Genomic DNA, 230,686 nt, shown 5'->3' with positions numbered 1-230,686 from the left:
TTGCATCAAGGATTTTTCGAGCACGCCGCGGCCAATCCGGACGCGCCGGCGGTGGTGTGGGATGTGGGCGATGACGGGGGTGTCTGGAGCTACCGAGAATTGTGCAGGCAGTCGCTTGCCGTCGCCGCAACGCTGCACGAGTGCGGGGTGCGACCGGGCGACGCGGTCGCCGTGCAATTGCCGAAGGGGCGTGCTCAGATCCCGGCTGTGCTCGGAGTTCTTGCCGCCGGGGGTACATATGTTCCGATCGGCTTCGACCAACCGGAGGCGCGGCGCGCCAAGATTCTTCAGACCGCCGACGTTGTCGCGGCGCTGACCGTCGAGGGCGCGAGGATGGGCGACGCAATCCCGTGCGTATCCATCGATACGGCACGCGATCATCCGAAGCCATGGCCGGAGCCGGTCTTTCCCGATATCGGCGAGATCGCCTACGTGATTTTCACTTCCGGCTCCACGGGCCTGCCCAAGGGAGTCGACGTACCGCACAGCGCGGCGATGAACACGATTGACGCCGTCAACGAGTGGTTCGGCGTTGGCAGCGCCGATCGCGTGTTGGCGCTGTCCGCGCTCGAGTTCGATGCGTCGGTGTATGACATCTTCGGCATGTTCGCGGTCGGCGGCTCACTGGTCGCGGTTGACGCAGAGCAAAAATCGGCGCCGACCACCTGGGTGGAATTGCTGGTGCACCACCGCGTGTCAATCCTCAACTGTGTGCCGAGCATGCTCGACATGATCTTGGATCTCGGTGGTGATCGGCTGGGCAACTCCTTGCGGGCCGTCACGCTCGGTGGCGACTGGGTGGGCGCTGACTTGGCCCGCAGGCTAGCCAGGCAGGTTCCGGGATGCCGGTTCTCCGGTCTGGGCGGTGCGACAGAGACCGCGATCCACAACACCATCTGTGAGGTGGTGGGCGAACCACCAGCGCACTGGGCGACCGTGCCGTTCGGGCGTCCGCTGCGCAACGTACGTTGTCGCATTGTGTCGCCGTCGGGCCGCGATTGCCTGGACTGGGTAGCCGGCGAGTTGTGGGTCGGCGGCGCGAATGTCGCTGCGCGATACCGCAATGATCCGCAGCGCACCGCGGAGCGTTTCGTAGAGCACCAGGGGATCCGCTGGTACAAGACCGGTGACATGGCCAGGTATTGGCCCGATGGCACCATCGAGTTCCTGGGGCGTGCCGACCATCAGGTGCAGATTCGTGGATACCGCGTCGAGCTCGGCGAGGTGGAGAACGCGCTACGTGCCGTTTCCGGAGTGCGTCACGCCGTTGCGGCCGTAGTCGGTGCGAGCGCACCCAAGTTGGTTGCCGCCGTCGCGGCGGATCCCAATACGGTCGGCGATATCACCGCCGTACTGGCGGATCTGTTGCCGAGCTACATGGTGCCCACCCGCACGGTATTTTTCGAAAGATTCCCGCTGACCGCGAACGGCAAGCTGGACCGCCGAGCGGTGACCGCATTGCTGGAACCCGAAGCCTGCACAACCGAAGACCGGGCTCCACGCAACGACGTGGAGGCCGCGCTTGCCGAGATCGTGGCCGAGGTGCTCGATCAGGCCTCGATTGGCGTGCACGACGATTTCTTTGCTCTGGGCGGTGATTCGGTGCTTGCCACCGCCGTGATCGCGCGGATCCGCGACTGGCTGGACATCGATCACGTCGTGGTCGCGGACCTATTCGCGGCCAGAACGGTGGGTGCCCTGGCGCAGCGCCTACAAGACCGGGAGGCGGCACGCGGTACGCCGGAACGGCTATCGGTGATTGCCCGCCACTATCTTGACGTCGCGGCTTTGACCGATGAAGAGGTGCTCGCCGAAAGCTAGTACTTCATCGACACAGGCCCAGGGCTCCGGCGTTGTTGATTAGCAGGCTTGTGAGCTGGGTTGATGATCTTTGGTGCCGCGCTATTGGGGCCGGAGTGTAGGCACGGGCTCTCTGGAGAACGATCGAGTTGGTTACTGTTCGTCGTTGGTCTGGAGTTGCCCGTGCCTACCGTTTCAGTATTGCCTGTGTCGTCGGTTCCAGAGGTGTTCGACCGCTGGAGTCCTGGTGAGCGTAGCGAGCTCATCGGATCGGAGTTTCTCGATGTGTTGGTCTCGGTGCCAGACCCGAGGGACCCACGCGGTCGGAGGTATTCGCTGATGGCTTTGTTGGCGATCGCGGTTCTGGCCACTGCCGCGGGGATGCGCGGCTATGCTGGTTTTGCTACATGGGCGGCCACCGCTCCCGATGATGTGTTGGCCTAATTAGGGGTCCGGTTCCGGCGGCCCAGTGAGAAGACCTTCCGCGCTGTTTTGTCTCGGCTAGACCCCGCCGACCTCAACGCCAGGATGGGCAGTTACTTCACTGCACACGTGGCCAGCAGCGACCCCAGTGGATTGGTGCCGATCGCGTTGGACGGCAAGATGCTGCGTGGTGCCTTTACGCGCCAAAGCGACAGCCACGCATTTCGTGTCGGTGTTCGCCCACCGTGCCCGATTGGTGCTCGGTCAACTCGCTGTCGCCGAGAAAAGCAATGAAATTCCCTGCGTACGTGCCCTGCTCACGCTGCTGCTGGGTAGCTTGCGGTGGCTGGTCACCGTGGATGCGATGCATACCCAGGTCGTCACCGCGAAGTTGATCTGCGCCACCTTGAAGTCGCACTACCTGATGATCGTCAAGTCCAACCAAGCCAAAATACTTGCGCGTATCACCGCGCTGCCCTGGGCCGAGGTGCCCGCAGCCGCTACCGATGACTCCCGCGGCCACGGCCGTGTCGAGACCCGCACCTTGCAAATCATCACCGCTGCACGAGGAATCGGCTTCCCCTACGCAAAACAAATCATCCGGATCACTCGTGAACGTTTGATCACCGCCACCGACCAGCGCAGCGTGGAGGTGGTCTATGCCATCTGCAGCCTGCCGTTCGAGCACGCCCGCCCTACCGCGATCATGACCTGGATGCGTCAACACTGGGGAATCGAGAACAGCCTGCACTGGATACGCGACGTCACCTTCGACGAAGACCGTCAAAGGGCACATACCGGAAACGGCGCACAGGTCCTAGCAACGCTACGCAACACCGCGATCAATCTGCACCGCCTCAACGGCGCCGACAACATCGCCGAAGCCTGCCGGATCACCGCTTTGACCGCTAACCGCCGCCTAGACCTCCTCAATCCACAATTCCCCAGCTCACAAGCCTGCTAATCAACAACGCCGGAGCCCTGGACACAGGCCGCGTGTCGATGAAACCTTTTGCGATTCACCATGAAGACGCCTCAACATGGACCGGCGATGGTCGGCATTAACGATTTCGGCGGTCATACCGATATCCTGGCGACCCGACCTCTCATCCGGGTGGGCGACTCTCATAGCCGGCACACAGGTGTGCCACACCCTAGCCCTGGTATTCGCGGTTAGTTTGGAAGCGGCGGAACCGGGGAAATACAGACGAGACCACAGTCGCGACATGCGCAGAACAGATGAGTCAAGGGGGAGAGCATGACCCTGAAATCGATCACCATGGGTATGGCAGCGGCGGCCGCGATCGGAGCCGCGGTCACGGGGGTGACCGTCGTCACCTCTGCCGCCGGGGCCTCCTACCAGGTGCAGCCAGTCGTCTTCGGTGCGCCACTGCCGCAGGACCCGGCACCGGCCCCGGCCACCGACGTTTCGACGGCCGCCGAGCTGACCGGCTTGCTCAACAGCCTCGTTGACCCCAACGTTTCGTTCACCAGCAAGAGCGGTCTGGTCGAGGGCGGCATTGGCGGGACCGAGGCGCGCCTTGCCGACCACGAGTTGAAGAAGGCGGCGAAGAACGGGGACCTGCCGTTGTCGCTCACCGTGGCCAACATTGCACCGGCTGCCGCCGGCGCCGCGACCGCCGACGTGTCCGTCAGCGGACCCAAGTTCACCGCGCCGATCACCCAGAATGTGACGTTCGTCAACCAAGGCAGCTGGGTGCTGTCACGCAGTTCGGCGATGCAGCTGTTGCAGGCCGCGGGCCACTGATCTGCCGCACGGGCGGATAGCGCAGGCGCAGCACTGGCTATCCGCCCGGCCCGCTCAGACCGCTGATATCGAGTGTGGCGATTCGCTGCGGATCGGCCAGCACGTCGATCGCTGCGATGCGTCCGTTGCGCACCAGAAATCCCATCACCGCCGATGCCTGCTCGGAGATCGAGATGACGGCGCCGGCGGCCCCGTTGACCAGGGCGTTGAGCACCGTGCGCTCCGGGCCCGCGTAGCTGCGGGCCAGCTTGGCCACGGTGGCCGCGCCCTGGGCTCGAAATCGCGGGGTGTTGGGTCCGAAGTCGCCGCGCAACACCACGTCCGGATGTAGCACCGAAACCAGGCGCTCGAAGTTGCCGCTGCGCCCGGCCGCAAAGAACGCGTCGACGACTTCACGCTGTGCGCAGAGGTCGCGGTCGGGAAAGGGTTCCGCGCGCTCGATCCGGCGCCGTGCCCGGCTGGCCAGTTTGCGCGTCGCCTCGAGTGTGCGCTCGAGGATGGGTGCGATCTGGTCAAACGGGACCGCGAAGACGTCATGCAGCACGAAAGCCAACCGCTCGGCCGGGGCCAGCGTGTCCAGCACGACAAAAAGCGCCAGGCCCACCGCATCGGCCAGCATCGCGTGGTGTTCGGGGTCGAACGCTGCGACGCCATCCACGATCGGATCCGGCAGCTGACCGACCAGCTCTTCTCGGCCCCGGCCGCGACGATCCCGCAATAGGTTCAGGCATAGTCGTGCCACCACGGTGGTCAGCCATGCATCGAGATTGACTAGCTCCTGGGCGCCCTGGGGGCGGTCTGTGGTGGCGTTGAGCCGCAGCCAGGCCTCTTGAACGACGTCCTCGGCGTCGGCAAGTGAGCCCAGCATCCGGTAGGCCAGCGCACCCAGCCGCGGCCTGGCCGCTTGGAAGCGCGCGAGCAATGCCGGATCGGTCATGCTGGCCCGGCGCCCTCGGGCAGTGCGCAGACCCGGTCGGACGAGAAGCCCGAGGACCCGATGCCCAGGGCGATGTTGAACCGGGCGCGCAGGTTGCCCAGCGTGATGATGTGGGTAAGCCCGACCAGCGCAGCCGCGTCGAAGTGGGCGCGCAGAGCCGCGAACAGCTCGTCGCTCACGGCGACGGGAGTGCGACTTATCGCGGCGGCGTAGTCCAGGATCAACCGGTCGACCTCGGAGAAGCAGGAAGCATCGCGGTAGTTGGCCAACGCCAGGAGCTCCTGGTCGCTGATTCCCAACTCCCGGGCAATCTGTGAACCCAGGTCGATGCAATATTGGCAGCCGACCGTGGTCGCGGCCTTCAATTCGGCCAAGGCCCGGTGCCGCGCAGTGAGCACATCCAGTTTCGATTCGGCTTGTTCCAGCCTGCCGTAGGCGTTGAGCAATCTGGGGATGTGGGCATACATCCGCAGCGGTTCGAGCATGTCGGCCGTCGCGAGCCCGGCCATTCTTGCCAGCTTGCGCTTGGTGAAGAAGAACGCGATCTTGGCGGCTATGCCGGCGTCGTGGTCGCTGACCCCCACAAGGCGGGACATGGCGGCTCCTAACGGGTCGGTGGTCGTTATTGGGTATGACCCCCGGGGGCACGAAAATGTGACCAAACCGACCTGAGCCCCGCTGCCGGCGTGGCTACCTCAGACCGCCCGGCGGTATGTCCATGTCGAACACCCGCGCGTGCAGCACGGTGCGGTTACGCAGCGCCGCGCGGACCGCTCGATGTAAGCCGTCCTCGAGGTAGATGACGCCCCGCCACCGCACCGCACCGCATGAGGGAATAAGTCGCCATAGAACGTCGAGTCCTCGGACAGCAAGCGATCCAACGCGAGCACGGTGGTGGTTGTGACCAATTCGTCGAGCCGTATCTGCTGTGGCGGAATCTGGGACCAATCCCGATACGACAGTCCATGTTCGGGATATGGCTTGCCTTCCCGCACGCCCTTGAAAATCATGGGCGGATCGTCCCTGACGCGTTGTTTATGCCGGACAGGATCATGCGAAATAGGCTAGTCGCAACAAGTCCGATGGAATTGAAGTCTCCATGGACTGGTTGCGAAACTCCGATCTGGCCTGCGCCGCACCGGAGGTTCGCAACGACGCACAGATCTGCACTGCAGGGCGCGGTAGGCCATCGGCCGCCCGGCGATTGTGCGGGTCGGCGGTCAGCCACTGGTGAGACCGTAATATGAACGCGGCCGGCTAGCTGCAAGGAGGTGAGAAGTCGATGGGAACTGCTGACGAGCGCCGCTTCGAGGTGCTGCGGGCCATCGTCGCCGACTTCGTTGCCACCCACGAGCCGATCGGTTCGAAATCGCTGGTCGAGCGGCACAACCTCGGTGTCTCGAGCGCCACCATACGCAACGACATGGCAGTGCTGGAGGCGGAGGGCTACATCGCCCAGCCACACACCAGCTCGGGCCGGGTGCCCACCGAGAAGGGCTACCGCGAGTTCGTGGACCGCCTCGACGATGTCAAGCCCCTGTCGATGGTCGAACGGCGGGCCATCCAGGGCTTTCTGGAATCCGGGGTCGACCTCGATGATGTGCTGCGCCGTGCGGTACGGCTGCTGGCGCAGCTGACCCGCCAGGTTGCCGTCGTGCAGTACCCGACCCTGTCGACCTCAAAGGTTCGCCATCTGGAAGTGATCGCGCTGACCCCGGCCCGGCTGCTGATGGTGGTCATCACCGACTCCGGGCGGGTGGATCAGCGCATCGTCGAGCTCGGCGACGTCATCGATGACCACCAACTATCGCAACTGCGCGAGCTGCTGGGGCAGGCGCTGGAGGGCAAGAAACTGGCGGCGGCATCGGTTGCGGTCGCCGACCTCGCCGGGCAACTCAGCGGCGCCGGCGGCTTGGGCGACGCGGTGGGCCGGTCGGCGACGGTCTTGCTGGAGTCGCTGGTGGAACACACCGAGGAGCGGTTGCTGATGGGCGGCACCGCGAACCTGACCCGCAACGCCACGGACTTCGGGGGGGCGCTGCGCTCCATCCTCGAGGCCCTCGAAGAGCAGGTTGTGGTGCTGCGGCTACTGGCGGCACAGCAGGAAGCCGGCAAGGTGACGGTGCGAATCGGCCACGAAACCGAGGCCGAGCAGATCGTCGGCACCTCGATGGTGTCCACCGCCTATGGCAGCAATGACACGGTGTACGGCGGGATGGGTGTGCTGGGGCCCACCCGCATGGACTATCCGGGAACTATCGCCAGTGTTGCCGCGGTTGCCCTGTATATCGGCGAAGTGCTGGGTGCTCGATGACCGCGCACTCGCTACAGAATTTGTGGACAGCCGCGTAGCAGCGGCATAAGACCTCGCATAGGAAAGAGTCAACCGTGGCACGCGACTACTACGGCCTGCTCGGCGTGAGCAAGGGCGCTAGTGATGCAGAAATCAAACGCGCCTATCGCAAGTTGGCGCGCGAACTGCATCCCGATGTCAACCCCGATGAGGCGGCGCAGGCCAAGTTCAAGGAGATCAGCGTCGCCTACGAGGTGCTCAGCGATCCGGAGAAACGCCGGATCGTCGATCTGGGCGGTGACCCGCTGGAAGGTGCCGGCGCGGCGGCCAACGGCTTTTCCGGCTTCGGCGGGCTGGGCGATGTGTTCGAGGCGTTCTTCGGTGGCGGCTCGGCATCGCGAGGTCCGATTGGTCGGGTTCGTCCGGGCTCGGATTCGCTGCTGCGGATGCGGCTGGATCTCGAGGAGTGCGCGACCGGTGTCACCAAGCAGGTGACCGTCGATACCGCGGTGCTCTGTGATCGCTGCCAGGGCAAGGGCACCAACGGCGACTCCGCGCCGATTCCGTGTGACACCTGCGGCGGCCGCGGGGAAGTACAGACCGTCCAGCGTTCGCTGCTCGGCCAAATGCTGACGTCGCGGCCATGTCCCACCTGTCGCGGCGTCGGGGTGGTCATTCCCGACCCGTGCCACCAGTGCATGGGTGACGGCCGGGTGCGGGCCCGCCGCGAGATCAGCGTCAAGATTCCTGCCGGTGTCGGCGACGGCATGCGCGTCCGGCTCGCCGCCCAGGGGGAGGTCGGGCCCGGGGGAGGCCCGTCGGGCGACCTGTACGTCGAGGTTCATGAGCAGGCCCACGACATCTTCGTGCGCGAAGGTGACGACTTGCACTGCACGGTTTCGGTGCCGATGGTCGATGCGGCGCTTGGGGTCACCGTGACGTTGGACGCGATCCTGGACGGGCCCAGCGAGATTGTGATCCCGCCCGGCACCCAACCGGCCGCGGTGATCACGCTGCGCGGCCACGGAATGCCGCACCTGCGGTCCAGTGCGCGCGGCGATTTGCATGTGCACGTCGACGTAATGGTTCCGGTCAGGCTGGACCACCGCGACACCGAACTGTTGCGTGAGCTGAAGAACCGCCGTGGCCGTGACGTCGCCGAGGTTCGCTCGTCGCATGCCGCCGGCGGCGGGTTGTTCAGCAAGCTTCGCGAAACCTTCTCCGGGCGCTGACGCGGATTCAGGTCGCCGGGGCCCGGAGATGGTGGCAACGCTGTTCTATGTCGACACAGTGCCGGAGGCGGGAGAGCTGGCCGCACTGGACGGCGACGAAGGCTTTCACGCGGCCACGGTGCGGCGGATCCGTCCCGGTGAGCAGCTGGTCCTCGGGGACGGCGCCGGCGAACTGGCCCGCTGCGTGGTCGAGCACGCAGCGCGGGACGGGTTGACGGCACGGGTGCTGCAGCGCTGGAGCGTGGCTCCGGTGCGTCCGGCGGTCACCGTGGTGCAGGCATTGCCCAAATCCGAACGTTCGGAATTGGCGGTCGAATTGGCGACCGAGGCCGGTGCGGACGCATTCCTGGCCTGGCAAGCCGCACGTTGCGTGGCCAACTGGGGAGGAGCCCGGGCCGACAAGGGGCTGCGCCGCTGGCGCTCGGCCGTGCGCTCCGCGGCCCGGCAGTCCCGCTGCGCGCACATCCCACCTGTCGAGGGGGTGCTATCCACGGCGGCGCTGATACGGCGAATCACCGCTGAGGCGCAAGCGGGTGCGATGGTATTGGCATTGCATGAATCGGCAACCGATCGGCTCGTCGATACTGCTGTGGCACAAGCCAAATCGTTGGTTCTCGTGGTCGGTCCCGAAGGCGGAATTGCGCCCGAGGAGATGGACGCATTAGCAGGCGCCGGAGCGGTTTCGGTTCGGCTGGGCCCGACGGTGCTGCGGACGTCGACCGCAGCGGCGGTGGCGCTGGGGGCGCTCGGCGTGCTCACCGAGCGCTGGGATAGTGCTGCGAGCCTGTGATCCTCTGGCGGCCAATGCTGCGCTAGTGCAGTAGCATTCGTGTTCGCAGCGTGTCGACGCCCTTGCCGCTGAGCTGATCGAGTGCCCATGGGCGACCGGCCAGTGCCGAAGCCAACTGGGCGGCGCCGCCTGTCACCGCCCAATCGCCTTCGCCGCTGGTCCAATCGACATCGTGAGCGCGCAGACTCAGTCCGCGTGCCCGTTGCGCCGCCGGTACGAACGGGTTCGGAACCCGCACTTGGGTATTCAGCACGGCGACCAGGGCGTCGATGCCGACGGTGGGGGTTCGGTCCAACGCAAACGCGATGTCAAGTTCGTGAATCACGTGATCGCCCAGCAAGAGTCGCCGAGGGAATACCTGTCCGATCCCGCGTGGGTGGACCGCGAGCTCGGCGAATTCGGCGATCAACTCATCCGGATTGTGTCGCCGTGCTAGGTCGATGGCGAGCGCGGCGTTGGCGCGGTCGAATGAACCGCGCTGGCTGACCAGGTCGGCCGCCAACATGCGCAATGAGGCCCGATATCCGATCACCAGGTGGGCAAGTACGTCGTGGTTGCTCCATTCGCCGCACAGGCTTGGGGTGCCCCACTCGGCCGCCGACAGGCCGGAGGCGAATTCGACGAATCGAATATCGTTGTTGTGCAGAATGTTACGTGTCTTCGACATGGAGATGCTCCCGTAAGAAGGCGGTCTGGTCGGCAAGCAAGCTGTCGACAAGGGGTCGATGATAAATCTCGAAATGGTCACCGTCGTAGTGGCGCGCGATGCCGCGCGGCGCCCGCCCGGCCACGACCTCGGCATGACGCGGATCCATCAGTGTCTCCCGGCGGGAAACGCACACCAGTAGCGGCGCGCTGATCTGGAGGGCCGCCCGTTTGGTGCTGGTGACGCCGATGCCGAGGAGATTTGACGCGGCGATGCGGTTATCGAAGGACCCTCCCGGGTCGACGGTGGAGCGCCAGCCCTGCAGGGCGCCGGCCGCCGTCACCGCCGCCAGACTGCCCGGCGGTCCGACTATGGGGATGTATCGCCGCCGCAGGCCGGCGGCGCAGCGCAGGGCATCTTCGACAATTGCCGGCCCGGCCCGCAGCGTCGCCGCCAGCCCTAGCCGGCGCAGCGTTGCCGGGCCGTCCACGATGGGGCATTGCACGACGACCGCGCAAAGGTCCCGGCGGCGGGCCGCGATCAGCAGCACATGCATCGCGCCGAGGCTGGTGCCCCATAGCGCTACGCGACTCGCGTCGACGTCGGGCAGCGAGCGGGCGAACTCCAGCGCCGCGGCGATGTCTTGGCGGTGCCGACGCAGGCTGAGTCGTTGTCGCGGCGTGCCACCGGATGCGCCGAGATTCCGGTAGTCAAACGCGAGAGTGGCGATGCCGGCGGCGGCGAAGTGCCGCTCATATCGGGCCAGGGCCATGGTGTGGTTGGCGCCCAACCCGTGGGCGAGCACGACCAGCGGATACGGGCCCGGCCCCGCGGGGCGGGTGAACCAAGCCGCGCAGCGGGTGCCCCGCGATTCAAAGGCGGTGCCTAACGTTGAAACCATGGCGTGACCTCCATACGTACGTTGTACGTGTTTACCTTACGTACGATGTACCTGTCAACGGTTTGGGAGGGCGACGTGCGAGCACGCTTCACGGTTTCCGACATCGCCAGTGCGGCACTGGCCATCGTCGACCAAGACGGGCTCAGCGGGCTGAGCATGCGCTCGCTGGCCGCGGCTCTGGGCACTGGTCCGATGACGCTGTACAACTACGTCAGGGATCGGCGCGAACTCGAAGCGCTGGTGGCAGACGCGGTAGTCGCAGACGTCAAAGTCCCCGCACCCACCGATGATTGGCGCGCTGACGTACACGCGATCGCAACAGCGATGTGGGAGACGATGCGCCAGCATCCCAACGCCATCTCGCTGGTGCTGACCCGCCGTACCGTATCGGCGTCCAGCTATATGGTCGCGGACCGGTTGATCGCCGCGCTCGGGCGCAGCGGGGTGGGCGATGCAGATCTGTTGGCGAGTTTTCGGGGGGTGCTCGGATTGGTCATGGGCAGTGCGCAGGCGGAGTTGGCCGGCCCGCTGGCCGGAACCGGACGGGAAAAGGAGCAGGTGGCCGTCGCGGCGCGGATCGGCGGTCTGGCCGGCGCCGAGCATCCGCACATCGCCGCGTTGGCGCAAGCCAGCCAACGGTCCACACCGGCGGCTGACTTCGAACGGGCACTGGACATCCTGCTGGCGGGCATCGAATCATTCGAACGCCGTCGCGACCGGCGCTAGACTGTGAATTCAGCACACCCGCCCACCCTCCACTTCGATAGGCCAGAAAGCAGGCATCGGAAGCCACGTGACGCCCCGCGAGACCCGCGCTGCTGACGCAGTTGGAGCCCGACCGGCCGACCCTCAGGTACGCAGCAGCATCGACGTTCCGCCCGACCTGGTTGTGGGCTTGCTCGGCTCGGCCGACGAGAATTTGAGGGCACTCGAACGCACCTTGACCGCCAGCCTGCACGTGCGCGGCAACACGGTCACCCTGGCGGGCGAGTCTGCCGACGTCGCCATCGCCGAGCGGGCCGTCTCCGAGCTGGTGGCGATCGTCGCCAATGGGCAGCCGTTGACTCCCGAGGTGGTGCGCCACAGCGTGGCGATGCTGGTCGGTGCCGGCAACGAGTCGCCGGCCGAGGTGCTGACTCTCGACATTCTGTCCCGCCGGGGAAAGACGATCCGGCCCAAGACGCTCAACCAGAAGCGGTATGTCGACGCCATCGACGCCAACACCATCGTCTTCGGGATCGGCCCGGCCGGCACCGGAAAGACCTACCTGGCCATGGCCAAGGCGGTCCATGCGCTGCAGACCAAGCAGGTCAACCGCATCATCCTGACCCGTCCCGCCGTGGAAGCCGGTGAGCGCCTTGGCTTCCTGCCGGGCACGCTGAGCGAAAAGATCGACCCGTACCTGCGGCCGCTGTATGACGCTTTGTACGACATGATGGATCCCGAGCTGATCGCGAAGCTGATGTCGGCGGGCGTCATCGAGGTGGCGCCGCTGGCGTATATGCGCGGTAGGACCTTGAACGACGCCTTCATCGTCCTCGACGAGGCGCAGAACACCACTGCCGAGCAGATGAAGATGTTCCTGACCCGCCTGGGTTTCGGATCCAAAGTCGTCGTCACCGGGGATGTCACCCAGGTTGACCTTCCGGGCGGCGCCAGGTCTGGGCTGCGCGCGGCGGTCGACATCCTCGACGATATCGACGACATTCACATCGCCGAACTGACCAGCGCGGATGTGGTGCGCCATCGCCTGGTCTCGGAGATCGTCGACGCGTATGCGCGATACGAGGAGCCGGGCTCGGGGATGAACCGGGCGGCTCGGCGGGCGTCGGGCACCCGCAATCGTCGATGATGGTGCGGTGAGCATCTTATGAGCATCGAGGTATCCAACGAGTCGGGCATCGACGTCTCCGAGACAGAACTCGTCAGCGTGGCACGATTCGTGATCGGCAAGATGGACGTAAATCCGGGCGCCGAGCTGTCGATGGTGCTGCTGGATACCGCCGCGATGGCCGACTTGCATATGTGCTGGATGGATCTTCCCGGGCCGACAGACGTGATGAGCTTTCCCATGGACGAGCTGGAGCCCGGCGGCCGCCCCGATGCCCCCGAGCCCGGCCCGGCGATGCTCGGCGATATCGTGCTGTGCCCGGAGTTTGCCGCCGAACAGGCGGCCGCGGCCGGTCACAGCCTGGGCCATGAGCTGGCGCTGCTGACGATCCACGGCGTGCTGCATCTACTCGGCTACGACCACGGTGAGCCAGACGAGGAGAAGGAGATGTTCGCCCTGCAGGATCGGTTGCTCGAAGAGTGGGTGGCCGAGCAGGTGCAGGCCTACCAGCAGGACCGTCAGGACGAACGGGATCGCCGCCTGCTGGACAAGTCAAGATATTTCGACGAGCCGTGAAAGGTCTGCCTCAGCTGCTCGGTGCGATCGCATTGGTCGGTCTGGGCGGATTGTTCGCCGCCATTGATGCCGCTATCAGCACGGTGTCACTGGCCCGGGTGCAGGAACTGGTGCGGGAGGCACGCCCCGGTGCGGTGGCCCTGTCCAAGGTGATGGAAGATCGACCGCGCTACATCAACCTGGTCGTGTTGCTGCGCATCGTGTGTGAGATCACCGCGACCGCGCTTCTGGTGGTGTTCTTCCGGCACAACCTCAGCATGAACGGGGGATTGTTCCTCGCGGCGGCCATCATGGTGGTGACCAGCTTCGTCGTCATCGGGGTGGGTCCGCGCACGTTGGGGCGCCAGAATGCGTATTCCATCTCGCTGGGTACCGCTGTTCCGTTGCAGGTGATTTCGTGGTTGCTGATGCCGATCAGCCGGCTTCTGGTGCTCTTGGGCAACGCGCTGACCCCGGGCCGGGGTTTCCGTAATGGGCCGTTTGCATCCGAGGTTGAGTTGCGCGAAGTCGTCGACCTGGCGCAGCAGCGCGGTGTGGTTGCCGCAGACGAGCGCCGGATGATCGAATCGGTCTTCGAGCTTGGTGACACCCCGGCGCGGGAGGTGATGGTGCCGCGCACCGAGATGGTGTGGATCGAAGGTGACAAGTCGCCCAGCCAGGCGATGACCCTGGCGGTACGAAGCGGACACTCCCGTATTCCGGTGGTCGGCGAGAACGTTGATGACATTCTTGGCGTGGTGTATCTCAAAGACCTTGTGCGGCAGACATTCTGCGCGCCCGACCAGGGGCGCAAGATTGACGTATCAGACCTCATGCGTCCCGCGGTGTTCGTGCCGGACTCCAAACCGCTGGATGCCTTGTTGCGCGAAATGCAGCATGACCGCAATCACATGGCGCTGCTGGTCGACGAATACGGGGCCATAGCGGGATTGGTGAGCATCGAAGACGTGCTCGAGGAGATCGTCGGTGAGATCGCCGACGAGTACGACGAAGCTGAGACGGCGCCCGTAGAGGCTCTGGGCGACAAACGATTTCGCGTATCGGCGCGACTGCCGATCGAGGATGTGGGGGAGTTGTACGGGATCGAGTTCGACGGCGATCTCGATGTCGACACCGTAGGTGGCCTGCTGGCTCTGGAGCTGGGCCGGGTTCCCCTGCCAGGCGCTGAGGTGATATTCCACGGCCTGCGCCTGCGTGCCGAGGGCGGCCCCGACCACCGGGGCCGGGTAAGGATCGGCACCGTGTTGGTAAGTCCGATGGAAACCGAAGAGACCGACGGCGCGGGCGATGGCGCCGCGGAAACCGGTGCCGATGGCTGAGCCGCTGGATGCGCGAGACGTCACGCTGGTGACGCTGGCGCGCGCCGAGGCCGACAGCGGTGCCGCCCTGCGCGATGTCGACGACCGCACCTATGTGGCTGTGCCCGTGGGCCTGTCGACACTCACGGTGCCACCCGAGTTGTCGCCGATTGCCTTGATGATGACCGATAGTTCTGGGGAACCCTGTTATGACTTCTGAATTCCATTCCGGCTTCGTGTGTTTGGTCGGCCGACCGAACACCGGCAAGTCGACGCTGACCAATGCCCTGGTTGGCGCCAAAGTGGCGATTACCTCGATGCGGCCGCAGACCACTCGGCATACGATTCGCGGGATTGTCCATCGAGAGAGCTTTCAGATCATCCTGGTCGACACCCCGGGGCTGCACCGGCCGCGGACTCTGCTGGGCAAGCGGCTCAACGACTTGGTGCGCGACACGTACTCCGAGGTCGACGTGATTGGGCTGTGCATCCCGGCTGACGAATCGATCGGCCCGGGCGACCGCTGGATCATCGAGCAGATCGCTGCCACCGCGCCCAAGGTGAAGTTGGTTGTCATCGTCACCAAGATCGACAAAGTGCCCAAGGACCAAGTGGCCGCGCAGCTGGTCGCGGTCAGCGAATTGGTGACAAACTCCGCGGAGATCGTTCCGGTATCGGCGGTGACCGGCGCCCAGATCGAGGTGTTGATCGACGTGCTTGCCCGCACATTGCCGCAGGGGCCGGCCTACTACCCCGACGGCGAGCTGACCGATGAGCCCGAAGAGGTTTTGATGGCCGAGCTGATTCGTGAGGCGGCTCTCGAGGGCGTGCACGACGAATTGCCGCATTCGCTGGCGGTGGTGATCGACGAGGTCAGTCCGCGGGAAGGGCGGGAAGACCTGATCGACGTCCACGCCGTGCTGTATGTCGAGCGGGACAGCCAAAAGGGGATCATCATCGGCAAAGGCGGTGCCCGGTTGCGTGAAGTGGGCACCGCGGCGCGAAGTCAGATCGAGAAGTTGCTAGGCACAAAGATCTACCTCGACTTGCGCGTCAAGGTCGCCAAGAACTGGCAGCGCGATCCCAAACAGCTGGGCCGACTTGGTTTCTAGCGCCGCGGCGGCCGGACACTGTGGATTGGGGGAGTGCTGGTCCCGGTGTTCCACCACACCTTCGGTTGCTTGGTCGCCCAGCCGCTGACCGCTTCCAACTCGGCGGCCAGCGAGATGAGCAGGCCTTCGCTCTCGGCCGGTCCCATCAACTGAACCCCGATCGGCAGACCGTCGACGGTGAACCCCGCGGGCACGTTGATCGAGGGCCAGCCCAGCAGATTCCACGGCCAGGTCAACGGGCATGCGGCAATGATGGCGCGATCGGTGGCCAACCCGCCCATATCGTCGAACGCGCGGGCCAGCGGCGGTGGCTGTGCGGTCGTCGGTGCCAAAACCACATCGACGATGTCGAAGATCGATCCCACCCGCCGTTGGGCGGCCGCTTCGTGGTGGCGCGCGTTGCGCAAAATGGCCTGCGAAAGCGCGTGCCCCGCGCGCATATTGGTCACCGTGCGGGGGTCCAGCGTGACACCGTTGCCCAGGCACTCCGCCCATTCCCACAGACCTGCGGTGGAGCGGGCGAGAAAGTCCCACGACAGCCGCAGGCCGTAGTCGGGGTTGCCCCGCTCCACGGTGTGGCCGAGCAGTTGGAGCTGTTCGCCCACTCGCCGCGTCGAAGCCAGGATCTCCGGATGCAGCTTTGCTCGAAAACCCGTGTAAGGGAACCGGGTTGACATTGCGATCTTCAATGGCCCGGGTGCTATACTGACGTAGTCGGATGCCGTCAAAGGTGCCGGCTTGTGCAGATCACCCTCGACGTTGCCCGACGCCGCGTCCAGTACCAGGGCGGCGTCGGCAACCGTTCTGGCCAGCACGCCGTTGACCGTGATGCCGTTGAACGTCTCGGGCCACGGCCAGGTCGAGATGCGACCGCGTTGCGGCTTGATGCCCACCAAGTGGGTCCAGGCTGCGGGAACGCGGATGCTTCCGGCGCCGTCAGAGCCGATCGCAGCAGTGACCAGGCCCGCGGCCACCGCCGCCGCACTACCACCCGATGAGCCGCCCGGTGTGTGCCGCCGTGCCCACGGGTTGCGGGTGTGCCCGAATCCGGGACCACTGGTGAATGGCCACTGGCCTAATTCGCAGGTATTGGTCTTGCCGATGATCACCGCGCCGGCCGCCTTCAGACGGCGAACAACCTCACTGTCGTGGGCGGCTGGCCGGACGTATCCCTGGGTGCCGAACGCGGTCGGCACACCGGCAACGTCGACGTCGTCCTTGACCGCGATCGGGATGCCCAGCAGCGGCGCGGCATCCCCGGCGGCCCGCCGCCGGTCCGCGGCCGCGGCATCGGCCAGCGCGGACTCGGTAAGCACCATCCGAAACGCGTTCAGGGTGGACTGGCTCACCTCGATCTCGCGCAGGGACCTGCGCGTCAGCTCAACGGAGGTCACCGAACCGGAGGCCAGTTGGTAGAGCAGGTCGGTGAGGGTAGGCAGGCGCGGGCCGCCGGACCCGGAAACGGCCCCGGAAGCGAACCCAGAAGCGCCAACCACGGGGTACGAGACTATCGGCGCGGATACCGGCGATGTCGCGGTGGGGTGCGAAACTATTGTGATGCGGCTGTATCGAGACCGGGCTGTTGTGCTGCGCCAGCACAAGCTCGGTGAAGCCGACCGGATCGTCACCCTGTTGACCCGCGACCACGGGCTGGTGCGAGCGGTGGCCAAAGGTGTGCGGCGTACCCGCAGCAAATTCGGTTCCAGACTCGAGCCGTTCGCGCACATCGATGCGCAATTGCACCCCGGTCGCAACCTCGACATCGTCACCCAGGTCGTATCCATCGACGCCTTTGCCGCCGACATCGTCAACGACTACGGCAGGTACACCTGCGGCTGCGCGATGCTGGAAACCGCCGAACGCCTCGCCGGGGAGGAGCGTGCGCCCGCCCCGGCCCTGCACCGCCTGACGGTGGGTGCGTTGCGGGCGGTGGCTGACGGCAGCCGGCCTCGCGATCTGCTGTTGGATGCCTACCTGCTGCGTGCCATGGGCATCGCAGGCTGGGCGCCGGCGCTGACCGAATGTGCCCGCTGCGCCACGCCCGGTCCACATCGGGCCTTTCACATCGCGGCCGGGGGCAGCGTCTGCCCGCATTGCCGTCCGGCTGGCTCGACGACACCGCCGCTGGGCGTGCTGGACCTGATGTCCGCGCTGCATGACGGCGACTGGGAGGCCGCCCAGGGGGCGCCGCAATCACACCGCAGCTACGTCAGCGGGTTGGTGGCCGCGCACCTGCAATGGCATCTGGAACGCCAGCTCAAGACGTTGCCGCTGGTGGAGCGGTTCTACCAGGCTGACCGATCGGTTGCCGAACGTCGCGCTGCGTTGATCGGGCAGGATAGTGAATGTGGCTAAGAGCGCCCGGCGACTGAAGTCCGCCGACTTCCCACAGCTGCCTCAGGCGCCGGACGACTATCCGACCTTTCCCGATACGTCGAGTTGGCCGGTCGTTTTCCCGGAGCTGCCGCCGTCGCCCGACGGCGGTCCGCGCCGGCCGCCGCAGCACATCTCCAAAACGGCCGCGCCACGGATTCCGGCCGATCGGTTACCCAACCACGTCGCCATCGTGATGGACGGCAATGGGCGGTGGGCCACCGAACGTGGGCTGCGCCGCACCGAGGGGCACAAGATGGGCGAGGCGGTGGTGATCGACATCGCCTGCGGTGCGGTCGAACTTGGGATCAAGTGGCTAAGCCTCTACGCCTTTTCCACCGAGAACTGGAAGCGCTCCGCCGAGGAAGTCCGCTTCCTGATGGGCTTCAATCGCGACGTCGTACGGCGACGCCGCGACGTCCTCAATCAAATGGGTGTTCGGATCCGCTGGGTGGGTTCGCGGCCGCGGCTGTGGCGCAGCGTCATCAACGAACTGGCGGTAGCCGAAGCAATGACCAACAACAACGACGTCATCACCATCAACTATTGCGTCAACTACGGTGGCCGCACCGAAATCGCCGAAGCTACTCGAGACATCGCCCGCGAAGTCGCCGCGGGCAGATTGAACCCGGAGCGGATCACCGAGTCCACCATCGCCCGTCACATGCAGCGACCCGACATCCCCGACGTCGACCTCTTTCTGCGGACCTCGGGGAGCAGCGCTCCAGCAATTTCATGCTCTGGCAATCGGCATACGCCGAGTACATCTTCCAAGACAAGTTGTGGCCCGACTACGACCGGCGCGACCTGTGGGCGGCGTGCGAGGAATATGCCTCCCGCAATCGACGGTTCGGGAGCGCCTAGTGCCCTCCCTGCAGGATCGGCTGGCATCGATACTTCGCGACGTTCTCCCCGTCGAGGAGGAACCCGACGGCGCGCTGACGGTGCGCCACGACGGTACGTTCGCCTCGCTGCGAGTGGTCAACATCGCCGAGGATCTTGATTTGGTATCGCTGACTCAGATATTGGCCTGGGATCTGCCGCTGACCAAGAAGATCAGCGATCTACTGGCCAACCAGGCGCGCGACACCAACTTCGGCGCCGTCACCACGGTTGAGAAGGTCGCCGACAAGGCCGTGCAGCGCAACGCCGGGAAGGGTTCGGCGAAGACGCTCCCGAAGACCGTGGACGTGATGCTGCGCTACAACTTCCCCGGCGCCGGCCTGACCGACAACGCGCTGCGAACCCTGATTCTGCTGGTCCTAGACAGTGGGGGCCAGATCCGCGGCAAGCTGACTTCCTAGCGCAGCGCCGCGGCCCCGGGCCGGCGGCAATCTGAGCAGGTGCCGAAGATCTCGATGGTGTGGCTGACGTCGGAGAAGCCGTGCCGGGCGGCCACGTTGGCAGCCCAGGTCTCGACTTCATGGTCGGCTACCTCGATGGTGGACCCGCAGCTGCGGCACACCAGATGGTGGTGATGGTGCTGCGAGCACCGCCGGTAGACCGATTCACCGGTGTCGGTGCGCAGCGTGTCGACCGTTCCAGCGGATGCCATCGATTGCAGGGTCCGATAGACGGTGGTCAGGCCAATGTTCTCGCCGCGACGGCGCAGTTCGTCGTGCAGTTCTTGGGCGGAACGGAAGTCATCGACTGTTTCGAGCAATGTCGAAATCGCCGCTCGCTGCCGGGTTGAACGCACGCTTGTGCCGGTCATGCCGAATCCTCACCGGCGTGGGCGACCGCATCCACGACGATGTGCGCCAGGTGCTGATCGACAAGCCGATAGAGCACCTCGCGGCCGGACCGTTCGCCGGTCACCACGCCGGCGGCCTTGAGGATCTTCAAATGTTGGCTGACCAGTGGTTGTGGTACGCCCAATGCATCAACCAGTTCGTGAACGCAGCGCTGGGCTTCACGCAGCTGCAGCACGATGGCGATTCGCACGGGTGCGGCCAGAGCGCGCAGTAGCTCGCCGGCGCCCTCGAGGATTTCTCGCGGCGGCGGTGCGGGAAACGCGGGATGCTCGGCGAAGTCGCCAACATCGTGCTCGTGACGGGAAACGAAGTCGTCGTGGGCGGCCGTCGAAGGTGAGGGCGACGTCGCCATGTATTGAGTCACCGCCTCGAGGAGAGCACATAATCGGACCGGGCCGGACTGCCGCCGAAGCGGCGTGCGGCTGACTTCCACTGTCACATGCATGATGATGCATGTCAAAGACCGCCGTGCCGATCGCTACCATGGCTGAGGTTTTGTGCGCGGTGGCTTACCGGCGCACGAGTTTGCCCAATCGGGAAGGGAGTGGGTTGCCCCGTGGCGTCTGTCATTGACACCGTGGTGAACCTGGCAAAACGGCGAGGCTTGGTCTATCCGTCCGGCGAGATCTACGGCGGTACGAAGTCTGCGTGGGACTACGGTCCGCTGGGGGTCGAACTCAAGGAGAACATCAAACGGCAATGGTGGCGGTCGGTGGTTACCGGCCGCGACGACGTGGTCGGACTCGACTCGTCGATCATCCTGCCGCGCGAGGTCTGGGTGGCATCGGGCCACGTTGAGGTCTTCCACGATCCACTGGTGGAGTCGCTGATCACCCACAAGCGATACCGGGCCGACCATCTCATCGAGGCCTACGAGGCAAAACACGGTCAGCCGCCGCCGAACGGGCTCGCTGACATTCGCGATCCCGAAACCGGCGAGCCCGGCCAGTGGACCGAACCACGCGAATTCAACATGATGCTCAAGACCTACCTCGGCCCCATCGAAACCGAGGAGGGGTTGCATTACTTGCGTCCGGAAACGGCGCAGGGCATCTTCGTCAACTTCGCCAACGTGCTGACCACGTCGCGTAAGAAGCCGCCGTTTGGCATCGGTCAGATCGGCAAGAGCTTCCGCAACGAGATCACCCCGGGCAACTTCATCTTCCGCACCCGCGAGTTCGAACAGATGGAGATGGAGTTCTTCGTCGAGCCGTCCACGGCCAAGGAATGGCATCAGTACTGGATCGACACCAGATTGCAGTGGTACGTCGACCTCGGCATTGATGCCGAGAACCTGCGGCTATTCGAACACCCCAAGGAGAAGTTGTCGCACTACTCCGACCGCACTGTCGACATCGAATACAAGTTCGGCTTCGTCGGCAATCCATGGGGAGAGCTGGAGGGTGTCGCCAACCGGACCGACTTCGACTTGTCCACCCACTCCAAGCATTCCGGTACTGAACTGTCGTTCTACGACCAGGTCGAAGACGTTCGCTACACGCCCTACGTCATCGAGCCGGCAGCGGGGCTGACCCGTTCGTTCATGGCATTCCTGATCGACGCCTACACCGAGGACGAAGCTCGGAACGCCAAGGGCGGGGTCGACAAGAGAACCGTGCTGCGGCTGGACCCGAGGCTGGCGCCGGTCAAGGCAGCGGTGCTGCCGTTGTCACGGCACGCCGACCTGAGCCCCAAGGCGCGGGATTTGGCCGCCGAGCTGCGCAAGTACTGGAACATCGATTTCGACGATGCCGGTGCCATTGGGCGACGCTACCGGCGCCAAGACGAGATCGGCACCCCGTTCTGTGTGACGGTGGACTTCGACTCCCTCGAGGACGACGCCGTCACCGTGCGTGAGCGTGATGCCATGACCCAGGAGCGGATCGGGATCGCCAAGGTCGCCGACTACCTGGCGCCGCGTCTGAAGGGCTGCTAGACGTCGGGTCGGTCGGCGCTGTCGCCGGTTTGGTGTGCTTGCCGGCGCACCCGCGGCGGGAGTCTCGGCACCCGGTTGGGTGTTCTATCTGCCATCGCCCCTCGATGGCACGTCGGGCCGGCTGTCACCCCGGGATCGTGACCTGACGCGCGGCCCGGTGGGTGCCCAGGGCTCCGGCGTTGTTGATTAGTAGGCTTGTGAGCTGGGGAATTGTGGATTGAGGAGGTCTAGGCGGCGGTTGGCGGTCAAAGCGGTGATCCGGCAGGCTTCGGCGATGTTGTCGGCGCCGTTGAGGCGGTGCAGATTGATCGCGGTGTTGCGTAGCGTTGCTAGGACCTGTGCGCCGTTTCCGGTATGTGCCCTTTGACGGTCTTCGTCGAAGGTGACGTCGCGTATCCAGTGCAGGCTGTTCTCGATTCCCCAGTGTTGACGCATCCAGGTCATGATCGCGGTAGGGCGGGCGTGCTCGAACGGCAGGCTGCAGATGGCATAGACCACCTCCACGCTGCGCTGGTCGGTGGCGGTGATCAAGCGTTCACGAGTGATCCGGATGATTTGTTTTGCGTAGGGGAAGCCGATTCCTCGTGCAGCGGTGATGATTTGCAGGGTGCGGGTCTCGACACGGCCGTGGCCGCGGGAGTCGTCGGTAGCGGCTGCGGGCACCTCGGCCCAGGGCAGCGCGGTGATACGCGCAAGTATTTTGGCTTGGTTGGACTTGACGATCATCAGGTAGTGCGACTTCAAGGTGGCGCAGATCAACTTCGCGGTGACGACCTGGGTATGCATCGCATCCACGGTGACCAGCCACCGCAAGCTACCCGGCAGCAGCGTGAGCAGGGCACGTACGCAGGGAATTTCATTGCTTTTCTCGGCGACAGCGAGTTGACCGAGCACCAATCGGGCACGGTGGGCGAACACCGACACGAGATGCGTGGCTGTCGCTTTGGCGCGTAAAGGCACCACGCAGCATCTTGCCGTCCAACGCGATCGGCACCAATCCACTGGGGTCGCTGCTGGCCACGTGTGCAGTGAAGTAACTGCCCATCCTGGCGTTGAGGTCGGCGGGGTCTAGCCGAGACAAAACAGCGCGGAAGGTCTTCTCACTGGGCCGCCGGAACCGGACCCCTAATTGGGCCAACACATCATCGGGAGCGGTGGCCGCCCATGTGGCAAAACCAGCATAGCCGCGCATCCCCGCGGCAGTGGCCAGAACCGCGATCGCCAACAAAGCCATCAGCGAATACCTCCGACCGCGTGGGTCCCCCGGGTCTGGCACCGAAGCCAACACATCGAGAAACTCCGATCCGATGAGCTCGCTGCGCTCACCAGGACTCCAGCGGTCGAACACCTCTGGAACCGACGACACAGGCAATACTGAAACGGTAGGCACGGGCAACTCCAGACCAACGACGAACAGTAACCAACTCGATCGTTCTCCAGATAGCCCGTGCCTACACTCCGGCCCCAATAGCGCGGCACCAAAGATCATCAACCCAGCTCACAAGCCTGCTAATCAACAACGCCGGAGCCCTGGGGTTTCGTAACCCACGCGGTCGTTGTAGCGTCCGTTCCCATGTGGTGCACGGTGCTGGTGTTAGCTCTTGTGGCCAGGGCTCCGGCGTTGTTGATTAGCAGGCTTGTGAGCTGGGGAATTGTGGATTGAGGAGGTCTAGGCGGCGGTTGGCGGTCAAAGCGGTGATCCGGCAGGCTTCGGTGATGTTGTCGGCGCCGTTGAGGCGGTGCAGATTGATCGCGGTGTTGCGTAGCGTTGCTAGGACCTGTGCGCCGTTTCCGGTATGTGCCCTTTGACGGTCTTCGTCGAAGGTGACGTCGCGTATCCAGTGCAGGCTGTTCTCGATTCCCCAGTGTTGACGCATCCAGGTCATGATCGCGGTAGGGCGGGCGTGCTCGAACGGCAGGCTGCAGATGGCATAGACCACCTCCACGCTGCGCTGGTCGGTGGCGGTGATCAAACGTTCACGAGTGATCCGGATGATTTGTTTTGCGTAGGGGAAGCCGATTCCTCGTGCAGCGGTGATGATTTGCAGGGTGCGGGTCTCGACACGGCCGTGGCCGCGGGAGTCGTCGGTAGCGGCTGCGGGCACCTCGGCCCAGGGCAGCGCGGTGATACGCGCAAGTATTTTGGCTTGGTTGGACTTGACGATCATCAGGTAGTGCGACTTCAAGGTGGCGCAGATCAACTTCGCGGTGACGACCTGGGTATGCATCGCATCCACGGTGACCAGCCACCGCAAGCTACCCGGCAGCAGCGTGAGCAGGGCACGTACGCAGGGAATTTCATTGCTTTTCTCGGCGACAGCGAGTTGACCGAGCACCAATCGGGCACGGTGGGCGAACACCGACACGAGATGCGTGGCTGTCGCTTTGGCGCGTAAAGGCACCACGCAGCATCTTGCCGTCCAACGCGATCGGCACCAATCCACTGGGGTCGCTGCTGGCCACGTGTGCAGTGAAGTAACTGCCCATCCTGGCGTTGAGGTCGGCGGGGTCTAGCCGAGACAAAACAGCGCGGAAGGTCTTCTCACTGGGCCGCCGGAACCGGACCCCTAATTAGGCCAACACATCATCGGGAGCGGTGGCCGCCCATGTAGCAAAACCAGCATAGCCGCGCATCCCCGCGGCAGTGGCCAGAACCGCGATCGCCAACAAAGCCATCAGCGAATACCTCCGACCGCGTGGGTCCCTCGGGTCTAGCACCGAGACCAACACATCGAGAAACTCCGATCCGATGACCTCGCTACGCTCACCAGGACTCCAGCGGTCGAACACCTCTGGAACCGACGACACAGGCAATACTGAAACGGTAGGCACGGGCAACTCCAGACCAACGACGAACAGTAACCAACTCGATCGTTCTCCAGATAGCCCGTGCCTACACTCCGGCCCCAATAGCGCGGCACCAAAGATCATCAACCCAGCTCACAAGCCTGCTAATCAACAACGCCGGAGCCCTGCTCTTGTGGCGACAGCCGACCCGGTGCGGCTCGGGATCAGCGTCCTGCTGTCATCGCGCCCTCGCCCCCTGGGCCAGCTGATCGCGTTCTCGCTGGGCGGCATCACCACTTGCGTCACGCTGGCGCTAGGTGTCCTGTTTGGACTGCGCGAGTTCACGCTGGAAACCATGCAGCGAGTTCAACATGCCACAGCCAGCTCGGCGGCCGGGCATATTCAGATCGCAATGGGCGTGCTGGCACTGCTGATCGCGGGACTTGCGGTCGGTATTTCACCGCGCCAACGCGCGCAATTCGGCGTGCCAGGCAGCAATTCATCCCACTGGCAGGTCCTGACATCGACCACGTTCGCACGCTTGTCGATGCGCGCCCAGTTTGCGCTAGAGGCGCGCCCGCTGCGGATGGCGTTCCTTCTCGGGGCGGCAATGCTGATCGATTTCAGATTCTTGGCGGCGCTCACCGCGATTCTGGCATCCGGTGCTGCCGCAGGTACCCAAGTCAGTGCGGCCGGGATCTACACCGTTATCGCGCTGGCCTTCATCGAGCTTCCACTGGCCAGCCAATTGGCCGCGCCAGCGAGCACCGGCCGAATCATGTCCTCGCTACATAGCTACGTCAAAGCCCGACGGCAGCAGCTTGTTGGCCTCGTCATCGCCGTGCTCGGCGTATTCCTCATGACCAGCGGGATGGGCCACATCTGACTAGGTTTTGGCCCCGTGAAGGGCCCCGACCATCAATTCACCGGGCGGGCGCGCACCGGTGCGTCAAGCTCGGAGGAACTTGAACCTATTGCAGTGCAACGAATTTGGTGCGAAGTGCTGGTCTTGATAGGGCAGCGGCGCGGGTGCTGCAGCTCGCCTGCGTGTCACCCGCGCCCCTGATCGCCGACTGGTTGGCCAGCTATGCCCAGCTCGAACCCACCGCGGAGTCGGTGCTGGCCATGTTGTTACCGGCAGCCTGCACCTTCTGACCGTGGGCATTGGCCTGCTGGTAGATCACCTGGAAATTACGGCCCAACTGCGAGATGAACTCCTGGCACGCCACCGACCCGGCGCCACCCCAGAAATCCCCAGCGGCCAACACATCACGCACAATCGCCTGATGCTCAGCCTCCAACGCCGCCGCCTGAGCCCGAATCAGCGCCCCATGGGCATCCACATCACCGAACTGGTAATTGATCGTCATCGCCCCAACCCCTCCTAGCTACCCAAAACCTGCTGCGAAGCCTGCTCTTGCTGCTCGTAGTTGTTCGCGTCGCGAACCAACCCGTCACGCACCCCATGCAGCATGTTCACAATGTTGCGGAAGGCCGTGTTCATCTGACCCACGGTGTCCAGCGAAGTCGCCGACGCCATACCGCTCCAGCCCGCGCCGGCGATGTTCTGCGACGACGCCCACATCTTGCGGGCCTCATCCTCGACCGTCTGCGCATGCATCTCAAAACGACCCGCCATGTCCCGCATCGCATGCGGGTCAGTCATAAACCGAGTAGTCACTGCCTATTCCCCTTTCCCAAAAGACATTCAGACCCGACCAAATACCGCAAACCCGAAACCCCGACCAATCACCCCCCAGGGCTCCGGCGTTGTTGATTAGCAGGCTTGTGAGCTGGGGAATTGTGGATTGAGGAGGTCTAGGCGGCGGTTGGCGGTCAAAGCGGTGATCCGGCAGGCTTCGGCGATGTTGTCGGCGCCGTTGAGGCGGTGCAGATTGATCGCGGTGTTGCGTAGCGTTGCTAGGACCTGTGCGCCGTTTCCGGTATGTGCCCTTTGATGGTCTTCGTCGAAGGTGACGTCGGGTATCCAGTGCAGGCTGTTCTCGATTCCCCAGTGTTGACGCATCCAGGTCATGATCGCGGTAGGGCGGGCGTGCTCGAACGGCAGGCTGCAGATGGCATAGACCACCTCCACGCTGCGCTGGTCGGTGGCGGTGATCAAGCGTTCACGAGTGATCCGGATGATTTGTTTTGCGTAGGGGAAGCCGATTCCTCGTGCAGCGGTGATGATTTGCAGGGTGCGGGTCTCGACACGGCCGTGGCCGCGGGAGTCGTCGGTAGCGGCTGCGGGCACCTCGGCCCAGGGCAGCGCGGTGATACGCGCAAGTATTTTGGCTTGGTTGGACTTGACGATCATCAGGTAGTGCGACTTCAAGGTGGCGCAGATCAACTTCGCGGTGACGACCTGGGTATGCATCGCATCCACGGTGACCAGCCACCGCAAGCTACCCGGCAGCAGCGTGAGCAGGGCACGTACGCAGGGAATTTCATTGCTTTTCTCGGCGACAGCGAGTTGACCGAGCACCAATCGGGCACGGTGGGCGAACACCGACACGAGATGCGTGGCTGTCGCTTTGGCGCGTAAAGCACCACGCAGCATCTTGCCGTCCAACGCGATCGGCACCAATCCACTGGGGTCGCTGCTGGCCACGTGTGCAGTGAAGTAACTGCCCATCCTGGCGTTGAGGTCGGCGGGGTCTAGCCGAGACAAAACAGCGCGGAAGGTCTTCTCACTGGGCCGCCGGAACCGGACCCCTAATTGGGCCAACACATCATCGGGAGCGGTGGCCGCCCATGTGGCAAAACCAGCATAGCCGCGCATCCCCGCGGCAGTGGCCAGAACCGCGATCGCCAACAAAGCCATCAGCGAATACCTCCGACCGCGTGGGTCCCTCGGGTCTGGCACCGAGGCCAACACATCGAGAAACTCCGATCCGATGAGCTCGCTGCGCTCACCAGGACTCCAGCGGTCGAACACCTCTGGAACCGACGACACAGGCAATACTGAAACGGTAGGCACGGGCAACTCCAGACCAACGACGAACAGTAACCAACTCGATCGTTCTCCAGATAGCCCGTGCCTACACTCAGGCCCCAATAGCGCGGCACCAAAGATCATCAACCCAGTTCACAAGCCTGCTAATCAACAACGCCGGAGCCCTGAATCACCCCCCGCTTATCCGACACCGATCCGCGGCACCACACTCGGCCGCGACTGCACCACGTGCGGACTCGCGCCCCCACGACCCAACATCCCGCCAGGCATACCCGCCCCGGCACCACCCATACCCATCGGCATCGGCATCATCCCCATCGGAGCCCGGCCCGCCTCCGCCATCCCAGCGGGCATCGCGCCCAACCCGGCCATCGCAGACGTCGACAACCCCTTCGGAATCGACCCCTCCCAGGTCGGCGGCACCGACATCGCACCCACCAACCGGGCCTTACCCAAATCCGCGGCCATCCCCGCACCCAGACCCGCACCACCGAGGCCCTTCATCGGGCTGACGGCATCCACCATCTTGGGCATGTCAGCAGCGGCGAACCCCGCCGCCTGAGCGCCGGCCAAGCCCGCCGAATTCGCCGAATTCAGCAGCTGCATCATCGGCGACATCATCATGCTGGCCGGGTACATCCCAATCTGCGCAACTTGCATGACTGACTGCAACGGCACCGCCGCGGCCGCCGACTGCACTCCCGCCACCACACCGGGCAGCCTAGCGATCGCACCCTCCGCTGCCGGGGAAATCGCCGCCGTCATCGCCGTAGCCACCCCAGCAACCTGCGCATTGATCCCCGCCGCCAGGCCCGCCAAATCCAACGGCGGAATGCTAAACGGCGTCAACGCCGCGGCCACCGAAGTCGCCCCCGCGTCATAACCAACCATCGCGCCCACATCCTGAGCCCACATCTCCACATAGTCGAACTCAGTAGCCGCAATCGCCGGCGTGTTCTGACCCAAGAAATTCGTCGTAATCAACGACACCAACGACGTCCGATTGGCCGTCACCGCCGCCGGATGCACCGTGGCCGACAACGCCGTCTCAAACGCCGTCGCCGCCACCCGAGCCTGACTCGCAGCAGCCGCCGCCTGCCCGGCCGCCGCATCCAACCACCCCACATACGGCGCCGCCGCAGCCGCCATCGACACCGACGCCGGACCCGACCACGGCCCCGACGCCAACGACCAAATCACCGAGTTAAACGACGCCGCCGACGCCGCCAAATCCGCAGCCAGCCCCTGCCACGCCGCCGCAGCCATATGCAACGGCCCAGAACCCGCACCCGAGAAAATCCGCGCCGAATTGATCTCCGGCGGCAACCACGCAAAGTCCAAAATCATCACAACCCCCAACCAATCAGCCGCACTAACGGCTCCGACAACCAACCAACCAACCACAGCGACCCCCAACACGCACAGGAACCTACTGGCGGATCGTAATGTAAATCACAGCAAAAATCTCGCCGTTGCGCAAAGCGCCGCTGATGAATTACGGATATGCGCAGTTCAACGGGTATGGCTGCATCACGGGACCATCTCATCGCAGCTGCCTACTCAGCCGACAACTGCCCGGACTAGCTGTGAATTCACTGTGCTATGAGTTTGATTCGCCGCCTGGGCGACGGCCATATCGGAGATGAATTCGTCCGCTCATCAAGTGCGGCAACATGCGCGCCGCTCTGTCGCCGCTGCGTCAGCCGAACAATTCACCGAGCCCCAACCCGGATTGCGGTTCCGCATGGACTACCAATGGACTACCCCCAGGGCTCCGGCGTTGTTGATTAGCAGGCTTGTGAGCTGGGGAATTGTGGATTGAGGAGGTCTAGGCGGCGGTTGGCGGTCAAAGCGGTGATCCGGCAGGCTTCGGCGATGTTGTCGGCGCCGTTGAGGCGGTGCAGATTGATCGCGGTGTTGCGTAGCGTTGCTAGGACCTGTGCGCCGTTTCCGGTATGTGCCCTTTGACGGTCTTCGTCGAAGGTGACGTCGCGTATCCAGTGCAGGCTGTTCTCGATTCCCCAGTGTTGACGCATCCAGGTCATGATCGCGGTAGGGCGGGCGTGCTCGAACGGCAGGCTGCAGATGGCATAGACCACCTCCACGCTGCGCTGGTCGGTGGCGGTGATCAAGCGTTCACGAGTGATCCGGATGATTTGTTTTGCGTAGGGGAAGCCGATTCCTCGTGCAGCGGTGATGATTTGCAGGGTGCGGGTCTCGACACGGCCGTGGCCGCGGGAGTCGTCGGTAGCGGCTGCGGGCACCTCGGCCCAGGGCAGCGCGGTGATACGCGCAAGTATTTTGGCTTGGTTGGACTTGACGATCATCAGGTAGTGCGACTTCAAGGTGGCGCAGATCAACTTCGCGGTGACGACCTGGGTATGCATCGCATCCACGGTGACCAGCCACCGCAAGCTACCCGGCAGCAGCGTGAGCAGGGCACGTACGCAGGGAATTTCATTGCTTTTCTCGGCGACAGCGAGTTGACCGAGCACCAATCGGGCACGGTGGGCGAACACCGACACGAAATGCGTGGCTGTCGCTTTGGCGCGTAAAGGCACCACGCAGCATCTTGCCGTCCAACGCGATCGGCACCAATCCACTGGGGTCGCTGCTGGCCACGTGTGCAGTGAAGTAACTGCCCATCCTGGCGTTGAGGTCGGCGGGGTCTAGCCGAGACAAAACAGCGCGGAAGGTCTTCTCACTGGGCCGCCGGAACCGGACCCCTAATTAGGCCAACACATCATCGGGAGCGGTGGCCGCCCATGTGGCAAAACCAGCATAGCCGCGCATCCCCGCGGCAGTGGCCAGAACCGCGATCGCCAACAAAGCCATCAGCGAATACCTCCGACCGCGTGGGTCCCTCGGGTCCGGCACCGAGACCAACACATCGAGAAACTCCGATCCGATGAGCTCGCTACGCTCACCAGGACTCCAGCGGTCGAACACCTCTGGAACCGACGACACAGGCAATACTGAAACGGTAGGCACGGGCAACTCCAGACCAACGACGAACAGTAACCAACTCGATCGTTCTCCAGAGAGCCCGTGCCTACACTCCGGCCCCAATAGCGCGGCACCAAAGATCATCAACCCAGCTCACAAGCCTGCTAATCAACAACGCCGGAGCCCTGTACGAAACCCTTATCGATGATCGATTTTCCGATCACGACCGGATTACTCGAGCCGCGAATCTTTTCTGGCTTGAGAATAAGATCCTAGTTGCTCTATTTTGTCGATACTCATGTGGATGAGAGACCCCTGAACAGGGGAAACGCTGTGTTGGTGGGGCCGGGGGTGGGTTGAGAAATAGCTCTATGAGGGATCGATTAGGAATGTGAGACTAGATAAATTTTTGTCGTGACGCCTTTTAAAAAATGTCGTTCCGCAGTTAGTGGCTATCGCTGCGCCGAGCGGCCCGCGGGCGCCGATGCCACCGTGGCCCGCCGGCCTGCGCTCGGGGGATCAACTCCGTCATCCTTCGAAGGATCGCCGGGCCTTGCGGTTGTTGGTAGCTGGTTGCCGATGATCGACGGCGCGACCCCGGCGGTGGTTTTGGCGGCATTTGAATGCAATTCAGGCGACCCGTGAGTTGCCCGAAATCTGTCAAAACCCGCCGCATTGTGCTGCCGAAGCGAACGGCGGATATTGTTATCGGTAACCAAAACCCAGAACGACACGCCGGTCGGCGTGCCGCTGTTGATCGCCTCCGTAACTATACCGTGATCTGGAGTGTTTTCAGGGAGGCAGATTAGGTGAGCGGAAACCCGTTCCGAGGAATGTCGCGCCGGGAGTTCATCGCCAAGATGACGGGCGCTGGTGCCGCGGCATTGCTGATGGACTATGCGGGGCCGGTCATCGAAAAGGCATATGGGGCCGGGCCCTGCTCAGGTCAGCTGACTGACATCGAGCACATCGTGCTGTTGATGCAGGAGAACCGGTCATTTGACCATTACTTCGGCACCCTCTCCAGCATTCGGGGTTTTAGCGACCCATCGCCGACGTTTCAGCAAAAAGGTTGGAATCCCAGGACGCAGGCGCTGGACCCAGCAGGGACCACCATTCCGTTCCGGCTCGACACCACCCGCGGCCCTTTCTTGGACGGCGAGTGTGTCAACGACCCGGAGCACCAATGGACCGCAATACATCTCTCGTGGAACGGCGGCGCCAACGACAACTGGTTGCCCGCTCAGGCGAATACCCGCACGGGGCCGTACGTCCCGATGACAATGGGCTACTACACGCGCCAAGACATACCGATCCACCATTTGCTGGCAGATACGTTCACAATCTGCGACGGCTACCACTGCTCGCTGTTGACCGGCACTTTGCCCAACAGGCTGTACTGGATGAGCGCCTGGAATGACCCGGCTGGCACCAACGGAGGGCCTCAGCTCGTAGAACCCGGCTTTCTGCCGCTGCATCAATACAGCTGGCGCATCATGCCGGAGAACCTCGAAGACGCCGGCGTGAGTTGGAAGGTGTACCAGAACAAAGACGCGGGGCGCGTCATCAATACCCCGATCAGCAACAATGGCCTGGTCCAGGCTTTCAAGCAGTCCGGTGATCCGCGGTCGAACCTGGCCAGGTACGGCATCGCGCCGGGCTACCCGGTGGACTTCGCCGCCGATGTCAAGGCCAACAGACTGCCGAAGGTTTCTTGGTTGGTGCCGAACTTCCTGCAGTCCGAACATCCCGCACTTCCGGTCGCGCTGGGCGCTGTGGCCATGGTGACGGCGCTGCGGATCCTGCTGTCCAATCCCGCGGTGTGGGAGAAGACGGCCCTGATCATCAGTTATGACGAGAATGGTGGCTTTTTCGATCACGTGACCCCGCCGACTGCGCCCCCCGGGACGCGCGGGGAATGGGTAACGGTGCCGGACATCAATTCAGTCCCGGGGTCGGGAGGAATCCGCGGACCGCTGGGGCTGGGCTTCCGAGTGCCCTGCATTGTTGTGTCGCCGTTCAGCCGCGGGGGCTTGATGGTCCATGACATCTTCGATCACACCTCGCAGCTGAAGTTGATCAGCAAATTCGCAACCCCGCCAAATCCGTCGCGGCCCAATTTGAGTCACCCGCTTCTGGCGGCGGTGCCAAAACTCCCGCAATGTATCCCGAACGTGGTGCTGGGAACCTCGGATGGAACTTGCCCTGCCATCCCATATCGAGTGCCCTATCCTCAGTCGATGCCCGGCCAGGAAAGCACCCCGGTGCGTGGGATTCCCAGCGGATTGTGTGTGTGACCAGAGCGCACTGAGGGGATCGCGGTACCGACGACACCCGGCGCGTCCTGATGGTGCGCTGCGGGTTCGCCCTGGTCGGCGTGATCCGGCGAAGTTCTGTGGATTCGATTGGCGGACAATGGAATTAGCCGCTACCGGCGCAGTCGCGTCATCGGTCGGTCCGATGTCTGAAAATGCTTATGCGGCAGGGGCGATTCGCGAGAACCCGTCATTTCCACAGCGGCGGCGGGGATAACACGCGCGCAAGATTGCGGCGCCATACAACGGTTGGGCCCGGTTCACGCATACGCGCGCTATTGGACATGGCAACAATCCCCGGATGACACGCCGGTCGGCATTTGTCGCCTCTGGGCGTCCTCAACATAAGGTGACCCACGACACGCCAAGGAGTGCGCATGGTGAGCCGAGACGCGTTCGCCGGAATGTCACGTCGAGAATTTATGGCTAAGGCCACCGGGGTTGGCGCTTTTCTCACAGACTGGGCAGGGCTCCGGCGTTGTTGATTAGCAGGCTTGTGAACTGGGTTGATGATCTTTGGTGCCGCGCTATTGGGGCCGGAGTGTAGGCACGGGCTATCTGGAGAACGATCGAGTTGGTTACTGTTCGTCGTTGGTCTGGAGTTGCCCGTGCCTACCGTTTCAGTATTGCCTGTGTCGTCGGTTCCAGAGGTGTTCGACCGCTGGAGTCCTGGTGAGCGCAGCGAGCTCATCGGATCGGAGTTTCTCGATGTGTTGGTCTCGGTGCCGGACCCGAGGGACTCACGCGGTCGGAGGTATTCGCTGATGGCTTTGTTGGCGATCGCGGTTCTGGCCACTGCCGCGGGGATGCGCGGCTATGCTGGTTTTGCCACATGGGCGGCCACCGCTCCCGATGATGTGTTGGCCCAATTAGGGGTCCGGTTCCGGCGGCCCAGTGAGAAGACCTTCCGCGCTGTTTTGTCTCGGCTAGACCCCGCCGACCTCAACGCCAGGATGGGCAGTTACTTCACTGCACACGTGGCCAGCAGCGACCCCAGTGGATTGGTGCCGATCGCGTTGGACGGCAAGATGCTGCGTGGTGCTTTACGCGCCAAAGCGACAGCCACGCATCTCGTGTCGGTGTTCGCCCACCGTGCCCGATTGGTGCTCGGTCAACTCGCTGTCGCCGAGAAAAGCAATGAAATTCCCTGCGTACGTGCCCTGCTCACGCTGCTGCCGGGTAGCTTGCGGTGGCTGGTCACCGTGGATGCGATGCATACCCAGGTCGTCACCGCGAAGTTGATCTGCGCCACCTTGAAGTCGCACTACCTGATGATCGTCAAGTCCAACCAAGCCAAAATACTTGCGCGTATCACCGCGCTGCCCTGGGCCGAGGTGCCCGCAGCCGCTACCGACGACTCCCGCGGCCACGGCCGTGTCGAGACCCGCACCCTGCAAATCATCACCGCTGCACGAGGAATCGGCTTCCCCTACGCAAAACAAATCATCCGGATCACTCGTGAACGCTTGATCACCGCCACCGACCAGCGCAGCGTGGAGGTGGTCTATGCCATCTGCAGCCTGCCGTTCGAGCACGCCCGCCCTACCGCGATCATGACCTGGATGCGTCAACACTGGGGAATCGAGAACAGCCTGCACTGGATACCCGACGTCACCTTCGACGAAGACCGTCAAAGGGCACATACCGGAAACGGCGCACAGGTCCTAGCAACGCTACGCAACACCGCGATCAATCTGCACCGCCTCAACGGCGCCGACAACATCGCCGAAGCCTGCCGGATCACCGCTTTGACCGCCAACCGCCGCCTAGACCTCCTCAATCCACAATTCCCCAGCTCACAAGCCTGCTAATCAACAACGCCGGAGCCCTGACAGACTGGGCCGCTCAGGTGATTGAAAAGGCTTATGCGGCCGGTCCGTGCTCCGGACATCTGACCGATATTGAGCACATCGTGTTGTGTCTTCAGGAAAACCGGTCTTTTGACCACTATTTCGGCTCGCTCTCGAGTGTGGACGGGTTCGACACCCCAACGTCGTTGTTTCAGCAGAAGGGTTGGGACCCGCGGACGCAATCGGTCGATCCGGCCGGTACCACGGTGCCCTACCGCATCGATACGACCCGGGGTCCCAACGGAGTTGGCGAGTGCGTCAACGATCCCGATCACCAGTGGATCGCCGCCCACCTGTCTTGGAATGGGGGCGGCAACGACGGCTGGTTGGCCGCGCAGGCCAGGACGCGGTCGCAAGCCAATACACCGGTGGTAATGGGTTATTACGCACGCCCGGACATACCCATCCATTACCTGCTCGCCGACACCTTCACGATATGCGACCAGTGCCACTCGTCGCTGTTGGGCGGGACAATGCCCAATCGGCTGTACTGGATCAGTGGAACCGTCAATCCTGACGGTGACAAAGGCGGCCCTCAAATCGTCGAGCCGACTATTCAGCCGAAGTTGACATTCAGCTGGCGTCTGATGCCAGAGAATCTCAGCGATGCCGGTGTCAGCTGGAAGGTCTACAACAGCAAGTTACTCGGCGGGCTCAACGACACATCGCTGAGCCGCAACGGATATGTGGGCAGCTTCAAGCAGGCGGGAGACCCGCGGTCGGATCTGGCCCGCTACGGCATTGCACCGCGTTATCCCGCCGACTTTGTGCTCGACATCATGAACAACCGGTTGCCGCAGGTGTCGTGGGTCGTCCCCCTGACCGTCGAGTCCGAGCATCCCTCGTTCCCGGTCGCGGTCGGTGCGGTCACCATCGTCAACCTGATCCGGGCCTTGCTGCGAAACCCGGCCGTGTGGGAGAAGACCGCGCTGATCATTGCCTACGACGAACACGGCGGCTTTTTCGACCACGTGACGCCGCCGACGCCGCCGGAGGGTACGCCCGGTGAATGGATCCCCCCAACGGTCGACATCAACACGGTCGAAGGGTCCGGCGGTATCCGCGGGCCGATTGGGCTGGGCTATCGAGTGCCTTGCTTTGTCATTTCTCCCTACAGCCGCGGCGGGCTGCTGGCTCACGAGCGGTTCGACCACACCTCGCAGCTGCAGCTGATCGGCAAGCGATTCGGGGTGCCGGTTCCCAACCTGACCCCATGGCGGGCCAGCGTGACCGGGGACATGACTTCTGCATTCAATTTCGCTGTCCCGCCCAACCCCTCGCCGCCCAACCTCGACCATCCGGCCAAACAACTGCCGAAGCTGATCAACTGCGTACCGAATGCGGTGTTGGGATTTCTCAACGAAGGGCTTCCGTATCGGGTGCCTTATCCCCAGACGACGCCCACGCAGGAGTCCGGACCGGTGCGTGGCGTCCCCAGCGGCATCTGTTAGTCGCTGAATATTTGCCTATGCCAAAGGAAGCCCACCGCCATCGCAGCCGAGCGGCATGGGGCCCACGCGGCGCTGGTCGAGGCGCAGGTCGAGCCGGCGCCGGCCAGACCGTCGTGAGCCGTTCGCTGTGCAAGTCGCACATCGAGCGGCGTCCGTCTGGGCCCCCAGAAAATTCGATCAATCGGGGCATATGGCCCGCGATATTGGCTTACGATGCGGGTGCTTGGTGGTTTGTATTTCGCCATTGAGAGTTGGGGTCTTGAGATCGGCACTGGAAGGGGACAGCGTGCTATTGCCTCTTGGTCCGCCCTTGCCACCTGATGCTGTGGCGGCTAAACGGGGTGAGTCGGGGCTGCTCTGCGGCTTGTCGGTTCCGCTCAGCTGGGGTACGGCCGTTCCGCCGGATGACTACGACCATTGGGCGCCGGAGCCTGAAGAGGGCGCCGAGGCCGTGGTCGAAGTAAACGTGGATGCGGCAGCTGCCGGTACCGACGAGTGGGACGAGTGGGCGGAATGGAGGGAGTGGGAGGCAGCAAATGCCGAACCTCATTTCGAGATGCCCCGTACCAGCAGCGTGATACCGAATTCGCCGGCGGCCGGTTGAGAGAGAGGGGGAAGACAGTCATTCCTTCACGATTGATTGGCGGCTTGGGGATCCCGCAGTTGGCAATACCAACAATCAATCTGCATGAGTAATCCCAGGTAACTGAGTCGAGAGAATTAGGAGACAGGCAAGATGGCAACACGCTTTATGACCGACCCGCACGCTATGCGGGACATGGCGGGCCGTTTCGAAATGCACGCCCAGACGGTTGAGGACGAGGCCCGCAAGATGTGGGCGTCCTCGCAGAACATCGCCGGCGCGGGCTGGAGCGGTATGGCTTCGGCAACCTCGCTGGACACCATGGGTCAGATGAACACCGCTTTCCGCAACATCGTCAACATGCTGCACGGCGTGCGTGACGGTCTCGTTCGCGACGCGAACAACTACGAGCAGCAAGAGCAGGCCTCGCAGCAGGTCCTCCGCGGCTAACGTCCACCGCAGCGAAAGCTGTTGCAGCCAAACACTTTTACAAGCTAAGGAGAACAGGTTCAATGACAATTAACTACCAGTTCGGCGATGTCGACGCCCACGGCGCCCTCATCCGCGCACAGGCCGCTTCGTTGGAGGCCGAGCACCAGGCCATCGTTCGCGATGTGCTGGCCGCCGGCGACTTCTGGGGTGGCGCCGGTTCGGTGGCTTGCCAGGAGTTCATCACCCAGTTGGGTCGCAACTTCCAGGTGATCTACGAGCAGGCCAACTCGCACGGCCAGAAGGTTCAGGCCGCCGGCAACAACATGGCGCAAACGGACAGCGCCGTCGGTTCCAGCTGGGCCTGATAGGTCTGGAGAAGTTTCGGTTCGCGGCGGCGCACCGCTGGCCGGTGCGCCCGCCCTACCGAAAATGTGCACGTCCATGTACGGGTACCCGGTGCCCGCACGTGGACGTGCACATTTTTGTGCCTGATGTTCCCTGTGCCTAATTGTTCCCGTTGTCCGCAACACGCCGAGACGGTCGAGACGGTTGCGTTGGCTGGGGGCGTGGGCGCTAGAACCGCCCGCCGCCGCCCAGGAAGCCGCCGCCGGATGAGTCGCCGGACGAGCCCGAGGAGCCGCCGAACGAGGTGGGGCTCCACCCGCCGAAACCACCGCGCATACCTCCGCTGAGGAGGTCGCCGATGATGATGCCGCCAAGGACTGCGCCGGTATTGCTGCCGCCCTGGCGCGTGTAGGCGCGCTGGGCGGCCTGCACGTCGGAATTGGCCAGCGATTGCGCGTTCGCGGCCAGCGTCGAGGCCGCGTTGGCCTGGGCGATCGCTTCGGTCGGATTGGTCGATCGGTAGCTCTGTGCGGCGTCGAGTCGACGTCCGGCCTCGGCCAGCCGGGTCCTGGCTTCCGGCCCGATACTGCCGCGACGGGTATCGATGTAGTCCGAGACCGCGCGTATCCGCGACTCGGCCGTGAACAGTGCCTGTTCGAGTGAACGTCTGAGGTGTTCGGCGTTTGCCTGCTCCTGGGCGATGGCGGCCAGGAGTCGATCGAGATCGGCGTCTGCCGTGGTGAGCTGGGCAAATGCACTCAGTGGATCCGCGGCGCCGGTGACGCGAGCGTTATCGACGGCCCGAGCGGCCGCATCGCGGGCCGCGATCAGCTCTGCTGCGTAGGCCGATTTGTTGGCCGGTGACTTCTGCAATTGCTCGTTGGCGTGCTGGATGCCCGCCTGAATGTCAGCCAGCACCGACGGCATGGTGGCAACCGCATGTCTGATGTCGCCGGCCGCGCTGTCCACCGCGTCGAGCAGCGAACGAGCCTGACCGAGCGCGGACTCGGCGGCACGTACCGCATCCACCAAACCCGTCTGTTGGCCGCTGACTGCCTTTGCGGACAACTCACGTGCCGAGCTGATGTTGCTATCGGCGAAAGCCAGCAGTTCGTGGGCGGAGGTGACATTGGCTGAGATCGAACTCAGCGCGGTGGCCCCGAACTCGTCGTGCAGCTCGACCAGTCGCTGTTCGGTCGGGGCAATGCGGGTGGTGAGTTCGATGTATTGCTGGGTGAGCAGGTCCAGCCGGGCCGGTGCGTTGATCACCAAGTCACGCAGCTTTTCGAAGGCTTCGGTCTGGGACTCCAGTTCGCGGTCGGCGTTGGCGGCCGAAACGATCACCCGGGTTAGTAGGTCACGCCGCTGCGCGGGTGTCTCGGGGTGCTGTCGTCAAGCTGCTGACGCACGCTAAACGCTTGGGATAGCGCAGCTTTGGCGTTGCGTACCGCCTGGGAAAACGGCGCGGTCCGTTGTTCGCCGAACTCGTCGATCGCCACGGCGAGCTCATTGGAACTGGTGCGCACGGCGTTGTCGACATCGACCACCATTGACCGGGACAGTTCGTCGAGGACGTCCAACGGCACCGCGGCGAGAGCCCGGGCATCGGTGGGGTCGACCCGCCGTGCCGCAGCCAGTGCGTTGGTGCGCCGCCGGCTTGCGCGGTAGCGCATCACAATCCAGAAGATCGCGACGGCTACGGCGAGGACGCTCAGGACGACGAGCAGCGGTATTCCGCCGGACGGGCGTGGCGATTTGTTGAGTCCGTCCGCCGCGGCGACGGCAGCGCCGGCCCAGTCGCCGTCGCGCAGTTTGGGCTCGATCTTGTTGCGGCGCAGACTTTCGACCTGGCTGGAGGTGATCCCGTCCACGGTGGACGGCACCAGGAACGCGTAGGAGCGGGTGACGGTGGCCACGGCCAGTATCGCGTCGTAGTCACCCAGCTCGCTGGTTTGCATGGTGCGCTGCGCCCAGTTCGTGGCGCTCTGCCCGGAGAAATCGTCGACGTAGACCACCCAGAGCCGCACATGTAGCTCGGTGTAGAGCTGGTTGACGGCGGTTGTCACCTTCGCGCGACCCGAACTGGTGAGCGCGTCAGCGTTGTCGGTGACATAGCTCGCCAGCCGGAATGGCGGTTGTGCGCCGGAAGGCGGCGCCAACAGCAGCCCGGTGGTGAAGATCATCAAGATCACGCCAAGTAGGCGGGGGATGCGCATAGCCTAATTTAGCCTGGCGAGCACACAGTCTCATCGGAGCAAGGCTTTGCATGTCCGGGCGATTCGCCGCCGGAGGCAAACAGTGTCGGCGCGAGCGCCGGCCGTGGGTTCCGGCGGCGATCTGCCTGGCAGACTGTGGGGCGGTGAGCACAAAGCAGCAGGAGCCGTATGGCGACTTCGACCGCCAAAGGCGCGTGGTCGAAGCGCCCAAGACCGCGGGTCTGCCGGGCACCGAAGGTCAACATCGCACCGACTTCGCCCGCGACTGCGCTCGAGTGTTGCACTGTGCTGCGCTGCGCAGGCTTGCCGACAAGACCCAGGTCGTCGGACCGCGCGAAGGCGATACGCCCCGCACCCGGTTGACCCACTCACTGGAAGTGGCCCAGATCGGGCGGGGCATGGCGATCGGCCTGGGCTGCGACTTGGACCTGGTCGAATTGGCGGGTCTGGCCCACGACATCGGGCACCCGCCCTACGGGCACAACGGTGAACGGGCGCTGGACGAAGTCGCCACCGGATGCGGTGGCTTTGAGGGAAACGCGCAAAACTTCCGCATTCTGACCAGCCTCGAGCCGAAAGTTCTTGATGAACACGGCCTTAGCGTGGGTCTGAACCTGACCCGGGCAGCACTGGACGCGGTCACCAAATATCCCTGGCCACGTGGCCGCGCGCGGCGCAAGTTCGGTTTCTACGACCAAGATCTGCAACCAGCGCTTTGGGTTCGGCAGGGGGCACCGCAGCGCCGGCCGTGCCTGGAAGCCCAGGTGATGGACTGGGCCGATGATGTCGCCTATTCGGTGCACGACGTCGAGGACGGTGTCGTCTCCGAACGCATCGATCTGCGGGTGCTTGCCGACCATGACGAGGCGGCGGCGCTGGCCAAGCTGGGGGAGAGCGAATTCTCGCGGGTCAGTGCCGACGAATTGATGGAGGCTGCCGGTCGGCTGTCGGGGCTTCCCGTCGTCGCGGCGGTAGGCAAGTACGACGCGATGTTAGCGGCCTCGGTCGCGCTGAAGCAGTTGACCAGCGAGCTGGTGGGCCGGTTCGCGTCCGCCGCGATCGCGACTACCCGGGCCGCGGCCGGGCCGGGGCCGCTGGTGCGTTACCAGGCGGATCTGCACGTGCCCGAGTTGGTGCGAGCCGAGGTCGCGGTGCTGAAAATACTGGCGCTGCAGTTCATCATGTCCGATCCGCGGCATCTCGAGACTCAGGCCCGGCAACGCGAACGAATCCACCGGGTGGCGCAGCTGCTGTATGCGGGGGCGCCGCGCACGCTCGATCCGATCTTTGCCGCGGCATTCAATGCCGCCGGGGACGACGGCGCTCGGATGCGGGTCGTCGTCGATCAGATCGCCTCCTACACCGAGGGCCGCTTGGAACGTATCGACGCCGCGCAGCTGGGCGATGGGAGGGTCGGGTAAGCGGCCTGATGGCGTAGCTGTGCACGCTTTAGACTGAGCCGATGTCGGGTCCGGCGGGTACTAGAGATGCGGGTCGTCCCGGTTCGGGAGGCCGGTCCCGGATTTCTGATCGTGACATCGCCGCCATCCGCGAAGGCGCCCGCATCGAGGATGTCGTCGGCGACTACGTCCAGCTCCGACGCGCCGGCGCCGACTCACTCAAGGGTCTGTGCCCGTTTCACAACGAAAAGTCGCCGTCGTTTCATGTGCGACCCAATCACGGCCACTTCCATTGCTTCGGCTGCGGTGAGGGCGGCGACGTGTACGCGTTCGTGCAGAAGATCGAACACGTCAGCTTCGTCGAGGCGGTGGAACTGCTCGCCGACCGGATCGGTCACACGATCAGCTACACCGGCGCGGCCACCAGTGTGCAGCGTGATCGCGGCAGCCGCAGCAGGCTGATTGCCGCCAATGCGGCCGCCGCGGCGTTTTACGCCGAGGCCCTCGAGTCCCCCGAGGCGGCACTGGCCCGTAAGTACCTGACCGGGCGCAGTTTTGACGCTGCGGCCGCCCACCACTTCGGCTGCGGCTTTGCGCCGTCGGGGTGGAACTCTTTGACAAAGCATTTGCAGCGCAAGGGCTTTGAGTTCAAGGAACTGGAGGCGGCCGGGTTGTCCCGGCAGGGGCGACGTGGCCCGATCGACCGGTTTCACCGGCGCCTGCTGTGGCCCATCCGCTCCTCGGCCGGTGAGGTGATCGGGTTCGGGGCGCGGAGGTTGTTCGATGACGACCCGATGGACGCCAAGTACGTCAACACCCCCGAGACGCTGTTGTACAAGAAGTCCTCGGTGCTGTTCGGAATCGACCTGGCCAAGCGCGATATCGCCAGGGGGCATCAGGCCGTGGTGGTCGAGGGCTACACCGACGTGATGGCCATGCATCTGGCCGGTGTCACCACGGCTGTGGCATCCTGCGGCACCGCGTTCGGCGACGAGCACTTGGCGATGCTGCGCCGGCTGATGATGGACGACAGCTTCTTTCGGGGCGAGCTGATCTATGTCTTCGACGGTGACGAAGCGGGCCGTGCCGCCGCGCTCAAGGCCTTCGACGGTGAACAGAATTTGGCCGGTCAGTCCTTTGTCGCGGTCGCCCCGGACGGGATGGACCCTTGTGACCTGCGGTTGGCCTCGGGCGATACCGCCCTGCGTGACTTGGTGGCCCGACGGACCCCGTTGTTCGAGTTCGCGATCCGCACCGCCCTCGCCGAGTCGGACCTGGAGAGCGCCGAGGGCCGGGTGGGCGCGTTACGCCGCTGCGTACCGATGGTGGGTCAGATCAAAGACCCCACGCTGCGCGACGAGTACGCCCGGCAGTTGGCCGGTTGGGTCGGTTGGGACGATGTGGCTCAAGTCATCGACCGGGTGCGTGGCGAAGCGAAGAACGCCACCAGACCGAACCGGGGTGGTGCCGCGACCAAGACACCTCGTCGCGTCGCTCACGAGTCCACTGACACGGGCTCTGCCGAGCCGGCCGCCGCTCGCCCCGACCCGCGTGATCCGACGCTGTGGCCGCAGCGTGAGGCGCTCAAATCGGCGCTGCAATACCCGGCGCTGGCCGGGCCGGTCTTCGACACCCTGACCGTCGAGAGTTTCACCCACCCCGGGTACGCCGCGGTGCGAGCAGCCATTGACGCGGCGGGCGGCACGGCGACCGGGGTCACCGGGGCGCAATGGATGGACATGGTGCGCCAACAGGCCACTTCACCGTTGACCTCAGGGCTGATCAGTGAATTGACGGTAGAGACGATCCAGGTTGATGAGGAGAAACTGCCCCGCTACATCGGTGGTGTCCTGGCCCGGCTGCAGGAGGTCTGGATGGGCCGGCAGATCGCCGAGGTGAAATCCAAGCTCCAGCGGATGTCACCGATTGAACAAGGCGACGAGTATCACGCGCTGTTTGGCGACCTGGTCGCTATGGAGGCCTATCGACGCAGCCTGTTGGAACAGGCCAGCGGCGATGACCTCACCGCGTGAGACGGGGCGTCAGGTCAGGGTGCGGCCTTGGGTTGGCGTTCAACGACGACCGTTTGCGTGTCGATCTCGGTCAACGTGACGAACCCGGAATCGGGGGAGACGCGGTTGGCGATCTTGCGGCGTCCGGCGTCGATCACCGTTTTGGCGGCGGGGCTGCCGGTAAGCGCGCGATAGGTGCCGGCGATCTGCTCGTAACGGCGGCGCCCGGCCTTCGCGCCCAACACGTAACCCAGTCCCAGCAGGGCGACATACCCGATCAATGCGGTCCCTCCGACTAACGGTGCGGTTGCTTCTATCCTGCCTCACGGGCACGGCGGTGCGCTTGCCCGATCCCTCCAGCCGGGTGCGCGGCGCCGAAAAAACGACGATCGGGTGGGTATCTGGTCCCTCTGATAGTTGGGCGCAGGTCTACCAGTACGCTAGAGTCGTTCCGCGATCTGCACCACCGTTCGCATGGACCGGTTAGTCCCCTGTAGCTCAATTGGCAGAGCATTCGGCTGTTAACCGAAGGGTTGGAGGTTCGAGTCCTCCCGGGGGAGCCAAGATAGTTAGACGGGTCGCTTGATCGATTGATCGGCATTCCGCGGACATCGCCGCTACCCGTTAACCCGCTGCGATAATCACCGCTCAGGCAATGGGTGCCCGGCGAAGGCGGGCGACCAGTGGGTAGGGCTGGCAGCCCAGGCAGATACCGAATGCCGCGTTGAGGAAGGCCGCGAACAACGCCAACGAGGTCGCGACGACGCCCCACAGCGGTACCCCGAGGGCAAAGCCGACGACGCCGGCGGCGGCGAAAACCAGTCCGACCAATTGGGCGAACCGCAGTGGCGGCACCGGCTCGAGTTCCCGCGCCGGTCCAAGTCGCGCAGCGGCGAGTTTGGCGAACAGGAATCCATAGGGGCTGCGGCGTGGACCCCGCAGCGCGGTGACGGCGAAGACCATGGTCTGGACGCCCAGGATCACCGCTGCGGCCCGGGTGCTGGAGATGGAGACGACCAGGGTGAGGATCAGGACCATCGTGGTGATCCACGCGGCAAATCGCGGGCCTCGTACATCCACTTGACTTGGATGGCTGGGCATCTGGCCGCTCCTGTCCGGTGGTGGCGGTTAGGTGAGCAAGGGGATCAGCGTTGCCCGCAGGTCAGCTACCTTCGGGACACCCGCGGTGCGGTATCGCTGCCGCCCGTCGGTGTCGAAGATGAAGGTAGTGGGTAAGGAGAGCACAGACAGCCGTTTCGCCGCGACCGGATTCGCGTCGATGTCGACCTCCACGTGTGCCACATCGGGTAGCTCCTCGCATACCTGATCGACCACGCGGCGCACCGCGGCGCAGGGGCCACACCAATTGGCGCTGAAGTGCATGACGGTGGGCCTGGTTTCAGATAGGCCAAGATCCGAGGTGTCCTGGTGCGCGCGGTCGGTCGAGGGGCCGGTTTCACGCAACACTCCCGCGCGGCGATTGACCGTCAGCCCGATCGCCGATGCCCCGGTCAGGGCCGCGACGATCGCGGAGGCGGCTATCAAAGTGGTGCTCATCGGCCAATCCTCAGATCGAGAAGTCTTCGCCGTGCCACACCCCGGCCTCCGGCGGCCGGATCACCCGCGCGTTGGGCGGGCGGTCGTCGACCTGCGCCTCCAACCTGGCCATCCTGGTCAGCAGCGACTGCAGGCTGACCCCCACCAGATCGGGTAGTAGCGAGTCGTCGTCTCCAGACGGCCCCTGGCGGCTGATGACCTGTCCGGGCACCCCCACCACCACCGCACTCGACGGGACTTCTTTGACGACGACGGAGTTGGCGCCGACGCGGCTGTCGTCGCCGATCTTGATCGGGCCCAGGATCTTGGCGCCCGCGCCGATGATCACCCGGTCGCCGAGAGTGGGATGGCGTTTGCCGACGTCGGTGCCGGTGCCGCCGAGGGTGACACCGTGGTACAGCGTGACGTCGTCGCCCACCTCTGCGGTCTCACCGATGACAACCCCGGTCGCGTGATCGATGAACAGCCCGCCACCGAGTACGGCCCCGGGGTGGATATCGACACCGGTCAGGATGCGATTGATCTCGCCCAGCGCGCGCGCCACCAGACGGGCGTTACGACGCCACAACCAGTGGCTGATCCGGTGTCCCCACACCGCGTGCACGCCCGGGTAGCAGAAGATGACCTCCAGCGTGGTGGGCCGGGCCGGATCACGCTGTCTGGCGGCCTGGATGTCGCGTCGTATCTGGGTCAGCATGGTCACTCGCTCAGATCCGCGAACAACACCGTGCTCAGATATCGCTCGCCAAAGTCGGGTAGGACGACGACGATGAGTTTCCCGGCGTTCTCCGGCCGGTGGGCTAGCTCGCGCGCCGCCCACACGGCCGCGCCCGACGAGATGCCGACCAGCAGTCCTTCTTCGGTTGCCATCCGTCGGGCCAGCTCGAGGGCATCGTCGTTGCCGACGGTTATCACCTCGTCGACCAGGGCGAGGTCGAGCACCGGGGGCACGAATCCCGCACCGATGCCCTGGATCGGGTGCGGTCCCTTCTGTCCACCGGACAGCACCGGGGACGCCGCCGGTTCCACGGCAACAAACTGGGCCGAAGGCCTGCGCTGCTTGATGACCTGGGCAACTCCGGTGATTGTGCCGCCCGTCCCGACTCCGGATACGAAGATGTCGACCTTGCCGTCGGTGTCGCGCCACACTTCTTCTGCGGTCGTGACGGCGTGGACCGCCGGATTCGCCGGATTTTCGAATTGCTGGGGGATGAAGTATCGGTCGTCGGTCTTGGCCAGCTCCTCGGCTTTGGCGATGGCGCCCGCCATGCCCTCCGCGCCGGGGGTGAGGACGAGCTCGGCGCCGTAGGCGCGCAACAGCATGCGCCGCTCGATGCTCATCGTGTCCGGCATCGTCAGCACGCACTTGTAGCCGCGTGCGGCGGACACCATGGCCAGCGCGATGCCGGTGTTGCCGCTGGTCGGTTCGAGGATGATGGTGTCGGGTTTGATCAGACCGGCTTTCTCGGCCGCATCGATCATCGCGACCCCGATGCGGTCTTTGATGCTTCCGGCTGGATTGAACGATTCCAGTTTGGCGACGACATCGGCCGCTGCGCCGTCGGTGACCCGCCGCAGCCGGACCAGCGGCGTACCCCCAATCAGCTGGGTGATGTTTTCTGCGATGGTCATTGGCAGTCTCCATCGGTGTCGGCGCCGCCCGCGGCGGCCACCCGGATGCGGTCGAACTCGGTTGTGGTGGGAGCAGGAGTCGTTGGCCAAACTGGGAGTCGGTGCGTGGCGCCGGCGGCCGCCTCGGTACCGGGGCGCCCGACGCGGCCAGTGCCGCTGAGGCTCAGGGGGATTGGCGCCCGTGGTTGGTCCGAGAAAGCGGAGCCGGAAGCGGTGGTGGGCTGGTCGAGTTCGCCGACGTCCGGGCCGGTACAAGTGCGCGGGTTAACGGCGGGAAACGCTGAGATGTCCTGCCGGACAACGCCGTTGCCCGGCTTTACCGCCACTCGCGCGGCGGCCGGGCTGATCAGATGGTGGTAGCGCGGTGTCCGGTCCGCCCGGGCTTTGCGGTTGGGTACGGATAACACAGTCATAGCGGGATTGGTCTTCCTGAAGACTTTGGTCAGCTTGCGTCACAATCCATGAGGCGACAGAGGCGACGATTACTGGACAGTCAGAACGCGTCAGGAATCAACAGCAACAACAACAGTCCACGGCGGGGCAGCGCGTGAGGACAAAGCTCAGCTGTGCGGCCTGTTGCATGGCTCTACTATAAGGCATGCGGGTATTCCGCCTGTTCGGACGGCAGGGCCCGGCATGCGCGTCGAGTGGGCTTGGCTGCTGGCTCGTGCCGGTTCACGGCTGCGGGGCGGGTCTGGAGCGGTAGCGCGATCGCCGACACTAGTCGTATTCGGGCAGCCACATGGTTTCGCGAATGGCCTGACCTACGTCAGCATGGATTCTGGTGGCCACGTTGTCTGCGACGGCTGCTTTGGTACACGGCCGCCGCGACCGTTCTCGAAATCCCCCGCAGGTCCTGGACATCCGGCAGCAGGGAATCCCCGGTCGTTGTCGGACTCGCCTGGTGCGCAGGGGCTTTCGCTGCCGCTCGCAGCATGCCCTGGGTCAACAACCGGGCCCCGGCCACGATCACGCCCAGCCCTATGCCGGGGAACACCAGCACGTTGTTGGCCTGGCCGATCGTGTAGGCGATGTCGTGGTATTCGACGGGTGCGACCGGGGTGCCGCTGGTAACCAACGCCTTTCCTCCCGACCACGCCAGCACGTCGGCGGGCATGGCCTCCATCCGCGAGGTCGGATTGGACAGCGGAAAGATCATCGGGCGATCGCACGATTGCATCATCGCCTCGATCACCTCTTGGTTGAATGCGCCGGAGACGGTCGAGGATCCGAGCAGGACGGTCAGTGCGGCGAGCTTGATCGCGTCGACCAGGCCCACCCGATCCGAGGCGCCGACGCCTAGCCGGGCCCGGTTCTTGGCGTAGGGCACCTGGAACTCGCGCAGGTCAGCCATGTCGTCGAACAACAGGCCTTGTTTATCGACGGCCCAGATCTGCGACGTTGCCTGCTCGACGGTGGCGCCATCGGCGACCATCGCGTCACGGATCTGGTCGGCGACTCCAACCCCGGCGGTACCGGCGCTGAAGACAATCACCGTGTTGTCGCGCACCGGGACTCCGGTGACATGGGATCCGCCGTCAATGGCCGCCACCACCACCGCGCCGGTGCCCTGTACGTCATCGTTGAACACGCAGTAGTCCGCACCGTATGTCCGCAGGATCATCCGCGCGTTGGTCGGCCCGAAGTCCTCGAAGTGCAGCATCGCGCGGGGGAACAGCCGGTGGGCGATCTCGATGTAGCGCTTGATGAACTGGTCGTATTCCTCGCCGCGGCGCCGGGCATGGCGATTACCCAGATAGAACGGGTCCTGCAATAGCTGTTCGTTGTCGGTACCGACATCGAGTGACACCGCCAGACTGCGGCGAGGGTCGATGCCGCCGCCCGCGGTGTACAGGGCCAACTTGCCCACCGCGATCTGGATGCCCCCGACGCCCCAGTCTCCGATGCCAAGGATGGCTTCGGCGTCGGTGCAGACGATCAGGTCGACGTCGTCGGGACCCAGACCGAACGTTTCGAAGGCAGCAGCGATCTCATCGGGCTCATCGATGCTCAGAAACAATCCCCGTTGACCACGGTATTCATCCGAGAAGCGTTGGATGGCCTCTCCGACGGTGGGCGTGTACACCACCAGCATGAGCTCGACCAGGTGCTCGGTCAGCACTTTGTAGTACAGCAGTTCGTGGCGATAGTGCAGCTGCTCCAGGAGCAGATTGCGGCCCAGGTCAGTGGCCAGGCTTTGCAGCTGATGCCATACGCGTTCGGACTGTTGGTCCAGGGTGAGCACGGCGGCGGGCAGTCGGCCGGTCAGGCCCCAGGGCTCCGGCGTTGTTGATTAGCAGGCTTGTGAGCTGGGGAATTGTGGATTGAGGAGGTCTAGGCGGCGGTTGGCGGTCAAAGCGGTGATCCGGCAGGCTTCGGTGATGTTGTCGGCGCCGTTGAGGCGGTGCAGATTGATCGCGGTGTTGCGTAGCGTTGCTAGGACCTGTGCGCCGTTTCCGGTATGTGCCCTTTGACGGTCTTCGTCGAAGGTGACGTCGCGTATCCAGTGCAGGCTGTTCTCGATTCCCCAGTGTTGACGCATCCAGGTCATGATCGCGGTAGGGCGGGCGTGCTCGAACGGCAGGCTGCAGATGGCATAGACCACCTCCACGCTGCGCTGGTCGGTGGCGGTGATCAAGCGTTCACGAGTGATCCGGATGATTTGTTTTGCGTAGGGGAAGCCGATTCCTCGTGCAGCGGTGATGATTTGCAGGGTGCGGGTCTCGACACGGCCGTGGCCGCGGGAGTCGTCGGTAGCGGCTGCGGGCACCTCGGCCCAGGGCAGCGCGGTGATACGCGCAAGTATTTTGGCTTGGTTGGACTTGACGATCATCAGGTAGTGCGACTTCAAGGTGGCGCAGATCAACTTCGCGGTGACGACCTGGGTATGCATCGCATCCACGGTGACCAGCCACCGCAAGCTACCCGGCAGCAGCGTGAGCAGGGCACGTACGCAGGGAATTTCATTGCTTTTCTCGGCGACAGCGAGTTGACCGAGCACCAATCGGGCACGGTGGGCGAACACCGACACGAGATGCGTGGCTGTCGCTTTGGCGCGTAAAGGCACCACGCAGCATCTTGCCGTCCAACGCGATCGGCACCAATCCACTGGGGTCGCTGCTGGCCACGTGTGCAGTGAAGTAACTGCCCATCCTGGCGTTGAGGTCGGCGGGGTCTAGCCGAGACAAAACATCGCGGAAGGTCTTCTCACTGGGCCGCCGGAACCGGACCCCTAATTAGGCCAACACATCATCGGGAGCGGTGGCCGCCCATGTGGCAAAACCAGCATAGCCGCGCATCCCCGCGGCAGTGGCCAGAACCGCGATCGCCAACAAAGCCATCAGCGAATACCTCCGACCGCGTGGGTCCCTCGGGTCTGGCACCGAGGCCAACACACCGAGAAACTCCGATCCGATGAGCTCGCTGCGCTCACCAGGACTCCAGCGGTCGAACACCTCTGGAACCGACGACACAGGCAATACTGAAACGGTAGGCACGGGCAACTCCAGACCAACGACGAACAGTAACCAACTCGATCGTTCTCCAGATAGCCCGTGCCTACACTCCGGCCCCAATAGCGCGGCACCAAAGATCATCAACCCAGCTCACAAGCCTGCTAATCAACAACGCCGGAGCCCTGCGCCAACCGCCGCCTAGACCTCCTCAATCCACAATTCCCCAGCTCACAAGCCTGCTAATCAACAACGCCGGAGCCCTGCGCCGATACCTCATACGACCTGGGAATATTCAACGACAGTTTCTATACGATTGTTCTACTCACCGCCATCGCAACATCCGTAATGGCCGCACCGATCCTTCGAATTGCCGCGGCACGAATTGCGATCGATCCGGACGATGAAATTCGCCGACAGGACGCCCTCCCAGAAGCCCATTACTCGACCTCTCAACAGTTCCGTTAGAGAAATCCAGCGGAATATCAGCACCGCCAGCAGAGTAAGGAGCAATTGACCATGCACGCCGATCGCCAGGAATTGACCCGGGAAAAATACAACAATATTGCAACACAATATGCCGCCGGTATGATAAACATGGCGCTCTACCATGATTTGTGCCAGAAGCCGGTCATCATCGACGCCCTCACCGAAGCTGCCGGCAAGAGCCTGCTCGACCTGGCCTGTGGCGACGGGTTCTACACGAGGCAGTTTCGCACTCTTGTCAAAGCGGGACCCGTCAGCGGCTCCGACCTGTCAGCTGAGCTCATCAGCCTCGCAATGAGTCAGGAGAACCAGAAGCCGCTGGGGATCGACTACCGGGTCGACAATATCTTGAATCTGCAGGAATCGCGGACCTTCAATACCGTGACAGCGATTCATCTTCTTCACTACATGCCGGATCCGGTGAGGCTGGAAACCGCAATGCGCAACGTTTATCGGTTGCTCGAGCCAGGCGGCCGTTTCGTCTCCTTCAGCTTCAATCCCGATTTCCGAGTCGAACTCCATGACAAGAAGGACTCGGAGGAGAAGTTCGGCTACTACGTCTCCAAGGCCGAGGAAAAAACGGCGGGTTGGTTCATTTTCATCCAGCCCGAGTCGAGGGCCTGGTGTTCGAAGTGTACCGGTGGCATAAATCCTGCATCGAGGATATCGCATCGGTGGTCGGGTTCACCGATATTGAGTGGCGGTCTCCATTCGTAGCGAAAGCCGGGCTAGATGAATTTGGTGCCGACTTCTTCGAGAACCACATCAATAATCCACAAGGAAAGTTGCTGATCCTCACCCGCTAGGTCGGACCCGGCCAGCTTGGCGACCGGCACCAGTGGGCAGGCCCTTGTTTGGGCGTCAGGGTTTCTTCGGCCTGCCGGGTTCCGACGCCAGCTGGCCGGGGGCGATCGCCGCTCTTGCACTCGAAACCCCATAACGCGCGGGCCGATCGAGCCGCACTGGGCGTTGCGCAGCGCGACCTGGCCAGCGAACGTGCCGAGGCGGTCAACCGGGCGCCCACGATCGATGCCCCGTGCCGCCCGCCAGCACTCCGGTTGACGGTCAGCCGCATCCGCGCGTCGGTGCGAGCCCTAGGAGCCAAGCAGCTCCGCCGCCGCGGGTGCCGGCTGCGGTGCGATAGCCGGCGGCAGAGCCTGAATGCCAACCACCGGGCGGCGCACGTAGACCTTCCACGTCAACGCGGCCGCGCCGGCGTAGAACACCATGAAGAGCCAGAACGCATCGGTCGTCGTGCCCGTAGCGACGAAGGACTCGCGCAATGCAAGGTTGATCCCGACCCCGCCGAGAGCGCCAAGCGCCGAGACGAACCCGATCACCACCCCGGAGATGACGCGCGGCCGGTCGCGGTGATCGAGCGCTCCGGCACTCGGGCCATGATCCAACGAGCGCCCACATGCCGCGAAGATCGTCGGAATCATCTTGTACACGGACCCGTTGCCCAAGCCGGCCAAGACGAACAGAGCGATGAAGCAGACGAAGTAGCCGGTCATGGTGGCTCCGCGCATCGGGCCACTGTGCCGACCTTCCAGGCTGCTTGTGCTGATCAACAGCCCGGCAACGACTGTCATCGCAACGAATACCACAAGGGTGATCCGGCTCCCGCCCAGCCGGTCGGCCAGTCTGCCACCGTAGATGCGGGCCACCGCGGCAAGCAGCGGACCGAGGAACGCCAGTTCGGTCGCGTGCAGGGTGGCCTGGGCAGCGTGTTCGCCAATCGCCATGAAGTTGGTCTGCAAGACCTGCCCGAAGGCGAACGAGAACCCGATGAACGAGCCGAAGGTGCCGAGGTAGAGCAGCGACAGCAGGTAAGTGTCGCGGTTGGCCAGGACCGTGGTGACGATCGGGCGCATATGGCGGGCCTTAACCCGGTGCTGCGCAACGTTGTTCATGGACAGCGCCACTCCGATTGCGGCGATCGCAAGGAACACCGAATACAGCGCGCAGATCAGGTACGGCTTGCCTTCGCCGGCAACCGCGATAATCAGCAGACCCATCAACTGGATCGCCGGAACGCCGAGATTTCCTATGCCGCCGGCAATTCCGAGCGCTGATCCTTTGAGTCGGTGGGGGTAGAAGGCGTTGGCGTTGCTCATCGAGGCCGCGAAGTTGCCACCGCCCAGCCCGCTTAGCGCCGCGCACACCAGATACGGCCAGAGCGGCAGGCCCGGGTGCAGCAAGAGCACCATGGTGCCAACGACCGGAAGCAACAGCACGGCCGCCGAGAAGGTGGCCCAGTTTCGGCCGCCGAAAACCGTGGTGGCAACCGAATAGGGGATCCGCAGGCCAGCCCCAACCAGTGTCGCGACCATGTCGAGCAGAAACTTGTCGCCGGCAGAAAAGCCATAGACATTCTCGGGCATGAACAACACCAGCACCGGCCACAGCGTCCACACCGAGTAGCCCAGGTGCATGGTCACCACCGACCAGAGCAGGTTGCGCCGTGCGATGCGCTTGTTGCCGGCCTCCCAGGCCACCAGATCCTCAGCGTCCCAATGGGAGATGTGACGGGAGCCACCCCAGCGCCTGGTTACAGCATTCGAGCGGCCGGGACTGCTCTGCGACTCTTCGCGTTGCAGCAGCATCTGCTGTTCCATCACCCTCCTTAGACCCGCCTCCTGAGAAGCGACAACGATTTCCCAGCGTGCCAAAACTCGGGCCGCCAGGCACCTCGTAGGCAGCCTGAAACTGCTGGGGAACTGCTGTAAAACTGCTGTAGAGAGGGCAAATCCAGTGATGTCGAGCACACCACTGGCGGGTTTGGGGGTGCTTCACAGCGAGTAGTTGCTGAGGCGAGACGAAAACGACTGCTTAACGCGGCTATTGGTGTGGTATCGGACCGAGCGCTTTGAGCTTGCCGTCCGGCCCGACCTGGAATCGCACGGTGCCGCTACCGGTCGGACAGCACTGCGGATCGCTACCCACCCGCCACTGGTACTGGACCGTCACGGTGTCCTGGCCAGAGGGCAGCACCCTTATATAGGGCTTCGGGTTTCGAGTTGGTGAACCCAACGCGGTGTTGTGGTCGAAGAACAGCAGCTGTTGCGGAGTCGACTCGGAGGCAATGGTGGGGATTATCTGCACCCAGTACAAGCGGCAGTTCTTGGTGTGTCCCCGCGCGATTTCGACCCAAGTCGAGTTCGGCACCCCGACGGGAACCGCGGCAATGGCTTGACGCACCGTCTGGGAGCTCGGCCCATCGGAGTTCTTGCAGGTATCCGGCGCGGTAGTCGGCCGTGGCGCAGACTTGTGGCCGCAGCCGGGGGCACCCAAACCCAGGACCAGCCCCAGGATCATCAGAATCACGCGTAGGTGACGGTGCACTTCGCGAGCTTAGCTAAGTCTGTGAACCCGTTGGACAACGTCTGTAGACCCCGAAATACCGAGGTCAGGATCACGGCGTGGGAAGGCGCGTCTCGCGAGCTTGACGCAAACTGTGAATGTCCCCCGGATTTCGTCAAAACCCCAGCTCAGGCGAATAATGATGGTGTCTTCGGCGGTAACCTGGCGACAGATAGCCGGGTCGACGAAGACCTTGGGGATGACCGGAATCGGCTCAACTGCGTAACCAAGGTTTTGGTGCCGTTTCCAACAACGCACCGGCAGGCTCGGCCCGCTGCGAGGAAACCGTAAAACGGCCGAAACCTTCGACATCCCGCGCTGAAACATCCTTATCGCAAGATTTCAGCGCATAACCCCTTGTGCAGCAGGGAAGAAAGGATGCGGCGTGGCCAGGGAACTCATGGCGCCCAACAAGGACGCCGTGAAAACCGTGTGTGCGTACTGTGGCGTCGGCTGCGGGATAGTGCTGCAAACTACGACCGACCCGCAGACGGGAAAGCGTCGCGTCGCCAAGTCAACTGGGGACAAGTCGCATCCGGCCAACCTCGGCCGGTTGTGCACCAAGGGAACGACCACCGCGGACCTGCTTGCCGCGCCCGGCCGGATGGAATCGGCGCACCTGCGGGCCCACCGAGCGGGGCACCTGGAATCCATCCCGATCGACGATGCCATCACCGAGTGCGCCATGCGGTTACGCGCCATCATCGATGAGCACGGGCCGGACGCCGTCGGCGTCTATGTGTCAGGACAAATGTCGATCGAGGCCCAGTACCTGGCCAACAAGCTGACCAAAGGGTTCATCGGCACCAACCAGATCGAATCCAACTCTCGGCTCTGCATGGCGGGTGCGAGCTCGGGCTACAAGCTGTCGTTGGGAGCGGATGGTCCGCCGGGCTCGTATCAGGACTTCGACCACGCCGACGTGTTTCTGGTAATCGGCGCCAACATGGCCGATTGCCACCCGATTTTGTTCCTGCGGATGATGGAACGCGTCAAGTCCGGCGCCAAGCTGATCGTCGTCGACCCACGGCGCACGGCGACCGCCGACAAAGCCGATCTGTTCCTACAGATCGCGCCGGGCACCGACCTCGCACTACTGAACGGCCTGCTGCACCTCATCGTTGAGAACGAACAAACCGATCCGCAGTTCATCTCCGAGTTCACCGAGGGATGGGAGGTGATGCCGAGTTTCCTCGAGCAGTTCACCCCCGACCGGGTAAGCGAGATCACCGGCATTCCCAGCGAGGACATCCGCACCGCGGCACGCTGGATCGGTACGGCGGCGAACTGGATGAGCTGCTGGACAATGGGACTCAATCAGAGCACTCATGGAACTTGGAACACCAACGCGCTGTGCAACTTACATCTGGCTACGGGCGCGATCTGCAGGCCGGGTAGCGGCCCCTTCTCCCTCACCGGCCAGCCCAATGCCATGGGCGGACGCGAAATGGGCTACATGGGGCCGGGTCTGCCCGGACAACGCTCGGTGTTGTCGGCGCCGGACCGGGAGTTCGTCGAGGAGCAATGGGGTCTACCCGGTGGGGCGCTGCGCACCGATGTCAGCGGCGGCGTCATCGACATGTTCTCCCGCATGGCCGACGGCGAGATCAAGGCGTGCTGGATCATCTGCAGCAATCCCGTTGCCACGGTAGCCAATCGCAAAACCGTCCTGGCCGGCTTGGAGAAAGCCGAATTGGTGATCAGCCAGGACGCGTTCTTTGAAACCGAGACCAACGAGTACGCGAACGTCTTGCTGCCGGCCGCATTATGGACCGAATCCGACGGCGTGATGGTCAACTGCGAACGCAACATGTCCTTGTTCCCGAAGGCCGTTGATCCGGTCGGTGACGCGCTACCGGACTGGCAGATCATCGCCCGGATCGCTTGCGAGATGGGTTTTTCGGAGTCGTTCAGCTATAGCTCCGCCGCTGAGGTATTCGAGGAGATCAAGCGCTTCTCCAATCCGGCAACCGGATACGACCTGCGCGGTATCAGCCACGACAGATTGCGCGAAACCCCGCTGCAGTGGCCGTGTCCGCCGGACGGCGCGAGCAACCGAAGCCCGATCCGCTACCTCAACGACGGTGTCAGCCAGCTGCAATTCGTTCGCGCCGATGGCACCGTCCCGCGGCTGGCGTTCCCCACCGCAACGGGGCGTGCGGTGTTCTTCGCCCGCCCGCACCTGGTGCCCGATGAGATGCCCGACGGCGACTACCCATTCCTACTCAATACCGGGCGCCTAGCCCACCAGTGGCACACGCTGACCAAGACCGGCAAGATCGCCAAGCTCAACAAGCTCAACCCCGGCCCGTTCGTTGAGGTCCATCCCGACGACGCCGCCGATATGCAGATCTGCGAAGGCGACCACATCGAGATCGCGTCCCGCCGCGGCCGCGCCGTGTTGCCGGTGGTGATCACGGACCGCGTCCGGCCCGGCAACTGCTTTGCCCCGTTCCACTGGAATGACGCATTCGGTGAATATCTCTCCATCAACGCCGTAACCAACGACGCGGTAGACCCGATATCGCGCCAACCGGAATACAAGGCCTGTGCGGTCACCCTGACCAAGGTCGCCAGGCCGCAGCTGCAACCAGAACCCGGCGAACCCGCCGACGCCTGCGCGGATGCGACAGCACCCAAGCTGCTCGCCGATACAGCCCAATTCAGCGTGACGCAGGTCGACGCTCTTGCCGAGCTATTGGGCGTCGCAAACGAACCCACCCCGCAGTTCGGTCCGTTCGCCCGCTCCTACCTGGCGGGCCTGATAGCCGGGCTGCGTTCAGAAACCGGTCGACGCATGGCCGGGGTGCCGACCCTGCCCATCAGTTCTCCCTTCGATACCGGCACCCGGCTGTGGCTCGACGGCCTACTCGCGGGCATGTTCGCACGAGCCGAGACACCCCCCGCCTTGCCGTTCCCCCAAACGCCCGGTGCCGCTGCCCAATCGGACAACGCCGCCGAAGCTGCCGTCGAGCAACCCCCGATCGTGGTGTTGTGGGCGTCGCAAACCGGCACCGCCGAAGAACTCGCCGCCAGCGTCGCCGCACAACTGAGCGCCGCCGAGCTGCCGGTTGTACTGCATGGCATGGACGAATTCGCGGTGGCCGATCTGGTGTCCACCCAACGGTTGCTGCTTGTCACCAGCACCACCGGGGACGGGGAACCGCCGGACAACGGTGCCGCCTTCTGGCGCGAGCTCTGCGCCGCAACGGCCCCGAGCCTGGCCGGCACGCGCTATTCGGTTCTCGCGTTGGGCGACTCCAACTACGCCGACTTCTGTGGCCATGGGCGCGCCCTGGACCACCGGCTGGCCGAGCTGGGTGCCTCCCGCATTACCGACCGCGTCGACTGCGAGCCCGACTATGAAGAGTCCGCCGCCAGGTGGCTGCAGGAGGTACTCGATGGGCTGCGCCGCACGGCCCCGCCGGTCATCACCGCCGAGCCTGTTCGAGCAGCCAGCATCGCCAGCCGCCCCCAGGGCTACACGAAGAAGCGCCCATTGTTGACCAGCGTGATGCGCAACACCACACTCAGCAGGCCGCGCTCGGCCAAAGACGTTCGACAACTGGTATTTCGGGTTCCCGAACAAACGGTCAGCTACGAGGCCGGGGACGCTCTTGGGGTGTGGCCACGCAATGCCCATCAGCTTGTCGACGAGTGGCTGGGTGTGACCCGGTTGGACGGCCACACCGAAGTCGAGGTCGCCGGCCACGGGACGATGTCGTTGCGCGCCGCCCTGACAGACCGCTTCGAAATCGCACACCTGAGCCCGGACTTGCTGCGATTCGTGGCGCAACGGACGCTGGACTCCAACACCGCGAACCAACTTGCCGAGCTGATGCGCCCGGAGAACAAAGCCGCCCTTGCCGATTGGACCTGGTGCCGTCAGTCGGTCGACCTGCTCGCCCAGTCACCGGTCCGCGCCTCAGTCGACGAGTGGATGAGTGTACTCAAACCCATTCAGCCCCGGTTATATTCGATTTCGTCCAGCCCCAAAGAGCACCCCGGTGAGGTTCATCTGACAGTCTCGCCGGTGCGCTACAACTTTCAGGGCGTCCCTCGGCGTGGAGTGTGCTCGACCTATCTGGCCGACCGCAGCCCCAGCGATCAAATTGCGATCTATGTGCGCAAATCCAGCAATTTCCGGCCTCCAAGCGATCCCCGCACACCGATGATCATGATCGGGCCGGGAACCGGGATCGCGCCGTTCCGGGGATTCCTGCAGGAACGACGCGCCCTCGGCCACACCGGGCCAAATTGGCTGTTCTTCGGCGAGCAGCATGCCGCGACCGACTTCTACTACCGCGATGAGATGCAGGCCATGCATCGCGACGGACTGCTGACCAACCTGGACCTGGCGTTCTCCCGGGATCAGCGAGACAAGGTCTACGTGCAGCACCTGATGCAGCAGCGCGGAGCACAGCTGTGGCAGTGGCTACAGGACGGGGCGCAGGTATACGTCTGTGGCACCGCCGACCCGATGGCCAAAGACGTTGACCGCATGCTCTGCCAGATCGTGGCCGAGCACGGCGGCCTGGACCCAGAGTCTGCAACTGCTTTTGTCCACGCGCTGAGCGCGGACAAGCGCTACCACCGCGACGTCTACTGAGCCTGGCGATCGAATCCGGCCAGCGGTCGCAGTGGATTGCTCGCGACAGTGAGCCGGCCCTGCTTGGACACTTCCCCGCTCGAGCGTTGCTCTACCCGGCCACTGACCTTCTGGCACACGTACTCGCTGGATCCAACAAAAACGTGACGTAACCAATACTGACTAGGCAAACGTGATCTCGGTATCAGCCCGGGCCGTGTTGGGCTGCTCGGTCGCGGCAACCAAGCGAATATCGGCAGGTGACCAATAGCATTGGACTGCTTATGCTTCCACCGGAGCTGCGCGATCTGTGATGGCCGAAAGGCGCGATATCTCAGTGCCCGGTTGGCTACCGAAAACTCCACCCCAGCCGCTGGCTTCCAGGCCTAACGCTGCGGCAGCCAGGCCATTCATATCCCCTTATGGGGTAACATCTTCGGTAACGCAATCGGCATTCACATGGTGTTTTGGTCACGACTGAAGCCCCGCCGCAGAGCCGTTTCTCCCGTTCGGGCGTTGTTGCCTCTATCGCGAGACCTACAAACAGGCCCGAATTCCCAATACAGGAGGTCATATTTGGACCCGGAACGGCCCGGACCGGCGAGCACCGATCCCAGCCCTGCCAGACTGGCCGGCGAGTCGACCGCGTCTCCCCGACGCCTGCCGATCATGATGGTCCGGAAATTCACCGACGACCTCGCCGCATCGCTGCGGTGTGGATCCAGTGCCAGGCCAGTGCTATTCGGCTTCATGATGATCTCGAACCTGGCCGGCGTTGCTTTGGTTCTGGTCCTGGTCATCGTGGCGATCCCGACCCCAGACATGTTCGCACCAGAGGTTCTGTGGATCACCGAGGGGGTCCTGCCCGTCTACGTTGTCATGGCAATGACCTTCGGCTGGGTGTGGCTCATCAAGCGGGTCCTCGCCGGATTGCGATGGGAGAACGACAATCAGCCGTTGACGGCAAAGGACCAACGCAACGCTTTCCTCGCCCCCTGGCGCCTAGCCCTGGTTCCCGTGGTCTCGTGGACGATCGGTTCGGCACTGTTCGCCGTCCTTTACGGACGCGTCAGTTACGAGTACGTCCCCAAGATCATTCTCGGCACCAGCCTAAGTGGCATCGCACTGTCGGCTACCTGTTACTTCTTCGCCGAGCTGATGCTGCGGCCGGCGGCCACCATCGCGCTTGGCGGCGGGCAGCCCACACGGCGTCTTGCCCCCAGCGTGATGGGACGCGCCACGACGTCGTGGGTGTTGGGCTCGGGTGTTCCACTGGTGGGGATCATCCTCGCTGTCGCGTTCGCGATGTCGCAACAACACCTGACCAGGAACGATCTTGGGCTCGTGCTGTTGTTGCTGGCGCCGGCCGCGCTCGTCTCGGGCGTGCTGTGCAACATGATCGCGGCCTGGCTGACTGCGACGTCAGTGCGCGATCTACATTCAGCCCTCAAGCGTGTGGAATCTGGTGACCTTGATTGTCAGCTCGATGTCTTCGACGGGACCGAGCTCGGCGAACTGCAGCGCGGCTTCAACGCAATGGTTGAGGGGCTGCGCCAGCGTGAACGGATCCGGGACCTGTTCGGCCGTCATGTCGGGCGTGACGTCGCCGCTGCCGCCGAGGACCAGAGTTTCAAACTTGGCGGCGAAGAGCGCTGCGTCGCGGTTCTTTTCGTGGACATCATCGGATCTACCCGTTTGGTGACCGCCCGCCCTCCCGCCGAGGTTGTGCGGCTATTCAATCAAATGTTTGCCGTCATCATCGATGAGGTGAGCCGACGCAACGGACTGATCAACAAGTTCCAGGGCGACGGAACTCTGGCTATCTTCGGCGCCCCGATCCGGGCGCTTTCACCAGAAACCGACGCGCTGGGCGCCGTCCGCGCGATCGCTCATCGACTCGCCAACGAGGTACCCGAGTGCCAGGCCGCGATTGGAGTGGCCGCGGGAGCTGTCCTGGCGGGCAATGTAGGAGCATTCGAACGGTTCGAATACACCGTCATCGGTGAACCGGTCAACATCGCGGCGCGATTGTGCGAACTGGCGAAATCGGATCCACACCGCGTCCTGAGTTCGGCTGAGACAGTGCAGGCGAGCGCCCCCGACGAGAGCCAGCACTGGACATTGGGCGGGCACACGGTGCTGCGGGACCTCGACCGGCTTACGCAACTGGCCAGCCCCAACGACTGCCCCACCGGCCCCCGTGACACACATGTGGTCGAGTCGTTGCCGGCGCAGGTCCGCACATCCGGATTTCCGTCCAACATGGTTCGGTGATCGGACTGGGAGCAGCCGCGGTTCCCCACTGAGATCATGCGCACGCTACTTGTGCCGCATGCGGGCCCAGCAGGGTCATGTCGGCCAACCAAACCCGTGAGTTGCGGTTGGCATCAAGTGCGGCAGCTCCAAAATCCGCGAGACACATGCCCTGCGGGCAACCGAGATGGTCGTGCTCCAGACCTCGCCGGCCCTCGCCACGCCCCATCGCGCGCATCAACCGGCCCACCGTGCGTCGGATCACCAGAGCTGACTTCTATTTCATTGTCCCGCTTAGCGTTCCGGCGCTACCTCGAGGGACCCAACTCAACCTGCGCGGTGAACTAATAGCGCTGTGGCTAAACGTGTTTCGACAATTCTCAGGATTATCGATACTAGTCCGCCAAGGCTGGCGCATCAGCGGCCGGCGAAGATCGGCCACATTTTGTTGCGCCACAGCAGAGGGTGAGCAGTCATCACCTTTACAAATGCCCCACTCATACCTTACCGAAAGGTACTGTCCACCTCCTTTACAGCCACGCGTTTGAGCCGTCGAAATGCCCTCTCTGTCAAGACGTCTCACCGAACAATCGATTTCGGAAGGCCCGGCAACCATTTGCTACGCTCGGCCGCAAATGCGGATTTGCCTTCCCAGCGGCCAGCAGCCCTAGCCGCGGCTGTTCGCGACCAGGGGCAGCCTCAAGGCCTCAAAGCTGTCAGGTATTGACGATCGGAGGAGCAGTGGTTCCTAGGGATGCGCGCCCGGTGGGCGCGGCGTCGTTGAGTGCTCTGTTGTTGGCGAGGCAGGGCAAGCTGGCCTCGCCGCCTGCTTGGGCAGATCCGTTGTCGTCAGCTTTGGCGGAACCGCGCACCCAGGGCAACGCACCCGCCCCGGACCGAGGAGCTATGACTTCAGGAGCCCCCTCGTGACGGCGTCTGTATGGATGGCTTCGCCGCTGGAAGTGCATTCGGCCTTGCTGAGCGCGGGCCCGGGCCCCGGCCCACTGTATGAGGCCGCAACGGCATGGACGGCACTTTCTGCCGAACACGCCTCGGTGGCAGAGGAGCACACCACCTTGCTGGGTGGAGCGGCCGCTACGTGGGAGGGGCCGAGCGCGCAGAGCTATGTCGATGCGCACGCGCCGTACCTAGCCTGGCTGACCACCACCAGCGCCGGCTACGCGGCGACGGCGGCCGAGCACGAGGTGGCGGCCGGGGCCTACACCAGCGCGCTGGCAACGATGCCGACACTGGCGGAGCTAGCCGTCAACCACACCACCCACACGGCGCTGGTCGCGACCAATTTCTTTGGGCTCAACACCATCCCCATCACGCTCAACGAAGCCGACTACGCACGGATGTGGATCCAAGCGGCCACCACCATGAGCGCCTATCAAGTCGTCTCGGGCACGAAACTGGCCTCGATGCCCCACACCACACCAGCCCCGCCGGTACTCAAGGCCGAAATCGGTACCCTCGCCGGCCAGGGCTCCGGCGTTGTTGATTAGCAGGCTTGTGAGCTGGGGAATTGTGGATTGAGGAGGTCTAGGTGGCGGTTGGCGGTCAAAGCGGTGATCCGGCAGGCTTCGGTGATGTTGTCGGCGCCGTTGAGGCGATGCAGATTGATCGCGGTGTTGCGTAGCGTTGCTAGGACCTGTGCGCCGTTTCCGGTATGTGCCCTTTGATGGTCTTCGTCGAAGGTGACGTCGCGTATCCAGTGCAGGCTGTTCTCGATTCCCCAGTGTTGACGCATCCAGGTCATGATCGCGGTAGGGCGGGCGTGCTCGAACGGCAGGCTGCAGATGGCATAGACCACCTCCACGCTGCGCTGGTCGGTGGCGGTGATCAAGCGTTCACGAGTGATCCGGATGATTTGTTTTGCGTAGGGGAAGCCGATTCCTCGTGCAGCGGTGATGATTTGCAGGGTGCGGGTCTCGACACGGCCGTGGCCGCGGGAGTCGTCGGTAGCGGCTGTGGGCACCTCGGCCCAGGGCAGCGCGGTGATACGCGCAAGTATTTTGGCTTGGTTGGACTTGACGATCATCAGGTAGTGCGACTTCAAGGTGGCGCAGATCAACTTCGCGGTGACGACCTGGGTATGCATCGCATCCACGGTGACCAGCCACCGCAAGCTACCCGGCAGCAGCGTGAGCAGGGCACGTACGCAGGGAATTTCATTGCTTTTCTCGGCGACAGCGAGTTGACCGAGCACCAATCGGGCACGGTGGGCGAACACCGACACGAGATGCGTGGCTGTCGCTTTGGCGCGTAAAGCACCACGCAGCATCTTGCCGTCCAACGCGATCGGCACCAATCCACTGGGGTCGCTGCTGGCCACGTGTGCAGTGAAGTAACTGCCCATCCTGGCGTTGAGGTCGGCGGGGTCTAGCCGAGACAAAACATCGCGGAAGGTCTTCTCACTGGGCCGCCGGAACCGGACCCCTAATTAGGCCAACACATCATCGGGAGCGGTGGCCGCCCATGTAGCAAAAACAGCATAGCCGCGCATCCCCGCGGCAGTGGCCAGAACCGCGATCGCCAACAAAGCCATCAGCGAATACCTCCGACCGCGTGGGTCCCTCGGGTCTGGCACCGAGGCCAACACATCGAGAAACTCCGATCCGATGAGCTCGCTGCGCTCACCAGGACTCCAGCGGTCGAACACCTCTGGAACCGACGACACAGGCAATACTGAAACGGTAGGCACGGGCAACTCCAGACCAACGACGAACAGTAACCAACTCGATCGTTCTCCAGATAGCCCGTGCCTACACTCCGGCCCCAGGGCTCCGGCGTTGTTGATTAGCAGGCTTGTGAGCTGGGGAATTGTGGATTGAGGAGGTCTAGGCGGCGGTTGGCGGTCAAAGCGGTGATCCGGCAGGCTTCGGCGATGTTGTCGGCGCCGTTGAGGCGGTGCAGATTGATCGCGGTGTTGCGTAGCGTTGCTAGGACCTGTGCGCCGTTTCCGGTATGTGCCCTTTGACGGTCTTCGTCGAAGGTGACGTCGCGTATCCAGTGCAGGCTGTTCTCGATTCCCCAGTGTTGACGCATCCAGGTCATGATCGCGGTAGGGCGGGCGTGCTCGAACGGCAGGCTGCAGATGGCATAGACCACCTCCACGCTGCGCTGGTCGGTGGCGGTGATCAAACGTTCACGAGTGATCCGGATGATTTGTTTTGCGTAGGGGAAGCCGATTCCTCGTACAGCGGTGATGATTTGCAGGGTGCGGGTCTCGACACGGCCGTGGCCGCGGGAGTCGTCGGTAGCGGCTGCGGGCACCTCGGCCCAGGGCAGCGCGGTGATACGCGCAAGTATTTTGGCTTGGTTGGACTTGACGATCATCAGGTAGTGCGACTTCAAGGTGGCGCAGATCAACTTCGCGGTGACGACCTGGGTATGCATCGCATCCACGGTGACCAGCCACCGCAAGCTACCCGGCAGCAGCGTGAGCAGGGCACGTACGCAGGGAATTTCATTGCTTTTCTCGGCGACAGCGAGTTGACCGAGCACCAATCGGGCACGGTGGGCGAACACCGACACGAGATGCGTGGCTGTCGCTTTGGCGCGTAAAGCACCACGCAGCATCTTGCCGTCCAACGCGATCGGCACCAATCCACTGGGGTCGCTGCTGGCCACGTGTGCAGTGAAGTAACTGCCCATCCTGGCGTTGAGGTCGGCGGGGTCTAGCCGAGACAAAACAGCGCGGAAGGTCTTCTCACTGGGCCGCCGGAACCGGACCCCTAATTGGGCCAACACATCATCGGGAGCGGTGGCCGCCCATGTAGCAAAAACAGCATAGCCGCGCATCCCCGCGGCAGTGGCCAGAACCGCGATCGCCAACAAAGCCATCAGCGAATACCTCCGACCGCGTGGGTCCCTCGGGTCTGGCACCGAGGCCAACACATCGAGAAACTCCGATCCGATGAGCTCGCTGCGCTCACCAGGACTCCAGCGGTCGAACACCTCTGGAACCGACGACACAGGCAATACTGAAACGGTAGGCACGGGCAACTCCAGACCAACGACGAACAGTAACCAACTCGATCGTTCTCCAGATAGCCCGTGCCTACACTCCGGCCCCAATAGCGCGGCACCAAAGATCATCAACCCAGCTCACAAGCCTGCTAATCAATAACGCCGGAGCCCTGGGTCGGTTCGGGTCGGGATATGTGTACTCCAGTCAATTCGCATCACAAGACGAGGCCATTCGCGACTTCTGCAACTTGTGGCAATTCGACCCGGAAGACACGCCGCTGAACAAGATTCGGTTCCGGGTGGGACGCAACCGCCGGTCGTGGGTGAAGAACGTGGTGAGCGTCGGCCTCTCCTCGTGCTTCCTGGAGCCGTTGGAGTCGACCGGAATTTTTTTGATCTACGCGGCCCTATACCAGTTGGCCAAGCACTTCCCGGACCGCCGCTTTGACCCGGTGCTCATCGATCGGTTCAACCGAAAGATCGATACCCTATTCGACGAGACCCGCGATTTCCTGCAGGCTCACTTCTACTTCTCGCCTCGCACCGATACCGAATTCTGGCGCGCCAACAAGGAACTCACGTTGACCGATTCCATCAAGGAGAAGGTTGCGATGTACAAGGCGGGCGTGCCGGTCAATCCGCCAATTGCCACGGAGTCGTCGTACTACTCGAACTTCGACGCGGAGTTCGAGAACTTCTGGACCAACGGCAGCTACTACTGCATTTTCGCCGGTCTGGGGGTGCTGCCTGATCACACACTGCCGGCGATCAACTACCAGTCGGAGGCTATCCACGAAGCGGATGCGCTGTTCCTCGATGTGAAGCAAAAGCAGCGGCATCTGGTTGAAACGTGTTGCCCTCCAACTACGAGTATCTGCTCAAGCTCCACGGCAAGGACATGGAGCCCAACGATCCGATGGAGCCAGAAGTCACGTTCGTCGCCTGAGTAGCCCGCTGGTCAACGACCAAATGGCTGGTCGGTGCGAGGCGTTCGGCCTCGGTCCCGCTACCCGGGGGCGGGGGACCGAGGCCGGACGCTGAGCGGTCCGATCTCAGTCAGGAAGATTCTCGGGATGCAGCATCTCGGCGTAACGCAGGGGCTTCGGGATGCCGAAACCGTCCACCAGCGTCCTGGCGTGCGGGCGCAGCACCCGGCATCGATCGTTGATGCCCCGGGTGACTGCCTTGGCGCGTTCGGTCGAGAGGTACCGGTGCTCGATGTACCACGCCTTGTCTTCCTCGATTACCGACAACGCGTACAAGTCGCAGACGACCCCCAATAGCTCGCGGGCCTGCTTGTCGGTGCATGACTCGATGCCGGCGACGAAAGCCTCGAGAACCACCCGGTCGATATGGGCCTGCGCGGCATGGAGCACGTGGTCCTGGACCGCGTTGAAGGCATCAAACGCCGACATCTCGTTGGATTTGTTCTGCAGCCGCCGAGCCACCGAGGACAACAGATAGTCTTCGCGATCTTCGAACATCTTGACTTGGGTGCCGCGGTTGAACAGGCTGCCTTCTTCTTCGTTGTCCTGGCGGGCGTCGACGATGCGCTGCATGATCGCTTCGGCCGCGGTGCGCTTCATCACCCGGTCGCCGACCGCGTTGGCCGCGAAACGCACCCACTCGACCGGGCTCATACTGCGGATGTCGTCGGCGTACGCGGTGAGCAGCTCCTTGGCGACCAGTTGGGTCAGCACGTGGTTGTCGCCTTCGAACGTGGTGAACACGTCGGTGTCGGCCCGCAACGCGATCAGCCGATTCTCGGCCATGTAGCCGGCGCCGCCGCACGCTTCGCGCGCTTCCTGAATGGCACGGCTGGCGTGCCAGGTGTTGGCGGCCTTCAGGCCGGCGGCGCGAGCCTCCAGTTCGCGCTGCTCTTCGGCGTCGGGGGAGTCCGTTGTCTGCAGGTCATGACATTTCGACACCAGTTCGTTCTGTGCGAACTGCAGCGCATACGAACGCGCGATCAGCGGGAACAGCCTGCGCTGGTGCATCAGGTAGTCCATGATCAGCACTTCGGTGTCGTCGTCATCGGGTGCACTGAACTGCCTGCGCTGCAACGCATATCGGGTGGCAATGTCCAGCGCAACCCGAGCGGCCGCGGCCGCGCTGCCGCCAACGGTGACCCGGCCACGGATCAGCGTGCCGATCATGGTGAAGAACCTGCGGTTGGGATTGTCGATTGGCGAGCTGTAGGTGCCGTCGGTGGCCACGTCGCCGTACCTGTTCAGCAGGTTCACCCGGGGAATCCGAACGTGATCAAAGGTGATGTGGCCGTTGTCGACGCCCGGCAGCCCACCCTTGTAGTGGCAGTCCGAGGTCGTCACACCTGGCAGATCGTTGCCGTCCTCGTCGCGGATCGGAACCAAGAAACAGTGCACCCCGTGATTGGCTTGTTCGCCGTCGATCTGAGTGATCAGCTGCGCGAAAACCGCTGCTATGGTTGCGGTTTCGGCCGCGCCGCCGATGTAGTCGTTGCGGGCGGTAGGGGTCGGGGAGTCGATGATGAACTCCTCGGTATCGGCGTCGTAGGTCGCCGTGGTTTCCAGTGACTGGACATCGCTGCCGTGTCCGGTCTCGGTCATCGCGAAGCAGCCGCGCAGCTGCAGGTCAATGATCTTTGGGACGTACTGTTCGTGGTGGCGCTCGGTGCCCAGATTTTCGACCGCGCCGCCGAACAGTCCCCATTGGACGCCCGCCTTGACCATCAGCGACAGGTCCGACATCGCCAGCATCTCGATCATGGTGATGGCCGCACCCACATTGCCGGTGCCGCCATGTTCTTTGTGGAAGCTGTCCTCGGCCGCTCCCGCCCCGGCCATGAATTTCATCTGTTCGGCAACCTTGGCGCGCGCGATGACGGTGTTCGGTGTGTAGTGCGGCCGGAATATCTCCAGGGTCAGTTGCTGCCGCATCTCGTTTTTCACGTCGCGGAACCGGCCGTCGAGGGCGTCGCGCAGATGTTTGGCTGTGTTGGTCATGTCCGGCGCCATACCCGAACCGTAGCTCGCTAAACCGGGGTGTGTGAGACACCAGCGTCTCGGGTTTGGTCCATCGGAGGCCGTCGGGGCCCATCCTGACCGATCAGCGGAGGCTGAGGTGGGTTTAGATATTGCGATGTCGACCCCAGAACCAACCGATTCCAATCACAACCCCGAATCGGCTCTCGACGTTGGGCACGCGCACTCCGATGTGAGCGGAGGCTGGTTGCGGGCCGCGGCTTTCGGCGCGATGGATGGTCTGGTCAGCAATACCAGCCTGATCGCCGGTGTCGCGGCGGCCGAGAGCGTTCACGCCACCATCGTCAGTGGCATCGCCGGATTGCTGGCGGGCGCGTTCTCCATGGCACTGGGGGAATTCACCTCGGTGACCACGGCCAACGAACAGATCGACTCCGAGGTGCATGTGGAACGTCGCGCGTTGCGTGCCCGTCCGCAAGCAGAACGGGCCGAGCTGGTCGCGATGTTGGTGGACATGGGGATGACCGAAAAGACCGCCCAGACCGCCACCGACGAGATCCATCGCGACGAGAACCGGGCGGTCAACTTCCATATGGTCGGAGAAATCGGTGTGCACCCGGCCGAGAAGCCATCCGCATCGGCGGCCGCGATCTCGTCTTTCGCGATGTTCGCCATCGGTGCGGTCATGCCGTTGATTCCCTACTTGCTGGGATTCGGCTCGTTGTCGGCTGGGTTGATTTTCGGTGGAGCCGGCCTGTTGATCGCCGGTGGTGTGACCGCGAGGTTCACCCGTAAAGCGATTTGGTGGAGCGCTTTTCGGCAATTGCTATTCGGCTCAGTCGCGGTCGCCGCGACCTATCTGGTTGGGCTGCTTATCGCTTCGGTGATGTGAAACCGTTTCTCGGCCGGCTGCTGGCCTGCTTGCTAGTGGGGTGCGTGTTGTGCCCCGCGGTCTTCGGTTGCGCCCCGACACATCAGCGGGGCGGGGTGCGCACCCCAGCTGCGTTGCTGAGCTATCTCGGCCAGGCGCAGATCCCGTTCGGAGCCAGCGTCGATGGCGCCGTGATCGGCGGACTCTCGGGCATCAGTTACGACGCCGACCGTCAGGTCTACTACGTGATCAGCGATGATCGTTCCGACCGGGGACCCGGCCGGTTCTTCACAATGCGGCTGGCGCTGTCGGACATCGGCGTCAGCGACATCACCGTCACCGGTGCGTATTCCTTGCTGGACCGCGACGGTAAGCCGTTCGGGCCGCTGAATCGCAGCAGCACGCCACCGGTGATTTCCCCTGATCCGGAAGGCATCGCCGTGGACACCGCCCGGCGGCGACTGTATTGGAGCTCCGAAGGTGAGCGACTCACCGATCGGCAATCGGGGCTGTTGGACCCGTGGATCCGGATAGCGGATCTGGACGGCCGATATCTGGGACAGTTCACCTTGCCGCCGAATCTGGCGGTGTCCGCCCAACGCACCGGGCCGCGCAACAATCAGGCGCTCGAGGGTCTGGCGCTGACACCCGACGGTCGGTCGCTGTACGCCGCGATGGAAGAACCGGGTTTGCAGGACGAGCCGCCGGCCAATACCGGCCGCCAAGTGCTGACGCGTTTCACCAAATTCGACGTGGAGACGGCCGCGCCCACCGCTCAGTACGCCTACCCCATGGAGCCGGCTGCATCGCCCGCGGTCCGCAACGGCGTCTCAGATCTGGTCGCCCTGTCGGATACGACGTTCTTGGTGGTGGAACGAACGGCGACGGTGCCTCCGGTCATCCGCATCTTCCGCGCCGAGATCGGTGCCGCGACGGACGTGCTGTCGATGCCAACGACTCACGGGACGCCGTTGACCCCGATGCGCAAGACGCTGGCCGCCGACCTGCCCGCCCTGGCCGGCACGGCGGCGGCCGCGGCATTGTCACCGCTGAACAACATCGAAGGAATCACGCTGGGACCGAAATTGGCGGACGGCCGTCAATCGGTGGTGCTGGTGAGTGACAACGACTTCTCACCCGCCAAGGTCACTCAACTCCTGCTGTGGGCGATGCCGTGATCTGCCGGGACGCCGGGAGCCCGTAGCCGGTAGCGGGCAAGTCCGGCTGCCACGACACCGAAGGTGACCAGCATGCCGATGTCGAAGGCCCACCAGCCCGCATAGTGCGCCCACACTTCATTGTGGGTGGCAAGCACGTCGACGCGGTGCAGATCAACCGTGGATGCGGTCGCCGCAAATCCCCAGTGGGCGGGGACAAACCACGCGATCTGGTCGAATCCCCAGGTTCCCACCAGCGGCACCAGGCCGCCGGCAAATAGTAAGGACGCCAGGATCACCGGTACCACCAGCGGCAAGACCTCGCGCAGCGAGCTGCCCAACGTCGAGAGCGTCAGCCCGATGATGGCGGACACGATGGTCGTGGCCGCCACGCTGGCATAGATCTCGACACCGGGGTTGGGGAGCAGCGCCGCGCCGTGCACCGGCTGGTCTTTGATGAGCAGAACGATGGCGGTGAGGATTGCGGCCTGAACGGCCGCGACCAGGCCGAACATGATGATCTTCCCGATCAGGTAGGCCGAAGCTGATAGCCCAACGGCCTGTTCACGGCGGAAAATCTGGCGCTCGCTGACCAGATCGCGAACGGTCAGGGCGGTGCCCATGAGCACCGCGGCGAAGTTGAGGGCCGCCAGGATCTCGACGGCTTCGTGGGGGTTGCCGCTGCCCGGGGGCGGTCTATCCAAGCCGGAATCGCCGGGAATCAGTAACGTCAGGGCACCCAACGCAAATGGCAGCAGCGCCAGGAAAACGAAGTACAGCCGGCTGGCGAGGAAAACCCGCACCTGGCGGCGAAGTATCAGGCGGACTTGCGCGCCGAAGGTGAGTTCGGCGGGGCGCCGTTCGGGTTCGAGCACCGACGGTGGTGTCGGTGACACCGACGCGCGTAGCCGGTTCTGAAACGATTGATGCGCGGCCTGCGGATCGGCACTGACCCGCGCGAAGATGTCCGGCCAGCTGGCGGTGCCCATCGTCGATTCGATCTGGACGGGAGGCCCGGCGAACGCCAAGGTCCCGGCCGGGGTAAGCAGCAGCACCTGGTCACACATGTTCAGGTGGGCCAGCGGCATGGATGCGACCACGACGACGCACCCGAGATCGGCCTGGCGGCGCAGCATGGCCAGCACATGCATCTCCTGCGCCGGGTTCAGCCCGGCGCTCGGTTCGTCGACCACCAGCAACGACGGTCGGGTGATGAGTTCGATTGCTATCGCCGCGCACCGTCGCTCGTCGGGTGTCAGTTTGGCCACCCGGGTGGCGCGTTGCGCGGTCAACTCGACTTCGTCGAGAACCTGGTTCACCACGCGCCGGCGATTGTCGGCCGAGGTGTCTGGTGGCAGCCGCATCCTGGCGGCATAACTCAGCGCCTGTTCGAGGGTCAGCCGCGGATGTACCCGGTTGTCCCGCGTTACCACCCCAATGCGCGACCGCATCGATTCCGGTTCGGCCGCGACGTCGTGACCATCGACGGTCAGGACACCGTCGCTGAGCGGTCGGGTGCGGGCCAGTAGCCCGGCCAGGCTGGAGTTGCGGGCTCGCGACGGGCCGACCACGGCGATCAACGAGCCTGGGCGCGTCGTGAATGAGACGTCCGAGATCAGCTCGTGCCCGTCGACGGTGAGCCCCAATTGATATGCCGCCACGCCGATCGTGCGTGCGCCGGGCTTGAGCGGCAATCGGTTGGTCGACGGCAACTCGCCGGTGCCGGTGCCGGTGCTGGAACCGGAGTCGGAGGCGGAGGCGGAGGCGGAGTCGGTTTCGGCACGGCCGGGCAGCAGCTTGCGGGTGGCGTCGATCATCCGCTCCACCAGGCCCCGGCTCTTGGGCTGTTCCTCGCCCTCGGACGCAGCTGGTGCCGACGCCGCGGGTAACTCGGGGGTCGGCGGCGTCGGAGAGGACTGTGATGGCGGACGCGGTGGTGATGGCGGTGCTGGTGGGTGCGGTGGCATCGGGGGAGGGGCCGCGGGTGCGCCCAGGGGTGCCAACCGGATTGGCCGGGTCGCCCGCTCGAACGTCGACGGTGCCGGCGGTGGCGTGGCGATTCGTTGGGTCGCCGATGCGGTGGGAAGTTGCTGGGTGACCGACTCCGTCGGTTTGCTCGGGGGGACGGGCTGCGGCGGGGCGGGCTCGGCCCGGGCGGGACGCGGCGGCGGATGCCCCGGGCCTCGTGGCGGATCGGCAGGTAGCGATCGCGCTCCGGCGGCAGCGGTGACCTGGAAGCGCAGCGGCGTTCCATGGTGGGGATCGCCGACGGTGATCGTGAGGCCGTCACGGATGTCGACGGTCGCCAACCGCGCTCCGTCAACGAACATGCCGTTGCGGCTTTGATCGATGGCCACCCAACGATTGCCGGCGAATCGCAGTGCCAGTTCCGGGGTTGGCCGGTCAAAGGTGTCAAAGGGTGCCGGGCCATCCAGGCGGATATCGAACTTGTTCCCGTAACCCACCAATGCGTCGCGGCCCGGAGCAAAGACGTAGCGCATCGATCCGAGCCACACAGTCAGAGGGAAACCGTTCGGTATCAAGATGCCTCGGTCCGCATGCCCGCCACCTTCCGTCACCGATCGCGTCCAGCTCCCCGGCCAACCGGTCTGGAACTAAGTGTGTACCCGCTGGACGGGTCTATCCATCCAGGATGCACCGCGTCGGTCAGAGGGTGTTGCGGCCTGGCGTGGCGGCCGCATTGTCCAGCAGGCGGCGCAGCACCTCGACCGCATCCGCGAGCACCTGGCGGTCCGACGGCTCGAGCCGGGCCAGCTGCGGTTCGATAGCGGCGGCCCGGTCGGTTCGCACCGCGCTCAATGTGCGCATTCCCTCTGGCGTAATACGAATCCGGACGGCGCGGGCGTCGCCCGGGTCGACGGTTCGGGTCACCATTCCGGCGTCTTCGAGCCGACGCACCTGAGTGGTCATCGTGGGCTGCGAGCAGTGGTCGACAGCGGCCAGGTCGCCGATGCGGGCTTCGCCCTGGGCCTCGATGGTCGCGAGCAGCCGTGCCTGAGCGGAGGGCAGCGGCATCTGGATGCGCTGCGTTGCCAGCCGATTCAGCCGCGCGACGACGGCCAGCAGATCTGCTCCAAGGCCGTGCGCAACCTGGGCTTGGTTGGCTGTGGCTGATGAGGTCATGTTCCTATCGTTTCATAGCTTTGCTAAGTGCCGCTAATCGTGGGGCCCATCACATCAAACCAGTGTATGGCGGTGTGCTGCGGCGCCCCGCCGGCCCGAGGCTGGCAGAATCGATGAAATGACCGCGTCAGCCCCGCTTGCGCCGCCCCACCGAGGCGGGCCGCTCCGGCCGGGCGAATTGGCGCAGGCCTCGGTGATGGCCGCGCTATGCGCGGTGACCGCGATCATTTCTGTCGTCGTTCCGTTTGCCGCCGGACTGGCGTTGCTGGGCACCGTCCCCACCGGATTGCTGGCCTACCGCTACCGCTCGCGGGTGCTGGTTGCGGCCACGGTCGCCGCGGGGGTGATCGCTTTTCTGATCGCCGGACTGGGCGGATTCATGGGGGTGGTGCACAGCGCCTACATCGGTGGCCTGACCGGAATCGTGAAACGCAAGGGGCGCGGCACACCGACGGTGATCGTCTCGTCCCTGATCGCCGGATTGGCGTTCGGCTCGGCCATGGTTGGCATGTTGGCGGCGCTGACGCGGTTGCGGCACCTGATTTTCAAGGTGATGACCGCCAACGTGGAGGGGCTCTCCTCGTTCATGGCGCGGATGGGCATGGAGGGCGCCGCCGAGGATCTGAAGCGCTACTTCGCCGAGGGTCTGTATTATTGGCCGTGGGTGCTGCTCGGCTACTTCACCGTCGCGATCATGGTGGTCTCGCTGATCGGGTGGTGGGCGCTGTCGCGCCTGCTGGAGCGGATGCGCGGAATCCCCGATGTGCACAAGTTGGACGCACCCGTGGACGGCGAAGCGACCTCGATCGAGCCGGTCCCGGTGCGGCTGGACAAGGTGCGCTTCCGCTATCCCGGTGCCGGACAAGATGCGCTGCGTGAGGTCAGCCTCGACGTTCGCGTCGGCGAACACATCGCGATCACCGGGGCCAATGGTTCCGGGAAGACCACGCTGATGCTGATCCTGGCGGGGCGGGAGCCGACCTCGGGCACTGTGGAGCGGCCGGGCGCGGTGGGTCTGGGCAAGCTCGGCGGCACGGCGGTGGTACTGCAGCATCCGGAAAGTCAGGTGCTGGGTACCCGGGTGGCCGACGACGTGGTGTGGGGTCTGCCGCCGGGCACCAAGATCGATGTCGACCAGCAACTTGCGGAGGTGGGCCTAGAGGGGCTCGCGGAACGCGAGACCGGCAGTCTGTCCGGCGGTGAACTGCAGCGACTGGCATTGGCGGCGGCGCTGGCCAAGGAGCCGGCGATGCTGATCGCCGATGAGGTCACCACCATGGTCGACCAGCAAGGCCGCGAAGCGCTGCTGCGGGTGCTGTCCGGTCTGACGAAACGGCACCGCACCGCCCTGGTGCACATCACGCACTACAACAACGAGGCCGACTCCGCCGACCGCACGGTCGACTTGAGCGAATCGCCGGATAACGCCGAGATGGTCGAGACCGCGCCGGTGCCCGCGCCGGCTGTGGCGGTGAGCGTCGGAGTGCAGCGGCCGGCGCTCGAACTCATCGGCGTCGGCCACGAGTACAACATCGGCACCCCGTGGGCCAAGACCGCGCTGCGCGATCTCAACTTTGTGGTGGAGCAGGGCGACGGCGTGCTGATCCATGGCGGTAACGGCTCTGGCAAGTCGACGCTGGCTTGGGTGATGGCCGGGCTGACCGTCCCCACCACCGGCGCCTGCCTGCTGGATGGTCGGCCCACCCACGAGCAGGTGGGTGCGGTCGCGTTGTCGTTCCAGGCGGCGCGCCTGCAGCTGATGCGTAGCCGGGTCGATCTGGAAGTCGCTTCGGCGGCCGGCTTCTCGGCCCGCGACGAGGACCGGGTGGCCGCGGCGCTGAGCGTGGTTGGGCTCGATCCCACACTGGCCAAGCGCAGCATTGATCAGCTCAGTGGCGGGCAGATGCGCCGTGTGGTGCTGGCCGGACTTCTGGCGTGCTCGCCGCGGGCGTTGATCCTTGATGAGCCGCTGGCCGGGCTGGACGCCACCAGCCAGCGTGGATTGCTGCGCCTGCTGGAAGACCTGCGCCGGGAACAGGGTCTGACGGTGGTGGTTATTTCGCACGACTTCGCCGGCATGGACGAGCTTTGCCCGCGGACGTTGCATCTGAACAACGGTGTCATGGAACCGGTCTCGACGACCGCCGCCGGAGGACTTGGGGGCCGAACAGGGGCAGGGGGCAAGCCATGACTGTTTCGTCGCCGAGCGCCTCGGCTACCCCAGAACGTGGCTCCCGGCGCGCCGCGCGACCGGTGGTATTGCTGGTGCCGGTGCCGCGCGGGTCTGCCATCCACGACCTGTGGGCCGGCACCAAGCTTCTGGTGGTTTTCGCGATCTCGGTGCTGCTGACGTTTTATCCGGGATGGGTCACCATCGGGTTGATGGCGGCGCTGGTGCTGGTGGCGGCCTGGATCGCGCACATTCCTCGCGGTGCGGTGCCATCGATGCCGCGCTGGCTTTTTGTCGTCCTCGCGTTTGGTGGGCTGACGGCTGCGTTGGCCGGCGGTGATCCGATGGTCTCGGTGGGCGGTGTCGAGCTCGGTCTGGGCGGAGCGTTGAATTTCTTGCGGATCACCGCGCTGTCGATCGTGCTGCTCGCGTTGGGGGCGATGGTTTCCTGGACCACCAATGTCGCCGAAATCGGGCCCGCGGTCGCGACTTTGGGCCGGCCCCTGCGGCTGCTGCGGATCCCGGTTGACGAATGGGCGGTGGTTCTGGCGCTGGCGCTGCGCGCTTTTCCGATGCTCATCGACGAATTTCAGTTGCTCTACGCTGCCCGCCGGCTGAGGCCCAGACCGATGCCGGTGACGCGCAAGGCGCGCCGGCAGCGGCGCGGGATGGAAGTGATCGACCTGCTGGCGGCGGCGATCACCGTGACGTTGCGCCGGGCGGACGAGATGGGCGACGCGATCACCGCGCGCGGTGGCACCGGTCAGCTGTCGGCGAACCCCACGCGGCCGAAACTGGGGGACTGGGTGACACTGGCGATCACGGCCGCAAACAGCGGTGCCGCAGTGGTCATCGAGACGATGCTGCACGCCGCTTAGGGCTGGGGCCTCATCCGGTCGATCAGGTTCGACAGCACGACGACGCTTTCACTGCGTTCGATGTCGGCACTCGATCTGATGCGTTCGAGCGCGGTCTCGAGGTGGCCCATGTCGCGGGCCAGTACGTGCAGGATGGCATCCGACGTGCCGGTCACGGTGGCCGCGCTGACCACCTCGTGGATATCTATCCACGCCGCCTGCAGCTGATCGGGCGCAATCCTGCCGTGGCAGAACACCTGGACATAAGCCTCGGTATGCCAGCCGAGCGCGTTGCGATCGACGATGGTGGTGAAGCCCTTGATCACGCCGTTGTCGATCATCCGGTCGACCCGGCGTTTCACCGCCGGTGCGGACAGATTCACCTTCTGTCCGATCTCGGCGAAAGTGGCCCGGGCATGGTCGGTCAGCTCGACCAGAATGCGGTCGTCGGTGTCGTCCAGGTGATCCATGTCACCCCTCTCGTCTCGGCGCGCAACAGATCGCTATACATGGGAATCTAGCGCAACATATTGATGGTCGACGCGCAATGATCATCGTTTGATTGTGCAAGAAAGGGCAAATATCTTTGTTTCATGACGGATTACTATGTCGCTGCGGCGGGCACACCGGCGGGCGCGCCGGCACGGCAAGAGTCCAGCAAGCGCACCCGGGCGGCCAGCCCGCGGCGCTATGCCATGACCCCCCCATCGTTTTTCGCGGTCGAATATGCGATCAACCCGTGGATGGACACCACGACGCCGGTTGACGCGGGGGTCGCGCTCGCAGAGTGGGAGCAACTGCGCCAGACCTATCTGCGGCTGGGCCACCAGGTGGAGTTGGTCGAGCCCGAGCCCGGGCTGCCGGACATGGTGTACGCCGCCAACGGCGGGTTCATCGGAAACGACATCGCCATCGTCGCCAAGTTCCGGTTCGCCGAGCGGGCCGGTGAGTCCAAGGCCTACGCCCGCTGGATGTCGGCCATGGGATATCGGCCGGTGTCGACTCGGCATGTCAACGAAGGTCAGGGGGACCTGCTGCGGGTCGGCGAAATGGTGTTGGCGGGATATGGCTTTCGCACCGATCCGCGCTCGCACGCCGAAATCGCGGCCGCACTGCGCATGCCGGTGATCTCGCTCGAGCTCGTCGATCCTCGTTTCTATCACCTGGATACGGTGCTGGCTGTTCTGGACGACCACACCATCGCGTATTACCCGCCGGCCTTCAGTGCGGCGGCACGCGACCAGCTGCAGGCGCTGTTTCCCGACGCGATCCTGGTGAGCAGTGCAGACGCCTACGCCTTCGGCCTCAATGCCGTGTCGGATGGGTGCAACGTCGTAATACCCGCTGCGGCGACAGGTTTTGCGCTGCAGCTTAGTGAGGCCGGTTTCGAGCCGATCGGCGTCGATTTGTCCGAGCTGCTCAAGGGCGGCGGTTCCGTGAAGTGCTGCACATTGGAGGTACATCCATGACGATTCTCGACGCTCCGGTTTCGGTGGAGGTCGATGAAACCGGCGACGCGATTGCGTTGGTCGAAAAGCATGCCGCGCACAATTACTCGCCGCTGCCGGTGGTGGCGGCCAGTGCCGAGGGTGCCTGGATCACCGATGTCGAGGGCCGGCGTTACCTGGATTGTCTGTCTGCGTACTCCGCGGTCAATTTCGGGCACTGCAATCCCGAGATCATCGCAACGGCGCATGCCCAACTCGACACCGTGACGCTGGTGAGTCGCGCCTTTCACTCCGACCGCCTCGGGCCGTTCTGCGCGGCGCTGTCCGAGCTGTGCGGCAAAGACATGGTGTTGCCGATGAACTCGGGTGCCGACGCCGTGGAGAGCGGCCTGAAGGTTGCCCGCAAATGGGGAGCCGACGTCAAAGGCGTTCCCGAGGGCCAGGCCAACATCGTCGTGGCGGACAACAATTTTCATGGGCGCACCATCAGCATTGTGAGTTTCTCGTCCGATCCCGTTGCCCGTGGTGGATTCGGGCCGTTCACGCCGGGTTTTCGTTCGGTGCCGTTCGGCGATTCCACCGCACTGGCGCGGGCGATCGATGAGAACACCGTTGCGGTGCTGCTCGAGCCGATCCAAGGGGAGGCGGGCATCGTCGTTCCACCGGATGACTATCTGCCCGACGTTCGTGCGCTGTGCTCGGAGCACAACGTGCTGATGATCGCCGACGAAATCCAGTCCGGACTGGGCCGCACGGGTTACACCTTCGCTTGTGACTATTGGGATGTGGTGCCCGATGTGTTCTTGCTGGGCAAGGCGCTTGGCGGTGGGGTGGTTCCGCTGTCGGCGGTGGTCGCCGACCGTGATGTCCTCGGGGTGCTCAATCCCGGCGAACACGGCTCGACATTCGGCGGCAACCCGTTGGCCGCGGCGATCGGTACCACGGTGGTCTCGATGCTGGAGCGCGGTGAATTCCAATCCCGTTCGGCCGAGCTGGGGGCCCGGTTGCACGCGCGGCTGGGTGCGCTGATCGGTGAGGGTGTGCTCGAGGTGCGGGGCCTTGGCCTGTGGGCCGGTGTCGACGTCGACCCGGCGTTGGCCACCGGCAAGGAGATCAGTTTATGCCTCGCCGATCGCGGTGTGTTGGTCAAGGATACCCACGGCTCCACGCTGCGGTTTGCGCCGCCGCTGGTGATTACTGCCCAGGAAATCGACTGGGCTGTTCGGCAGTTCGCTGCGGTATTGCGGGAAGCAGGCTCATAATCAGCCTGACCCCGCAACAGGAGGCGCAATTGCCGGCCACTTCGATCAGGCTAAGAGAACAGATGCTGCGGCGCCGCCCGGTGGGCGGCGCCCCTGTCGCAGAAGGTGCGGCAGGCAGCCTAAAACGGAGTTTCGGCACCTTCGAGCTGACCATGTTCGGAGTCGGCTCGACGGTGGGTACCGGAATCTTCTTCGTGCTGGCGGAGGCGGTGCCCGAAGCGGGGCCCGCCGTCATCGTCTCGTTCATCATCGCTGGTGTCGCGGCCGGTCTTGCCGCCATCTGCTATGCCGAACTGGCATCGGTGGTGCCCGTTTCCGGTTCGTCGTACTCGTATGCGTATGCCACCCTGGGGGAGGCGGTCGCCATGGGGGTGGCGTCATGCCTGCTGCTGGAATACGGCGTGGCCACCGCCGCCGTCGCGGTGGGCTGGAGCGGCTATGTAAACAAGCTGTTACACAACGTGTTCGGATTCCAATTACCCCAAGCGTTGTCCGAGGCGCCCTGGGATGAGCGGCCGGGTGAAGCGGCCGGCTATCTCAACCTGCCGGCGATCATCCTGATCGGACTCTGCGCATTGCTGTTGATTCGGGGAGTCAGCGAATCGGCCAAGGTCAACGCGATCATGGTGTTGATCAAACTCGGCGTGCTGGGCATGTTCGTGATCCTTGCGCTCACCGCCTACGACACCAACCACTTGAAGGACTTCGCTCCCTTCGGTGTTGCCGGTGTCGACGCTGCCGCGGGCACCATCTTCTTCTCGTTCATCGGCCTCGACGCGGTGTCTACCGCCGGTGAGGAGGTGCGGAATCCGCAGCAGAGCGTGCCACGCGCGCTGATCGCCGCGCTGTTCGTGGTCACCGGGGTCTATGTGCTGGTTGCGTTCGCCGCGTTGGGAACCCAGCCGTGGCAGATGTTCGCCGGCCAGGAGGAGGCCGGGCTGGCGACGATTCTCGACAACGTCACGCACAGCGCATGGGCCAGCACCGTTTTGGCGATGGGTGCGGTGATCTCGATTTTCACCGTCACATTGGTCACGATGTATGGCCAGACGCGCATTCTGTTCGCGATGGGCCGCGATGGTCTGCTTCCGGCCCGGTTCGCGGCCGTGCATCCGCGCTTCCAGACTCCGGTGAGCAACACGGTGGTCGTGGCCATCGCGGCGGCAGTGCTGGCGGCGCTGGTGCCGCTGAACCGGCTCGCCGACATGGTGTCCATCGGCACGCTGACAGCTTTCATCGTGGTATCGGTCGGTGTGATCATCCTGCGGGTGCGCGAGCCGGCCCTGCCGCGCGGCTTTTGGGTACCGGGCTATCCCGTGACCCCGATCCTTTCGATACTGGCCTGCGGCTACCTGCTGTACAGCCTGCATTGGTACACCTGGATCGCGTTTGGCGGTTGGGTCGGGATCGCGCTAATTTTCTACCTGTTCTGGGGGCGGCACCACAGTAGGCTCAATGCCCCCGCGTTGCATGACAATCCGACCGGGGAGGAACGGTGACCGTCGTCGTCGGCTATCTGGCCGGCCGGGTGGGTCCCTCGGCGTTGCATCTAGCCGTTCGGGCCGCGCGGACATTGGACACCTCGCTGACGGTGGCGACCATCCTGACCAAGCCGTGGCTGACGCCCCCGCTAGCCAAGGGCGACTATTCGGAGTGGGCCGAGCAGGTCGCCGAAGACTCGGAGAAGGAGGCGCACCGGTATCTGCGCACCGTGGCAACCGGGATCGAGGTCAGTTACTGCCATCGTGAGCACCGGTCGGTGTCGGGTGGATTGATCGAGGTGGTCGAGGAACTCGATGCCCAGATGCTGATCCTGGGTTCCTTTCCGAACGGGCGAAGGGCCCGGGTGCTGATCGGCTCGACCGCCGACTGGGTGTTGCATTCCTCGCCGGTGCCGGTGGCCATCAGTCCCCGGCAGTACCACTCCCGCACCGACCGGCTGACCAGGATCACCTGCGGTTACGCCGCGACCACCGACTCGGTCGAGGTGGTGCGTCGCTGCGCCGAGCTGGCCAGGCAGTATGGGGTTCCGCTGCGGGTCATCACCTTTGAGGTCCGCGGCCGAACCATGTATCCGCCCGAGGTGGGGCTGCATGCGGAGGCATTGGTATTGGAGGCTTGGGCCGAGCAAGCGCGCGGAATGCTGGAAATGCTGCAGAAGGACGGCATCGTCGAGGAAGACGCTGTGCTCGAGGTGATCACGGGCAACGGTTGGCAGCATGCGCTGGATGCGGCGGACTGGGAAGACGGCGAGATCCTGGCGGTGGGCACCTCACCGCGCGGCGACATCGCCAGAGTTTTCCTGGGTTCCAACAGCGGCAAGATCATTCGGCACAGTCCGGTGCCGGTGCTGGTGTTACCCGGCTAGTCTCAGACCGGCTGCGTCGGTTTGTTCCAACTACCGCCGTGCGGCGGCGTTGGCCGCCGCCTGCGCCTCGCGCAGAATTGTCGCGACTTGGCCACGGCCGAGGAACATCTCATCGAAATAGGGCTTGAGCGCATCGTTGCCGGCGGCGAACCCCGCGCCCCCCGGTGCGGGAATGCGTGACCCGGACAGCACCGCGAAAAACGGTTCAACGTTGACGCCCTTGGCTTCCCAGAAGGCGAAGTAGGAGGGCTGGGCGGACCGCACCGCGGGAATGGCAACACCGTCGCGGCCCAGATACTCGTTGCCGGCGCTGCTCCCCATCCAGGCCAGCACCTGACGCACGGCGTCTGGATGCTGGGACGCGGAATTTCCGGCAGCGGCAATACCGTTGGTGACGCTGACCCGGCCCGCGGGGCCGATCGGCAGCATCGCCACCCCCCAGCGGAAGGTGGCATCGCGGGCCACCGGAGCCAGACTGTAGGTGCCGGACTGGAACAGCGCCATCCGGCCGGCCAGGAATTGGTTGCGGGAAAAGTCACCGTTGTCGTTGGTGTCTGAGGCGGGCGGCGCGACGTGATCGTTGTTGATCAGGCCGACGAGATAGCGGAACGCATCGATGGCGGGTGGATTGTCGAAGGCAAACTCGTTGTCGCGCATGAACACGCCGCCGGCCGAGCCGATGTAGTTGAGGTAGATGGCCTGCGGGTCGTTAGCGGCGTTGTATCCCCACTGGCGGACTCGCCCGGGGTCGAAACCCGGGGTGCCGCCAACATGCCCGTCGGCGTCGACGGTGAGCCTGGCCAGCAGTGCACGCAGCGTGTCGTCGGGACCGGGACTCCACCGCAGGCCGTCCAGCTCGGCCGGATCCACGCCCGCCGCGGCCAGGAGATCCGCGTTGTAGAACACCGCAATCCCGGCGTCGGTCAGCTGCGGCACTCCCCACAACACACCGTTGCGGGTGAACTGGTCGACCACCGCCGGCTCCCACTCGCCGGGATCGACGGCCGTGTCAATCTTCATCAACCGGCCGCTATCGGCGTAGGCGGCCAGGTAGGCGTTGGACAGCCAGAAGATGTCGTCAGCGCTGCCGCCGGCCACATCGGTGCGCAGCGTATCGAAATAGGTCGAAAAGGAGACCAGATTCGTGTGCACTTCGATATTGGGATGGGTGCGGCTGAACGCCGCAAAGGACTGTTGATATGCCGCGGCGATCGGCGCCGCCCACAGCCGGACCGTGACCACGATCTTGCCGCCGGGGGGTGCGTCGATGCGGTCCAGCGCCACCGCGGTGACGCCCAACAATGCAGCGATGAGCGTGACTGCCACAGCGACCAGGGTGGAAAAGCGGGGCCGACTCACTTGAGCCCCGACACCACGATTGACGAGACGATGTGGCGCTGCGCGGCGACGAACAGCACGATCAGCGGAACGATCGCAACCGTCGTCGCCGCCATCACCAGCGTCCACTGGGCGTTGAACCGGGACTGCAGATCAGCCGTGGCCACCGTGAGCACCCGCCACTTGTGGCCGCTGGTGACCACCAACGGCCACATGAAGTTGTTCCATTGCGAGACCACCGTGATCAGCGTCATGGCGGCCAGGACCGGGCGGCTGGACGGAATCACCACGTGTACCAGGACATCCAGGGTGTTGGCTCCGTCCAGGCGTGCGGCGTTGATCATGTCGTTGGGGATGATGCGGAAATGCTCACGCAGCAAGAAGATCGCGTACGGCGACCCGAACAGGAAGGGCAGCACCAAGGCCCAGAAGGTGTTGCGCAAACCCAGCTGGGCCATCATCAGATACAGCGGCACCACGGTGACCGTCGCCGGCACCATCAGGGTCGCGATGTAGACCCAGAACAACCCATCGCGTCCGGGAAACTCCAACCGGGCGAAGGCGTAGGCGGCCAACACCGAAAAGGTCATCTGGCCCAGCAGGATCACCGTCGTCATCAGGGCGGTCACCAGCGCCGCCCGGCCGAACCCGGCACCGCCCAAGTCGGCGTAATTGGCCAACGTCGGTGGGTGGGGTAACTGTAGCGGCGTACCCGTGGCGAATTGATGTGCGGAGGTGAACGAGGTGAGCAGTCCCAGCGCAAAGGGCAGCAGCGTGATCAGCGCGCCGAGCACCAGCCCGGCGTAGATCACCCTGGTGGGCACTCGGCGGGACAGGCGGCGGCTAAGTGAGGTCATAGCTGATCCGCCGCCGAAAATACATGTGCTGAACAAAGGTGACGCCGATGAGAATGACGAACAGCACCACGGCCATCACCGACGCCCGTCCGATGGCCGCCGAACCAAATGCCTCGGCATAGATTTGGTGCGCCACCAGCTCGGTGCTGCCCTCCGGGCCTCCGCCGGTGAGCGCGTAGACGATATCGAAAATTTGTGCGGCGCTCACGATTCCGGTGACCAAGACGAAGAACGTGGTCGGGCGCAGCATCGGCAGCGTGATGCGCCAGAACCGCTGCCAGGCATTGGCGCCGTCGGTGCGTGCCGCCGCGTGGATATCGTCCGGGATGGCCAGCAGGCCCGCGAGGAAGGACAGCGAGACGTAGCCGACGTTGGTCCAGATGACCACCGCGGCAACCACCGGTAGGGCGAGGTCGGGATCGGTGAGCCATTCGATGCGGCGCCCGAGCAAGGTGCTGATGGCGCCGTCGGTGGGCACCAGAATCCAGCGCCACATCACCGCGATCGCCAGCGGCGCACAGATCCAGGGCAACACATAGAGGGTGCGGAAAAAGTTGGTGCCCGGCAGCCGGCGGGTCAGCATCATCGCCGCGAGTAAGCCCAACACCGTCTGGGCTGGCACCACGATTGCCACGAAGATGGCGGTGACCACCAACGAGTTACCGAAGTCGCCGTCGCGCAGCACCGAACGCCAGTTGGCCAGCCCGACGTAGCGCAGCGGTCCCAGCAGGTCCCAGCGGTACAGACTCAGCCAGATCACCACCAGGATGGGCAGCAACAGGAAGGCGAGAACCCCGAACAGGCTGGGTGCCAGCAGGGCATAGGCCAACGCGGTGGTTCGGCGTGGCGTGGCGCGCATGGGTGTATTAAAGCGTGATCGTTACGGTGGAGTCGTGACACCGAACCGGGGAATCGATGCCGAATTCCTGGACCTGCCGCGCCTTGCACTGGCCGACGCTGCGCTCTCGGCGGCCACCGCGGCTGGGGCCAGCTACGCCGACCTGCGTATTCAGCGCATCGGCACCGAAATCATCCACCTGCGCGACGGGGAGCTAGAGACCGCGATCCTCAGTCGTGAGCTTGGCTTCGCGGTCCGGGTGATCGTCAACGGCACCTGGGGATTCGCCTCGCACGCCGAATTGTCGGCGTCGGCCGCGGCCGACACGGCACGGCGGGCGGTGCGAGTGGCCACCACGCTGGCGGCGCTGAACACCGAGCGGGTCGAACTCGCACCCGAACCGGTGTACACCGACGCCGTATGGGTCTCCAACTATCAGATCGACCCGTTCAGCTTGCCGGCCAGCGAGAAGATCGTGGTGCTGGAGGACTACTCGGGGCGATTGTTGAGCGCTGACGGTGTCGATCACGCATCGGCGAGCCTCAACGCGGTCAAGGAACAGACCTTTTATGCCGACACCTACGGGTCGTCGATCACACAGCAGCGGGTGCGGTTGCACCCGTCGCTCGAGGCGGTGACCGTCGACTCCGGGGCGGGCATTTTCGATTCCATGCGCACCCTGGCGCCACCGACGGCGCGCGGTTGGGAAGTGGTCGCCGGCGACGAGATCTGGAACTGGACCGACGAGCTGGCCCAGCTGCCGTCGCTGTTGGCCGAGAAGACCAAGGCGCCCAGCGTGACTGCGGGACCCACGGATCTGGTGATCGACCCAACCAATCTGTGGTTGACGATCCACGAATCCATTGGCCACGCCACCGAATACGATCGGGCCATCGGTTACGAAGCCGCCTATGCCGGCACCTCGTTCGCCACCCCGGACAAGCTCGGGAGCATGCGCTACGGTTCACCGGTCATGAACGTGACCGCCGATCGCACCGTCGAATTCGGCTTGGCCAGCATCGGTTACGACGACGAAGGGGTGGCGTCACAGAGTTGGGATCTGGTGCGCGACGGGGTGTTCGTCGGATACCAACTGGACCGGGTGTTCGCCCCGCGGCTGGGCCAGCCGCGCTCCAACGGCTGCTCCTACGCCGACTCGCCACATCACGTCCCGATCCAGCGGATGGCCAATGTGTCACTGCAACCCGGAGCCGAGGACCTGAGCACGGCCGATCTGATCGGCCGCGTCGAAGACGGGATTTACATCGTCGGAGACAAGTCCTGGTCGATTGACATGCAGCGCTACAACTTCCAGTTCACCGGCCAGCGGTTCTTCCGCATCCGGGATGGCCGCCTGGACGGTCAGCTACGCGATATCGCCTATCAGGCTACTACCACCGAATTCTGGAATTCCATGGAGGCGGTGGGCGGCCCGTCGACCTGGCGGCTGGGCGGTGCGATCAACTGCGGCAAGGCCCAGCCCGGTCAGGTTGCCCCGGTCAGTCACGGCTGTCCGTCGGCCCTGTTCCGTGGCGTCAACATACTCAACACCCGTACCGAGGGCGGACGATGATCACTGCGCAGCACGTCGTCAACATCGTGTTGGACGAGGCGGCACAGCGTGGCCGCGCCGACGAGACCATGGTGCTCGTCGTCGACAAAACCGAGGCCATGCTGCGCTGGGCGAACAATTCGATGACCACCAACGGCCTGTCGACCCAGCGGCACATCACGGTGATTTCGATTGTGCGCCAGGGCGATAGCGCCTTCGTCGGCGCGGTGGTATCCGGCGAGGTAGACCCGTCGGCGCTGCCCGGTCTGGTGGCGGCATCGCAGGACGCGGCGTGTTCGGCCCCCGAGGCCGGCGATGTCGCACCGTTGCTGGCCGATGCCGGGGTGTCGGTGGACTGGGATGCGCCGGTAGCCGGCACCGGTCCCGAAGTGTTCGCCGACGTCGCCGCCTCGCTCAGCCGGGAGTTCCGGGGCGCCGACCGGCTGTACGGCTACGCCCACCACAGCGTTTCGACGACATTTCTGGCGTCATCGACGGGCCTGCGGCGGCGCTATACCCAGCCGGCCGGAGCGGTGGAGATCAACCTCAAACACGGCGATGCCAGCGCATGGGCGGGCGTCGGGACACCCAACTTCGTCAACGTGCCCACCGACCTGCTGCTCGAGCAGCTGTCGATCAGACTGGGCTGGGCCCAGCGCCGGGTCGAGCTACCCGCGGGGCGCTACGAGACGATCATGCCGCCGTCCACGGTGGCCGACATGATGCTCTATCTGGCGTGGTCCATGGCCGGCCGCGGCGCACAGGAGGGCCGTACCGCGCTGTCCGCGCCGGGCGGCGGCACGCGAGTGGGGGAGCGGCTCACCGACCTGCCGCTGACCCTGTTCTCCGATCCGATGGCGCCGGGGTTGGCGTGTGCCCCGTTCGTCGCGGTGAGCAACTCCACCGAGACGGTCTCGGTGTTCGACAACGGTATGGCCATCGATCAGGTGGACTGGGTCCGCAACGGGGCGATCAACGCGCTGGCCTATCCACGAGCCACGGCCGCCAAGTTCGACGCTCCGGTGGCCGTTGCGGCCGACAACCTGCTGATGACGGGTGGCTCTAACGATCTGGCCGACATGATCGCGAGCACCGAACGCGGCCTGTTGCTGACCACGCTGTGGTACATTCGCGAGGTCGACCCCACCACACTGCTGCTCACCGGGCTGACCCGAGACGGCGTGTACCTGGTCGAAGACGGCGAGGTGACCGCGGCGGTCAACAACTTCCGTTTCAACGAAAGCCCGCTTGACCTGCTTCGACGGGCCACCGAAGCCGGGGTCAGCGAGGTGACGCTGCCGCGGGAATGGTCCGACTGGGCTACCCGCACGGCGATGCCGTCACTGCGGATTCCGGACTTTCACATGTCGTCGGTCAGTCAGGCGCAGTAAGTGATTGCTGTGGGTGATGGCGCGCTCTAGCGTGTGATGGATGGCGGCTGCGGCTCCAGTCGGTGATGTGCTGGCCCGACTGGTTGTGGTGTCCCCGGGCGACGGTCGTATCGCGGGGCTGGTTCGGCAGGTCTGTGCGCGCACGCTCGGGCTGCCCGCGTTGCCCGCGGAGGTCGTCGTTGCCGAACCCCAGTCAGCAGCCGAGGCCGTTGTCGCGGAGTTCGCCGAACAATTCAGCGCGGACGTTTCTTCGATCAGCGCCGAACAACGGTCTCGATTGTTCAAGCAGCTGGGCGACTCCACATTGGGTGCCGTCGCATCGATCTTCATCGCCGACTTCGTGCCGCGGGTGCGGGCCGGGCTGCAAGCACTGGGGGTGGGCCGGGACTATCTGGGCTGGGTGGGGGCGCCCATCGAGTGGGATCACAGCACCGATCCGTCCCAGGTGGTGTTCAACGAATTTCTGCCCGCAGTGGCCCGGATGCGCGCCCTGGACCCGGTGATCTCCGAGCTGGTGCGGCTGCGCGGTGCGGCCCAGCACAACTGTCGGCTGTGTAAATCACTGCGGGAGAGCACCGCGCTGGACGCGGGTGGTTCCGAGCCGCTTTATGGCGAGATCGAGGGTTTCGAGCATTCTGTTGTGCTCGATGACCGCGCAAAAGCAGCGCTGAGGTATACCGATACGTTAATTTGGACCCCTGCGCACCTCGCCGTCGACGATGCCGCCGAGGTGCGCTCCCGGTTCTCCGAGGCGGAGGCCATCGAGCTGACTCTTGACATCATGCGTAATACCAGCAACAAGATCGCTGTGTCGCTGGGTGCCGATGCGCCCAGGGTCGAACGGGGCACCGAGCGTTATCGCATCGGTGCGGATGGTCAGACGGTGTTCAGTTGACGGGTGTGGCTAGCGGCCGCGGGCGACGGGTCATCGCGGCGAAGGCGGTTGTCGCCATCTTCGTGGGGGTGGCGTCGGCGTGCGGGCTGGCGGGCTGTTTTGGATCCGGCGGAAGGTCGGCGGCACCGAGGTTGCCCACCGGGGGCAACGAAGAATCACGGCTACCCCCGATCTATCCGGGCACGACGGTGTCGATTCCGCCGACGACCACCTCCGCGGGTCCGGCCAGCGGCATTCCGGGGGACGGCACCTTTCGGGTGGGAGTGGACATCAAGGCCGGCACCTATCGCTCGGCGGGTGGCGACTCCTGCTATTGGGAACGGCTGAGGGGGTCGGCGGAACCCTCGACGAGGTCATCGCCAACGGCGCCGGTACCGGTCCCCAAGTGGTCCAGATCAGGCCGAGCGATGCGGCCTTCAAGACCCAACACTGTCCACCCTGGACCCTGGATTCGAGCGCCACCACGACCACGACCACGACAACCACCACGACGTCGACCACGCCCGTGACGTTGCCGGAAGGCGCCCAAGCCTGCCCGAACGTGTCCGGGCCCGCGGGCGGATTCGCCCAGTCGGCCGCGGGAACGCCGGCGACCTCCTGTCCCTTCGCCGAGCAGGTTCGGCTCGCCTACGGAGCCGGCGCCCCCGCCGGTGCCGCACCTCGACAGGTGGAGGTGGTCAGCCCGGTGACCGGTCAGTCCTACTCGATGACCTGCACCGCCAACGGGCCGCTGGTGACGTGCAGCGGCGGTGACGGCGCCATCGTCTACCTGTACTAGCGCCATCGCGGTGCGGCCCGCGGGCGGTGCCGTTCACCTTCTCGCCAGCTCTCATTCGCCTGCCGTATGTGTGTGGATTATGTTGTAGCACTGGAATGTTCGCTTGTGTCATGGCGCCGAGTCGACGTAGGTTTGGGGCGCTATGCAGGACATCGCAAGGGAGCAAAGTGACCATGGCCGGTCATCCTGATGTTGAGCGTCCCGCGAGCCCGAAGGGGGTCGCCACCGGGGAAGGCGGGATTCGTCTCTTCGACGGCCGCAGATGGACGGTCGAAAGCCCGCACGAAACTCACGACATCACCGTGTGCATCCGCGGCATGCAGTACGCGGACGGGCGCGTCGTGTCCCGAGTAGCGGTCGGCGGGCTGCTACCTGACCAGCCCCTCACGGCACACCGGGCTCGCGGGTTGGCGCGGGCATTGATCGCAGCAGCCGACGCCGCGGACGGCCCCGATGCGGTCAGCCCAAACCTATAGCGGGATAGACCGTTTGGCGGTATTCCGGCCCGCCGCCGCCGTGACCGTACCCGCTTATCCAATGCGTCGACGGCGAGCAGGATCGGCATGGAGGCCAGCGCGACGGCCCAGCCCCACAGCGGCGGGTTCCACTGGCCGAGCAGCCTCGCCACGGGTGGCACCCACATCACGATGAGCGAGAAGGCCAGCTCGATGAGCACCGCCGGCACCAAGAGCCGGTTGGTGAACCAACCGAGCGATCCAGGCCAGCGCGAGGAGGACCGGCAGGCGAAGACGTTCGCCGTCTGAGCCAGGACCACCGTCATGAACGCCGCGCCCGATGCCGCGGCCAGGTGCGCGCCGGTGGGAAACGGATCACCAACGCGCCAGCCCAGCGCCATCAGCGACACCAGGAAAGCCGTGAGGGTGAGGACGGCTTCGAGGGGCCCCAGCAGCCCGAAGGCCCGGCGCAACACGGTGCGATTCATCAGCCGGCCATGCACCGGCGGTCCGTCGAGCAGGTGCTTGGCGGGCGGCTCGGCACCCAGCGCAACCGCGGACAAAGTGTCGGTGCCCAGGTCGAGCGCCAGAATCTGCAGCACGCCCAGAGCCAGCGGAAACAGGCCGCCGGACAGCGCCCAGACCAGAAACGGCGCGAGTTCGGCGACATTGTCGGTCAGGTGGTAGGTCAGAAATCGCCGGATATTGACGAAGGTGGCTCGGCCCTGCTCAATGCCGGCCACGATGCCGGCGAAGGAGTCGTCGAGCAACACCAGGTCGGCGGCCTCGCGGGCGACGTCGGTGCCGGATTCGCCCATGGCCACGCCGATGTCGGCTTCATGCAGCGCGGGGGCGTCGTTGACCCCGTCCCCGGTCATCGCCACCACGTGGCCCCTGGAACGAAGGGCCCGGGCGATGCGCAGTTTGTCCTCCGGGGAGACCCGGGCGATGACGATGCCGTCGTGGTCGAGCAGCGCCGCCAGGTGTTGTTCGTCGGTGGGCAAGTCCGTCCCCGACAGCACCGGCGCGTCGGGGGAGCGCAGACCCACCTCGTTGGCGATGGCCGTGGCCGTGGCCGTGGCCGGATGATCGCCGGTGACCATCGCCACCTTCACGCCGGCCCCCCGACAGGCCCGCAGCGAGTCGCCGATGCCCTCTCGCGGGGGATCTTCCAACGCCACCAAGCCCAGCAGCCGCAGCCCCCGGTCGCACTCTTCGAGGTTGCGGGGGTAGGGCCGTCGCGTGGGGCCGCCGCGACGGCGAGCACCCGCAGCCCCCGGCCGGTGAACGTCTCCACCTTTTGCCGGGCTGCCGGGTTGTCGCCGCAGTGCGGGAGCACGCTGTCGGGTGCTCCCTTGACCAGAATCTGGTCCGCCGCGACCACGGCCATGCGGCGCAGTCGGGGATCGAAGGGCAAGCGCAGCGCCACGGAGCTGGTGCGACGGTCGTTGACGGTGTCGATGCCCACCCGGCGGGCCAAGGTGTCCAACGCCGCTTCCATCGGATCCCCGTGGGCGCGCCACCGTCCGTCGACCTCTTCGGCGTACCGCTGTGGAACAGCGCTGGGCCGCCACGGCCAGTTCGCGCACCGGATCCGCTGCGCCGGGAGACGACCACGCCAGCTGCGTCGTTGGACCATAGCCGGCGCCCTCGACGCCCAGCGCGCCCGCCGGGGTCCAGGCCTGCACGACGGTCATCTGGTTGCGGGTCAGGGTGCCGGTCTTGTCGGTGCAGATGAACGTCGTCGAGCCCAGCGTCTCGACGGCCTCGAGGTTGCGGACCAGGATCTGACGTTTGGCCATCTGTTCGGATCCCCAGGCCAGCGACAGGGTGACGGTGGGCAGCAGCGCCTCGGGGACCAGGGCCACCGTGACACCGATGGCGAACACGAAGGCCTGTTGGGTCGGGTTGTCCACCAGCACCGAGACGAGCAGGAAGATCGCGCCGACGCTGACCGCGATCGCCGCGGTCAGGCGCACCACGCCGCGCAGGCCGCGGGTCAGCGGGGTGTCGGGTTTGGTGGTCGAGGTCGTCAGCCGGGCAATCCCGGCCAGGCGGGTGTGCTGGCCGATCGCGGTGACCCGTGCGCACGTGTCACCCTCGACCACGAACGTGCCCGCGAACAGCGGTTCACCGCTGGCCACGCCGCCGGCCTCGCTTTCACCGGTGAGCATCGAGGAGTCGACAAGCAACCGGTTCTCGGTGAGCACCACGGCGTCGGCCGGCACACGGTCGCCGCTTTCCAGCAGCGCGATGTCGTCGACCACCACATCCTCGGCGTCGATCACCTGCCGGCGGCCATCACGCCAGACCGTGATCCGCGTCGGCAGCATCTGTTGAAGCCGGTCGGCGGCCCGATCGGCGCGGGCCTGCTGGATCAGGGCGAAGACGCCATTGAGCACGATCACGGCAACGATCGCGATGCTCAATTCGGGGAGATCGGCGAAGAAAGCGAGCACCGCCGCGGCCCACAGCAACAAGGCGAAGAAATGTGTCAGCTCCCCGATCAGGCGCCGGCCCACCGAGGGCCGTTTGGCGGCCGGCAGCCGGTTGGCGCCATCGTGGGCGAGCTGTTCGCGGGCTTGTGCGGTGCTCAGCCCGGGTGGCAGGACGTCGGCCATCGCCCCTCCTCTCAACCGGTGCCGGGCCCGGCGCCGAGGGCGCGCGGTGCCCCGTGCTCGGACCCACCGCTGTCACCAGCCGAAATGCTATATCCGGCGCGGTCGTTGGGCAGCGGAGAAGTCCACCGAAGCGGTGGCCTTACCCGACGCCTACGGTGATAGTTGTCGGGTGCACGGGTCTGGGGCGCGGTGGTGCTCACGCGGTCTGGCCCGGTGAGGTAGGGAGGAGCGATGCGCTGGCGCGGTGTTCACCACGTGGAATTCAATGTTCTGGACTACGACAAGTCGATCGCCTTCTATGACGCGATGTTCGGCTGGCTGGGCTACATGAGCTTCTGGACCCTCGACATCGAATATCGGTCGACGTACTACATGGCTCGGTTCCCGTTGCCGCACAGCTACATTGGCATTCAGCCTGCCGACGGTGGCGGGCAGCTACGGCATCGGGACCAGAAGGTCGGCATCAACCACATCGCGCTGTGGGCCAGAAGCCGGGCGGAAATCGATCGCTTCCATCGAGACTTTCTGCTCCCGCGGGCAATCCCCGTCACCGACCCGCCCAGGGAATATCCCATCTACACATCCGGCTACTACGCGGTGTTCTTCGACGATCCGATCAATGGCATCCACTGGGAGTTGGCGCGGCTGCCGTCGGTTCCGTCCCCGCGTGATTTCTGGAAGTCCTATCATACCCTGCGCGCTGTTTCGGCGGACCATCCGGAGTGGAAGCGCTCCGTTGCGCGCGAAGCCATGCGCAGCCTGCCGGGGCGAACGTCACGGTGATCTTGCTGCGTTGTCCCGTCGACGGGGCTCATCGGCCGTGGGGCACGGTTTCCCGCGGACCGTTGAGCCGGGGGTTTTGCGTCTGTCGTGGCGAGGTCGCCTCATCCGGAGCGACGATCCTTCCACTCGCAGTCCGGCGAATTCCACGGCACATCGGACAGGTGGGTGGGGCGGTGCCAAGGGGTGCGGTGCGGTGGGGTCGCCGATGACCGGGCGGGAATCCAAATCGGTTCGGTGTCAACGGCAGCCACCGCCAGGGCATTGGCTTTCGCCCGCTGTAGCAGCGTTTGCGCGTCGCTGACGGTGGTGTGCTGGTGGTCGTTGAAATCTTCGATACGGCGACCCCGGAACTGGCCCTGCAGTGCCCGCAGAGTCGCTTCGCTCACGGCATCGCGGACCCGCGGGTTGGGACTGGTGAAGACGATGGCCGCGTGGATGGACAGGCACGGGCGCCCCGCAGTCCAGGTGAAAGGTTGGCCTTTGGCCAGCTCGGGCTGCCTGTTTAGCACCTCGCGAGCCAGCGAGAGTGCGTGCATAACGTCTGCGGCAGTGACGGTGTCGTTGTTCATACGAGTCGCCCCCGGCAGTCGTTATGGAAGTTGTGGATTCGACGAAGCGTTCGAGCGGTTGGCCGGCGTGCCGGGCGAAGTCGACCCCGATGCGACAAACCACTGGCCGACGCGACTGCACCGGCAACAGAGCCTATCGAATCATGCTGTCCACCATCATCTTTCAAATGGCGGTGCGCACTGTCAAGCAGATGGACTGACTTGAGCAGCGTGCCGGCCGCGCCATAGCTTTGGCTGTCTCAGCGGGGCCGTTTGACCTGGGCAAATTCTTCTCCACTGGGGAAATCAGTCTCACCCTGAGGGGAAATGACGGGGTGTGCGGCCTGGCCGACTGGGGTGTTCATGGTTTCAGCGCAAGCCGCTTCCGCGGTGGAGTTTGGGGCCACCAGAACCAGCGACCAAGCAGCGCGGCGATCGCTGGCGTCATGAACGAGCGCACAATCAGGGTGTCGAACAGCAGGCCCAACGCGATGGTGGTGCCGACCTGTCCAACGGTGCGCCCCGGTCGGCGGGCAGCCGCCGATCGCGTGCTGGATGTTGTCCCCGGACCGCAGATTCCCGAGCGCAGTCGGATGCGCTGCGCTGCGTTTGTGATCCGTCATGCTGACTTGGTCGGCCTGGTGGCCGTCGATGATCTATGCATTCAGCCAAACGAACCCACACGATTCATGCGAGACATCTTGCGTTCGAGGACACCACTTCTTCCTGGTTTACCGATGCGGCGACTATCTGTTTGCTGACGTAGTCTTCGGGCAGCCCTTCTGCAAAGAACTCAAAGCTCGCCAGCTGCGTTCTTGCGCGGGGGTTCGCCGGAGTGGTTGCGCACCGATAGAGGCGCTCGAGGAATCGGCGCGGCTCGACAATCACCGGTACAAGCCGCACATGAGACCGCACCCCGGATTTTCGTAAGCGGACCGCATTGCCGATCGGCCGGACCGTTAGGCATCCAAGGTGCTTTACGAATGTCTCATACGTCGATTGGACGATGCTAAAGAACCAGACCTCGTCGACGTCACGGGCAAGCGCACGGTGGAGCGCGTCCCGAATGATTTCGAGTACCGCACCGGCCGGGCACATCGGTGTTTTTGCAAGGGCGCCGATTTCTCGCAGTATCGATCTCGGATCGCCATCTACTGAGCGCAGGAAATCGAGTCCGTCTGATGATAGGGCGCCGGCCGTCGAGGTGTACGCCGGAAGGGAGGTGAAGTCGTCATCGGGGGCAATATCTCGAATCCGCCATGTCGCGATCGCGTGACCGGTAGGCTCCGAGGACCCGAGTGACTCTTCCTCGATCTGCGAGTCTGCCAGGTAGGCAATGGAATAGGTGACGTGCTGGCCGCGTGCATGATCGAGCTCTGCAGGCAAGGCTCCGTCCACCAGTGCGTCCGCCGTGACAAATTGGGATGCGACGTAGCTCTGTGCATGAATGCGGCGCGCAAGGTGAACAAGGCCGGACTGCTGGGCCTCGGTGAAATGAAGATATTTGAATTCGTCGCGTCGGAGAATTGATCGATCCATGCCGGAGTTCTCCTCAGCTTGGTTTCTGTCTAGTCGTTGAGTTTCGCAAGATTATGCGGTCTTACCGGCGGCGGGTCAAGTGTCAGAAATGGGACTAGTGAGGCGGCCGCGCCGTTCTCCTGGTTAGCGCGTTGATGATCGGTTCTGCTAGTGCTGGCTCATTGTATTGCGCGGTGTTTCATTCGCCTTGTTGGTGGGAAGTGCATTTGTCTCCACGCGGGTATTCGTGCAGGTCGCGGCGTTGGTGTGAGGAGCATTTTCGGGAGAGCGCAGGTGGAGAGTTTCTCAATTTACGAAAGTTCTTGACAGGGGTGTTTTGGTTTTGAAAAATATGTGCCACGCGGGTGGATTTGGTGGGCTAGGTGCTTGTTGTTTTGGCTTTCCTGGCTGTTGCGTGTTGCGCCGTCCGTTTGGCTGGGTGCGTCGCGGATGGGCATTTCGATCTATGCCGGGGCGCGCCGGTTAGGTGCTAATAGTCCGCATTGCGACAACCCTTTGCTTCACCTTCGCCGGCGATAAGAGCGCGCTGGTCGAGGGAGTCAAGACCTAGCCTGGAGCGCTCCTTCGGCGAAGCGCTGGGGTTGCGGGGGCGGCGCCGCACGGGCCGCGACTGCCCAGGGTGCCGATGGCGACCGGCGTGAGCACTAATGTCAAAATTGTGCAGAGGCTTCTAGGGCGCCCGAGAGTGGTCAAGACGCTTGATCGTCTCAGGCGCTTGCACAGCCACCGCCTGGCTGCACAGCGGGCGTCGTAGGCAAGCGATCGGAAGCGCCGGGGTATCCGGAAGCCGAAACCACGAGATCGGAAATCATGTCCGTAGCTAGATAGCGCCAGGGGCGGTAGCTCAGTTGGTTAGAGCCGCGGACTCATAATCCGTTGGTCGCGGGTTCGAGCCCCGCCCGCCCCACGTCAGAGGTGGTAGTTAGCCCACCTAATTATCTGATCCGACCGTTATTCGTACTTCATGGCGCGGTCCAACAGGGCGGCGACCTCGGTGTGCACGCGCCCGCGAGACGTGTATCGATCCTGCGTCATCGACACTTTGGAGTGTCCGAGGTGGTCGGCGCCTACGCGAGCGGATAGGCCTTCCTCGTCGATCAACGTCGTGACAGTCTTGCGGAACGAGTGGGTGGTAACGCCGGGCACGCCGAGTTGGTCGCGCACTTTCCGCCACTGCTACCCATGCATTGGCGAAATGACCGCAGTCGTTCCATCGACAGCAGGCACCCTTCGCGACCCCAACAACCCAGGCAATACGCGCACCACATTTCCGGTGGCCGCGATCGTCTGTTTCGACTCGTCGAAGTCGGTCCACCGCAACGCCAGCAGCTCGGATCGGCGAAGCCCGGTGGCGATTAGCACGGTGATCGGGTCAACAAGATCGTTTCGTTGGCAGTAGTCGTCGGCCCGCAGCCGCACCAGCAGGTCGTGCAGATCGTCGGCGCTGAGCGCCGTCGCGCCAGTTGGTCGTCGCTTGAGCCTGATCGGCTGAACATCGCGGACCGGGTTGGCGCCCAACGTGTTGGCCATTACCGCCAGCTGCAATCCGCCACGCAGAATTGTCTTCGCCTGGCGGGCCATCGTTGCGCCGTGGGCCGCGCGCATCGAACGGATTGCAGCGTCGATCCGAGCCGGTGTCGGCGTTCAGCTCCTCTACTTGCCGTTCGTGTCGGCCGAACACCAAAGACACCTCCCAACTGGAACGCGCTATGCGGGCGGGCTCAGCTACAGTCCATTTCCACCGCCCGGCACGACCAAATACGCCGGAATCGAATATGTGGCTTTACCGGCAGTCTCCGGGGACGGCTACGTCCCCGGCGTAGTCAGGCTGAGCACTTGTCCTCGAACAGCAGCATCATCCAACGCCCGTCCTCCTTCACGAAGTCCACTGTCTGGGTATCTGGCTCGTCCTCGTTCTCCACCGTCGCTGTCGCCGTGACCTTCGCGGTGTCGCCGGTGACGTCGATGGAGATGTCGTCGAAACTGAGGCGACCGGTATCGGAGCGATTTTGCCGGAGTTGCGACGCGTCGCCGAGACCCGACCGTTCCGACGGGCAGAAATAGCTCACATACTTGTTGAAGTCGGCATTGTTGTACGCCTCGACGACTCCGCTTAGGACCTCGCGAATCTGGTCTTCGTCGGACTTCGGCGGATCGGCGGCCGTTTGCGGCACAAGGATCAGTGCCGCTACGCCGACTGCGACAATGACAGCCGCGACCGCCGCGAGGCCGACGACAAACTTACGCCGACCCGGAGGACCTAGACGGCCCGGAGGCGGTGCAGCTACACCCCCTGTGGGGCCTGCCGGGAGTGTTTCGTCGTCGATCCACAGCTGCCACCCCGACGGGGGCGGAGGCCAGGAGGGATCGGGGGTCCAACCGGGGCTAGGAACCCAGCCGTCCTGTGGCGGCGGCCAGTTGGGTGGTGGATTGAAACGCATCGCGAGGTCCTCTCGGCCAGCCAGTTGCCGGTTAGCGTAGTTGAGGGGCTGCTGCGGTCGTACGCGTTCGGTGTCAACAGTCCATTGCCGGCGTCGCCTTCCATGCGCCGATCGGCCATCGCCTGCCACTTCCAGACTGCTCAAAATCGCGGCCCGAGCCGGCGAAGAGATCCCACCTCGCGTCGAATGCGACGGAAACGAATATGGGGCTTTGCCGGTAAATTGCTGCGCACACTGGCTCTTCGAGCAGTCGTTCTAGCGGGAGAGCCAGATACTCTGTTGGGCAAGCACGTACGGGGCTTTGGACAGGTCGAACATTTTCGCTGAGTAAAAGCGTTCAACGGCTTTTATGCGCTGATCTCGGACGCGGAATGCTTTGGGGCTCTTGGCAGGGCTCCGGCGTTGTTGATTAGCAGGCTTGTGAGCTGGGGAATTGTGGATTGAGGAGGTCTAGGCGGCGGTTGGCGGTCAAAGCGGTGATCCGGCAGGCTTCGGTGATGTTGTCGGCGCCGTTGAGGCGGTGCAGATTGATCGCGGTGTTGCGTAGCGTTGCTAGGACCTGTGCGCCGTTTCCGGTATGTGCCCTTTGACGGTCTTCGTCGAAGGTGACGTCGCGTATCCAGTGCAGGCTGTTCTCGATTCCCCAGTGTTGACGCATCCAGGTCATGATCGCGGTAGGGCGGGCGTGCTCGAACGGCAGGCTGCAGATGGCATAGACCACCTCCACGCTGCGCTGGTCGGTGGCGGTGATCAAGCGTTCACGAGTGATCCGGATGATTTGTTTTGCGTAGGGGAAGCCGATTCCTCGTGCAGCGGTGATGATTTGCAGGGTGCGGGTCTCGACACGGCCGTGGCCGCGGGAGTCGTCGGTAGCGGCTGCGGGCACCTCGGCCCAGGGCAGCGCGGTGATACGCGCAAGTATTTTGGCTTGGTTGGACTTGACGATCATCAGGTAGTGCGACTTCAAGGTGGCGCAGATCAACTTCGCGGTGACGACCTGGGTATGCATCGCATCCACGGTGACCAGCCACCGCAAGCTACCCGGCAGCAGCGTGAGCAGGGCACGTACGCAGGGAATTTCATTGCTTTTCTCGGCGACAGCGAGTTGACCGAGCACCAATCGGGCACGGTGGGCGAACACCGACACGAGATGCGTGGCTGTCGCTTTGGCGCGTAAAGCACCACGCAGCATCTTGCCGTCCAACGCGATCGGCACCAATCCACTGGGGTCGCTGCTGGCCACGTGTGCAGTGAAGTAACTGCCCATCCTGGCGTTGAGGTCGGCGGGGTCTAGCCGAGACAAAACAGCGCGGAAGGTCTTCTCACTGGGCCGCCGGAACCGGACCCCTAATTAGGCCAACACATCATCGGGAGCGGTGGCCGCCCATGTGGCAAAACCAGCATAGCCGCGCATCCCCGCGGCAGTGGCCAGAACCGCGATCGCCAACAAAGCCATCAGCGAATACCTCCGACCGCGTGGGTCCCTCGGGTCTGGCACCGAGACCAACACATCGAGAAACTCCGATCCGATGAGCTCGCTGCGCTCACCAGGACTCCAGCGGTCGAACACCTCTGGAACCGACGACACAGGCAATACTGAAACGGTAGGCACGGGCAACTCCAGACCAACGACGAACAGTAACCAACTCGATCGTTCTCCAGATAGCCCGTGCCTACACTCCGGCCCCAATAGCGCGGCACCAAAGATCATCAACCCAGCTCACAAGCCTGCTAATCAACAACGCCGGAGCCCTGGGGCTCTTGGAGTGCGGTGTCGGTGATGGCGACCGCGACCCGAGGATCGAGGGCTGCTCCTTCTGTGCGCGCACTTCTTTGAGCTTCGGCGAACACGTGGTTTCGTTCCCAGGCCGAGCGTGACTTGGAGATAGTTTCGATTACAGCGGCGGCTTGTGACTGGATCCAATCCGGTGTGATCTCCACCCCGGGCCGTTCGCGTGCTGTGAGTGTGTCTGCCAGCATTGCGTCCAGCTTGGCTCGTCCGCCGAGGTATGTGGTGGCGTGATTGCGCCAGTGGGCGCGTTGTTGGCCTGGCGAGCTTGGTTCTGGTCTAGCTTCGCGGGTGTCGAAAGCCGCACGCTGCTAAAGGGAAAATTGTTCGGATGTTGTTGGTTCATGATCATGTGCGAGTTGAAAGTAGGCGACGAGTTCTTCGTATCGAGGTTTGATTGCGTTGCGGCGTGAAGATGGCAGTTTGCACAGATCGGCTGGGATGCCGACGATTCCGCGAACTGGGCGGTTGCGGCAGCCGATGGTGCCGGCTTCGCCGGCACCACTATCACCGCCAGATCCGACATTCACATAACCTCCGGTGCCGCCGTCCCCGTCGATACCGCTACGAAACCGCCGTCTTCACCGGCACCGCCAGCACCGGCAAATGCCCAGCCGTCTGGGCCGCCGGCGCCACCGGTAGAGCCGCCCGAACCGCCGGTGTCTCCGGCACCGCCAGCACCGATGGTCGCGAAGCCGCCCGAACCACCGTTGCCGCCGTCGAAGCTTTCGGTGCCATCGGCACCGTCGGAACCAGTGACCAACCCACCGGTACCGCCGTGGCCGCCAGAACCATTGAAGTCGCCGTTGCCGCCGGCGCCACCAGCACCGCCGATCATCAACGCGTCGCCGCCGTCACCACCAATGTTGTCGCCGTTGCCGCCGGCGCCACCGGTACCAGCGGCAAACCCACCGGTACCGCCGTTGCCGCCGACGCCACCATTGATGTCGCCGTTGCCGCCGGCGCCGCCAGCACCGCCGACCCCGAGACTGTTACCGCCGTTGCCGCCGCCACCATTGATGTCGCCGGTGCCGCCGGCGCCACCGGCAGCGCCGATTATCAACGCCTTGCCGCCGTTGCCGCCGTTGCCGCCGTCACCACCATTGATGTTGCCGGTGCCGCCGGCCCCGCCAGCACCGCCGACCCCGAAACTGGTACCGCCGTTGCCGCCGTCACCACCATTCATGGCGCCGGCACCACCAGCACCGCCGATGGTTACCCCGCCACCGCCGTCGCCGCCGTAACCTCCACCGATTCCGTCTCCGCCGATGCCGCCGTTGCCGGCGGTGCCGAACCAGCCGCCGTTGCCGCCGTTGCCGCCGTCGCCGCCGTTGTCGCCGCGGGCGATGCCGGTGGTTCCGCCGTCGCCGCCGTTGCCACCGTTGCCGCCGCTACCGAACCAGCCGCTGGTGCCGCCGTCGCCGCCGTTGCCGCCGTTGCCGAACCAGCCGCTGGTGCCGCCGTCGCCGCCGGTGCCGCCGTGTCCGAACAGTCCTCGGGCGTTGCCGCCGTTGCCGCCGTGTCCGAAGAGGCCGGTGTCGCCGGCGCCGCCGCCGTCGCCGCCGTTGCCGTAGAGCCGGCCACCGTGGCCGCCATTGCCACCTATGTCGAATAGGCGATAGTCGTTGGCGCCGCCGGCGCTGCCGCCGTGTCCGAACAGTCCTCGCGCGTCTCCGCCGTTGCCGCCGAGTACACCGGTACCGCCGTTGCCACCATTACCGGCTAGCCATCCGCCGGTACCGCCGGCGGCCCCGTTGCCGGATAGTCCGCCGTTGCCGCCGGCGCCTCCGTTGCCGATGAGCCATCCACCACGGCCGCCGGCACCACCGTGTCCGGACCAGCCGCCGTTGCCGCCGTTGCCGCCGTTGCCGATTAGCCAGCCGCCGGCTTGGCCGGCGGTTCCGGCTTCGGTGGCGTCTGCGCCGTTGCCGATCATCATCCGACCGAACAGTAATTCCGAGGGCGCGTTGACCAGGTTGAGGATGAATTGTACTAGTTTGGAGAACTCTCCCGAGATCCATTGCGAGACATTGGTGTATTCCGCGTCTTCGTAGGTGTAGCCGGCTGCGCGTAGGGTATGCACGAATTGGTCGTGGAACTGTTCTGCTCGAGCGCTGAGGGCTTGGAATTGCCGGGCGTAGTCACCGAATACCGCTGCGAGTTGGGCTGATACCTCATCAGCGGCGGCGGGTGCGAGCACGGTGGTGGGTGGGGCGGCTGCGTTGTTGGCTGCACTGATGGTGGAGCCGATACCGGCTAGATCGCCAGCAGCGAGGATTACCTCTTGTGGGACAACGTCTACGGGCACAACAACACTCCCCAAACTATGAACTCGGTATTTGATGGGTTACTCGTCGAAGGTGGGCTCGCGGCGTTGTGGGTTCGCGTCTGAGCCGGGTACTGCCTTGGGTTTCTTGGGTTTTGACTACTAGTTACTGCATCTGTGACTGGGCCGGGTGGCGGGTGGGGGCACGCACCGACGGGTGTGGTGTGGGCGCCGGGTGGGTGGCGGTTCACACCCTGCGGTGGTGCGGTTCCGGGGGTTAGGCCCAGCTGGATCCGATTGATGTGTCGGTGGTGGCCATGTTGTTTCCCGCGGCTTGGACTTTGGCGCCGTGGGTGTTGGCTTGTTCGTAGATCATTTGGAAGTTGCGGCCGAGTTGGGTGATGAATTCTTGGCAGGCTGTTGATCCGGCGCCGCCCCAGAAGTCGCCGGCGCGTAGGACATCGCTGACGATCACTTGGTGGCGGGCTTCAAGTGCTGCGGCTTGGGCTCGGATGACTGCGCCGTGAGCGTCGACTTGGCCGAACTGGTAACTAATTGTCATGGAAACCCTTTTCCCTAATTACTGAACACAATCGTGGTGGGTGTATGAAGCCCTGCGGGGAAACAGTGATGAATAAACCCCGGGTTCACCCCCCGGGGCCCGGCGGTTGCGCGGTATTTATGTGTCGCTGCCCAGGATCTTCTGCGAGGTTTGTTCTTGTTGTTCGTAGTGGTTCGCGTCACGGACCAGGCCGTCACGGACTCCGTGGAGCATGTTCACGATGTTGCGGAACCCGGTATTCATCTGCGCCATGCTGTCCATCGAGGTCGTCGATGCCAGACCACTCCACCCGGCACCGGCAATGTTTTGGGTGGATGCCCACATCTTGCGGGCTTCGTCTTCGACTACTTGTGCGTGGTTTGCGAACCGGCCTGCCATGTCCCGCATTGCGTGCGGGTCAGTCATAAAACGCTCAACCATTACCTAACTCCATTAATAATAGACACCATAATTTCCCGGATCTATCCGATTCTTTGATTGTCTAATTCGGCGATCACCTACCCACACACAACAAACCCAGCTTTTCTCTAGACGATGCGGGGGCAGGGCTCCGGCGTTGTTGATTAGCAGGCTTGTGAGCTGGGTTGATGATCTTTGGTGCCGCGCTATTGGGGCCGGAGTGTTGGCACGGGCTATCTGGAGAACGATCGAGTTGGTTACTGTTCGTCGTTGGTCTGGAGTTGCCCGTGCCTACCGTTTCAGTATTGCCTGTGTCGTCGGTTCCAGAGGTGTTCGACCGCTGGAGTCCTGGTGAGCGCAGCGAGGTCATCGGATCGGAGTTTCTCGATGTGTTGGTCTCGGTGCCAGACCCGAGGGACCCACGCGGTCGGAGGTATTCGCTGATGGCTTTGTTGGCGATCGCGGTTCTGGCCACTGCCGCGGGGATGCGCGGCTATGCTGGTTTTGCCACATGGGCGGCCACCGCTCCCGATGATGTGTTGGCCCAATTAGGGGTCCGGTTCCGGCGGCCCAGTGAGAAGACCTTCCGCGCTGTTTTGTCTCGGCTAGACCCCGCCGACCTCAACGCCAGGATGGGCAGTTACTTCACTGCACACGTGGCCAGCAGCGACCCCAGTGGATTGGTGCCGATCGCGTTGGACGGCAAGATGCTGCGTGGTGCTTTACGCGCCAAAGCGACAGCCACGCATCTCGTGTCGGTGTTCGCCCACCGTGCCCGATTGGTGCTCGGTCAACTCGCTGTCGCCGAGAAAAGCAATGAAATTCCCTGCGTACGTGCCCTGCTCACGCTGCTGCCGGGTAGCTTGCGGTGGCTGGTCACCGTGGATGCGATGCATACCCAGGTCGTCACCGCGAAGTTGATCTGCGCCACCTTGAAGTCGCACTACCTGATGATCGTCAAGTCCAACCAAGCCAAAATACTTGCGCGTATCACCGCGCTGCCCTGGGCCGAGGTGCCCACAGCCGCTACCGACGACTCCCGCGGCCACGGCCGTGTCGAGACCCGCACCCTGCAAATCATCACCGCTGCACGAGGAATCGGCTTCCCCTACGCAAAACAAATCATCCGGATCACTCGTGAACGCTTGATCACCGCCACCGACCAGCGCAGCGTGGAGGTGGTCTATGCCATCTGCAGCCTGCCGTTCGAGCACGCCCGCCCTACCGCGATCATGACCTGGATGCGTCAACACTGGGGAATCGAGAACAGCCTGCACTGGATACGCGACGTCACCTTCGACGAAGACCATCAAAGGGCACATACCGGAAACGGCGCACAGGTCCTAGCAACGCTACGCAACACCGCGATCAATCTGCACCGCCTCAACGGCGCCGACAACATCGCCGAAGCCTGCCGGATCACCGCTTTGACCGCCAACCGCCGCCTAGACCTCCTCAATCCACAATTCCCCAGCTCACAAGCCTGCTAATCAACAACGCCGGAGCCCTGGATGCGGGGGATGATGCTGGGTCGTGATGAGGTCACCGCAACCCCGCCACCACTACCGCCGCTGCTGCTGCCAGCGGCTGCGGCACCGGCAGCGCCCATCGGCATGCCCATCGGCATCGGTGCCCCCACGCGACCGGCTGGCGCACCAACAGCACTAACACCGCTCGACGTTGATGGCGTCGCAGCCATGACTGCGTTACTGGCCCCGCTGGTGGTCGGTGATACCCCCCAAGTTGGTGGCACCGACAACGCCCGCACGGAATGAGCTTGGCCCATGGCTGCAGATACCGCCCCCGCCTGGCTACCGGCAACACCGGCAACACCGGCACCGGCAGTGGCCAGTGGGCCGGCGCCATCAGCAGCTGCTGACATGGCTGGCCCGAGCGCTGACATGCCCGCTGACAGTGCTACAGGGGCTAAACCCATGGCTAGTGGCATGGTGGACTTGGCCAGTTGTGATACCAGGCCTGACATCAGCCCACCACCAGCGGGTTGTTTGGGTGTGGCTGTTGGGATTGGTTCGGGCAGTGTGACATCGCCGGGTGGGGGTGTTTTCTCTTCCGATTTCAACGCGGTGATCAGCGATCGGGCTCCGCTGTCGTAGGCGGTCATTGCTGCGACGTCTTGAGCCCACATCTGTTCATAGGCGGCTTCGGTGGCTGCGATCGTGGGGCTGTTTTGTCCTAGCAGGTTGGTGGCGACCAGGGTGGCGAGCAGGCTCCGGTTGGCGGTGACTACTGCGGGGTGCACCGTGGTCGCCAGTGCGGTTTCGAAAACGTTGGCTGCGCTGATGGCGTGTGTTGCTGCGGTGTGGGCGTGCCCGGCGGCGTCGGTCAACCACGCAATATAGGGAGCTGCGGCTGTGGTCATGGCTACCGACGCGGGTCCTTGCCATGGGCCGCCGGCTAAATCTGTCGTTACTGACCCGAATGAGGTCGCTGCGGTGCTCAGTTCTGCAGCTAGCCCTTCCCAGGCTGCACCAGCGGCCAGCATCGGGGCCACTCCCGCGCCGGTATGCATCCGCGTCGAGTTCACCTCCGGCGGCAACAACCCATACAACACTCAACGCCTCCTAGAAACCTGAGAAACACTGACAGACAAACGATCTTCGGCGTATTCGCGGCCAACACGCTGGTTTTTCGACCGCGGCGACCGACCTGGAGGGAAGCTACCGATCCGGTATCGGCCTGTCAATCGTGATTCGGTGAAAACCCTCGGTGCTCATAGCTGATTCATACCTACCCGCCCGCAGCCCCTGCACCACAAGTAATCCCAATCACACACCAACCCACCTGGGAACACACACCCACCACTAGCCGCCGCCAACGCAACCTGTGACCGTGCGGCGACGACGGCCGGCAGCGAATTCAAGCACCAGGCCCGGGGTATTGCGCTGTGTGGGTGTGGCGGTCGCAGACCGCGTTACCACGCCCTAGGCTCGTGGCATGTCGGCTACCGAAAAATGCTGTTGAACAGTGGATTCGCGTGAAGTGTGGCTGGTCGACATCACTACCGACCTAGACGTACCCGTCACGCTTGCGTACGCCACCGCGCCGGGCGGCGGCTCGCGGCGCGGTTCCGGGGCTTCGCTGTCTCGGCATCACAGCGTTTATCGCGCGCTAACCGAACTGGCCGAAGCCGAGTTGGCGCACGCTGACGACGCAGATCGTCTGCGCGCTATCGAGTTGCTCGTCGACTATCCGAGCCTGCAGGCGTGCGCGGCGTTCGAATTAACAACTCCGACAATATCTTCGGGCGGTACCCCCATATGTCGGTACCAGCGCCCCGTCATCGCCATCTGAGCACCTAAGCCAGCTGGCGGCCAAACTCGCCCAACATCGCTATAGCGCCTACCTCAACGAGGTTCACACGTCGAGCGACGGCGTAGCCTCCGTGCACATTCACGTGCCAGGCCTGGAGCATTTCTACATGATCACCGACGGGGCTCGGCCGTCGTACCGGGCCGCTGTGGCGTCAGGGCTTCGAATCAGCAGCCCCAACCCTAACGTTGGTGTCGTACAACATCGGTGTCAGCACTGCTCACCGTTCGGGCTTTGGTGTGTATAGGCCAGCGAAGCCGGCTCCTCGGCAGGTGCGGCCGCTGGAAGCCGTGCATCTAGTCCGGCTCGACGGCCAGCGACGTCTGGCTCGGACTTCGTCGCGGCCCCAATATTTCGGCTTCTCAACATTGGCGAACAGCGCATACCGGTGCTTGATCTCAGTGCGGACCTTGCGGAGCGCATCATCGGGGAGAGATGCAAGAGCCTCGAAGAGGGTGTCCCGTACCGCTTCGGTTTCGAGGATCGGATGTATGGCCGCCTTCTTGGTTACCTCGCCAACGCCAGAGTGCCGGGTCGCCGACCATAGACTGCAACACCCTTATTGCAGAGCGAAGGTAGTCCACGAGCTCTCCGTACGTCTGAGGATTTCCACGCCGCTCGACGATCACACTGCCCTGCAGTTCTCCCGACACGGTGACACAGCCTCCGCGCACGTCGATGGCGGCAACTCCTGCCTGCGCAGCGCGCTTGCGGACCGCGCACCTGCCAGCTCTGCTCTTGCAACTACGTGTTGGGCGAATTCGCGCCGCCCCCGTTGCGCATGCGCTGTGCCAATGGTGTAACCCGAAGTGGCACAGGGGCCGCCGATCTGGGAACCGCGTTTGTCGGATGTCAAGGTTCGGGCCTGCTGAGGCCACAATCGCTTTGGCCGCCTCCACCTGATGGAAAGCGGTTCGGTTCATCTCCTTGTATTCGGCGGTGGACAGCGATTGGTGGGTCTAGGCCGCCTTGTTCTTCAAGTCGGGCAGGTAACTCAGGTGTCTTGCGGATCCCTTGTCCGCCGTTTCCAGCAAGTGACCGCTCGCGCGGTGGTGAGGCGGTGAGCGGCTCGGCCGTCATCGGCTGTTGTGTCGGCGTCGATGACGTGCGTCGCGTCGCGAGCTTCGACGAGCCCGGGACAGATGTGCGCTCACCGCGTCACACGGGAATAACCACCACCGGCTCAGGACAACCTCATATGGCTGCCGTCGCCACATAGCGGATCGGCATCTGTCCGGATGAGGGTGCGGCGCGCGACACGCTCGATCGGCTTGTTCCGGCGCGGACACCAGAAGGTTGGATCAGCGGCGGCATCGCTCTCGTCGAACGCGTACGAGCGGCGCAAGTCTGTCGTTGACGTCTGCAGCTAGACGGGCCCGCAGGTGGCCGGTGCTTCGATAGGCTGCCCCTCATGGGAGCGCGGACCGGGTACGCGGACGGGACGTTCAGCTGGGTCGACCTTGCCACGACCGAGCCGGAGGCGGCCACAATGTTCTATGGCCAGTTCTTTGGCTGGACGCCGGAGGAGCGGCGCACGGCAGACGGGCGCGCGTACACGGTGTTGTGCCGAGACCGCCAGGAGGTCGCCGGGCTCTATGCCCTGCCTGTGGCCGACCCCGCCGGTGATCAGACGCGCTGGAACTCGCACATCTCGGTCGCCGACGTCGACGCAGCGGCCGCCCGCGCCCGTGCATTGGGAGGTGTCATCCTCGCCGGGCCACTGGATCTCGGAGACCGAGGAAAGATGGTGGTCGTGCGCGATCCGCACGGGTCCGTCATCCACCTCTGTCAGCCCGGTCGATCCTTCGGCGCGACTTGCGTGAACGAGCCTGGATGCCTGACCTGGAATGAGCTGGCCACCCCGGATGTCGATGCCGCGATCGCCTTTTACTCGCAGCTATTCGGTTGGCGCATCGATTTTCTCGACGGCATGCCCGTGCCCTACTGGGTGATTCGTGTGGCAGGGCGCGACAACGGCGGGATGCGCGCTCTGACAGCGGCGGACGCCGGTGTGCCGTCGCGTTGGCTGCCCTACTTCGTGGTGACCGACATCGCGGAGACCGGCGCTGCCGCGGTCGCCGCCGGCGGCGCGGTTCTCGCGGGGCCGACCGAACAGCCGAAGGGCGTCTTCAGCTTGCTGCAAGACCCGCAGGGGGCGAGCTTCCTGGTCTTCGAAAGCGACAAGCTTGACCCGTAAAGCGTGGAGCCGGATGTGATCCCGGCCAAGAATTTGGTGTTCGGCTCCGGTCCCGAGTGTCCAACCGAACCGCTTTGTCTGCCGCTGCTGCGCGCGCGATACGGGCTGACCTTCAAGGAATTTCGCGTCACCGATGCGGGCGGGGCCGCGCACCGTCGACGCGCTCGAAGCCGGAGAGATTCAGGTCGGCGTGCTCTTCACCACCGATCCACGTCTGCTGGCCGGCGACTTCGTTCTGCTCGAGGATGACCGCCATGCCCAGCCAGCCGAGAGTGTCACGCCGATCCTGCGCGACGAGTTGTGGGCGGCGCACGGCGAGCACCTCGCCGCAAGCATCGACGCCCTGAGCGCGGAACTCACAACCGAGCGCCTCGCCGAGCTCAATCGCCGCGTCCTTCTCGGGGCTTCTGCCGCGGCGGTGGCGGCGGAATTCCTCACCAAGCGGCGTCACGGCCTGACTCCGCGCACACCGCGCAGAAACCAACCGGCCATTGTCGTCGGCTCGGCCAACTTCGCCGAGAGCGTCACCGTGGCCGAGCTTTACGCCCATGCGCTGGCGGGCGCCGGCTTCCTGGTCGAGCGGCACCTCGGGATCGGCAACCGCGACACGTACTTTCCGCTGCTTCGCGACGGCACGGTCGGCCTGGTCCCCGAGTACGTGGGCAGCCTCCTCGCGTACCTGGACGGTAGCCGGGGCTCGATCTCGGATCCGCCCCAAGCCCATGCCGTGCTCGCCCAGGCGCTATAGGGAACGGGGCTGGTCGCTCTGCAGCCGGCGCCGGCCCAGAACAAGAACGGCATCGTTGTGACCGCCGCGACCGCGGCGCACTACGGCCTGACGAAGATCAGTGATCTCGGCCGGGCGATCGGCGAACCGGACGGGAACGGCTGACCGTCTCGGCTGCTGCCGGTTCGCAGCTGACGGATTGCGCCGCACTGCAGCCAGTCTCGACTGGCGTGGGAGGTCCCCGATCGTCGGTCCCACTGATTCACCGGGGACACGCGATCAGCACTGGACAACTTGGCTGATCGACCCGAACGGGTTCAGGGACCCAATTTCGCATTCTCGTCCGGTAAGAAGTCAAGGTGGAGCCCTGGTCTATGAGGTGCCGATCAAGAAAGGCCCATTGCACGTCGGGCTTTCCCGGTGCACCCAGTTACACCGACACTGGCGAGAGCCTGACGACCACAACCTGAAGAGACACGCCTACGACATTCTGCGAGAGGGATCGGATCACTCTCGAATTTCTTGAAACGAAGCACGTGCGATCTTGTACCGGGCGCTTTACGGTAGATGACGTGGTTGCCGTGGGTGGTTTGGAGGTTGTCGATGATCTCGGCCCGGCGCGGTGGTTGACCGAAAGCGTGCGCAGCTTTGCTGAGAACGTCGGGTCGGTAGTCCCGGACACCTTCGCCGCCTACGCTCGGGTGTTCCACCCCGCCGACAACCACGGTGACGCCGTGAGCTGGGCTCAGATCGCCCGAGCTAACCGAAAAATCGTCCATCCGCAGATGCAGTTCACCCGATTGATCGGCTACCGGTCTCGATATGCCTCGGGGTACTCCGATAGCCAACCCGGTCTCTTCGACGAAGCACCAGCGGTAGGAGCGCTGACTCCCGGCACCGCCGCCTCGCTCACCCGCGTTCTGTCGCACCACACCACCAGCGCTGACCACTGCTGGTTTGCGGTGTGGGCCGGCCGCGGCGAACTCCACCAGGCCTTTCATGACAGACCGACCTTCGCGCTTCCCAACCGCGACTACCATCTTGCTCACGGCCCCCTCGCCGCACTCACCCAGTCTTTGAGCACCGACAGCGGCTACTCGTGGCACCTCTCCGCCAACCTGTGCTGGCCAGATGACCACACCTGGTGCCTAGCCACCGAAATCGACTTTGACAGCACCTACCTCGGCGCTTCGCAAGCCTGCATTGAAGATCTGGTGGCGGACTCGGAACTGGAAGCCATGCGGCTCGATGTCACCGCGGGCGTCACCGCCGACAGCGACACCCTCAACGAGGCACCGCCGGAGTAGCTACCAGAAGCCGCGACCCTTCTATGGGGCGCTGCTAAGTGTGCAACCGGTGAGACGGTGGCTACCGATGCCGCCAATCCGGGCCTATCGTCGTTCTGCGCGCCAGCGGAACTGCCCGCATGTTGTGCCATGCGACCCCATGGACTCGCCAGCGTTCCGGCGCGCGAGCCGCCAGTCGCTTCGGGCTGTGAAGATCAGTTTGACCTGGGATAGGAGCTCTGCGATCTTCAATCCGATGAATTCGCAATTCCTTTGGCGACGGCGATCTGCGGGTGGGTGCCTGTCCGCGATTCGTTCGGTGGTGTCTGCGGTGGGCAACTCGGCGGTCATCGGCTGTTGTGTCGCCGCGATGTCCGCATGTGTCAACACAAGTGCCGAAGCCGCGCCGGGCGTGACTACCGACTCCTTGATCGTCGGCATCGATGACGTGCGCCGTATCGCTAGCTTCGATGGCCTCACGTCAGAGCAGGGATCAGACGTGCGCTCACCGCGCCACACAGACTCGGACGCTCCGGGGCCATGCCGGGCGGTCTTCGACCAGAACGTTGCGTTCGGCAGCGGCTGGGCACAGTTTCGGTCGGTGACATACAACGGAACAATCAACACCGGGCCGGGGCAACCTCATATGGCTGCCGTTGTCACACAGGGGATCGGCATCTATCCGGATGATGGTGCGGCGCGCGACGCGTTCGATCGACTTGTTCCGGCGCTGACAGCATGTTCCGATATGCAGGCTAAACACTACGATTTCACAATCGCTCAGCCGAATCCCTCGACCGTGGCCCTCAAGTCGGATCTATGGAATGTGATGTATCGCCTGCAATCTTCGGTACTGATTGATGTGGCGGTGTTGGGTCTTCCGCAGTCTGAGCAGACAGCTAATGCTGTAGTTGATGCGATCACCGATCGCATGAAGTAGTTGCTCAGGCCCGTTCTGGGCGGCAGCTCGCCAGCGGCGACAGCGAGCAATTCGGCTTCTGGTTGAGCGAGATTCCAGCGAATAGGACCTTGGGATCGTCTCAATGTGTAGCGGTGTTGAAGAACTCGACTGTCTTGGGGTGGGCACCCGCGGTGAGCGGATTGCGCCCACTCGTTCTCGACGTCAGGCCCACCGCCTGGCGCGCTCTAATACATGATTCTTGGCCCGGACGGCGTCAAGGCGAACCCAGGGAATTGGTAGACAGCGACATAGTTGACGAATGCAGACCGCTTTTTGGGTGATAAACGTGACCAACTGCAATTCGACACTAATCGACTATCGGCGCAGCTAGATGTCAGTCCGATACAGCTAGGACTTCGGACGAATGATGGTCTGAGTATCGACATTGCCGACGATGGCTCATATCACTTCACTGTCTACGGGCGAGGACAACTCGGCTTCGACAGGTCGGGCAGCCTCGACGATTCTCCATTGGTACTGCGAAAACGTTGTCACACGTCAAGCGGCCAAACGAGTGGGGATCGCGCAGAACGCTTCAAATGCGAGTACCAGATATCAAGTCGATGCTGGTGATCTCGGTCGGTGCAATTAGGGCCCTCCGGTTGTCGCTCGGTGAAGTGGGCAACATTCCGAAGCAAGCTGTTTAGAACGCAACACACTCTGAAGAGTCACGCCTACCACATTCTGCGAGAAGGTTGGACGCTAGGCAGTGGTGATCAGGCGCGCATCTAGTTGAGTGAGAAGCGGATTGATGAGGTCAACCACGACCCAGTGTCTGGTCTCGTCTACACCGACTATCACGCCTAGGTTGTAGATCGCGTTGTCAATATCAACGGTGACCGGAGAGCCGAGTACCCACTGTTCGATGGGCTTGTTTGCATCATCTGCGGCCAGGACCACCCGGGCGATACCAGTCGGAAGGTTCTTCAATTCTGGCGTTTCGACTGGGTCGAGCACGCGGCCGGTCACGATGTCTCCGTCGACATTGCTCCACGTTGCAGACGCCCTGCTTAGCCTGGCTGGTACCAACTCCTGAACCGTTGCGCCCGTAGCTGTTTGGTTATTGATCTCGGCGTCCACGGGAAGTGCCCAGTCTTGTCGGCCAGAGCCGAACACTGCCAGCGGAGACGTCGGGATTGTCCAGGGCTCGTTGGTGACTGCTGGTTGCTCCGTGCCGGGAGCGGCGTAAGTGATCTCGCCGACCTGGATTCGGCTAGGTGGTTGGCTTGCGTCCTGGGCCCGCATTACCGACACCGGTGCATGTGTAGCGCCTCGAGAACATTGCGCGGCGGTGATGAAGCCGGGCAGTCGCTGATCAGCACGGTTCGGGTCGGGGTAGTCGATGAGAAAGCCGGCCTTGCACACCATGGTCGCGGTTCCCTCGCCAACCATGATCGGAGATCCTGGTTGCAGCCGAGCCACGGGGGCGGACGTCAAAATCGGTGCGTTGATCACCGGCGGGGCTGGGGCGAATGAGTCGGTGGCTTTGGCGCTCGGTGATGTTGTGCCCGAAGCCTTGTCGGTCGCTGCCGGGCCGCACCCGATGGCAGTGCTGAAAACTGCGGCCGCCGCTAGGACCACTGATACCGCTGTATATGCCCTTCCTGGCCGCCGAGTGATTCGCGGCATTCGCATCGGGGCAGTCACCGGGTCGGAGTTGGGGTTGGCGGCGGCGTCGGGCTCGGAGTCGGACTCGTTGATCCGTTTGGCCACTCTATGTGGCTGTCTACGATTTTCGCTCCGCACTCCGTCACCTCCCGAATCAGGTCTCTTTGGTCATCCAAGAGTTTGTCTTTCTTCGCCTGCAGTTCCTGCCCGCGTCGGATGTAGTCTGCTGCCTTCCTGCGCTCCTCAGGATCGTTCAGATTGAAGTCCCGCTTTTCGCGGTTGTATGCATTGATTTCATCGGTAAGTTGCGCGTCTCTCTGGTTCCACTCGTCTACCTTCTGCATGAGCTCTGCAACGTCTTCGGGGTCGCATCTTGCCGGCGGGGGAGGCGGAGGCGTGGTCGTAGTTGTCGGGTTATCCGCCGGGAAGACGTTGCCGATACCAGCCATCGCGGTAGTCACTTTGCCGGCGAGTTGCCCATCAAGGCTGATCAGTAGCCCTGCGCGCTGGCGGATGTCAGCGGCGAGTGCTTGGGCTTGGGCTTGACGAGTTGCTCGCTCGACGAGGGAGCCGCCCGTTGAGTAGTCGGTGACCGATAAGTCTTCGCCAACAACGAATCCGGCGTCACGGGCATCTTCAACCGCGTACCGAACCCGCGACCGGGCCGCGTACAAATCGGAGGCACCGACGCGAGCGATGCGGGCCGCCTCGTGCAACTGGTCGACCAAGCCGCTGACTTTGGTGTGATCGGCGTGGGTTCGGGTGTGCAGCGCGTCAGCTCCGATGCCCTTCCAGTCGACTGACAGACTGTCGCGCCAGATCTGGTTGAACACCTCATACCAACGATAGCCGGCTGCCGTCCAGGAAGCGGCAGCTTCGGTCAGATGCTCCGTCGGCCAGGCCATCAGGTTCGACAAGGTAGGTAGTGATCCGATTGCGGCCGCCATTCGTCAGCAGTCTCTTGCCCGGTCCGCTACTGCGGCGATTTGCGCCGCTGACTTGGCCTCATTCGCGCGATAGCCGGTGTTGGCCTGTGCCACTTTGGTTGCACTTGCCTGCACCCGCCCCGTCAGCGCAGCGGCGATCGTGATGGCAGCATGCGCTGCGTTCACCGCCGCTGCAGAGGACTGACATGGCAACCCGGCCGATCGTGGTGGGTCGACGCCGAGTGCGGCGGACTGGGTATGCCATCGGCGGGCGGTTAACCGAATGTCCTCGGTCGCAGCTCGCAGGATGTCCATGTCAGGAGTGTAGGACGCAAGAGCATTTCGCGTATGCGGCCACGATCGCCGCAGGATCGCGCAGGCGCACCCGACGGTCGTGATGTGCACGCCGCGTCGAGGCCGCGGCACCGTCGCCTCCCGCCAGCGTGCCCCGCAAAACGCCTACCCGGCAGCGCCGATCGCGTTCGCGAACTGTTGGGGCGCATAGGTCAGCAGTCCCGGCACGATGCCACCGATGGGCGTGCCCATGATTGGCACGTCATAGGAGAACCCGGCAATCACCACCGTCGCGGTGTAGTCGTGGGGGGAACCAGAATCCCGTTGACAGGGAAATTGATGACCGCCGAATCCACGATCGGTACCGACAACGGCACGGTCATCGTGCCTTGCCCGTTGAGAAAGCCGTTGGCAACGACGGCGGGAGCATCGACGAGTGCGCCGATCGCCGCCGGCCAGTCACCGGCCTGCACGGCGTTGGTCAGCGCTGTCACGCTGGTGCCGACCGCGTTCGCGGTGGTCACCGCCGAACCCGCCGCATCTAGGGTCAGCGCCACTGGCAGCCCGAAGGTGCCGGTAATCGCGGGCGGAACATAACTCGTGAACTCCACCGAAACGGTTGTGTCCGTGGGTGTCCGGATCACGTTGGCGACGTTGAATGCGGTGTCGCCTGGAATACGCAGGATTGGCAGCAGGTCTCCCACTGGGCCGAGCAGCTTGATGTTGGACAGATCGCTGGTGTCGACACCGGTGGCGACGAGCTTGGACAGGCCCTCCGCCATGTCGCTGGCCGCGCCGCTGAAATCGCCTGCCAACACGGCTTGGAAGGCCGTTTGGAAGGTCGGCGGCAGGCCGGCCAGCCCGAGGGTGAAGTCCCTGGTGGCATTGCCGAGCGCCGCGAAGATCAGCTGGCCATAGCCGAATTGGTTGCTGACTATCTGGCCCAGGAACGGCGCCGGGTTGGCGGCCCAGGTAGCGCCGAGGCTTTGCAGGTTGGTGATCGTATTGGTGAACAGGTCTTGGTAGGCGCCGCCGACAGCGGCAGTGCTGCTGGCCAGGCCGCCGGGAAGCAGAGCAGACACGGCGGCTGCGCCCGGCTGGCCACCGGGTGTGCCGCCCATGCCGCCGGCTCTCTGGACGCCGGTGGTCGCGCCGGCCCCACCGGCGCCGCCGGCCCCACCGCTACCGCCAAAGTTGAGCAGGCCGGTGGCGTTGCCACCGTTGGCGCCGTCCGCGCCGATCGTCGCGCCGCCGCCGGTGGCCGCGCCGCCGTCGCCGCCGGCGCCGCCCGTCCCACCGGCACCGATGAAGCCGTTGTAGCCGCCGTCGCCGCCGGCGCCGCCCGTCCCACCGGCACCGATGAAGCCGTTGTAGCCGCCGCTACCGCCAGCACCGCCGGCACCACTGGCGCCGGAGCCGGTAGCTGTCCCGCCGGCTCCGCCGGCTCCGCCGGTGCCACCGCTTCCGATGAAGCTGCTGCCTCCGGTGCCGCCGGTGCCGCCGGAACCGCCGGTGCCGCTGAAGGTCGTTCCTCCGCCGGCGCCACCGTCCCCGCCGGCGCCGCCCTTGCCGAACAGCAGGCCGTCGGTGCCGCCGTTACCGCCGTTGCCGCCATGGCCTCCGTAGGACAGGCTGCTGCCGGTTCCGCCGGCGCCACCGGCACCGCCGGCACCGCCGTTACCGAAGAGGCTGGCGTTACCGCCCACGCCTCCATTGCCGCCGTTACCCGCGTTGTAAAGGACCGAGCTGTAATCCGACCCGAGGCCGCCGGCCCCGCCCGCACCGCCGTCGCCGTAGAGCAGCCCGCCGTTGCCGCCGTTGCCGCCATCACCTCCGGCGTAGCCGCTATCCGCATCCGGGGTCGTGCCGGCCCCGCCGACCCCGCCGGAGCCCCACAGCCCGACGCTGCCGCCGTCCCCACCGGCGTGGGAGCCGCCGCCGAGAATGGTCCCGCCGCCGGCCCCGCCAGCACCGCCGGTGCCGATGAAGGTGTTTCCGCCGTTACCACCGATGCCGGCTACCCCGGCGCCGCCCGCACCGCCGTTGCCGAACACGGCATTCCCGCCGTTGCCGCCGCCACCAAGTCCGCTTCCGCCGGTACCACCGTTGCCGAACAGCAGCGCGTTGCCGCCAACCCCGGCGGCGCCGTAACTCGTTGTCCCACTGCCGCCGGCCCCGCCTGTACCGCCGTTGCCGTACAGCACCCCTCCGTTGCCGCCGGCCCCTCCGCCGCCGACAAGGTAATCGCCGCCGTTCCCGCCGGCGCCGCCATTGCCAATCAGCCCGGCGTTTCCGCCTTTTCCGCCCGCTAGCCCGCCATCGGTTTGGCTGTATCCGTTGCCGCCGTTGCCGTAGAGCAGCCCGCCGTCCCCGCCGTTCGGGTTCGTCGCTGTTCCATCGATGCCGTTGCCGATCAGCGGGCGCCCTAGCAGCGCCTGGGCGGGCGCGTTCACCGCACCCAGCAGCGCCTGCCCGGCATTGGTGGCTTCGGCGGCGGCATACGAGCCGACCCCTGTGGTGAGGGCTTCAACAAAGTCGGCATGGAATGCCGTCGCTTGTGCGCTGAAGGCCTGATAGGCCTGACCGTGTTCGCCGAACACCGCCGCGATGGCCGCCGACACCTCATCGGCGGCCGCGGCCAGCACCGACGTTGTCGGAAGGGCCGCCGCCGCATTGGCCACGCCGATGGCCGAACCGATATTCGCCAAATCCGACGCTGCCGCCTCCAGCATCTCCGGCGCCACAATCACATACGACATCTAATGCCACCCGGCCTTTCACCATTGAATTGTCCGCAGCACCAGAATCTAGCGTGACCGCCACGCCTTTTCGGCGTTACGGGCAATACTGTGTTGCCCGCGCCCGATCTTTGGTGGTCTCGGGAACTCCTTGTCACCGGCGGGTTCGGGCGATGGCCAGGGCTCCGGCGTTGTTGATTAGCAGGCTTGTGAGCTGGGTTGATGATCTTTGGTGCCGCGCTATTGGGGCCGGAGTGTAGGCACGGGCTATCTGGAGAACGATCGAGTTGGTTACTGTTCGTCGTTGGTCTGGAGTTGCCCGTGCCTACCGTTTCAGTATTGCCTGTGTCGTCGGTTCCAGAGGTGTTCGACCGCTGGAGTCCTGGTGAGCGCAGCGAGCTCATCGGATCGGAGTTTCTCGGTGTGTTGGTCTCGGTGCCAGACCCGAGGGACCCACGCGGTCGGAGGTATTCGCTGATGGCTTTGTTGGCGATCGCGGTTCTGGCCACTGCCGCGGGGATGTGCGGCTATGCTGGTTTTGCTACATGGGCGGCCACCGCTCCCGATGATGTGTTGGCCTAATTAGGGGTCCGGTTCCGGCGGCCCAGTGAGAAGACCTTCCGCGCTGTTTTGTCTCGGCTAGACCCCGCCGACCTCAACGCCAGGATGGGCAGTTACTTCACTGCACACGTGGCCAGCAGCGACCCCAGTGGATTGGTGCCGATCGCGTTGGACGGCAAGATGCTTCCGGCTAACATTGCTGTAACATTCGGCCGGGGCGCATGTCAATGGTCATCTGGAAGTCCCAGTTTTTTGCCAGGGAAAGTCCCGCTCCTGCTGTGGACGCCATGGGGCGACATCCAACGGCGACAGATGCGCGATAACGCGGGTGCTCGGCCGACCGCTCGCCCGCGGCGCCGCCATGTTCACGCTGATGGGGTGTTCGGCGCGCGCGTCACCACAGAGAATGCGGCCGATTTCGCCGCGGGTCGGGTCCGCCCCCGTCAAGGATGCCCCAGGCCGGGCGTGCCTTGATTCTGGTGCCGAAGTTGCAGTGTCCCAAGACAGTCCGGCTGCGAAGGGATGGGCGCTCGAGGGCATCGCGACGAATGCCCGTGCCGAGTCGGTGACACCCGAGGCGCGGTGAGCGCAAGCCGAATCCGCACGCGCCAAAGATCCGGTTCGGCACCGCGACAAATCACCGTCACGACGCCTCCACGCCCACATCGGCAAGTCCGCGGGCACACTGCCGGTCACACGCGCAGGGCGACGCAGATAGCCGGCGTCAATATTTGCCGGCAACTCCCAAAAGGCACCCCGATTGGGGAAACGATGTACCGCGGCTGGCGAACGACGTCAAAATCCGGACACGACACACCGGATGACCTTTGTGGCCAATCACCACCGCAAATATACCGTGAACCGCAGCGTCCAGCAGGAAAGGTATGTTGGTGAGCAAACACCCTGTCGATGGCATGTCGCGGCGAGAGTTCATGGCCAAACTCGCCGCCGCTAGCAGCGCCGGCGCAATGATGTCCTTGGCGGGTCCAGTGATCGAAAAGGCCTACGGCGCCGGTCCGTGCTCTGGGCATTTGACCGACATTGAGCACTTTGTGTTCCTGCTCCAGGAGAATCGGTCTTTCGACCACTACTTCGGCTCGCTGTCGGGCATCAACGGATTCGACACGCCCTCATCAGCATTCCAGCAAAAGGGCTGGAATCCTCAGACCCAATCAATTGACCCCGCCGGCGTGACAATTGCCTACCGGTTCGATACCACCAGGGGCCCGCTGCTCAACGGCGCATGTGTCAACGACCCCGGCCACCAATGGATCGACATGCACCGGGCGTTCAACAACGGTGCCAACGACAATTGGCTGGGCGCGCAGGCCCAAGCCCAGACGCTGCAAGGCAACGTCCCGGTGACAATGGGTTACTACACCCGCCAAGACCAACCGATCCACTACCTGCTCGCCGATACCTTCACCATCTGCGATGGCTACCACTGTTCCCTGATCGGTGGAACCTCGCCCAACCGGCTGTACTGGATGAGCGCCTGGATCGATCCCAACGGCGAACAGGGCGGCCCGCTGCTGGTGGACCCCAACATCCAGCCGCAGGGCCGTTTCAGTTGGCGCACCATGCCCGACAACCTCAGCGATGCCGGAATCAGTTGGAAGGTGTACCAAAACAAGTTGCTGGGCGCGCTCAACAACACCGTCATCGGCTACGACGGCATGCTCAACGACTTCGTTCAGGCCCGGGATCCCCGCTCGAACATGGCCCGCTACGGCATCGCCCCGACCTATCCTTTGGACTTCGTCGCCGACGTCGCATCCAACCGGCTGCCCCAGGTTTCGTGGGTGTTGCCCGGGTTCCAGGTGTCCGAGCATCCCGGAGTGCCGGTGGCGCCTGCCGTCGGCGGCACCGCGATCGTCAATATCCTGCGCATCTTGCTGTCCAATCCCGCGGTGTGGGAAAAGACGGCGCTGATCGTCAGTTTCGACGAAAACGGCGGCTTCTTTGACCACGTCACACCGACAACTGCGCCGGAGGGCACGCCCGGAGAGTGGATTACCGTGCCCGACGTCAACGCGGTCACCGGGTCCGGTGGCATCCGCGGGCCGATCGGCCTGGGCTATCGCGTGCCCTGCTTCGTGATCTCTCCCTACAGCCGTGGCCCGCTGATGGTGCATGACATCTTCGACCACACCTCGCAGCTGCGGTTGCTCGAGCAACGGTTCGGTGTGCCGGTTCCCAACCTGACCACCTGGCGAAGGGGGGGTGACCGGCGACATGACCTCGACATTCAACTTCGCCGTCCCGCCCAACGCATCACCACCGAATCTCGATCACCCCGCGTTGAAAGCCGTTCCGCAACAGGTGCAATGCGTTCCTGACACCGTGACGGTGTTTACCAAGACGGTGCCCCCATATCGGGTGCCGTTCCCTCAGGTGATGCCCAGTCAGGAGACCTCACCCACCCGCGGGATCCCCAGCGGTCCCTGCTGATTTCCGACACCGCGCAAAACTGTCCGCTTGCGGGCTGTGCGCTCAGATGTCGGGTGTGCGCTGCGCCCAGGGCTTTGCCTGCTCGAGCTGGCTGGCGATGCGCAGCAGCACGTCTTCGCGACCGTAGGCGGCGACCAGCTGCACTCCGAGGGGCAACCCATCGGGTGTCCACTCCAGCGGGAGACTGATGGCCGGCTGACCGCTGGTGTTGAACGGGGGCGTGAACGGTACGAATTCGCCCGCGCGCTGCATCGCCGCCATCGGGTGCTCGGGGGTGCTCACGATGGTGCCGAGCTTGACCGGCAACGAGGCAACCGTCGGTGTGAGCAGCAGATCCCAGCCGTCGTGCCACCAGGACTGGATCGCCCTGCGGAACGCAGCGATCGCCGACAGCGCCAGCGCGTAGTCGACGGAAGTGAAGTGCTTGGCGAAGTCGGCCTGGGCCCGGTTCACCAGCTCGAATTCATCCTCGCCCAAGGGACGGCCGAGTTGCTCCTCGAAGCGGCGCTGCGCCAGGCCCATATTGGTGCTCCACAGCGCGCCGAACGTCGAGTCGAATGAGGCGTCCTCCAACGCCGCCGGCCATGCCACCTCCACGTGGTGACCTAGCGACTCGAGCAGCCGGCCGACCGCCTGGGTCGCATGAGTGACTTCCGCGTCGACCGGCCCACCGCGGGGGTGGTGGTCGAGGATGCCGATGCGCAGCCGACCGGGGTCCGCACCGAGTTCCTCGGTGTAGGGCCGTATCGGCGGTGGCGCGATCACCGTGTCGCCGACGCCCGGTCCGCGCGTCGCATCGAGCAACGCGGCGGTGTCACGAACGGTGCGGCTGAGGCAGTGCTCGACCGACATGCCGCTCTCCTCTCGGAGCGAGCCGAGCGTGATGCGGCCCTGACTGGGTTTGAGCCCGACCAGGCCGCAGCATGACGCCGGAATGCGGATCGATCCGCCGCCGTCGCTGGCGTGGGCGAACGGCACCATGCCCGAGGCGACGGCCGCCGCCGAACCGCCGCTGGATCCACCGGGTGTGCGGCTGGTGTCCCATGGGTTTCGGGTTGGGCCCCAGGCGACCGGTTCGGTGGTCGGCAGGCTGCCGAGTTCGGGGCTGTTCGTGCGCCCGGCTATCACCAGCCCCGCGGCGCGGTACCGGCCGACCAGCGTGGTGTCGGCGTCCGCGATGACATGCGCTTGCTTGAACGCGAGGTTGCCGTTGCTGATGGGCTGTCCGGCGTAGAGCGCATAGAGGTCTTTGATCAGGAATGGCACACCGCGAAACGGGCCGCCGGGGAGATCGGCGCTGGCCGTCTCGCGAGCGTGGTCGAACCAGCGGATCACCACCGCGTTCAATGCCGGGTTGATGCGCTTGATGCGCTCGATCGCGGCCTCCAGCAGCTCGCTAGGGGATGCCTCGCCGGCCGCGACCAGCGCCGCTTGATCGGTTGCGTCCATCCAACGGGTCTGCTCGGCAAGGGTGCTCATGCAAGCCTGTCTAGCATGAGGTTTGTGGCCCGGGAAGATAATTGGCGCCGCGGTGAGTTCATATGCTCTGAGCATCCGTCCGACACAGGAGCGAGGCACCACTATGACCCAAGACCTTCCTGAGATCGCCCTCGAGCTGCGTTCAGTGGTGACATCTGAGGGCACGCTCGAACTCTCGTTGCACGAGGTTGCGGTTCCGGTTCCCGGCGCCAATGAGGTACTGGTGCGGGTGGAAGCCTCGCCGATCAACCCGTCGGATCTGGGCCCTCTGGTCGCCAGCGCCGACATGGCTACCGCGACGGTCACCGGCACGGCGCAGCGCCCCATCGTCACCGCCCCGATCGGAAAAGCCACTTTGGGAGCCCTTTCGGCGCGACTGGACCAATCGCTGCCGGTGGGCAATGAGGGAGCCGGCACCGTGGTGGCCGCGGGCTCGTCCGAAGCGGCCCAAGCCCTCATCGGCAAGAAGGTGGCCATCGCGGGCGGCGCGATGTATTCGCAATACCGGGCGATCGACGCTTCCGCATGTCTGGTTCTGCCGGACGGGGCCACGGCCAGAGATGGGGCATCGTCGTTCGTCAACCCAATGACGGCACTGGGAATGACCGAAACCATGCGCCGCGAAGGGCATTCGGCCCTTGTGCACACCGAAGCGGCGTCGAACCTCGGCCAGATGCTGGTCAAGCTCTGCCTCAAAGACGGGATACCGCTGATCAACATCGTGCGTAAGCCCGAGCAAGAGGAGCTGCTGAGATCGCTTGGCGCCGAGTACGTCTGCAACTCCACTTCGCCGTCGTTCTCGACGGACCTCGTCGAGGCTCTCAAGGCGACATCGGCCACGCTCGCCTTCGACGCGACCGGCGGTGGGACGCTGGCCGGCCAGATCCTCAGCGGCATGGAGCAGGCGGCCAACGCGACCGCGGCCGAGTACTCACGCTACGGATCGAGCGTGCACAAGCAGGTGTACATCTACGGCTCCCTCGACACCAGTCCCACGGTGCTCAAGCGGGACTTCGGGATGGCCTGGGGCGTCGGCGGATGGTTGCTCACCACGTTCTTGCAGAGCGCGGGGGCTGAGGCTTTTGTTCGGCTGCGAGCTCGGGTGGCCGCGGAGCTCAGCACGACGTTCGCCAGTCACTACACTCGCGAGGTTTCGCTGGCCGGCATGCTCAAACCCGAGGCGTTCCACGAATACGTCAAACGAGCGACCGGCGAGAAGTTCCTCGTGACTCCCAACGCCGTTCCCGCTGACGGGGATTAGTGTGCCCGCTGCACCCAAACCCTTCGAGGTCCACGAGTCGGGTGCGCTCCTGCATGGCACCAAAGCAGAGCTGTCGGTGGGGGACCTGTTGGTGCCGGGGCGCCGGTCGAACTACGGCGCGGAGCGGCTGTCGAACCACGTCTATGTCACCCAAACGCTGGATGCGGCGGTGTGGGGAGCCGAGCTGGCGACGGGTGAGGGTCGAGGCCGGATTTACGTCCTGGAACCGGTCGGTGCGCTAGAGGACGACCCGAACGTGACGGACAAAAAGCTTCCCGGAAACCCGACTCGCTCCTACCGCACCCGAGAGCCGGTGAGAATCATTGGTGAACTCACCGACTGGGCGGGGCATTCCCCCGCACAGTTGCAGGCCATGCGGGACCGTTTGGCCCAGCTGCAGCGGCAGGGACGTGCCGTCATCTACGACTAGTCGGTGAAGTCGATCCGCACCGAAACCGGTGTGGTTTCCAGTGCCTTGACCACGGTTGCTCCCAGTCTGCCGAACTTGCGCCCTCGCGCGACGACGTCGTCGTCGGGCCGCAATGCCGCCACGCCCGTAGGCCACCGAGTCCCCTGGCGAATCCGGATATTCGGGTTGTCGACGATGTTGCGTCCCCAGCCCGAGCGGGTGCCGTGCTGACAGATGATCCACGCGCCGTTGGCATCGAATTGCGCGGACACCGGAACGCGGCGGGCCTGGCCGTTCTTGCGCCCGATCGTCTCCAGCTCGGTGGCCAGCGCGGTTCGCAGTCCCAGCTTGCCCATCCCCTTCACGGCGGGGTTGAGTAAGTAGCGTCCGAGCGCACGCTCCCTGCGGAACTTGCGGAGCGTCTTGTCGTCTTTGACGTTTGTCATGGCGACCCCTTTGAGTCTTTGAGTGAGCCGTCAGCGCTCGGCCAGAACCGGTGTCGGTCGCGGCGAATTCAGTCCGGTTTGCTTGCGGATGCCGTTATCGAGCACGGCGGCCGGTGCGATGCGCTTGAGCAACGCGAGTTGTCGGGCGTGGCGACCGGCGGGGTAGCGCAGCTTGATCCGTTTGTCGGTGGCCGCGGCGTACGTGGCGTCAGCCACAACGGCGGGCAACTCGGCGTTGCGAATCTTGTTTGCCACCACTGCGCGCACGGCGGCGCGATTGTCGGCGTAGGCCGCCTGCGGTGTGTCGGCCTCCCACATGTTCGACTCGAAATCTGTTCGGGTGTAACTGGGTTCGACCAGCAGCGCGCGTACGCCGTACTCGCGAAGTTCGTGATCCAGCGATTCGGTGTAACCCTCCACGGCATGCTTTGACGCGGCGTAGAGGGCCGCATACGGCGCGGGGAGGAAGCCGAGCACCGAGCTGATGTTGATGATTCGCCCGCTGCCGCGTCGGCGCATGTGTGGCAGCACCTCATTGGTGAGGCGGATGAGGCCGAAGAAGTTGGTGTCGAACAAGGAACGGGCCTGGTCGATCGAGCTCTCTTCGGCGGCCCCGGCGATTCCCAGGCCGGCGTTGTTGACCAGCACGTCGATGTGTCCGGTTCTGTCGATGACTTCCGACACCACCGAGCGAACCGCGGTGTCGTCGGTGACGTCCAGCGCCAAGGTCTCGACACCGGGAATCGGAGCCAAGCGCTGCGGTGCGCGCGAGGTGCCGACCACGCGGAATCCCGCGCTGGCCAGTCGCACTGCAATGGCCGCGCCGATGCCAGAGGACACTCCGGTGATCAGTGCGACGGGCGGTGTGGATGTCATCGGGGTCCTCTCCCTGGTTTATACCGATGGGTCTACCTGACATTAGTAGACCAATCGGTATACTGCAACCGATGGGTGTGTTAGCGACCAGCGGACCCGAGGAAGGGCGAGACGATGACCGCGCGTGAGCGTCTGATCGAAAGCGCCATCGAGCTGCTGCGCCGTAACGGGGTTGCGGGGACTGGCCTGGCCGACCTACTCGAACACAGCGGCACCGCGCGCCGGTCGGTCTACGTGAACTTTCCCGGCGGCAAGTCAGAGCTGATGACCGAGGCCACCCGGACGGCGGGCCGGCTCATGGATTCCACTCTGGCCAGCATCGCCGCCGGCGGCGATCAGCCGTTGGTGGCGTTCGCGGACTCGTGGAAGCAGACCCTGCGCGCCAGCGACTACGCGGCCGGATGCCCGATCGTGGCCGCCGCGCTCGGGCGCACGGAGTCGCCGTCGGCCGCGGATGCAGCCGGTGAGGTATTCGGCGCTTGGCAGACGGTGCTTGCCGGACGCTTCCGGGCCCAGGGCGTGGGGGACGACACGGCCGAATCGCTGGCCACCACCGTCGTGGCCGCGGTCGAGGGTGCCGTGATTCTCTGCCTGGCCGCACGCTCCACCGACCCACTGGACCGGACCGTGCCGATGTTGCAACAGCTGATCGCTCAGCACACCTCGCGACCATCGGGGTAGGCAGTGAATCTGCCCCTGTCGCAGCCGTTTCGCTGCCCACGGAATAATTGGTCGGCGCGCAATGTCTCATCGGTGACGCGACGCAGACAGATAGGGGTAGTGCGATGAAGTTCGGGATCTCCACCTTCGTCAACGACGACAGCATCGATCCGGTGTCACTGGCGCGTGCGATCGAAGAGCGCGGGTTTTCGTCGCTGGTGATCGCGGAGCACACCCACATCCCGGCCAGCCGCGAAACACCGTATCCGGGCGGCGGCGAGCTGCCAGGGGTTTATTACCGCACCCTTGACCCGTTCGTCACACTGGCCGCCGCCGCGGCGGTGACGTCCAAGATCGAACTGTTCACCGGGATTGCGTTGCTCATCCAGCGTGACCCGATCACCACGGCCAAGGAAGCCGCAAGCATTGATTTGATTTCGGGTGGCCGATTCGTCTTCGGGGTGGGCGCCGGCTGGAACATCGAAGAACTACGCGACCACGGCACCGACCCAAAGACGCGCGGTGCGTTGCTGGACGAACGCATCGAGGCCATCAAGGCGCTTTGGACCGACGAACCGGCCGAATATCACGGCAAGTACGTGGACTTTCCCCCGTCCTACAGCCGGCCCAAGCCGGTGCGGCAGCCTCATCCGCCCATCTACATCGGCGGTAACTCCGATGCCACGGTGAAACGCGTCGTTCGCCATGACGCTGGCTGGATCTCCAACCCGCTTCCGGTGCACCAGCTCACCCAGCGGGTGGACCAACTACGCAGCGCCGCCGGTCACGAAGTCCCGCTGGCGATGTTCGGAACACCGAACAAGCCCGACTATTGGCGCGCCGCCCAAGACCTGGGCTTTGGCCAGCTGGCGCTGCTGCTGCCCACCTGCCCGCGGGAGGAGTCCCTGCGGCTGCTCGACGAATACGCTGCCCTGGTGGCTCAATACCACCAGTAGAGGTCCCGGGAGGGCCCAGTTTCTTGCGCGAGCCTCTTGCGCGAGTCTCTTGCGCGAGCAGACGCAAAATCGCGCCGCGGTTCGCGGCTCAGTGCGATTTTGCGTCTGCTCGCGGGGGCCGACTTAGAGTCGGCTCCAGGCCTCGCTGAGCACCCCGCGCAGGATCTGCTCCATCTTGTCGAACTCCTGCTGGCCACTGATCAGCGGCGGAGCCAGCTGCACCACTGGGTCCCCACGGTCGTCGGCGCGGCAGTAAAGCCCGGCTTCCAGCAGTGCGGAGGACAGGAAGCCGCGCAGCAGCCGCTCACTTTCCTCATCGCTGAAGGTCGCCTTGGTGTCCTTGTCCTTGACCAGCTCGATGCCGTAGAAGAATCCCTCGCCGCGGACATCGCCGACGATCGGCAGGTCGAGCAGCTTCTCCAGCGTGGTGCGGAACGCGGGCGCGTTCTGCTTGACGTGGTCGTTGAGGCCTTCCCGCTCGAAGATGTCCAGGTTGGCCAGCGCCACCGCGGAGGACACCGGGTGCCCACCGAACGTGTAGCCATGCGCAAACGTCGTCTTGCCGTCGTTGAACGGCTCGAACAGTCGGTCGCTGGCGACCATCGCGCCGATCGGCGAGTACCCGGAGGTCATGCCCTTGGCGCAGGTGATGATGTCGGGGACATAGCCAAAGTCGTTGCACGCGAACATCGATCCGATGCGACCGAAGGCGCAGATCACCTCGTCGGAGACCAGCAGCACGTCGTACTCGTCGCAGATTTCGCGGACCCGTTCGAAGTACCCGGGCGGCGGCGGGAAGCAACCGCCCGCGTTCTGCACCGGCTCGAGGAAGACGGCCGCGACCGTGTCGGGCCCCTCGAACTCAATCGCCTCGGCGATTCGGTTGGCCGCCCACAGGCCGAACTCCTTCGAGTCGTCTGCATACGGTGCGGGGGCGCGGTAGAAGTTGGTGTTCGGAATCCGCACGCCGCCGGGGGTGAGCGGCTCGAACGGCGCCTTGAACGCCGGCAACCCGGTGATGGCCAGCGCGCCATGCGGTGTGCCGTGGTACGCGGTGGATCGCGAAATTGCCTTGTACTTACCGGGTTTGCCGGTTTCCTTGAAGTACTGCTTGGCCAGTTTCCACGCGGACTCGACGGCCTCGCCGCCGCCGGTGGTGAAAAACACCCGGTTGAGATCGCCGGGTGCATAGTGCGCGACGCGCTCGGCGAGCTCTATCGCGGTCGGGGTGGCGTAGGACCACAGCGGGAAGAAGGCCAGCGTTTCGGCTTGCTTGGCGGCGGCCTCCGCGAGTTCGGTGCGGCCGTGGCCGGCCTGCACGACGAACAGCCCCGACAGTCCATCGAGGTAGCTGTTGCCGCGGTCGTCCCAGATTGTGACGCCCTCACCGCGGGTGATGATGGGCGGCGTGATCCCGGCGCCGTGACGGGCGAAATGCCCCCACAGGTGGCGGTTGGCCTTGGCGGACAGTTCAGTCATTTGACTCCCCAATTGTATTGCTGTTTAATGAGTTTCAGGTAAACGAGTGTCTCGGTCGAGAGAACTCCGGGCAGCGCTCTGATTTCCAGATTCAGCAGATCGAGCAGATCGCCGTCGTCTTTGCAGACCAGCTCGGCGATCACATCGAATGTTCCCGCGGTCAGTACGACATAGTCGATCGCGGGAATAGCCGCCAATTGCTGCGCGAGTTTGGTGGTGTCGCCGGTGGCGCGGATGCCGATCAGCGCCTGGCGGGCGAATCCGAGTTGGATCGGGTCGGTGACGGCCACGATCTGCATTACTTCGGTCTCGATCAATCGCTGCACGCGCTGGCGGACCGCGGCCTCCGAGAGCCCGACCGTCTTGGCGATCGCCGAGTAGGAACGCCGACCGTCTTCCTGCAGCTCCTTGATGATCGCCTTGGAGAGGTCATCGAGCTGCGTGGCCGCGCCCAGGCCAGTCGGGCGCAGCTGTTCCGGTTGATTGCCAACCGGTGCGCCAGAACTAGTCATGGCAGACAGTATGCACGAAATCAGTGGAATATGTATAGCTTAACCACTGAAATCGATGTGAAATCCGATAAAAAGTGCGAAATGCGTAGCGGAACCGCACGTGGTCAGATATCTTATCGCCATGACAACGACTGTGTCGGTGGCCGGAAGTTGGATTAACGGTGCAGCTCACAGCACGGGCGGGCGCCAACATGCGGTAATCAACCCCGCGACTCAGGAAACCATCGCCGAGCTGGCCCTGGCCACACCGGCCGACGTCGACCGCGCTGTCGTAGCGGCGCGACGTGCCCTGCCCCAATGGGCCGGCGTGACGCCGGCCGAACGCTCCGCCGTGCTGGCCAAGCTTGCGGACTTACTCGAGCAGCGCGCACCCGAACTGATCGCCGAAGAGGTGTGCCAGACCGGCAAGCCACTACGGCTGGCCGAGGAATTTGACGTGCCCGGCAGCGTCGACAACATCCGGTTCTTCGCCGGCGCCGCGCGGCGTTTGCCGGGTCAGGCCACCGCCGAATACTCCGCCGATCACACCTCGAGCATCCGCCGTGAGGCGATCGGCGTGGTGGCCACCATCACGCCGTGGAATTACCCGCTGCAGATGGCGGTGTGGAAGGTGATGCCGGCGTTGGCGGCCGGGTGCACCGTCGTCATCAAGCCGAGCGAACTCACCCCGCTCACCACGCTGACCCTGGCGCGGCTGGCCGCCGAGGCCGGTCTGCCCGATGGCGTGCTGAACGTCGTGACGGGACTGGGCGCCGACGTGGGGGCGGCACTGGCCGCTCACCCCGGCGTCGACCTGGTCACCTTCACCGGGTCCACCGCGGTGGGGCGCAAGGTGATGGCCGCCGCTGCCATGCACGGCCGCCGCACCCAGCTCGAGCTCGGAGGCAAGGCCCCGTTTGTCGTGTTCGACGACGCTGACCTGGATGCCGCGATACAAGGAGCGGTGGCCGGCGCGCTGATCAACTCGGGGCAGGACTGCACAGCGGCGACCCGTGCCATTGTCGCGCGCGAGCTGTACCACGACTTCGTGGCCGGGGTGGCCGACGTGATGTCGACGGTCGTGATCGGCGACCCCATGGACCCCGACACCGACATCGGGCCGCTCATCTCGCTCGCCCATCGTGACCGGGTGGCCGACATCTTGGCCAAAGCTCCGGCGCAGGGAGCCCGCATCGTGGTGGGTGGCCGGATTCCGGATTTGGCCGGTGCCTTTTATCTGCCGACGCTGCTGGCCGACGTCGGCGAACAGTCACAGGCCTACCGCGAAGAGATCTTCGGCCCGGTACTCACGGTGCGTGCGCACGACGGCGACGACGACGCGCTGCGACAGGCAAACGACACCGACTACGGGTTGGCCGCATCGGCATGGACCCGCGATGTCTACCGGGCGCAACGGGCCTCGCGAGAGATCTCGGCGGGCTGCGTATGGATCAATGACCACATTCCGATCGTCAGCGAGATGCCGCACGGCGGCGTGGCAGCGTCCGGGTTCGGAAAAGACATGTCCGAGTACTCGTTCGAGGAGTACCTCACCATCAAACATGTCATGAGCGACATCACTGGTGTCGCCGAAAAGCCTTGGCATCGAACAATCTTTTCCACGCGAATCTAGTTCTTGCGATCGCCCGACGGTTTACCGGACCGGGGCGATCCGACCAGCCCGATTCAGCTCGACACGGAGAGTGGGGATTGATGAATCGTGCCCGCCGCGGGTGGCAAGCGCGGATGTGATGCCGCAGAACCGATCTAAGCAATGCATCCCACGTGCCCGGTGAACGCCGAGCATGCCGAATCTGCCCGATACCGCGGGCTGGTCAGAAAGGTCTGGATACAGCGTGGCTAATGTCGAAGCGCCAGTTACATACTCAGTGGCGGTGGTTTCACAGTGACGACGACACCGATGCGCATCTTGTTGGTCGGCGCTGGCGGCGTGGGCTCGGCATTCTGCGCGATTGCCGCGCGCCGCAGCTTCTTCGAACATGTGGTGGTCTGTGACTACGACGAGGCGCGGGCCAGCCGTGCCGCGCAGGCGGTGGCCGATGCGCGGTTCTGCTCAGCCGCTCTTGATGCCGGATCTGCGGACGCGGTAGCCGCCGCGGTGCGCCGTCATCAGATCACCCACGTAGTCAATGCGGTCGACCCGCGATTCGTGATGCCGATCTTCGAAGGGGCGCTGGCCGCCGGGGCCGACTACCTGGACATGGCGATGAGCCTGTCTGAGCGCCATCCCGAACAGCCCTACCAGCTGACCGGGGTCAAGCTCGGTGACGAGCAGTTCGCCGCCGACGACCAATGGCGGGCCGCGGATCGGCTCGCGCTGGTGGGAATGGGAGTCGAGCCGGGGCTTTCCGATGTGTTTGCCCGCTACGCCGCCGATCACCTATTCACCGACATCGACGAACTGGGGACCCGCGACGGCGCGAACCTGACCGTGGACGGGTATGACTTTGCGCCGTCGTTCTCGATCTGGACCACCATCGAAGAATGCCTGAACCCGCCGGTGATCTGGGAGCACGATCGTGGCTGGTTTGTTACCGAACCCTTCAGCGAACCAGAGGTTTTCGACTTCCCAGACGGGATCGGACCGGTGGAATGCGTCAACGTGGAGCACGAGGAAGTGCTGCTGATGCCCCGCTGGGTCAAAGCCAAGCGCGCCACCTTCAAATACGGTCTGGGTACCGAGTTCATCGAAGTGCTCAAGACGCTGCGCAAGCTGGGGCTGGATCGCACCGAGAAGATCACCGTCGGCGGCGTGCAAGTCAGCCCGCGCGATGTGGTCGCCGCCTGCCTGCCCGATCCCGCCACGCTGGGGCCGAAGATGCACGGCAAGACATGCGCGGGGTTGTGGGTGACCGGAACCGGCAAGGACGGCAACCCGCGCTCGACCTATCTGTATCACGTCGTCGACAACCAATGGTCGATGAACGAGTACGGACACCAGTGTGTGGTCTGGCAAACCGCGATCAACCCCGTTGTGGCGCTGGAACTGTTGGCCAGTGGCACCTGGAGCGGCAGGGGAGTGCTGGGTCCGGAAGCGTTCGACGCGGTGCCCTTCCTCGAGCTGCTGAGTGCCTACGGGGCGCCGTGGGGCCTTCAGGAGGTACCTGCCAGGAGTTGATCGCCAAGCCGCGACCGCCGGCGACTCGCCGGTCGGCATGGTGACGCGCCCAGATCCGGTTTCGAGTTGCCACATCCTCGATAGTGGGGCACCTTGACGCTGACAAGAAGACCAGTCATCAACCGATCGAAGGAGATTGTGTGAGCCAGGGTGAGGCCACGAGCGTCGCGGTGGAAGGCAAGGGTCTCAAAGGTGGCGCCGTGGGGCTGCTATCCAGTGTTGTTATCGGTACGGCCTCCACGGCACCCGCCTACAGTCTGGCGGCGACGTTGGGACTCATCGTGGCAAGCCGCGGCGAGTTGCTTTGCGGCGTCAAGGCGCCGGCGATCGTGCTGCTCTCGTTCATCCCGATGTACATGATCGCCGTCGCCTACCAGGAGCTCAACAAGGCCGAACCCGATTGCGGGACGACCTTCACCTGGGCATCGCGGGCCTTCGGGCCGGTTACCGGGTGGCTCGGGGGCTGGGGCATCATCGCCGCCGACGTGATCGTGATGGCCAACTTGGCGCAAATCGCCGGTGCGTATTCCTTTACGTTCGTCGGCGAGCTTGGCTGGCAGTCGGCGAGCAACCTGGCGCACAGCACGTTGTGGTCCACGGTCGCGGGCGTCGCCTGGATCGTGGTGATGACCTACATCTGCTATCGAGGCACCGACGTCTCTGCGCGGATGCAGTACGTGTTGCTATCGGTGGAACTCGTTGTGCTGGTCGCTCTGGCGGCCGTCGCGCTGGCCAGGGTCTACACCAATCATGGCGATGTGGGCTCGTTGCGGCCCTCGTTGTCCTGGTTGTGGCCCAGCGGTTTGGACTTTGGCACCCAAATGGCGCCGGCGTTGCTCATCACCATCTTCATCTACTGGGCAGGGCTCCGGCGTTGTTGATTAGCAGGCTTGTGAGCTGGGTTGATGATCTTTGGTGCCGCGCTATTGGGGCCGGAGTGTAGGCACGGGCTATCTGGAGAACGATCGAGTTGGTTACTGTTCGTCGTTGGTCTGGAGTTGCCCGTGCCTACCGTTTCAGTATTGCCTGTGTCGTCGGTTCCAGAGGTGTTCGACCGCTGGAGTCCTGGTGAGCGTAGCGAGCTCATCGGATCGGAGTTTCTCGGTGTGTTGGCCTCGGTGCTAGACCCGAGGGACCCACGCGGTCGGAGGTATTCGCTGATGGCTTTGTTGGCGATCGCGGTTCTGGCCACTGCCGCGGGGATGCGCGGCTATGCTGGTTTTGCCACATGGGCGGCCACCGCTCCCGATGATGTGTTGGCCTAATTAGGGGTCCGGTTCCGGCGGCCCAGTGAGAAGACCTTCCGCGCTGTTTTGTCTCGGCTAGACCCCGCCGACCTCAACGCCAGGATGGGCAGTTACTTCACTGCACACGTGGCCAGCAGCGACCCCAGTGGATTGGTGCCGATCGCGTTGGACGGCAAGATGCTGCGTGGTGCTTTACGCGCCAAAGCGACAGCCACGCATCTCGTGTCGGTGTTCGCCCACCGTGCCCGATTGGTGCTCGGTCAACTCGCTGTCGCCGAGAAAAGCAATGAAATTCCCTGCGTACGTGCCCTGCTCACGCTGCTGCCGGGTAGCTTGCGGTGGCTGGTCACCGTGGATGCGATGCATACCCAGGTCGTCACCGCGAAGTTGATCTGCGCCACCTTGAAGTCGCACTACCTGATGATCGTCAAGTCCAACCAAGCCAAAATACTTGCGCGTATCACCGCGCTGCCCTGGGCCGAGGTGCCCGCAGCCGCTACCGACGACTCCCGCGGCCACGGCCGTGTCGAGACCCGCACCCTGCAAATCATCACCGCTGCACGAGGAATCGGCTTCTCCTACGCAAAACAAATCATCCGGATCACTCGTGAACGCTTGATCACCGCCACCGACCAGCGCAGCGTGGAGGTGGTCTATGCCATCTGCAGCCTGCCGTTCGAGCACGCCCGCCCTACCGCGATCATGACCTGGATGCGTCAACACTGGGGAATCGAGAACAGCCTGCACTGGATACGCGACGTCACCTTCGACGAAGACCGTCAAAGGGCACATACCGGAAACGGCGCACAGGTCCTAGCAACGCTACGCAACACCGCGATCAATCTGCACCGCCTCAACGGCGCCGACAACATCGCCGAAGCCTGCCGGATCACCGCTTTGACCGCCAACCGCCGCCTAGACCTCCTCAATCCACAATTCCCCAGCTCACAAGCCTGCTAATCAACAACGCCGGAGCCCTGATCTACTGGGGCTTTGACACCGCGGTGGCATGTAACGAGGAGACCGATGACCCCGGCCGCACCCCCGGGCGTGCGGCGGTGATCTCAACCTTTCTGCTGCTGGCCACCTATGCGGTGGTCACGGTGGCGAGTATCGCCTCCGCCGGTGTCGGCGTCGACGGCATCGGACTGGGAAATCCGGACAATTCCAACGATGTCTTCGCCGCGGTCGGGCCGGCCTTGTTCGGCGACGGCGTCCTCGGCAAGATCGGGCTGCTGTTGCTCTCGGCGTCGATCCTGACCTCCGCGTCGGCCTCGACGCAGACCACAGTCCTGCCCACGGCGCGCACCACGCTGTCGATGGCGGTGTACAAGGCACTGCCCGCGTCGTTCGCCAAAATCCACCCTCGCTACCTCACGCCCACCGTGTCGACGATCGCGATGGGAGCGGTGTCGATCTTGTTCTATGTGCTGTTCACGCTGGTCAGCCGCAACCTGCTGAGCGCACTGATCGGTTCGGTTGGGTTGGTGATCGCGTTCTACTACGGGCTCACCGGATATGCCTGCGCGCACTATTACCGTGCGACGCTGACCAAGTCGCTGCGCAACTTCGTCAAGCGCGGCGTCGTGCTGCTGACCGGCGGGGTGGTGTTGACGGTGGTCTTCATCTTCGGCCTGATCGAGTACGCGAAGCGGGACTGGCTCGTCGAGAACGGCCACAATGTCACGATCTTCGGGTTCGGCGCGGTGGCGGTGGTCGGGGTGGGGTCCATGCTGCTCGGCGTGGTGGTGATGTTGATCTGGTGGGCGATCTCGCCCGGCTTCTTCCGCGGCCGTACGCTGCGGCGCCACAGTGCCGATCTGCTCCTCGAGCCGGCCGTGTCCCCGCCCGCGCATCTGGCCCTGCCCGACTCGGGAGACATGCAGACGGTGATTGCGGCAGACCTGTCGAACTTGCCGGCGGGCGAAACCGCGGTCAATCCGCAGACCGGCCAGCACTTGACCAAGGACACCAGCGGGGCGTCTTAGGCGTCTTAGGTCTAATTCAACCGGTGTTGCCCGGTTGGGAACCTAGCGTCGAACCGAAGAAGTCGCGCAACGCATCCCAGTGGCGGCGGGCCGCATCGGCGTCGTAGCCGGGGTTGTCCGCAACGGCGAATCCGTGTTCGGCGGCATAGGTTTCGATCGTGTGGTCCACTCCGGCCGCGGTCAGGGCCCTGCGCAGGGTTGCGGCCTGCTGCGGAGGGAACAGTTCATCGTTGTCTGCCGCGGCGACATACACTTTCGCGCGCATCCGGCTGGCCAGCAGGTGCGGACTGTTGGGACTGTCGGCAGCCAATTGACTTCCGTGGAATGACGCGACTGCCGCGACACGATCCGGACATCGTCCGGCGACGATCATTGAGACCCGTCCGCCTCTGCAGTATCCGCATACACCAAACCTGTTGTCGCGCACCTCTGCTCGCGTACTCAGGTAGTCGAAGTAGGCATCGGCATCACTGGCCATCATGTCGGGGATCAAACTGTCTCCCAATGCCATCATCCGTGCCTGCTCGCCTGGATCGGTGAATGCCGACGGCAACGAGAATGGGGCGTAGCCACGATGGCGGTAGTACATGTCGGGTAGCAACACCGCATAGCCGAAACCGGACAGGGTCGCCGCCATCTCCTGAAAGGTCGGCCGGAATCCGCCGACATCGGGATACATGACGACGCCCGGCACCGGTTCGCAGGTATCAGGTACGAACAGGCTCACCGGACAGCTGTCGTCGGGGGTGGACACGGTGTCTTGCACATGGCGCACAATGACGTTCTACACGCTCGCGCCACCCGGCGGGCGTCGGGAACGTCAATTTGCCGAGCCGCCGGCCCGCCGAACAACTCGGCGGCGAAGCCTCGCTGGGGCGCGAGGCGAGGCGATTTGTTGGTTGGCTCCGGGCCCGCGATTGCGCGGTCGTGCGGCGTTGCTTCAGCTCAATTCATCGTGATGAGTTTCGGTGAGACCATTTGTCACATCGGCCGCCTGTGACCAAATCTTTTCGAAGCCTTGACCATTCAGGTCGCGCGTACTTACGCACCGTCTGCCATGTCGCCCCTAACATCGTCGAAACAACAATGACAATTTGGTCATCTCAAAGGGTGATAAACGCGATGTGGGCAGTTGTTAGGTCTGTTCTAGTGGTGATCGGGATCGCTGCGGCAGTGGTCGCAGGGCCAGGTGACGTACGTCTGGCGGGGATCAACCGGTCGCAGGGCTATTTATCGATTGCATCACTTCGACCCACGCGGGGCGAGGTGGTGGGTGTTGCGCACCCCGTGGTGGTGACGTTCAGCGGGCCGGTCGCCGACCGGCATGCGGCCGAGCGCGCCATCGCGGTGAAGTCGGCGCCCGCGATGACCGGTAGGTACCAGTGGCTCGACAACAACGTTGTGCAGTGGGTTCCCGATCAATTCTGGCCGGCGCACAGCACCGTGGCCCTCTCGGTGGGCGGCGTATCCTCGCAGTTCAAGACGGGTCCGGAGGTCCTCGGTGTTGCCGACATCGCAAATCACACCTTCACCGTGACTATCGATGGGGTCGACGCGGAACCGCCGCCTCGGTTACCCGCCCCGCACCACCGTCCCCATTGGGGTGAAGATGGGGTGCTTCCCGCCTCGATGGGTAGATCGGAGTATCCGACGCCGGTCGGCACCTACACCGTCTTGTCGAAAGACCGTTCGGTGATCATGGATTCGAGCAGCGTCGGAATACCCGTGGATGCTCCTGACGGTTATCGGCTCACGGTGGACTACGCCGTTCGCATCACCGGTCGCGGCCTGTATGTGCATTCCGCTCCGTGGGCGACACAAGCAATGGGGGTGGAGAACATCAGCCATGGCTGCATCAGCCTGAGCCCCGCCGACGCCGAGTGGTACTTCAACACGGTCAACGTCGGCGACCCGGTGATTGTGAAGGAAGGGGTTCCCTCGCAAGTCAAGTCGGCCGATCCCATCCCCGCCCGCACCATCAAGTCGGCCGATCCCATCCCCACCCGCGCTGTTGAGGGACTGCCGGGCCAGCCCGAAGAGCCAGCACCGCCCAGCAACTGATCAGGGGTTGCAGCAGGGCGCAACCGGTTGGGTGGCCCCGGCTAACGTCGCGCCAGTGACCACCGTGGGTGCCGGTGGGGCAGCGGCCGGTGCCGGCGGGGGACCAGGTAGGACGACTGGGTCAGCCGTCAGCGCCGGGTCGATGGCGGTGGGCTCGCCTTTGCCCCCGGCCTGAAGCAGTAGTGGCGCGGCGGCCGGTCCCGGAGCCGCTACCGGCACCGGAGCGCCAACCGCCACCGGCACTGGTACTGGTACTGGCGCGCCGGCTGGCAGTGGTACCGGGGCGCCCGCGGGCACCGGTGCCGGGATCGGTACCGGGCCGGCGGCGGGCACCGGCAGCAATGGGCCGCCCGCGACGGGCACCGCCCCCGCTACCGGGGGGCCGGGCAGGATCGGCGCCATCACTGGCGCCGCACCCGCCGCGGGTGCTCCAACCCCCGCCATCTGTTCCACACAACTGGGGCCGCCCGTTCGTAACGGCGTCGCCGCCGCGCTGGGGCTGAACGCAAAGGCGGCCCCGCACAACCCGGCACTGGCAACCACAGCGATGTTGATTCGATCAAACTTTCTCAACGACAACTCTTCTCATGATCGCGCTCAGAAGGTATCTCCGCGAACGAACGGTGCGGCGGAACTGTATCGCCGTCCGGAGATCTTTCCTAGACGAGCGGCCGATTTAGTTGCCGAACCGATGCGCGGCGGGGACGTCGTAACCGTGTCCTCTCCAAAACGATTTGCTACGGATGAGATTGGGTATCGATGAGCGCCGTCGATCACAAGAGCATTTCGAACCAAACATGTTCGGTGACAGTCCTCTTGGCGGCAGCGGCACGCACTCTTGATGGCCGTGCACCGGCACGCAGTTGGTGCCTGCCGCTATGCTGGGGCGCCGGCGAGTTCGCGAGCGGAGCCTCAGGGTGCGTGAATCCTGAGCTGTCTTCCCGGATCGGGCTAACATTTCGGCTGATAGCTGATAGTTTTTGTGAAGTCGCGATCCGATGACTGTCGGGTTTTGGTAGTTGGAGTTGGAGTACGTTCATGCCGCACGTGACCACTTCGCCGAACCTGCTGGCCGCCACGGCCGGGGATTTGGCCGCGATCGCTTCGACGATGCGCCAAGCCAGTGCGGCTGCCGCGGCCCCGACGGCGGCCGTGCAGCCCGCGGGCGGCGACATCGTCTCGGCAGGAATCGCGTCGTTGTTCGGCGCGCACGCCTACAACTACCAGGTTCTCAGTGCCAAAGCAGCGGAGTTTCACGACCGGTTTGTCGAGATCCTGCAAACGAGCGCGCAAGCGTACGGCTCCACCGAGGCCACCAACGCCTCGCCGCTGGAGAAGGCGATCGGCGTGTTCACCGCGCCGGCAGAGGGGCAGGCCGGGGGACCCGGAACGGGAAACGGCGCCATCGGCGGCGGTCTGCATGGCGGTGCCGGCGGATTTGGCGATGTCGGTCAACCCACCGCTAACGCCGCACCGGTCGGACCCGCCGGCGCTACGGCCGCGGCCGGAACCGGAGGCAGTCCCGCCCAGGCCACGGTGCACTCCGGACCTGCGGCCGGCAACGGAGATGCTGCGTCGGTGGGCACCGGCGTACAACACGGCGGTGCCGGAGGTGGTAGCGGAGACGGCATGGCTAGCTCGCACGTCAGCGACGGCGGCGCGGCCAGGGCCGGCGGGGCGGCTAACTCGGCCGGCGGTACCGACGCGGCCGCCAGCTAGAGCGGAGCAGGCGGCGGTGGTTCGGCGGGCCAAGGTGTTGCCAGCACCGGTGGTGACCACGGTGCCGGTGCGACCAGCTCGGCCAGCGGCCACAGTCCTGGTCATGGCGTCGGGCTCGGCTCCGGCCTTGGCAGGTCATTGGATGGATATGGCACGGCCGCCTTGGCAGGCGGGCCGTTGGGGGCCGTGGGCAGCGGTGCCCCTGGAGCCGTCGGCGGTGTGGGCGAACTGTTGGCGCCGACGGCAACATCGGCGCTGCCGACAGCGGCCTCCGCGACGGCCGAACCTTCCTTGGCGATGTCGACCAAAGCTCAACTGGTGCATGCAACCAACCCGCTGCAGCCGGTCAACCCGGCCCACTCGGACAGTTCGGCGAACCAAGGCGGTCCGGCGCGGCGGACCGGGGTTGAGCGCGACGGGCCGACCTTGTTCCTTCCGCTGACGAGCCTTCGTGGATTGCGCCGGCATTCAAAGAAGCGCTCAGGGCTTCGGGCCCAGAGCGGACGGTTGCGCGACTCCGGTGACGCGGTGAGCAGCCCGCGGTGGGAGCCTGACGACCTGTTGCGCGCTCTGGGTCTACGCCCGCCTGGACACCAGTAGGTGTCGCATCTAGCTGCGTAGTGCCGCGGGTGATTGCCGTGCACCGGCGTCGGTCGGGCGCGGCAGGGCTGGTGCCTATCACGGGATCAAGAGACCGGTGAAATCGCTCAAATATTGACGTGGCATCCGGTCGCGTGGGGATGGCGGCCGGCCTCGATGAGCAACCGGGTGCGCAGCAGCGGCCCCGGTGCTAGCGCAGAGCGCCGGGCGTGGGGGCTGAATCACCAGTGTCCGCTGACGCGGCCGACCCCCACGCCCGACGGGCTCATCACAGGATGTAGAGCATCTCCTGGTAGGTGGGAAGCGGCCACAAGTCATTGGCCACAACGCTTTCCAACGTGTCAGCGGCGCAGCGCACCGCGTCCATCGCGGGCAGCAGCGCCTCCTGGGCATGCTTGGCCTCGCTGAGCGCCGAATCCGCCGAGTGCTCGGACAACGCCATCTTCAGTGACGCCAGTGCCGCGGACAGATCCGACAGCGGAGCCGAAATCGCTTCCAGCGCGACCATGCTCGGTTCAACGCCAGCGGCCTTTAGAGCGGCGACGTTCTGGGCGAGTTCGGTCTGGTAGCGCATCGCCGCCGGCAGGATAACCGTCGTCCCCATCTCCAACGTCAGCCTCGCCTCGACCGCGATGGTCAGCGCGTACTGCTCCAAACGGACCTCGTAGCGGCTGTGCAGCTCGCGTTCATTGAAGACGTCGTACTTGTGGAAAAGGTCGATCGACTCCGGCTTGATCAACTCGGGAATGGCGTCCAGCGTGGTCTTGAGGTTCGGCAAGCCTCGTTCGGCCGCCTCGACCTGCCAGTTCTCCGAATAGCCGTCACCGTTGAACACCACCGCACCGTGTTCGGTGATGATCTCGGTGAGCAGCTTCTGCACCGCGGCGTCGAAGTCCTCCCCGTCCTCCACGGCCTTCTCCAAGACCGTGGCCATGTAGTCGAACGAGTCGGCCATGATCGTGTTGAGGATGGTCATCGGTACCGCAACCGTCTGGCCCGAGCCGGGTGCGCGGAATTCGAACCGGTTGCCGGTGAACGCAAATGGGCTGGTGCGGTTGCGGTCGCCGGGATCGGTGGGTAGCGGCGGCAGGGTGTCGACCCCAATAATCATGGTGCCCTTGCCCTTTGACGAAGTGGCCGCACCTTTGGCGATCTGCTCGAACACATCGGCAAGCTGCTCACCAAGGAAGATCGAGATGATCGCCGGTGGCGCCTCGTTGGCCCCCAACCGGTGGTCGTTGGTGGCCGATGCAACTGAGACCCGAAGCAGCCCAGCATATTTGTGCACGGCACGGATCACCGCGGCGCAGAACACCAGGAACTGCGCATTTTCGTGTGGCGTATCGCCGGGAACCAGCAGTGAGCCGAGCTCGGCATTGCCGACCGAGAAGTTGACGTGCTTACCCGAACCGTTGACCCCCGCGAATGGCTTCTCGTGGAACAGGCATTCCATGCCGTGCTTTTTGGCCAGCGTCTTGAAGACCGTCATCAGCAGCTGCTGGTGGTCAGAAGCGATGTTGGCCCGTTCGAACATCGGCGCCACCTCGAACTGGCCCGGGGCGACCTCGTTGTGGCGGGTCTTGGCGGGAATGCCCAGTTTGAACAGCTCCCGCTCGGTGTCCATCATGAAGCCCAGTACCCGCTCGGGGACTGCGCCGAAGTAGTGGTCGTCGAACTCCTGGCCCTTGGGTGGCTTGGCGCCGAAGACGGTGCGACCGGCGTTGACCAGGTCGGGCCGCGCCACGAAGAAGTGCCTGTCGACCAGGAAGTACTCCTGTTCTGGACCGCAGAACGAGACGACCTTGTTGAGTTCCTTGTGGCCGAACAGTTTCAGAATGCGCTCGGCATGGATGCCCATGGCCTGCTGGCTGCGCAGCAGCGGCGTCTTGTAGTCGAGGGCATCCCCGGTCATCGAGACGAAAATCGTGGGAATGCACAGGGTGTTGCCGTTCGGGTTTTCCAGAACATAGGCCGGGCTGGTGACGTCCCAGCCGGTGTAGCCGCGCGCCTCGAACGTGCTGCGCAACCCGCCGGACGGGAAACTCGACGCGTCGGGCTCACCCTGGATCAGCGTCTTGCCCGCGAACTCGGCCATCGTCTGTCCGTCGGCGGTGGGTTCCAAGAAGCTGTCGTGCTTTTCGGCGGTCAACCCCGTCATCGGGTAGAAGACGTGAGCGTAGTGGGTGGCGCCCTTCTCCAGCGCCCAGTCCTTCATCGCCACCGCGACCGCGTCGGCGACCGCAGGGTCGAGCCTGGCGCCTTTGTCGATGGTGGCGAGGACCGACTTGAACACCGCTTTTGGCAGCCGTGCCTGCATCTCCGCTTTGGTGAAGACGTTGGAGCCGAAGATCTCGCCCGGGGCCTCGCCCGCGACGAAACTGACGGCTGGGGGGACATATGCCTCGACGTTGTTGATCGCCTGCAGGCGAACTGCGTTTCCGCTCAACTGAGCTCCTACCAGTAAGGGGGTCCGCGACGTCCTGCACCGCGGAAGGCGGACCGCCTCACCATAGGAAGCATCGATGCCAAACTTGTTACGCCGGTGTCAACGATGTGTCCGCAACGGTTGCGAACGTGAGACACCGACCGGGGCGTGCTGGCCCGGAACCCAAGAACCCCGGGCCGGCACGGGTGCCGGATCGCATGGCGCGGGTAAACCGGATAAACAGCGAAGCCGGTAGCGCCGATTGCGGCGGGCCGGCACCGAACACGGGAATCTACTCGACGATTCCGCCGCCTCGACCGGCCCACCGCACCAAGACTGTCTCCCGGCGCCACTTGTCGACCAGGCCCGCGCTGCCGATGACGACGGCGAGCACGCCCGATCAACGATGGGCGCGGGACCTAGATTTCCCCAGTGAGGTAACGCTGCAGGTTCGGCGCGATGGCTCGCGCGATGTCCTCTGCCGGCATCGAGGCGAACGGCTCGATCTGCAAGATGTAGCGAGCCATGACGACGCCCAGCAATTGCGACGCGACTAGCTGGGCACGGATCATGCCCGTTCCCGCTGGATTGTCGACCAGCGACGCCATCTCGGCGGTGACGACTTCTTGCAGGAATGAGCGTGCCAAGTCCACATCGCCGCCGCCGAACAGGGAGCGCAGCGAGGCGATCAACCCCGTGCCGAGTTCGGAATCCCACATCGGCAGCAGCATGGACGGCAGCGCGAATCCGAGTTCAGCGGTTGGGGTGTTCTGCATGCGTTTCAGCACGAGCTTTGGGTCGATGGGAAGGTGGATCGCGGCGGCGAACAGCTGCTGCTTGGTGCCGAAGTAGTGATGCACGAGCGCCGCATCGACATCTGCCGCCGCGGCCACCGCCCGTATCGATGTTCGGTCGATACCGTTGCTCGCAAACAGTTCGCGAGCACTGGCGAGAATGCGCTGCCGAGTGTCGGAGCTGTTGCCACGGGGCGACCGGGCCGGCGGCGCCGCTCGTTGGCGGGCGCGTTACCACCCCTGGTGTTGTCGACGTTGCGTGGCTTGTTGTGGGCCGATACATCTCGCGCGCCAAGCAGTTCCCCAGAACTACGAAGCCTTCTGGCTTGGGCCGGGTGCGTGGTTGTCGGCTGCATGCTCGCCGTCGTGGTGCTGTGAAGAACGGTACGTGCGCCTCGGAACGGGGCTTTGTCTATCACGGCTTCTTCCTTTCTGGGAAGCGCTTCTTGACCGCGTCACTTGCACGGGCAAACGCCATCGTTTGTTGCGCGCAGATTTGCCGCGGCGGTAGTAGCGGTTGTGTTGTGGTGTGCACGTCGGCATGCGTCATTGCGCTGACGTGTTTCCGCTGTCCGGCGGCTGGCGTGAATGAATGAAACTCGAGTTGCCGCGACGCGGATGGGAGCGAGCCGTAGCGGGGCAGGTTGACGTCGCCGACCTGGCACCTGTGGATCCGGCTGCCTGGAACCGTGTTGGGTTCGCATGTCAGCACTATCGGGTTCCGACCTTTACAAATCCTTACCGTCGCCCGGTCGGTCGGCGTCAATCGCCGATGATCACCGGGGCAACCCGCGTTAAGCGGTGCAATTTCTCGCGTGCGGTGTTTGAATAGTCGGGCATTTCCCCAGGTTGTGGGATTTCCAACCAGCCGCCGGTGATCTTGGGCGTCACTGTTGAACCGCAGGGCGCAAAGGGCCGCTGGGGTTACGGCGCGCCGCTTATCCGGGTGAGCAGGGCTCCGGCGTTGTTGATTAGCAGGCTTGTGAGCTGGGTTGATGATCTTTGGTGCCGCGCTATTGGGGCCGGAGTGTAGGCACGGGCTATCTGGAGAACGATCGAGTTGGTTACTGTTCGTCGTTGGTCTGGAGTTGCCCGTGCCTACCGTTTCAGTATTGCCTGTGTCGTCGGTTCCAGAGGTGTTCGACCGCTGGAGTCCTGGTGAGCGCAGCGAGCTCATCGGATCGGAGTTTCTCGATGTGTTGGCCTCGGTGCCAGACCCGAGGGACCCACGCGGTCGGAGGTATTCGCTGATGGCTTTGTTGGCGATCGCGGTTCTGGCCACTGCCGCGGGGATGCGCGGCTATGCTGGTTTTGCCACATGGGCGGCCACCGCTCCCGATGATGTGTTGGCCTAATTAGGGGTCCGGTTCCGGCGGCCCAGTGAGAAGACCTTCCGCGCTGTTTTGTCTCGGCTAGACCCCGCCGACCTCAACGCCAGGATGGGCAGTTACTTCACTGCACACGTGGCCAGCAGCGACCCCAGTGGATTGGTGCCGATCGCGTTGGACGGCAAGATGCTGCGTGGTGCTTTACGCGCCAAAGCGACAGCCACGCATCTCGTGTCGGTGTTCGCCCACCGTGCCCGATTGGTGCTCGGTCAACTCGCTGTCGCCGAGAAAAGCAATGAAATTCCCTGCGTACGTGCCCTGCTCACGCTGCTGCCGGGCAGCTTGCGGTGGCTGGTCACCGTGGATGCGATGCATACCCAGGTCGTCACCGCGAAGTTGATCTGCGCCACCTTGAAGTCGCACTACCTGATGATCGTCAAGTCCAACCAAGCCAAAATACTTGCGCGTATCACCGCGCTGCCCTGGGCCGAGGTGCCCACAGCCGCTACCGACGACTCCCGCGGCCACGGCCGTGTCGAGACCCGCACCCTGCAAATCATCACCGCTGCACGAGGAATCGGCTTCCCCTACGCAAAACAAATCATCCGGATCACTCGTGAACGCTTGATCACCGCCACCGACCAGCGCAGCGTGGAGGTGGTCTATGCCATCTGCAGCCTGCCGTTCGAGCACGCCCGCCCTACCGCGATCATGACCTGGATGCGTCAACACTGGGGAATCGAGAACAGCCTGCACTGGATACGCGACGTCACCTTCGACGAAGACCGTCAAAGGGCACATACCGGAAACGGCGCACAGGTCCTAGCAACGCTACGCAACACCGCGATCAATCTGCACCGCCTCAACGGCGCCGACAACATCACCGAAGCCTGCCGGATCACCGCTTTGACCGCCAACCGCCGCCTAGACCTCCTCAATCCACAATTCCCCAGCTCACAAGCCTGCTAATCAACAACGCCGGAGCCCTGCTCAGTTCGGTGGGTTGGGTATCGGCAACGACGGCCTCAACAATGTTGGTGCTTTCAATGTGGGTAGCAACAACTCTGGTCTGCCGTTGCCGGGATTGGGGTTGTTGGGTCTGGCTAACCACGGGACCTTCAACCAGGGTTTCTTCAACACTGGTAACCACAACCTTGGGGCTTTCCTCAACGGCGACAACCTGGTTGGGATCGGCCCCCTGCACTTCGACAGATAGATGCGGCTGGGCACAGCCGTGCTGGGCTATCTCGATGATCGACGATGCTCGGCGCATCACGCTCATCGCCGTTGCGGCCTAGGACACCCTGTCGGCTCCGGAGGCGGTTTCGAACATCAACTGGTGTTCGGCAATACGAATCCGGTCACCTTCGGTTAGCGCGGTGCTGGTATGAACACGCCGACCAGAAACGGAAACGCCGTTCAGTGACCGCAAATCCACGATGACGAAGCTGGACCCGGTGTCAACGATCGCGGCGTGGTGACGGCTGACCTTGCCACCGGAAAGAACGATGTCATTGTCCGGGCTGCGCCCGATCCGGGTGGTGGTCGCGACCAACGGATACCGACGTTCGTTCGCGTCGCGTAGCGAGGGGCCGTGGGTGGCGTCCGGAATGGCCGGCATGTGGACCGACAGGGTGCTGATGGTTTCATCGGCGTTCGACTGGGCGGTCTTGCAGACGTCGAGTGGCCGCTGACGCAGGATTCGTCCATATAGCGCGCGCACCGTAGGAGCGGGGTCGACACCGAGGTCGTCTGCCAGCCTGTCCCGCAGTCGACGATAGGCATCCAGCGCATCGGATTGGCGTTCGGCCAGATAGTAAGCGGTGATCAGCTGCACCCAAAGCGGTTCCCGGTAGGGGTGGTCGGTGGTGAGTCCTTCCAGCTCGCCAATTACCGACTGGGCGCGGCCGCAACTAATTTCAACTTCCGCGCGAGCGATTTGTGTGACCAGTTTTTCCTCGGCCAGTCCGGTGGCGAAGGCGTCGACGAAGGTGAAGTCGCGTAGGTCGTCGAGCACGGGACCGCGCCACTGGGCAAGCGCGGCCGAGAAGTGGTCGCTAGCCTGTTCAAAGCCCGAAGCCGCGGCGGCCCGTACCCCGGCGTTCTTTTCGGTCACGAAACGGCCGAGGTCGTAGTCGCCGTCGGCAACCGTGAGTCGATATCCCGGCGGCATGTTTGCCAGCAGTTCCCGGGTCTCGATGCCGGCGCCGGCCATCAGGCGACGCAGCTTTGACACATACGCGTACAGCGTTTCTCGTGCCCCCGCCGGAGCCCCCTGTTCCCACGCCGCCTCGATCAACGCATCGATTGCGACGGGGCGGTTGCGATTGATCAGCAACGCGGCCAGCACCGCCCGTTGCTTGGGGGTGCCCAACGGCACGGCTACGCCATCGATCGTCATCTCCAATGGCCCGAGGGCACCGAAACTCAACACGATCTTTCCGCCATCAACCCTGTCGCCCGCCTAGGGGAGCAGCACCGTTCACGACTCCCTATTCTGGGTGAGACGCGAGCCGTTGGCGGTGGGATTACCGAATCGTGCTCGTGAGCCGTTCCGCCTGGGCCGGTGGGCGCCGACTGGCCAGGCCCGAAGATCCGTCCGGATCCGCCCGGATCGAGTGGGCCGTCGTCGCAGTGCTTCAAGGTCGGAGACACCCAAACGTTGACAGTGTAATAGTGACAGTGTCAGTATCGACGGATGGCCGAGCGGGCGTCGTGGACGCTGGACGAGCTGGTGCGACGGGTTGCCGCCGGGCTGGCCGATCCCGCCTACCCGGGAGCGCCCAACGGCCGGGTTCGCCAGCTTCCCGATCGACGCTCGGTGCGGTGGTACACGACTACCGGGCTCGTCGACCGGCCGGTCATGCAGGGGCGCACCGCGTTGTATGGCCCGCGGCACCTGCTGCAGGTCATTGCGGTCAAACGTCGCCAGGCTGAGGGCCGTTCGTTGGCCGACATTCAAGCCGAGCTGGCCGGAGCGACCAACGAAACGTTGAGCAGGGTGGCCGCCGTTCCCGACGAACTGGTCACGGCCGAGGCGCGGGCATCGGCCGAGGTCCACCCGAGCCGCCGCAGCCGCTTCTGGGCCGATCGGCCGGTCACCGTCGAACCGGCGACCGACGGTGGCGGTGCTGACACTGTCACGTCGCTTGCGGCGGTAAGCCTGCCTGGCGGGGTGACGCTGTTGCTGCCCGCCGAGGGCCAAGGCCGCCCCTGTGACGACGACCTGCACGCGATCCGTGCGGCCGCCCGGCCATTGCTGCAACTGTTGGCCGACCGCGGCTTGCTGTCGGGCCTGCTATCCCAGGATGAGATGAACGGAGCCCATCATGACCGTGCGCATCACGCCGACGACTGAGGCCGATACGACCGGCCCCGTCGCCGCCGACGGCCAGCCTGGCCCGGGCGCGCTGAGCACCGACCGGGGCAGCCTGCCACTCGAACGCGTCGATGTTGGGGTCGATATCACCGGACTCACCAGCCGAGTCGAGCTGAGGCAAGACTTCGTCAACGCTTTCGACGTAGCCCTGGAAGCCAGCTATGTGTTCCCGCTGCCAGATCGTGCGGCGGTCACCCGCATGCGGGTGAGCGTCGACGGGCGCGATGTTGAAGCCGAGTTGCGCGAGCGTGAGGCTGCTCGCCGCGCGTATGACGAGGCCATCGCATCGGGACGATCGGCCCGGATCCTCGAGGAGGACCGGCCGGACGTGTTCACCATCCGGGTCGGCAATATCGTGCCCGGTCAACGGGTCACCGTCGCGCTCACCATCATCAACCCGCTGACCTACGAGGATGGTGAGGCGACATTCCGCTTCCCATTGGTGGTCGCACCCCGCTACATCCCGGGTGAACCGCTGGCTGATATTGCTGTCGGCGACGGCTACGCCGACGACACTGACGCGGTCCCCGACGCATCTCGGATCACCCCGCCGATGCTGGTGGCAGGATTTGCGCACTCGGTTCCGGTGACCATCGACGTCGGGATCGACCCCGCCGGTTTCAACCTGTCGCAGGTGCGATCAAACATGCCCGCGGTGACCGGTGCCGACGGGCGCATACAGGTGACACCCGGTGCACCGGCCAACCGGGATTTCGTCTTGCGGCTGGACTGCGACGCCCAGGAACTCGCCAGCTCGCTGGTGCTGGTTCCCGATGCCGAGGGCGACGAGGGCACCTACCAGCTGACGGTGCTGCCGCCGGCCGGTGCCGCAACACCGCGCCCACGGCACCTGGTGCTGGTGCTGGACCGCTCCCGCAGCATGGCCGGGTGGAAGATGACCGCCGCCCGCCGCGCCGCATCCCGCATCGTGGACGCGCTCACCAGCGACGACCGGTTCGCGGTGCTGACCTTCGATGACGGCATCGAGTATCCGGTCGGTCTGCCCGCGGGGTTGACCGAGGCCAGTGACCGGCATCGCTATCGCGCGGTCGAGCACCTCGCTCGCGTCGAAGCGCGCGGCGACACCGAAATGCTCGCGCCGTTGCGGCGGGCGCTGGCCCTGTTGGGCCGGGAGCAGGTGGCCGACACCGATGATGCGGTGCTCATCCTGATCTCCGACGGGCAGGTCGGCAACGAGGACCAGCTACTGCAAGAGCTGTCCGGCGATCTGGGGCGGGTACGGCTGCACACGATCGGTGTCGATGAGGCTGTCAACGCCGGATTCCTGCGCCGCCTGGCCGGTGTCGGTGGGGGACGCTGCGTGCTGGTGGACAACGAGGACCGCCTCGACGAGGCCCTGCCCGGCGTCATCCAGCGCTGCGCCCGGACGCCGCTGGCGACCGGGCTGGAAGTACGTGCCGCGGGGTTCACGGCTATCGAGGACACCATGAGCCCGGCTCGGTTGCCCGACCTGTTGCCCGGGGTGCCGCTGGTGGTGTCCGGACGGTATCGGGGGAGTGCGCCCGGTTCGCTGACCGTGCGCGGCGCCACCGAGGCGGGCGCGGACTGGTCGATCACCGTGGCCGCGGAGCGCTGCGCGGTCCCAGCCGTGACGGCGCAATGGGCGCGGGCCCACCTGCGCGACCTCGAGGACGGCTACGCCGCGGCGCCAGCGGATACCCGAGACGACGTGGCGACGCGGATCGTCGACACGTCGCTGCGCTTCGGTGTCTTGTGCAGGTTCACCGCCTATGTCGCCAGTGAACTTCGGGACGGCCGCGTGGTAGCCGAGGGCGCCCTGCACCACCGGGTGATCCAGCCCGTCGCGGTGCCGGCCCACCACGACCCGCCGCGAGTCAGGGGCGCGTCGCAGAATGCGGTATCGACCCGGCGGGCGGAAGGATCCGCCCGCGGCGACTCGGAAGCCAAGCGATCGAAAGCGCGAACGGTCAAGCTACGCAACGTAGTTGCGGTGGCGCTGGTCAGTGCGCTGCTGGTTGGCACCGGCTGGATCTGGTCGCTTAGCGGTGACGGCTTGTCCACCGCGACGCGTGATCAAAGCACCGGCATAGTGGGCGGCAAGCCTCCCGAAATCGCGGATTCAATCGGGATTCCGGAGACCAAGGGCAGCCTCGGCGGCACCGAGAACACGGTCGCGTTGCCGGAAGCGCCGCCGCCACCAAGGACCCCGGCGGACGGAACCTACAAACGGGACATCATCACCAACGGATCGCTGCAGATGGTCGTCGCAGCGCCCGCCCAAGCCGCCGACCAGCTCGCCGCCGCGGTCTCCGACGCCGGCGGCAGGGGCGACTCGCGCTCGGAACGCTCCGGGGCCTCCTCGCCCACGGTCAGCCTCGTCGTGCGCATCCCCGCCGACAAGCTCGACGGCGTTCTGGCCGACGCGAAGAATCTCGGTGAAGTGGAATCGATGTCGATCGGCCACACCGACGTCACGTCCCAACGCGTCGACCTCGACGCCCGCATCGAGGCTCTGCAAACATCGGTGAATCGCCTGCGCGAGCTGATGGGCCGGGCCGGCAGTGTTGCCGACCTACTCGCCGCGGAGTCGTCGCTGACCGAGCGTCAGGCCGAGCTGGACTCGCTGCGTGCCCAGCGCACCACACTCGGTGACGAAATCTCCTGTGCAACAATCAATGTCACTCTCTCGTCCAAACCGACGGTGGCGCCCGGTGGTTTCCTCGGAGCCCTCGAACGCGGATGGCAGTCATTGATCGCGACTGTCGATGGCCTGGTGTTGACTATTGGATTTCTGCTGCCGTGGATCCCGGTACTAGGCGTGCTGGTGCTGGCGGTCGTTTGGGTGTTGCGCCGCAAGATCTTTTCGCGTGCCTCCGGAGTCGGCCACGGCACCGACGCAGACTTGGAGACGGAGTCGTAGCGCCAACTCGTCGGTGCCAGCTTGGCCTCCGATGTCGCGGCACAAGGGGCCGGTGTCCGGGCCACACACGCGACCACGGAACACCCGATCGCGCAGTCGACTAGCCAGGGTCCTGCTCATTTGCGCCGTTTCCGGCATCGCGGCATGCGGGCTGTCCGGCGCAACGGGTGTCGGAATGCGCAACGCGCCAGCGCGGTAGGGCTGCGGGTTGGTTGCGCTGCAACCAGTCGACCATGCCTTCGCGGACCGCGCAGCGCAGGTCCCACAGGGCGCCGGCATTGGGCGCACTGACCAGTATCCGCACCCGCACGTGGCCGCCGACGGCGTCGGTCACCTGCAACGCGCCAACGCGCTGGTCCCAAAGTTCGCTGCCGGCCAGCTGGCGCTGTAGTTCGGCGCGCATCGCCTGCAGCCCAACCGCGAAGTCGACGTCGAGTTCGACGGTGCCCAGCAGTTCGGTGGCATTGCGCGTCCAGTTCTCAAATGGTGTCGTGGTGAAGTAAGTGGTGGGCAAGACCAGCCGTCGCTGGTCCCAGAGGTTTACCACCACATAGGTCAGCGTGGTCTCCTCGATGCGGCCCCATTTATCCTCGAGCACAACGACATCGCCGACGCGGATGGCGTCGGAGAACGCTATCTGGATACCGGCGAAGACCGCACCGAGCGAGGTCTGCGCGGCAAGACCGGCCACCACCGACAGCACGCCCGCGGAGGCCAACAGGGCGGTGCCGAGCGCGGCGAAGGCGGGGAAGGTCATCAGGGCCGCCGCCAGACCCAACAGCACCACGGCGGCCACCGCCAGCCTGCGCAGCGTCGTCACCTGGGTCCGGATCCGTCTGCGGTGCAGATCGGCATCGGTCATCGTCGCGTCACCGCCACCGAACTGATTGATCGCGCGCCGCTCCGCGACGAGCACCAGGCTGGCCACCAGCCAGGTGATGGCGGCGATCAACAGCAGCACCAGGGTGTGGTCAACCCAGCCGTGTGAGGCCACGGCACCGTGCACGGAACCGTGTACCGCGACAATCGCGGCAATCACCATCAATGTGACCCGAAGCGGCTTGCGGGTAAGCGGCGCGATATCGCCCAGCAGTTCGCTGCGCCGGCCGATGCGTTTCAATATCCACGACAACAGCACGCCGAGCAGGTAAGCGCCGACCAGCGCACCGCCCACCCACGCCAGACTCACGGCGACACTAGCCGCGGATGGGACCTGAGACTGCTCCGGCATCGCGTGCGCTCACCTTCCAAACAAGATTCACGGGTCGCTGGCGACCGTACGGCAGCGCCGCCCAGCCGTCACCCGATGGTGTCATCGTCGACGCGGATGAACCTAGGCCGACTCGGCCGGCGCCGGGTCGCTCGCGCGCTCACGCCACTTGCGGTACTCGCGCCGCGCGGTGACTGCCCCGACGATCGCGGTCACGCACCAGACGGTGATGGCCGCGTACGCCAGCCAGGACGACAGGTTCATGATGGTGGCACCCAGCGCGGTGTAGACGAACGCGCGCGGCGCAGATCCGATGAGCGACCCGACGATCATCTGCCACAGCGGTACCCCAAAGGCCCCGAAGGTGTAGGAGGCCAGTGCGTCCGAGATGCCGGGGATGAAGCGCTGGCCAACCACCGCCCACAGCCCCTGACGTTCGATCCGTGCATCGAGACGATTGGCGCGGTCGGTGCCCAGCAGGACACGGGCGCTGTCCCGGCCCGCGCGCCGGCCGAGCAGGCTGGCGACCACCGCGGTACCCACCGTCGCGCCCAGGGTCACGAATGTGCCCAGTACCGGGCCGAACAGCACGCCGCTGCCGGCCGCCAGGATCGGACCCGGGACGAACATCGCGCCGAGGACGGTCGACATCACGACATACGCCAGCGGCGCCAGGGGGCCCGCCGCCGTGATCGCGCTACGGATCCCCGCGATGTCGATGACACGGGCCACGGCAACCAGATAGAACATCCCGAGCAGGAAACCGGCGAACAGCGCGAGCCGCACCAGGTGACGCCCCCGGCTGGCAGTTGGGGGCGCAGGATCGGTCGCGGTGTCGGTCATGGTGATATCCATCCTGCCGCACCACGCGCACGCCGATGAACCGGCTGGTGGGGCTAGGTTGCCACCTCGGCTGCGAAGGTGCCAGACGCCGACGTCCACTTGTCCGCGATGTCGAAGTTGCCGCAGACCCGGTTACCGTCGGTGACCAGCTGGGCCTTGCCCTTTGCCTGCGACATCTGCACCGTCGTCCGTCCGGTCACCCGGATCGAGAGATCGAACGTGTTGGGGTCTTTGCGGTCGCTGGAGGTCGTATAGTCGCCTTCCCCGGCATTCTGCGCGCCGTTGGTGAACTCCAGCTTGAGGAACGCCTCATCGGCCGCCAGTTCAATCTTGCGATCCTTGAGATCCGCCAGCGGACGCTTGGTGGTGCCGATGTACACCACGATGGCCCTGCCGTCACCCCCAGGCCGGCCAGCGGGCGATCTGCCGCCGCGTAGACGGTGGACCAATTGATCCCATCCGGGTAGCCGCCGTTTGTCGAGCTGACGTTGACCGCGGTCGCCGCGGGGCATTCACCGCCGCTGGCCTGGGCCGTGGTTGTCGAAGATGCCCCGCTGGCCGTCGACTGGGTCGGCGTGGTTGGTCCGGACTTCGTCGAGTCCGAACCGCAGCCGACGGCGAGGAAGCCGGGGGACAGGAGCACCGCGACCGCCGCCGCTCGTACTAGCGCAATATGCATGCTTTCTCCTACTTCTTGAATTTCGGATTGGTGCATGAGCTGGTGCCCGGCCGGTCGCCAAACCACGGTCCAGCGATTGGGCGGGCAAAATGTCTGATGCCCGGCGTACCCACAGCGGGAATGCTAATCAGCTCGGGCGCCGAAGGATAAGACCCTACCCCGGGAGGGTATCGGTGTGATGTTCCCTGGTTGCGGTGCGGCAGTCGATCCGTCGGGGCCCGACCGGCAAGTCGACGTGCTGTAGGTAGGACGGATTCGTCGTCCGGCCGGCGCGCATCCATTTCCGTGGGCGTATCTATCGCATGGATGATGGCCCGCTGGTTTCGGATTCAGGTTCATCGCGGCGCTCGGGCCGGGCATTCACCGGCCGGTCACCAGCTTGCCGGGTCGGGTTGATGCCCGGGCCGGTGACACGGGATCGAAGTCCGTATGCGGTTGACCGGGGTGCAGATGCGAGGTGGGATGGTACCCGCGAAACGACCGCCACCGACGGCGTTGGGTTTATGCAGCGGTGGAGTTTGCAAAACTTGAGCAAATCCTCACGGCACACGTCCACGCCGGCATTGGGCGGATATCGTTGGGCCTTTGAAGAGCAAGTCTTGCAGTGACAGGGTGCTCTGGGTGGCGCCAAGTTCGGCGACGGGAGGAAGCGACAGTTGCACCTCGTAGACGACGATCTCTTTCTTGTCGACATCCCGGCAGGTGAGACTGACGCGCTCGCCCGCCCCGTCGCCCAGTTCGGCAGCGATGCGCTCGCGTATCGTGCCGAGCGACAGTTGCCGGCCCTGCGCCTTCTCGAACACCGGATCGAGGATCCTGCCGAGCTGGTCGGCGAGTGTCACGGCATCGCTGAAGTAGACCGCCGGTGTGACGCCGGAACAGCTGCCATGCGCATACCACTCGTGCGGCACCATGGCCTTGATGTCCGACATCATCGACTGCAACTTCGATTGCACGTCCTGCGGCAGATCCAGCGACGCGATGTCGGTATCGCGTAGATGGTCACGAGCCCGACCTTCGTCCGCTGTTGGCACGTCGCAGAACTGTTCGGTTGGGGGTTGGGGCCAGAGCCCGTGCAGGATCAATGTCCGCCCCAACTTCTCGACGTGACCGGATCTGCATCCGGAGTTGTTGCGCTCGACCCGGCACAGGCTGGGGCCCCAGGTCATCACGAGCAGGCTCGAGCTGCTGTTGCCGGGTTGTTTGGAGGGTGGCGGCGAGCGGTCCACCACGAGCAGGCCGAAGGCGACAGCCGCGACGACAATCGCCGCGAGACCGGCCGATATCGAAAGTACAGCCTTGTCGCCTCGCCGCAGTTGCATGGTCCACTCTTCTCAGCGGTGTTGAGCGGGAGATTCCCGCACTCGCCCAAACCAGTAACGCAGTACAGCTTTTCACGTCCGTGTGTCAACGTTGGTGGATCGCCCGCCAAAGATCACATGTGTTTGCCGCAGCCGACGAGCTTGCGGCGCCGGAAACGCGTCTCGTGAACGAGATCGATCGCTGGTTCCAGCGCAGAGCGCGCCGGGAAGGCCGCTTGGTTTCTCTCTACACGAGCCTGCTCACCGGCCGGATCTTCGCCTACTTCCGTTACCGGCTGCGGTCCGCGTTCCTGCTCGACACCAGCCGATTCGCCGTTCACGTCATCGAATTCCTGCTGCTGCTCTCCAGCCTCGGCGGGCTGGCCGTGTTTACCGTCATGGTGCTGCGAATCGGCAGCCTGATCGCCGGTGGCGGCTGGTGGGGGCTGCTCGAAGTCATGCGAGAGCGGCTGAGGGGTTTCTTCCGGGCCGGGGACCGGGACGCGGCCGAACGCGAAATTGGCTCTTGGTTGGTACTTTCGGTGATTGTCGCCGTGGTCTTGATGATCGGTGCCGGTGCTGCACTGACGTTGTTGCGCCCATCCGGCGACGACTCGATTGCGCACCTCTATGCACTTCTGGTGGTCCTGGAACTGGCGCTCGGCTTTCCGGTCCGAGTGATCCATTCCGGGATCTATGCCACCCGGCGCATCTACCGGCCCAGATGGCTGATGCTCGCTCCCACCTTCGTCCAGCTGGGAATCCTCACCGCCGGCCTCTACTGGTATCCCACCGCCGCGATCATCATTGCGATCGTCGCGTCCAACGCCATCGGCATTTGGGGCACCGTGCACTTCACCCTCGAGGTCTATCGGCTGACCGGGCTGTGGCCGAAGCTGGGGGCACCCTGGTACGCATTCTGGCGGCTGCTGCCCAAGATCCCGCCCTGGCTTGGTCTGCAGACAACGCTGTCGGGACTTGTGTTGCGCATGGACGCGATCATCGTGCTTGCCATTGTCGGCGTGTATGGGACAAGCACGCGATCGTTTGATCTCACCGCCGGTGTAGCGGCGCGGCGGCACGTCGATGTGTTCCAGTTCTTCTATTTGGTGCTGCCGTTGTTTTGCGGCGCCTTCGAGGGCGCGGGGCTTTTCTATTTCGACTTCGTCCGACTGCGCAGTATCCCCAGGGCTCCGGCGTTGTTGATTAGCAGGCTTGTGAGCTGGGGAATTGTGGATTGAGGAGGTCTAGGCGGCGGTTGGCGGTCAAAGCGGTGATCCGGCAGGCTTCGGCGATGTTGTCGGCGCCGTTGAGGCGGTGCAGATTGATCGCGGTGTTGCGTAGCGTTGCTAGGACCTGTGCGCCGTTTCCGGTATGTGCCCTTTGACGGTCTTCGTCGAAGGTGACGTCGCGTATCCAGTGCAGGCTGTTCTCGATTCCCCAGTGTTGACGCATCCAGGTCATGATCGCGGTAGGGCGGGCGTGCTCGAACGGCAGGCTGCAGATGGCATAGACCACCTCCACGCTGCGCTGGTCGGTGGCGGTGATCAAGCGTTCACGAGTGATCCGGATGATTTGTTTTGCGTAGGGGAAGCCGATTCCTCGTGCAGCGGTGATGATTTGCAGGGTGCGGGTCTCGACACGGCCGTGGCCGCGGGAGTCGTCGGTAGCGGCTGCGGGCACCTCGGCCCAGGGCAGCGCGGTGATACGCGCAAGTATTTTGGCTTGGTTGGACTTGACGATCATCAGGTAGTGCGACTTCAAGGTGGCGCAGATCAACTTCGCGGTGACGACCTGGGTATGCATCGCATCCACGGTGACCAGCCACCGCAAGCTACCCGGCAGCAGCGTGAGCAGGGCACGTACGCAGGGAATTTCATTGCTTTTCTCGGCGACAGCGAGTTGACCGAGCACCAATCGGGCACGGTGGGCGAACACCGACACGAGATGCGTGGCTGTCGCTTTGGCGCGTAAAGCACCACGCAGCATCTTGCCGTCCAACGCGATCGGCACCAATCCACTGGGGTCGCTGCTGGCCACGTGTGCAGTGAAGTAACTGCCCATCCTGGCGTTGAGGTCGGCGGGGTCTAGCCGAGACAAAACAGCGCGGAAGGTCTTCTCACTGGGCCGCCGGAACCGGACCCCTAATTAGGCCAACACATCATCGGGAGCGGTGGCCGCCCATGTGGCAAAACCAGCATAGCCGCGCATCCCCGCGGCAGTGGCCAGAACCGCGATCGCCAACAAAGCCATCAGCGAATACCTCCGACCGCGTGGGTCCCTCGGGTCTGGCACCGAGGCCAACACATCGAGAAACTCCGATCCGATGAGCTCACTGCGCTCACCAGGACTCCAGCGGTCGAACACCTCTGGAACCGACGACACAGGCAATACTGAAACGGTAGGCACGGGCAACTCCAGACCAACGACGAACAGTAACCAACTCGATCGTTCTCCAGATAGCCCGTGCCTACACTCCGGCCCCAATAGCGCGGCACCAAAGATCATCAACACAGCTCACAAGCCTGCTAATCAACAACGCCGGAGCCCTGGCAGTATCCCGGCGCTCAGGGAATGTCGGCTCTTCTTCTTCCACCGGCTCCTGATGATGACGCCGCTCATCGCCCTGTTCTTCTGGTCGCTTGCCGCCGTGCTCGGGACCTATGTCCTGCACGACATTCCGCTGAGCTTCCTGTTTGCGTTGCTTCCGCTTTTTGTCGTGCGCAGTTTGATCGGGATGTACCAGATCCGGCTGTTCGCCGAAGGCCGCTTCGGCACCCACCTCTTGACCATCGTGTTGCTGGCCGGCTTGTTGTGGCTGGTATGGATGGACCGCAACCCCGCCTCTGACCTGATTCAGATCACCGCCGCGCTGATCGCCCAACTCGTCGTGCTGATCGACCTGCAGCATTATCGAGACCGCCGCCCACCTGCGCCGCCCACGCTGCTGATGCTGGGGGACTGGATGCGTGCGCTCGCCCGTGAGCAGGGGCCAGTCCTGGTCGGCAGCATCACCATCCCGGACTCGATCGCGGCCAAGCAGAGATCGGCCGCGGTGGCGCTGATGCGGCAAACATTCAGCGGTAAAGGGCATTTCGCGTTTCGGTCGGCAACGATTCTTGTCTACTACCAGCGAACCGCGAACGGCGATACCGCACAGCAGCCCCACCTGGCGCTCCAGGCGATCACCGGGGGCGCTGCCAACCGCGGCAACTCGTTGGGCATGCCGATGACTACCGGAGCGGCTGCCCTCGACCGTCTGATCGCCGAAAAATGGATCCTGCCAATGGACGATGTGACATCGCAGTCGGGTGATGTTGAAACGCTGTGCGCCGAGTTTCATGTGCTCTTTCCGGACGGCATCGTTTTCGACCTCGACACGTTCGCGGGGGCACGAGACATGCGCAATCTCGACCACGGTGTGTTGACCGCGGCGTTGCCCGCGGCAATAGCGAGCCTCGAGGGCGGCTCCATCGTGGTTCCCTTGGCTGATCGCCTGCTCACGCCGCTGTATCACGATGGCAGGCTGCGTCGGCTCATGCTGCTGCCTCCCGACCCCGAACCCGCGGTGTTCAGGCGCTGGCTGCAAACCATGAAGGCCTGGCGGTTCAGCTGGGGCACCATGGAGACGGGGCTGGGCCGCCATGGTTGAACCCGTTGACATCGAGCGACGACTGGCGGATCCGAAGACCTACGAAGACGCTATTCTGCAGATCTTCTCCAAGAAGCGCCGGCGCGGGTTGGCCTTCGGTGAGGCGGCCGGCGGCGTCACCTACTTTGGCACCGCAAGCCAGCGGCGCACGCTGTCGCGGGCGATAGCCCGCGGTGTCGGCAGCGGCCGATACCGACCGCAGCCGGTCGACCTCTGGATGCTCGAGACCAAAGGGAAAGTCCGCGCCGCCCACACGCCCGCGTTCAGCGATCACGTCGTGGGTTCGGCTCTGTTTCAGCTGCTTTCGCATAATGCGCGCTGCTACGGCCTGCCCGGCGTCTACTCCTATCTGCCTGGCCTGACGAATGTTGCGGCGGTGCGTGCTCTTGCCGGCTATGTGCGAGCTCACCGCCACCGGGTGGGCGACAAAGGCCCGCCGCTGTATGTCTTGCAGTCAGACTTCGAACACTACGGCGACAATCTGCCGGTCGGTCCGGACGCGGCGCTGTGGCCAACGCTGCGCGAGATCGCGACCCTCGGTAGTTCGAAGGGCCGCATCGGGGTTCACACCTGGGACCTCATCACCGCGCTGGCCCGCCCCATCGTGCGCGATGAGAGCGGGGCCCAGTTCACCCGGCGCTACGGCGTCGCGATGGGAACACCGCTTGTTCCGGTGCTGGGCAATCTGGCGGTCATACCCATGGACCGGGCGATCGTCGGTATCGAAGGCATCTTTTACGCGCGGTACAACGATGACTTCCTCATCGCTCATCCTGACCTCGCGGCGCTGCACGAGGCGGATGCGCGAATCGATGCGTTGCTTGACGAGTTGGGCGTCAAACGCAAGCTCGCCAAAGAGCTTCGCACCACCCTGAGCGCGACCGGCCAACCGTGCGCCTCCGATCCGGCCTACCGCGGCCGCAACCGGATCGACTGTCTCGGGATGTCCGTCACCCATGCCGGGACGATGGCGCTGGCGCCTCATCGGCTGCGTCGCCTCGTCGGTCGGATCACGACGCGCCTGGACGCGACCGGATCGGCCCTGTCGGGAATGCCGGCCGAGGAACGGGCGCGCCAGCTCGTCGAGGCCACCAACGTGATGCTCGATGTCACGAATCCCTTTGCGGTTTCCGGCCTATCGGCACTGCTCGAGACGACAACGGATCGGGGAGTGCTCAATGACGTGGATTTCCGCATCGCGCGCAAGATCGTCCAGGTCGCCACGGGCCGGCCGGGTGTGCACGGCTTTCGGCTGCTTCCGCCCAGGACGCTGCGGCACCAGATGGGCCTGGTTTCGCTCGTGCAGGTGCGCAACTTGCGGTGATTGCCGGCATGCGGTTCGATCATGGGGAGGGCGCGGACCCCGCTTTCATGCGGCTTTTTTGAGGGACCACAGAGGCTACGGCTTTCGATCCCTCACTTTTTCCGTTTTTTCCCGCGTCCTCTCTTGCGCGCTGCCGGGTTGCGCGTCGGCCAGGGGCCGGACCCGATGACCTGGTCCACGGTCGGTGCGAGCCCCTCTTCGACGGGCTACGACGGGTAGCGGTGTGGCGTTGCTAGAACAGGGCGGTGCCTTTGAAGCAGGTGCTCGTCGCCCCGCTGACCCAAACGACACCGTCTGGATCGGTGGTTATCGATATTTCTCCGGCTCTGGCCAGACGCGCCCCTTGGGAGACTGTGTAGCTCAGCGGCGCGGTGCCCGTGCTGGTCAGCCACTGGGCGACGCCGGCGTTCATGCTGCCGCACACCGGATCTTCGGCGACCCCGACCCCGGGAGCGAAGGTGCGCAACTCAAACGCGTGTTCGGAACCCGACGGGTAGGCGCCGATCGCCCCCACCATGGCAGCGGACATCTGTGAGAAGTCAGGTTCAAGGTCGAGCACCTCTTGGGCGGTGGCCAGTTGCACGACCGCCCATCCGGGACCGTTGTCAACCCATTGGTGGGCCAGCACCTGGTCGCGAGCAATGCCGAATGCGGCGACGATCTGCGTCAGATAGGCCTCGTCCAGATCGCCCGTGCGTCGCATGGGTGGGGCGGCGAACGACAGCATGCCGTGATGGCGACGCAGTTGCACCAGGCCTGCGCCACACTCCTGCACGATGTGATCCGCACAGCCTGGGCTTTCGCGGTGCTCGAGCCAGGCATGCGCCGAGCCGAGGGTGGGGTGACCGGCGAAAGCAAGCTCCCCACCAGGAGTAAAGATCCGCAACTTGTAGTGGGCGTTCGGGTCTTCGGGCGGCAGCACGAAAGTCGTCTCCGAGAGGTTCGTCCAGCGGGCGACGCGCTGCATCGTTTCGTCGTCCAGCCCGGCCGCGTCGAGAACGACCGCGACCGGGTTACCCATATATGGCGTCGCAGAGAACACGTCGACCTGAGCAAAATCATATGAACGGGCCACCGGCGTTGGGCCTTTCGGATATCTGGCTGGCAAGGATTCGCCGCCGATCGTAGTTGGCCCGAGCGGGCCCTAGATGGGCCTACCCGGGTGTCTGGACTCGTCGCGGGGTTTCGGCGCCCCGCATCAACAGACCCAGGACAACGGCGACGATCACCAGAGCGGGCACATCACCGGCCAGGTGGCCGCGCTCGTGTGGGTCGCCGATCGCCTGCGCGGCCATGATCGCGGCGTGAACGACGCTCGATACCACCGTGAACCAGATCAGGCTGCGGTGGGCCAGCGGATCTCGTGCCGCGATCAGAAGGAAGACTCCAAGTGTGGTGTAGATGCCGATGATCATCGTCAGGTAATGCGATGACCCGTGACCCCAACTCCAGCCGGATGGCCAGATGATGGTGAGGGGGTAGACGGCGAAGGTGAAGATCAAGCCGACGGCGATGAGCGCCGCCCGTAACAAGTTGGTCCGATTCTGGGTGTTCGTGTCGAGGTTCGGCATCGCGCGACGCTTTCGGTTACTGCCATTGAGACATCAATTTTACGCCGGTTCAGCGCGCACCGGGATAGTGGTTATACTGACTAAGTATTTTCGGCTTCGATATCGGAGGGCGCATGCCACGCACAGACAACGACAGCTGGGACTTGGCCACCAGTGTGGGGGCGACGGCCACGATGGTGGCGGCGGCGCGGGCGATCGCCACCAATGCCGACGACCCCTTGATTGCGGACAGGTTCGCCGAACCGCTGGTTCGTGCAGTCGGCGTGGACTTCTTCACGCGCTGGGTCACCGGCGATCTGGTGGTAGCCGACGTCGACGATACGGAGTCTGGTTGGCAGCTAGCGCAGATGCCAGATGCGATGGCCGTGCGGACTCGCTTCTTCGACGCGTTCTTTCAGGATGCGACCCGCGCCGGCGTCCGTCAGGCGGTGATCCTGGCGTCGGGCCTGGACGCGCGCGCCTACCGATTGGATTGGCCGGCCGGGATGACGGTTTTCGAGATAGACCAGCCGGAGGTGATCGCGTTCAAGACCACCACGTTGGCGGGGCTGGGCGCAGTACCGCGAGCCGACTTGCGCACGGTGGCCGTGGATCTGCGTCAAGACTGGCCGAAGGCCTTGACGGAAGCGGGTTTTGACGCCGGTCGCCCTACCGCGTGGATTGCCGAGGGCCTCTTCGGCTATCTCCCTCCGGAAGCTCAGGACCGACTGCTGGACAACATCACCGCGCTCAGTGCCACGGGCAGCCGGCTGGCCTGCGAGGCGATCCCGAACAGGCCGCAGCAAGACGCCGAAAAGGCGCGGGAACTGATGCGCAAGGCCACCGCCAGATGGCGTGAGCACGGGTTTGAGCTGGAGTTCGGTGATCTCGGCTATGAGGGTGACCGAGCGGATGTGGAGTTGTATCTGCAAAACCTGGGCTGGCAGTCGGTCGGCACCCAGATGAGTCAGCTGTTGGCCGACAACGGTGCCGCGCCGATCCCGCATAACAATGACTCGGTGACCATGGCAGACACGATCTACTACAGTTCGGTCCTGACCGCATGACGACGGTGCCGCGCCGGGGCTTCAACGACGCCGTCACGGGGATCTGGAGTTTGTTGGCCCCGGCCTACGACTTGGCAATCCTGCAGCAATGGGTATATCGCCCGCCCCATGACGAGGTTCTCGCCCAGCTGCGCGCCCACAAATCTCGCAGGATTGCTGATATTGCTTGCGGCACTGGCATTCTCAGTGCTCGGATCGAGCGCGAACTGCACCCTGACGAAATCTACGGTGTAGACATGTCGCACGGGATGCTCGACCAGGCCCGGGCCAAATCCGATCGGGTGCGGTGGCTGCGCGGCCCGGCGGAGCAACTGCCGTTCGATGACGGCGCACTCGATGCCGTGGTTACCACCACCGCATTTCATTTCTTCGATCAGCCGGCGGCGCTGCGGGAGTTTCATCGAGTCTTGGCCCCCGGCGGCCTGGTGGCCGTCTCGTCCCTGAGCGCGCGCCAGCCCCTGCTGCAGCTCCCAGCGGCCAGCAAATGGAAACCCCAGCACAGCCCGTCGCCGGCCGAGATGCGGGCACTGTTCGAAGGCGCGGGGTTCACGATCAGCGATCAGCACCGCGTCCGTCGGCCGGTCTGGACGCGGCTGGTGCCTGATCTGATCACCGTCGGCACCAAGAGCTGACCGCGTTTCGGTCGCGACGGTTCTAGCGTTGCGCGGCCAGATAGGCCAGCCAGCCGCGGTAGGCGGTGATGTCGGTCGCGTCGCTGGTTGCGTCCTGGGTGGCCGTGAAACCGACCACCTCGCTGCCGTTTTCGAGTTCGATCGCGGTCAGCGCCATGGGTGGTGGTAGCGCGGCCAGGAAGCGCCCCAGGCCGGCTTCCGAGATTCGGTAGAGCTCGCCGCGGATGCCGGCGCCGGCGCCGGGATCGGTGCGCACGAGCGCGGGTTTGGCGGGCGTGGTGTCCAGGACGGTCAGGCGGTAGGCGTCGCTGGTGGTGATCGGCCCGCAATAGCGGGCGCCCAGCTCTTGTAGTTGGGGGTGCAGTGGCTGTCCGCGCAGATGAGCCCCGAAGACGGCCAGCTCAACCCCATGATTGACCAGCAACGGGGTGCTGACCCCGCTGAGGCGGGCCGCAATGTCGATGGCGACCTGGTCGCCGAAGGCCGCGGCGATGAGCATGACACCGAACGGCCTCGCGTCCGGCAGTGGTGCGGCGGGGATGGCGATCGCGGCCAAGTCCAGCAAGTTGCAGAAGTTGGTGAAGTTACCCATCCGCCGATTGATCCCGGCCGGATCGGCCGCAACGGCGGCCAAACTCGGGTGCTCGGTGGTGGTGGGTAGCAACAGTGCGTCGAAGCGGCCCAGAAGTTCGGCCGCAGCACCGCGCGCATAGGCGAGCGCGTGTAGGTCCGCGGCGAAGGCGGCCCCGGTGGTGGAGCGCGCCGCGGTGATGATGGCGGCCACCGTCGGATCGGCGCCGGACGGGTTGGTGTCGAGGAATTCTCCGACGGCCGCGTAGCGTTCGGCCACGATTGCGCCGTCATAGAGCAGGCGGGACCCGCACAATAATCCCCCGAGACAATCCCCCGAGACGGCGGCCCGCGGGCGTGGCCTTGCGGTTACCCGTGCGATCCGAGACCCCGAGCCCGGTGCGCGCGGGCTCATCAATCACCGGTCGATCCGCTAAACCTGTTGAACAACTGAATGTTTGGACGTCTTGGCGAGTTGGCCATTGCGCAGCGATGTCGTCGCGAGGTGAATCGCTTGTGCTGCGAGGTTGGTGGCCGTATCGGGTGGGGCAGGCGTTGGCCGGATGTCCCGGCCGGCAACGGATGCATTTTGCCCGCCTTGCAGCGACAACCGACGAGTAGGGTCCAAGCAATGACTCACCACCCGAAACGCCTGCTCGTTACAGTTGTCGGTGCGTTCGCGGCCGGCGTGCTCGCCCCGGCAACGGCTCACGCCGACATCGTCGGCTTCACGTCGCCCAGCGGCAACATCGGCTGCATGATCGACTCTTCGTCGGTGCGCTGCGATGTCCGTGACCGCACCTGGTCGCCGCCGCCGAAGCCCGCCGACTGCGAGTCGATGATGAATTATGGGCAGGGCATCGTGCTCACCGCCGGTCAGCCCGCTCGATTCGTCTGTGCCGGTGACACCGCGCTGGGCGGCGGGCCGGCGCTGGCCTACGGCGACAAGATCACCAAGGGATCGCTGCAGTGTGAAAGTGAGACGTCGGGGGTGACCTGCCGCGATATCGGCGACGGCGGAGGTTTCTCGATCTCACGCGACGGCTATCAGCTGTCCTGATCGGCTGCCCACGAAGGATAGCAGTCAGGGGTCGGCGCAACGGGTGGCGGTCTAGGGGAAAGTCACAACGATCTTGTCGGCCGTTCCCGGTGCGGTGGCGGCGGCAAGGGCATCCTGCACGTTGTCGAATGCGATGGTGCGGTCGACGATCAATGCATATCTCTGCCAATCGGCGACGATGTCTTTGGTGACGTCGAAGATTTCGGTGGGGTAGCCGATCGATCCCACCAGGGTGATCTCGTGGCTCATCACGGTGACCAGATCGACCTCGACCGGCTTCTTGTGGACGGCCACGATGCCGATGGTGGCCCCCTTTTTCGCGTTGGTCAGCGCGCTGTTGACGGCCGCGGGCGCGCCGGCGGCGTCCAGGTAGATGTCGGTGCCCGCCTTGCCGGGGAACAGTGCCTGCCCAGGACCGTGCAGATCGATGAGCCGTTGGGTGAGATCTTCCTCGGCGGAATTGATGACCGCGTCGGCACCCACTTGGAGCGCCTTGTCCAGGCGGGACGGGATGAGATCAGCGACCGCGACGTGCGCGGCGCCGACCGACTTGAACGCCAGCACCGCGCCCAGACCGATTGGGCCGGCACCGTAGATCAGGATCTTGTCAGAAGGCTTTGGCTTGCATTGGTTTACAGCATGGCGGGCCACCGCCATCGGCTCGTTGAGCGCGGCCACTTCGAACGGTATGTGCTCGGGAATGACCTCCAGGCTTACCCCGCGCACCGCCTCCTCGATGAGGAGATAGTCCGCCAGCGCGCCACTGGCTCCGCTGTTGCCGATGATGCCGTTGGGGGCGGCCATCGGATTGATGACGACGTGGTCACCGACGGCTAGGCCAGATACCCGCGAGCCGACCGCGACCACCTCGCCGGCGGGTTCGTGCCCGAGCGGCATCCGGCCTCGATGGGGCGGTAGGCCACCGATCGAGATGTAGAACGAATCGGTGCCGCAGATTCCGCAGGCGCGGATCTTGACCAACACGTCTTTGGGCCCGACCTGCGGGTCGGGTGCCTCGATGACGTCGGTGTGGCCCGGGGTCGTCACCACAGCGGACCTCATGCGCGTGCTCCCGTCGTCAACGGATTCTGGATTTGTCGGCCCGGGTGAGCGACCGTTTGGGGCCGCCCCGGCGGCTACGCCCACGTGGCGACGGTCCAGGCTGCCACCGAGCCTGCTCCCGAACGCTGCAAGGAGTCAATCCGCGAGAGAGGATAGCCAGGATGGCTCGAGTTCGATGGTGGCCGTATTGGCAGGACGTTGATGGCAGCGCCGGCAGTACCGGCGCTGCCCGCACCGGCGCCACGAACCCGAGAAGACCGGCCATCGCGGTGGCCGAACGGATGGTTGCGGGTGCGCTGGTGCTGCTTCCCAGCGCACTATTGTTGCTGCGCCTGGGCCAACCTTTCGCGATCTCGGCGATGGCGAGCACAACCGCTATCGTCCTGCACTCACCGAACCGTTACCGGCGCAGACCGCACGTCATCGCCAGCTGCTATGCCACCGGGTTGGCGATCACGGTCCCCATCACGTTGATCGGCATGCTCACCTCCATGTCCGGGCTGCTCGCGTCGACCACCGCCGCGGTGGTGGTCGTGGCGGCGCCCGTGGGCCGCGTTCACCCACCAACCGCGTGCATCCCGCTGGCGATCACCAGATCACCGGGACCTGCCGCGATGCTGCTCGGATGGGTGACGTTTGCCGTCGTCGCGGTGGGGTTTCTGGCCGCGTTGTGGATGATGCTGATGCTGGCGACCCGGCGGCGGTGGTGACAGACTCGGCTTGACCTCGGTAGGTTCACCGGGGGAATGCCCTGGTAACGCCGGTGGCGGGGTACTGCTAATCTGCCCGCTGGCCAAGACGATTCGACCAAATCCGACGACCAAATCTGACAAGGAGACCGCCATGCCAGTCACCGTGACACTCGAACTCAGAATCAAGCCCGAGGCTGTGGGTGCGGCACGCGATGTCCTGGGGCGAGCGCTGCAAGATACCCGGGCCTTCGACGGAAACCTCGGCACCGACGTGCTTGTCGACGAGGACGACGAAGCGCACTGGCTGATCTACGAGCTTTGGGACACCGTCGAGCACGATGAGGCCTACCGCAGCTTTCGTGCCGGCCCCGGACGGATAACAGAGCTGCCGCCGTTGCTGGCCGCGCCTCCAGTCAAGATCAGATACACCACCACCGACATCTGACGGGTCTTACGCAAGACGCTTCGCTGAGGTCAGTTCGAGGTCAGCCGGTACACGCGGCTGGCGTTGTCGCGCAGTATCCGAGCCTGGTCGAACTGGTCACCGAGCACCTCGCGCAGGATCGAAATGGTCTGGGGCAAAGCCACGTTGGGCTTGTCGATGGGGAAGTTCGAGGACCAGAAGGTGCGTTGAGGTCCGAAGGCCGCCTGCAAGTGGCTGGTCAGCGGCGCAGCCGCCTCGCGCAGTTCGTCGTGGCTGCGTGCTCCGGCGCCCAACACCGGCATCCCGAAGCCGCTGTGCTTGGCGACCACGTTGGGCAGTTCGGCCAGCGATGAGATGTCGTCGCGCCACCGCCCGAGGATGGCGCGGCGGTCCGCGGAGCTAGTGCCGGTGTGTTTGCCGGACGGACCGTATGCGCCCACCGGAGTGGCGTAGTGATCGAGGATGAAGGTGGTGTCGGGATATTCCCGCGCGAGCGTGATCGCGTCGGGTAATTGGTGGCCGTAGACCCACATGTCAAAGCTGAGCCCGCGCTCGGCCACCGCGGTGAAGCCGCGCCGAAAATCCGCGCTCGAGTACAGATGGGCGTTGGGCGTCCAATTGATGACGCCGCGGTCGTCGCTGTGCGCGCCGATGCAGCGCACCCCGCGCACCAACGCGCTCGCCTGCAGGTGTGCGTCCAGCAGTTCAGCGATACGTGGCGCCGACGGGTCGGCATGCACCACGATCGCGCCGAGGACCGGTGCTCCGGCAATGCCGAATGGCAGGGCGCTGACCCACTGCGTCTCGTCCACGCTGCCCAGTGGGTCTTTGGTCCGCCACCCGGCTTCCACGTGCACGACGGCGTCGACGCCGACGGGGGAGCTGTCTTGGAGGTAGTCGACCGGTAGGTAGCGATCCAGCAGGTAGCGCGGGTCACCGATGAACTCGCGCGAGGCGCGTGGAAAAAGCCGCAGCAGCGCTGGAAGCACCGCCGGCGCGCGGCGCACGATCTTCGCAACGCCGGACACTGCCCGGGGAGTGGCAAACGGGTCCCATTGGTGAACGTGGGCGTCCACCACCGTCGGTGCGCGATCCGTCACGTGACCACTTTCGCCGCTGCGCTGGTGTCGGTCTCGGGAATCGCAGAAATATGGGGGCGACCGGTCAGCGTTGGGTTCCAACCGCTGACCAGCTCAGAACATAGGCTGGACAGCAACCCGGGTGAGGAAAGAGGACGAACACAGAGGACAGGAAGAGGGGACAGGATGGTCACTGACTACAACCAGGGCGAAATCGCTGAACAGTACAAGAAGACGAAGGCGATCCCGGTGCGGACCAGGATCGAGGCCTACTCATTTCTGAAACACATTGGCGCCGTCACGGGCGAGAAGGTGGTTGACATCGCCTGCGGTGCCGGGGACTACACCCGCGTGATGCGGCGGGCCGGCGCCGCGCGCGTTGTGGGTTTCGATATCTCCGAGAAAATGATCGGGCTGGCCCGCGAGCAGGAGGCACACGAGCCACTAGGTATCGAGTATTTCGTTGCCGACGCCAGCCAGGAAGTGGCACAACAGGATTTCGACCTCGCGATCTCGGCCTATCTGCTGGTGTACGCCCGAGACCGCGACGAGCTAGCCAGGATGTGTCGCGGGGTGGCTTGCCGGGTTCGGCCGGGTGGCCGGTTTGTCACCCTCACCACCAACCCGGGCCTTTACACATTCGGACGAGTGCCCGACTACCGCAAGTATGGATTCCAGATCAAGCTGGCCGATGCCGCGTTCGAGGGCGCGCCCATCGAGTTGACGGCGTTTGTCGATGGCGCACCGCTGGTGATCGAAAACTACTACCTGCCGATTGCGGCGTATGAAGCCGCGCTGCGGCAGGCCGGCTTTCACGATTTCGTGGTGCACGTGCCCGAACTGGCGGCGGCACCTCAGGGCGAAGACGAGGGCGACTTTTGGGATGACTACCTCAACTATCCGCCCGCGATCGTCATCGAATGCGTCCGCGACTAACACGCTGGGCCGTCGGCGGGTGAGCTAGCCCGGCGTGGGTTTTTCGCCCTGGACTCGTGGCGTCACCCAGGCGAGTGCGGCGAATACCAGTGCGCCACAAAGCACATAGAGCCATCCCAGCGGAGCCTGGGTGCGTTCCGGACTGACTCCGACGATGGTCATGATCGCGGCGATGATCAGGTACGTCAGGGTGCCGAACAGTCCGCTGACCAAACCGAGGTTGCGACTGAACGCCCCGAGTGCTGCGGCCTGCGCCTGAGGGACCAACGCGCCGCACCCCGCGACCGCCAGCGATACCGCCAGCGTGATCGCCCAGGGATTGACACCAACCACGGGGGCCGACCCCAATAGCAGCGCCGCCCCGACCATGTAGAGCGTCCAGTCGGCAAATGCCAATCGGCGAAAGGCCATGCGAGTGGCCAGCATGCCGGTCGAAAAGCTGCCGAGCAACACCGCAACACCGCAACACCGACGACCAGCGCGATCAGACCATAGGCTGAGGGCGACAAGCCCATCTCGTCCTGATACAAAAACGGTGCGGCCACACCGAATGAGAGCTGCGGACCGGCCAATAACCCGAAAATCGCTGCCAACGCCAGGAACACGCGGTTGCGCGCGGTCGCGGTCAGAACCTGCCACGTCTGGCCGAGTTCAAATCGGGTCCGGGACTCTTGATCCAGGGTTTCCGGTAGCGCCCAGGCGACCGCCAATCCCACCACGACGCTCAACGCCGCTATCAAGACGAAAACGTAGCGCCACGAAGCGCACTCGACAATGAACCCGCCCACTGCCGGGGCCAGAATCGGTGCCGCTGACCAGGCAGCACCCAGCAAGCCGTTGACCGATCTCAGGCGTGCACCTTCGAAACAGTCTGCGGCAATGGCGATTGCGATAACAATGAAGACACTACACGCACCGCCCTGCAGGAACCGCAGCACCAGCAACATGGCAACGTTGTTGGCCGCCGCGCAGGCGAGGCTGGTCACCGTCAGCGCGGCCGCGCAGCCCATGAGCACCGGCTTGCGTCCCCAGGAATCTGCCATGATGCCCACGGCAAGGTAGCTCAAGGCCATGCCGATCATGAACACCGTCACCGTGGACTGCAGGGCAGTAGCGGTGGTGCCAATACTGGTTTCCATCTGTGGCAGCGCGGGGGTGTAGGCGTCCATCGGAATCTGATTCAGCGGAACCACACACAGCAGCACCGCGACAATCCGTCGCGATGGCGCCGATGCTTTCACGGGCGTTGCCCCTCGGTCTGCCCGTGGCGTCGACGCATAGCTGCGAATCCTACGGCAAAACGGTCCGCCGTGTTGGCGTGCCGGCCCCGGTCCGGCCCTTGTTAACTAGGCTGAGTTCTTGTAGCTGCATCGGTGTCATACCGGAATCGGAAGGAGCCCGCCGGTGAAGGTCCACCACCTCAACTGCGGCACCATGAATTCACCCGGCGCAGCACTGTTGTGCCACGTCCTGCTCGTCGAGGCCGGCAACGGGCTGGTCCTGGTCGACACCGGCTTTGGGGTACAAGACTGTCTTGATCCGCGCCGGCTGGGCGCGTTTCGTCACTTCCTTCGGCCTGCCTTGCTGCAGAACGAAACTGCGGTGCACCAGATCGAGCGCCTTGGCTACCGGCCGTCCGACGTTCGCCATATCGTGCTGACCCACTTCGACTTCGACCACATCGGCGGGCTGGCCGACTTCCCGGACGCTCAGGTCCACGTCACCTCCGCCGAGGCGCGCGGCGCCATCCACGCCCCATCGTTTCGTGAGCGCGTGCGGTATCGAAGCGTGCAATGGGCGCACGGCCCCAAACTGGTGGAGCATGGTCACGACGGCGAATCCTGGCGTGGATTCGCCGCGGCCAAAACCCTTGACGCCATTGCTGACGGTGTGGTCCTGGTGCCGATGCCCGGTCACACCCGTGGCCATGCCGCGGTTGCCGTCGACGCTGGCGACCGTTGGATCCTGCATTGCGGCGACGCCTTCTATCACGTCGGAACATTGGACGGACAGTCCAAAGTGCCGTTCGTTCTGCGAAGCCAGGAAGAGCTATTCTCCTTTGACCGCAGGCAACTGCGTGACAATCAGGCGCGTCTAGCCGAGCTGCAGCGCCGCCAAGATCCGGGGCTGCTGATCATCTGTGCTCATGATCCCAGCCTCTATGCAGTCGCCAAAGACCTGTCATAGCCGACCTTCTTTGCCTGGGCGCCCCACTCACCGTGCTTGGAGTTCCGTTCTGGCGTGGTCGATTTGGTGATACGCATAGGTCGCCATGGCGGCGGTGGTCATGGCGGCACCGCTCTGGGAGAACGATTCATAGGCGTGGTCTCCAAGTGCATCGCGCAGGTGCGAGATGGTTGTTCTGAGCTCCGGGAACGACGCCTCGGTAATGGGGTGAAATGCGAAACCTGCGATGGTGGCAGCCGCCTCGTAGCGGCCAAGCCGATCGAAGAACGCTGCCAGTACGGCCAGCGGTGTGCTGATCAGGGTGATGTTTCCGGCCTCGTGGTGATTATGAATCGCCAATGTGAAGTGGTCGAGCGCGGACAATGGATCACCATATTTGGCCTCGACGCGGCACAATACGGCGGCTAGGTGCGTCTCGCTGTTGCGGTTACCGGTGTCCTGGGCGATCCGCAAACCACGGCGCATGGCGGCAAGGGCGCTGGCGGGGTTGGTGTCGCGGAAGGTGAATCCATAGGCAAGTAGGGCGTAACACAGCGCCGCGGGGTTGCGGGTGGCTTCGGCGGACTCGATCAGCGCATCGGCCAGCTGCTCGGCTTCGTCGCATTGACCCTTGATCGTCAAGGCCAGCACCAGACATCCCAGGGTGAGTGTGTGCGTGTCGTGACCGAGCGCGAGCTGGGTGCGGCACAACTCGACCGACTGTTCAGGGTGCCCGCTGCTGGTATACGCACCGGATGGCCACCCCTCGATGCCGAATGGCACCTCGTAGCGGTCGGTGGCCAGCAACCGGGCGGCCTCATCGGCGTAGCGGATGGCTTCTTGGACGCGCCCCGTCGTATAGCACTGTGATGCCAGCACGTGCAGGAACGCGAGCTTGGGATGATCGACCGCTCGTTCGATCGCTTCCTCGACCCACGTCAGCGGCTCAAATCTGTTCACAAAAAAGCCGAGAAATCCCACCCAGGTGGCGATGCTCGCGGCATCGTCGAGGTCATTGTTGTCGGCGGTCCAGCGAAAGGCCAGGCGCAGATTGGCGAGTTCGGCGGTGAGCCACGTGTAGGCCTCAGGTTGCCGGGGGCTGTCCCACACCGCCGCCACGTCGGGCAACCGCTGGGCGAAGTGGCGGGCATGCGCCGTTCGAGCGGCCAGTGCCTGCCCGCGGGTGACCAGTTGCTCCTCGGCGAACTCGCGGATGGTCTCCAGCATCGAAAACCGTGATCGCCCCGAAAGCCGGTCGACGATGAGCAGGGACTTGCCCACCAACGCATCCAGCAAGTCCAGCACCTCGTAGTCGTCGTGAGTATCGGCGGATCCGGCTACCGCGCAGGCGCTTTGCAGATCGAAACCACCGGCGAACACCGAGCAACGCTCTAGCAGAACCTTTTCCGCGTCGCTGAGATGGTCGTAAGACCACGCAACGGCGTGACGCAGCGTTTGGTGACGTCCCAGGCCGCGCCGAGATCCGACCAGCAAGCGGAAGCGGTGATCGAGCCGATCACGCACCTCGATCGGGGTCATCGACGCCATGCGGGAGGCGGCCAGCTCGATGGCCAGCGGGATTCCGTCAAGACGCCGGCAGATTTCGGCGATCGCGGCCGCATCCTGGGCATCGGTCGGTGCGAAGCCGGGGGCAACACTTTGGGCGCGTTCGCCGAAGAGGGTGCCGGCAGCGGACACCACGCCGCCACCGACATCCAGCGACGGCACCGACCACAGCTGCTCGTCAGGCACCTCCAGCCGCTCGCGACTGGTCGCCAGGATCCGCACGGTCGTCGAACCGGCGAGGATGGCTTCGATCAGGTCGGCCGCCGCGTCACGCAGGTGCTCGCAATTGTCGAACACCAAGAGCCGGACCCGTCCTTCCAGCGCCGTGGCCACGCTCTGGGTTACGGTCTTTCCCGCTTGTTGGGTAATCCCCAGCACGGCGGCCACCGCGTCGGGCACCGCGGCCGGATCGGAAACGGCGGCCAGTTCGAAAAGCCAAACGCCATCCGGGAATTCATCAGCAACACGTGTTGCCAGGGCTCCGGCGTTGTTGATTAGCAGGCTTGTGAGCTGGGGAATTGTGGATTGAGGAGGTCTAGGCGGCGGTTGGCGGTCAAAGCGGTGATCCGGCAGGCTTCGGCGATGTTGTCGGCGCCGTTGAGGCGGTGCAGATTGATGGCGGTGTTGCGTAGCGTTGCTAGGACCTGTGCGCCGTTTCCGGTATGTGCCCTTTGACGGTCTTCGTCGAAGGTGACGTCGCGTATCCAGTGCAGGCTGTTCTCGATTCCCCAGTGTTGACGCATCCAGGTCATGATCGCGGTAGGGCGGGCGTGCTCGAACGGCAGGCTGCAGATGGCATAGACCACCTCCACGCTGCGCTGGTCGGTGGCGGTGATCAAGCGTTCACGAGTAATCCGGATGATTTGTTTTGCGTAGGGGAAGCCGATTCCTCGTGCAGCGGTGATGATTTGCAGGGTGCGGGTCTCGACACGGCCGTGGCCGCGGGAGTCGTCGGTAGCGGCTGCGGGCACCTCGGCCCAGGGCAGCGCGGTGATACGCGCAAGTATTTTGGCTTGGTTGGACTTGACGATCATCAGGTAGTGCGACTTCAAGGTGGCGCAGATCAACTTCGCGGTGACGACCTGGGTATGCATCGCATCCACGGTGACCAGCCACCGCAAGCTACCCGGCAGCAGCGTGAGCAGGGCACGTACTCAGGGAATTTCATTGCTTTTCTCGGCGACAGCGAGTTGACCGAGCACCAATCGGGCACGGTGGGCGAACACCGACACGAGATGCGTGGCTGTCGCTTTGGCGCGTAAAGCACCACGCAGCATCTTGCCGTCCAACGCGATCGGCACCAATCCACTGGGGTCGCTGCTGGCCACGTGTGCAGTGAAGTAACTGCCCATCCTGGCGTTGAGGTCGGCGGGGTCTAGCCGAGACAAAACAGCGCGGAAGGTCTTCTCACTGGGCCGCCGGAACCGGACCCCTAATTAGGCCAACACATCATCGGGAGCGGTGGCCGCCCATGTGGCAAAACCAGCATAGCCGCGCATCCCCGCGGCAGTGGCCAGAACCGCGATCGCCAACAAAGCCATCAGCGAATACCTCCGACCGCGTGGGTCCCTCGGGTCTGGCACCGAGGCCAACACATCGAGAAACTCCGATCCGATGAGCTCGCTGCGCTCACCAGGACTCCAGCGGTCGAACACCTCTGGAACCGACGACACAGGCAATACTGAAACGGTAGGCACGGGCAACTCCAGACCAACGACGAACAGTAACCAACTCGATCGTTCTCCAGATAGCCCGTGCCTACACTCCGGCCCCAATAGCGCGGCACCAAAGATCATCAACCCAGCTCACAAGCCTGCTAATCAACAACGCCGGAGCCCTGCACGTGTTGCGACCTCCAGCGCCAGCCGAGTCTTGCCGACACCACCGACCCCGGTCAACGTCACCAACCGATGGACCTGCAACGCCGTCTGTACCTGGCCGATCTCCGCCGCACGAGCGACGAAGCTGGTCAGCGCGGGCCGCAGGTTGCCAGGACTTGTATCCGGTGCCCGCAAGGCGGGGAAATCGGTGCGCAGGCCCGGTCCCCGAACCTGGAACACCCGCACCGGGGCAGGCAGATCCCGCAACCGGCGTGACCCGAGATCTAGCAAGTCCACTCCGCTGATCAGATTTGCTGTTGAGTCGGTCAGCAGGATCTGGCCACCGTGGCCGGTCGCCATCACCCGCGCGGCGCGATTGAGCACCGCACCGAAGTAGTCCGCGTCATGCGGCTCGGCTTCGCCGGTCGCCAGCCCCATCCGCACCGGCAACTCGAGTGCTCGCTGTGCATCGACGGCGGCATCGACGGCGGATCTCGGCGACGCGAACGCGGCGCAGACGCCGTCGCCCGTGTGCTTGAACAACCAGCCCCGGTGCATCTGGATCGTCCGTGTGAGCACCGCATCATGGGCCGCGAGGGCGGCCCGCATCCGATCGGGGTCGGACTCCCACCGGCGGGTGGAGCCCTCAACATCGGTGAACAGGAACGTCACGATCCCCGAAGGTGGACCCCCAGATCAGCGGCCACTAACGCAGAATGCCACACCGAAGGCGGTTCTACCTCGAACATTGCCGCAAAGTGTTCGGCTGGGCGCAGGGGCTGCACCGACCTCAGCGGCCTCGCTCGGTGACCCCCGTGACGTGTGTTTTCAACCATCTCGCTAAAATCGAGACGCCATGTCGTCGGAAGGAATCTCATGAACGCGCGTGTCGAGCAGCTGGAGTTTCAGGCGGAGGCCCGGCAGCTGCTGGATCTGATGATCCACTCGGTCTACTCCAACAAGGACTCATTTCTGCGGGAGCTGATCTCCAACGCCTCCGATGCGCTGGACAAGCTGCGAATTGAGGCCTTCCGGAACAAGGACCTCGAAGTCGACACCTCGGACCTGCACATCGAGATCGAGGCCGACAAGGGCGCGCGGACACTGACGGTGCGCGACAACGGCATCGGAATGACCCGGGCGGAGGTCGTGGACCTGATCGGCACCCTGGCCAAGTCGGGCACCGCCGAGCTGCGCGCGCAGCTGCGGGAGGCCAAGAACGACGCAGCCTCCGAGGAGCTGATCGGCCAATTCGGCATCGGGTTCTACTCATCGTTCATGGTCGCCGACAAGGTCGAACTGCTCACCCGCAAGGCCGGGGAGAGCGAGGCCACCAAGTGGGAGTCCAGCGGAGAGGGCACCTACACGATCGAATCCGTCGAGGGTGCTCCGCAGGGGACCTCGGTCACATTGCACCTCAAGCCCGAAGACGCCGAGGACGAGCTGTATGACTACACGGCGGATTGGAAGCTACGGCATCTGATCAAGAAGTACTCAGACTTCATCGCCTGGCCGATTCGCATGGAGGTGGAGAAGCGCGTCCCGGCCCCTCACGAAGAGGGTGAGGAGCCCGGCGAGGAGACCGTGGTCCTCGAAACCGAGACGCTCAACTCGATGAAGGCGTTGTGGGCCAGGCCCAAGGACGAGGTCTCCGCCGACGAGTACAACGAGTTCTACAAGCACATCGCGCATGCCTGGGATGACCCGATGGAGGTCATCGCCATGAAGGCCGAAGGTACCTTCGAGTACCAGGCGCTGCTCTTCATTCCCTCGCACGCCCAGCATGACCTGTTCAATCGGGATGCGGTCTTCGGTATTCAGCTGTATGTCAAGCGCGTATTCATCATGGGCGACTGCGACCAGCTGATGCCCGAGTACCTGCGCTTTGTCAAGGGTGTCGTCGACGCACAGGACATGTCACTGAACGTGTCTCGCGAAATTCTGCAGCAGGATCGCCAGATCAAGGCGATTCGCCGACGGCTGACCAAGAAGGTCCTGTCCACCATCAAGGATCTGCAGTCCGAGCGGCCCGAGGACTACCGCACCTTCTGGACCCAGTTCGGCAAGGTCGTCAAGGAAGGGCTGCTGGCCGACTTCGACAACCGCGAGACGCTGTTGGAGATCTCCTCCTTCGCCTCGACCCACAGCGAAGAGGAACCCACCACCCTGGCCGGCTACGTGGAGCGCATGAAGGAAGGCCAGACGCAGATCTTCTTCGCGACCGGGGATTCGCGACAGCAGATCCTCAAGTCGCCGCACCTGGAGGCCTTCCGGGCCAAGGGCTATGAGGTGCTGCTGCTCACCGAACCGGTCGACGAAGTATGGGTGGGAGTGGTCAACGAGTTCGATGGAAAGCCGCTGCAGTCGGTCGCCAAGGGCGAGGTAGACCTGGACTCCGACGGCGAAGGGAGCGAGGCCGAGCGCGAAGAGCAGCAGAAGGAGTTCGCCGACCTGCTGGGCTGGCTCAAGGAGACGTTGGGCGAACAGGTCAAGGAAGTGCGGTTGTCCACCCGCCTGACCGAGTCGCCGGCTTGCCTGATCACCGACACGTTCGGCATCACTCCCGCGCTTGCCCGCATCTACCGGGCCACCGGGCAAGACGTTCCGGTCGGCAAGAGAACGCTGGAACTCAACCCCACCCATCCGCTGGTGATCGGTCTGCGCCAGGCGCAGGCGAGCGCTGACGACGATGCCAAGAAGGAGGCGGTCAGTGAAACCGCGGAGCTGCTCTACGGCACAGCGCTTCTTGCCGAAGGCGGTGCGCCAGACGATCCGGCCCGGTTCGCCGAGCTGTTGGCGGATCGTCTGATGCGAACGCTGTAACTAACGCCGGCCCAGCTTCTCGCGGACCGTGTCGGTGAGGAATCGCCGGGCCGACACGGGGTGAAAAGCCCTGGCCGCCTCGGTTAGTGCGGCACGCGCGTCCGCGCTGAGTTCGATGTCGGCTGCGGCAACATTGAACTCGAGTTGCTCCACGCTGGACGCTCCCGGGATGGCGACCACGCCGGGCAGGCTGATCAACCATGCCAGCGCCACCTGGTCGGGCTTTGCGTCGACGTCAGTGGCGACGGCGCGAAGCGTCTGCAGCAGCGGCTCGATCCGGCGCAGGTTCTCCGTGCCGAACAGTGGGTTGACGGCCCGAACACCGGCCGGCCGGTTGTCCACACCGTATTTGCCGCCCAGCAGCCCCTGCGCCAGTGGGCTGTAGGCGATGATGATGCGGTTCTCCCGTTCGGCGAAGGGAACCAGGTCATCGAGCGGACCGGGATGCGCCAGCGAGAAATGCACCTGGTTGCTGACGACGGGGCGCCCGAGTGCGGCGTCCGCTTTCTTCCAGCGCGCCAACGAGTAGTTGGAGACGCCGGCCGCTCCGATCCTGCCGGTGTCGAGGAGCTCGCGCATGCCCGGTATGATCACCGAATCGGGGACCACCGGGTTGGGCTGGTGGATCTGATATAGCGGGATGCGGTCGAGCTGCAACCTGCGGGCACTGGCCCGTTCGCGCTGCTTGACCACCGCCGGAAACGGCGCCACGGGCATGATCTTGCTGGCTACGACCACTTCGGCGCGCTCGTCGCCGAGTGCCTCGCCGAGAATCCGCTCACTCTTGCCCAGTCCGTAGACCTCGGCGGTGTCGAACAGGGTGACTCCCAGCGCACGAGCGCGCGCGACGATGTCGCGGGCGGCGCCGGAGGCGTACCGGTCCCCATAACCCCACTCGCGTGAGCCGAACTGCCAGGTGCCCAGCCCGATCCGGCTGACATTTCCGATTCCGTCGACCTCGAGGTGTTTTATGGTTCACACGGTACTGAGCGGTCTCCCTGCGTCTGGGCGGTGAGGGTGCGCAGAATGCCGGTCAGCACGGCGTGTCTTCGTGCAGACACGCACGCTCGCGGCGACGGCGAGTGCCGTCAGCGCGCCCTATTGACTGAGTCGATGTAGGGCGCGAGCAGGTGCGCCATCCCTTTGGCGGCCTCATCGGCATCACTCGGGGGCAGGGCGAGGTAGCTCAGGGCAGCCCGTACCACCGCCTGGCCCATCACCGCCGCGTCGTATTCGTTGGCGTTTACCCAGCTGTGCTGGAAGGTCTGGGACAGCTGTTCGGTGGCATGATCGACCAGGAACTGACTCTCGACGGTGATCAAACGCAGAATGTCGTTGGGTGCGTCTTCAGTTCGCAGCACCTGGGCTAGGGGGTCGTTGGCGACGCGGTGGAAGAAATCACTGAACACGGTCTGCATAGCGCTGTAGCCGTTGCCGTGGTTTTCGCTGATCGCCGCTTGCATTCCGGTGACGATGCTGTCGGTCAGGCGCAGGGCGTAGTGGCGCGCCAGGCCCCGGCGCGACTGGAATTCGTTGTAGAGGGTGCCCCTGCTGATGCCTGCGGCGGAAGCCACATCGGCCATGGTGATCGACGACCATTTCTTGACCAGCAGCAACCCGTGCATCGCGTCGAGAACCCCGTTATGCATCAGATTCGCAGCGGTGCTGCGATACGGATTGCGGGTTCGATGCTCGGGGTCGACCATGTAGCTGAGATTAGTGCGCATTGATAGTGCCTTCGACTTTCGGTCCACAATGTTGTTTTGGGTAGGCGCCGCCCGTGCATTTGCGAGAATGTCGACGACGACGGTCCCGCCCGAATTAACTCCGGTAGGTCCTCGCGGGCCGGTTGTGACAACCGAGACAACCGAAATGGCTACTGAAGGTTGCTATCTGGGGATATGGCCATACATGTCCGCATGGCCATATCCGGTGGGCTGATGGTGCTAGGTCCGGCTGACTTCGATCATCTCGAAGTCCGACTTTGCGGCGCCGCAGTCCGGGCAGCTCCAGTCGTCGGGAATGTCGTCCCAATGTGTTCCCGGGGCTATGCCGTCTTCGGGCCAACCTTGTGCCTCGTCATACTCAAACCCGCACTGCACGCAGCGATACAGCTTGAAATCGGTTGACATGTCAGGCCTCCTGTAGCTGGAAGTCGATCTTCTCCCGGACGCCGCAGTCTGGGCAGTTCCAAGTTTCATCGACATCGGCCCAGCTGGTGCCCGCCGGATACCCCTCGCGCGGGGCACCGACAGCTTCATCGTAGACGTAGTCGCACACCGGGCAGTGGTAAGCGGCCATCACCGGACACCGTAGGTGGCGAGGATCTTGTCGCGCTTGCGCGGATCGATGTTGACCTTGGTGATGTCGCCGTCGTAGTGCTCAATGACGCGGTGGTCCATCAGCTTCCGCCACAGCGGCGGGAAGTAGGTCAGCGTGATCAACGTGGCATAGCCGCTGGGCAGGTTGGGGGCGCCGTCCATGCTGCGCAGCGTCTGGTAGCGGCGTAGGGGATTGGCGTGGTGGTCGCTGTGCCGCTGCAGGTGGTACAGGAAGATGTTGGTGACGATGTGGTCGGAGTTCCAGCTGTGCACGGGTGCGCAGCGTTCGTAGCGCCCCGAAGCGGTGCGCTGCCGCAGCAGCCCATAGTGTTCGAGGTAGTTGACCGACTCCAACAGTGATGCGCCGAACAGTCCCTGAATGATCAGGAATGGCAGCACCTGCCAGCCGAACACGGCGGTCAGCGCGCCGAACAGAACCACCGACATGATCCAGGCGTTGAGCACATCGTTGCGCATGCTCAGGGTGGGCTTGTTGATGCGTTGCATGCGGCTCTTTTCCAGCTCCCATGCGGACTTGAGCGAGCCGAACATGCTGCGCGGGAGGAACATCCAGAAGCTTTCACCGAACCGTGCGCTGGCCGGGTCCTCCGGGGTGGAGACGCGGACGTGGTGGCCGCGGTTGTGCTCGATGTAGAAGTGGCCATACAGGGTCTGGGCGAGGGTGATCTTGGACAGCCACCGCTCCAGGTTCTCGCGTTTGTGTCCCAATTCGTGGGCGGTGTTGATGCCCACCCCGCCGACGACTCCGATGGTCATGGTGAGACCGATCTTGGAGATCAGGCCCAGTCCTGCGCCCAGTCCCAGCCAGCTCAAGTTGTCGGCCGACCACAGGTAGCAGGCCAAGACGAGGCTGACCATCTGCAGCGGAATGAAGGCGTAGGTGCAGTAGCGGTAGTACTTGTCGTTCTCCAGGCGCTCCATCACTTCGTCAGGAGGGTTCTCGCCGTCTGGGCCGAAGAACACATCCAGGGCCGGTAGCAGCAGGTAGAGCAGGAACGGTCCGATCCACCACAACACCGGAGTGACGGCGGTCCAGCCGAGCTTGCCGAACACCCATGCCAGCGCGAGGCTTGCCGGCAATGCCGTCGGCAGCACCAATCCCACCAGCCACAGGTATCGCTTCCGGTCTCGCCATTGCTGGACCGGATTTTCCGACTTTGGTTGCGCCACGGACGTCATGACGATCCTTTCTCAGTGTGGTCACTGCCCTGATCCAGGTAGTGCGGCCAGCGCACCGGAGGGGCGACCGCTGGCATGTTTTGAACATATCAGAGGAGTTGTACAATCAATAGATAAATTTCTAGATTTGTTCAAACTGCCTGATCGTGCGGTGCCCACCGGGCCGTCGCGCCGTTTGACCGCGACGCCGATCGGGTATCAAGTTCGCCATGGCTGGCACCGCCGTTGCTCCCACACCCACCGGTGAGGTCTGGCCGGGCCGGGCCTACCCGCTGGGCGCGACGTATGACGGTATGGGTACGAATTTCGCGATCTTCAGCGAAGTCGCTGAGCGGATCGAGCTGTGTCTGTTCGATGCGGACGACACGGAGAGCCGGGTCGAACTGCCTGAGGTTGACGGGTTCGTCTGGCACGCGTATGTGCCGGCCATCGACCCCGGCCAGCGTTACGGATACCGCATCCACGGTCCCCACGATCCCCGCGCCGGGCACCGGTGCAATCCGAACAAGCTGCTGCTGGACCCTTATTCGAAGGCGATCGAAGGCACATTCGCCTGGAACCAGTCGCTGTTCGACTATACCTTCGGTGACCCCGAGAGCCGCAATGACGAGGACTCCGCGGCCAGCATGCCCAAAGCGGTGGTGATCAATCCCTATTTCGACTGGGCAAACGATCGGCCCCCCGACCACCACTACGCCGACACGGTCATCTACGAAGCACACGTGAAAGGCCTGACACAGACCCATCCGGACATACCCGAACAGCTACGTGGCACCTATGCCGCGGTGGCGCACCCGGCAATCATCGACCACCTCAAAAGCATCGGTGTCACCGCGATCGAGCTGATGCCGGTACACCGTTTCGCCAACGACTCGACGTTGGCCGACAAGAATCTCTCGAATTACTGGGGCTACAACACGATCTCGTTCTTTGCGCCCGACCCGAAATATTCCAGCGCCATGCTGCCAGGGGGCCAGGTTCAGGAGTTCAAGGCGATGGTGCGCGCCCTGCACGAGGCGAACATCGAGGTGATCCTCGATGTCGTCTACAACCACACCGCCGAGGGCAACCATCTGGGGCCCACGCTCTCTATGCGTGGTATCGACAACGCCGCCTACTACCGGCTGGTCGATGATGACATGCGTTACTACGTGGATCACACCGGAACCGGCAACAGCTTCAATGTCAGCCATCCGCACTCGCTGCAGCTGATCATGGATTCGTTGCGCTACTGGGTCACCGAGATGCATGTTGATGGCTTCCGGTTCGATCTGGCGGCTACCCTGGGGCGCGAGTTCTATGAGGTCGATCGGTTGGCGACGTTTTTCGAACTCGTGCAACAGGATCCAACCGTCAGCCAGGTCAAGCTCATCGCCGAGCCGTGGGATGTGGGCCCCGGCGGCTATCAGGTGGGCAACTTTCCGCCGCAGTGGACGGAGTGGAACGGCAAGTACCGCGACACCGTTCGGGACTTCTGGCGCGGTGAGCCGGCCACGCTCGATGAGTTCGCCTACCGATTGTCCGGATCGGCCGACCTCTACGAGCACACCGGGCGAAGGCCGGTTGCTTCGATCAACTTCGTCACCGCCCATGACGGGTTCACACTGCGCGACCTGGTGTCCTACAACGACAAACACAACGAGGCCAACGGGGAGGACAACGACGACGGCGAGGGCCATAACCGCTCGTGGAACTGCGGTGTGGAAGGGCCCACCGATGACCCCGCGATCAATGCGCTGCGGGCCCGTCAGCAGCGCAACCTCATCGCTACTCTGATGCTGTCGCAGGGTGTCCCGATGATTTCGCACGGTGACGAGCTCGGGCGTACCCAATACGGGAACAACAACGGATACTGCCAGGACAGCGTGCTCACCTAGATCGACTGGTCCGACGTCGATACCGGCCTGCTGGAGTTCACCCATGCGGTGTCCGCACTACGTGCCAACCACCCGCTATTCCGTAGGCGGCGCTTCTTCAACGGAAAGCCGGTCGGTCGCCGTGGCGAAGCGGGGCTGCCCGACATCGCTTGGTTCGCCGCGGATGGATCAGAGATGGCTGACGAGGACTGGGGGGTCGGTTTCGCCAAGTCGATCGCCGTTTTCCTCAATGGTCAGGGCATCGCCGACCGGGACATGAGTGGCCACCGAGTCCTCGATGACTCGTTCATCCTGTGTTTCAACGCTCACTTCGAGCCCATCGACTTCACCCTCCCGCCGGTGGAGTTCGGCAGCGGTTGGCGGGTTGTGGTCGCTACCGCTGCCGCAACAGCGACTTCGGCCGGGGCTCTGCCGGCGGCGGCCACGATCGTCGTTGACGCGCGCAGCAGCGTGGTGCTGCAAGCGGCCACCGAGTAGACGTCGGCGATCTTCGGGCCACCGAACACCTTACGCGGTCCGGGTACGGTCGATACGCTGTGGCTTGCGCGGGGCTCTTCGCGCAGCGTCGATGCGACCTTGCGCGCCGTGGATCGAAGGGAATCGCGCTGGCATCCTTCCAGGCCATGGCGCCGGGGGGAGTGACATCGGCTGGTGAAGGCGGGTTATGTCAAAGACCGTGGTGATCGGAGCCTCGAGCGGGCTGGGGCGCTGCATTGGTGTTGGACTTGCGCGGCGTGGCGATCATGTCGCACTTCTGGCCCGGCGGCGCGAGCGAACGGAGGCCGCCGCCAAGGAAGCGGGGCCGGGGACCGTCGCCGTCGAATGCGACGTTACCGATGAAGCGTCGTGCCGATCGGCGCTCGCCGCGGCGGCCGACGCGCTTGGGGGGATCGACAACCTCGTCTACGCCCCCGCCATCAGCCCCCTCGTTCGGGTGGCCGAAACCGACGCCGACACCTGGCGGCGGGTCTTTGACACTAACGTCATAGGCGCGTCGCTCGCGACGGCGGCGGCGTTGCCGCACCTGAGGGCCGCCGCGGGCAAGGCGGTCTATCTCTCCTCGGACGCGGGCAGCCACGCGCCCCCATGGCCTGGCCTGGGTGCCTACGGCGTCAGCAAGGCGGCACTGGAACGACTCGTGGAGGCGTGGCGAGCCGAACACCCGGAAATCGGGTTCACCTGCGTCATCGTCGGAGAGTGCGCCGGCGGCGAGGGTGATGCTCAGACCGGCATGAACATCGGCTGGGATAGAGAGCTAGCTATGAAGGCCTATCCGCTTTGGCTGGCGCGTGGCTGCATGCCAGGCAAGTTGATGCCGGTCGAGGACTTGGTCAACATCGTGCACACGATCCTGCGCACCGACGCGGCTACCTCGATACCGGTCGTCATTGCCCGGGGCGCATCCGCTCCGGCCGGGGTGCTGGATGCGGGTCAGTCCTAGACTGAAAAATGTTGTTCCAGTGCGTGATTCAGTGAAGATTCGGGACCGTGATGAGTGACGAGGCGTTGGTTGCGGTGGTGACCGGGGCGAGCCGTGGGGCCGGGCGTGGTATCGCGGCGGCTCTGGCCGCGCGGGGCTGGCGGGTGTATGCGACGAGCCGCAGCGTCGCCGACGCGCCGCCCGGGGGAGTCGCGGTCCGGGTCGACCATCGCGATGACACGGCCACCGCCGCGCTGTTTGAGCGGGTGCAGCAGGAATCGGGCCGCCTTGATCTGCTGGTCAACAATGCCGCGGCGATCTCCGATGACTTGGTCGACCCCAAGCCGTTCTGGGAGAAGCCGCTTGCGCTGGCCGACGTACTCGATGTCGGTCTGCGGTCCTCTTATGTCGCATCCTGGTATGCCGCACCGCTTCTGGTGGCCGGCGGCCGCGGCCTGATCGCCTTCACCTCGTCACCGGGGTCGGTGTGTTACATGCACGGCCCGGCGTACGGGGCGCAGAAGGCCGGTATCGACAAGATGGCCGCCGACATGGCGGTGGACTTTCATGACACCGGCGTCGCAACGGTGTCGATCTGGATGGGCATCCTGCTGACCGAGAAGCTGCGAGGCGCATTCGGGCAACACCCAGACGGTCAGCGCACGCTCGCCAAGACCGCTGAGCACGCCGAAACCCCAGAATTCACCGGCTATTTGATCGATGCGCTGTATCGGGATCCCGCTCTGGGCGAGCTGAGCGGACAAACCGTGATCGGCGCCGAGCTTGCCGAGCGCTACGGCATCACCGACGAGGGCGGACGCCACCCGCCGTCTCACCGGCACATCTTGGGTGCACCGCGAACACCGAGCACCGTTGTGGTGCGGTAGCGCTCCGGCCCGGCTACCCGGTAATCAGACCCCACAACCCGGAGCCGCCCGCGTGCAGTGCGGCCTTGGTCACCTGCTCGTCCCAATAGTGGACCGAGCCGAACTCCGAACGCCAAGCCAATGCCGCGCGCGTGAATTCGTGCAGCCGGTGCTCTTCGGTGGTGCCGATGGCGCCATGCACCTGGTGGGCGTTGCGCACCACGACCGAGACGGCGTGGCCCACGCACGAGCGGGCAACCGCGACAAGAAAGTCCAAGTTCTGCGCCGACCATTGACTGGTGACGGCCTTGGTGAGTGCGGCCTCGGTCGCTGCCCTGGCCAGCGCGGTCTCGGCGGCGATGTCGGCGATTAGATTCTGTACCGCCTGGAACTTGGCCAGCGGACGGCCGAACTGGACGCGTGAGCTCACGTGCTCAACCGACAGATGCAGAATCTGGTCCAGCGCCGCGCAGACCTGGATCGCCCGCACCAGTGCCGACTTGAACTTCAGCGTTGAAACCACGGCTCCGGTGGTGGGCACACCCCGAAGGTCGAGATGGTCGGCACGGACCGTGTTACGCGGTTCGCCGATCATGTTGGCGCCGGGAGTGATAGTGAGTGTCTGCGCATCTACGTCGGCAAGGCGGTATTCGCCAGCCGATTGCCTGATCACCACGATGCGGTCGGCGTGAGAGGCCCATGGAACCTCGGTAGCGACCCCATCGGCGTCGAGTAGACACACCGTTTTTACCGCGGCGTCGGCGCCCATGTCATGGGCATCGAGCAACCAGCAAGCCAACAGATCATGTTCGGCCAACGGAATTCGCACCGCGTTGCGTACCGCTGCAGCTAGCAACTCGGCCGCCTCATACCAGCTGGCCCCGTTGCCGCCGCTGTCTTCCGCACCGGTGAGACGGGCCAGGCCAAGCTGCTCGAGTCGCTGCCACAGCGCCGGATCGCGCCGGCTTGCCTCGGTGGGGGGATGCGACGTGCGGTACTGGGCGAAGACCGCCTCCATCATGTTCACCAGGGCGGGGTCGACGGTGTGCACGGTGGCGCTCATCGCAGTCCCAATCCCCGCGCGATGACACCGCGCAGCACTTCGTTGGTTCCGCCACGCAGGGTGAAGCCCGGCCGCTGGTCCAGCGCCGCGGTGACCAGGGCGGCGAACTCGGGATCGCGCGGGCGGTGCGGGGCGCCCGAGTCGGCCAGGTCGGTCGAGTCGGCCAGGTCGGCGAGTTCGGCTATGTGGCCCTCGGTGCTGCTGCCCAGCACCTTGACCACCGCCGCAGGTAGGTCGGCGGGATCGTTGCGCTCAAGTGCGCCAGCCACCGCGGCGGACATCTGGTGCAGGCCGGCGATGCGCGCCACCAGTCGCCCGAGCTGCTGGTCGCGGGTAAAGCGTTGCTCGGCCATGTTTTCGGCGGTAGCAGCCAGCAATACGAAGGTGGACAGGAAGCGCTCTGGTCCACTGCGCTCGAAGCTGAGTTCCGATGTCACCTGCGTCCAGCCGTTGCCGATTGCCCCGAACACCATCTCGTCGGGTACATGGGCGTTGTCGAGGATCACCTCGTTGAAGTGGTGGGCGCCATTCATGGAGATGATCGGCCGGGTCTGGACCCCCGGCCCGCGTAGGTCGACGATGAATTGACTTAGCCCGGCATGCCTGTGGTCGGGGTCCACCGGCGCGGTGCGCGCGAGCACGATGAACGCGTGGGCGCGGTGTGCCCCCGAGGTCCATACCTTTGTGCCCGACAACAGCCAACCGCCCTCGCCGCGTACCGCCCGGGTCCGCACGCTGGCCAGATCGGAACCGGAATCGGGCTCGCTCATGCCGATGCCGAAAAAGCACTCACCGCGCACAATCCGAGGCAGGAAGTGCGACTTCTGCAGTTCGGTCCCGTACTTGAGCAGTGCCGGCACGATTTGACGGTCGGCTATCCAATGGGCGGCCACGGGTGCACCGGCGGCCAGCAGTTCTTCGGTGACGACGAATCGTTCCAGGAACGTGCGCCCGTGTCCGCCGTACTCGACGGGCACGGTCATGCCCAACCAGCCGCGGTCGGCGAGCGCGGCGGTGAAGTCCTCATCCCACGCCGACAGCCAGGCATCAACCGAGGGGGTGAACCCGCCGGCGGCGGACTGCTCGGCAAGAAATGCGCGGACCTCGCCGCGCAGGACATCGGCCCGGGGGGAATCGAGGGCCCCCGCGGGTGGCACCAACCGGGGCAGCGCCATCAGCGCGTCCGCCACTTCGCAATGCGTTGTTGGTGTTCGGGGTCGCGATGGGCAAGTGGTTGCATGGCGGCGGCCATCCCCAGCGTCGACTCGAGCGAGCCGAACCGGGACTCTTGCAGCAGTCGCTTGGCCATGCGCAACGCGTGCGCGGGGTTCTTGACGATCCGCTCGGCCAGCTCCTGTGCCTGCGGCAGCAGATCGTCGTGGGGCACCACCCGGCTGACCATGCCCCATTCGAGAGCCGTTGCGGCATCGATGCGGTCGCCGGTCAGCGTCATCTCCGCGGCGCGCTCGTAGCCGATCGCACGCTGCAGAAACCAGGTGCCGCCGTCGCCGGGGATGATGCCGAGCGCGACGAAGCTCTCCGCGAACGAGGCTCGCTGCGATGCGATCCGGATGTCACACATCATCGCCAGGTCGCAGCCCGCGCCGATGGCCGCGCCGTTGATCGCACCGATGAGCGGGACTTCGAGACGGGCCAGTGCGCGCGGAATGCGCTGGATTCCGTCGGTGTAAGCCTGCCGCTGTTCGAGCGCGTCCAAGCCGAACATCCCGTCGCGGTTGGCCATTTCCTTGACGTTGCCGCCCCCCGAAAAGATCTTGCCGGCCCCGGTGAGAATGACCGCGCGGACGCTGGTGTCGATGTTCGCGTCGTCGACCGCGGCCTCGAATGCCGCGATGAAGTCCCTTCCGGTGATCGCGTTGCCCACATCGGGCAGGTTGATCGTCCAGGTCCGGATCGGTCCGTTGGTGGTGATGTCCAAGGCGGTGTTCATGAGGGCAACTGTAAGGAGTTGGTCCCCCACGTGGACCGGGCGGGCGCTGCCAGTGCCACGCTGTTCAACCATGACCGACATGACCAAATACGGTCCGTGGGTGGTGATCGCCGGCGGTTCGGAGGGGGTAGGCGCCGAGTTCGCCCGGCAGCTGGCTGGCGGCGGGCTGAATCTGGTGCTGATCGCGCGCGCATCCGGGCCGCTGGCCGATACGGCGCGACGCTGCCGGGAGACCGGCGTGCACGTGCGCACGATTGCCGTGGATCTCGTTGATCCCGAGGCGGTTGCGCTGATCTGCTCCGAGACGGCCGACCTCGAGGTCGGCTTGTTGATCTACAACGCGGGCGCCAACACCTGCCGGGAACAGTTCCTCGATGCCGAGCTAACCGAACTGGGTCGGGTGATCGACCTCAACGTGACGCGGATGCTCGAACTCGTGCACCACTTCGGGCGGCCGATGCGGGCGCGCCGCCGCGGCGGCATCTTGCTGGTCGGTTCGACGGCGGCCACCTACGGAGCGATGCGGCAGTCGGCATACGCCGGTGCCAAGGCGTTCAGCCGGCTGTTCGCCGAAAGCCTCTGGCTAGAGCTGCGCGAAGCCGGGGTGGATGTGCTTGAACTCGTGCTGGGGGTGACCCGCACGCCGTCGATGCAGCGGGCCGGGCTGAACTTCGATGCGCCGGGAATCTTGGTTTCCGATCCGGCCGACGTAGCCCGTGAGGGTCTGGACAACCTGGCCAACGGTCCGGTTGTCATCGCCGGTGACAACGCCGCACACGTGCACCGCGGCAGCGGAGCGGACCGGGCGGCGATCGTCCTGCGCGCGCACCGGGCCATGCAGGCGCTCATCGGTTCGCCCCCGCCACCTCCCAAAGGGGATCGCGCATGACCGATGCCGCCGATCTGGTGGCCCGGTGTGCGCGGATCAACTGCTTCCTCCGGTGACGAAGCAGCGGCTATTGCCGGTGTCGAGGAACACTTCGTCGACGGCGGACTGGTCGACGGTCGGAAACTCGAAACGATGCACTTGTTGGCCGGCTTCGATGACGGCCTCTTGGGACTCGTTGCTGCCGTCCTTCTTGCGCACCACCGCGGTCACCTTGCCGGACTTCGACATGTCTTGCGGCTCATGGAAATACCACACTTCGATACCCGATCCGGACGAAGTGGGCTGCCAACCGTCGGAATAGAAGCAGGCCGGGTTTCCCTCGGTGTCCGGTGGTGGGGGCGGGCATATCGACAGTCCGACGCACGGTGCGGTGGTGGTTGGGCTCGCGCCGGTGCGCGTCGTCATCGGGGTGGCCGGGTTGACGGCCGATGTCGACGAACTCGGAGCAGATGCTGCCGGTGGTGCGGGCCGCCCGGATGCGCATCCGGCGATGACCGCGCAACCGGCCAGGATGATGACCGGCAACCGGAATGCCTTTGACATGACTGCCCTCTCCGCGCCGCGACTCGTCGGACCACTCCTCGGGAGATTATGTCGCCTGCAAACTCCGGCCGGCGGCCAAAACAGCCAATTGGCGACGACAGAATCTGGGCGTCATCTGGGCATCGGCGAATTAGCGGACCGACGACGTCGTCTGGTGCGTGCCAGGTCACGCGCTAGAGCGCGCGCTGCGTTGCTCGTTGGCGTGTGCGCTGCGGCGCAGTCTTTCGCCGAGCTTGCGAATGCCGGCGCCGTCGAGGTTGGCAAATACCGTGGCCATCACGGTCATGGTGGCCGAACCGTCGGGCCCGCGGATCGGCGCCGAGATCGTGGCGACACTGTGGGTGGCGCCGCTGGTCAGCTCCTCATCCAAGACGTCGATGATGGCCAGGTCGGCATAAGCGCGGGCCAATTGGGTGGTGATCTCATCGACCTCGCCGTCGGCGCTGAGCGCGCGCAACGCCGTGTAGACCCGAACGTACTGCCGGGTGAGTCGTTCGACGACGAAGCCGCGCCGTTGAATCTGGTTGATTACTAATGTCATTCGCTGCAGAAACCGGGGGTTTGGCGCCCCGAATGCCCGCAGCCAGTCTTGCTGGGCATCCGGGCTCCACCAGGCGACATAGTCTCGTCCGATCGGAGCCACGAACGGTGTGCGCATACCCCGCGAGATCCGCGGTCCGCGCGGGCACTCGCCGACGGTGTCGATGACAACCAGCGTGGCGTCTTCCCGGCGGGCCAGCATCACTTGGGTGCCGGTGGCGGCGGCCAGCTCTTGCAGATCGCCTCGGTGTAACTGTGCGGTGGTCGGCGTGTCCAATCCGGCGATGGCCGGCCCCCAGCTGTAGCGAAACGTTTCGGGATCCCTGATCACCCACTCCCGCGCGGCCAGCGTGGTCAGGATGGCGTGACCGGTGGCGCGGCTGATGCCGAGGCCGCGGCAGATTTCGGCCAGCGAGAACTGCTTGGCCGAATTATGGCCGAGCAGTTCCAGCACCGCGATGACCCGCTCGGTGGGCGGGGACGAGCCTTGACTGGAAACTGAGGCTGGGTCTACGGTGTCCGTCAAAATATCGAACGGTATGTCGATATTTCGACAGACGCAAGGGCCGGTGGTGAGGGCATGAAATGCGGCAAATGGGGACGCGCCGGTGTCGCCCGGGAGCAGACGACGGGGTCGACGAGACGGGCCGGGCGATGCGGATGACCGCACTGGCCAGTCCCACCACCGACCGCTTTTTGCCCGGCGCTGGCGAAGAGCGCCGAGTCAGCTCCTCGACGTGGCGGGCGTTCGCGGTGTGGACCGCGATCTTCTGGGGCGCAACCGCGATCTTTGCGGCGCTGTTCTACCTGGGCGTGCTGGACTTCACGACCAGCACCAAAACGTCTCTTTACGGCATCAGCATCTGGCTCAACGGTTGGTTCATCCCGCTGCTGCTCCCCGGGGCGCGCAAGCGGCCGCGGATGGCGCTGTTTCACGAGTGCCTGGTGTTGTGGATGGTTTCCTACGCGATAACCAACCTGCTCTGGGAGATCCCCTGGGTGATCTTTTCGCCGTTTGTTTTCCACGACCTGCACACCCTGGGCGATATCGTCGCCTACACCCCGTGGCTGCGCGAGAACGTCCTGCACATGTACTGGTGGGACCTGGCCTCATTTGGTTCGGTTGACCTTCGTACGGTCAATCACAATCCGACGTTCTTCACCCTGGAGATCTATGCCTTCGTCAACATCGCCGGCGCGCTGGCGTTTTGGCGGCTCAACAAGAGACGCTCGCCGATGCGGTACCTGATCCCAGTCCTGGGAGCAGGAGAACCGGTGGTGGCTACCTTCATCTTCTCGTTCAGCGAAGTGTTCGGGGGCTTCAAGAACATGGCCGGCGGCGTGGCCGATACCCTGCTTGTGCTGGCGTGGACCCAATATCAGTACTTCGTTTTCCCGCTCGTCTTCGGGTGGCTGGGATGCAAACTCCTGTACGAGGATTGGCGCCGGTTGAGCGGGTCGACGGGGCCCGCGCGGGTATCCCTGAACCGGACTGGCCAGCCGGCCGGGGACGGGTGAGAGATCGTTGAGCTGGGTGCCGCCGGCGCCGCGGTCGAAGCGGTATCAGGCCGCACTGACCCGATAGATTTCGATCTGTTCGGGGAGGCCCTTGAGTTGCTGGGGGCCAAGGCTTTCGAAGGTCAGGCCGGAGCCGGCGGTCAGATCGCGCACGGTGCGGCTGGCGAACACTTCGCCGGCATCGGCCAGCGCGCCGATGCGGGCGCCGATGTGTACCGCCATGCCGCTCCACTCCTGGCCCCGTCGCTCACACTCGCCCGTATGTATTCCGGCGCGGATCGCGATGTTGAGGGCAGCAAGGGCCGGGACCAGCTGCAGGGCGCAGCGAGCCGCCTTCGTTGGTGCATCAAACAGCGCGAAAACACCGTCGCCAGTGTGCTTGGCGCGGGTGCCGCCGTAGCGCAGCAGTAGGTTGTCGACCACGCTGTCATGGCCGTTGAGCTGGTGACGCCATGCCGTATCGCCCATGGTGCTGAGCTTCTCGGTGGAACTCACGATGTCGGTGAACAGCACGGTCTTCAGCACGCGTTCGTCGGCCGGCGCACCCGACTCCCCGGTGAAGAAGTCGAGCACCTCCCGGGCCAGATCGTCGATGATGTCGAACGGAGTGTGGGGACCGGGCGGCAGGAGGCGAAACTGAGCGTTGGGAATTGCCGCCGCCAGTGCCGCCGAGGATTCCAGGGGTACGAGTTGATCACCGGGGCGCGCCAGGACCAATGTGGGAACGCGGATCGAACCCAGCACGGCACGGGCGTCGGTCGCCATGAAGGCCTGCCACCACAGTTTCGCCATCGAAGGGCTTGACACCGACCGTTGCAGCCTGCCGAATAGCTCTCGCATTCCGGGCACCTCGGCCGCTTGACCGTAGAACAGTTCCGCCAATGCCCCTCGGCCCCAGTCATCTTCGATCGCGCAGAGCTGCGACTGCACCTCAGCGGGGGTGAATCCCCAGGGAAAGTCCGGCAGATCTTGGGAAAACCGTGCGGCGGTACCGAAGAGGCTCAGCAAGCCCACCCGGTCCGGGTAGGTTGCGGCGAACAAGATGCTCACGGCGCCGCCCTCGCTGGTACCCCAGAGTGCGGCTGGGTCGAGTCCCACCGAATCGACGATGGCACGCAGATCTTCTAGGCGCTCGTCCAGCGAGAGCAGATGCGTCGCCGGGTCCGAGAGGCCGGTCCCACGTCTATCCCACACCACCAGCCTGACCTGTTGGGAGGCGCGCTCGATGCCGGGCGCATAGGGACTGCCTGGTTCGTCGATCGTGTCGACGTTGCTGACCATCCACCCCGGCACCCAGATCACCGTCGGCCCGGACTGCCCGAACACCCGGTACGCCAGGTGCACGTCGCCATTGCGGGCGTACCGGACTCGATCGTCACTCATCCAACGATGGTGACACCACAACGGTCACCCGCGCGCGGGACTCTGGTACTTCTACGCGCCGGTTTTTGGCCGTCGCCGCGATTAGGCAAAACCGGGGCGAGATCCGGTGCGGGACGCAGCTGACACACTGAGGTGTGGCTGAAATCGACTTCACTGCGATCGCGCCGATCTTGACCGTCCGGAGTCTAGATGCGGCGCTGGCCCGGTATCGCACGCTGGGCTTCGCCGCTCGAGCCTACGAAGGTCCCGACCGGTATGGATTCGTCGACCGAGGGCAGGTGTCGATCCATCTCACCGAGTGGGCCGACCATGACCCGCTGAGCACCTCTGCCAGTGTCTACCTCTATGTCGGTGATGCCGACTCGGTCTACACGCAGTGGCAAGCGGTGGAAAACCTCGGCGGCCACTTTCATGCCCCGCACGATACGCCCTACGGATTGCGGGAGTTCGCCTACGTCGATCCTGATGGCACCTTGCATCGGGTCGGTTCACCGCTGAGCCACTGACAGGTATCGCAGCGCCACGCGCCCGAAGTCCTAAGGCCCGGGCCGGCTGGGTATTACGGCCCTAGCCCAGCACGGTCCGGGAATGATCGACTGTGCTGGCACGGCGATCTGCTCACACCTGGGCTCTCGGCGTGCTGGACTCAGAAATGGCTGGTGTCGATAGGATTTTCCGGTGGTTGGCGATACTGCGACGATGGCCCACCGGTGGATGTTGCGGGTGCGCTGGCTGATCGAACCCACCCTGGTGGTGCTCACCGTGGGTTTGTTGGTCATCGGTGGCCTCGCCTGGCTCTTCGATGCGCGGGTGGTGGCCGACGGCTGCTGGATCGCGGCCACCGTGGTGGCCGTCGTGCCGGCGCTGACCTGGGTCGTTTTGGCGTTGCGCCGGGGTCAAGTCGGCGTGGACATCATCGCGGTCCTATCGCTGGTCGGCACCCTGCTGGTCCACGAATACCTGGCCGGTGCCTTGATTGCGGTGATGTTGGCGGGCGGGCGTGCGCTCGACGCGGCCGTGCAACGCCGTGCCACCCGGGACCTGAGGTTGTTGCTGGAGCGTGCGCCGCGGTTTGCGCGGCGACGCACCGGATCCGACGTCAGCCAGATCCCGCTGGCGGAGGTGGTCGTCAACGACATCCTGGTCGTGGGCCCGAGTGAAGTGGTCCCGGTGGACGGCCGGATCGCCGATGTGGTGGCGGTACTGGACGAGTCGGCCCTGACCGGTGAGCCGCTGCAGGTCGAACGTGGTGTCGGCGAACCGGTCCGCAGTGGTGTGGTCAATGCGGGCGGCGCCTTTGAGATTCGGGCGAGCGCGACGGCGGACGAGAGCACCTACGCGGGCATCGTACGGATGGCGCAGCAGGCCGGCGCCGAGAATGCGCCGATCGTGCGGTTGGCGGACCGTTACGCGGCCTGGTTTCTGCCGATGGCGCTGGTGCTGGCCGCGGCGTCATGGCTCGCCAGCGGCTCCGCGGTGCGAGCCGTTGCCGTGCTGGTGGTCGCCACGCCATGCCCGCTGCTGCTGGCAGCACCGGTCGCGATCGTCTCCGGCCTGTCCCGCGCCTCACGCATGGGCGTGGTGATTCGCGGTGGCGGCGCACTGGAAAACCTCGGTCACGCAACGACATTGATGATGGACAAGACCGGCACGTTGACGATGGGGCGCCCCTCGGTGGTCGACGTGGTGAGCGCACCCGGTAGCGGCGGGACCGAGCTGCTGCGCCAGGCCGCCTCGGTTGACCAGCTTTCCCCGCACGTCCTTGCCGAAGCCATCGTCACCGAGGCGCTCAATCGCGGTTTGCAGCTGTCACTGCCGGCAGACGTCGTCGAGGAGCCGGGCCGCGGTGTCAGTGCCACCATCGACGGGCGGCGCCTGACGGTCGGCAAGCTATCGGCCGACACGGCGACCGGCCCTTGGGCGCGAGCCGCGGTCAACCGCGCCCGCCTCGACGGTGCGGCAATCGCGTGGGTCTGTGTGGACGGCGACCCCAGGGCGCGGTGTTGCTGCGGGATCCGTTGCGCCGGCAGGCGCCACGAACCATGCACCGGTTACGCCAGGCCGGCTTCACCCGGCTGATCCTGCTCACCGGCGACCGAGCCGAGCCGACTCGGGAGGTGGCCGCCATTTTGGGCCTCGACGAGGTCTATGCCGACCAGAGCCCGGCCGACAAATTCAGCGCGGTGCGCGCCGAAACCCAACGGGCAGTGACCGTGATGGTCGGCGACGGTGTCAACGATGCTCCTGCACTGGCGGCGGCCACGGTTGGGGTGGCGATGGGAGCACGTGGGGCCACCGCGTCTTCGGAGGCCGCCGACATAGTGTTGACCACCGACCGCCTCGACCGGTTGGCCGACGCGATGGATATCGCTCGGTGGTCGCGGCGCATTGCGGTTCAAAGCGCCAGCGTTGGCATGGGCCTGTCCCTGCTGGCCATGGCGATGGCCGCACTGGGCTGGTTGCCGCCCGCGGCGGGTGCGCTGCTGCAAGAAGGCATCGACGTCGCGGTGATACCCTCGCGCAGGACGATTCTTAGCGCGTTTGCGCTGTGCTGCCGTGCTGATGGCGCGTTGGCCGCTTCGACAATGGCACAAAGTCCCTCGCTGCAGGGACGCCATGCCCTCGTATGGCCGATGTGATTGCGCAATCGTTGAGGAGGACGACTTGCCGAAGGAGCAGCAATCATGAATGCGCATTTCCCGGATGCCGGCACGGTCCGAACTGTTCTCACCCTCGCCTCGCGCGCGCCCTCGGTGCACAACACCCAGCCGTGGCGTTGGCAGGTTGGGGCAACGACGCTGCATTTGTACGCCGACACGAGCCTGCAGCTGCCCAACACCGACCCGGAGGGGCGAGACCTCATCTCGAGTTGCGGCGCCGCCTTGAATCACTGCGTCATTGCGCTGGCGGCGGTCGGCTGGCATGCCAAGGTGGCTCGTCTGCCGAACCCGGCCGATCCGACTCACCTTGCCGCGCTGGAGGTGTCCCGCCACACCCCCGACCAGCTGAACATCACCCTGGCCGCAGCGATACCGAGGCGCCGAACCGATCGGCGCCACTACAGCTTCTGGCCGGTTCCGGTAAGCGATGTTGCCCTGATGGCGGCGCGGGCCGCCCGCTGCGGGGTATCGCTGCGGCAAGTCGACGCCACGGACAAGTTGAACGCGATTGTGGCGAAGTCTGTCTGGGACCACGCCGCCGATGACGAGTATCTGGCCGAACTCAACGCCTGGAGCGGGCGGCACGCCTCGGCCTCCGGTGTTCCGGCTCGCAACACGCCCGTCTCCGATCCCGCGGCGCCGCTGCCCAGCCGGCTATTCGCCGGCTCAACGTTGGCGATGCCGGCCGATGCCGCGCCCGCCGATGACAATGCGGTGATGCTGGCGTTGGGAACTCGAACCGACGACCGGCTCGCCCAGCTCCGCGCCGGCGAGGCCACCAGCGTCGTGCTACTCACCGCGACAGCGATGGGTCTGGCCAGTTGCCCGGTCACCGAACCGCTCGAGATTGCCGAAACACGCGAGTCCGTTCGGACCGATGTGTTCGGCAACAATGACTATCCGCAGATGCTGCTTCGGGTGGGATGGGCCCCGATCAACGCCGATCCACTGCCGTCGACCCCGCGACGTCCACTCGCCGAGATCGTCGAGTGGATGTCTGACCGCGAACAATGCGGCACCGAATAGCCCCCTGGTGCGGCGTACGCGGCCTCGGGCGAGCCGCACCGCGGGGACGGGGAAAGCTGTGATGGAGACGTTCAAACTGGACCCACGGGACTGGTGGATCGCTCGCATCGCCGGCCGCAACCCACTGCTTCGGCGCGCCGACCGCGTCGAAGCCTTGGTCGTGCTGATCGCGCTGGCGGCATCGCTAGTCGCAATACCGGTCGCCGCGGTGTTGGGCGCGGTCGTCTTCAACGCACGTGCTGATCAATACGCCGAGCAGGCACAGGTGCGCCACCCCGTTACAGCGGAAGTGACCGGCACGACGCGCAACCCGAACACCGAAGCCGTTGTGGTGCAAGTGCGATGGCCCGGGGCGGCCGCCGACACCGACTTGGCACGCCGCCGTCGACGCGGTCGGCGTGACCATGGTGATCCTGTTGAGCATGTGCGTCGTGCTGGCAGCACTGGTGGCCGCGGTCCGTACCCAGCTCGATCGAGTGCGTGACGCACAGTGGGACCGTGAGCTCGGTTGTCTGCAAGACGATGACGGCAGGACGAATCGATATTGATGAGATGGCTGGCGGGCTTCACTTCGGCTGGCACAGGCCGAAATTCAGGCGTTGTGCCCTTTGGCGTCTGTCGTGAAATAGGCTGATGAGTGTGACGATGAACAGACCCGGGACAGATTCCGGCGCCGCGTTGTTGGACATGGCCGGGCTGCGTCGCCTCGTCGAGGTGCTGATGGAGCGGCAATATCGGGTGGTCGGTCCGACCTTGCGTGACAACGCGATTGTGCTTGCCGAACTCGAGTCCGCAGACGACCTTCCGCGCGGCTGGGGTGTTGACGTGGCTCCGGGGCACTATCGGCTGCGTCGTCGCGATGACGATGCGGCCTTCGGGCACTCGGCGGGACCGCAATCCTGGAAGCAGTTCCTGCATCCGCCGCGTCAGCGGATGTGGGCCGGCACTCGAGACGGGGATGGCGCAGCCGAATCCGAGCCGGAGGCCCCGCGTTACGCATTCCTTGGCGTGCGCGGTTGTGATCTGGCGGCGATCGCGACGTTGGGCGGGGTGTTGGGTCGTTCCGACTACCCCGACAGCGCATTTGTCGGTCGCCGGCGCCAGATCTTTGTGGTAGCGGTGAACTGCACCGAGCCCGGGGGAGTGTGCTTCTGCGCGTCGATGGGCACCGGTCCCGGCGTTTGACCCGGCTACGACCTGGCGCTCACCGAGCGTGTTGGTTCCGACGGAGTCGGTTACGTCGTTGACGTCGGCAGTCCACAGGGCGCCGACGTGCTCGCCGCGCTGCCGCATCAGTCAGCCAGCAGCGGCGACGTGGCGTCGGCGCGCGCCGATGTCGAGGCCGCCGCCGACCGGATGGGACGGCAGATGCCCGAGGTCGATCTGCGTGACCTGCTGCTGCACTCCCGGGAGTCGCCGCAGTGGGAGGAGGTGGCCAGTCGCTGCCTGACCTGTGGCAACTGCACGATGGTCTGCCCCACCTGCTTTTGCACCAGCACCGAAGACGTCAGCGATCTCACCGGCGAACACGCCGAACGCTGGCGGCATTGGGCGTCATGTTTCGAGTTCGACTTCACCTACGTCCACGGCGGCGGCAGCGTGCGCCAATCCGGCGCGTCACGCTACCGGCATTGGCTGACCCACAAGTTGGCTACCTGGCACGACCAGTTCGGCATGTCGGGCTGTGTGGGCTGTGGGCGATGCATCGCCTGGTGCCCCACCGGCATCGACATCACCGCTGAGATGAACAAGATGGCCGACGATGACTGACGCAGCGGCCGGAGTCGCAGCGCCGCCATCAGCGATGGCGCCAGTCACGTATCGGGTGCGCAGTCGCGTTGTGGAGAGCCCGGATTCGGCGACGCTGTGCCTGGAGCCGGTCAGCGAGGCATTGCGGCGCCCGGAGCCGGGCGAATTCATGATGCTCTACGCATTCGGGGTGGGCGAGGCGGCAATCTCGATCAGTGGCGATCCCAGCGTCACAGATGGGTCGATCACCCACACGATTCGCGCGGTCGGGGCGGTCAGCCGTGCCCTGCACGATGCCGCACCGGGCAGAATCGTGGGAGTGCGGGGCCCATTCGGCACGACCTGGGGGCTTGATGAGGCGGCCGGCCGTGATCTGGTCATGGTCGCCGGCGGTGTGGGGTTGTGCCCCTTGCGCCCAGCGGTCCTGGGCGCGCTGGCGCAGCGCTCTCGCTACCGCAGGCTGACGCTGATCGTGGGCGCCCGCTCCCGGGCGGATTTCGTGTTCGCGGCCCAGCTGGAAAAGTGGGCCCAGGACCCCGATATCGAACTGCACGTCACCGTCGACGTCCCGGTTCAGGGCTGGCGCGGCGAGGTCGGTCTGGTCACCGAGCCGCTGCGCCGACTTGCCCTGGACCCCGAACACACCACCGCATTCCTGTGCGGGCCCGAACCGATGTTGCGGTTCGGGGCCGAAGCTCTGCTGGCAAAAGGGGTAGCGGCCCAAGATATTCGGGTCTCATTGGAGCGCAACATGCAATGCGGTGTGGGGTGGTGCGGTCACTGCCAGCTGGGACCGCTGCTGTTGTGCCGGGACGGGCCCGTCGTCAGCTATGACGTCGCCGGACCGCTGCTACGAGTGAAAGAGCTTTAGATGGGCCCAACCACTTTGGCTGTGTGGAAATTCGCCTCCTGCGACGGTTGTCAGTTGACCCTGTTGGACTGCGAGGACGAGCTGCTCACGCTTGCCGATCAGGTGCAGATCGCCACATTCGCCGAGGCGTCCAGCACCATGGTGGGCGGGCCCTACGACGTTTCGCTGGTCGAGGGGTCGATCACCACCCATCACGACGAGCAACGTATCCAAGAGATTCGGGCCCAGTCCAAGCTGCTGATCACCATCGGTGCCTGCGCGACCGCCGGGGGAGTGCAGGCGCTGCGCAACTTCGCCGACGTCGCCGAGTTCACCTCGGTCGTCTACGCCAAGCCCGAATACATCGACACCCTGGCCACTTCCACGCCGATATCCGCGCACGTCAAAGTCGACTACCAGCTGCACGGCTGCCCCATTGACCGAGGGCGGCTGCTCGATACTCTCGAGGCGCTGCTGATCGGGCGTAAACCGCGGCTGCCGGCCAAGACGGTGTGCACGGAGTGCAAACTGCGCGGCGTGACGTGCGTGATTGTCGCCGAGGGTACCCCGTGCCTGGGCCCGGTCACCCACGCCGGCTGCGGTGCGCTGTGTCCCAGGCACCATCGCGGCTGCTATGGCTGCTTCGGTCCATCGGCGGCACCGCAGACCGCGACCTTGATCCCGCTGCTGCGCCGGGACGGCATGTCCGAAGACGGTGTCGACCGGGTGTTCTCGACTTTCAACGTCACCAGTTTCGCCGCGGAGCGGAGCAAGTGATGGCACCTGACAACCGGACGCTGAGCGTCGGAACGTTGACACGTGTCGAAGGCGAAGGGGCGCTCTACGTTTCGCTCAAAGATGGCGAGCTGGACCGAGTCGAGCTCAACATCTACGAGCCGCCAAGGTTTTTCGAAGCGTTCCTGCGCGGCCGCGCGCACACCGAGCCGCCCGATCTGACCGCGCGGATCTGCGGCATCTGTCCGGTCGCCTACCAGGTCAGTGCCTGCAATGCGCTCGAAGGTGCCTGCGGTGTCGAGCTGGACGCGGACCTGATAGAGCTGCGCCGGTTGCTGTACTGCGGCGAATGGATACACAGCCACGTCCTGCACATCTGCTTGTTACACGCACCGGACTTTCTGGGCTATCCCGACGCGATCGCCTTCGCCCGAGACGAACGTGAGATCGTCGAGCGCGGGTTACGCCTGAAGAAGGCCGGTAACCAGCTGATGGAGTTCGTGGGCGGGCGGGCGATCCACCCGATCAATGTTCGGCTAGGCGGATTCTATTCCGTCCCAACTTGATCGGACTTCGCGCCGATGGCTGAGCAGTTGCGCCGCGCTCTGGACGACGCGCTGGCCACCGTGGAGTGGGTGGCCGGGTTCGAGTTCCCCGACCTCGAGTTCGACCATGAGTTCCTGGCGCTCACTACGCCCGACCGCTACCCGATCGAGAACGGCACCATCGCGCGCAGTGCCGGACCGGTCTTTCCGGTGGCCGCATTCACCGACCACGTCGTGGAGCTGCAGGTGCCCCATTCAACCGCCCTGCATGCCACATTGGACGGCGGCTGCCATGTGACCGGTCCGCTGGCCCGCTACGCGCTGAACTCGTCGTTACTCACCCCGATAGCCGCGCAGGCCGCCGCCCGGGCCGGACTTTCCGCCCAGTGCCGAAATCCATTCCGCAGCATCATCGTTCGTGCCGTGGAAGTGGTGTACGCGATAGAAGAGGCGCTGCGGATCATCGAGAACTACCAGCGGCCGGCGCGACCGTTCGTCGAGGTGCCGGCTCGGGCCGGGGTGGGCCATGGCGTCAGCGAGGCGCCACGGGGACTGCTCTACCACCGCTACCGTATCGACGATGCCGGATTGGTGTCGGCGGCCACCAGCGTTCCGCCCACCTCGCAGAATCAGGCGGCCATCGAGGCCGACCTGGCCCGGGTGGTTTCGGAGAACCTCGCTCTTGAGGACGAGGTGCTCACCACCATGTGTGAACGTGCGATCCGCAACTATGATCCGTGCATCTCGTGCTCGACACACTTCCTGATACTCACCCTCGAGCGTGGATGAACGCAGCTGTCGTCGTCATCGGGCTCGGCAATCGCTACCGGCGTGACGACGGTGTCGGGGTGGCCGCCGCCACGGCGTTGCGGGAGCTGGCGTTGTCGGGCGTTCGTGTGGTGACCGACCTCGCGGATCCGATGAGTCTGCTCGAAGCGTGGTCGGGTGCCGGGCTGGCCGTGCTGATCGATGCCGCGGTCGCGACGCCAGCAACACCGGGCCGGGTGCGTCGCTGTGCCCTGGGCGACCTGGCGGCCGGATCCAGCGGGGTGAGTTCGCACCGGGCCGACGTGGCCAAGGCATACGCACTGGGACAAGCCTTGGACCGGGTGCCCGAACGGCTGGTCATCATCACCGTCGACGTCGCCGACATCGGCCACGGCGTTGGTTTGACGCCACAGGTCTTGGATGCCATTCCGGTGGTGGTCGGCCTGGCCGTCGATGAAATCGGTCGCCTGCGGCCACGCGCCGAAGTGTAGCGGACGTCGATCAGGCCGGCGCGGCCGCTTCGGTGGCGGCCAGCAAGGCGATGGCGGCGACTAGCTTCTGGGTCGCCTCATCGGCGATCGAGATGAGCGCCGCCTCGCCCGTCACCGCGAGCAGCATGCCCGGATTCACCGCCTCGACCAGCACGTCGCCCGGGCGGTCCGGGTCGGCGCGAACCAAGACGTTGCAGGGCAGCAGCAGCCCGATCTCGCGGTCGGCTTCGATGGCCCGGTGCGCCAGGTCCGGGTCACAGGCGCCGAGGATCAGATAGTCCTCCATCTGCGCGCCGAGTTTGGCTTACAGCGTCGCCTTGACATCGATCTCGGTGAGCACCCCAAGCCCTTGGGCGGCCAGAGCCGCCCGGGTGCGTGCCACCGCGTCATCGAACGGGGCCGTCAACCTTGTCGATAACGCGAGGCCCATGGTGATTCCTTCCGTAGCTGACCCCGACGGTGAGGTGCCGGGCGGTGTATCGCTCATGGTGCTAACTCAGTTGGCGCCCGAGCCGACCACCGCGTCCGTAGCGACGAGCTAGAGCTATCTGAGCATCGACGCACACCGTGTGGGAGGGTCCGAAGTCCCTTTCTCGCAGAGACATTCGTCGTGAGAGGCAGGTATGGAGCGGCTTCGCGCCGGACCGGCCGGGCCGAACGCACCGGAATTGGGAATGGCCGCCGACCCATTACTCGGGTGCAATCGCCTTGGCGACGCGTTGGGGTATCACGTTCAGCAGGGTAGGAACGACACCCGCAACTTGCATATCGGGGATCGTGATGTCGAGCGGGGCGGGACTCCCCGTGCCCGGAAGTTCGATTGTCGCGGTGATCGGTTGCGGCTGGGCCAGCACTCCGCCGAAGGGCATCCGGACCAGGACCGGCGTGTTGGCGCCGACGACGATGGGAGGCGTCAGGGGCGTCAACGGGATAGTCACCGTCTCGCTCACCGGCACCCTTAGCTCCACGACGGTTTCGCCGTTGAGGAAACCGTCCAACACGTAGGCGGGCATATCGAGCAAGGCGCCGACAGCCCCCACACCGTTTCCCGTGGCCACCGCTCCGCCGAGCACCGTCAGGCCCGTTGCAAACCCATCGAGCGTGGCGATCGGCGGGCCGATTGCGGCCAAGGCGATCGAGTTGACGACCGTGCTGGTGGCGTTGAAGCTGTTCTGCACCATTTGCGTGAGAATGGCGCCCGGCGGAAGCAGGTCGATCAGGTCCTGCTGCATCTGCGCAGGCAGTGACATCAGCGGGAGTAGCTCTCCCGCTGGGCCCTCGACGGTGATCTGCGAGAGGTTGTTGATGTTGACTCCGCTGAGGAAAAGATCCACCGCGGCTCGCGGGACGTAGTCCACCGCGTCGTTGTAGTCGCCCGCCATCACCGCTTGGTTGGCCTTGTCGACGTCGCCGAAAAAGTTGGGCAAAGTCTGCGGCAGCTCCGCGCCCGCGTTCTGCAGCGCGTCCACAACTACCTGGCCGTAGCCAACTTGCTTGCCGAGGTATCCCTGCGGCTCCGCCGGGAAATTCACGGCGTCGGCGACGGCGAGTCCGATGTTCGCCGGCAGGTTCGCCACAGTTGCGGGGAGGTCTTGCGCGGCGGCCGCGAGTCCGCCGCCTATCGTCCGGGCGTATTCGGCTTGGTTTGCGATCACCTGCTGCGCGGCCGGGAACGGATGGGCAGCCCAGTCGCTATAGATGGTCTGCAGATTGGCGCAGGTATTGGCGAACAGGGTTTGCCATGGCCCCTCGGCAACGGCAGGCGAACCGGTTGTCGGAGCGAACGGGCCAAACCCGAACAGCCCGGGCAACAGGGAGCCGCCGCCGAGAACAGATATGGCGGCACCAATCTCTGGCGGGGCGCCCGGGAGAAGTTCTCCCACCGAGATTGCACCGGTGATCGGGCCCAACTCGGTGTTGCCCGCACTCAACTCGGCGAGGAAGGCGCCGCCGGGCGCCGCGGCCGCCGGAGCCGGCGAGTTCGCCGGGTTCGCCTGGCCCAGCCGGGCGTTGGCGAACTCGGTGTCGAGGTATGCGGCCGCGCCGCCGCGCAAGAGGCTGACAAATTCGTCGTGAAATGCTGCCGCCCGCGCACTGAACGTCTGAAATTGCTTGCCGTAGGTACCGAAGAACTCCGAGATAGCGATCGACACATCATCGGAGGCCGCGGCGGCGACGGTAGTTGTGGGACCGGCCCCGGCAGCCGTCGCATCCTCGATCTTCGAGCCGATACCCGCCAAATGCCCGGCTGCGTTGCTCAACGCGTCGGGTTCGGCGACTACCAGCGACACTGCCATCCCCCCCGGTTCGACGTACGGCCCCGTGCGGCCCATCTTCACAGGCGAGCACGTCAGCCGTATCCGAAATCTGTCGTTTTCAGGGCAGATCTAACCCAGATCTAACAAACTCGCCGTGCTGGCGCCGGCGATCACGAGTCAGCGCCGGCGCCAGCTGGCGGTTGGTTTATTCCTGGCCCGGTGGACCGAACTGGAACCGCCGACCTGTCACCGCGTCCGGCAGAATCCGCACATAGTGGGTTTTCTCCGTTGCCGTCCACGTCAACAGGTGAGCGCTCTCGGCCTCCGCGATCTCCTCGTCGGTGCGCATCGAACGGGCCCTGCCCTCGACGATGACGCTCCAGCCCTCGCTGGAGGTGTGATCGTCAACTTCGAACAGGACTTTGTGGTTTATCGCCGTGCTGACCAACTTGGTGCCCTCGGCCGTGCGGAACAGCACGGTGCGGCGCTGGACGACGAAGTTCACCGGGAAGATCTGCGGCCGCCCGTCGACGCTGGTAACCAGCCGTCCTAACGTGACGCTTTTCATCAGGTCCCAGCATTCGTGCACGGGCAGGATGGTGATCCCATCACCGGCTCCCGACATCAGCCAACCCCTCTCCTTTGGTAGGTCACAAGCATGATGCTATTGAAGTCGGCGGCGCGCATCGCCGGCCCAAGGTCCTACCGGGCAGGGACCAATGTCGTTCAAGCGGTTTTGGACGCGTGTGTCTCGACGTAGGTCACGACATCGTTGAGGGTGCGCAGGGTCGCGTAGTCGGATTCGGGGATGTCCACGTGCATCCGTTTGTGGATACCGAGTAGAAAGTTTAGCCAATCCATCGAATCAAGATCGACCTGATCGCGCAGCAGCACATCGTCACAGATGTCATCGGCGTCGACCTCGGGCGCGATGGTCGTCAATACCGACAGGACCACGGCGCGGGTGTCTTGTTGTGTCGTCATGTGCCCATCACTTCTCTAGCAGGTCGGGCTGCTGAAGCAGCTCGTTGATCGCGGCCAGAAATAGGGCGCCACGGTGTCCATCGCTGGCCCGGTGGTCTGCGGCGAGGGTGCCCTCCACGGTGGTGACAACGCGAATCCCGCCGTCGATGACGCACACTCGTTGGGCCGGTTTCCCGAACCCGACAATGGCCACCTGCGGTGGGTAGATCACGCCGAAGACGGTGTCGACGCCCTGGTCGCCAAGGTTGGTGACCGTGATGGTCGGGTCCGACATCTCCGAACTGCGCAGCGAACCGGCGCGTGCCCGCGCGACGAGGTCGGTGAGGTCACCCATCAATTCGTCGAGCTTCTTGTCGGCGACGTCGTGGATGGCCGGGGCGACCAGCCCACCCCCGCGAAGTGATATCCCGACCCCGACATGCACGCCGGTGGCGGCCTGGAACCCATCGTCGCGCCAGAAGCCGTTGAACTCGCCGAAGCGTTGGGCGGCCAGTCCGACGGCCTTGAGCAGCAAGACGGCCGGCAGCACCCGCTCGGTGATTGAGCGTTGCGCATTTCGGGTGGTCAGCCAGTTCAGTGACTTCTCCATCAGGATTTCGTCGGCGAGATAGTAGTGCGGGATCTCCCGCTTCGACCGGCTCATCGCCGCGGCGATGGATTTGCGCATTTGCGCGGCACGCTCGGCGATCTTGTTCTGGGCCGTGGATTTGGCCCCGATGGATTTGGCGGACGTGCTCGCAGCCGTGGCCGCGGGCCGCTTGGCAGGTACGGCGCTGGCGGCGGCGTGCTCGACGTCGCTGATCGTGACCGCCCCTTGGGGGCCGGTGCCGCTGACCGCGTCGAGATCGACATGCAGGGATTGGGCCAGCCGGCGGGCGGCGGGGGAGACCCAGCGCCGGTGGCGCGGCGCCGCGGTGGCGCCGTGGGCGGGCGCCGGTGCCGATGCGGCTACCGTGGGGGCGGGTTTGGCGCGCTTGCGGGGTCGCTGGCGCGGCGACTTCTGCGGACTGGCTCCCGGCTCCAGCAGGGTGGCCAGTACCGTTCCGACTTCGACAGTATCGCCGACGGGGACGACCAGCTCATCGACCGTGCCCTCCTGCCAGCACTCGATCTCCACGGCGGCCTTGGTCGTCTCGACGATCGCCACGATCTGTCCGCGGCTTACCTTGTCACCCGGCTTGACCAGCCATTCGTTCAGCGTGCCCTCGTCCATGTCGGAGCCCAGGGCGGGCATTTTGAACTCGATCATGACTGGTCACCGAACAGCGCTTGGACCGCGGCAATGATCTTGTCGGGTTGGGGCAGCGCCGCCTGCTCCAAGTGTTTGGCATAGGGGATGGGGACCTCCACACTGCACACCCGCGAAACCGGTGCATCCAGGTCATAGAAGGCGCCCTCCATGATTTGCGCGGAGATCTCGCCGGCCAAACTTCCACTGCGCCAAGCTTCGTCGATCACCACCGCTCGATGCGTCTTGCGGACGGACTCCAGGATCGTGTCGGTATCCAATGGACGCAACACCCGCAGATCGACGACCTCACACTCGATTCCGTTCAGCGACAACTCGTTTGCCGCGTCCAGCGCCTTGGCCAGGCAGCCGCCGTAGGCGATCAAGGTGACGTCGGTACCGCTGCGGCGCACCGCCGCCTTACAGATGTCGGTCGGCTTGAGCACATCGATATCGGGGGAGGTGTTGTACAGCTGTACGTGCTCGAAGATGATCACCGGATCCGGGTCAGCCAGCGCGGGGGCGAGCATTCCGTAGGCATCCTCGACCGTGGCGGGGGCGAGGACCTTGATCCCCGGGACGTGGGCATACCAGGGCTCCAGGCTGTGTGAGTGCTGCGCCGCCAGCTGACGTCCGGCGCCGGTCGCCATTCGCACCACGATCGGTACCGAGAACTGCCCGCCGGACATGTGTCGCAGGGCGGCCGCGGTGTTGACGATCTGGTCGAGGGCCAACAGGCTGAAATTGACTGTCATCACTTCCACGATGGGACGTAACCCGTTGAGTGCCAAGCCGATTCCGATGCCGACGAAGCCCAGCTCGGACAGCGGTGTGTCGCGCACCCGCTCGGGTCCGAACTCCTCGAGCAAGCCCTTGGATGCGGCGTAGGTGCCCCCGTAGCGGCCGACGTCCTCGCCCATCAGCACCACCCGCGGGTCGTTGCTCAACGCGTCGTGCAAGCCATCGTGGACAGCGGTTCGGTAGGTGGTCTTCATCGCGCCGGCTCCCAGGTCGATTCCGCGGTCGCATCGCAGCTATCGGGCGGAGTCAGCACGTCGCGTTCGAGATCCGATGCGTCCTCCCATGTTCCGGCATCGGCGAAGGCAACCGCCGTAGCGATCTCGTCGGCCGCCGACCCTTCGATGTCGCGCACGTCGTCATCGGTCAGCGTGCCGCTGTTCAGACACTGTTCGGTGAACAGCCGGATCGGGTCGCGCTCGCGCCATCGCTGCACTTCCGCCTTGTCCCGGTACAGCTCGGGGTCGAACATCGAATGGGCCCGGAATCGGTAGGTACGGAACTCGATGAAGAACGGTCCGCCGGTGCTGCGGATGTGGTCGACACCCTGCTTGGTAGCGCTCATGCAGGCCGCTACGTCCATCCCGTCGACCGCCAGCGTCGCAACGTTGTACGACGCCGCCTTGACCGTGAGGTCGGTCTGCGACTGGGCTCGATGCAATGCGGTGCCCATGGCGTACAGGTTGTTCTCGCATAGGAACAGCACCGACAACTTCCACAGTGCCGCCATGTTCAGTGACTCGTGAAACGCGCCTTCGGCGACGGCTCCATCACCGAAGTAGCATGCAGTGACCCGATTTCGCTTCAGCATGGAGTCGGCGAGCGAGATGCCGACCGCCAGTGGCAGGCCTCCGGCGACAATGGCGTTGCCGCCGTAGAATCGCCGGGCCTGGTCGAACAGATGCATCGACCCGCCGCGACCTCGCGAGCAGCCCTCCTGCTTGCCGAACATCTCGGCCATGATCGAGGTCATCGGAATACCGCGCAGCAGCGCGTGCGCGTGCTCGCGATATGTCGCCACCACCGCGTCGTCCTCGGCAAGCACTCGCAGAGATCCGGCGGCTACCGCCTCTTCTCCGACGTAGAGATGCAGAAATCCGCGGATCTTGGCTGCGCTGTAGAGTTCCGCGCACTTCTCTTCCATCCGGCGCACCCGCACCATGTCCGACAGCAGCTCGCGCGCCAGCTTCGCATCCATCACAGTGGCACTCCTTGGGGCTTGGGTTCGGGAAATCCCACGACGGTGGATGTGTCCCCCTCGGGGAGACCGAGTTCGCGGGCTTTGAGCAGCCGCCGCATGATCTTGCCGCTGCTGGTGTGGGGCAGTGCGTCGGCGAACTCTATTTCTTTGGGCGCCACGGCCGCTCCGAGGTGTTTGCGGGCGTGCCCCAGCAGCTCCAGCCGCAGGTCGTCATCGGCGGTAAAGCCGTCCTTGAGTACCACAAATGCTTTGATGATTGCGCCGACGGTCGGATCGGGCTTGCCGATGACCGCCGCCTCGGCCACCGCCGGATGATCGGTCAGCGCGCTCTCCACCTCGAACGGGCCGATGAGGTGGCCGGCGGATTTGATCACGTCATCCTTGCGGCCGACGAACCAGAAGTAGCCATCGGCGTCCTTCTTGGCCAGATCTCCGGTGAGGTACAGCCCGTCGCTGAAGCACTTTCGATATCGGTCCTCGGCGTGTAGATAGCCGCGGAACATCGAGGGCCAGCCCGGCTCGAGGGCTAGCTCACCTTCTTCGTCGGGATCATCGATCACCGAGGTGGTGCCATCGTCGTTGTGGCGCAGGATATATGCGTCCACCCCGGGCAGCGGCCTGCCCATCGAGCCAGGTTTGATGTCGAAGGCCGGCGTGTTGGCGATCATGATGCCGCCAGTCTCGGTCTGCCACCAGTTGCCGTGAATCGGCAGGCCCAGCACCCGCTTTCCCCACCACACCGCTTCGGGATCCAGGGGTTCGCCCACGCTTGCGATGAAACGCAAGTGGGGGAAGCAATACTGTGCTGCCAATTCGGCGCCCGCTTTGATCAGCATCCGGATCCCGGTCGGGGCGGTGTACCAAACCGACACATTCTGGTCTTGCAGGATCCGGTACCAGCGCTCGGCGTCGAACTCGGCCTGGTCGACGATGGACGTCACGCCGTGCAATAGCGGACTGATGATGCCGTAGGACGTTCCGGTGACCCAGCCGGGATCTGCTGTGCACCAATAGATGTCGTCGGGGTGTAGGTCGAGTGCATACAGGCCGGTGATGTAGTGCATAGTGACCGCGCCGTGCACATGTATGGCGCCCTTCGGTGTTCCGGTGGTGCCACTGGTGAAGTGCAGCAGGGCCGGGTCGTCGGCGGTGGTGGGTTCCGCCGGCGCGTTGTCGTCCGCGGCTGCCATCAGCTCCCAGAGGCTGAGCGTGCCGGGCAGCTGATCGCCCGAGCTCTGAGCGTCCACCACCAAAATGTGGCGCACCGACGTGAGTCGTTCGCGGATCTTGGCGATCTTGCGCCGGTAGATCGCCGCCGTGGTCACCAGCACATCGGCTTGCCCGATCTCCACTCTGGTGGCGATCGGCTCCGGGCCGAATGCCGAGAACAGGGGCGAAACCACGCTGCCGTTGCGCAGCGCGCCCAGCATCGTTATGTACAGCTCGGGGATGCGGCCCATGATGGTGAACACGCGGTCACCCTTGTTGACGCCGAGCCCGCGTAGCACCGCGGTGAATTTCCGGACCAGCCGGCCCAATTCCGCATAGCTGACGTCCTGAGTGGGGGGCTGGTCCTCCCGGCTTTGGTCGGTGACAAACCGCAGGGCGGTACGGGTCGCGATCGGACCAGCGCAGTGCCGATCCACCGCCGCGAAGGCGATGTTGCACTTGTCGTCTCCCATGCCTTCGCACAATGCCGGCACATCGGTCCACCGGAATTGTGCCCGCGCCCGCTGGTAGTCGGAGAGGTTGGGGGCGACACGAGAGTCGTGGGCAGTCTTGTGAATAACGTCCATGGGTGGTCCTAGCGGCGGGGGCCAGCGACTTTTCGTGCAGGATGCTCAGGGCGGCAGGTTTTTGCCATGGCCGTTTCCTTTGGTTGCTGACGCGCCTCCATCGTTTTCCCGGGATGGTGTGCGGCAATAGAGAAGAAAGTCATCTATGTCAGCGGTCGCCCGTCCCGCCACGCAAGTGGCAACCTGGTGAACGCGAGTTGGTGCTCCTGGGAGCCCGGCGAGTCTCCCGGGGCCCTATGTCGTCGCGGCGGGGGCCAAAGGCCCTTGCGTCGGATGTTCTGATGCCCGATGGTCGAAGATGGGAGGCAGGTGAGTGCGATGACCGAGACGATGGTTGACACCGAGGTGATTGCCAGGGCTGTCGAGCTGGCAAGCCGCGCTCCATCGCTGCACAACAGTCAGCCCTGGCGATGGGTGGCTGCCAGCGGCGCCGTCGACTTGTTTCTCGACCCGCATCGGATGGTGACGTCGGCCGATGATTCGGGCCGCGAAGCGGTGATCAGCTGCGGCGCGCTGCTCGATCACTTCCAGGTCGCGATGGCCGCCGCCGGCTGGGACAGCAACGTCGACCTGTTTCCCAACCCCAACAATCCTGACCATCTGGCTTCGATCGACTTCGCGGCGATCGACGACATTGCCCAGGCCCGGCGTGAGCGGGCCGAGGCGATATCGCGGCGCCGGACTGACCGCCGTCCATTCCGGGCGCCAGGCGACTGGGAGTCGTTCGAGCCCGTACTGCGCAGTTCGGTGGACACCGAAACGGTCACGCTGGCGGTGTTGGCCGAAGACGCGCGGCCCCGGCTGGCGGAGGCGTCTCGGCTCACCGAGGCGCTGCGCCGCTACGACGACGCCTACCATCATGAATTGGCCTGGTGGACGGCACCTTCCAGGGAGTCTGAGAGGATACCCCAGAGCGCCCTGGCGTCTGGAACAGCGGCCCGGGAAGTAGCGGTGAACCGTTCGTTCCCGGTCGACTGGCGTAGCGAGAGCAGTTCTGCGGGCCGGCATGACCACGCCACGATCGTTGTGTTGTCGACGCCGGGCGACAGCCGCGCGGATGCGCTCAACTGCGGCGCGGCACTATCAGCGGTCCTGTTGGAGTGCACCCTGGCGGGGCTGGCCACTTGCCCGGTCACCCACCTCACGGAGATGGACGCCGGCCGTGCCACCGTTCGCGAACTCACCGGTGGTCAAGCCGAGCCACAGGTATTGGTTCGGGTCGGCATTGCGCCAACGGGTGCCGCCCCGGAGTTGACGCCGCGGCGGCCGCTGCGCGATGTATTGGAGATCCGCCGCTAGCGCCAGGTTGTGGCTCGGGCAGGTGGCGCTATTTGGCCGCTGCAATTTGCCGGTGGGCTCTTTCGCGGGTACCGGCCGGCGGCTACCGTGGAATTACCAGATTTGCTTCTCGCATAGGTGACTTACGGCCCTATGCGGTGCGTGAAGGGCACCGAATCATGGGGTCACCCTGGTGACTCAACCAGTGCCGTGCGTACATAGGTAAGGAAATGGAAGTGGTTTCTGCGCTGGGCGGTCCGCCGTTATTGACAGACTCTGATGTCGATGCCATAGCCTGCCGATTCGTGAGGTCGCCCTATGCCGACAACACGATGTATCGCGAATGGCCGTTGGATCGGCGCATTGAGGGCTTTTTGCGGCGTGAGGGGCTGGTCCGCCTCGCAGAGGACGGCGATGCGTACGATCTCATTCTCGGCCGTGTCATGGCCTACATCAGTGCGGTGCCGCACCCAGCTGTGGAACTGCGAACATCGGAGCGCTAGCCGGTGATCACCGGGGGCTGCTCGGGTCGGGCGGTGTCCGCCGGCAGACACCGACTATTAGCACATTCGCCGACATCCCAGACCAATTTCAGCCAACTGCCAGGCAACTTGAATAGGGTTCCTGCTGTGCATCGGTTCATACGTCTGGCTGTCCTGGTTGTCGCGGGCATCATCGCCGCCGTGCTCGCTATGGCGGACTTCGGGCTTATCGCCAACGCCGGCGCCCATCCGGCGCCGGCCCCCACCTACTACTGGTGCCCGGGCCAGCCTTTCGATCCGGCTTGGGGGCCCAACTGGGATCCGACGACCTGCCACGATGATGTTCACCGGGATGTCGATGGCGCCGACCACAGTCGTGACTTCGTGCCCGGCGACCTTCCCGTCGATGAACAGCCGTGGCTGGACGAGCCGGCGCCTCCCGCGCCGCCCGCCGCGGGTGGTGGCGGCGCTTAAACCGGTTGTTGCGGCCGACCGGCCGAGGTTGCCGGCTGCCCCGTCGGTCGTGGTGCCCGTGTGATCTGAGCCCACCCATTGCGGCGATCCCCAGAAAGCCGCGCCAGTCGGGGACTTCCGTCCCTATTGGCGGCCGGCATTTGGTGGTCGGATGGACAGTGGTCAACACGGTGATTTCGAGATCGAGGAGAAATCATGGGCACCCTTTCCGTTCAGCGCCCCGCAAGGTCGCTTTTCCCGGAGTTTTCCGAGCTGTTCGCGGCTTTCCCGTCTTTCGCCGGGCTCCGTCCTGCCTTTGATTCGCGGCTGATGAAGCTCGAGGACGAGATGAAGGGCGACCGCTACGAACTACGCGCAGAAATCCCTGGTGTCGACCCCGAAAAAGACATTGAGATCACGGTGCTCGACGGGCAGCTGACCATCAAGGCCGAGCGCAGTGAGAAGAAAGAGTTCAACGGGCGATCAGAATTCTGCTACGGCTCGTTCATCCGGACCGTGCCGCTACCGTCCGGCGTCACCGAAGACGGCATTGAGGCCTCCTACGACAAGGGAATTCTCACCGTCTCGGTTCCCGTCGCGGAGGCGAAGCCGGCCGAGCGCCGGGTACGGGTCCAGTCCGTCAACTGACACGACCGCGGGTACGCAATGACGAGCGCGGCGAGAGCCGATCGGAACGCACCGCGGCGGGTCTTCCGGGACCGTCACGAGGCCGGCCAGGTGCTGGCAGATCTGTTGACCGCCTACCGCGACCGGCCAGACGTGATTGTCCTGGGTTTGGCGCGCGGCGGAATACCCGTCGCGTGGGAGGTCGCGGCCGCGCTGCACGCACCGTTGGACGCCTTCATCGTGCGCAAGCTCGGCGCTCCCGGCCACGAGGAGTTTGCCGTGGGTGCTCTGGCCAGTGGCGGCCGCGTGGTGGTCAACGACGACGTCGTGCGGGGCCTGCGGATCACGCCGCATCAACTTCGCGACACCGCCGAGCGCGAAGCCCGGGAGCTGGTCCGGCGCGAAGCCGCCTACCGCGCGGGCCGTCCACCTCTGGACGTGGCCGGCAAGACGGTGGTCTTGGTCGACGATGGTTTGGCGACCGGCGCCAGCATGTTTGCGGCGGTGCAGGCGATACGCGATGCCGAGCCCGCGCACATCGTGATTGCGGTGCCGGCCGCCCCCGAGTCGAGTTGCCGAGAGTTCGCCGGCCTCGTCGATGACGTGGTGTGCGCGTCGATGCCGACCCCCTTCCTCGCGGTCGGGGAGTCTTTCTGGGACTTCCGTCAGGTCACCGACGAGGAGGTTCGCAACCTGCTGGCTACCCCGACGACGGGGATCCCGGCGCTCAGACCTGCGGTACCCACGCCGGCCGAGGTGATCAGAAATGTGGCCATCGACGCGCACGGAGGGGTACCGCCGCGCGAAGCGCTGGAAGCCGTCATCGGTGACGCCCGGATCGTCTTGATCGGCGAGAGCTCGCACGGCACGCACGAGTTCTACGAAGCCGGGGCCGAGATTACGAAATGGCTGATCGAGCAGAAGGGTTTCTGCGCCGTGGCGGCCGAGGCGGACTGGCCCGACGCGTATCGCGTGAATCGATATGTGCACGGGCTGGGGGAGGACCAGAGTGCCGAGCAGGCGTTGCGCGGTTTTGAGCGCTTTCCCGCCTGGATGTGGCGCAACACCGTGGTTCGTGACTTCGTCGACTGGCTACGGGAGCGCAATCAGCGCTGCGCGTCAAACGGTCAGCGTCAAGCCGGTTTCTACGGCCTAGACCTCTATAGCCTGCATCGGTCGATGCAGGAGGTGGTCGCCTTCTTGGACAGGGTTGATCCGGCGGCGGTGGCGCGGGCCCGGGCTCGCTACGCGTGCTTCGACCACACGGCTGCCGATGACGGCCAGGCGTATGGGTATGCGGCGGCATTCGGTGCCGGCCCCTCCTGTGAACGCCAAGCGATCGAGCAGTTGGTCGACACGCAGCGCAATGCGCTCGACTACGCGCACAGAGACGGACTCATCGCCGAAGACGAGGCCTTCTACGCCCAACAGAATGCACAAACGGTGCGCAATGCCGAGGTGTATTACCGGGCGATGTTCAGTGGCCGTGTCACGTCATGGAACCTGCGCGACCAGCACATGGCCGAGACGCTGGCGGCGCTGCAGGCGCACCTGGATCGCCATCGCGAAGCGGCGCCCGCTCGGATAGTGGTGTGGGCCCATAATTCTCATGTCGGCGATGCGCGAGCCACGGAAGTGTGGGCGGACGGACAACTGACGCTGGGGCAACTGGTCCGTCAACGCTACGGCGATGACAGTCGTCTGATCGGGTTGTGTACCTACTCCGGTACGGTCACCGCCGCCAGTGAGTGGGGCGGCATCGCCGAACGCAAAGTGGTGCGCCCGGCGCTGCACGCAAGTGTGGAAGAACTGTTCCACGACACCGGCAAGGACGCCTTCCTGGTTTCGGCGGCAACCAGCCCGGAGGCCGCTGACCCCTTGTCCGGGGTTCGATTGGGCCGGGCGATCGGGGTGATCTATCTTCCGGCCACCGAGCGGCAGAGCCACTACTTCCATGTCCGTCCCGCCGATCAGTTCGACGCCATGATCCACATCGACAAGACCCGCGCCCTCGAGCCCCTCGAGACCACGAGTTTGTGGATCGCCGGGGAGACGCCCGAAACCTACCCGAGTGGCCTGTAGCGCCCGGCGATCAGCGGAGCCAACGCGGATGACGAGTCCGGCCGGATCCGGCGGTGCGCGGACCACAGATCGTCACGCTGACCATGAACCCGGCGCTGGACATCACCACCTGTGTCGGCGTGGTGCGGCCGACGGAGAAACTGCGTTGCAGCGAAACTCGCTATGACCCGGGTGGGGGAGGCATCAACGTCGCGCGGATCGCGCACGTCCTCGGCGGCTCGGTGTTCGCGGTGTTTCCGGTGGGCGGATCGCATGGCGCCCACGTCAGCAAACTGCTCAGCGAAGCCGGTGTGGCCTTCGGCGAAATCCCGATAGCGGCATCGACGCGGGAGAGCTTCACCGTCAACGAATCCAGCACCGGCGAGCAGTATCGTTTTGTGCTTCCCGGACCCGTGCTGGCACCCGAAGAGCAGGCCCAGTGCCTGCAAGAATTTGGATTTGCCGCGCGCTCAGCGCAATTCGTGGTGGCCAGCGGCAGCCTGCCGCCGGGCGTGCCGGCCGACTTCTATCAGCGGGTCGCCGAGGCTTGCCGTGGTCTGGGCGCACGTCTGATCCTGGACACCTCCGGCGGCGGGCTCAGCCACATCCGTGCGGGGGTGTACCTCCTCAAGGCCAGTGTGCGGGAGCTGCGCGAGTGCGTCGGTCGGCCGCTGGTTACCGAGGCCGAGCAATTGGCCGCGGCAAGCGAACTCGTCGAAACGGGTCGCGCAGAGGTCGTGGTGGTGTCGTTGGGCTCTGATGGTGCACTGCTTGCGACTCGCCGGGCGCGGCATCGATTTCGAGCGGTTGAGATGCGAGGCGGCAGCGGGGTTGGGGCCGGCGACGCCATGGTTGCCGCGACCACGGTCGGTCTGGCTCGCGGATGGCCGCTGGTCAAGTCGGTTCGGTTGGGCATTGCGGCCGGTGCGGCAATGCTGCTGACGCCGGGTACGCAAGCCTGCGAGCGTGCGGATGTCGAGCGGCTGTTCGAGCACGTCGCCGAACCGGTGGAGGTCGCCTAGGGGTTGCCGCAACCCCCGAACGCGGATCTGTGGTCGGCCCCCCAACAAGGAACTGCCGCGGCAGCGGTCCAACGGCCCTCACATTACGGACGCAGGCGCAATAGGCTGGGATGGAGCGGATCGAAGTAATTGGGAGCCTTCATGAAGCACCTGGACGCGAAGTCGGTGGTGGCGGGCATCAACGGCTCGCAGGCCGCGATCAACGCTGCCAAGTGGCCCGTAGACGAGGCGATCAGCCGGCAGCTGCCCCTTCGCCTCGTCTATGTCATCCCCAGCCAGCAGACGGGATCGGTGCATGCCCCCGACTGGGAGCTCGAGCGCGCGGAGCGGGCACTGGCCGAGGCGGAGGGTGCCGTCCAGAGCGACGGCCATCCGATCGAGGTCGAGACCGTTGTTCGTGCTGGTGAGCCCGCGCAGATCTTGATCGATGAATCGTAGGAGACGGCACTGATCTGTGTCGGCACCGCCAGGCGAGGACCGGCGACGGACGGGTTACTGGGCCCGACCGCGGCGGCGTTGGTCCGGGGTGCACACTGCCCGGTGGCGGTCATCCGGACCAATCCCGATGGATCCCCGACGGAGCTGGGGGTAATCGCTGTCGTCCTCAACGACGACGCCGACAATGACGAAGTTGTGCACGCGGCCATGGAGGAGGGGCGGCGTCGCCACGCGGTCGTTCGCCAAATCGATCGCCGGCTGGACAGCTGGGTGCGCCGCTACCCGGACGTGCCGGTCCAGGTTGTCGCCTCCGGTACCGGCGCACGATCCGTCGAAAACCACAGCAGTGCCATCGACCTGGCCGTTGTGGGCGAAGCCGACGCCGATGAGTTGCCGGGACTGACCACCCCCAACTGTCATCCGATATTGGGCTACCCCGACTGCTCGGTTCTGCTGGTTCGGCATTAAACAGCCTGGCTGGCGGGCCAGCGCCGGCGGGCCGGCCGCGATACGTCACCGGATGCTACCGGCCGCGGCGCCCACCCCCGCCGGGCGCGAGTACCCATCGCCGGCGAAAGTGGGGAATCATGGGGTGTGGAAATCGTCACCCACGGCTCCATGATTCTCAGTTCGCACCGTCATGTGGAAGGACTGGCAATGGTTAGGGTTTCTCGCCATGGTTAAGGTTTTTTTGGTCGACGACCATGAAGTCGTTCGGCGCGGACTTGTCGACCTGCTCGGGTCCGACCCAGATCTGGAAATCATCGGCGAGGCGGGCTCGGTCTCCGAGGCGATGGCACGAATCCCGGCATTGCAGCCCGACGTCGCCGTGCTTGATGTCCGTCTGCCCGACGGCAACGGCATCGAACTGTGCCGCGACCTGCTTTCGGACCTGCCGGAATTGCGGTGCCTGATGCTGACGTCGTTCACCTCCGACGAGGCGATGCTCGAGGCGATTCTGGCGGGGGCCAGCGGCTACGTCGTCAAAGACATCAAGGGAATGGAGCTGGCGCGGGCCATCAAAGACGTCGGTGCCGGCAAATCGCTGCTGGACAACCGCGCGGCCGCGGCACTGATGGCGAAGCTGCGTGGCGGGGCCGAGCAGAAGGATCCGCTGTCCGGATTGACCGAACAGGAGCGAACGCTGCTCGGACACCTCAGCGAGGGGTTGACGAACCGGCAAATCGCCGCCCGGATGTTCCTCGCCGAGAAAACCGTGAAGAACTACGTGTCGCGCCTACTGGCCAAGCTGGGCATGGAGCGGCGAACGCAGGCGGCGGTGTTCGCTTCCCGTTTGGGTCAGGGAACACGGTCCGTGCAGGGCGATTGACGGCCCTCGCGACGAAATCGCGGACGCGGCTGAGACTGGGGGAGTTCTCCCCGGCTTGCGGCCAGGTTGTGGTCGCTCAATTTCAATGGGATTAAGCTAAATATCGGTTCCCGACGCTGCGAACGCAGCGTCACCTGCGGTAGTACCGAAAAGGCATGGGTGGAGGTACCGGGTCGGGTGGGCAGCGACGAAAGCGGCCCAGCGTTTGCTGGACTGGGCCGGCCAGGGCTGGTTAGCAGGATGCACGCGCAGCTAGACGAGTTGCTGGCAGCTCGCGATCAGATGGAGCAGTTGCTGCGGGTGATCGTCGAGATCGGCTCCGATCTCGACCTCGGCGCAACGCTGCGCCGGATCGTCCTTGCCGCCAGGGAGTTGACCTCAGCCCCCTACGGTGCCTTGGCCGTCCGTGATCCTGAGGGGACACTGATCAGGTTCATTCACGCGGGAATGGACGATGACGTGGCCCGTCGCATCGGGCATCTGCCGGTCGGCAAGGGGGTGCTGGGCGTTTCGCTGGTCGAGACACCCGCGCTGCGTCTGGACGACCTGACCATGCACCCGGCGGCCTGCGGCTTCCCCGAACACCACCCGCCCATGCGAGCGTTTCTCGCGGTACCGATCACGATCCGGGGAACCGTGTTCGGCAGCTTGTATCTGACCCATGTCGATCCGGGCCGCAAGTTCTCCGAGTCCGACGAGTTCGCCGCCCGCGCGTTGGCGTTTGCGGCCGGTGTCGCTATCGACAATGCCCAAGTGTTCGAGCGCGAGCGCACGGCCGTGAAGTGGATGGAGGCCAGCCGCGAGATCACCACGGCGCTGATGTCCAGCACCGAGTCGCGGCGCGAGCCCCTGCAATTGATCGCCCAGCGGGCCTGCACGCTCACCGATGCCGAACAGGCCATCGTTCTGGTGCCCGTCGAGTCCGACCTGGCCACCGACGAGATCGACACCCTGGTGGTCTCCGCCGCGGTAGGGCTGCATGCCGAGGAGGTTGTCGGCCAGCAGGTTCCGGTGCGCGGCTCTACCTGCGGCGACGTTTTTCGGTCCGGCGAACCATTGATCAGTGAGGCTTTCAGTTACCCGATTGAGGCATTCACCGACGTGGCGCAGCGCTCGGCCATCGTGATGCCGCTGAGCGCCCACGAAAAGATCGCCGGGGTGATTGCCGTCGCGCGGGGCGCGGATCAGCCGCCATTCGATGCCCGCTGCCTGGATCTGGTGAGCCAGTTCGCCACCCACGCGGCGATTGCACTGCTGCTGGCTTCGGGCCGCGAGGACGCGCGGCAGCTGACCATCTTGGCCGAGCGCGAGCGCATTGCGCATGACTTGCACGACCACGTCATCCAGCGGCTGTTCGCCTCGGGTATGGATCTGCAGGGAACGCTGGCCAGGGCCCGCTCCCCGGAGGTCATCGACCGGCTCAACCGTACCGTCGACGATCTGCAAACGATCATCGAAGAAATTCGCAGCACCATCTTCCAGCTGAAGTCTCCGTCGGGTCGCGACGGCGGCTTTCGGCAGCGGATTCAGCAGGTGGTTGCCGACCTGACCGAACACCGTGACGTTGTCACCACAATCCATATGCATGGGCCGATGTCGGCCGTTCAAGGTGAGCTTGCCGACCACGCCGAGGCGGTGGCCACCGAAGCCATCAGCAACGCCGTTCGCCATTCCGGCGCCGGGCGAGTGACGCTGGACGTCAGTGTCGGCGACATGTTCAGCCTCGAAGTCGTCGACGATGGCTGCGGCATACCCCCCGACGTATCGCGGCGCAGCGGCCTCGTCAACATGCGGTCGCGGGCCGAAAAGCTCGGCGGCACTTGCGGGATCACCACGCCCACCGAGGGCGGAACGCGGATCAGCTGGACCGTTCCATTCGGCGATCTCTGACTTCGGGCTCGGTCAGCGCGATCAGCGGCGGACCACCAGCACCGAATGCCCGCTGCGCTGGGGAAGACGCCGGCTCACCGCGCCGACCATTCGTGCCACATCGCCAGCATCATCGCTGCCGACCACGGCCAACTGGTTAGGTTCCTCGGTCTTGGCGAGGAAGTCGGCCGCACCGTGTCGTGCGGCCGCGGGCTGGACGTGGACATCTCGATAGCGGGACACCCAGCGGTCAAGCCGGCGATGGAGTTGCTCGTAGGCAATCTCGCCCAGGCCCCACCGCCACACTCCCATCGCCAGAATCGGCGCCCCGCGCAGCTGGGCCTCCCGGAAGCCGTGCTCGAGCACCGCATCGTTTCCGGGCGAGTCATCGACGACAACAGCGATCCAGGACGTGTCCGACAACTCGGTGTCAGGATCGGTGCGGATGATGGCCGCTGGGCAATGCGCTCGCTGCGTCACCGCCTCGGCGGTCGAACCGAGTAGCTTGCGCGCCACTCGACCGATTCCCGCCGATCCAACGCAAACCATTGCCGCAGTAAGTGATTCGCTGACCAACGCGGCCTCGGCCGATCCTCGCACGATGTCCACTTCTACCTCGACCGGCACTTCGATGGCATGCAGCGCAGCCGAAGCCGCGTGCAACGCTGCTTGTGCGTATTCGACATCCAGGGCGGCCTCATCGTTGGTCGATGCCGCCCGCTCGGGAACGGCATGGACCAGGCGTAGGGGAATGCCGCGGCTGGCGGCCTCGGGGACGGCCCAGCGCGCGGCGTTGATCGCGGCCTGTGAACCGTCGACGCCCACAACAACGCACCTAGGCGCTTGCGGATGGCTCATGGCACCCTCCCATCCGGGACCGCTGGCCTGCCCTGGCGTCGGTGGGCCGCTCACGGCAAGAGGCTATTGAGCTGCCCTGAGGCCGGGGCAGGGCCGTTTGACCCCGGTTTTGCGGCTTTGGTAACGCGCGGCCGACCGGAATCTGCGCGACGTCGGCATTGGACCTCGATCGGCCGGCAAGCCACAGCCTGGGTGGTGCCGATAATGTCAGCCCGGGCCTCATGACCACGTGGCTGATGACCAAAGCCTCAAGACCGATGGCCGTTTGGCGAATAACGTATTTGATGACCGAGGAGGATCAAATGTCTGCACCGATGAAACACCTTGGCATTGTTGTTGGCGTCGATGGCTCGGCTGCCTCGTATGCGGCGGTTTCGTGGGCGGCGCGTGACGCCACATTGCGTCATGTTCCGCTGACCTTGGTTCACATGGTGAACCAGGCGGTGCCGATGTGGCCCGAGATGCCCATGATGACGAGCATGTCAGCGTGGCAGGAGGAAGACGGCCGCCAGGTTCTCGAACAGGCGGGAAAGATCGCCCAAGAGATCACGCAGCAGGGTCGCGACACCCAGATCAAGAGCGAGTTGAGATGGTCGGCGCCGGTTCCCACGTTCGTCGAACTGTCGCAGGAAGCGGATTTGGTGGTGGTCGGCAGCCACGGCCGCGGGGCCGTCGCTCGCGGCCTGCTCGGCTCCGTTAGCTCCGGGGTGGTGCACCGGGCGCACTGTCCGGTGGCAGTGATCCGAGACGAAGATCCGGAGGCGCCCCAACCCGAAGACCGTGACCGGGCCCCCGTGGTGGTGGGCATCGATGGCTCGTCGGCCTCAGAGCTGGCGACCGCGATCGCATTCGACGAAGCGTCGCGCCGGGGCGTCGAACTCAAAGCGGTGCACGCCTGGAGTGATCTTGAAGTGGTTGACCTGCCCGGGTTGGACTGGTCGACGGTAAAGGGAGAGGCCGAGGAGACTCTGGCCGAGCGTCTGGCCGGCTGGCAGGAGCGCTATCCGGATGTCACGGTGGATCGAGTGGTCGTGTGTGATCGACCGGCGCGACAATTGATCGACCAAGCACAGACCGCGCAGCTGGTCGTTCTGGGCAGCCACGGCCGGGGCGGATTTACCAGCATGCTGGTCGGTTCGACCAGCAACGCGGTGCTGCACGCGGTTCACACGCCGGTCATCGTGGCCCGGTCCGCCTGAGATCGGCGCCAACCGGGCTGGCCGCCCATACCCGCCGATAACCGAGAGCCACGGAGGCCGCCATCAGCACCGACAGCGAATCTGCCGAGTCGCCGGATGCCACCCACAGCCCTAACACCGCCTATATCGAGGTGCACGAAACACATACCGGTGTGGTGGTGCTGGTCGGCGAACGTGCATACAAGGCGAAGAAACCGGTGCTGACCGACTTCCTGGACTTCCGTACCGCGGCAGGGCTCCGGCGTTGTTGATTAGCAGGCTTGTGAGCTGGGTTGATGATCTTTGGTGCCGCGCTATTGGGGCCGGAGTGTAGGCACGGGCTATCTGGAGAACGATCGAGTTGGTTACTGTTCGTCGTTGGTCTGGAGTTGCCCGTGCCTACCGTTTCAGTATTGCCTGTGTCGTCGGTTCCAGAGGTGTTCGACCGCTGGAGTCCTGGTGAGCGCAGTGAGCTCATCGGATCGGAGTTTCTCGATGTGTTGGCCTCGGTGCCAGACCCGAGGGACCCACGCGGTCGGAGGTATTCGCTGATGGCTTTGTTGGCGATCGCGGTTCTGGCCACTGCCGCGGGGATGCGCGGCTATGCTGTTTTTGCCACATGGGCGGCCACCGCTCCCGATGATGTGTTGGCCTAATTAGGGGTCCGGTTCCGGCGGCCCAGTGAGAAGACCTTCCGCGATGTTTTGTCTCGGCTAGACCCCGCCGACCTCAACGCCAGGATGGGCAGTTACTTCACTGCACACGTGGCCAGCAGCGACCCCAGTGGATTGGTGCCGATCGCGTTGGACGGCAAGATGCTGCGTGGTGCCTTTACGCGCCAAAGCGACAGCCACGCATCTCGTGTCGGTGTTCGCCCACCGTGCCCGATTGGTGCTCGGTCAACTCGCTGTCGCCGAGAAAAGCAATGAAATTCCCTGCGTACGTGCCCTGCTCACGCTGCTGCCGGGTAGCTTGCGGTGGCTGGTCACCGTGGATGCGATGCATACCCAGGTCGTCACCGCGAAGTTGATCTGCGCCACCTTGAAGTCGCACTACCTGATGATCGTCAAGTCCAACCAAGCCAAAATACTTGCGCGTATCACCGCGCTGCCCTGGGCCGAGGTGCCCGCAGCCGCTACCGACGACTCCCGCGGCCACGGCCGTGTCGAGACCCGCACCCTGCAAATCATCACCGCTGCACGAGGAATCGGCTTCCCCTACGCAAAACAAATCATCCGGATCACTCGTGAACGCTTGATCACCGCCACCGACCAGCGCAGCGTGGAGGTGGTCTATGCCATCTGCAGCCTGCCGTTCGAGCACGCCCGCCCTACCGCGATCATGACCTGGATGCGTCAACACTGGGGAATCGAGAACAGCCTGCACTGGATACGCGACGTCACCTTCGACGAAGACCGTCAAAGGGCACATACCGGAAACGGCGCACAGGTCCTAGCAACGCTACGCAACACCGCGATCAATCTGCACCGCCTCAACGGCGCCGACAACATCGCCGAAGCCTGCCGGATCACCGCTTTGACCGCCAACCGCCGCCTAGACCTCCTCAATCCACAATTCCCCAGCTCACAAGCCTGCTAATCAACAACGCCGGAGCCCTGCGTACCGCGGAGCAACGGGAGCGGGCCTGTGCCCGCGAGGTCGAGCTGAACAGTCGACTAGCCCCCACCAGTTACCTCGGCGTCGCGCACTGCACCGACCCGACCGGGGGCCGGCCGAACCGCTGGTCGTAATGTGTCGCTACCACGACAGCGACCGGCTTGCGTATCAGATCAGCAGCGGCGGATCCGACGAATCGGTGCGCGCGTTGTTGGACACCATCGCCACAGTGCTGGCCCGCTTTCACGAGGGCGCCGAGCGCAGTCCGACAATCAACACCGCGGGCGAACCGGCCGCGATCGGCCGACGCTTCGGCGACAACCTGGCAGAACTGCATCGTTATGCGGGGACGTCGTTCCCCGACGAGTCGATCGGGCGGATCGAAGACCTGGTCGCGGCATTCATCTCCGGCCGCGAGACCCTCTTGGCCCAGCGCATTGCCCAGGGATGCATCGTCGACGGTCACGGGGACCTGCTCGCCGATGACATCTTCTGCGCCGAAGGCGGACCCGCCCTGCTCGATTGCCTGGAGTTCGACGACAGACTTCGTTATGTCGATCGCGTCGATGATGCCGCGTTTCTGGCGATGGACCTGGAGTTCTTGGGGCGCAAGGACCTGGGGGAGTACTTCCTGGATCGCTATCTCGCGCACTCCGGGGATGTGGCGCCGGCGTCACTACGAGACTTCTACATCGCTTATCGCGCGGTGGTGCGCGCAAAGACCGACTGTGTCCGGCTGTCGCAAGGCAAACCAGAGGCCGCCGCGGATGCCGCCCGACACCTGGAGCTAGCCACCCGGCACCTGGAGACCGGCGCAGTTCGGTTGGCGCTGGTGGGCGGGAATCCAGGTACCGGAAAGTCGACGTTGGCGCGTGCTCTGGCCGAACAGGTTGGCGCACAGGTCATCTCAACCGACGATGTGCGCAAGGAACTGCGCGACCGCGGTGACATTCACGGCGAGTCGGGTGTTCTGGACGAAGGCCTGTACACCCGCGACAACGTCACGGTCGTTTACGATCTGGTGCTGAGCCGGGCGCGCAGGTGTTTGCAAGAGGGGCGATCGGTGATCCTGGACGGGACCTGGCGGGATCCGCAATCTCGCGCGCGGGCTCACCACCTTGGCGGCCAAACTCATGCGGCCTTGGTGGAACTGCTGTGCACCCTGCCGGTCGATATGGCCGCTGACCGAATCATCACCCGAGCGCCGGGCAATTCCGAGGTAACTGCGGAGATCGCCGCGACCATGGCGGCTCAACATGCCGGCTGGGATACCGCCCTACCGATGGATACCTCCCGGCCAATTGAGTTCTCCCTAAACGAAGCCCACGACGCTTGGTGCCGAGCGATCTACCCCGAGTAGGCGGGGCTGCGAGCCTAAGTCCCTGCCGTGAAGGACCAACGGCCCTGGCCAACCTGCGGCGCAAGTTTCTAGCTGTGACGTCACAGACGCAAGGGTGGTGGCTATGACGGCGGCGACGGCGCCCGACGAAACCGTGATTCGAGAATCAGTGGCGCTTGCCAGTCGTGCTCCGTCGCTACACAACAGCCAACCGTGGCGGTGGGTCGCCGAAGCCGACACACTGCAACTGTGGGCTGATCGAGCCCGTTCGATGCCGGCCACCGACCACGCGGGCCGGGAGCTGATATTGAGTTGCGGTGCTGTCCTTGACCACCTGCGGGTCGCGACGTCGGCTGCCGGCTGGGACAGTGTCACCGAACGGACGCCCGATCGGGGCAATCCAGATCATCTGGCGACACTGCGGTTTCACCCGATGCAGGCCGTCACCGCGTCCCAGCGCCATCGGGCGGATGCCATCGGGCAACGCCGCACCGACCGTTTGCCTTTTGACCCGGTCACCCAATGGGCGGCGATCGAGCCGGTGCTGCGTCACGCCGCGGTCCGGTATGACGTGCTGCTGCACGTGGTGGCGGACGATGGCCGAGCGGCGCTGGCCGAGGCGTCTCGGCTCACCGAGAACTTGCGACGTAACGACACCACGTATATGTCCGAAATACGATGGTGGACTTCGCCATTCAGCTCGAACGCCGACCATGCGCCGGAAGGTGCCCTGCTGTCGACGTCGGAAGCTTCCCGAGTCGACGTTGCGCGCAGCTTTCCCCCGGCCGGCGGGGGGCGACGTCGCTCCGCTATCGAGCATGATCAGTCTAAGATCGTGGTGCTCTCTACCGATTCCGACGACTTGTGTGACGTGCTTCGATGCGGTGAGTCGTTGTCGGCGGTGTTACTCGAGTGCACGATGGCGGGCCTGGCGACCTGCACGCTGACCCACATGACCGAGATGGCCATGAGTCGCAACATCATCGCCGAGATCGTCCAGACAACAAGCCTTCCGCAATTGCTCATCCGAATCGGCAAGTCGCCGGGACATGATCAGCACGTGGAACGCTCCGGCCGTCGCCCAGTCGACGACGTCCTTGAGTTCCGGCTCTGACCGGTGCTACCGCAAGGAGGTCTCACGCATGACGCGACATTGGCTGGTGATGGAGACCCCGAACGGTCCGCACGCACCGTATGTCACCCGGATCGCCGGTGCTGGTCGGCATCTACCCGAAATGCAACTAACCACAGACGAATTGATGTCCAGCACCCGCCATCGCACCCACATCGATCTGGAACGGCTGACCGGGATCCGCGAGCGCCGCGTCTCGGTGGGCGATGAGGATTCCTACAGCCTGGCCACCGCCGCCGCCCTGGACGCGCTGGCCGCTGCACGCCAGGATCCGGCGTCGCTGGATGTGGTGATCAATTGCAGCATCACCAAGTTCCGCGGTGGCCTCACCCAATGGCTCGAGCCATCGATGAGCAGTGCGGTGGCCCGCGGCATTGGGGCACACCGTGCGATGACGTTCGACGTGTCCAACGCCTGCGCCGGAATGCTCACCGGGGTAACGATTGTGAACAATTGGATCCGGCAGGGGGTGGTAGAGCGCGGCCTGGTCGTCAGCGGTGAATACATCTCACAACTGAGCCACAATGCCGCCCGCCACATCCGCAACATCATGAGCAAGGAGTTGGCCTCGTTGACCCTGGGAGACGCTGGCGCCGCGCTGCTGCTGGAGCGAGCTCCCGTCGGTTCCGCGGGAATCGCGCTGGCCGGATTCACAACCGTCGCCGACTACAGCCGGCTGTGCCTGGCCTACCCGCGCGGACACGACCCGGGCGCGCGGATGTTCACCAATGCCCGCGCGATCCACCAGGCCGCAATGGCCAATACGCCGTTGCTGCTCGAGGAGGTCCTCGAGACGGCCGGAATCTCAATTCACGACATCGACCATGTGATCACCCACCAGACGTCGGCATGTGCCATCCGTAAAGGCATGGCCAAGATGTCGGAAGCCTTTGGGGACAAGCCCCGCCATGACGCGGTGATCACCGTGGACCGCTACGGCAACACGGCATCGACAACACACACCGTGGCCCTCATCGAGGAACTCACGGCCGGACGCATCGTGGTAGGGGAGCGAATTGCCTTGATCGCTCTGGCCTCGGGGCTGGAAATCGGGATCGTCTTGCTGACCCTGGATGAGAAGATGGTGAGCCGCTATGGGCACAGTGATTGACCGCGTCGACGTTGCACATTCGGGCTGGCGCAACCGGCACAGTGCGCTTCACCTAGCCGTTGCAGCTGCCAAAGACTGCCTACAGGGCACCGGATGCGACCCCGACGAGTTGGATCTTGTGGTCAATGCGGGGATCTACCGCGACCGCAACCTCGGTGAGCCGGCATTGGCGGCACTGATCCAGGACGACATCGGCGCCAACCCGGAGGACCCCCACGCCGGTGCTCACGGTACGTTCTCCTTCGATATCGCCAACGGGGCCTGCGGGGTGCTCACCGCATTGCAGATCGTTGACGGATTCTTGCGGACGCACAGCATCAGTCGGGCGCTCATCGTCGCCAGCGATGCCGATCCAGGCCATGGAATGAGCGAGCACTTTCCCTTCTCCGCCACGGGGGCCGCGCTGCTATGCGGCTGGAGCGATGACACCTACGGCCTGAGCCGGGTGCAGTGGGCTAACGCCGTCAACGGGAAGGCAGACGAATCATTCAGCGCAACAGTTGGTTTCGCTGACGCCCGCAACGTTCTGCGATTCGCGGAGTCGGCCGAGGCGGATGAAGAGTTTGCCGCTGTCGCGGCACATGCGGTGCGCGAATGCCTGGCGGCGAACTGCGTGGCGCTTTCGTCGGTCGACATGATTGTTGCCGCCCCGCCCAGGCCCGGGTTCCGCGCCGCGTTGAGCGCTCGGCTCGGGGTGGCGGCAGAGCTGATCGGGGTTGCAGACGATCGACGCATGCACACCGCAGCGCTGCCCGCCGCGTTCGAGCAGCAGATCGCGCGGGTTCCGGTGGACGCCCAGATCCTGTTTGTGGCCGCCGGGGCCGGCGTCACGGCCGGCGCCGCGCTTTACCGCCGCCCGCCAGGTCGCGCTGCCTGAACGGGCCTACTGCCAGGAAATGATGCGCTCGGCCAGCTCTGGCCCGCTGTCTTCCTGGATGAAATGGTTGGCGTTGATACGGGCGTGCGGCTGGCCCGCCGCACCGGGAATGTGCTTGATCAGTGGACGGTCGGCTCGTCCAAGGAGTGGGTCGCGCTCCCCGAAGATGGCCAGGAAAGGCTTCTCCCAGCGGCCAAGGGCGTCCCATGCGGCACGGTTGGCCGCAACCGCGGGATCATCGGGTGAGATCGGCACCAACTGGGGGAAGGCGCGGGCGCCAGCCTGGTAGCTCTTGTCGGGGAAGGGGGCGTCGTACCCGGCCCGCACGGCGGGGGGAACTTTGCGCACCGCACTCGGGGCGTGCCGGGAGCGCGTGCGGGGCTGAAGACCTTGGCCGGTGGCCGATCCGGCTGCTTGTCGTTGTCGACGCTGCAGAAGGCAGGCACACTCGGGCGGGCACTTTGAATCACCTGTACTCCTTAGGTTTCCGACATTCCAATATCGACATGTCAAAAGTGACATGTCAATGTTGGCATGGCATTGGTGACATGTCAAAACTGGAGGGTTAGTATGGTTGGGTGAGCCTGCGACATGCGGCGTTGGGGCTGCTCTCTCAGGAGCCGGGAAGTGGATATGACCTGCTAAAGCGGTTTCAGCTGTCGATGAACAACGTCTGGCCAGCAACGCAGAGTCAGCTCTACAGTGAGCTTAACAAGCTGGCTGCTGCCGGACTAATCAAGTCCTCGGACCTGGGGCCACGGGGGCGCAAGGAGTACGCGATCACTGACGCGGGACGCGCCGAACTCTACCGATGGATGACTTCGCCGCAGCAGGACCCACCGGTCCGCAATGCCGCGCTGCTGCGGGTCTTCCTGCTCGGCCAGCTAGATCCCAGTCAGGCCCGTAGCTACCTGGAATCGTTGTTGTCTTTGTCCGAGCAGGAAAAGACGCACTACGAACGGATCCGCTACGCCTACGACTGGGCTGAGGATGGCGACTCCTTCTTTGCCCGGGCCGCGCTGGAGCAAGGGTTGCGGTGGGCCCAACAGGAAATCGAATGGGCTAAGTGGGTCATTGCCGGGTTGGACCAGCGCAGCGGCGTCGCGCCGGCGGGGCAAGGCTGAGGGCTACCGCAGCTCGCCGAGCGCCTTGCCCATCCGCGTCACTGCCTCAGTCAGAATGGCCTGGGACGTAGCGAAATTCATGCGCACGTGCCCGTCTCCGCCGGTTCCGAACACGTGGCCCGAACTCAACGCCACTCGGGCGTGATCGAGGAACCAGCTGGCCGGCCCGGATAGATCTGACACCACCGCAAGACCGGACGCATCCTGCTCGGAAATTCCGAGGTCTCGACAGTCCAGCCAGGCCAGGTAGGTGCCCTGCGGCCATCGCAGCCGCACCCCGGGAAGCTGCGCGTCCACCAGATCGCTCAACAACGTGCGGTTTGCGTCCAGTCCGGCCAGCAGCGCGTCAAGCCAGTCGCCGCCGGTTCGGAACGCTTCGGTGTGCGCAATGATGCCCAGGTGACTCGGCCCGTGGCTGACCTCTTCCGGCATCCGGCGTAGATCGGCGGCGGCCTCCGGACCGGCAACAGCCAACGCCGCCTTGACGCCACCCAGATTCCACGCCTTGGTGGCCGATGTCAGCGACAGCGCATTCTCGGAGCCGGGCACCGTCAGGTACGGGGTGAAACGTGCTCCGGAAAAGACCAGGGGAGCATGAATCTCGTCCGACACCACCCGCACGTCATATCGACGGGCGCGTTCGGCGACGCCGCGCAGTTCGTCGCAGCTGTGCACGGCACCGGTCGGATTGTGGGGATTGCACAACAGGTAAGCCACGTTGCCACCTGCGCGGCGCGCGTGAGCGAAGGCCTCTTCCAGCGCGTCCAGGTCGATCCGGCCATCAGTGCCCAGCGGCGCTTCGACCACCCTTCGGCCGTCGTGTGACACGAATGCGTAGAACGGGGCGTACACCGGTGAATTGACGATCACGGTGTCACCGCGATCGGTGACCAGACGCAGCATCTCAACGATGCCCATCATCACGTCCGGAACGATCGCCATCCGGCCGACCTCCAGGTCGTGCCATTGCCAACGCAGCGCAGCGAATCCGGCAAGGGCTTCGGCATATGCGGTGCCGTAGGGGTATCCGGTATCGCCGTTGTCGACCGCTCGATGAAGCGCGGCGGCCACCGTGGGTGCCAGGTTCACGTCCATCTCCGCCACCCATAAGGGCAAGACATCGGCCGGGTGCGCACGCCACTTCATGCTTGTCCGGGTGCGTAGTTGCTCGAGTGTCAGTTGCTCGAGCGGGTTGGGGTTCATGGGCGATTACGTTAGCGGGCTGTGCGGTACCGACTTCACCGGACGTGGCTTGGGCTGTGCCACCTGGCTAGTAGTCGTAGCGGGCGATGACCGGTCCGCCCCGACCGCCATCGCCGTCGTCAGATACCAAGGCGGGCACCATTTCACTGGTGACCAATCCATGTTCGCGGGTCAATTCGTCAACCACTTCGAATGATTCGGCGATGTTGGTCGGTGTATCGATCACGATGGTGACGACCGGCACTTGGCGGCCCAGTGCGAACAGCTTGTCGCCGTGGGGCTGATGTTCGCCGTTGAAGCCCCAGATGCCGCGCAGCACGGTAGCCCCGTCGGGCCTCCGGCGCCGGTATAGGCGTCGCACGATGGCCCGGTGAATGGGAACCCCGTCGTGCCGGGCCGATTCGGAGGTGTAGATCATCAGCTTCTGCCACAGCGGCAGACCGTGTTCGTCGGCTGCGGGCAGGGCATGGGGACGGCCCAGCAGTTCACCGTCACGCTTGCAAACCCGAACTCGTTCGAGCGTGATCAGTGGACGGCGCAATAGCCCACCGAGCTCCGGCAGTACCCGACGGATGCGATCGCTCGAGCCAACGGCAATGATCATCATCGGGACGTCGGCGTTACGGCCGAAGAACATGGCGCGTTGCCGCCGCCCGTGCGCGGTGCCGTCAACACCCAGGAAAACCGAGGCACCAGCCAGTTGGCGTCGGTACATCAGATCACAGATGGCCAGATAGGCGGGCATACCGTAGGCGCGTTCTTTGCGGCCAACGTAGACGGTCAACTTGGCGGCTTCGTGAAGTTGCTCTGACAATTCCAGTGGTGGCAGGTCCCCGCGCACCATGCGGGCGCGCTCGAGAGTGAGCAGCCCTCGTTGCTTGATGGCAAGCACCGGGTCGAGTAATGCCTCGATTTTGGGCCTACAGTCGGTACCGATGATCACCACGGGCGGATCCTCGGAGAGGGTCAGCGATTGGTCGGTCCGCAGGTGGCGTCCTGTCCCGAATCCACCGGCTCCGCGCAGCACGACGCTGGACGCGATGTTGTGTTCTTGGTAGAGGCTGAGCAGCACATCGGCCAGGAAGCCGTCGTCGGTTCGGCGCCGCTCACCCAAGTAGGCGCTCACCTTGAGGCAATCGTCATCCATGCCGGCCCCTGAAGCCGTGCTGCCTAGGAGTTTTCATGCCGCAGCGCCGCCGCTGCAACCGATGTTCGCCTCGTGGGCATCGGGTCGGTGTGTGCCTATGGGATGACCACCGTTGCGGCGCAGCTCGATTCGGGCCACGCGCGGCGCAGGACAAGCGCGGGAGTTTGGATATGCCACCTGGGACTCCTTTGTTCGCAGGTGCCATCAGCCGGCTGGCGGTTCAGAAGTCGAGCTTCCTGGCGAGCCCCATCGCCGCTGCTAGTTAACCGACGGCCTCTCGGTGGGTCAAGTCCGAATTCGAAGGCCCGTCGGTCCCGCGACTACTCAGCCGGTGCGACCCCAGAGCGGCGAGGTTGACTACCACCATGTTGTTGTCGATGGGATGCCCGTTTTTGCTCAGGCCGTCCACCACGGTGCGATAACCCTGCCCGTGCAGTACCGCCTGATAACGGTGGTGAAAGTGTCCGTGCCAAAGCCGACCCGGGCGGACGGCGTCGACAACGCAGCGCAGCCGCTCGCGATGCAGCTCGGACCGACGCAGCTCGAGTTCCGGGAACCCGCGCCGGTCGCGCGCCGCGCTGGGAACGGTGATTCCGGCCGGGCAGTCGTGACAAAACATGGCATCGGCTTCTCCGGCGGCCGCCGCAGCATTCGCCTGGCGCATGGTCAGTAGCTCCTGCTCCCACCAGGAGCGGCCCCGCTTGCGCAGGAAACGGTCGATCGAATAGGCGCCACCGAGGGCCAGACACCGGGTCTGGCCCCATAGCCAACGAAAACCCCGCGGCAGGTGCACGAGGTGGGCACGCAGGTATCGCAGACCGTCCTGGTCGATGGGCCAACCAAGCAATCGTTCGAAGTTCTCGTGGTTGCCGTCGACGAACCCCAAGACCATCCCGCACCGGTCCAAAGCTTCTTCGAGCGAATCCAGATACTCGTCGGTGAAGTTATAGCCGAAATCGCCGAGCTGAATCAGCACTGTCGCTTCGCGTTTGGCGGCGTGCTCGATTGCGCCGACGGCGTACTTGGCGTCGGAATGCCAATCGCCGGCGATCGCGACGCGCAACGGTTGGGCTAGAAAGGACCGCGTAGTCGGCTGTTGCAGCATCTGAGAATCCGGTGAGCCGTTCATGGACCGCCCTCCTAGCTCTGCGATCGAGCCGCCCAACGGCAGTCATCGAGTCCCAAAGACCGTTGGCATTTAGTCGCCGGGTATGGACGAGGCCACCGCCTATTTTGCTTTCGAGGGTACGCGGCAAAATCTGGACGGGTCAACCGTGCGGCATTAGCCCCCACCCGGTCTCGGTGGCTGCCGGTCTGCCGAATCTATTCCCAGCGCTCGCAAGTGGCGGGTCGGCATCTTTGCGGGCCGCGTCGAGCATCGGTAACCTTGGTGGTATCGCAGTGAAGTTCGCTGCAATCTCGCTGCAGGTGCCGGACTTGGCCGGGCCTTTGCGATGCGCCAATGCCCGGCAAGGCATCGTGCAGCGGGATTCAGGCCGGCCAGCCCCCGATCAAAGGCGGTGTGAGCCAATGAAATTGCTAATCGCGGTAATGGGCGTGTGCGCCGCGGTCGTATTCGGTGCGCCGGTGTGGGTTGCCGGTGTTGCCCGCGCCGGCGATGATGTCGGATTTCTGGTCGCTTTGCAGCGGATCGGCATCACCTATCCCAGCCCAGCCCAAGCAATCGATGCCGCCCGAGCGGTGTGCGTGTGCCTGGATCGTGGTGAATCCGGTCTGGCCGTAGTTCAGGAAGTGACGGCGCGCAACCCCGGCTTCGACATGGACGCTGCCGCGCACTTTGCGGTCATCTCGGCGACCTACTATTGCCCGCATCACCTCGCCGTGACCTGACGCGGCCCAAGGGTGTTAGTAGCGCAGCGGCGCGGGCGGTGCCGAAACAACGCCCTGTGGCCCACTTTCGGCTAAGCGGGACCATCGCATTGATCGACCAGAACTGCGCCATCGGCCCGGTCTCCGAGCGTCTGCAGGGCAACGTCCCCGCCCGCGGCGGTGACACGCACGATCTCGGCTAGCTCCGCCGGGGCGTCGCATTGCAGGTAATGGTCGGCGGTGGGAACCACCCAGTAGCGGCTTCGGCCGGGTTGGTTCTTCAGATACGCCTGCCATACATGGTTGGGGACACGC

174 protein-coding genes, 2 tRNA genes, 39 pseudogenes and 1 riboswitch (2 of these 216 running past the window's edge) are annotated in these 230,686 nt (G+C 64.7%); of the genes and pseudogenes, 112 read left to right on the top strand and 103 right to left on the bottom strand.

Annotated elements, in window-relative coordinates; translation table 11 throughout:
• The 3 genes and pseudogenes from CKW46_RS21070 to CKW46_RS21060 form a co-directional block, all read left to right on the top strand.
• Positions 1-1,821: the 3' portion of an amino acid adenylation domain-containing protein gene (locus tag CKW46_RS21070; protein ID WP_482052351.1), read on the top strand. 1,671 nt of this gene lie to the left of the window's left edge; the window shows 1,821 of its 3,492 coding nt (coding positions 1,672-3,492); its start codon lies off the left edge, out of view; it ends in the stop codon at positions 1,819-1,821.
• A gap of 162 nt (positions 1,822-1,983) precedes the next feature.
• A pseudogene (locus CKW46_RS21065) lies at positions 1,984-3,187 on the top strand (ISAs1-like element IS2404/ISMul1 family transposase).
• 294 nt (positions 3,188-3,481) lie between these two features.
• A complete protein-coding gene (locus CKW46_RS21060; protein WP_482052350.1) occupies positions 3,482-3,991 on the top strand; it encodes an MTB12 family secreted protein in 510 nt (169 codons plus the stop codon).
• A 37-nt stretch (positions 3,992-4,028) separates the two neighbouring features.
• On the opposite strand, the gene CKW46_RS21055 is transcribed toward CKW46_RS21060, so the two are convergent.
• The 3 genes and pseudogenes from CKW46_RS21055 to CKW46_RS21045 all read right to left on the bottom strand — a co-directional run bounded on the left by CKW46_RS21055 (position 4,029) and on the right by CKW46_RS21045 (position 5,938).
• Positions 4,029-4,928, bottom strand: a complete 900-nt coding sequence (locus tag CKW46_RS21055) for a sigma-70 family RNA polymerase sigma factor (RefSeq protein ID WP_117437186.1) — start codon at positions 4,926-4,928, stop codon at positions 4,029-4,031.
• Complete coding sequence (locus CKW46_RS21050; RefSeq protein WP_117437185.1) at positions 4,925-5,524, bottom strand: carboxymuconolactone decarboxylase family protein; 600 nt, start codon at positions 5,522-5,524, stop codon at positions 4,925-4,927. Before CKW46_RS21050 ends, CKW46_RS21055 begins: the two co-directional genes overlap by 4 nt.
• Before the next feature lie 94 nt (positions 5,525-5,618).
• Positions 5,619-5,938 (bottom strand): annotated as a pseudogene (locus CKW46_RS21045) (type II toxin-antitoxin system VapB family antitoxin).
• A 272-nt stretch (positions 5,939-6,210) separates the two neighbouring features.
• Between CKW46_RS21045 and hrcA the strand changes: the two are divergent.
• The 3 genes from hrcA (at position 6,211) to CKW46_RS21030 (ending at position 9,243) form a co-directional block, all read left to right on the top strand.
• A complete protein-coding gene (gene hrcA, locus CKW46_RS21040; protein ID WP_499018186.1) occupies positions 6,211-7,242 on the top strand; it encodes an HrcA family transcriptional regulator in 1,032 nt (343 codons plus the stop codon).
• Between the two features lie 74 nt (positions 7,243-7,316).
• On the top strand, positions 7,317-8,453 hold the full coding sequence (gene dnaJ, locus CKW46_RS21035) for a molecular chaperone DnaJ (protein ID WP_012395299.1): 1,137 nt from the start codon (positions 7,317-7,319) through the stop codon (positions 8,451-8,453).
• A gap of 28 nt (positions 8,454-8,481) precedes the next feature.
• On the top strand, positions 8,482-9,243 hold the full coding sequence (locus tag CKW46_RS21030) for a 16S rRNA (uracil(1498)-N(3))-methyltransferase (RefSeq protein WP_015356477.1): 762 nt from the start codon (positions 8,482-8,484) through the stop codon (positions 9,241-9,243).
• Between the two features lie 22 nt (positions 9,244-9,265).
• Here the strand turns inward: CKW46_RS21030 and CKW46_RS21025 are convergent, their stop codons facing one another.
• The gene (locus tag CKW46_RS21025; protein ID WP_015356476.1) at positions 9,266-9,910 is read right to left on the bottom strand and encodes a maleylpyruvate isomerase family mycothiol-dependent enzyme; all 645 of its coding nucleotides are present in this window, start codon (positions 9,908-9,910) and stop codon (positions 9,266-9,268) included.
• Entirely contained in the window at positions 9,894-10,790 is an 897-nt protein-coding gene (locus CKW46_RS21020; RefSeq protein ID WP_015356475.1) for an alpha/beta hydrolase, read from the bottom strand. Before CKW46_RS21020 ends, CKW46_RS21025 begins: the two co-directional genes overlap by 17 nt.
• Positions 10,791-10,865: 75 nt before the next feature.
• On the opposite strand from CKW46_RS21020, the gene CKW46_RS21015 reads away from it, so the two are divergent.
• From CKW46_RS21015 to era, 6 genes are all read left to right on the top strand, one after another.
• Positions 10,866-11,516 carry a TetR/AcrR family transcriptional regulator C-terminal domain-containing protein gene (locus CKW46_RS21015; RefSeq protein WP_117437189.1) on the top strand — a complete coding sequence of 217 codons (651 nt, stop codon included), beginning with the start codon at positions 10,866-10,868 and terminating at the stop codon, positions 11,514-11,516.
• A gap of 67 nt (positions 11,517-11,583) precedes the next feature.
• On the top strand, positions 11,584-12,642 hold the full coding sequence (locus CKW46_RS21010; protein WP_482052348.1) for a PhoH family protein: 1,059 nt from the start codon (positions 11,584-11,586) through the stop codon (positions 12,640-12,642).
• Positions 12,643-12,660: 18 nt separating this feature from the next.
• Entirely contained in the window at positions 12,661-13,197 is a 537-nt protein-coding gene (ybeY, locus tag CKW46_RS21005) for an rRNA maturation RNase YbeY (RefSeq protein ID WP_015356472.1), read from the top strand.
• Positions 13,194-14,516, top strand: coding sequence for a hemolysin family protein (locus tag CKW46_RS21000; RefSeq protein ID WP_012395293.1), 1,323 nt, complete (start codon positions 13,194-13,196; stop codon positions 14,514-14,516). Before ybeY ends, CKW46_RS21000 begins: the two co-directional genes overlap by 4 nt.
• Complete coding sequence (locus tag CKW46_RS20995) at positions 14,509-14,715, top strand: cytidine deaminase-like protein (protein ID WP_117437188.1); 207 nt, start codon at positions 14,509-14,511, stop codon at positions 14,713-14,715. Before CKW46_RS21000 ends, CKW46_RS20995 begins: the two co-directional genes overlap by 8 nt.
• Positions 14,705-15,607 carry a GTPase Era gene (era, locus tag CKW46_RS20990; protein ID WP_117437178.1) on the top strand — a complete coding sequence of 301 codons (903 nt, stop codon included), beginning with the start codon at positions 14,705-14,707 and terminating at the stop codon, positions 15,605-15,607. Before CKW46_RS20995 ends, era begins: the two co-directional genes overlap by 11 nt.
• On the opposite strand, the gene CKW46_RS20985 is transcribed toward era, so the two are convergent.
• Positions 15,604-17,103: an amidase gene (locus tag CKW46_RS20985; RefSeq protein WP_482052347.1), complete on the bottom strand. Its 1,500-nt coding sequence runs from the start codon at positions 17,101-17,103 to the stop codon at positions 15,604-15,606. The two genes, era and CKW46_RS20985, sit on opposite strands and share 4 nt — an antisense overlap.
• A gap of 61 nt (positions 17,104-17,164) precedes the next feature.
• On the opposite strand from CKW46_RS20985, the gene recO reads away from it, so the two are divergent.
• The 3 genes and pseudogenes from recO to CKW46_RS20970 all read left to right on the top strand — a co-directional run bounded on the left by recO (position 17,165) and on the right by CKW46_RS20970 (position 19,284).
• Complete coding sequence (recO, locus tag CKW46_RS20980) at positions 17,165-17,962, top strand: DNA repair protein RecO (RefSeq protein ID WP_012395289.1); 798 nt, start codon at positions 17,165-17,167, stop codon at positions 17,960-17,962.
• Positions 17,955-18,844: pseudogene (locus CKW46_RS20975) on the top strand (decaprenyl diphosphate synthase). The gene recO and the pseudogene CKW46_RS20975 overlap by 8 nt, the downstream one beginning before the upstream one ends.
• Positions 18,844-19,284, top strand: a complete 441-nt coding sequence (locus CKW46_RS20970; RefSeq protein ID WP_015356468.1) for a hypothetical protein — start codon at positions 18,844-18,846, stop codon at positions 19,282-19,284. Before CKW46_RS20975 ends, CKW46_RS20970 begins: the two are co-directional and overlap by 1 nt.
• Here CKW46_RS20970 and CKW46_RS20965 read toward each other — a convergent pair.
• Positions 19,281-19,694 (bottom strand): Fur family transcriptional regulator, encoded by a 414-nt coding sequence (locus CKW46_RS20965; RefSeq protein WP_011741353.1) that lies wholly within the window; start codon positions 19,692-19,694, stop codon positions 19,281-19,283. The two genes, CKW46_RS20970 and CKW46_RS20965, sit on opposite strands and share 4 nt — an antisense overlap.
• Positions 19,691-20,086 (bottom strand): ArsR/SmtB family transcription factor, encoded by a 396-nt coding sequence (locus CKW46_RS20960; RefSeq protein ID WP_011741352.1) that lies wholly within the window; start codon positions 20,084-20,086, stop codon positions 19,691-19,693. Before CKW46_RS20960 ends, CKW46_RS20965 begins: the two co-directional genes overlap by 4 nt.
• Before the next feature lie 192 nt (positions 20,087-20,278).
• Between CKW46_RS20960 and CKW46_RS20955 the strand changes: the two genes are divergently transcribed.
• On the top strand, positions 20,279-21,670 hold the full coding sequence (locus tag CKW46_RS20955) for a glycine--tRNA ligase (protein ID WP_482052346.1): 1,392 nt from the start codon (positions 20,279-20,281) through the stop codon (positions 21,668-21,670).
• A gap of 186 nt (positions 21,671-21,856) precedes the next feature.
• On the opposite strand, the pseudogene CKW46_RS20950 reads toward CKW46_RS20955, so the two are convergent.
• A pseudogene (locus tag CKW46_RS20950) lies at positions 21,857-23,060 on the bottom strand (ISAs1-like element IS2404/ISMul1 family transposase).
• 238 nt (positions 23,061-23,298) lie between these two features.
• A pseudogene (locus tag CKW46_RS20945) lies at positions 23,299-24,502 on the bottom strand (ISAs1-like element IS2404/ISMul1 family transposase).
• A gap of 148 nt (positions 24,503-24,650) precedes the next feature.
• Between CKW46_RS20945 and CKW46_RS20940 the strand changes: the two are divergent.
• A complete protein-coding gene (locus tag CKW46_RS20940; RefSeq protein WP_482052345.1) occupies positions 24,651-25,343 on the top strand; it encodes a GAP family protein in 693 nt (230 codons plus the stop codon).
• 199 nt (positions 25,344-25,542) lie between these two features.
• Here the strand turns inward: CKW46_RS20940 and CKW46_RS20935 are convergent, their stop codons facing one another.
• From CKW46_RS20935 to CKW46_RS20915, 5 genes and pseudogenes are all read right to left on the bottom strand, one after another.
• Positions 25,543-25,827, bottom strand: a complete 285-nt coding sequence (locus CKW46_RS20935; RefSeq protein ID WP_012395280.1) for a WXG100 family type VII secretion target — start codon at positions 25,825-25,827, stop codon at positions 25,543-25,545.
• A 14-nt stretch (positions 25,828-25,841) separates the two neighbouring features.
• Positions 25,842-26,138 carry a type VII secretion system effector EsxM gene (gene esxM, locus CKW46_RS20930; RefSeq protein WP_161964922.1) on the bottom strand — a complete coding sequence of 99 codons (297 nt, stop codon included), beginning with the start codon at positions 26,136-26,138 and terminating at the stop codon, positions 25,842-25,844.
• Between the two features lie 96 nt (positions 26,139-26,234).
• Complete coding sequence (locus CKW46_RS20925) at positions 26,235-27,437, bottom strand: ISAs1-like element IS2404/ISMul1 family transposase (RefSeq protein WP_499019315.1); 1,203 nt, start codon at positions 27,435-27,437, stop codon at positions 26,235-26,237.
• A gap of 156 nt (positions 27,438-27,593) precedes the next feature.
• Entirely contained in the window at positions 27,594-28,760 is a 1,167-nt protein-coding gene (locus tag CKW46_RS20920; protein ID WP_482052344.1) for a PPE family protein, read from the bottom strand.
• Between the two features lie 440 nt (positions 28,761-29,200).
• A pseudogene (locus CKW46_RS20915) lies at positions 29,201-30,404 on the bottom strand (ISAs1-like element IS2404/ISMul1 family transposase).
• 764 nt (positions 30,405-31,168) lie between these two features.
• On the opposite strand from CKW46_RS20915, the gene CKW46_RS20910 reads away from it, so the two are divergent.
• From CKW46_RS20910 to CKW46_RS20885, 6 genes are all read left to right on the top strand, one after another.
• On the top strand, positions 31,169-32,656 hold the full coding sequence (locus CKW46_RS20910) for a phospholipase C (protein ID WP_482052343.1): 1,488 nt from the start codon (positions 31,169-31,171) through the stop codon (positions 32,654-32,656).
• A 626-nt stretch (positions 32,657-33,282) separates the two neighbouring features.
• The gene (locus CKW46_RS20905) at positions 33,283-34,485 is read left to right on the top strand and encodes an ISAs1-like element IS2404/ISMul1 family transposase (protein WP_482053454.1); all 1,203 of its coding nucleotides are present in this window, start codon (positions 33,283-33,285) and stop codon (positions 34,483-34,485) included.
• Complete coding sequence (locus CKW46_RS20900) at positions 34,461-35,975, top strand: phospholipase C (protein ID WP_482053453.1); 1,515 nt, start codon at positions 34,461-34,463, stop codon at positions 35,973-35,975. Before CKW46_RS20905 ends, CKW46_RS20900 begins: the two co-directional genes overlap by 25 nt.
• Positions 35,976-36,327: 352 nt before the next feature.
• Positions 36,328-36,579, top strand: a complete 252-nt coding sequence (locus tag CKW46_RS20895; RefSeq protein WP_041300479.1) for a hypothetical protein — start codon at positions 36,328-36,330, stop codon at positions 36,577-36,579.
• 132 nt (positions 36,580-36,711) lie between these two features.
• Positions 36,712-37,008 (top strand): type VII secretion system effector EsxM, encoded by a 297-nt coding sequence (esxM, locus tag CKW46_RS20890; protein WP_011739602.1) that lies wholly within the window; start codon positions 36,712-36,714, stop codon positions 37,006-37,008.
• 62 nt (positions 37,009-37,070) lie between these two features.
• Positions 37,071-37,355: a WXG100 family type VII secretion target gene (locus tag CKW46_RS20885; protein WP_011740938.1), complete on the top strand. Its 285-nt coding sequence runs from the start codon at positions 37,071-37,073 to the stop codon at positions 37,353-37,355.
• A 208-nt stretch (positions 37,356-37,563) separates the two neighbouring features.
• On the opposite strand, the pseudogene CKW46_RS20880 reads toward CKW46_RS20885, so the two are convergent.
• Positions 37,564-39,551: pseudogene (locus CKW46_RS20880) on the bottom strand (TPM domain-containing protein).
• A 143-nt stretch (positions 39,552-39,694) separates the two neighbouring features.
• Here CKW46_RS20880 and CKW46_RS20875 point away from each other — a divergent pair.
• Positions 39,695-40,972: a deoxyguanosinetriphosphate triphosphohydrolase gene (locus CKW46_RS20875; protein ID WP_117435638.1), complete on the top strand. Its 1,278-nt coding sequence runs from the start codon at positions 39,695-39,697 to the stop codon at positions 40,970-40,972.
• Positions 40,973-41,013: 41 nt separating this feature from the next.
• The gene (gene dnaG, locus CKW46_RS20870) at positions 41,014-42,984 is read left to right on the top strand and encodes a DNA primase (protein ID WP_482052341.1); all 1,971 of its coding nucleotides are present in this window, start codon (positions 41,014-41,016) and stop codon (positions 42,982-42,984) included.
• A gap of 14 nt (positions 42,985-42,998) precedes the next feature.
• On the opposite strand, the gene CKW46_RS20865 is transcribed toward dnaG, so the two are convergent.
• The gene (locus tag CKW46_RS20865; protein ID WP_011739606.1) at positions 42,999-43,244 is read right to left on the bottom strand and encodes a hypothetical protein; all 246 of its coding nucleotides are present in this window, start codon (positions 43,242-43,244) and stop codon (positions 42,999-43,001) included.
• A gap of 206 nt (positions 43,245-43,450) precedes the next feature.
• Between CKW46_RS20865 and CKW46_RS20860 the strand changes: the two genes are divergently transcribed.
• Positions 43,451-43,526, top strand: a tRNA-Asn gene (locus CKW46_RS20860).
• A gap of 85 nt (positions 43,527-43,611) precedes the next feature.
• On the opposite strand, the gene CKW46_RS20855 is transcribed toward CKW46_RS20860, so the two are convergent.
• Genes CKW46_RS20855 through cysK form a run of 4 tightly spaced genes read right to left on the bottom strand, consistent with a single transcriptional unit; the run spans position 43,612 to position 46,152 of the window.
• On the bottom strand, positions 43,612-44,064 hold the full coding sequence (locus tag CKW46_RS20855; protein ID WP_015356456.1) for a DUF4395 domain-containing protein: 453 nt from the start codon (positions 44,062-44,064) through the stop codon (positions 43,612-43,614).
• A 27-nt stretch (positions 44,065-44,091) separates the two neighbouring features.
• Entirely contained in the window at positions 44,092-44,520 is a 429-nt protein-coding gene (locus CKW46_RS20850) for a thioredoxin family protein (protein ID WP_015356455.1), read from the bottom strand.
• Positions 44,521-44,530: 10 nt separating this feature from the next.
• On the bottom strand, positions 44,531-45,217 hold the full coding sequence (cysE, locus tag CKW46_RS20845) for a serine O-acetyltransferase (RefSeq protein WP_117435637.1): 687 nt from the start codon (positions 45,215-45,217) through the stop codon (positions 44,531-44,533).
• A 2-nt stretch (positions 45,218-45,219) separates the two neighbouring features.
• A complete protein-coding gene (cysK, locus tag CKW46_RS20840; protein ID WP_012395269.1) occupies positions 45,220-46,152 on the bottom strand; it encodes a cysteine synthase A in 933 nt (310 codons plus the stop codon).
• On the opposite strand from cysK, the gene CKW46_RS20835 reads away from it, so the two are divergent.
• A complete protein-coding gene (locus CKW46_RS20835) occupies positions 46,152-46,436 on the top strand; it encodes a hypothetical protein (protein ID WP_231991160.1) in 285 nt (94 codons plus the stop codon). The genes cysK and CKW46_RS20835 overlap by 1 nt on opposite strands.
• Positions 46,437-46,872: 436 nt before the next feature.
• Here the strand turns inward: CKW46_RS20835 and CKW46_RS20830 are convergent.
• Positions 46,873-48,424 (bottom strand): annotated as a pseudogene (locus CKW46_RS20830) (NAD-dependent malic enzyme); the annotation flags it as partial.
• A gap of 21 nt (positions 48,425-48,445) precedes the next feature.
• Positions 48,446-49,649 (bottom strand): annotated as a pseudogene (locus CKW46_RS20825) (ISAs1-like element IS2404/ISMul1 family transposase).
• Positions 49,650-50,123: 474 nt separating this feature from the next.
• Between CKW46_RS20825 and CKW46_RS20820 the strand changes: the two are divergent.
• Positions 50,124-50,807 carry a class I SAM-dependent methyltransferase gene (locus CKW46_RS20820; protein ID WP_238559412.1) on the top strand — a complete coding sequence of 228 codons (684 nt, stop codon included), beginning with the start codon at positions 50,124-50,126 and terminating at the stop codon, positions 50,805-50,807.
• Between the two features lie 377 nt (positions 50,808-51,184).
• Here the strand turns inward: CKW46_RS20820 and CKW46_RS20815 are convergent, their stop codons facing one another.
• Complete coding sequence (locus CKW46_RS20815; RefSeq protein WP_482052339.1) at positions 51,185-52,708, bottom strand: nitrate/nitrite transporter; 1,524 nt, start codon at positions 52,706-52,708, stop codon at positions 51,185-51,187.
• 223 nt (positions 52,709-52,931) lie between these two features.
• Complete coding sequence (locus CKW46_RS20810) at positions 52,932-53,408, bottom strand: LppP/LprE family lipoprotein (RefSeq protein ID WP_015356448.1); 477 nt, start codon at positions 53,406-53,408, stop codon at positions 52,932-52,934.
• A 445-nt stretch (positions 53,409-53,853) separates the two neighbouring features.
• Here CKW46_RS20810 and CKW46_RS20805 point away from each other — a divergent pair, with 445 nt between their 5' ends.
• From CKW46_RS20805 to CKW46_RS20795, 3 genes and pseudogenes are all read left to right on the top strand, one after another.
• Positions 53,854-58,062: a bifunctional nitrate reductase/sulfite reductase flavoprotein subunit alpha gene (locus tag CKW46_RS20805; RefSeq protein ID WP_482053452.1), complete on the top strand. Its 4,209-nt coding sequence runs from the start codon at positions 53,854-53,856 to the stop codon at positions 58,060-58,062.
• A gap of 651 nt (positions 58,063-58,713) precedes the next feature.
• Positions 58,714-60,315 (top strand): adenylate/guanylate cyclase domain-containing protein, encoded by a 1,602-nt coding sequence (locus tag CKW46_RS20800; RefSeq protein WP_499018179.1) that lies wholly within the window; start codon positions 58,714-58,716, stop codon positions 60,313-60,315.
• A gap of 905 nt (positions 60,316-61,220) precedes the next feature.
• Positions 61,221-61,769, top strand: a pseudogene (locus CKW46_RS20795) (PPE family protein); the annotation flags it as partial.
• Between the two features lie 29 nt (positions 61,770-61,798).
• Here the strand turns inward: CKW46_RS20795 and CKW46_RS20790 are convergent.
• Both CKW46_RS20790 and CKW46_RS20785 read right to left on the bottom strand, forming a co-directional pair.
• A pseudogene (locus CKW46_RS20790) lies at positions 61,799-63,001 on the bottom strand (ISAs1-like element IS2404/ISMul1 family transposase).
• 95 nt (positions 63,002-63,096) lie between these two features.
• Positions 63,097-64,299, bottom strand: coding sequence for an ISAs1-like element IS2404/ISMul1 family transposase (locus CKW46_RS20785; protein ID WP_420891843.1), 1,203 nt, complete (start codon positions 64,297-64,299; stop codon positions 63,097-63,099).
• Positions 64,300-64,463: 164 nt separating this feature from the next.
• Between CKW46_RS20785 and CKW46_RS20780 the strand changes: the two genes are divergently transcribed.
• Entirely contained in the window at positions 64,464-65,219 is a 756-nt protein-coding gene (locus tag CKW46_RS20780) for a tryptophan 7-halogenase (protein WP_252872575.1), read from the top strand.
• Between the two features lie 102 nt (positions 65,220-65,321).
• Here CKW46_RS20780 and CKW46_RS20775 read toward each other — a convergent pair whose 3' ends face one another.
• On the bottom strand, positions 65,322-67,265 hold the full coding sequence (locus CKW46_RS20775; RefSeq protein WP_482052337.1) for an acyl-CoA dehydrogenase family protein: 1,944 nt from the start codon (positions 67,263-67,265) through the stop codon (positions 65,322-65,324).
• 124 nt (positions 67,266-67,389) lie between these two features.
• On the opposite strand from CKW46_RS20775, the gene CKW46_RS20770 reads away from it, so the two are divergent.
• Together CKW46_RS20770 and CKW46_RS20765 are read left to right on the top strand one after the other, a co-directional pair.
• Positions 67,390-68,124: a VIT1/CCC1 transporter family protein gene (locus CKW46_RS20770; RefSeq protein WP_012395253.1), complete on the top strand. Its 735-nt coding sequence runs from the start codon at positions 67,390-67,392 to the stop codon at positions 68,122-68,124.
• Positions 68,121-69,281 (top strand): esterase-like activity of phytase family protein, encoded by a 1,161-nt coding sequence (locus CKW46_RS20765; protein ID WP_015356439.1) that lies wholly within the window; start codon positions 68,121-68,123, stop codon positions 69,279-69,281. The genes CKW46_RS20770 and CKW46_RS20765 overlap by 4 nt, the downstream gene beginning before the upstream one ends.
• Here the strand turns inward: CKW46_RS20765 and CKW46_RS20760 are convergent.
• Both CKW46_RS20760 and CKW46_RS20755 read right to left on the bottom strand, forming a co-directional pair.
• Positions 69,254-71,761 (bottom strand): ABC transporter permease, encoded by a 2,508-nt coding sequence (locus CKW46_RS20760; RefSeq protein WP_499018175.1) that lies wholly within the window; start codon positions 71,759-71,761, stop codon positions 69,254-69,256. The two genes, CKW46_RS20765 and CKW46_RS20760, sit on opposite strands and share 28 nt — an antisense overlap.
• Before the next feature lie 166 nt (positions 71,762-71,927).
• Positions 71,928-72,404: a MarR family winged helix-turn-helix transcriptional regulator gene (locus tag CKW46_RS20755; RefSeq protein WP_012395250.1), complete on the bottom strand. Its 477-nt coding sequence runs from the start codon at positions 72,402-72,404 to the stop codon at positions 71,928-71,930.
• Between the two features lie 118 nt (positions 72,405-72,522).
• On the opposite strand from CKW46_RS20755, the gene CKW46_RS20750 reads away from it, so the two are divergent.
• Positions 72,523-74,595 (top strand): ATP-binding cassette domain-containing protein, encoded by a 2,073-nt coding sequence (locus CKW46_RS20750; protein ID WP_499018174.1) that lies wholly within the window; start codon positions 72,523-72,525, stop codon positions 74,593-74,595.
• Positions 74,592-75,452, top strand: coding sequence for a CbiQ family ECF transporter T component (locus CKW46_RS20745; protein WP_015356436.1), 861 nt, complete (start codon positions 74,592-74,594; stop codon positions 75,450-75,452). The genes CKW46_RS20750 and CKW46_RS20745 overlap by 4 nt, the downstream gene beginning before the upstream one ends.
• Here CKW46_RS20745 and CKW46_RS20740 read toward each other — a convergent pair.
• Positions 75,449-75,901, bottom strand: coding sequence for an Rv2324 family transcriptional regulator (locus tag CKW46_RS20740; protein WP_012395248.1), 453 nt, complete (start codon positions 75,899-75,901; stop codon positions 75,449-75,451). The two genes, CKW46_RS20745 and CKW46_RS20740, sit on opposite strands and share 4 nt — an antisense overlap.
• 123 nt (positions 75,902-76,024) lie before the next feature.
• Between CKW46_RS20740 and ddaH the strand changes: the two genes are divergently transcribed.
• The 4 genes from ddaH to CKW46_RS20720 are packed head-to-tail and all read left to right on the top strand — an operon-like array spanning position 76,025 to position 80,509.
• Complete coding sequence (ddaH, locus tag CKW46_RS20735) at positions 76,025-76,900, top strand: dimethylargininase (RefSeq protein WP_011739434.1); 876 nt, start codon at positions 76,025-76,027, stop codon at positions 76,898-76,900.
• Positions 76,897-78,141 (top strand): ornithine--oxo-acid transaminase, encoded by a 1,245-nt coding sequence (gene rocD, locus CKW46_RS20730; RefSeq protein WP_117437139.1) that lies wholly within the window; start codon positions 76,897-76,899, stop codon positions 78,139-78,141. The genes ddaH and rocD overlap by 4 nt, the downstream gene beginning before the upstream one ends.
• A 29-nt stretch (positions 78,142-78,170) precedes the next feature.
• Positions 78,171-79,640 (top strand): amino acid permease, encoded by a 1,470-nt coding sequence (locus CKW46_RS20725; RefSeq protein WP_482052335.1) that lies wholly within the window; start codon positions 78,171-78,173, stop codon positions 79,638-79,640.
• Positions 79,637-80,509 (top strand): universal stress protein, encoded by an 873-nt coding sequence (locus CKW46_RS20720; RefSeq protein WP_482052334.1) that lies wholly within the window; start codon positions 79,637-79,639, stop codon positions 80,507-80,509. Before CKW46_RS20725 ends, CKW46_RS20720 begins: the two co-directional genes overlap by 4 nt.
• Positions 80,510-80,539: 30 nt before the next feature.
• Here CKW46_RS20720 and CKW46_RS20715 read toward each other — a convergent pair whose 3' ends face one another.
• The 3 genes from CKW46_RS20715 to CKW46_RS20705 are packed head-to-tail and all read right to left on the bottom strand — an operon-like array spanning position 80,540 to position 83,563.
• Positions 80,540-81,868 carry an ABC transporter substrate-binding protein gene (locus CKW46_RS20715; protein WP_012395243.1) on the bottom strand — a complete coding sequence of 443 codons (1,329 nt, stop codon included), beginning with the start codon at positions 81,866-81,868 and terminating at the stop codon, positions 80,540-80,542.
• Positions 81,865-82,704 carry a carbohydrate ABC transporter permease gene (locus tag CKW46_RS20710; RefSeq protein WP_117437143.1) on the bottom strand — a complete coding sequence of 280 codons (840 nt, stop codon included), beginning with the start codon at positions 82,702-82,704 and terminating at the stop codon, positions 81,865-81,867. The genes CKW46_RS20715 and CKW46_RS20710 overlap by 4 nt, the downstream gene beginning before the upstream one ends.
• Complete coding sequence (locus tag CKW46_RS20705) at positions 82,691-83,563, bottom strand: carbohydrate ABC transporter permease (RefSeq protein ID WP_015356430.1); 873 nt, start codon at positions 83,561-83,563, stop codon at positions 82,691-82,693. Before CKW46_RS20705 ends, CKW46_RS20710 begins: the two co-directional genes overlap by 14 nt.
• 34 nt (positions 83,564-83,597) lie before the next feature.
• Between CKW46_RS20705 and CKW46_RS20700 the strand changes: the two genes are divergently transcribed.
• The 4 genes and pseudogenes from CKW46_RS20700 (at position 83,598) to CKW46_RS20685 (ending at position 88,158) form a co-directional block, all read left to right on the top strand.
• Entirely contained in the window at positions 83,598-85,115 is a 1,518-nt protein-coding gene (locus CKW46_RS20700) for a TldD/PmbA family protein (RefSeq protein ID WP_015356429.1), read from the top strand.
• The gene (locus tag CKW46_RS20695; RefSeq protein ID WP_482052333.1) at positions 85,112-86,485 is read left to right on the top strand and encodes a TldD/PmbA family protein; all 1,374 of its coding nucleotides are present in this window, start codon (positions 85,112-85,114) and stop codon (positions 86,483-86,485) included. Before CKW46_RS20700 ends, CKW46_RS20695 begins: the two co-directional genes overlap by 4 nt.
• Before the next feature lie 40 nt (positions 86,486-86,525).
• Complete coding sequence (locus tag CKW46_RS20690; RefSeq protein ID WP_015356427.1) at positions 86,526-87,380, top strand: carboxymuconolactone decarboxylase family protein; 855 nt, start codon at positions 86,526-86,528, stop codon at positions 87,378-87,380.
• Positions 87,381-87,637: 257 nt separating this feature from the next.
• A pseudogene (locus tag CKW46_RS20685) lies at positions 87,638-88,158 on the top strand (Rv1352/Rv1906c domain-containing protein).
• A 289-nt stretch (positions 88,159-88,447) separates the two neighbouring features.
• Here the strand turns inward: CKW46_RS20685 and CKW46_RS20680 are convergent.
• Positions 88,448-91,234 (bottom strand): annotated as a pseudogene (locus tag CKW46_RS20680) (cation-translocating P-type ATPase).
• A 231-nt stretch (positions 91,235-91,465) separates the two neighbouring features.
• On the opposite strand from CKW46_RS20680, the gene CKW46_RS20675 reads away from it, so the two are divergent.
• Positions 91,466-92,017: a VOC family protein gene (locus CKW46_RS20675; protein ID WP_117437147.1), complete on the top strand. Its 552-nt coding sequence runs from the start codon at positions 91,466-91,468 to the stop codon at positions 92,015-92,017.
• 101 nt (positions 92,018-92,118) lie between these two features.
• Here the strand turns inward: CKW46_RS20675 and CKW46_RS20670 are convergent, their stop codons facing one another.
• The 3 genes and pseudogenes from CKW46_RS20670 to CKW46_RS20660 all read right to left on the bottom strand — a co-directional run bounded on the left by CKW46_RS20670 (position 92,119) and on the right by CKW46_RS20660 (position 94,104).
• The gene (locus CKW46_RS20670; RefSeq protein WP_015356423.1) at positions 92,119-92,586 is read right to left on the bottom strand and encodes a DUF6197 family protein; all 468 of its coding nucleotides are present in this window, start codon (positions 92,584-92,586) and stop codon (positions 92,119-92,121) included.
• A gap of 340 nt (positions 92,587-92,926) precedes the next feature.
• A pseudogene (locus CKW46_RS20665) lies at positions 92,927-93,085 on the bottom strand (MMPL family transporter); the annotation flags it as partial.
• Between the two features lie 167 nt (positions 93,086-93,252).
• Positions 93,253-94,104 carry a hypothetical protein gene (locus CKW46_RS20660; RefSeq protein ID WP_117437149.1) on the bottom strand — a complete coding sequence of 284 codons (852 nt, stop codon included), beginning with the start codon at positions 94,102-94,104 and terminating at the stop codon, positions 93,253-93,255.
• Between the two features lie 833 nt (positions 94,105-94,937).
• On the opposite strand from CKW46_RS20660, the gene CKW46_RS20655 reads away from it, so the two are divergent.
• Positions 94,938-95,011, top strand: a tRNA-Ile gene (locus CKW46_RS20655).
• 44 nt (positions 95,012-95,055) lie between these two features.
• On the opposite strand, the gene CKW46_RS20650 is transcribed toward CKW46_RS20655, so the two are convergent.
• The 7 genes and pseudogenes from CKW46_RS20650 to CKW46_RS20620 all read right to left on the bottom strand — a co-directional run bounded on the left by CKW46_RS20650 (position 95,056) and on the right by CKW46_RS20620 (position 101,582).
• Positions 95,056-95,250 (bottom strand): site-specific integrase, encoded by a 195-nt coding sequence (locus CKW46_RS20650; RefSeq protein WP_232022580.1) that lies wholly within the window; start codon positions 95,248-95,250, stop codon positions 95,056-95,058.
• A 30-nt stretch (positions 95,251-95,280) separates the two neighbouring features.
• Entirely contained in the window at positions 95,281-95,685 is a 405-nt protein-coding gene (locus tag CKW46_RS20645) for a site-specific integrase (protein WP_238559407.1), read from the bottom strand.
• Positions 95,686-95,927: 242 nt separating this feature from the next.
• Positions 95,928-96,545, bottom strand: a complete 618-nt coding sequence (locus CKW46_RS20640) for a nuclear transport factor 2 family protein (RefSeq protein ID WP_174524109.1) — start codon at positions 96,543-96,545, stop codon at positions 95,928-95,930.
• Positions 96,546-96,954: 409 nt separating this feature from the next.
• Positions 96,955-98,157, bottom strand: a pseudogene (locus tag CKW46_RS20635) (ISAs1-like element IS2404/ISMul1 family transposase).
• Between the two features lie 703 nt (positions 98,158-98,860).
• The gene (locus tag CKW46_RS20630) at positions 98,861-100,642 is read right to left on the bottom strand and encodes a PE family protein (RefSeq protein ID WP_482052332.1); all 1,782 of its coding nucleotides are present in this window, start codon (positions 100,640-100,642) and stop codon (positions 98,861-98,863) included.
• Between the two features lie 235 nt (positions 100,643-100,877).
• Positions 100,878-101,162 carry a WXG100 family type VII secretion target gene (locus CKW46_RS20625; RefSeq protein ID WP_015356416.1) on the bottom strand — a complete coding sequence of 95 codons (285 nt, stop codon included), beginning with the start codon at positions 101,160-101,162 and terminating at the stop codon, positions 100,878-100,880.
• A 117-nt stretch (positions 101,163-101,279) separates the two neighbouring features.
• Positions 101,280-101,582, bottom strand: coding sequence for a WXG100 family type VII secretion target (locus tag CKW46_RS20620; protein ID WP_015356413.1), 303 nt, complete (start codon positions 101,580-101,582; stop codon positions 101,280-101,282).
• A gap of 266 nt (positions 101,583-101,848) precedes the next feature.
• Here CKW46_RS20620 and CKW46_RS20615 point away from each other — a divergent pair, with 266 nt between their 5' ends.
• Entirely contained in the window at positions 101,849-103,051 is a 1,203-nt protein-coding gene (locus tag CKW46_RS20615) for an ISAs1-like element IS2404/ISMul1 family transposase (RefSeq protein WP_482053451.1), read from the top strand.
• Here the strand turns inward: CKW46_RS20615 and CKW46_RS20610 are convergent.
• Positions 103,048-104,118 (bottom strand): PPE family protein, encoded by a 1,071-nt coding sequence (locus CKW46_RS20610; protein ID WP_499018168.1) that lies wholly within the window; start codon positions 104,116-104,118, stop codon positions 103,048-103,050. The genes CKW46_RS20615 and CKW46_RS20610 overlap by 4 nt on opposite strands.
• 428 nt (positions 104,119-104,546) lie before the next feature.
• On the opposite strand from CKW46_RS20610, the gene CKW46_RS20605 reads away from it, so the two are divergent.
• The 6 genes and pseudogenes from CKW46_RS20605 to CKW46_RS20580 all read left to right on the top strand — a co-directional run.
• Entirely contained in the window at positions 104,547-104,873 is a 327-nt protein-coding gene (locus CKW46_RS20605; protein WP_238559406.1) for a YcaO-like family protein, read from the top strand.
• A gap of 1,507 nt (positions 104,874-106,380) precedes the next feature.
• Positions 106,381-107,088, top strand: coding sequence for a VOC family protein (locus CKW46_RS20600; RefSeq protein ID WP_238559405.1), 708 nt, complete (start codon positions 106,381-106,383; stop codon positions 107,086-107,088).
• A gap of 133 nt (positions 107,089-107,221) precedes the next feature.
• A pseudogene (locus CKW46_RS20595) lies at positions 107,222-107,980 on the top strand (glycine betaine ABC transporter substrate-binding protein).
• Positions 107,981-108,387: 407 nt separating this feature from the next.
• Complete coding sequence (locus tag CKW46_RS20590) at positions 108,388-109,122, top strand: hypothetical protein (RefSeq protein WP_015356408.1); 735 nt, start codon at positions 108,388-108,390, stop codon at positions 109,120-109,122.
• 310 nt (positions 109,123-109,432) lie between these two features.
• Positions 109,433-110,041 (top strand): sensor domain-containing protein, encoded by a 609-nt coding sequence (locus tag CKW46_RS20585; RefSeq protein WP_020786846.1) that lies wholly within the window; start codon positions 109,433-109,435, stop codon positions 110,039-110,041.
• 315 nt (positions 110,042-110,356) lie between these two features.
• Positions 110,357-110,623: pseudogene (locus CKW46_RS20580) on the top strand (hypothetical protein); the annotation flags it as partial.
• A 141-nt stretch (positions 110,624-110,764) separates the two neighbouring features.
• On the opposite strand, the gene CKW46_RS20575 reads toward CKW46_RS20580, so the two are convergent.
• From CKW46_RS20575 to CKW46_RS20555, 5 genes are all read right to left on the bottom strand, one after another.
• Positions 110,765-111,454 carry a hypothetical protein gene (locus CKW46_RS20575; RefSeq protein ID WP_015356406.1) on the bottom strand — a complete coding sequence of 230 codons (690 nt, stop codon included), beginning with the start codon at positions 111,452-111,454 and terminating at the stop codon, positions 110,765-110,767.
• A 251-nt stretch (positions 111,455-111,705) separates the two neighbouring features.
• Entirely contained in the window at positions 111,706-112,617 is a 912-nt protein-coding gene (locus CKW46_RS20570) for a hypothetical protein (protein ID WP_117436462.1), read from the bottom strand.
• Positions 112,618-112,620: 3 nt separating this feature from the next.
• Positions 112,621-112,911: a hypothetical protein gene (locus tag CKW46_RS20565; protein ID WP_083866471.1), complete on the bottom strand. Its 291-nt coding sequence runs from the start codon at positions 112,909-112,911 to the stop codon at positions 112,621-112,623.
• 144 nt (positions 112,912-113,055) lie between these two features.
• Positions 113,056-113,178 (bottom strand): hypothetical protein, encoded by a 123-nt coding sequence (locus tag CKW46_RS20560; RefSeq protein WP_265339414.1) that lies wholly within the window; start codon positions 113,176-113,178, stop codon positions 113,056-113,058.
• The gene (locus CKW46_RS20555) at positions 113,172-115,649 is read right to left on the bottom strand and encodes a PE family protein (RefSeq protein ID WP_499018167.1); all 2,478 of its coding nucleotides are present in this window, start codon (positions 115,647-115,649) and stop codon (positions 113,172-113,174) included. The genes CKW46_RS20560 and CKW46_RS20555 overlap by 7 nt, the downstream gene beginning before the upstream one ends.
• Before the next feature lie 300 nt (positions 115,650-115,949).
• Here CKW46_RS20555 and CKW46_RS20550 point away from each other — a divergent pair.
• Positions 115,950-116,375: pseudogene (locus CKW46_RS20550) on the top strand (transposase family protein); the annotation flags it as partial.
• A gap of 698 nt (positions 116,376-117,073) precedes the next feature.
• Positions 117,074-118,640 (top strand): annotated as a pseudogene (locus CKW46_RS20545) (phospholipase C).
• Positions 118,641-118,682: 42 nt separating this feature from the next.
• Here CKW46_RS20545 and CKW46_RS20540 read toward each other — a convergent pair.
• A complete protein-coding gene (locus tag CKW46_RS20540) occupies positions 118,683-120,119 on the bottom strand; it encodes an amidase (RefSeq protein WP_482052329.1) in 1,437 nt (478 codons plus the stop codon).
• 103 nt (positions 120,120-120,222) lie between these two features.
• Here CKW46_RS20540 and CKW46_RS20535 point away from each other — a divergent pair, with 103 nt between their 5' ends.
• Together CKW46_RS20535 and arr are read left to right on the top strand one after the other, a co-directional pair.
• Entirely contained in the window at positions 120,223-121,380 is a 1,158-nt protein-coding gene (locus CKW46_RS20535; protein WP_117436367.1) for a zinc-binding dehydrogenase, read from the top strand.
• Between the two features lies 1 nt (position 121,381).
• A complete protein-coding gene (gene arr / locus CKW46_RS20530; RefSeq protein ID WP_117436366.1) occupies positions 121,382-121,810 on the top strand; it encodes an NAD(+)--rifampin ADP-ribosyltransferase in 429 nt (142 codons plus the stop codon).
• Here the strand turns inward: arr and CKW46_RS20525 are convergent.
• Both CKW46_RS20525 and CKW46_RS20520 read right to left on the bottom strand, forming a co-directional pair.
• Positions 121,807-122,235 (bottom strand): nitroreductase/quinone reductase family protein, encoded by a 429-nt coding sequence (locus CKW46_RS20525; protein WP_015356399.1) that lies wholly within the window; start codon positions 122,233-122,235, stop codon positions 121,807-121,809. The two genes, arr and CKW46_RS20525, sit on opposite strands and share 4 nt — an antisense overlap.
• A gap of 30 nt (positions 122,236-122,265) precedes the next feature.
• Positions 122,266-123,111: an oxidoreductase gene (locus tag CKW46_RS20520; RefSeq protein ID WP_015356398.1), complete on the bottom strand. Its 846-nt coding sequence runs from the start codon at positions 123,109-123,111 to the stop codon at positions 122,266-122,268.
• Between the two features lie 114 nt (positions 123,112-123,225).
• Here CKW46_RS20520 and CKW46_RS20515 point away from each other — a divergent pair, with 114 nt between their 5' ends.
• Entirely contained in the window at positions 123,226-123,792 is a 567-nt protein-coding gene (locus CKW46_RS20515) for a TetR/AcrR family transcriptional regulator (protein WP_012395188.1), read from the top strand.
• A 104-nt stretch (positions 123,793-123,896) separates the two neighbouring features.
• Positions 123,897-124,727 (top strand): LLM class F420-dependent oxidoreductase, encoded by an 831-nt coding sequence (locus tag CKW46_RS20510; protein WP_240275207.1) that lies wholly within the window; start codon positions 123,897-123,899, stop codon positions 124,725-124,727.
• Positions 124,728-124,850: 123 nt separating this feature from the next.
• Here CKW46_RS20510 and CKW46_RS20505 read toward each other — a convergent pair whose 3' ends face one another.
• Positions 124,851-126,206: an aspartate aminotransferase family protein gene (locus tag CKW46_RS20505; RefSeq protein WP_012395186.1), complete on the bottom strand. Its 1,356-nt coding sequence runs from the start codon at positions 126,204-126,206 to the stop codon at positions 124,851-124,853.
• Complete coding sequence (locus CKW46_RS20500) at positions 126,203-126,718, bottom strand: Lrp/AsnC family transcriptional regulator (RefSeq protein WP_117436361.1); 516 nt, start codon at positions 126,716-126,718, stop codon at positions 126,203-126,205. The genes CKW46_RS20505 and CKW46_RS20500 overlap by 4 nt, the downstream gene beginning before the upstream one ends.
• A 121-nt stretch (positions 126,719-126,839) precedes the next feature.
• On the opposite strand from CKW46_RS20500, the gene CKW46_RS20495 reads away from it, so the two are divergent.
• From CKW46_RS20495 to CKW46_RS20475, 5 genes and pseudogenes are all read left to right on the top strand, one after another.
• The gene (locus tag CKW46_RS20495) at positions 126,840-128,330 is read left to right on the top strand and encodes a gamma-aminobutyraldehyde dehydrogenase (protein WP_482052328.1); all 1,491 of its coding nucleotides are present in this window, start codon (positions 126,840-126,842) and stop codon (positions 128,328-128,330) included.
• 288 nt (positions 128,331-128,618) lie between these two features.
• A complete protein-coding gene (locus tag CKW46_RS20490; RefSeq protein ID WP_036450180.1) occupies positions 128,619-129,836 on the top strand; it encodes a saccharopine dehydrogenase family protein in 1,218 nt (405 codons plus the stop codon).
• A gap of 140 nt (positions 129,837-129,976) precedes the next feature.
• A pseudogene (locus tag CKW46_RS20485) lies at positions 129,977-130,696 on the top strand (amino acid permease); the annotation flags it as partial.
• 144 nt (positions 130,697-130,840) lie between these two features.
• Positions 130,841-132,043: pseudogene (locus tag CKW46_RS20480) on the top strand (ISAs1-like element IS2404/ISMul1 family transposase).
• A gap of 20 nt (positions 132,044-132,063) precedes the next feature.
• A pseudogene (locus CKW46_RS20475) lies at positions 132,064-133,071 on the top strand (APC family permease); the annotation flags it as partial.
• A gap of 16 nt (positions 133,072-133,087) precedes the next feature.
• On the opposite strand, the gene CKW46_RS20470 reads toward CKW46_RS20475, so the two are convergent.
• On the bottom strand, positions 133,088-133,846 hold the full coding sequence (locus CKW46_RS20470; protein WP_482052327.1) for a dienelactone hydrolase family protein: 759 nt from the start codon (positions 133,844-133,846) through the stop codon (positions 133,088-133,090).
• 347 nt (positions 133,847-134,193) lie between these two features.
• Between CKW46_RS20470 and CKW46_RS20465 the strand changes: the two are divergent.
• A pseudogene (locus CKW46_RS20465) lies at positions 134,194-135,000 on the top strand (L,D-transpeptidase); the annotation flags it as partial.
• Positions 135,001-135,132: 132 nt separating this feature from the next.
• Here CKW46_RS20465 and CKW46_RS20460 read toward each other — a convergent pair.
• Positions 135,133-135,705, bottom strand: coding sequence for a hypothetical protein (locus CKW46_RS20460; RefSeq protein ID WP_482052326.1), 573 nt, complete (start codon positions 135,703-135,705; stop codon positions 135,133-135,135).
• A gap of 465 nt (positions 135,706-136,170) precedes the next feature.
• On the opposite strand from CKW46_RS20460, the gene CKW46_RS20455 reads away from it, so the two are divergent.
• Positions 136,171-136,851, top strand: coding sequence for a PE family protein (locus CKW46_RS20455; RefSeq protein ID WP_499018164.1), 681 nt, complete (start codon positions 136,171-136,173; stop codon positions 136,849-136,851).
• Positions 136,852-137,037: 186 nt separating this feature from the next.
• On the top strand, positions 137,038-137,451 hold the full coding sequence (locus CKW46_RS20450; RefSeq protein ID WP_240274693.1) for a hypothetical protein: 414 nt from the start codon (positions 137,038-137,040) through the stop codon (positions 137,449-137,451).
• A gap of 268 nt (positions 137,452-137,719) precedes the next feature.
• Here the strand turns inward: CKW46_RS20450 and CKW46_RS20445 are convergent, their stop codons facing one another.
• The 3 genes and pseudogenes from CKW46_RS20445 to CKW46_RS20435 form a co-directional block, all read right to left on the bottom strand.
• Positions 137,720-139,897 carry a glutamine synthetase III family protein gene (locus tag CKW46_RS20445; RefSeq protein WP_015356389.1) on the bottom strand — a complete coding sequence of 726 codons (2,178 nt, stop codon included), beginning with the start codon at positions 139,895-139,897 and terminating at the stop codon, positions 137,720-137,722.
• 398 nt (positions 139,898-140,295) lie between these two features.
• A pseudogene (locus tag CKW46_RS20440) lies at positions 140,296-141,026 on the bottom strand (TetR/AcrR family transcriptional regulator).
• Between the two features lie 406 nt (positions 141,027-141,432).
• Positions 141,433-141,561 carry a hypothetical protein gene (locus CKW46_RS20435; protein ID WP_020725846.1) on the bottom strand — a complete coding sequence of 43 codons (129 nt, stop codon included), beginning with the start codon at positions 141,559-141,561 and terminating at the stop codon, positions 141,433-141,435.
• 203 nt (positions 141,562-141,764) lie between these two features.
• On the opposite strand from CKW46_RS20435, the pseudogene CKW46_RS20430 reads away from it, so the two are divergent.
• Positions 141,765-142,967, top strand: a pseudogene (locus CKW46_RS20430) (ISAs1-like element IS2404/ISMul1 family transposase).
• Here CKW46_RS20430 and CKW46_RS20425 read toward each other — a convergent pair.
• Positions 142,933-143,280, bottom strand: a complete 348-nt coding sequence (locus CKW46_RS20425) for a hypothetical protein (protein WP_252872730.1) — start codon at positions 143,278-143,280, stop codon at positions 142,933-142,935. The pseudogene CKW46_RS20430 and the gene CKW46_RS20425 sit on opposite strands and share 35 nt — an antisense overlap.
• 12 nt (positions 143,281-143,292) lie before the next feature.
• The gene (locus CKW46_RS20420; protein ID WP_117438158.1) at positions 143,293-144,432 is read right to left on the bottom strand and encodes a BTAD domain-containing putative transcriptional regulator; all 1,140 of its coding nucleotides are present in this window, start codon (positions 144,430-144,432) and stop codon (positions 143,293-143,295) included.
• 264 nt (positions 144,433-144,696) lie between these two features.
• On the opposite strand from CKW46_RS20420, the gene CKW46_RS20415 reads away from it, so the two are divergent.
• Together CKW46_RS20415 and CKW46_RS20410 are read left to right on the top strand one after the other, a co-directional pair.
• Entirely contained in the window at positions 144,697-145,356 is a 660-nt protein-coding gene (locus CKW46_RS20415) for a MerR family transcriptional regulator (protein WP_015356386.1), read from the top strand.
• Positions 145,328-148,279 carry a DUF4349 domain-containing protein gene (locus CKW46_RS20410; RefSeq protein ID WP_482052324.1) on the top strand — a complete coding sequence of 984 codons (2,952 nt, stop codon included), beginning with the start codon at positions 145,328-145,330 and terminating at the stop codon, positions 148,277-148,279. Before CKW46_RS20415 ends, CKW46_RS20410 begins: the two co-directional genes overlap by 29 nt.
• 100 nt (positions 148,280-148,379) lie before the next feature.
• Here the strand turns inward: CKW46_RS20410 and CKW46_RS20405 are convergent, their stop codons facing one another.
• From CKW46_RS20405 to CKW46_RS20390, 4 genes are all read right to left on the bottom strand, one after another.
• Entirely contained in the window at positions 148,380-149,510 is a 1,131-nt protein-coding gene (locus CKW46_RS20405) for a mechanosensitive ion channel family protein (RefSeq protein ID WP_482052323.1), read from the bottom strand.
• 102 nt (positions 149,511-149,612) lie between these two features.
• Positions 149,613-150,332, bottom strand: coding sequence for a TVP38/TMEM64 family protein (locus CKW46_RS20400; protein ID WP_020786870.1), 720 nt, complete (start codon positions 150,330-150,332; stop codon positions 149,613-149,615).
• Positions 150,333-150,385: 53 nt separating this feature from the next.
• Entirely contained in the window at positions 150,386-150,715 is a 330-nt protein-coding gene (locus CKW46_RS20395) for a hypothetical protein (protein ID WP_499018159.1), read from the bottom strand.
• A gap of 835 nt (positions 150,716-151,550) precedes the next feature.
• Positions 151,551-152,240, bottom strand: a complete 690-nt coding sequence (locus CKW46_RS20390) for a ribonuclease T2 family protein (protein ID WP_499018158.1) — start codon at positions 152,238-152,240, stop codon at positions 151,551-151,553.
• Between the two features lie 257 nt (positions 152,241-152,497).
• Here CKW46_RS20390 and CKW46_RS20385 point away from each other — a divergent pair, with 257 nt between their 5' ends.
• A complete protein-coding gene (locus CKW46_RS20385) occupies positions 152,498-153,553 on the top strand; it encodes a hypothetical protein (protein ID WP_482052322.1) in 1,056 nt (351 codons plus the stop codon).
• Here the strand turns inward: CKW46_RS20385 and CKW46_RS20380 are convergent.
• Positions 153,519-154,721: pseudogene (locus tag CKW46_RS20380) on the bottom strand (ISAs1-like element IS2404/ISMul1 family transposase). The gene CKW46_RS20385 and the pseudogene CKW46_RS20380 sit on opposite strands and share 35 nt — an antisense overlap.
• Positions 154,722-154,920: 199 nt before the next feature.
• Here CKW46_RS20380 and CKW46_RS20375 point away from each other — a divergent pair.
• Both CKW46_RS20375 and CKW46_RS20370 read left to right on the top strand, forming a co-directional pair.
• A complete protein-coding gene (locus CKW46_RS20375; RefSeq protein WP_240274696.1) occupies positions 154,921-155,964 on the top strand; it encodes a hypothetical protein in 1,044 nt (347 codons plus the stop codon).
• Entirely contained in the window at positions 155,957-157,288 is a 1,332-nt protein-coding gene (locus CKW46_RS20370) for an RNA-dependent RNA polymerase family protein (RefSeq protein WP_482052321.1), read from the top strand. The genes CKW46_RS20375 and CKW46_RS20370 overlap by 8 nt, the downstream gene beginning before the upstream one ends.
• Before the next feature lie 232 nt (positions 157,289-157,520).
• Here the strand turns inward: CKW46_RS20370 and CKW46_RS20365 are convergent, their stop codons facing one another.
• Together CKW46_RS20365 and CKW46_RS20360 are read right to left on the bottom strand one after the other, a co-directional pair.
• Complete coding sequence (locus tag CKW46_RS20365) at positions 157,521-158,363, bottom strand: PhzF family phenazine biosynthesis protein (protein ID WP_015356380.1); 843 nt, start codon at positions 158,361-158,363, stop codon at positions 157,521-157,523.
• A gap of 79 nt (positions 158,364-158,442) precedes the next feature.
• Entirely contained in the window at positions 158,443-158,859 is a 417-nt protein-coding gene (locus tag CKW46_RS20360; RefSeq protein WP_011740684.1) for a DUF6632 domain-containing protein, read from the bottom strand.
• A gap of 113 nt (positions 158,860-158,972) precedes the next feature.
• On the opposite strand from CKW46_RS20360, the gene CKW46_RS20355 reads away from it, so the two are divergent.
• Together CKW46_RS20355 and CKW46_RS20350 are read left to right on the top strand one after the other, a co-directional pair.
• Positions 158,973-159,905 carry an SAM-dependent methyltransferase gene (locus tag CKW46_RS20355; protein WP_117435617.1) on the top strand — a complete coding sequence of 311 codons (933 nt, stop codon included), beginning with the start codon at positions 158,973-158,975 and terminating at the stop codon, positions 159,903-159,905.
• Positions 159,902-160,537 carry a class I SAM-dependent methyltransferase gene (locus CKW46_RS20350; protein WP_020725830.1) on the top strand — a complete coding sequence of 212 codons (636 nt, stop codon included), beginning with the start codon at positions 159,902-159,904 and terminating at the stop codon, positions 160,535-160,537. The genes CKW46_RS20355 and CKW46_RS20350 overlap by 4 nt, the downstream gene beginning before the upstream one ends.
• Positions 160,538-160,559: 22 nt before the next feature.
• Here the strand turns inward: CKW46_RS20350 and CKW46_RS20345 are convergent.
• Positions 160,560-161,426, bottom strand: a pseudogene (locus tag CKW46_RS20345) (allophanate hydrolase-related protein); the annotation flags it as partial.
• Between the two features lie 312 nt (positions 161,427-161,738).
• Between CKW46_RS20345 and CKW46_RS20340 the strand changes: the two are divergent.
• The gene (locus CKW46_RS20340) at positions 161,739-162,167 is read left to right on the top strand and encodes a DUF6636 domain-containing protein (protein WP_015356375.1); all 429 of its coding nucleotides are present in this window, start codon (positions 161,739-161,741) and stop codon (positions 162,165-162,167) included.
• A gap of 51 nt (positions 162,168-162,218) precedes the next feature.
• Here the strand turns inward: CKW46_RS20340 and CKW46_RS20335 are convergent, their stop codons facing one another.
• Positions 162,219-163,229, bottom strand: a complete 1,011-nt coding sequence (locus CKW46_RS20335) for a zinc-dependent alcohol dehydrogenase (RefSeq protein ID WP_036426471.1) — start codon at positions 163,227-163,229, stop codon at positions 162,219-162,221.
• 161 nt (positions 163,230-163,390) lie between these two features.
• Here CKW46_RS20335 and CKW46_RS20330 point away from each other — a divergent pair, with 161 nt between their 5' ends.
• Together CKW46_RS20330 and CKW46_RS20325 are read left to right on the top strand one after the other, a co-directional pair.
• Positions 163,391-163,939: a hypothetical protein gene (locus CKW46_RS20330; protein WP_482052320.1), complete on the top strand. Its 549-nt coding sequence runs from the start codon at positions 163,391-163,393 to the stop codon at positions 163,937-163,939.
• Between the two features lie 133 nt (positions 163,940-164,072).
• Positions 164,073-164,366, top strand: a complete 294-nt coding sequence (locus CKW46_RS20325) for a putative quinol monooxygenase (protein WP_012395157.1) — start codon at positions 164,073-164,075, stop codon at positions 164,364-164,366.
• A 29-nt stretch (positions 164,367-164,395) separates the two neighbouring features.
• Here CKW46_RS20325 and CKW46_RS20320 read toward each other — a convergent pair whose 3' ends face one another.
• A complete protein-coding gene (locus CKW46_RS20320; protein WP_482052319.1) occupies positions 164,396-165,445 on the bottom strand; it encodes an amidohydrolase family protein in 1,050 nt (349 codons plus the stop codon).
• Here CKW46_RS20320 and CKW46_RS20315 point away from each other — a divergent pair, their 5' ends adjacent.
• Positions 165,446-166,360 (top strand): class I SAM-dependent methyltransferase, encoded by a 915-nt coding sequence (locus CKW46_RS20315; protein WP_238559398.1) that lies wholly within the window; start codon positions 165,446-165,448, stop codon positions 166,358-166,360.
• A 24-nt stretch (positions 166,361-166,384) separates the two neighbouring features.
• Here CKW46_RS20315 and CKW46_RS20310 read toward each other — a convergent pair whose 3' ends face one another.
• Together CKW46_RS20310 and CKW46_RS20305 are read right to left on the bottom strand one after the other, a co-directional pair.
• Positions 166,385-166,813: an MFS transporter gene (locus CKW46_RS20310; RefSeq protein WP_252872307.1), complete on the bottom strand. Its 429-nt coding sequence runs from the start codon at positions 166,811-166,813 to the stop codon at positions 166,385-166,387.
• Positions 166,814-166,875: 62 nt separating this feature from the next.
• Positions 166,876-167,529: pseudogene (locus CKW46_RS20305) on the bottom strand (MFS transporter); the annotation flags it as partial.
• Between the two features lie 235 nt (positions 167,530-167,764).
• On the opposite strand from CKW46_RS20305, the gene CKW46_RS20300 reads away from it, so the two are divergent.
• Complete coding sequence (locus CKW46_RS20300; protein ID WP_015356370.1) at positions 167,765-168,547, top strand: MBL fold metallo-hydrolase; 783 nt, start codon at positions 167,765-167,767, stop codon at positions 168,545-168,547.
• A 27-nt stretch (positions 168,548-168,574) separates the two neighbouring features.
• On the opposite strand, the gene CKW46_RS20295 is transcribed toward CKW46_RS20300, so the two are convergent.
• From CKW46_RS20295 to CKW46_RS20285, 3 genes and pseudogenes are all read right to left on the bottom strand, one after another.
• Positions 168,575-170,491, bottom strand: coding sequence for an ATP-binding protein (locus tag CKW46_RS20295; protein WP_482052318.1), 1,917 nt, complete (start codon positions 170,489-170,491; stop codon positions 168,575-168,577).
• A gap of 95 nt (positions 170,492-170,586) precedes the next feature.
• Positions 170,587-171,789 (bottom strand): annotated as a pseudogene (locus CKW46_RS20290) (ISAs1-like element IS2404/ISMul1 family transposase).
• Positions 171,790-171,933: 144 nt separating this feature from the next.
• A pseudogene (locus CKW46_RS20285) lies at positions 171,934-172,584 on the bottom strand (adenylate/guanylate cyclase domain-containing protein); the annotation flags it as partial.
• Positions 172,585-172,788: 204 nt separating this feature from the next.
• Between CKW46_RS20285 and htpG the strand changes: the two are divergent.
• Positions 172,789-174,735 (top strand): molecular chaperone HtpG, encoded by a 1,947-nt coding sequence (gene htpG, locus CKW46_RS20280; RefSeq protein WP_117437772.1) that lies wholly within the window; start codon positions 172,789-172,791, stop codon positions 174,733-174,735.
• Here htpG and CKW46_RS20275 read toward each other — a convergent pair whose 3' ends face one another.
• The 5 genes from CKW46_RS20275 to CKW46_RS20255 all read right to left on the bottom strand — a co-directional run bounded on the left by CKW46_RS20275 (position 174,736) and on the right by CKW46_RS20255 (position 178,256).
• Positions 174,736-175,707 (bottom strand): aldo/keto reductase, encoded by a 972-nt coding sequence (locus tag CKW46_RS20275; RefSeq protein ID WP_117437771.1) that lies wholly within the window; start codon positions 175,705-175,707, stop codon positions 174,736-174,738. It lies immediately after the preceding gene.
• A 116-nt stretch (positions 175,708-175,823) separates the two neighbouring features.
• Entirely contained in the window at positions 175,824-176,462 is a 639-nt protein-coding gene (locus CKW46_RS20270) for a TetR/AcrR family transcriptional regulator (RefSeq protein ID WP_015356366.1), read from the bottom strand.
• Between the two features lie 219 nt (positions 176,463-176,681).
• Positions 176,682-176,867, bottom strand: coding sequence for a rubredoxin (locus CKW46_RS20265; protein ID WP_117437769.1), 186 nt, complete (start codon positions 176,865-176,867; stop codon positions 176,682-176,684).
• A gap of 1 nt (position 176,868) precedes the next feature.
• Positions 176,869-177,036: a rubredoxin gene (locus CKW46_RS20260; protein WP_015356364.1), complete on the bottom strand. Its 168-nt coding sequence runs from the start codon at positions 177,034-177,036 to the stop codon at positions 176,869-176,871.
• Positions 177,036-178,256, bottom strand: a complete 1,221-nt coding sequence (locus tag CKW46_RS20255) for an alkane 1-monooxygenase (RefSeq protein WP_015356363.1) — start codon at positions 178,254-178,256, stop codon at positions 177,036-177,038. Before CKW46_RS20255 ends, CKW46_RS20260 begins: the two co-directional genes overlap by 1 nt.
• Positions 178,257-178,465: 209 nt before the next feature.
• Between CKW46_RS20255 and glgX the strand changes: the two are divergent.
• The 3 genes and pseudogenes from glgX (at position 178,466) to CKW46_RS20240 (ending at position 182,440) form a co-directional block, all read left to right on the top strand.
• Positions 178,466-180,610 (top strand): annotated as a pseudogene (glgX, locus tag CKW46_RS20250) (glycogen debranching protein GlgX).
• A gap of 187 nt (positions 180,611-180,797) precedes the next feature.
• On the top strand, positions 180,798-181,574 hold the full coding sequence (locus CKW46_RS20245) for an SDR family oxidoreductase (RefSeq protein ID WP_015356362.1): 777 nt from the start codon (positions 180,798-180,800) through the stop codon (positions 181,572-181,574).
• Positions 181,575-181,624: 50 nt separating this feature from the next.
• Positions 181,625-182,440 carry an SDR family NAD(P)-dependent oxidoreductase gene (locus CKW46_RS20240; protein WP_015356361.1) on the top strand — a complete coding sequence of 272 codons (816 nt, stop codon included), beginning with the start codon at positions 181,625-181,627 and terminating at the stop codon, positions 182,438-182,440.
• Between the two features lie 13 nt (positions 182,441-182,453).
• Here the strand turns inward: CKW46_RS20240 and CKW46_RS20235 are convergent, their stop codons facing one another.
• Genes CKW46_RS20235 through CKW46_RS20225 form a run of 3 tightly spaced genes read right to left on the bottom strand, consistent with a single transcriptional unit; the run spans position 182,454 to position 185,433 of the window.
• Positions 182,454-183,482, bottom strand: a complete 1,029-nt coding sequence (locus tag CKW46_RS20235) for an acyl-CoA dehydrogenase family protein (RefSeq protein ID WP_117437766.1) — start codon at positions 183,480-183,482, stop codon at positions 182,454-182,456.
• Entirely contained in the window at positions 183,479-184,657 is a 1,179-nt protein-coding gene (locus CKW46_RS20230) for an acyl-CoA dehydrogenase family protein (protein ID WP_482053450.1), read from the bottom strand. Before CKW46_RS20230 ends, CKW46_RS20235 begins: the two co-directional genes overlap by 4 nt.
• The gene (locus CKW46_RS20225; RefSeq protein WP_117437765.1) at positions 184,657-185,433 is read right to left on the bottom strand and encodes a crotonase/enoyl-CoA hydratase family protein; all 777 of its coding nucleotides are present in this window, start codon (positions 185,431-185,433) and stop codon (positions 184,657-184,659) included. Before CKW46_RS20225 ends, CKW46_RS20230 begins: the two co-directional genes overlap by 1 nt.
• Positions 185,434-185,503: 70 nt before the next feature.
• Between CKW46_RS20225 and CKW46_RS20220 the strand changes: the two genes are divergently transcribed.
• The gene (locus CKW46_RS20220) at positions 185,504-186,322 is read left to right on the top strand and encodes an SDR family NAD(P)-dependent oxidoreductase (RefSeq protein ID WP_015356357.1); all 819 of its coding nucleotides are present in this window, start codon (positions 185,504-185,506) and stop codon (positions 186,320-186,322) included.
• Between the two features lie 36 nt (positions 186,323-186,358).
• Here the strand turns inward: CKW46_RS20220 and CKW46_RS20215 are convergent, their stop codons facing one another.
• Together CKW46_RS20215 and CKW46_RS20210 are read right to left on the bottom strand one after the other, a co-directional pair.
• The gene (locus CKW46_RS20215; protein WP_015356356.1) at positions 186,359-186,865 is read right to left on the bottom strand and encodes a hypothetical protein; all 507 of its coding nucleotides are present in this window, start codon (positions 186,863-186,865) and stop codon (positions 186,359-186,361) included.
• 166 nt (positions 186,866-187,031) lie between these two features.
• A complete protein-coding gene (locus tag CKW46_RS20210; protein ID WP_117437777.1) occupies positions 187,032-187,859 on the bottom strand; it encodes a helix-turn-helix domain-containing protein in 828 nt (275 codons plus the stop codon).
• Positions 187,860-187,999: 140 nt separating this feature from the next.
• Between CKW46_RS20210 and CKW46_RS20205 the strand changes: the two genes are divergently transcribed.
• Positions 188,000-188,923: a hypothetical protein gene (locus CKW46_RS20205; RefSeq protein ID WP_252872677.1), complete on the top strand. Its 924-nt coding sequence runs from the start codon at positions 188,000-188,002 to the stop codon at positions 188,921-188,923.
• Between the two features lie 45 nt (positions 188,924-188,968).
• Here CKW46_RS20205 and CKW46_RS20200 read toward each other — a convergent pair whose 3' ends face one another.
• A complete protein-coding gene (locus CKW46_RS20200) occupies positions 188,969-190,306 on the bottom strand; it encodes an adenylate/guanylate cyclase domain-containing protein (RefSeq protein WP_482052317.1) in 1,338 nt (445 codons plus the stop codon).
• 143 nt (positions 190,307-190,449) lie between these two features.
• Here CKW46_RS20200 and CKW46_RS20195 point away from each other — a divergent pair, with 143 nt between their 5' ends.
• The 9 genes and pseudogenes from CKW46_RS20195 to CKW46_RS20155 all read left to right on the top strand — a co-directional run bounded on the left by CKW46_RS20195 (position 190,450) and on the right by CKW46_RS20155 (position 199,130).
• Positions 190,450-190,812, top strand: a complete 363-nt coding sequence (locus CKW46_RS20195; protein ID WP_172607291.1) for a bleomycin resistance protein — start codon at positions 190,450-190,452, stop codon at positions 190,810-190,812.
• A 193-nt stretch (positions 190,813-191,005) separates the two neighbouring features.
• Positions 191,006-192,819 (top strand): annotated as a pseudogene (locus CKW46_RS20190) (heavy metal translocating P-type ATPase); the annotation flags it as partial.
• Between the two features lie 171 nt (positions 192,820-192,990).
• Positions 192,991-193,992: an Acg family FMN-binding oxidoreductase gene (locus tag CKW46_RS20185; RefSeq protein ID WP_012395134.1), complete on the top strand. Its 1,002-nt coding sequence runs from the start codon at positions 192,991-192,993 to the stop codon at positions 193,990-193,992.
• Positions 193,993-194,390: 398 nt separating this feature from the next.
• A complete protein-coding gene (locus CKW46_RS20180) occupies positions 194,391-194,540 on the top strand; it encodes a hypothetical protein (RefSeq protein WP_238559394.1) in 150 nt (49 codons plus the stop codon).
• A gap of 85 nt (positions 194,541-194,625) precedes the next feature.
• Positions 194,626-195,762: pseudogene (locus tag CKW46_RS20175) on the top strand (4Fe-4S dicluster domain-containing protein).
• Positions 195,755-196,612, top strand: coding sequence for an FAD/NAD(P)-binding protein (locus tag CKW46_RS20170; RefSeq protein ID WP_482052315.1), 858 nt, complete (start codon positions 195,755-195,757; stop codon positions 196,610-196,612). The pseudogene CKW46_RS20175 and the gene CKW46_RS20170 overlap by 8 nt, the downstream one beginning before the upstream one ends.
• A complete protein-coding gene (locus CKW46_RS20165; RefSeq protein WP_482052314.1) occupies positions 196,613-197,368 on the top strand; it encodes an NADH-quinone oxidoreductase subunit B family protein in 756 nt (251 codons plus the stop codon).
• A pseudogene (locus CKW46_RS20160) lies at positions 197,368-198,660 on the top strand (Ni/Fe hydrogenase subunit alpha). The gene CKW46_RS20165 and the pseudogene CKW46_RS20160 overlap by 1 nt, the downstream one beginning before the upstream one ends.
• On the top strand, positions 198,657-199,130 hold the full coding sequence (locus CKW46_RS20155) for a hydrogenase maturation protease (protein ID WP_117437759.1): 474 nt from the start codon (positions 198,657-198,659) through the stop codon (positions 199,128-199,130). The pseudogene CKW46_RS20160 and the gene CKW46_RS20155 overlap by 4 nt, the downstream one beginning before the upstream one ends.
• 10 nt (positions 199,131-199,140) lie before the next feature.
• Here CKW46_RS20155 and CKW46_RS20150 read toward each other — a convergent pair.
• From CKW46_RS20150 to acsA, 8 genes and pseudogenes are all read right to left on the bottom strand, one after another.
• Positions 199,141-199,560 (bottom strand): annotated as a pseudogene (locus tag CKW46_RS20150) (DUF302 domain-containing protein).
• A 259-nt stretch (positions 199,561-199,819) separates the two neighbouring features.
• Positions 199,820-201,427, bottom strand: coding sequence for a PE family protein (locus CKW46_RS20145; protein ID WP_482052313.1), 1,608 nt, complete (start codon positions 201,425-201,427; stop codon positions 199,820-199,822).
• Between the two features lie 166 nt (positions 201,428-201,593).
• Positions 201,594-202,013, bottom strand: a complete 420-nt coding sequence (locus CKW46_RS20140) for a pyridoxamine 5'-phosphate oxidase family protein (protein WP_012395125.1) — start codon at positions 202,011-202,013, stop codon at positions 201,594-201,596.
• Positions 202,014-202,114: 101 nt separating this feature from the next.
• On the bottom strand, positions 202,115-202,372 hold the full coding sequence (locus CKW46_RS20135) for an acyl carrier protein (protein ID WP_012395124.1): 258 nt from the start codon (positions 202,370-202,372) through the stop codon (positions 202,115-202,117).
• A gap of 7 nt (positions 202,373-202,379) precedes the next feature.
• Positions 202,380-203,621, bottom strand: a complete 1,242-nt coding sequence (locus tag CKW46_RS20130) for a dihydrolipoamide acetyltransferase family protein (protein WP_041299393.1) — start codon at positions 203,619-203,621, stop codon at positions 202,380-202,382.
• Positions 203,618-204,595 (bottom strand): alpha-ketoacid dehydrogenase subunit beta, encoded by a 978-nt coding sequence (locus CKW46_RS20125; protein ID WP_117437757.1) that lies wholly within the window; start codon positions 204,593-204,595, stop codon positions 203,618-203,620. The genes CKW46_RS20130 and CKW46_RS20125 overlap by 4 nt, the downstream gene beginning before the upstream one ends.
• Complete coding sequence (gene pdhA, locus CKW46_RS20120; RefSeq protein ID WP_482052312.1) at positions 204,592-205,596, bottom strand: pyruvate dehydrogenase (acetyl-transferring) E1 component subunit alpha; 1,005 nt, start codon at positions 205,594-205,596, stop codon at positions 204,592-204,594. The genes CKW46_RS20125 and pdhA overlap by 4 nt, the downstream gene beginning before the upstream one ends.
• On the bottom strand, positions 205,596-207,395 hold the full coding sequence (gene acsA / locus CKW46_RS20115; protein WP_015356343.1) for an acetate--CoA ligase: 1,800 nt from the start codon (positions 207,393-207,395) through the stop codon (positions 205,596-205,598). Before acsA ends, pdhA begins: the two co-directional genes overlap by 1 nt.
• A 318-nt stretch (positions 207,396-207,713) precedes the next feature.
• Between acsA and CKW46_RS20110 the strand changes: the two genes are divergently transcribed.
• From CKW46_RS20110 to CKW46_RS20070, 9 genes and pseudogenes are all read left to right on the top strand, one after another.
• Positions 207,714-208,694 carry an Acg family FMN-binding oxidoreductase gene (locus tag CKW46_RS20110; protein ID WP_482052311.1) on the top strand — a complete coding sequence of 327 codons (981 nt, stop codon included), beginning with the start codon at positions 207,714-207,716 and terminating at the stop codon, positions 208,692-208,694.
• Positions 208,695-208,903: 209 nt separating this feature from the next.
• Positions 208,904-209,176: a hypothetical protein gene (locus tag CKW46_RS20105; RefSeq protein ID WP_015356341.1), complete on the top strand. Its 273-nt coding sequence runs from the start codon at positions 208,904-208,906 to the stop codon at positions 209,174-209,176.
• Between the two features lie 189 nt (positions 209,177-209,365).
• A complete protein-coding gene (locus tag CKW46_RS20100) occupies positions 209,366-209,629 on the top strand; it encodes an Mtp family mycobacterial-type pilin (protein WP_373121360.1) in 264 nt (87 codons plus the stop codon).
• A 195-nt stretch (positions 209,630-209,824) separates the two neighbouring features.
• On the top strand, positions 209,825-210,256 hold the full coding sequence (locus CKW46_RS20095; RefSeq protein ID WP_015356340.1) for an Hsp20/alpha crystallin family protein: 432 nt from the start codon (positions 209,825-209,827) through the stop codon (positions 210,254-210,256).
• 18 nt (positions 210,257-210,274) lie between these two features.
• The gene (locus tag CKW46_RS20090; RefSeq protein WP_482052310.1) at positions 210,275-212,317 is read left to right on the top strand and encodes an erythromycin esterase family protein; all 2,043 of its coding nucleotides are present in this window, start codon (positions 210,275-210,277) and stop codon (positions 212,315-212,317) included.
• An 83-nt stretch (positions 212,318-212,400) separates the two neighbouring features.
• Positions 212,401-213,318 (top strand): 1-phosphofructokinase family hexose kinase, encoded by a 918-nt coding sequence (locus CKW46_RS20085; protein WP_051045878.1) that lies wholly within the window; start codon positions 212,401-212,403, stop codon positions 213,316-213,318.
• Positions 213,319-213,459: 141 nt separating this feature from the next.
• Positions 213,460-214,224 (top strand): annotated as a pseudogene (locus CKW46_RS20080) (universal stress protein).
• Between the two features lie 208 nt (positions 214,225-214,432).
• Positions 214,433-215,086, top strand: a complete 654-nt coding sequence (gene dosR / locus CKW46_RS20075; RefSeq protein WP_036427243.1) for a hypoxia response regulator transcription factor DosR/DevR — start codon at positions 214,433-214,435, stop codon at positions 215,084-215,086.
• 177 nt (positions 215,087-215,263) lie between these two features.
• Positions 215,264-216,976 (top strand): sensor histidine kinase, encoded by a 1,713-nt coding sequence (locus tag CKW46_RS20070; protein WP_482052309.1) that lies wholly within the window; start codon positions 215,264-215,266, stop codon positions 216,974-216,976.
• Between the two features lie 21 nt (positions 216,977-216,997).
• Here CKW46_RS20070 and CKW46_RS20065 read toward each other — a convergent pair whose 3' ends face one another.
• Entirely contained in the window at positions 216,998-217,780 is a 783-nt protein-coding gene (locus CKW46_RS20065) for a universal stress protein (RefSeq protein WP_482052308.1), read from the bottom strand.
• A gap of 335 nt (positions 217,781-218,115) precedes the next feature.
• On the opposite strand from CKW46_RS20065, the gene CKW46_RS20060 reads away from it, so the two are divergent.
• From CKW46_RS20060 to CKW46_RS20035, 6 genes and pseudogenes are all read left to right on the top strand, one after another.
• Positions 218,116-219,012, top strand: coding sequence for a universal stress protein (locus tag CKW46_RS20060; RefSeq protein ID WP_117437773.1), 897 nt, complete (start codon positions 218,116-218,118; stop codon positions 219,010-219,012).
• A gap of 374 nt (positions 219,013-219,386) precedes the next feature.
• Positions 219,387-220,590 (top strand): annotated as a pseudogene (locus tag CKW46_RS20055) (ISAs1-like element IS2404/ISMul1 family transposase).
• A gap of 20 nt (positions 220,591-220,610) precedes the next feature.
• Positions 220,611-221,968: pseudogene (locus CKW46_RS20050) on the top strand (bifunctional aminoglycoside phosphotransferase/ATP-binding protein); the annotation flags it as partial.
• Between the two features lie 103 nt (positions 221,969-222,071).
• Entirely contained in the window at positions 222,072-223,061 is a 990-nt protein-coding gene (locus tag CKW46_RS20045) for an Acg family FMN-binding oxidoreductase (protein WP_015356332.1), read from the top strand.
• Between the two features lie 28 nt (positions 223,062-223,089).
• Positions 223,090-224,190 carry a 3-oxoacyl-ACP synthase III family protein gene (locus tag CKW46_RS20040; RefSeq protein WP_482052307.1) on the top strand — a complete coding sequence of 367 codons (1,101 nt, stop codon included), beginning with the start codon at positions 223,090-223,092 and terminating at the stop codon, positions 224,188-224,190.
• Entirely contained in the window at positions 224,174-225,067 is an 894-nt protein-coding gene (locus CKW46_RS20035; protein ID WP_015356330.1) for a beta-ketoacyl-[acyl-carrier-protein] synthase family protein, read from the top strand. Before CKW46_RS20040 ends, CKW46_RS20035 begins: the two co-directional genes overlap by 17 nt.
• 6 nt (positions 225,068-225,073) lie before the next feature.
• On the opposite strand, the pseudogene CKW46_RS20030 reads toward CKW46_RS20035, so the two are convergent.
• Positions 225,074-225,415 (bottom strand): annotated as a pseudogene (locus tag CKW46_RS20030) (alpha/beta hydrolase family protein); the annotation flags it as partial.
• A gap of 230 nt (positions 225,416-225,645) precedes the next feature.
• Between CKW46_RS20030 and CKW46_RS20025 the strand changes: the two are divergent.
• A complete protein-coding gene (locus tag CKW46_RS20025; RefSeq protein ID WP_117436346.1) occupies positions 225,646-226,191 on the top strand; it encodes a PadR family transcriptional regulator in 546 nt (181 codons plus the stop codon).
• 3 nt (positions 226,192-226,194) lie between these two features.
• Here the strand turns inward: CKW46_RS20025 and CKW46_RS20020 are convergent, their stop codons facing one another.
• The 3 genes from CKW46_RS20020 to CKW46_RS20010 all read right to left on the bottom strand — a co-directional run bounded on the left by CKW46_RS20020 (position 226,195) and on the right by CKW46_RS20010 (position 229,670).
• Complete coding sequence (locus tag CKW46_RS20020) at positions 226,195-227,394, bottom strand: MalY/PatB family protein (protein ID WP_117436345.1); 1,200 nt, start codon at positions 227,392-227,394, stop codon at positions 226,195-226,197.
• Positions 227,395-227,461: 67 nt separating this feature from the next.
• Positions 227,462-228,541, bottom strand: coding sequence for a DUF190 domain-containing protein (locus CKW46_RS20015; RefSeq protein WP_117436344.1), 1,080 nt, complete (start codon positions 228,539-228,541; stop codon positions 227,462-227,464).
• A gap of 188 nt (positions 228,542-228,729) precedes the next feature.
• A riboswitch (Fluoride riboswitch) is annotated at positions 228,730-228,804 on the bottom strand.
• A complete protein-coding gene (locus tag CKW46_RS20010; protein WP_117436343.1) occupies positions 228,804-229,670 on the bottom strand; it encodes a metallophosphoesterase in 867 nt (288 codons plus the stop codon). It overlaps the preceding riboswitch by 1 nt.
• Before the next feature lie 401 nt (positions 229,671-230,071).
• Here CKW46_RS20010 and CKW46_RS20005 point away from each other — a divergent pair, with 401 nt between their 5' ends.
• A complete protein-coding gene (locus CKW46_RS20005; RefSeq protein WP_015356326.1) occupies positions 230,072-230,392 on the top strand; it encodes a DUF732 domain-containing protein in 321 nt (106 codons plus the stop codon).
• Positions 230,393-230,463: 71 nt separating this feature from the next.
• On the opposite strand, the gene CKW46_RS20000 is transcribed toward CKW46_RS20005, so the two are convergent.
• Positions 230,464-230,686: the 3' portion of an alpha/beta fold hydrolase gene (locus CKW46_RS20000; RefSeq protein WP_015356325.1), read on the bottom strand. Its footprint extends 773 nt past the window's final position; 223 of the gene's 996 nt are visible here — the last part of the coding sequence; the start codon falls outside the window, past its right edge — the gene reads right to left on this strand; its stop codon occupies positions 230,464-230,466.

The sequence above is a fragment of the Mycobacterium liflandii genome, assembly GCF_022354805.1.
Lineage (GTDB): Bacteria > Actinomycetota > Actinomycetes > Mycobacteriales > Mycobacteriaceae > Mycobacterium > Mycobacterium marinum.
Note: the sequence above shows the minus strand (reverse complement) of the source record. Positions and strands in the feature narration are given on the sequence as shown.

What these genes read in the sequence shown, in the direction of transcription:
- CKW46_RS20005 (WP_015356326.1), top strand. Translation starts at nt 230,072, where the DNA reads ATGAAATTGCTAATCGCGGTAATGGGCGTGTGCGCCGCGGTCGTATTC.
- CKW46_RS20085 (WP_051045878.1), top strand. Translation starts at nt 212,401, where the DNA reads ATGAACCCGGCGCTGGACATCACCACCTGTGTCGGCGTGGTGCGGCCG.
- CKW46_RS20330 (WP_482052320.1), top strand. Translation starts at nt 163,391, where the DNA reads ATGGCTCGAGTTCGATGGTGGCCGTATTGGCAGGACGTTGATGGCAGC.
- CKW46_RS20110 (WP_482052311.1), top strand. Translation starts at nt 207,714, where the DNA reads ATGACCGAGACGATGGTTGACACCGAGGTGATTGCCAGGGCTGTCGAG.
- CKW46_RS20495 (WP_482052328.1), top strand. Translation starts at nt 126,840, where the DNA reads ATGACAACGACTGTGTCGGTGGCCGGAAGTTGGATTAACGGTGCAGCT.
- CKW46_RS20815 (WP_482052339.1), bottom strand. Translation starts at nt 52,708, where the DNA reads ATGGAACAGCAGATGCTGCTGCAACGCGAAGAGTCGCAGAGCAGTCCC.
- CKW46_RS20850 (WP_015356455.1), bottom strand. Translation starts at nt 44,520, where the DNA reads ATGAGCACCACTTTGATAGCCGCCTCCGCGATCGTCGCGGCCCTGACC.
- CKW46_RS20405 (WP_482052323.1), bottom strand. Translation starts at nt 149,510, where the DNA reads ATGCCGGAGCAGTCTCAGGTCCCATCCGCGGCTAGTGTCGCCGTGAGT.
- CKW46_RS20820 (WP_238559412.1), top strand. Translation starts at nt 50,124, where the DNA reads ATGCACGCCGATCGCCAGGAATTGACCCGGGAAAAATACAACAATATT.
- dnaG (WP_482052341.1), top strand. Translation starts at nt 41,014, where the DNA reads ATGTCGGGTCCGGCGGGTACTAGAGATGCGGGTCGTCCCGGTTCGGGA.
- CKW46_RS20415 (WP_015356386.1), top strand. Translation starts at nt 144,697, where the DNA reads ATGGCCGAGCGGGCGTCGTGGACGCTGGACGAGCTGGTGCGACGGGTT.
- hrcA (WP_499018186.1), top strand. Translation starts at nt 6,211, where the DNA reads ATGGGAACTGCTGACGAGCGCCGCTTCGAGGTGCTGCGGGCCATCGTC.
- CKW46_RS20125 (WP_117437757.1), bottom strand. Translation starts at nt 204,595, where the DNA reads ATGAAGACCACCTACCGAACCGCTGTCCACGATGGCTTGCACGACGCG.
- CKW46_RS21055 (WP_117437186.1), bottom strand. Translation starts at nt 4,928, where the DNA reads ATGACCGATCCGGCATTGCTCGCGCGCTTCCAAGCGGCCAGGCCGCGG.
- CKW46_RS20155 (WP_117437759.1), top strand. Translation starts at nt 198,657, where the DNA reads ATGAACGCAGCTGTCGTCGTCATCGGGCTCGGCAATCGCTACCGGCGT.
- CKW46_RS20810 (WP_015356448.1), bottom strand. Translation starts at nt 53,408, where the DNA reads ATGATCCTGGGGCTGGTCCTGGGTTTGGGTGCCCCCGGCTGCGGCCAC.
- CKW46_RS20555 (WP_499018167.1), bottom strand. Translation starts at nt 115,649, where the DNA reads ATGTCGTATGTGATTGTGGCGCCGGAGATGCTGGAGGCGGCAGCGTCG.
- CKW46_RS20045 (WP_015356332.1), top strand. Translation starts at nt 222,072, where the DNA reads ATGACGGCGGCGACGGCGCCCGACGAAACCGTGATTCGAGAATCAGTG.
- CKW46_RS20040 (WP_482052307.1), top strand. Translation starts at nt 223,090, where the DNA reads ATGACGCGACATTGGCTGGTGATGGAGACCCCGAACGGTCCGCACGCA.
- CKW46_RS20245 (WP_015356362.1), top strand. Translation starts at nt 180,798, where the DNA reads ATGTCAAAGACCGTGGTGATCGGAGCCTCGAGCGGGCTGGGGCGCTGC.
- CKW46_RS20490 (WP_036450180.1), top strand. Translation starts at nt 128,619, where the DNA reads ATGCGCATCTTGTTGGTCGGCGCTGGCGGCGTGGGCTCGGCATTCTGC.
- rocD (WP_117437139.1), top strand. Translation starts at nt 76,897, where the DNA reads ATGACGATTCTCGACGCTCCGGTTTCGGTGGAGGTCGATGAAACCGGC.
- CKW46_RS20750 (WP_499018174.1), top strand. Translation starts at nt 72,523, where the DNA reads ATGACCGCGTCAGCCCCGCTTGCGCCGCCCCACCGAGGCGGGCCGCTC.
- CKW46_RS21060 (WP_482052350.1), top strand. Translation starts at nt 3,482, where the DNA reads ATGACCCTGAAATCGATCACCATGGGTATGGCAGCGGCGGCCGCGATC.
- CKW46_RS20770 (WP_012395253.1), top strand. Translation starts at nt 67,390, where the DNA reads ATGTCGACCCCAGAACCAACCGATTCCAATCACAACCCCGAATCGGCT.
- CKW46_RS20100 (WP_373121360.1), top strand. Translation starts at nt 209,366, where the DNA reads ATGGCGGACTTCGGGCTTATCGCCAACGCCGGCGCCCATCCGGCGCCG.
- CKW46_RS20220 (WP_015356357.1), top strand. Translation starts at nt 185,504, where the DNA reads ATGACCGACATGACCAAATACGGTCCGTGGGTGGTGATCGCCGGCGGT.
- CKW46_RS20165 (WP_482052314.1), top strand. Translation starts at nt 196,613, where the DNA reads ATGGGCCCAACCACTTTGGCTGTGTGGAAATTCGCCTCCTGCGACGGT.
- CKW46_RS20095 (WP_015356340.1), top strand. Translation starts at nt 209,825, where the DNA reads ATGGGCACCCTTTCCGTTCAGCGCCCCGCAAGGTCGCTTTTCCCGGAG.
- CKW46_RS20225 (WP_117437765.1), bottom strand. Translation starts at nt 185,433, where the DNA reads ATGAACACCGCCTTGGACATCACCACCAACGGACCGATCCGGACCTGG.
- CKW46_RS20135 (WP_012395124.1), bottom strand. Translation starts at nt 202,372, where the DNA reads ATGACGACACAACAAGACACCCGCGCCGTGGTCCTGTCGGTATTGACG.
- CKW46_RS20230 (WP_482053450.1), bottom strand. Translation starts at nt 184,657, where the DNA reads ATGGCGCTGCCCCGGTTGGTGCCACCCGCGGGGGCCCTCGATTCCCCC.
- CKW46_RS21030 (WP_015356477.1), top strand. Translation starts at nt 8,482, where the DNA reads ATGGTGGCAACGCTGTTCTATGTCGACACAGTGCCGGAGGCGGGAGAG.
- pdhA (WP_482052312.1), bottom strand. Translation starts at nt 205,596, where the DNA reads ATGGATGCGAAGCTGGCGCGCGAGCTGCTGTCGGACATGGTGCGGGTG.
- CKW46_RS20130 (WP_041299393.1), bottom strand. Translation starts at nt 203,621, where the DNA reads ATGATCGAGTTCAAAATGCCCGCCCTGGGCTCCGACATGGACGAGGGC.
- CKW46_RS20235 (WP_117437766.1), bottom strand. Translation starts at nt 183,482, where the DNA reads ATGAGCGCCACCGTGCACACCGTCGACCCCGCCCTGGTGAACATGATG.
- CKW46_RS20140 (WP_012395125.1), bottom strand. Translation starts at nt 202,013, where the DNA reads ATGTCGGGAGCCGGTGATGGGATCACCATCCTGCCCGTGCACGAATGC.
- CKW46_RS20060 (WP_117437773.1), top strand. Translation starts at nt 218,116, where the DNA reads ATGTCTGCACCGATGAAACACCTTGGCATTGTTGTTGGCGTCGATGGC.
- CKW46_RS20695 (WP_482052333.1), top strand. Translation starts at nt 85,112, where the DNA reads ATGATCACTGCGCAGCACGTCGTCAACATCGTGTTGGACGAGGCGGCA.
- CKW46_RS20200 (WP_482052317.1), bottom strand. Translation starts at nt 190,306, where the DNA reads ATGAGTGACGATCGAGTCCGGTACGCCCGCAATGGCGACGTGCACCTG.
- CKW46_RS20805 (WP_482053452.1), top strand. Translation starts at nt 53,854, where the DNA reads ATGGCGCCCAACAAGGACGCCGTGAAAACCGTGTGTGCGTACTGTGGC.
- CKW46_RS20535 (WP_117436367.1), top strand. Translation starts at nt 120,223, where the DNA reads ATGACCCAAGACCTTCCTGAGATCGCCCTCGAGCTGCGTTCAGTGGTG.
- cysE (WP_117435637.1), bottom strand. Translation starts at nt 45,217, where the DNA reads ATGCTGACCCAGATACGACGCGACATCCAGGCCGCCAGACAGCGTGAT.
- CKW46_RS20425 (WP_252872730.1), bottom strand. Translation starts at nt 143,280, where the DNA reads ATGAGCGTGATGCGCCGAGCATCGTCGATCATCGAGATAGCCCAGCAC.
- ybeY (WP_015356472.1), top strand. Translation starts at nt 12,661, where the DNA reads ATGAGCATCGAGGTATCCAACGAGTCGGGCATCGACGTCTCCGAGACA.
- CKW46_RS20760 (WP_499018175.1), bottom strand. Translation starts at nt 71,761, where the DNA reads ATGCGCTACGTCTTTGCTCCGGGCCGCGACGCATTGGTGGGTTACGGG.
- CKW46_RS20710 (WP_117437143.1), bottom strand. Translation starts at nt 82,704, where the DNA reads ATGACCTCACTTAGCCGCCGCCTGTCCCGCCGAGTGCCCACCAGGGTG.
- CKW46_RS20690 (WP_015356427.1), top strand. Translation starts at nt 86,526, where the DNA reads ATGGCGGCTGCGGCTCCAGTCGGTGATGTGCTGGCCCGACTGGTTGTG.
- CKW46_RS21025 (WP_015356476.1), bottom strand. Translation starts at nt 9,910, where the DNA reads ATGTCGAAGACACGTAACATTCTGCACAACAACGATATTCGATTCGTC.
- CKW46_RS20885 (WP_011740938.1), top strand. Translation starts at nt 37,071, where the DNA reads ATGACAATTAACTACCAGTTCGGCGATGTCGACGCCCACGGCGCCCTC.
- ddaH (WP_011739434.1), top strand. Translation starts at nt 76,025, where the DNA reads ATGACGGATTACTATGTCGCTGCGGCGGGCACACCGGCGGGCGCGCCG.
- CKW46_RS20170 (WP_482052315.1), top strand. Translation starts at nt 195,755, where the DNA reads ATGACTGACGCAGCGGCCGGAGTCGCAGCGCCGCCATCAGCGATGGCG.
- CKW46_RS20205 (WP_252872677.1), top strand. Translation starts at nt 188,000, where the DNA reads ATGGGGACGCGCCGGTGTCGCCCGGGAGCAGACGACGGGGTCGACGAG.
- CKW46_RS20520 (WP_015356398.1), bottom strand. Translation starts at nt 123,111, where the DNA reads ATGACATCCACACCGCCCGTCGCACTGATCACCGGAGTGTCCTCTGGC.
- CKW46_RS20105 (WP_015356341.1), top strand. Translation starts at nt 208,904, where the DNA reads ATGGAAGTGGTTTCTGCGCTGGGCGGTCCGCCGTTATTGACAGACTCT.
- CKW46_RS20775 (WP_482052337.1), bottom strand. Translation starts at nt 67,265, where the DNA reads ATGGCGCCGGACATGACCAACACAGCCAAACATCTGCGCGACGCCCTC.
- CKW46_RS20350 (WP_020725830.1), top strand. Translation starts at nt 159,902, where the DNA reads ATGACGACGGTGCCGCGCCGGGGCTTCAACGACGCCGTCACGGGGATC.
- CKW46_RS20540 (WP_482052329.1), bottom strand. Translation starts at nt 120,119, where the DNA reads ATGAGCACCCTTGCCGAGCAGACCCGTTGGATGGACGCAACCGATCAA.
- CKW46_RS21050 (WP_117437185.1), bottom strand. Translation starts at nt 5,524, where the DNA reads ATGTCCCGCCTTGTGGGGGTCAGCGACCACGACGCCGGCATAGCCGCC.
- CKW46_RS20340 (WP_015356375.1), top strand. Translation starts at nt 161,739, where the DNA reads ATGACTCACCACCCGAAACGCCTGCTCGTTACAGTTGTCGGTGCGTTC.
- CKW46_RS20035 (WP_015356330.1), top strand. Translation starts at nt 224,174, where the DNA reads ATGGGCACAGTGATTGACCGCGTCGACGTTGCACATTCGGGCTGGCGC.
- CKW46_RS20920 (WP_482052344.1), bottom strand. Translation starts at nt 28,760, where the DNA reads ATGATTTTGGACTTTGCGTGGTTGCCGCCGGAGATCAATTCGGCGCGG.
- CKW46_RS20215 (WP_015356356.1), bottom strand. Translation starts at nt 186,865, where the DNA reads ATGTCAAAGGCATTCCGGTTGCCGGTCATCATCCTGGCCGGTTGCGCG.
- CKW46_RS20645 (WP_238559407.1), bottom strand. Translation starts at nt 95,685, where the DNA reads ATGGCCCGCCAGGCGAAGACAATTCTGCGTGGCGGATTGCAGCTGGCG.
- CKW46_RS20525 (WP_015356399.1), bottom strand. Translation starts at nt 122,235, where the DNA reads ATGACAAACGTCAAAGACGACAAGACGCTCCGCAAGTTCCGCAGGGAG.
- CKW46_RS20965 (WP_011741353.1), bottom strand. Translation starts at nt 19,694, where the DNA reads ATGACCGGCACAAGCGTGCGTTCAACCCGGCAGCGAGCGGCGATTTCG.
- CKW46_RS20705 (WP_015356430.1), bottom strand. Translation starts at nt 83,563, where the DNA reads ATGCGCGCCACGCCACGCCGAACCACCGCGTTGGCCTATGCCCTGCTG.
- CKW46_RS20505 (WP_012395186.1), bottom strand. Translation starts at nt 126,206, where the DNA reads ATGACTGAACTGTCCGCCAAGGCCAACCGCCACCTGTGGGGGCATTTC.
- CKW46_RS20960 (WP_011741352.1), bottom strand. Translation starts at nt 20,086, where the DNA reads ATGGCGACGTCGCCCTCACCTTCGACGGCCGCCCACGACGACTTCGTT.
- CKW46_RS20510 (WP_240275207.1), top strand. Translation starts at nt 123,897, where the DNA reads ATGAAGTTCGGGATCTCCACCTTCGTCAACGACGACAGCATCGATCCG.
- acsA (WP_015356343.1), bottom strand. Translation starts at nt 207,395, where the DNA reads ATGGACGTTATTCACAAGACTGCCCACGACTCTCGTGTCGCCCCCAAC.
- CKW46_RS20500 (WP_117436361.1), bottom strand. Translation starts at nt 126,718, where the DNA reads ATGACTAGTTCTGGCGCACCGGTTGGCAATCAACCGGAACAGCTGCGC.
- CKW46_RS20675 (WP_117437147.1), top strand. Translation starts at nt 91,466, where the DNA reads ATGCGCTGGCGCGGTGTTCACCACGTGGAATTCAATGTTCTGGACTAC.
- CKW46_RS20335 (WP_036426471.1), bottom strand. Translation starts at nt 163,229, where the DNA reads ATGAGGTCCGCTGTGGTGACGACCCCGGGCCACACCGACGTCATCGAG.
- cysK (WP_012395269.1), bottom strand. Translation starts at nt 46,152, where the DNA reads ATGACCATCGCAGAAAACATCACCCAGCTGATTGGGGGTACGCCGCTG.
- recO (WP_012395289.1), top strand. Translation starts at nt 17,165, where the DNA reads ATGCGGCTGTATCGAGACCGGGCTGTTGTGCTGCGCCAGCACAAGCTC.
- era (WP_117437178.1), top strand. Translation starts at nt 14,705, where the DNA reads ATGACTTCTGAATTCCATTCCGGCTTCGTGTGTTTGGTCGGCCGACCG.
- CKW46_RS20995 (WP_117437188.1), top strand. Translation starts at nt 14,509, where the DNA reads ATGGCTGAGCCGCTGGATGCGCGAGACGTCACGCTGGTGACGCTGGCG.
- CKW46_RS20020 (WP_117436345.1), bottom strand. Translation starts at nt 227,394, where the DNA reads ATGAACCCCAACCCGCTCGAGCAACTGACACTCGAGCAACTACGCACC.
- CKW46_RS20745 (WP_015356436.1), top strand. Translation starts at nt 74,592, where the DNA reads ATGACTGTTTCGTCGCCGAGCGCCTCGGCTACCCCAGAACGTGGCTCC.
- CKW46_RS20565 (WP_083866471.1), bottom strand. Translation starts at nt 112,911, where the DNA reads ATGGACATCCTGCGAGCTGCGACCGAGGACATTCGGTTAACCGCCCGC.
- CKW46_RS20360 (WP_011740684.1), bottom strand. Translation starts at nt 158,859, where the DNA reads ATGCCGAACCTCGACACGAACACCCAGAATCGGACCAACTTGTTACGG.
- CKW46_RS20855 (WP_015356456.1), bottom strand. Translation starts at nt 44,064, where the DNA reads ATGCCCAGCCATCCAAGTCAAGTGGATGTACGAGGCCCGCGATTTGCC.
- CKW46_RS21020 (WP_015356475.1), bottom strand. Translation starts at nt 10,790, where the DNA reads ATGGTTTCAACGTTAGGCACCGCCTTTGAATCGCGGGGCACCCGCTGC.
- CKW46_RS20185 (WP_012395134.1), top strand. Translation starts at nt 192,991, where the DNA reads ATGAATGCGCATTTCCCGGATGCCGGCACGGTCCGAACTGTTCTCACC.
- CKW46_RS20355 (WP_117435617.1), top strand. Translation starts at nt 158,973, where the DNA reads ATGCCACGCACAGACAACGACAGCTGGGACTTGGCCACCAGTGTGGGG.
- CKW46_RS20400 (WP_020786870.1), bottom strand. Translation starts at nt 150,332, where the DNA reads ATGACCGACACCGCGACCGATCCTGCGCCCCCAACTGCCAGCCGGGGG.
- CKW46_RS20670 (WP_015356423.1), bottom strand. Translation starts at nt 92,586, where the DNA reads ATGAACAACGACACCGTCACTGCCGCAGACGTTATGCACGCACTCTCG.
- CKW46_RS20255 (WP_015356363.1), bottom strand. Translation starts at nt 178,256, where the DNA reads ATGACGTCCGTGGCGCAACCAAAGTCGGAAAATCCGGTCCAGCAATGG.
- CKW46_RS20265 (WP_117437769.1), bottom strand. Translation starts at nt 176,867, where the DNA reads ATGTCAACCGATTTCAAGCTGTATCGCTGCGTGCAGTGCGGGTTTGAG.
- htpG (WP_117437772.1), top strand. Translation starts at nt 172,789, where the DNA reads ATGAACGCGCGTGTCGAGCAGCTGGAGTTTCAGGCGGAGGCCCGGCAG.
- CKW46_RS20515 (WP_012395188.1), top strand. Translation starts at nt 123,226, where the DNA reads ATGACCGCGCGTGAGCGTCTGATCGAAAGCGCCATCGAGCTGCTGCGC.
- CKW46_RS20575 (WP_015356406.1), bottom strand. Translation starts at nt 111,454, where the DNA reads ATGGTTGGCGAGGGAACCGCGACCATGGTGTGCAAGGCCGGCTTTCTC.
- CKW46_RS20090 (WP_482052310.1), top strand. Translation starts at nt 210,275, where the DNA reads ATGACGAGCGCGGCGAGAGCCGATCGGAACGCACCGCGGCGGGTCTTC.
- esxM (WP_011739602.1), top strand. Translation starts at nt 36,712, where the DNA reads ATGGCAACACGCTTTATGACCGACCCGCACGCTATGCGGGACATGGCG.
- CKW46_RS20800 (WP_499018179.1), top strand. Translation starts at nt 58,714, where the DNA reads ATGGTCCGGAAATTCACCGACGACCTCGCCGCATCGCTGCGGTGTGGA.
- CKW46_RS20370 (WP_482052321.1), top strand. Translation starts at nt 155,957, where the DNA reads ATGGTTGAACCCGTTGACATCGAGCGACGACTGGCGGATCCGAAGACC.
- CKW46_RS20410 (WP_482052324.1), top strand. Translation starts at nt 145,328, where the DNA reads ATGACCGTGCGCATCACGCCGACGACTGAGGCCGATACGACCGGCCCC.
- CKW46_RS20375 (WP_240274696.1), top strand. Translation starts at nt 154,921, where the DNA reads ATGACGCCGCTCATCGCCCTGTTCTTCTGGTCGCTTGCCGCCGTGCTC.
- CKW46_RS20015 (WP_117436344.1), bottom strand. Translation starts at nt 228,541, where the DNA reads ATGGATGACGATTGCCTCAAGGTGAGCGCCTACTTGGGTGAGCGGCGC.
- CKW46_RS20755 (WP_012395250.1), bottom strand. Translation starts at nt 72,404, where the DNA reads ATGACCTCATCAGCCACAGCCAACCAAGCCCAGGTTGCGCACGGCCTT.
- dosR (WP_036427243.1), top strand. Translation starts at nt 214,433, where the DNA reads ATGGTTAAGGTTTTTTTGGTCGACGACCATGAAGTCGTTCGGCGCGGA.
- CKW46_RS20145 (WP_482052313.1), bottom strand. Translation starts at nt 201,427, where the DNA reads ATGGCAGTGTCGCTGGTAGTCGCCGAACCCGACGCGTTGAGCAACGCA.
- CKW46_RS20270 (WP_015356366.1), bottom strand. Translation starts at nt 176,462, where the DNA reads ATGCGCACTAATCTCAGCTACATGGTCGACCCCGAGCATCGAACCCGC.
- CKW46_RS20260 (WP_015356364.1), bottom strand. Translation starts at nt 177,036, where the DNA reads ATGGCCGCTTACCACTGCCCGGTGTGCGACTACGTCTACGATGAAGCT.
- CKW46_RS20935 (WP_012395280.1), bottom strand. Translation starts at nt 25,827, where the DNA reads ATGACGATCAATTACCAGTTCGGTGATGTGGATGCCCATGGGGCGCTG.
- CKW46_RS20640 (WP_174524109.1), bottom strand. Translation starts at nt 96,545, where the DNA reads ATGCGTTTCAATCCACCACCCAACTGGCCGCCGCCACAGGACGGCTGG.
- CKW46_RS20240 (WP_015356361.1), top strand. Translation starts at nt 181,625, where the DNA reads ATGAGTGACGAGGCGTTGGTTGCGGTGGTGACCGGGGCGAGCCGTGGG.
- CKW46_RS20010 (WP_117436343.1), bottom strand. Translation starts at nt 229,670, where the DNA reads ATGAACGGCTCACCGGATTCTCAGATGCTGCAACAGCCGACTACGCGG.
- CKW46_RS20660 (WP_117437149.1), bottom strand. Translation starts at nt 94,104, where the DNA reads ATGGATCGATCAATTCTCCGACGCGACGAATTCAAATATCTTCATTTC.
- CKW46_RS20570 (WP_117436462.1), bottom strand. Translation starts at nt 112,617, where the DNA reads ATGGCGGCCGCAATCGGATCACTACCTACCTTGTCGAACCTGATGGCC.
- CKW46_RS20620 (WP_015356413.1), bottom strand. Translation starts at nt 101,582, where the DNA reads ATGGTTGAGCGTTTTATGACTGACCCGCACGCAATGCGGGACATGGCA.
- CKW46_RS20600 (WP_238559405.1), top strand. Translation starts at nt 106,381, where the DNA reads ATGTTCTATGGCCAGTTCTTTGGCTGGACGCCGGAGGAGCGGCGCACG.
- CKW46_RS20625 (WP_015356416.1), bottom strand. Translation starts at nt 101,162, where the DNA reads ATGACAATTAGTTACCAGTTCGGCCAAGTCGACGCTCACGGCGCAGTC.
- CKW46_RS20325 (WP_012395157.1), top strand. Translation starts at nt 164,073, where the DNA reads ATGCCAGTCACCGTGACACTCGAACTCAGAATCAAGCCCGAGGCTGTG.
- CKW46_RS20455 (WP_499018164.1), top strand. Translation starts at nt 136,171, where the DNA reads ATGCCGCACGTGACCACTTCGCCGAACCTGCTGGCCGCCACGGCCGGG.
- CKW46_RS20740 (WP_012395248.1), bottom strand. Translation starts at nt 75,901, where the DNA reads ATGGATCACCTGGACGACACCGACGACCGCATTCTGGTCGAGCTGACC.